Annotated in this window: 210 protein-coding genes, 1 tRNA gene, 2 pseudogenes and 2 riboswitches (1 of these 215 only partly in view); of the genes and pseudogenes, 70 read left to right on the top strand and 143 right to left on the bottom strand. The window is 45.2% G+C overall.

Annotation, left to right across the window (positions count from 1 at the left end; all coding sequences use genetic code 11):
• Together BM271_RS06120 and BM271_RS06115 are read left to right on the top strand one after the other, a co-directional pair.
• Positions 1–1,049: the 3' portion of an ABC transporter permease gene (locus BM271_RS06120; RefSeq protein WP_046791021.1), read on the top strand. Its footprint begins 4 nt before the window's first position; only the last 1,049 of its 1,053 coding nucleotides appear in the window; its start codon lies beyond the left edge, outside the window; its stop codon occupies positions 1,047–1,049.
• A complete protein-coding gene (locus BM271_RS06115) occupies positions 1,036–2,169 on the top strand; it encodes an ABC transporter permease (protein ID WP_046791022.1) in 1,134 nt (377 codons plus the stop codon). Before BM271_RS06120 ends, BM271_RS06115 begins: the two co-directional genes overlap by 14 nt.
• A 39-nt stretch (positions 2,170–2,208) precedes the next feature.
• Here BM271_RS06115 and BM271_RS06110 read toward each other — a convergent pair whose 3' ends face one another.
• The 4 genes from BM271_RS06110 to BM271_RS06095 all read right to left on the bottom strand — a co-directional run bounded on the left by BM271_RS06110 (position 2,209) and on the right by BM271_RS06095 (position 5,671).
• Positions 2,209–2,643, bottom strand: coding sequence for a MarR family winged helix-turn-helix transcriptional regulator (locus tag BM271_RS06110; RefSeq protein ID WP_046791023.1), 435 nt, complete (start codon positions 2,641–2,643; stop codon positions 2,209–2,211).
• A gap of 125 nt (positions 2,644–2,768) precedes the next feature.
• A complete protein-coding gene (locus tag BM271_RS06105; RefSeq protein WP_046791024.1) occupies positions 2,769–3,566 on the bottom strand; it encodes a DUF6612 family protein in 798 nt (265 codons plus the stop codon).
• Positions 3,567–3,638: 72 nt separating this feature from the next.
• Positions 3,639–4,556 (bottom strand): EamA family transporter RarD, encoded by a 918-nt coding sequence (rarD, locus tag BM271_RS06100; RefSeq protein WP_046791025.1) that lies wholly within the window; start codon positions 4,554–4,556, stop codon positions 3,639–3,641.
• A 119-nt stretch (positions 4,557–4,675) separates the two neighbouring features.
• The gene (locus tag BM271_RS06095) at positions 4,676–5,671 is read right to left on the bottom strand and encodes a hypothetical protein (RefSeq protein ID WP_046791026.1); all 996 of its coding nucleotides are present in this window, start codon (positions 5,669–5,671) and stop codon (positions 4,676–4,678) included.
• Between the two features lie 189 nt (positions 5,672–5,860).
• Here BM271_RS06095 and BM271_RS06090 point away from each other — a divergent pair, with 189 nt between their 5' ends.
• From BM271_RS06090 to BM271_RS06050, 9 genes are all read left to right on the top strand, one after another.
• Complete coding sequence (locus BM271_RS06090; protein WP_046791027.1) at positions 5,861–7,648, top strand: PTS mannitol transporter subunit IIBC; 1,788 nt, start codon at positions 5,861–5,863, stop codon at positions 7,646–7,648.
• Between the two features lie 31 nt (positions 7,649–7,679).
• Entirely contained in the window at positions 7,680–9,695 is a 2,016-nt protein-coding gene (locus BM271_RS06085; RefSeq protein ID WP_046791028.1) for a BglG family transcription antiterminator, read from the top strand.
• A gap of 6 nt (positions 9,696–9,701) precedes the next feature.
• Positions 9,702–10,127: a PTS mannitol transporter subunit IIA gene (locus BM271_RS06080; RefSeq protein WP_046791029.1), complete on the top strand. Its 426-nt coding sequence runs from the start codon at positions 9,702–9,704 to the stop codon at positions 10,125–10,127.
• A gap of 2 nt (positions 10,128–10,129) precedes the next feature.
• A complete protein-coding gene (locus BM271_RS06075) occupies positions 10,130–11,239 on the top strand; it encodes a mannitol-1-phosphate 5-dehydrogenase (RefSeq protein ID WP_046791030.1) in 1,110 nt (369 codons plus the stop codon).
• Between the two features lie 159 nt (positions 11,240–11,398).
• Positions 11,399–13,393 (top strand): catalase, encoded by a 1,995-nt coding sequence (locus BM271_RS06070; protein ID WP_046791031.1) that lies wholly within the window; start codon positions 11,399–11,401, stop codon positions 13,391–13,393.
• Between the two features lie 168 nt (positions 13,394–13,561).
• Positions 13,562–14,026 carry a MarR family winged helix-turn-helix transcriptional regulator gene (locus BM271_RS06065; RefSeq protein ID WP_052749905.1) on the top strand — a complete coding sequence of 155 codons (465 nt, stop codon included), beginning with the start codon at positions 13,562–13,564 and terminating at the stop codon, positions 14,024–14,026.
• Positions 14,010–16,652: an MMPL family transporter gene (locus BM271_RS06060; RefSeq protein ID WP_046791032.1), complete on the top strand. Its 2,643-nt coding sequence runs from the start codon at positions 14,010–14,012 to the stop codon at positions 16,650–16,652. The genes BM271_RS06065 and BM271_RS06060 overlap by 17 nt, the downstream gene beginning before the upstream one ends.
• 35 nt (positions 16,653–16,687) lie before the next feature.
• Positions 16,688–16,930 carry a hypothetical protein gene (locus BM271_RS06055; protein ID WP_046791033.1) on the top strand — a complete coding sequence of 81 codons (243 nt, stop codon included), beginning with the start codon at positions 16,688–16,690 and terminating at the stop codon, positions 16,928–16,930.
• Between the two features lie 95 nt (positions 16,931–17,025).
• Positions 17,026–17,589: a hypothetical protein gene (locus tag BM271_RS06050; RefSeq protein WP_046791034.1), complete on the top strand. Its 564-nt coding sequence runs from the start codon at positions 17,026–17,028 to the stop codon at positions 17,587–17,589.
• Positions 17,590–17,634: 45 nt separating this feature from the next.
• Here the strand turns inward: BM271_RS06050 and BM271_RS06045 are convergent, their stop codons facing one another.
• Together BM271_RS06045 and BM271_RS06040 are read right to left on the bottom strand one after the other, a co-directional pair.
• Positions 17,635–18,666, bottom strand: coding sequence for a PQQ-dependent sugar dehydrogenase (locus tag BM271_RS06045; protein WP_046791035.1), 1,032 nt, complete (start codon positions 18,664–18,666; stop codon positions 17,635–17,637).
• A gap of 26 nt (positions 18,667–18,692) precedes the next feature.
• Positions 18,693–19,799, bottom strand: coding sequence for an amidohydrolase (locus BM271_RS06040; RefSeq protein ID WP_046791036.1), 1,107 nt, complete (start codon positions 19,797–19,799; stop codon positions 18,693–18,695).
• Positions 19,800–19,898: 99 nt separating this feature from the next.
• Between BM271_RS06040 and BM271_RS06035 the strand changes: the two genes are divergently transcribed.
• Both BM271_RS06035 and menC read left to right on the top strand, forming a co-directional pair.
• Positions 19,899–21,332, top strand: coding sequence for a YfcC family protein (locus BM271_RS06035; RefSeq protein ID WP_082103697.1), 1,434 nt, complete (start codon positions 19,899–19,901; stop codon positions 21,330–21,332).
• A 12-nt stretch (positions 21,333–21,344) separates the two neighbouring features.
• The gene (gene menC / locus BM271_RS06030) at positions 21,345–22,484 is read left to right on the top strand and encodes an o-succinylbenzoate synthase (protein WP_046791037.1); all 1,140 of its coding nucleotides are present in this window, start codon (positions 21,345–21,347) and stop codon (positions 22,482–22,484) included.
• Between the two features lie 71 nt (positions 22,485–22,555).
• Here the strand turns inward: menC and BM271_RS06025 are convergent, their stop codons facing one another.
• Both BM271_RS06025 and BM271_RS06020 read right to left on the bottom strand, forming a co-directional pair.
• Entirely contained in the window at positions 22,556–23,404 is an 849-nt protein-coding gene (locus tag BM271_RS06025) for a metallophosphoesterase (RefSeq protein ID WP_046791038.1), read from the bottom strand.
• Positions 23,405–23,464: 60 nt separating this feature from the next.
• The gene (locus tag BM271_RS06020) at positions 23,465–24,319 is read right to left on the bottom strand and encodes an MBL fold metallo-hydrolase (RefSeq protein WP_200795326.1); all 855 of its coding nucleotides are present in this window, start codon (positions 24,317–24,319) and stop codon (positions 23,465–23,467) included.
• 100 nt (positions 24,320–24,419) lie between these two features.
• Between BM271_RS06020 and BM271_RS06015 the strand changes: the two genes are divergently transcribed.
• On the top strand, positions 24,420–25,358 hold the full coding sequence (locus BM271_RS06015; protein ID WP_046791040.1) for an aldo/keto reductase: 939 nt from the start codon (positions 24,420–24,422) through the stop codon (positions 25,356–25,358).
• Positions 25,359–25,408: 50 nt separating this feature from the next.
• On the opposite strand, the gene BM271_RS06010 is transcribed toward BM271_RS06015, so the two are convergent.
• The gene (locus tag BM271_RS06010; RefSeq protein WP_046791041.1) at positions 25,409–26,392 is read right to left on the bottom strand and encodes a Gfo/Idh/MocA family protein; all 984 of its coding nucleotides are present in this window, start codon (positions 26,390–26,392) and stop codon (positions 25,409–25,411) included.
• Positions 26,393–26,522: 130 nt separating this feature from the next.
• On the opposite strand from BM271_RS06010, the gene BM271_RS06005 reads away from it, so the two are divergent.
• The gene (locus tag BM271_RS06005) at positions 26,523–26,897 is read left to right on the top strand and encodes an ArsR/SmtB family transcription factor (protein ID WP_046791042.1); all 375 of its coding nucleotides are present in this window, start codon (positions 26,523–26,525) and stop codon (positions 26,895–26,897) included.
• Positions 26,887–28,950: a heavy metal translocating P-type ATPase gene (locus BM271_RS06000; RefSeq protein ID WP_046791043.1), complete on the top strand. Its 2,064-nt coding sequence runs from the start codon at positions 26,887–26,889 to the stop codon at positions 28,948–28,950. Before BM271_RS06005 ends, BM271_RS06000 begins: the two co-directional genes overlap by 11 nt.
• A gap of 69 nt (positions 28,951–29,019) precedes the next feature.
• Here BM271_RS06000 and BM271_RS05995 read toward each other — a convergent pair whose 3' ends face one another.
• The 14 genes from BM271_RS05995 to tcuA form a co-directional block, all read right to left on the bottom strand.
• On the bottom strand, positions 29,020–30,264 hold the full coding sequence (locus BM271_RS05995; RefSeq protein WP_046791044.1) for a hemolysin family protein: 1,245 nt from the start codon (positions 30,262–30,264) through the stop codon (positions 29,020–29,022).
• A 164-nt stretch (positions 30,265–30,428) separates the two neighbouring features.
• Complete coding sequence (copZ, locus tag BM271_RS05990) at positions 30,429–30,638, bottom strand: copper chaperone CopZ (protein ID WP_046791045.1); 210 nt, start codon at positions 30,636–30,638, stop codon at positions 30,429–30,431.
• Between the two features lie 34 nt (positions 30,639–30,672).
• On the bottom strand, positions 30,673–33,063 hold the full coding sequence (locus tag BM271_RS05985; protein WP_074924545.1) for a heavy metal translocating P-type ATPase: 2,391 nt from the start codon (positions 33,061–33,063) through the stop codon (positions 30,673–30,675).
• A 15-nt stretch (positions 33,064–33,078) separates the two neighbouring features.
• Positions 33,079–33,381 (bottom strand): metal-sensing transcriptional repressor, encoded by a 303-nt coding sequence (locus BM271_RS05980; protein ID WP_046791046.1) that lies wholly within the window; start codon positions 33,379–33,381, stop codon positions 33,079–33,081.
• A 109-nt stretch (positions 33,382–33,490) separates the two neighbouring features.
• Positions 33,491–34,741 (bottom strand): cytochrome P450, encoded by a 1,251-nt coding sequence (locus tag BM271_RS05975; protein WP_046791047.1) that lies wholly within the window; start codon positions 34,739–34,741, stop codon positions 33,491–33,493.
• 41 nt (positions 34,742–34,782) lie between these two features.
• Positions 34,783–36,186 carry a bifunctional 2-methylcitrate dehydratase/aconitate hydratase gene (locus tag BM271_RS05970; RefSeq protein WP_046791048.1) on the bottom strand — a complete coding sequence of 468 codons (1,404 nt, stop codon included), beginning with the start codon at positions 36,184–36,186 and terminating at the stop codon, positions 34,783–34,785.
• Entirely contained in the window at positions 36,183–37,103 is a 921-nt protein-coding gene (gene prpB / locus BM271_RS05965) for a methylisocitrate lyase (protein ID WP_046791049.1), read from the bottom strand. Before prpB ends, BM271_RS05970 begins: the two co-directional genes overlap by 4 nt.
• 20 nt (positions 37,104–37,123) lie before the next feature.
• Positions 37,124–38,614: a tripartite tricarboxylate transporter permease gene (locus BM271_RS05960; RefSeq protein WP_046791050.1), complete on the bottom strand. Its 1,491-nt coding sequence runs from the start codon at positions 38,612–38,614 to the stop codon at positions 37,124–37,126.
• Between the two features lie 13 nt (positions 38,615–38,627).
• Entirely contained in the window at positions 38,628–39,077 is a 450-nt protein-coding gene (locus tag BM271_RS05955; protein ID WP_052749906.1) for a tripartite tricarboxylate transporter TctB family protein, read from the bottom strand.
• A gap of 24 nt (positions 39,078–39,101) precedes the next feature.
• Positions 39,102–40,085 carry a Bug family tripartite tricarboxylate transporter substrate binding protein gene (locus BM271_RS05950; RefSeq protein WP_200795321.1) on the bottom strand — a complete coding sequence of 328 codons (984 nt, stop codon included), beginning with the start codon at positions 40,083–40,085 and terminating at the stop codon, positions 39,102–39,104.
• A gap of 136 nt (positions 40,086–40,221) precedes the next feature.
• Positions 40,222–40,893: a response regulator gene (locus BM271_RS05945; protein ID WP_234960460.1), complete on the bottom strand. Its 672-nt coding sequence runs from the start codon at positions 40,891–40,893 to the stop codon at positions 40,222–40,224.
• A complete protein-coding gene (locus BM271_RS05940) occupies positions 40,871–42,496 on the bottom strand; it encodes an ATP-binding protein (protein ID WP_046791051.1) in 1,626 nt (541 codons plus the stop codon). Before BM271_RS05940 ends, BM271_RS05945 begins: the two co-directional genes overlap by 23 nt.
• Positions 42,497–42,609: 113 nt before the next feature.
• Positions 42,610–44,034, bottom strand: a complete 1,425-nt coding sequence (locus BM271_RS05935; protein ID WP_046791052.1) for an SLC13 family permease — start codon at positions 44,032–44,034, stop codon at positions 42,610–42,612.
• Between the two features lie 40 nt (positions 44,035–44,074).
• Positions 44,075–45,574, bottom strand: coding sequence for an FAD-dependent tricarballylate dehydrogenase TcuA (gene tcuA, locus BM271_RS05930; RefSeq protein WP_046791053.1), 1,500 nt, complete (start codon positions 45,572–45,574; stop codon positions 44,075–44,077).
• A gap of 126 nt (positions 45,575–45,700) precedes the next feature.
• Between tcuA and BM271_RS05925 the strand changes: the two genes are divergently transcribed.
• Positions 45,701–46,567 (top strand): LysR family transcriptional regulator, encoded by an 867-nt coding sequence (locus BM271_RS05925; RefSeq protein ID WP_046791054.1) that lies wholly within the window; start codon positions 45,701–45,703, stop codon positions 46,565–46,567.
• A 64-nt stretch (positions 46,568–46,631) separates the two neighbouring features.
• On the opposite strand, the gene BM271_RS05920 is transcribed toward BM271_RS05925, so the two are convergent.
• The 6 genes from BM271_RS05920 to BM271_RS05895 form a co-directional block, all read right to left on the bottom strand.
• Positions 46,632–46,811, bottom strand: coding sequence for a hypothetical protein (locus tag BM271_RS05920; RefSeq protein ID WP_046791055.1), 180 nt, complete (start codon positions 46,809–46,811; stop codon positions 46,632–46,634).
• Between the two features lie 65 nt (positions 46,812–46,876).
• Positions 46,877–48,661, bottom strand: coding sequence for a S9 family peptidase (locus tag BM271_RS05915; protein ID WP_046791056.1), 1,785 nt, complete (start codon positions 48,659–48,661; stop codon positions 46,877–46,879).
• Positions 48,662–48,788: 127 nt separating this feature from the next.
• Complete coding sequence (gene ptsG / locus BM271_RS05910; protein ID WP_046791057.1) at positions 48,789–50,822, bottom strand: glucose-specific PTS transporter subunit IIBC; 2,034 nt, start codon at positions 50,820–50,822, stop codon at positions 48,789–48,791.
• Between the two features lie 113 nt (positions 50,823–50,935).
• Complete coding sequence (gene glcT, locus BM271_RS05905) at positions 50,936–51,769, bottom strand: glucose PTS transporter transcription antiterminator GlcT (RefSeq protein ID WP_052749907.1); 834 nt, start codon at positions 51,767–51,769, stop codon at positions 50,936–50,938.
• A gap of 96 nt (positions 51,770–51,865) precedes the next feature.
• Complete coding sequence (locus tag BM271_RS05900) at positions 51,866–53,035, bottom strand: M20 metallopeptidase family protein (RefSeq protein WP_052749908.1); 1,170 nt, start codon at positions 53,033–53,035, stop codon at positions 51,866–51,868.
• A gap of 145 nt (positions 53,036–53,180) precedes the next feature.
• Positions 53,181–53,855, bottom strand: a complete 675-nt coding sequence (locus tag BM271_RS05895) for a (Fe-S)-binding protein (RefSeq protein ID WP_052749909.1) — start codon at positions 53,853–53,855, stop codon at positions 53,181–53,183.
• A gap of 311 nt (positions 53,856–54,166) precedes the next feature.
• Here BM271_RS05895 and BM271_RS05890 point away from each other — a divergent pair, with 311 nt between their 5' ends.
• From BM271_RS05890 to BM271_RS05875, 4 genes are all read left to right on the top strand, one after another.
• Positions 54,167–54,496 (top strand): winged helix-turn-helix transcriptional regulator, encoded by a 330-nt coding sequence (locus BM271_RS05890; protein WP_046791059.1) that lies wholly within the window; start codon positions 54,167–54,169, stop codon positions 54,494–54,496.
• A gap of 190 nt (positions 54,497–54,686) precedes the next feature.
• A riboswitch (SAM riboswitch) is annotated at positions 54,687–54,788 on the top strand.
• Positions 54,789–54,886: 98 nt separating this feature from the next.
• Positions 54,887–55,918, top strand: coding sequence for a methionine ABC transporter ATP-binding protein (locus tag BM271_RS05885; RefSeq protein ID WP_046791060.1), 1,032 nt, complete (start codon positions 54,887–54,889; stop codon positions 55,916–55,918).
• Complete coding sequence (locus tag BM271_RS05880; RefSeq protein WP_046791061.1) at positions 55,908–56,558, top strand: methionine ABC transporter permease; 651 nt, start codon at positions 55,908–55,910, stop codon at positions 56,556–56,558. Before BM271_RS05885 ends, BM271_RS05880 begins: the two co-directional genes overlap by 11 nt.
• A gap of 17 nt (positions 56,559–56,575) precedes the next feature.
• Positions 56,576–57,394: a MetQ/NlpA family ABC transporter substrate-binding protein gene (locus tag BM271_RS05875; RefSeq protein ID WP_046791062.1), complete on the top strand. Its 819-nt coding sequence runs from the start codon at positions 56,576–56,578 to the stop codon at positions 57,392–57,394.
• A gap of 48 nt (positions 57,395–57,442) precedes the next feature.
• On the opposite strand, the gene BM271_RS05870 is transcribed toward BM271_RS05875, so the two are convergent.
• The 4 genes from BM271_RS05870 to gltB all read right to left on the bottom strand — a co-directional run bounded on the left by BM271_RS05870 (position 57,443) and on the right by gltB (position 66,231).
• On the bottom strand, positions 57,443–58,609 hold the full coding sequence (locus BM271_RS05870) for an MFS transporter (RefSeq protein WP_046791063.1): 1,167 nt from the start codon (positions 58,607–58,609) through the stop codon (positions 57,443–57,445).
• A 112-nt stretch (positions 58,610–58,721) separates the two neighbouring features.
• Positions 58,722–60,143 (bottom strand): SLC13 family permease, encoded by a 1,422-nt coding sequence (locus tag BM271_RS05865; RefSeq protein ID WP_046791064.1) that lies wholly within the window; start codon positions 60,141–60,143, stop codon positions 58,722–58,724.
• A gap of 132 nt (positions 60,144–60,275) precedes the next feature.
• Positions 60,276–61,745 (bottom strand): glutamate synthase subunit beta, encoded by a 1,470-nt coding sequence (locus tag BM271_RS05860; protein ID WP_046791065.1) that lies wholly within the window; start codon positions 61,743–61,745, stop codon positions 60,276–60,278.
• A gap of 16 nt (positions 61,746–61,761) precedes the next feature.
• A complete protein-coding gene (gltB, locus tag BM271_RS05855) occupies positions 61,762–66,231 on the bottom strand; it encodes a glutamate synthase large subunit (RefSeq protein WP_046791066.1) in 4,470 nt (1,489 codons plus the stop codon).
• Between the two features lie 118 nt (positions 66,232–66,349).
• On the opposite strand from gltB, the gene BM271_RS05850 reads away from it, so the two are divergent.
• Complete coding sequence (locus BM271_RS05850; protein ID WP_046791067.1) at positions 66,350–67,231, top strand: LysR family transcriptional regulator; 882 nt, start codon at positions 66,350–66,352, stop codon at positions 67,229–67,231.
• 78 nt (positions 67,232–67,309) lie between these two features.
• Positions 67,310–67,738: a pyridoxamine 5'-phosphate oxidase family protein gene (locus tag BM271_RS05845; RefSeq protein WP_046791068.1), complete on the top strand. Its 429-nt coding sequence runs from the start codon at positions 67,310–67,312 to the stop codon at positions 67,736–67,738.
• A gap of 64 nt (positions 67,739–67,802) precedes the next feature.
• On the opposite strand, the gene BM271_RS05840 is transcribed toward BM271_RS05845, so the two are convergent.
• The 7 genes from BM271_RS05840 to BM271_RS05810 form a co-directional block, all read right to left on the bottom strand.
• Positions 67,803–68,252, bottom strand: coding sequence for a hypothetical protein (locus BM271_RS05840; RefSeq protein WP_046791069.1), 450 nt, complete (start codon positions 68,250–68,252; stop codon positions 67,803–67,805).
• 12 nt (positions 68,253–68,264) lie between these two features.
• On the bottom strand, positions 68,265–69,056 hold the full coding sequence (locus tag BM271_RS05835; protein ID WP_046791070.1) for a DUF3100 domain-containing protein: 792 nt from the start codon (positions 69,054–69,056) through the stop codon (positions 68,265–68,267).
• Positions 69,057–69,202: 146 nt separating this feature from the next.
• Positions 69,203–70,258, bottom strand: coding sequence for a tartrate dehydrogenase (locus BM271_RS05830; protein WP_046791071.1), 1,056 nt, complete (start codon positions 70,256–70,258; stop codon positions 69,203–69,205).
• 25 nt (positions 70,259–70,283) lie between these two features.
• The gene (locus BM271_RS05825; protein WP_046791072.1) at positions 70,284–71,705 is read right to left on the bottom strand and encodes an SLC13 family permease; all 1,422 of its coding nucleotides are present in this window, start codon (positions 71,703–71,705) and stop codon (positions 70,284–70,286) included.
• A gap of 228 nt (positions 71,706–71,933) precedes the next feature.
• Positions 71,934–73,415 carry a malate dehydrogenase (quinone) gene (mqo, locus tag BM271_RS05820; protein ID WP_046791073.1) on the bottom strand — a complete coding sequence of 494 codons (1,482 nt, stop codon included), beginning with the start codon at positions 73,413–73,415 and terminating at the stop codon, positions 71,934–71,936.
• Between the two features lie 83 nt (positions 73,416–73,498).
• Positions 73,499–75,250, bottom strand: a complete 1,752-nt coding sequence (locus tag BM271_RS05815) for an L-lactate permease (protein WP_082103698.1) — start codon at positions 75,248–75,250, stop codon at positions 73,499–73,501.
• Positions 75,251–75,392: 142 nt separating this feature from the next.
• A complete protein-coding gene (locus tag BM271_RS05810) occupies positions 75,393–76,082 on the bottom strand; it encodes a FadR/GntR family transcriptional regulator (RefSeq protein ID WP_052749910.1) in 690 nt (229 codons plus the stop codon).
• Positions 76,083–76,311: 229 nt separating this feature from the next.
• On the opposite strand from BM271_RS05810, the gene BM271_RS05805 reads away from it, so the two are divergent.
• Positions 76,312–77,751: a carbon starvation CstA family protein gene (locus tag BM271_RS05805; protein WP_046791076.1), complete on the top strand. Its 1,440-nt coding sequence runs from the start codon at positions 76,312–76,314 to the stop codon at positions 77,749–77,751.
• Between the two features lie 19 nt (positions 77,752–77,770).
• A complete protein-coding gene (locus BM271_RS05800) occupies positions 77,771–78,838 on the top strand; it encodes a branched-chain amino acid aminotransferase (RefSeq protein WP_046791077.1) in 1,068 nt (355 codons plus the stop codon).
• 175 nt (positions 78,839–79,013) lie between these two features.
• On the opposite strand, the gene BM271_RS05795 is transcribed toward BM271_RS05800, so the two are convergent.
• A complete protein-coding gene (locus BM271_RS05795) occupies positions 79,014–79,760 on the bottom strand; it encodes a 2-keto-4-pentenoate hydratase (RefSeq protein ID WP_046791078.1) in 747 nt (248 codons plus the stop codon).
• A 292-nt stretch (positions 79,761–80,052) separates the two neighbouring features.
• On the opposite strand from BM271_RS05795, the gene BM271_RS05790 reads away from it, so the two are divergent.
• Positions 80,053–81,651 carry a M20/M25/M40 family metallo-hydrolase gene (locus BM271_RS05790; RefSeq protein WP_046791079.1) on the top strand — a complete coding sequence of 533 codons (1,599 nt, stop codon included), beginning with the start codon at positions 80,053–80,055 and terminating at the stop codon, positions 81,649–81,651.
• A gap of 82 nt (positions 81,652–81,733) precedes the next feature.
• Positions 81,734–83,134 carry an alanine/glycine:cation symporter family protein gene (locus BM271_RS05785; RefSeq protein ID WP_046791080.1) on the top strand — a complete coding sequence of 467 codons (1,401 nt, stop codon included), beginning with the start codon at positions 81,734–81,736 and terminating at the stop codon, positions 83,132–83,134.
• Positions 83,135–83,270: 136 nt separating this feature from the next.
• Here the strand turns inward: BM271_RS05785 and BM271_RS05780 are convergent, their stop codons facing one another.
• The 11 genes from BM271_RS05780 to BM271_RS05730 form a co-directional block, all read right to left on the bottom strand.
• Positions 83,271–84,122 carry a MurR/RpiR family transcriptional regulator gene (locus BM271_RS05780; RefSeq protein ID WP_046791081.1) on the bottom strand — a complete coding sequence of 284 codons (852 nt, stop codon included), beginning with the start codon at positions 84,120–84,122 and terminating at the stop codon, positions 83,271–83,273.
• 174 nt (positions 84,123–84,296) lie between these two features.
• Complete coding sequence (locus BM271_RS05775; protein WP_046791082.1) at positions 84,297–85,613, bottom strand: PTS transporter subunit EIIC; 1,317 nt, start codon at positions 85,611–85,613, stop codon at positions 84,297–84,299.
• A 6-nt stretch (positions 85,614–85,619) separates the two neighbouring features.
• Positions 85,620–86,498, bottom strand: a complete 879-nt coding sequence (gene murQ, locus BM271_RS05770; RefSeq protein ID WP_046791083.1) for an N-acetylmuramic acid 6-phosphate etherase — start codon at positions 86,496–86,498, stop codon at positions 85,620–85,622.
• A gap of 174 nt (positions 86,499–86,672) precedes the next feature.
• Complete coding sequence (locus tag BM271_RS05765) at positions 86,673–87,296, bottom strand: PALP domain-containing protein (RefSeq protein WP_082103699.1); 624 nt, start codon at positions 87,294–87,296, stop codon at positions 86,673–86,675.
• Between the two features lie 82 nt (positions 87,297–87,378).
• Positions 87,379–88,284, bottom strand: coding sequence for an AEC family transporter (locus tag BM271_RS05760; RefSeq protein WP_046791085.1), 906 nt, complete (start codon positions 88,282–88,284; stop codon positions 87,379–87,381).
• 131 nt (positions 88,285–88,415) lie between these two features.
• Entirely contained in the window at positions 88,416–89,846 is a 1,431-nt protein-coding gene (locus tag BM271_RS05755; protein WP_046791086.1) for an anthrax toxin lethal factor-related metalloendopeptidase, read from the bottom strand.
• Between the two features lie 233 nt (positions 89,847–90,079).
• Positions 90,080–91,015 carry a CorA family divalent cation transporter gene (locus tag BM271_RS05750; protein ID WP_046791087.1) on the bottom strand — a complete coding sequence of 312 codons (936 nt, stop codon included), beginning with the start codon at positions 91,013–91,015 and terminating at the stop codon, positions 90,080–90,082.
• 129 nt (positions 91,016–91,144) lie between these two features.
• Positions 91,145–92,137, bottom strand: coding sequence for a FecCD family ABC transporter permease (locus BM271_RS05745; RefSeq protein WP_046791088.1), 993 nt, complete (start codon positions 92,135–92,137; stop codon positions 91,145–91,147).
• A complete protein-coding gene (locus tag BM271_RS05740; RefSeq protein WP_046791089.1) occupies positions 92,130–93,101 on the bottom strand; it encodes a FecCD family ABC transporter permease in 972 nt (323 codons plus the stop codon). Before BM271_RS05740 ends, BM271_RS05745 begins: the two co-directional genes overlap by 8 nt.
• Positions 93,091–93,906, bottom strand: coding sequence for an ABC transporter ATP-binding protein (locus BM271_RS05735; protein ID WP_046791090.1), 816 nt, complete (start codon positions 93,904–93,906; stop codon positions 93,091–93,093). Before BM271_RS05735 ends, BM271_RS05740 begins: the two co-directional genes overlap by 11 nt.
• Positions 93,907–93,925: 19 nt before the next feature.
• Positions 93,926–94,870 (bottom strand): ABC transporter substrate-binding protein, encoded by a 945-nt coding sequence (locus tag BM271_RS05730; RefSeq protein WP_046791091.1) that lies wholly within the window; start codon positions 94,868–94,870, stop codon positions 93,926–93,928.
• Between the two features lie 113 nt (positions 94,871–94,983).
• Between BM271_RS05730 and BM271_RS05725 the strand changes: the two genes are divergently transcribed.
• Positions 94,984–95,997, top strand: coding sequence for an NAD(P)/FAD-dependent oxidoreductase (locus BM271_RS05725; RefSeq protein WP_046791092.1), 1,014 nt, complete (start codon positions 94,984–94,986; stop codon positions 95,995–95,997).
• Positions 95,998–96,113: 116 nt separating this feature from the next.
• Here BM271_RS05725 and BM271_RS05720 read toward each other — a convergent pair whose 3' ends face one another.
• Positions 96,114–97,445 (bottom strand): sodium-dependent transporter, encoded by a 1,332-nt coding sequence (locus BM271_RS05720; protein ID WP_046791093.1) that lies wholly within the window; start codon positions 97,443–97,445, stop codon positions 96,114–96,116.
• A gap of 303 nt (positions 97,446–97,748) precedes the next feature.
• Positions 97,749–98,264, bottom strand: a complete 516-nt coding sequence (locus tag BM271_RS05715; RefSeq protein WP_046791094.1) for a thioredoxin domain-containing protein — start codon at positions 98,262–98,264, stop codon at positions 97,749–97,751.
• 130 nt (positions 98,265–98,394) lie between these two features.
• A riboswitch (SAM riboswitch) is annotated at positions 98,395–98,494 on the top strand.
• An 87-nt stretch (positions 98,495–98,581) separates the two neighbouring features.
• Between BM271_RS05715 and BM271_RS05710 the strand changes: the two genes are divergently transcribed.
• On the top strand, positions 98,582–99,877 hold the full coding sequence (locus BM271_RS05710) for a Na+/H+ antiporter NhaC family protein (RefSeq protein ID WP_046791095.1): 1,296 nt from the start codon (positions 98,582–98,584) through the stop codon (positions 99,875–99,877).
• 38 nt (positions 99,878–99,915) lie between these two features.
• Here the strand turns inward: BM271_RS05710 and BM271_RS05705 are convergent, their stop codons facing one another.
• The 4 genes from BM271_RS05705 to BM271_RS05690 form a co-directional block, all read right to left on the bottom strand.
• Entirely contained in the window at positions 99,916–100,302 is a 387-nt protein-coding gene (locus BM271_RS05705; RefSeq protein ID WP_046791096.1) for a 5-carboxymethyl-2-hydroxymuconate Delta-isomerase, read from the bottom strand.
• A gap of 124 nt (positions 100,303–100,426) precedes the next feature.
• A complete protein-coding gene (locus tag BM271_RS05700; protein WP_046791097.1) occupies positions 100,427–101,593 on the bottom strand; it encodes a M20 metallopeptidase family protein in 1,167 nt (388 codons plus the stop codon).
• 21 nt (positions 101,594–101,614) lie between these two features.
• Entirely contained in the window at positions 101,615–103,144 is a 1,530-nt protein-coding gene (locus BM271_RS05695; RefSeq protein WP_046791098.1) for an AbgT family transporter, read from the bottom strand.
• A gap of 403 nt (positions 103,145–103,547) precedes the next feature.
• Positions 103,548–103,886: a LysR substrate-binding domain-containing protein gene (locus tag BM271_RS05690; RefSeq protein WP_082103700.1), complete on the bottom strand. Its 339-nt coding sequence runs from the start codon at positions 103,884–103,886 to the stop codon at positions 103,548–103,550.
• A gap of 179 nt (positions 103,887–104,065) precedes the next feature.
• Here BM271_RS05690 and BM271_RS05685 point away from each other — a divergent pair, with 179 nt between their 5' ends.
• The 3 genes from BM271_RS05685 to BM271_RS05675 all read left to right on the top strand — a co-directional run bounded on the left by BM271_RS05685 (position 104,066) and on the right by BM271_RS05675 (position 105,524).
• Entirely contained in the window at positions 104,066–104,788 is a 723-nt protein-coding gene (locus BM271_RS05685; RefSeq protein WP_046791099.1) for an MBL fold metallo-hydrolase, read from the top strand.
• A 129-nt stretch (positions 104,789–104,917) separates the two neighbouring features.
• Positions 104,918–105,139 carry a hypothetical protein gene (locus tag BM271_RS05680; protein ID WP_046791100.1) on the top strand — a complete coding sequence of 74 codons (222 nt, stop codon included), beginning with the start codon at positions 104,918–104,920 and terminating at the stop codon, positions 105,137–105,139.
• A gap of 28 nt (positions 105,140–105,167) precedes the next feature.
• Positions 105,168–105,524 carry a hypothetical protein gene (locus tag BM271_RS05675; RefSeq protein ID WP_046791101.1) on the top strand — a complete coding sequence of 119 codons (357 nt, stop codon included), beginning with the start codon at positions 105,168–105,170 and terminating at the stop codon, positions 105,522–105,524.
• 94 nt (positions 105,525–105,618) lie between these two features.
• On the opposite strand, the gene BM271_RS05670 is transcribed toward BM271_RS05675, so the two are convergent.
• The 6 genes from BM271_RS05670 to BM271_RS05645 all read right to left on the bottom strand — a co-directional run bounded on the left by BM271_RS05670 (position 105,619) and on the right by BM271_RS05645 (position 109,673).
• Positions 105,619–105,969, bottom strand: coding sequence for a hypothetical protein (locus BM271_RS05670; RefSeq protein WP_046791102.1), 351 nt, complete (start codon positions 105,967–105,969; stop codon positions 105,619–105,621).
• A gap of 68 nt (positions 105,970–106,037) precedes the next feature.
• Positions 106,038–106,631 (bottom strand): alpha/beta hydrolase, encoded by a 594-nt coding sequence (locus BM271_RS05665; protein ID WP_046791103.1) that lies wholly within the window; start codon positions 106,629–106,631, stop codon positions 106,038–106,040.
• 24 nt (positions 106,632–106,655) lie between these two features.
• Positions 106,656–107,276, bottom strand: a complete 621-nt coding sequence (locus BM271_RS05660; protein WP_338054660.1) for a flavin reductase family protein — start codon at positions 107,274–107,276, stop codon at positions 106,656–106,658.
• Position 107,277: 1 nt separating this feature from the next.
• Complete coding sequence (locus tag BM271_RS05655) at positions 107,278–108,171, bottom strand: VOC family protein (RefSeq protein ID WP_046791104.1); 894 nt, start codon at positions 108,169–108,171, stop codon at positions 107,278–107,280.
• Between the two features lie 18 nt (positions 108,172–108,189).
• The gene (gene mhqE / locus BM271_RS05650; protein WP_046791105.1) at positions 108,190–109,143 is read right to left on the bottom strand and encodes a ring-cleaving dioxygenase MhqE; all 954 of its coding nucleotides are present in this window, start codon (positions 109,141–109,143) and stop codon (positions 108,190–108,192) included.
• 89 nt (positions 109,144–109,232) lie between these two features.
• Positions 109,233–109,673 (bottom strand): MarR family winged helix-turn-helix transcriptional regulator, encoded by a 441-nt coding sequence (locus BM271_RS05645; protein WP_046791106.1) that lies wholly within the window; start codon positions 109,671–109,673, stop codon positions 109,233–109,235.
• 198 nt (positions 109,674–109,871) lie between these two features.
• Between BM271_RS05645 and BM271_RS05640 the strand changes: the two genes are divergently transcribed.
• Together BM271_RS05640 and glnA (BM271_RS05635) are read left to right on the top strand one after the other, a co-directional pair.
• A complete protein-coding gene (locus BM271_RS05640; protein WP_046791107.1) occupies positions 109,872–110,390 on the top strand; it encodes a VOC family protein in 519 nt (172 codons plus the stop codon).
• Between the two features lie 78 nt (positions 110,391–110,468).
• Positions 110,469–111,797, top strand: a complete 1,329-nt coding sequence (glnA, locus tag BM271_RS05635; protein WP_046791108.1) for a type I glutamate--ammonia ligase — start codon at positions 110,469–110,471, stop codon at positions 111,795–111,797.
• A gap of 64 nt (positions 111,798–111,861) precedes the next feature.
• Here the strand turns inward: glnA (BM271_RS05635) and BM271_RS05630 are convergent, their stop codons facing one another.
• Complete coding sequence (locus BM271_RS05630; protein ID WP_046791109.1) at positions 111,862–112,392, bottom strand: GNAT family N-acetyltransferase; 531 nt, start codon at positions 112,390–112,392, stop codon at positions 111,862–111,864.
• A gap of 67 nt (positions 112,393–112,459) precedes the next feature.
• Between BM271_RS05630 and BM271_RS05625 the strand changes: the two genes are divergently transcribed.
• Positions 112,460–113,188 carry a class I SAM-dependent DNA methyltransferase gene (locus BM271_RS05625; RefSeq protein ID WP_046791110.1) on the top strand — a complete coding sequence of 243 codons (729 nt, stop codon included), beginning with the start codon at positions 112,460–112,462 and terminating at the stop codon, positions 113,186–113,188.
• A gap of 51 nt (positions 113,189–113,239) precedes the next feature.
• Here BM271_RS05625 and BM271_RS05620 read toward each other — a convergent pair whose 3' ends face one another.
• The 6 genes from BM271_RS05620 to BM271_RS05595 are packed head-to-tail and all read right to left on the bottom strand — an operon-like array spanning position 113,240 to position 118,359.
• A complete protein-coding gene (locus BM271_RS05620; protein WP_046791583.1) occupies positions 113,240–113,590 on the bottom strand; it encodes a PTS glucitol/sorbitol transporter subunit IIA in 351 nt (116 codons plus the stop codon).
• 21 nt (positions 113,591–113,611) lie between these two features.
• Positions 113,612–114,628 carry a PTS glucitol/sorbitol transporter subunit IIB gene (gene srlE, locus BM271_RS05615; protein ID WP_046791111.1) on the bottom strand — a complete coding sequence of 339 codons (1,017 nt, stop codon included), beginning with the start codon at positions 114,626–114,628 and terminating at the stop codon, positions 113,612–113,614.
• A gap of 10 nt (positions 114,629–114,638) precedes the next feature.
• A complete protein-coding gene (gene srlA / locus BM271_RS05610) occupies positions 114,639–115,190 on the bottom strand; it encodes a PTS glucitol/sorbitol transporter subunit IIC (protein WP_046791112.1) in 552 nt (183 codons plus the stop codon).
• On the bottom strand, positions 115,174–115,647 hold the full coding sequence (locus BM271_RS05605; protein ID WP_046791113.1) for a transcriptional regulator GutM: 474 nt from the start codon (positions 115,645–115,647) through the stop codon (positions 115,174–115,176). Before BM271_RS05605 ends, srlA begins: the two co-directional genes overlap by 17 nt.
• A gap of 2 nt (positions 115,648–115,649) precedes the next feature.
• Positions 115,650–117,530 (bottom strand): BglG family transcription antiterminator, encoded by a 1,881-nt coding sequence (locus tag BM271_RS05600; RefSeq protein ID WP_046791114.1) that lies wholly within the window; start codon positions 117,528–117,530, stop codon positions 115,650–115,652.
• Positions 117,531–117,564: 34 nt separating this feature from the next.
• Positions 117,565–118,359: an SDR family oxidoreductase gene (locus BM271_RS05595; RefSeq protein WP_046791115.1), complete on the bottom strand. Its 795-nt coding sequence runs from the start codon at positions 118,357–118,359 to the stop codon at positions 117,565–117,567.
• A 446-nt stretch (positions 118,360–118,805) separates the two neighbouring features.
• On the opposite strand from BM271_RS05595, the gene glnA (BM271_RS05590) reads away from it, so the two are divergent.
• Positions 118,806–120,140 carry a type I glutamate--ammonia ligase gene (gene glnA / locus BM271_RS05590; RefSeq protein ID WP_046791116.1) on the top strand — a complete coding sequence of 445 codons (1,335 nt, stop codon included), beginning with the start codon at positions 118,806–118,808 and terminating at the stop codon, positions 120,138–120,140.
• Positions 120,141–120,203: 63 nt separating this feature from the next.
• Here glnA (BM271_RS05590) and BM271_RS14655 read toward each other — a convergent pair whose 3' ends face one another.
• Positions 120,204–120,404 (bottom strand): hypothetical protein, encoded by a 201-nt coding sequence (locus BM271_RS14655; RefSeq protein WP_420806929.1) that lies wholly within the window; start codon positions 120,402–120,404, stop codon positions 120,204–120,206.
• Positions 120,405–120,891: 487 nt separating this feature from the next.
• On the opposite strand from BM271_RS14655, the gene BM271_RS05585 reads away from it, so the two are divergent.
• Positions 120,892–122,073, top strand: a complete 1,182-nt coding sequence (locus BM271_RS05585; protein ID WP_046791117.1) for an ABC-2 transporter permease — start codon at positions 120,892–120,894, stop codon at positions 122,071–122,073.
• Between the two features lie 1,117 nt (positions 122,074–123,190).
• Here the strand turns inward: BM271_RS05585 and tkt are convergent.
• The 15 genes from tkt to BM271_RS05515 all read right to left on the bottom strand — a co-directional run bounded on the left by tkt (position 123,191) and on the right by BM271_RS05515 (position 137,467).
• The gene (gene tkt / locus BM271_RS05580) at positions 123,191–125,227 is read right to left on the bottom strand and encodes a transketolase (protein WP_143544909.1); all 2,037 of its coding nucleotides are present in this window, start codon (positions 125,225–125,227) and stop codon (positions 123,191–123,193) included.
• A 76-nt stretch (positions 125,228–125,303) separates the two neighbouring features.
• Positions 125,304–126,356, bottom strand: coding sequence for a galactitol-1-phosphate 5-dehydrogenase (locus tag BM271_RS05575; RefSeq protein WP_046791585.1), 1,053 nt, complete (start codon positions 126,354–126,356; stop codon positions 125,304–125,306).
• Positions 126,334–126,546, bottom strand: coding sequence for a hypothetical protein (locus tag BM271_RS05570; RefSeq protein WP_046791118.1), 213 nt, complete (start codon positions 126,544–126,546; stop codon positions 126,334–126,336). The genes BM271_RS05575 and BM271_RS05570 overlap by 23 nt, the downstream gene beginning before the upstream one ends.
• A gap of 95 nt (positions 126,547–126,641) precedes the next feature.
• Positions 126,642–127,673: a zinc-binding dehydrogenase gene (locus BM271_RS05565; RefSeq protein ID WP_046791119.1), complete on the bottom strand. Its 1,032-nt coding sequence runs from the start codon at positions 127,671–127,673 to the stop codon at positions 126,642–126,644.
• 27 nt (positions 127,674–127,700) lie between these two features.
• Entirely contained in the window at positions 127,701–128,960 is a 1,260-nt protein-coding gene (locus BM271_RS05560; RefSeq protein WP_046791120.1) for a galactitol-specific PTS transporter subunit IIC, read from the bottom strand.
• 69 nt (positions 128,961–129,029) lie between these two features.
• Complete coding sequence (locus BM271_RS05555) at positions 129,030–129,308, bottom strand: PTS sugar transporter subunit IIB (RefSeq protein ID WP_046791121.1); 279 nt, start codon at positions 129,306–129,308, stop codon at positions 129,030–129,032.
• A gap of 13 nt (positions 129,309–129,321) precedes the next feature.
• The gene (locus BM271_RS05550; RefSeq protein WP_046791122.1) at positions 129,322–129,792 is read right to left on the bottom strand and encodes a PTS sugar transporter subunit IIA; all 471 of its coding nucleotides are present in this window, start codon (positions 129,790–129,792) and stop codon (positions 129,322–129,324) included.
• Between the two features lie 21 nt (positions 129,793–129,813).
• Positions 129,814–131,865 carry a BglG family transcription antiterminator gene (locus BM271_RS05545; RefSeq protein WP_046791123.1) on the bottom strand — a complete coding sequence of 684 codons (2,052 nt, stop codon included), beginning with the start codon at positions 131,863–131,865 and terminating at the stop codon, positions 129,814–129,816.
• A 276-nt stretch (positions 131,866–132,141) separates the two neighbouring features.
• Positions 132,142–133,353, bottom strand: a complete 1,212-nt coding sequence (locus tag BM271_RS05540; protein ID WP_052749912.1) for a PDDEXK-like family protein — start codon at positions 133,351–133,353, stop codon at positions 132,142–132,144.
• 162 nt (positions 133,354–133,515) lie between these two features.
• A complete protein-coding gene (locus BM271_RS05535) occupies positions 133,516–134,169 on the bottom strand; it encodes an SDR family NAD(P)-dependent oxidoreductase (protein WP_234960456.1) in 654 nt (217 codons plus the stop codon).
• Positions 134,126–134,323, bottom strand: coding sequence for a hypothetical protein (locus BM271_RS14495; RefSeq protein ID WP_234960454.1), 198 nt, complete (start codon positions 134,321–134,323; stop codon positions 134,126–134,128). Before BM271_RS14495 ends, BM271_RS05535 begins: the two co-directional genes overlap by 44 nt.
• Positions 134,324–134,434: 111 nt before the next feature.
• Positions 134,435–135,130: an amino acid ABC transporter permease gene (locus tag BM271_RS05530; RefSeq protein ID WP_046791124.1), complete on the bottom strand. Its 696-nt coding sequence runs from the start codon at positions 135,128–135,130 to the stop codon at positions 134,435–134,437.
• Positions 135,123–135,830, bottom strand: coding sequence for an amino acid ABC transporter permease (locus BM271_RS05525; RefSeq protein ID WP_234960452.1), 708 nt, complete (start codon positions 135,828–135,830; stop codon positions 135,123–135,125). The genes BM271_RS05530 and BM271_RS05525 overlap by 8 nt, the downstream gene beginning before the upstream one ends.
• Positions 135,831–135,876: 46 nt before the next feature.
• A complete protein-coding gene (locus BM271_RS05520; RefSeq protein WP_052749913.1) occupies positions 135,877–136,704 on the bottom strand; it encodes a transporter substrate-binding domain-containing protein in 828 nt (275 codons plus the stop codon).
• A 19-nt stretch (positions 136,705–136,723) separates the two neighbouring features.
• Positions 136,724–137,467, bottom strand: coding sequence for an amino acid ABC transporter ATP-binding protein (locus BM271_RS05515; protein ID WP_046791126.1), 744 nt, complete (start codon positions 137,465–137,467; stop codon positions 136,724–136,726).
• Between the two features lie 185 nt (positions 137,468–137,652).
• On the opposite strand from BM271_RS05515, the gene BM271_RS05510 reads away from it, so the two are divergent.
• Positions 137,653–138,843 carry an acyl-CoA dehydrogenase family protein gene (locus tag BM271_RS05510; RefSeq protein WP_200795319.1) on the top strand — a complete coding sequence of 397 codons (1,191 nt, stop codon included), beginning with the start codon at positions 137,653–137,655 and terminating at the stop codon, positions 138,841–138,843.
• A gap of 201 nt (positions 138,844–139,044) precedes the next feature.
• Entirely contained in the window at positions 139,045–140,238 is a 1,194-nt protein-coding gene (locus BM271_RS05505) for an RNA polymerase factor sigma-54 (protein WP_046791127.1), read from the top strand.
• Between the two features lie 71 nt (positions 140,239–140,309).
• Here BM271_RS05505 and BM271_RS14630 read toward each other — a convergent pair whose 3' ends face one another.
• From BM271_RS14630 to BM271_RS05480, 6 genes are read right to left on the bottom strand one after another with little or no spacing between them, the layout of a single operon-like run.
• Positions 140,310–140,789 (bottom strand): dihydrodipicolinate synthase family protein, encoded by a 480-nt coding sequence (locus tag BM271_RS14630; RefSeq protein ID WP_338061311.1) that lies wholly within the window; start codon positions 140,787–140,789, stop codon positions 140,310–140,312.
• The gene (locus BM271_RS14625; protein WP_338061310.1) at positions 140,743–141,171 is read right to left on the bottom strand and encodes a dihydrodipicolinate synthase family protein; all 429 of its coding nucleotides are present in this window, start codon (positions 141,169–141,171) and stop codon (positions 140,743–140,745) included. Before BM271_RS14625 ends, BM271_RS14630 begins: the two co-directional genes overlap by 47 nt.
• Positions 141,155–142,603, bottom strand: coding sequence for a Na+/H+ antiporter NhaC (nhaC, locus tag BM271_RS05495; protein WP_046791129.1), 1,449 nt, complete (start codon positions 142,601–142,603; stop codon positions 141,155–141,157). Before nhaC ends, BM271_RS14625 begins: the two co-directional genes overlap by 17 nt.
• A 15-nt stretch (positions 142,604–142,618) precedes the next feature.
• The gene (locus BM271_RS05490; RefSeq protein ID WP_046791130.1) at positions 142,619–143,368 is read right to left on the bottom strand and encodes a hypothetical protein; all 750 of its coding nucleotides are present in this window, start codon (positions 143,366–143,368) and stop codon (positions 142,619–142,621) included.
• 10 nt (positions 143,369–143,378) lie between these two features.
• Positions 143,379–144,380: a proline racemase family protein gene (locus BM271_RS05485; RefSeq protein ID WP_046791131.1), complete on the bottom strand. Its 1,002-nt coding sequence runs from the start codon at positions 144,378–144,380 to the stop codon at positions 143,379–143,381.
• Positions 144,377–145,555 carry an NAD(P)/FAD-dependent oxidoreductase gene (locus tag BM271_RS05480; RefSeq protein ID WP_046791132.1) on the bottom strand — a complete coding sequence of 393 codons (1,179 nt, stop codon included), beginning with the start codon at positions 145,553–145,555 and terminating at the stop codon, positions 144,377–144,379. The genes BM271_RS05485 and BM271_RS05480 overlap by 4 nt, the downstream gene beginning before the upstream one ends.
• A 140-nt stretch (positions 145,556–145,695) precedes the next feature.
• Between BM271_RS05480 and BM271_RS05475 the strand changes: the two genes are divergently transcribed.
• The 4 genes from BM271_RS05475 to BM271_RS05460 are packed head-to-tail and all read left to right on the top strand — an operon-like array spanning position 145,696 to position 148,888.
• Complete coding sequence (locus BM271_RS05475; RefSeq protein WP_046791133.1) at positions 145,696–147,060, top strand: sigma-54 interaction domain-containing protein; 1,365 nt, start codon at positions 145,696–145,698, stop codon at positions 147,058–147,060.
• Between the two features lie 52 nt (positions 147,061–147,112).
• Positions 147,113–147,388, top strand: coding sequence for a (2Fe-2S)-binding protein (locus BM271_RS05470; protein ID WP_046514337.1), 276 nt, complete (start codon positions 147,113–147,115; stop codon positions 147,386–147,388).
• On the top strand, positions 147,385–147,717 hold the full coding sequence (locus BM271_RS05465) for a (2Fe-2S)-binding protein (protein ID WP_046513621.1): 333 nt from the start codon (positions 147,385–147,387) through the stop codon (positions 147,715–147,717). The genes BM271_RS05470 and BM271_RS05465 overlap by 4 nt, the downstream gene beginning before the upstream one ends.
• Entirely contained in the window at positions 147,710–148,888 is a 1,179-nt protein-coding gene (locus BM271_RS05460) for an NAD(P)/FAD-dependent oxidoreductase (protein WP_046791134.1), read from the top strand. Before BM271_RS05465 ends, BM271_RS05460 begins: the two co-directional genes overlap by 8 nt.
• Before the next feature lie 42 nt (positions 148,889–148,930).
• Here the strand turns inward: BM271_RS05460 and BM271_RS05455 are convergent, their stop codons facing one another.
• The 7 genes from BM271_RS05455 to BM271_RS05425 are packed head-to-tail and all read right to left on the bottom strand — an operon-like array spanning position 148,931 to position 157,141.
• Positions 148,931–150,013 (bottom strand): M24 family metallopeptidase, encoded by a 1,083-nt coding sequence (locus BM271_RS05455; protein WP_046791135.1) that lies wholly within the window; start codon positions 150,011–150,013, stop codon positions 148,931–148,933.
• A 35-nt stretch (positions 150,014–150,048) separates the two neighbouring features.
• Positions 150,049–150,411, bottom strand: a complete 363-nt coding sequence (locus BM271_RS05450; RefSeq protein ID WP_046791136.1) for a DUF3899 domain-containing protein — start codon at positions 150,409–150,411, stop codon at positions 150,049–150,051.
• 13 nt (positions 150,412–150,424) lie between these two features.
• Positions 150,425–152,404 carry an ABC transporter ATP-binding protein gene (locus BM271_RS14605; RefSeq protein ID WP_074924548.1) on the bottom strand — a complete coding sequence of 660 codons (1,980 nt, stop codon included), beginning with the start codon at positions 152,402–152,404 and terminating at the stop codon, positions 150,425–150,427.
• Positions 152,405–152,414: 10 nt separating this feature from the next.
• Positions 152,415–153,476 (bottom strand): oligopeptide ABC transporter permease, encoded by a 1,062-nt coding sequence (gene opp3C, locus BM271_RS05440; RefSeq protein WP_082103701.1) that lies wholly within the window; start codon positions 153,474–153,476, stop codon positions 152,415–152,417.
• Positions 153,427–154,356, bottom strand: coding sequence for an oligopeptide ABC transporter permease (gene opp3b, locus BM271_RS05435; protein WP_046791137.1), 930 nt, complete (start codon positions 154,354–154,356; stop codon positions 153,427–153,429). The genes opp3C and opp3b overlap by 50 nt, the downstream gene beginning before the upstream one ends.
• A 45-nt stretch (positions 154,357–154,401) precedes the next feature.
• On the bottom strand, positions 154,402–156,093 hold the full coding sequence (locus BM271_RS05430) for a peptide ABC transporter substrate-binding protein (protein ID WP_046791138.1): 1,692 nt from the start codon (positions 156,091–156,093) through the stop codon (positions 154,402–154,404).
• Positions 156,094–156,142: 49 nt separating this feature from the next.
• Positions 156,143–157,141, bottom strand: a complete 999-nt coding sequence (locus BM271_RS05425) for a proline racemase family protein (RefSeq protein ID WP_046791591.1) — start codon at positions 157,139–157,141, stop codon at positions 156,143–156,145.
• A 143-nt stretch (positions 157,142–157,284) separates the two neighbouring features.
• Between BM271_RS05425 and BM271_RS05420 the strand changes: the two genes are divergently transcribed.
• Positions 157,285–158,406: a M24 family metallopeptidase gene (locus BM271_RS05420; protein WP_046791139.1), complete on the top strand. Its 1,122-nt coding sequence runs from the start codon at positions 157,285–157,287 to the stop codon at positions 158,404–158,406.
• Between the two features lie 93 nt (positions 158,407–158,499).
• On the opposite strand, the gene BM271_RS05415 is transcribed toward BM271_RS05420, so the two are convergent.
• The 6 genes from BM271_RS05415 to BM271_RS05390 all read right to left on the bottom strand — a co-directional run bounded on the left by BM271_RS05415 (position 158,500) and on the right by BM271_RS05390 (position 164,535).
• On the bottom strand, positions 158,500–159,381 hold the full coding sequence (locus BM271_RS05415) for a dihydrodipicolinate synthase family protein (protein WP_046791140.1): 882 nt from the start codon (positions 159,379–159,381) through the stop codon (positions 158,500–158,502).
• A 52-nt stretch (positions 159,382–159,433) separates the two neighbouring features.
• Positions 159,434–160,756, bottom strand: coding sequence for a TRAP transporter large permease (locus tag BM271_RS05410; protein WP_234960450.1), 1,323 nt, complete (start codon positions 160,754–160,756; stop codon positions 159,434–159,436).
• Complete coding sequence (locus tag BM271_RS05405; RefSeq protein ID WP_046791141.1) at positions 160,756–161,250, bottom strand: TRAP transporter small permease subunit; 495 nt, start codon at positions 161,248–161,250, stop codon at positions 160,756–160,758. The genes BM271_RS05410 and BM271_RS05405 overlap by 1 nt, the downstream gene beginning before the upstream one ends.
• Before the next feature lie 13 nt (positions 161,251–161,263).
• Entirely contained in the window at positions 161,264–162,346 is a 1,083-nt protein-coding gene (gene dctP, locus BM271_RS05400) for a TRAP transporter substrate-binding protein DctP (RefSeq protein WP_082103702.1), read from the bottom strand.
• 152 nt (positions 162,347–162,498) lie between these two features.
• The gene (locus BM271_RS05395; protein ID WP_046791143.1) at positions 162,499–163,029 is read right to left on the bottom strand and encodes a helix-turn-helix domain-containing protein; all 531 of its coding nucleotides are present in this window, start codon (positions 163,027–163,029) and stop codon (positions 162,499–162,501) included.
• An 18-nt stretch (positions 163,030–163,047) separates the two neighbouring features.
• Positions 163,048–164,535 carry an aldehyde dehydrogenase family protein gene (locus BM271_RS05390; protein ID WP_046791144.1) on the bottom strand — a complete coding sequence of 496 codons (1,488 nt, stop codon included), beginning with the start codon at positions 164,533–164,535 and terminating at the stop codon, positions 163,048–163,050.
• Positions 164,536–164,829: 294 nt separating this feature from the next.
• Here BM271_RS05390 and BM271_RS14075 point away from each other — a divergent pair.
• Together BM271_RS14075 and BM271_RS05375 are read left to right on the top strand one after the other, a co-directional pair.
• Positions 164,830–165,784 (top strand): annotated as a pseudogene (locus BM271_RS14075) (IS30 family transposase).
• Positions 165,785–165,878: 94 nt separating this feature from the next.
• Complete coding sequence (locus BM271_RS05375; protein ID WP_046791145.1) at positions 165,879–167,753, top strand: DUF262 domain-containing protein; 1,875 nt, start codon at positions 165,879–165,881, stop codon at positions 167,751–167,753.
• A gap of 79 nt (positions 167,754–167,832) precedes the next feature.
• Here BM271_RS05375 and BM271_RS05370 read toward each other — a convergent pair whose 3' ends face one another.
• Together BM271_RS05370 and BM271_RS14480 are read right to left on the bottom strand one after the other, a co-directional pair.
• Complete coding sequence (locus BM271_RS05370) at positions 167,833–168,615, bottom strand: ornithine cyclodeaminase family protein (RefSeq protein WP_234960448.1); 783 nt, start codon at positions 168,613–168,615, stop codon at positions 167,833–167,835.
• Positions 168,590–168,766, bottom strand: coding sequence for a hypothetical protein (locus BM271_RS14480; protein ID WP_234960446.1), 177 nt, complete (start codon positions 168,764–168,766; stop codon positions 168,590–168,592). Before BM271_RS14480 ends, BM271_RS05370 begins: the two co-directional genes overlap by 26 nt.
• A gap of 158 nt (positions 168,767–168,924) precedes the next feature.
• On the opposite strand from BM271_RS14480, the gene BM271_RS05365 reads away from it, so the two are divergent.
• The 3 genes from BM271_RS05365 (at position 168,925) to BM271_RS05355 (ending at position 172,911) form a co-directional block, all read left to right on the top strand.
• Positions 168,925–170,112, top strand: a complete 1,188-nt coding sequence (locus tag BM271_RS05365) for a MalY/PatB family protein (RefSeq protein WP_143544906.1) — start codon at positions 168,925–168,927, stop codon at positions 170,110–170,112.
• Between the two features lie 81 nt (positions 170,113–170,193).
• On the top strand, positions 170,194–171,381 hold the full coding sequence (locus tag BM271_RS05360) for a cation:proton antiporter (RefSeq protein WP_046791147.1): 1,188 nt from the start codon (positions 170,194–170,196) through the stop codon (positions 171,379–171,381).
• Positions 171,382–171,528: 147 nt separating this feature from the next.
• Positions 171,529–172,911, top strand: coding sequence for an MFS transporter (locus tag BM271_RS05355; protein WP_046791148.1), 1,383 nt, complete (start codon positions 171,529–171,531; stop codon positions 172,909–172,911).
• 54 nt (positions 172,912–172,965) lie between these two features.
• On the opposite strand, the gene BM271_RS05350 is transcribed toward BM271_RS05355, so the two are convergent.
• A complete protein-coding gene (locus BM271_RS05350) occupies positions 172,966–174,105 on the bottom strand; it encodes a 5-methyltetrahydropteroyltriglutamate--homocysteine S-methyltransferase (protein WP_420806928.1) in 1,140 nt (379 codons plus the stop codon).
• 157 nt (positions 174,106–174,262) lie between these two features.
• Positions 174,263–175,276, bottom strand: a complete 1,014-nt coding sequence (gene allD, locus BM271_RS05345) for an ureidoglycolate dehydrogenase (protein WP_046791150.1) — start codon at positions 175,274–175,276, stop codon at positions 174,263–174,265.
• Positions 175,277–175,364: 88 nt separating this feature from the next.
• Between allD and BM271_RS05340 the strand changes: the two genes are divergently transcribed.
• The 7 genes from BM271_RS05340 to BM271_RS05310 are packed head-to-tail and all read left to right on the top strand — an operon-like array spanning position 175,365 to position 181,795.
• Entirely contained in the window at positions 175,365–176,039 is a 675-nt protein-coding gene (locus tag BM271_RS05340; RefSeq protein ID WP_046791151.1) for a GntR family transcriptional regulator, read from the top strand.
• Between the two features lie 20 nt (positions 176,040–176,059).
• The gene (locus BM271_RS05335) at positions 176,060–177,070 is read left to right on the top strand and encodes a TRAP transporter substrate-binding protein (protein WP_052749915.1); all 1,011 of its coding nucleotides are present in this window, start codon (positions 176,060–176,062) and stop codon (positions 177,068–177,070) included.
• Complete coding sequence (locus tag BM271_RS05330) at positions 177,067–177,552, top strand: TRAP transporter small permease (RefSeq protein WP_046791152.1); 486 nt, start codon at positions 177,067–177,069, stop codon at positions 177,550–177,552. The genes BM271_RS05335 and BM271_RS05330 overlap by 4 nt, the downstream gene beginning before the upstream one ends.
• Entirely contained in the window at positions 177,549–178,823 is a 1,275-nt protein-coding gene (locus BM271_RS05325) for a TRAP transporter large permease (protein WP_046791153.1), read from the top strand. The genes BM271_RS05330 and BM271_RS05325 overlap by 4 nt, the downstream gene beginning before the upstream one ends.
• A gap of 15 nt (positions 178,824–178,838) precedes the next feature.
• Positions 178,839–179,855: a zinc-binding alcohol dehydrogenase family protein gene (locus BM271_RS05320; protein ID WP_046791154.1), complete on the top strand. Its 1,017-nt coding sequence runs from the start codon at positions 178,839–178,841 to the stop codon at positions 179,853–179,855.
• 18 nt (positions 179,856–179,873) lie between these two features.
• Positions 179,874–180,947 carry a mannonate dehydratase gene (gene uxuA / locus BM271_RS05315; protein ID WP_046791155.1) on the top strand — a complete coding sequence of 358 codons (1,074 nt, stop codon included), beginning with the start codon at positions 179,874–179,876 and terminating at the stop codon, positions 180,945–180,947.
• A gap of 2 nt (positions 180,948–180,949) precedes the next feature.
• Positions 180,950–181,795, top strand: a complete 846-nt coding sequence (locus tag BM271_RS05310) for an SDR family oxidoreductase (protein ID WP_046791156.1) — start codon at positions 180,950–180,952, stop codon at positions 181,793–181,795.
• A 124-nt stretch (positions 181,796–181,919) separates the two neighbouring features.
• Here BM271_RS05310 and BM271_RS05305 read toward each other — a convergent pair whose 3' ends face one another.
• The 5 genes from BM271_RS05305 to BM271_RS05290 all read right to left on the bottom strand — a co-directional run bounded on the left by BM271_RS05305 (position 181,920) and on the right by BM271_RS05290 (position 186,714).
• Positions 181,920–183,086: a M24 family metallopeptidase gene (locus BM271_RS05305; RefSeq protein ID WP_046791157.1), complete on the bottom strand. Its 1,167-nt coding sequence runs from the start codon at positions 183,084–183,086 to the stop codon at positions 181,920–181,922.
• Between the two features lie 37 nt (positions 183,087–183,123).
• Positions 183,124–183,558 (bottom strand): hypothetical protein, encoded by a 435-nt coding sequence (locus BM271_RS05300; RefSeq protein WP_234960444.1) that lies wholly within the window; start codon positions 183,556–183,558, stop codon positions 183,124–183,126.
• A 28-nt stretch (positions 183,559–183,586) separates the two neighbouring features.
• Positions 183,587–185,206, bottom strand: a complete 1,620-nt coding sequence (locus tag BM271_RS05295; protein ID WP_046791159.1) for a sodium/proline symporter — start codon at positions 185,204–185,206, stop codon at positions 183,587–183,589.
• 1 nt (position 185,207) lies between these two features.
• Complete coding sequence (locus BM271_RS14365; RefSeq protein WP_200795318.1) at positions 185,208–185,357, bottom strand: hypothetical protein; 150 nt, start codon at positions 185,355–185,357, stop codon at positions 185,208–185,210.
• Positions 185,358–185,553: 196 nt separating this feature from the next.
• The gene (locus tag BM271_RS05290) at positions 185,554–186,714 is read right to left on the bottom strand and encodes an aminotransferase class I/II-fold pyridoxal phosphate-dependent enzyme (RefSeq protein ID WP_046791160.1); all 1,161 of its coding nucleotides are present in this window, start codon (positions 186,712–186,714) and stop codon (positions 185,554–185,556) included.
• A gap of 115 nt (positions 186,715–186,829) precedes the next feature.
• Here BM271_RS05290 and BM271_RS05285 point away from each other — a divergent pair, with 115 nt between their 5' ends.
• A complete protein-coding gene (locus BM271_RS05285) occupies positions 186,830–188,173 on the top strand; it encodes a YjiH family protein (RefSeq protein WP_046791161.1) in 1,344 nt (447 codons plus the stop codon).
• 43 nt (positions 188,174–188,216) lie between these two features.
• Here BM271_RS05285 and BM271_RS05280 read toward each other — a convergent pair whose 3' ends face one another.
• The 6 genes from BM271_RS05280 to BM271_RS05255 all read right to left on the bottom strand — a co-directional run bounded on the left by BM271_RS05280 (position 188,217) and on the right by BM271_RS05255 (position 194,983).
• Positions 188,217–189,488 carry an amidohydrolase gene (locus tag BM271_RS05280; protein WP_046791162.1) on the bottom strand — a complete coding sequence of 424 codons (1,272 nt, stop codon included), beginning with the start codon at positions 189,486–189,488 and terminating at the stop codon, positions 188,217–188,219.
• 24 nt (positions 189,489–189,512) lie between these two features.
• Positions 189,513–191,030 carry an AbgT family transporter gene (locus BM271_RS05275; protein WP_046791163.1) on the bottom strand — a complete coding sequence of 506 codons (1,518 nt, stop codon included), beginning with the start codon at positions 191,028–191,030 and terminating at the stop codon, positions 189,513–189,515.
• 275 nt (positions 191,031–191,305) lie between these two features.
• On the bottom strand, positions 191,306–192,085 hold the full coding sequence (locus tag BM271_RS05270; protein WP_046791164.1) for a sulfite exporter TauE/SafE family protein: 780 nt from the start codon (positions 192,083–192,085) through the stop codon (positions 191,306–191,308).
• On the bottom strand, positions 192,085–193,446 hold the full coding sequence (locus tag BM271_RS05265; protein WP_046791165.1) for an MBL fold metallo-hydrolase: 1,362 nt from the start codon (positions 193,444–193,446) through the stop codon (positions 192,085–192,087). The genes BM271_RS05270 and BM271_RS05265 overlap by 1 nt, the downstream gene beginning before the upstream one ends.
• Positions 193,447–193,481: 35 nt before the next feature.
• Positions 193,482–194,582, bottom strand: coding sequence for a DsrE/DsrF/DrsH-like family protein (locus BM271_RS05260; RefSeq protein ID WP_046791166.1), 1,101 nt, complete (start codon positions 194,580–194,582; stop codon positions 193,482–193,484).
• Positions 194,583–194,698: 116 nt separating this feature from the next.
• On the bottom strand, positions 194,699–194,983 hold the full coding sequence (locus BM271_RS05255; RefSeq protein WP_046791167.1) for a metal-sensitive transcriptional regulator: 285 nt from the start codon (positions 194,981–194,983) through the stop codon (positions 194,699–194,701).
• A gap of 146 nt (positions 194,984–195,129) precedes the next feature.
• Here BM271_RS05255 and BM271_RS05250 point away from each other — a divergent pair, with 146 nt between their 5' ends.
• From BM271_RS05250 to BM271_RS05215, 8 genes are all read left to right on the top strand, one after another.
• A complete protein-coding gene (locus tag BM271_RS05250) occupies positions 195,130–195,735 on the top strand; it encodes a class I SAM-dependent methyltransferase (RefSeq protein WP_046791168.1) in 606 nt (201 codons plus the stop codon).
• A 208-nt stretch (positions 195,736–195,943) separates the two neighbouring features.
• On the top strand, positions 195,944–196,255 hold the full coding sequence (locus BM271_RS05245; protein ID WP_046791169.1) for a PTS sugar transporter subunit IIB: 312 nt from the start codon (positions 195,944–195,946) through the stop codon (positions 196,253–196,255).
• Positions 196,256–196,270: 15 nt separating this feature from the next.
• On the top strand, positions 196,271–197,563 hold the full coding sequence (celB, locus tag BM271_RS05240) for a PTS cellobiose transporter subunit IIC (protein ID WP_046791170.1): 1,293 nt from the start codon (positions 196,271–196,273) through the stop codon (positions 197,561–197,563).
• 38 nt (positions 197,564–197,601) lie between these two features.
• Complete coding sequence (locus tag BM271_RS05235; protein WP_046791171.1) at positions 197,602–197,916, top strand: PTS sugar transporter subunit IIA; 315 nt, start codon at positions 197,602–197,604, stop codon at positions 197,914–197,916.
• A 4-nt stretch (positions 197,917–197,920) separates the two neighbouring features.
• A complete protein-coding gene (locus BM271_RS05230; RefSeq protein WP_143544905.1) occupies positions 197,921–199,315 on the top strand; it encodes a glycoside hydrolase family 1 protein in 1,395 nt (464 codons plus the stop codon).
• A 68-nt stretch (positions 199,316–199,383) separates the two neighbouring features.
• Positions 199,384–201,288, top strand: a complete 1,905-nt coding sequence (locus tag BM271_RS05225; RefSeq protein WP_046791173.1) for a BglG family transcription antiterminator — start codon at positions 199,384–199,386, stop codon at positions 201,286–201,288.
• Between the two features lie 349 nt (positions 201,289–201,637).
• Positions 201,638–201,710, top strand: a tRNA-Ala gene (locus BM271_RS05220).
• Positions 201,711–202,129: 419 nt separating this feature from the next.
• Positions 202,130–203,341: a DUF819 family protein gene (locus BM271_RS05215; protein WP_046791174.1), complete on the top strand. Its 1,212-nt coding sequence runs from the start codon at positions 202,130–202,132 to the stop codon at positions 203,339–203,341.
• A gap of 168 nt (positions 203,342–203,509) precedes the next feature.
• On the opposite strand, the gene manA is transcribed toward BM271_RS05215, so the two are convergent.
• From manA to BM271_RS05195, 4 genes are read right to left on the bottom strand one after another with little or no spacing between them, the layout of a single operon-like run.
• The gene (manA, locus tag BM271_RS05210; RefSeq protein ID WP_046791175.1) at positions 203,510–204,460 is read right to left on the bottom strand and encodes a mannose-6-phosphate isomerase, class I; all 951 of its coding nucleotides are present in this window, start codon (positions 204,458–204,460) and stop codon (positions 203,510–203,512) included.
• A gap of 11 nt (positions 204,461–204,471) precedes the next feature.
• Positions 204,472–204,993: a GNAT family N-acetyltransferase gene (locus BM271_RS05205; protein WP_046791594.1), complete on the bottom strand. Its 522-nt coding sequence runs from the start codon at positions 204,991–204,993 to the stop codon at positions 204,472–204,474.
• Between the two features lie 11 nt (positions 204,994–205,004).
• Positions 205,005–206,972, bottom strand: coding sequence for a PTS fructose transporter subunit IIABC (locus BM271_RS05200; protein WP_046791176.1), 1,968 nt, complete (start codon positions 206,970–206,972; stop codon positions 205,005–205,007).
• Between the two features lie 26 nt (positions 206,973–206,998).
• On the bottom strand, positions 206,999–207,709 hold the full coding sequence (locus tag BM271_RS05195) for an MOSC domain-containing protein (protein WP_046791177.1): 711 nt from the start codon (positions 207,707–207,709) through the stop codon (positions 206,999–207,001).
• Positions 207,710–207,928: 219 nt separating this feature from the next.
• Between BM271_RS05195 and BM271_RS05190 the strand changes: the two genes are divergently transcribed.
• Positions 207,929–208,195 carry a hypothetical protein gene (locus tag BM271_RS05190; RefSeq protein WP_046791178.1) on the top strand — a complete coding sequence of 89 codons (267 nt, stop codon included), beginning with the start codon at positions 207,929–207,931 and terminating at the stop codon, positions 208,193–208,195.
• 39 nt (positions 208,196–208,234) lie between these two features.
• Here BM271_RS05190 and BM271_RS05185 read toward each other — a convergent pair whose 3' ends face one another.
• The 15 genes and pseudogenes from BM271_RS05185 to BM271_RS05115 all read right to left on the bottom strand — a co-directional run bounded on the left by BM271_RS05185 (position 208,235) and on the right by BM271_RS05115 (position 224,391).
• Positions 208,235–209,194, bottom strand: a complete 960-nt coding sequence (locus BM271_RS05185; RefSeq protein WP_046791179.1) for a plasmid pRiA4b ORF-3 family protein — start codon at positions 209,192–209,194, stop codon at positions 208,235–208,237.
• Between the two features lie 15 nt (positions 209,195–209,209).
• A complete protein-coding gene (locus BM271_RS05180) occupies positions 209,210–210,634 on the bottom strand; it encodes an IS1096 element passenger TnpR family protein (RefSeq protein WP_046791180.1) in 1,425 nt (474 codons plus the stop codon).
• A 22-nt stretch (positions 210,635–210,656) separates the two neighbouring features.
• Entirely contained in the window at positions 210,657–212,174 is a 1,518-nt protein-coding gene (gene gntK / locus BM271_RS05175) for a gluconokinase (protein WP_046791595.1), read from the bottom strand.
• Positions 212,175–212,276: 102 nt separating this feature from the next.
• Entirely contained in the window at positions 212,277–213,638 is a 1,362-nt protein-coding gene (locus tag BM271_RS05170) for a GntT/GntP/DsdX family permease (protein WP_046791181.1), read from the bottom strand.
• 20 nt (positions 213,639–213,658) lie between these two features.
• Positions 213,659–214,807, bottom strand: a complete 1,149-nt coding sequence (gene dgoD / locus BM271_RS05165) for a galactonate dehydratase (RefSeq protein ID WP_046791182.1) — start codon at positions 214,805–214,807, stop codon at positions 213,659–213,661.
• Positions 214,807–215,433, bottom strand: a complete 627-nt coding sequence (locus tag BM271_RS05160; RefSeq protein ID WP_046791183.1) for a bifunctional 4-hydroxy-2-oxoglutarate aldolase/2-dehydro-3-deoxy-phosphogluconate aldolase — start codon at positions 215,431–215,433, stop codon at positions 214,807–214,809. The genes dgoD and BM271_RS05160 overlap by 1 nt, the downstream gene beginning before the upstream one ends.
• A 100-nt stretch (positions 215,434–215,533) precedes the next feature.
• Positions 215,534–216,498, bottom strand: a pseudogene (locus BM271_RS05155) (2-hydroxyacid dehydrogenase).
• A 24-nt stretch (positions 216,499–216,522) separates the two neighbouring features.
• Positions 216,523–218,007 (bottom strand): tripartite tricarboxylate transporter permease, encoded by a 1,485-nt coding sequence (locus tag BM271_RS05150; protein ID WP_046791184.1) that lies wholly within the window; start codon positions 218,005–218,007, stop codon positions 216,523–216,525.
• Positions 218,008–218,025: 18 nt separating this feature from the next.
• Complete coding sequence (locus BM271_RS05145) at positions 218,026–218,469, bottom strand: tripartite tricarboxylate transporter TctB family protein (RefSeq protein ID WP_046791185.1); 444 nt, start codon at positions 218,467–218,469, stop codon at positions 218,026–218,028.
• A 68-nt stretch (positions 218,470–218,537) separates the two neighbouring features.
• Positions 218,538–219,542, bottom strand: a complete 1,005-nt coding sequence (locus tag BM271_RS05140; RefSeq protein WP_046791186.1) for a Bug family tripartite tricarboxylate transporter substrate binding protein — start codon at positions 219,540–219,542, stop codon at positions 218,538–218,540.
• Positions 219,535–220,539, bottom strand: coding sequence for a 2-dehydro-3-deoxygalactonokinase (locus tag BM271_RS05135; protein ID WP_046791187.1), 1,005 nt, complete (start codon positions 220,537–220,539; stop codon positions 219,535–219,537). The genes BM271_RS05140 and BM271_RS05135 overlap by 8 nt, the downstream gene beginning before the upstream one ends.
• A 111-nt stretch (positions 220,540–220,650) precedes the next feature.
• Positions 220,651–221,400: an IclR family transcriptional regulator gene (locus BM271_RS05130; RefSeq protein ID WP_046791188.1), complete on the bottom strand. Its 750-nt coding sequence runs from the start codon at positions 221,398–221,400 to the stop codon at positions 220,651–220,653.
• A gap of 178 nt (positions 221,401–221,578) precedes the next feature.
• Positions 221,579–223,093 carry a sodium:solute symporter family protein gene (locus tag BM271_RS05125; protein WP_046791189.1) on the bottom strand — a complete coding sequence of 505 codons (1,515 nt, stop codon included), beginning with the start codon at positions 223,091–223,093 and terminating at the stop codon, positions 221,579–221,581.
• 2 nt (positions 223,094–223,095) lie between these two features.
• Positions 223,096–223,341 carry a hypothetical protein gene (locus BM271_RS05120; protein ID WP_046791190.1) on the bottom strand — a complete coding sequence of 82 codons (246 nt, stop codon included), beginning with the start codon at positions 223,339–223,341 and terminating at the stop codon, positions 223,096–223,098.
• 201 nt (positions 223,342–223,542) lie between these two features.
• Entirely contained in the window at positions 223,543–224,391 is an 849-nt protein-coding gene (locus BM271_RS05115; RefSeq protein WP_046791191.1) for a fumarylacetoacetate hydrolase family protein, read from the bottom strand.
• 174 nt (positions 224,392–224,565) lie between these two features.
• Between BM271_RS05115 and BM271_RS05110 the strand changes: the two genes are divergently transcribed.
• Positions 224,566–224,769: a helix-turn-helix transcriptional regulator gene (locus tag BM271_RS05110; RefSeq protein ID WP_046791192.1), complete on the top strand. Its 204-nt coding sequence runs from the start codon at positions 224,566–224,568 to the stop codon at positions 224,767–224,769.
• On the top strand, positions 224,770–225,465 hold the full coding sequence (locus BM271_RS05105; RefSeq protein ID WP_046791193.1) for a DUF3169 family protein: 696 nt from the start codon (positions 224,770–224,772) through the stop codon (positions 225,463–225,465).
• Positions 225,466–225,508: 43 nt separating this feature from the next.
• Here the strand turns inward: BM271_RS05105 and BM271_RS05100 are convergent, their stop codons facing one another.
• Genes BM271_RS05100 through BM271_RS05090 form a run of 3 tightly spaced genes read right to left on the bottom strand, consistent with a single transcriptional unit; the run spans position 225,509 to position 229,116 of the window.
• Complete coding sequence (locus tag BM271_RS05100) at positions 225,509–226,843, bottom strand: GntP family permease (RefSeq protein ID WP_046791194.1); 1,335 nt, start codon at positions 226,841–226,843, stop codon at positions 225,509–225,511.
• Positions 226,843–228,231: a four-carbon acid sugar kinase family protein gene (locus BM271_RS05095; RefSeq protein ID WP_046791195.1), complete on the bottom strand. Its 1,389-nt coding sequence runs from the start codon at positions 228,229–228,231 to the stop codon at positions 226,843–226,845. The genes BM271_RS05100 and BM271_RS05095 overlap by 1 nt, the downstream gene beginning before the upstream one ends.
• Before the next feature lie 9 nt (positions 228,232–228,240).
• Entirely contained in the window at positions 228,241–229,116 is an 876-nt protein-coding gene (locus tag BM271_RS05090) for an NAD(P)-binding domain-containing protein (protein WP_046791196.1), read from the bottom strand.
• 113 nt (positions 229,117–229,229) lie between these two features.
• Between BM271_RS05090 and BM271_RS05085 the strand changes: the two genes are divergently transcribed.
• Together BM271_RS05085 and BM271_RS05080 are read left to right on the top strand one after the other, a co-directional pair.
• Positions 229,230–229,823, top strand: coding sequence for a GntR family transcriptional regulator (locus BM271_RS05085; protein WP_046791197.1), 594 nt, complete (start codon positions 229,230–229,232; stop codon positions 229,821–229,823).
• 267 nt (positions 229,824–230,090) lie between these two features.
• Entirely contained in the window at positions 230,091–230,618 is a 528-nt protein-coding gene (locus BM271_RS05080; RefSeq protein ID WP_046791198.1) for a hypothetical protein, read from the top strand.
• Positions 230,619–230,686: the final 68 nt, after the last annotated feature.

The following is a 230,686-nucleotide window of genomic DNA, read 5'->3' as shown; positions in this document are numbered from 1 at the left end:
ATATGATCCGGATGACCTTTTATCTGGTCAGCATCAATTTTAAAGATTTTGGCTTCTGGTTTTGGACACTGTGCTATCCGCTCCTGCTCACTGGATTATTCATCATGACTACGGCAAACATGACAAGCGGGGAACTTGAGGATATAGACATCGGCATCCAGAAAGGTCAGGAAATCGGTGAAGTGATTGAAGAGATCGATTTCATCAATATGACAAATATGACTGAGGAAGAAGCCGTCAGAGGAATGAAAGAAGGGGAAATCGCCGGTTATATACACGGTGATAATGATCTTCTGGTTACTGAAACAGGGTTCAATCAGACCGTACTTGAAATGGTACTCAACCAGATAGAAAAAATCAACGTCGCGGGCATCCCTTATGAAAACTATGATTTTGAAGCACAGTTCATCGAGGAGAACAGCCAGGAGGCACAGCCGGAGGCTGTACTCTTCTATTCGCTGATTGCCATGATTGCTTTTTACGGGATGTTCTCAGGCATCGAATTCATGTCCTCCATGCAGCCGAATCTCGATCCGATGGGTGCGAGATTCGCAGCCAGTCCATACAGTAAGGTCAAATTCCTGTTATCCAGTGTGTTGGGCGCCCTGCTGCTCAACCTGGTTACGAACATCATCATACTGACTGTCATCATCAACCTTTACAAAATCAACCTGTTTACAGAGTTATGGCCGACACTTTTCCTTCTCCTCATCGCCAATCTTACAGGCATCGGCCTGGGGCTCCTCATCGGTCTCATCCCGAAAATCAATGCCGGTATGAAAACGACGATTTCTGTAATATTCATCATCGGTCTTTCTGCACTTTCAGGGCTCATGGGTCCTTACATCAAAGTGATCATTGTAAATAACTTTGCATGGGTAAATACCCTCAACCCTCTTGCAAGGCTGACAGATACTATGTACAAAATAAATTTTCTCGGAAACTATAGTGACTACTGGATGACCATCGGCACGCTCGCAGCATATGCAGCCATCTTTTTTGGAATTACATTACTTTCACTGAGGAGGAAACAATATGACAGTATTTAAGGGAATTCTCCTCCATTTTTGGAAGTATAAAATTTTGATACTCATTTTACTCGCTGCATTCTTCGGTTTTGCGATCATGTTTTCCCAGGGCAACAGCAGTGACAATTACAATTCAGAATCCCTGAGACTGAAAGTCATCGATCACAGTCAATCGGACATCAGCCGCGGATTGATTGAATACTTGAATGTGAATAATGAAGCCGAAATCATAAACGAAGAGAAAACGGATATTGAGGCACTTGAGGAAGAGATATTTTTAAGTGCCATTGACGGGTTCATCATCATTCCTCCGGATGCACAACCCAGATTCATGGACGGTGATCCAGTAGTGGAGACCACAAGCGACCGGAGAACTTCAAAGCATCTGCAGCTGCAGACCGCAATCCAGCAGTATTTCATGTTCCTGAAGGCTGACTTTGATACAACCGGGACACTTCATCCGAATGAAACCATAGAACTTCTCTCAGAGAGCATAGATGTAAAAATCCATGAATCCGTGGATGTTGAGGCACAGAGCAACTTTGATTATATGAAAAACTACACTAACTTCGCCGGGTACTGGATCATGCTGTTCCTCTTGATTATTGTGGGAAATGTCATGTCAGAGTTCAATTCTCCGGAACTCAAGCAGAGGATCAACGTCTCACCGATGAAAACAGGCACTTTCATGTATCAGATGATCATCTCCCAGATTGTCGTTGGACTGGTTGTCGTCGCATTCATGTTCTTCGGTGCAGTTGCACTGCGGTCAGGTGAGCTCTCCGGTGTGCCGCTCGGTAAAATGCTTGCGGCACTCATCCTGATTACCGCATTCACATTATCGATCCATTATGTGATCGGTGCACTTACAACCAACAAATTCATCATCAACGGGCTCGCAAACTTCATCGCAATCGGCATGGCATTCCTCTCGGGGGTCATGATGCCCCTTGAAGTGATGGGAGAAACTGCGCAGAATATCGCCCAGTACCTTCCTCTCTACCACTTCACTCAAATTTATGCCGAAGCTGATATCACATGGAGTGAATCAGCCTTCCCGATGCTCGTGGTGGCACTCTATACCATTGCTTTTCTGATCATAGGAATGATTGTTGAGAATAAAAGAAAAATCTCTTCATAAGAATTAAAAAGGCGATTCCGGGAGAATCGCCTTTTCCTGCTATATATGTGATTTTAAGTAATCCGTGAATTTCCGCTGTGTGTTCAGATAATTAGTCAATTCTTCTTCGGGAATCAGGTCCATATACTCTTCCCTCAGTGCTTCAGCATGCTTCTCTGCACGGCTGATTGTCTCCAGTCCCTTTTCTTCAATCACCAGGAATCTGTTTCTTCTGTCTGTTTCTTCCACTTCTCTAGTTACAAGTTCTTTGTTCTCCAGGTTTTTAATAATCTGACTGACTGCCCCTTTTGAGATCACCATCTTTTCAGCCAATTCGTTCTGTGTCATTCTGCCGAATGTCTGAAGTTCATTTAAAACGATAAGCTGTGTCAATGAAACATCTTCACCGAATGTCTTATTCCAATGCCTCATTGATAAGTTTGTTAATGATTCATTTAAATTGAACAGATTATAAAAATGATTATTTTCTGCCACTTTTTATTCAACCCCTTTCATATTATTTAAACATACTCAATTTAAATTTAAACTGTTTTTTAATAATTTTTAAATATTAATCAAAAATATAAAAACAGGACAAGAAGTACTTGCCCTGCTGCAGATTAATTCCTGGCTTCTTCAGGAATTTCTATCTCCCCTATATTGTTGAATGATTTGAATTCGACATCGCCCGTTAATTCAAATGATCCATTGTCGGTATTGCCATGCGCTTCATAATCCACTTCTTTTATCAGATTCTCTTTTGCGTCCACTTCTATTTCCAGTTTGTTGTCTATCGTAGAAATATTGATGTTGCCGAAGTTATCCGCAAGCAGCTGCTTGAATGTTTCAAACACTTTTTTGCTTTCCCCGTCATAGCTGTAGATGATCGTATCCCCATCTTCTTCTTTTTCAAGCTGGTCTTTGATGCCTGCAAACGACAGAACCGCATTATTGTAGGTCACTTGATAGAGATGCCGTGCACCCGCCGAGTCAGAAATATCCACCCAGTCTGTACCATTATGGTAGAACGTCTCACCATTTTTGGAAAAAGTCCTGTCCTTCCCCTCAGATTTCAAATGGAGCGCAGGCGGTCCGCCTCCCTCGCCTTCCTTGAAGCGGACATCCGCTTCAAGGACTTCCGGCCGGGAATCGTTGGCTTTGCCTTCAAGGTTCAGAAGTGCCTGGTAGCTGTTTATATCTTTCGAACGTTCGATCACAGCATTCAGCGATTCATCGTCCGTGGCTTCAATATTCGATACTTTCTCTTTTGCAGACTGTTCGTCATCATATTTATCTACTTCACTTGCTGTGTTTCCTGATGTTTCATTTATATTATCCCCGGCCTCATCGGCCTCCGAACATCCGGCAAATATGAACGAAGCGGTCAATGCGGCCAGTATATATTTTGAAACCTTCATTTCCTCTTACTCCTTACACCTCAAATTGTCCATAAATCATAACACGTTTCATCTTCTATAACTAATGATAAGTCAACCGGATACGCGTCGCCGTGCGTTTTTCGCCGATTGTCTGCGCGTCTGGAGGAAACGGCTGATTGTATAAAGGAGAAGCCCGCTCCAGATGAGGATATAGGCCACTTTGTGGATGTCGGTAAATGACTCATCATACATGAACACGCCAATAATCAGCATGATCGTCGGTGCAAAATACTGGAGGAAACCGATAAGTGACAGTCTTATCCTTTGTGCCCCCAGTGCAAACAGTAAGAGCGGAATTGCCGTGGCAACTCCCGTGCCCATCATGATCAGGCTGTCGATATTGAGACCGAAGTTCCCCTGTCCGCTCCCTTCAAGGAAAAATATATAAACCAGCGCAAAGGGTGCCAGTACAAAGGTCTCAACCGCGAGCGCAAAAATCGCATCCAGGTTGACCACTTTTTTAATCAGGCCGTACACGCTGAATGATGTAGCCAGATAAAGGGAAATCCACGGTGCTGCACCGAGTCCGACCGCGAGGTATGTGACTCCTGCAAACACGATGATTATTGCCCCCCACTGGATTTTGGAAAAGCGTTCACCAAGCAGTACAAGACCGAACAGTATGCTGATCAGCGGGTTGATATAATATCCCAGACTGGCATCCAAAATGTGGCCGGTGTTCACCGCGATGATATAAACGAGCCAGTTTGAAGTGATGACACAGGAAGCGAAGAACAAAGCTGCCACTTTTTTCTTATCTTTAAATATGAATTTCAGATCCTTTTTGAAAAGAAGCAGCCTGTTGGTCACAATGATGAAGACGATCATGAATATGAATGACCAGAAAACCCTGTGCGCAATGATTTCATACGGCGATATATGTTCAATCTGTTTCCAGTAGATGGGAAGAAAGCCCCATATTATGTATGCCCCGAGTGCGAAAAGTATTCCTTTGGTATTTTCACTCACTCTACCACCTCTTTTCATGTATTATAACAAGTTTACTCTTAAATCAATTGTTTTCAAAGCATTAAAAAAGGTTGGAACATAAGTTCCAACCTTTCAAAAAAACTTTGCGCGCGCTTTAGTCAGAGTGGTCTCAAACCATCATTTTCATCCTGAGCAGTCATTTCATGATGATTTTCCTCTGCAGGACGGGCGTGCTGTTCGCTGTACCTTCTGTCCAGTTCGTCACGGCATTTGAAGTAATATGCTGTGAGACTTCCCGTCATATAATACATGACATAGCAGAATGCTGCGATAGTGAGCAGAAAAGCGACGACAGTCAAAATGATCAGCAGAATACCCAATGATTCGGAAGTACCGGCCATGAAGCTGATTCCGACAGCCGCGCTGATCAGAACAATATAGAGCACCGACGGGATGAGCAGCAGCAGGAAGTTGCTGATAATCAGTCTGATCAGGCCACCGCCTGCCCTGAACATGACATCCCAGGCGATCTTAAGCTTATCCAGGGTGGGTATCACAGGCTGGTCGATATATACCATGAATATGAGGAACATGTATATGCCGATCAGTATATAGGGTATATAGGAAATGACGATTACAAGCAGGTTCAGCAGAACGAGTCCGATTATCAGGCCGATCTGTCCGCCTGATATACCGCCTCCGCCGGCCATGCTCTCTCCAAGTGCAATCAGCGGCATGTTGATCGCCATGAACAGGAATTGGATCAGAAAGCCGTAGACGAAAGAAAAAATGATATATGTGAGCAGGACGATCAGACTCAGTTTGATTATCTTGCTGTAATTCCCCTTCTTAAACGCAGTGAATACTTCCTTATAAGTGTAATCCTTCTGCCTGTAGGCACTTGCGAAGAATCGGAGTACACCTATGCCGACCGGATACACTGCGAAAATGGAAAACAGAATCATGATCAGAAACATCGGGAAGATCCATAATACTACCCACCCGGAATCAAAGAATGCCGCGGGAATCATCAGTACAATCGCCACCGCCAGAAATGCTGCATAAATTAAAATAAATGTCAGTACCGTAAACCAGAACGTTTTTCCATGCAGACCGGAAGCGTTCTGTTTATAAGCGGACTGGTATTCGAACATGTTGCCACCTCTTTTATGTAAATTATATCATTCTTATGCGATGAATTAAGTGAAATTCATATTAAAGTACATTTTGTCATGAATTCTTTGCCAAACTCGCATTTTGTTTATATTGTAATGGTACTATACCCTGACTATGATTAAAGTATATATAAAATATTTATAAATTTATTTTAAGGGGTGACAGACATGTCAGAAAAGAAAAGTGGCATTTCGCGTAAAGTACAGGCGTTCGGTTCGTTCCTGAGCAGTATGATCATGCCGAACATCGCAGCCTTCATCGCGTGGGGTCTTATTACAGCGATGTTCATTGATGTCGGCTGGTTCCCGAATGAGGACCTTGCAACCATGGTCGACCCGATGATTATCTATCTCCTGCCGCTGCTCATCGCATATACAGGCGGTAAGCTCATCAGTGATGTCCGTGGAGGGGTGGTCGGTGCGACCGCCACTATGGGTGTTATAGCAGCCTTTCCGGATTCGCCAATGCTTCTCGGCGCCATGGTAATGGGGCCGCTCGGCGGTTATCTGATGAAGAAAGTCGATGAAGTTCTCGTACCAAGGACCCGCCAGGGACTTGAGATGCTCGTCAACAACTTCTCGGCAGGATTTCTTGCATTCTTCCTTGCCTTGTTCGGCTACTATGGTATAGGTCCCGTCGTTGCATGGCTTACTGCAATGCTCGGTAAATTAGTCGATGTGATCGTTGCAGCAGGACTGCTTCCTATCGCAAGCATTTTCATCGAACCGGCGAAAGTCCTGTTCCTGAACAATGCCATCAACCACGGTGTACTTACACCGCTCGCTTCTGAAGAAGTGCGTGAAGTCGGACGTTCAATCCTCTTCACCCTGGAATCCAACCCGGGGCCAGGGTTCGGTATCCTTCTTGCATACATGATATTCGGAAAAGGGACTGCACGGGCGACTGCACCAGGTGCTGCAATCATCCAGTTTGTCGGCGGTATCCATGAAATCTACTTCCCGTACATTTTGATGAAACCGACACTGGTCATCGCAGCAATCCTCGGTGGTGCGTCAGGTATCCTGACATTCTCACTGCTCGACTTCGGTCTCTCAGGACCGCCTGCACCAGGAAGCATCCTTGCTTATATCGCAATGACTCCAAGAGGAGAGTACCTCAGTATGTTCCTTGGCATAATCGCGGCAACACTCGTTTCATTCATCGTTGCTTCACTCATCCTGAAATTCTCCAAACAGCAGGACGAAGCCGGTCTTGAAGCGGCAACTGCACAGATGGAAGAGTCCAAAGGCAAGAAATCTTCAGTTGCAGGCTCATTGACTCAAACTGAAAATGTGGAAACAAGCCAGTCCGGATTCAATTACAGCACTGTCGATAAGATCGTCTTTGCATGTGATGCCGGCATGGGCTCGAGCGCCATGGGTGCGGGCATGCTTAAGAACAAGTTCAAAAAAGCAGGACTCGACATTGAAGTGACCAACTCGGCGATCAATCAGCTCAAGGGCGATGAAGATATCATCATTACACAGAAAACCCTGACTGAACGCGCTGAGAATAAAGTCCCGACTGCCAAGCATATTTCTGTAGACAACTTCCTCAACAGTCCGAAATATGATGAACTGCTTGCAGACCTGCAGGATGAACAGCAAAGCGGCGCAACAGCTGGAGAACCGGAAGAACCGGCACAACCGGAACCATCTGATTTTGACTACTCAAAAGTCGACAAAATCGTCTTTGCATGTGACGCCGGCATGGGTTCAAGTGCCATGGGTGCGGGTATGTTAAAGAATAAGTTCAAAAAAGCAGGCCTTGATATTGATGTTACGAACTCCGCGATCAATCAGCTTAAGGGTGACGAGGACATCATCATCACTCAAAAAGTTCTGACGGAACGTGCTGAGAACAAAGTGCCGGCCGCCAAGCATATTTCTGTAGATAACTTCCTCAACAGCCCGCACTACGATGAGCTGACGGAAGAACTTAAAAAGCACCAATAATTAAATAGGCATTATATAAAGGGGTGTCATTATGATCAGTTCTCGGGAAAAAAAAATCATCAACGAGCTAATATATCATAATGGCACCTTTATGCTTATAAAGGAACTCGCCGGAAAATTAGGCGTCTCGTCCCGGACGGTCCACAGGGAACTTAAAAACGTGAGAGATACGCTTAGGAAACTGAACATCGAACTGATCAGCGAATATAAAAAAGGCGTCAAACTGGACCTGGCCCAGCTCGAGATTGAAGCATTGACAAAGTATATAACAGAGAATGCAGATAAGGATTTAAGCGGTGAAGAGAAGAAAGTGGCGCTCGTATACAATCTTCTGCTCAATTCTGAAGGGCTTAAAAAAAGCGCTCTTGCTGTCGAACTCGGTGTGAGTGAGCATACTGTGGACGAATTGATCCTGCAGATGGAAAGCCAGCTCAAGGCATTCAGCCTTGAAATCAGAAAGACCCGTTCCATCGGCGTAAAGCTTGTGGGTGACGCACTCAGCAAACAGAACTTCCTCGCCAGCATGATGATCAGTGAATTGAATTCGAACAGCATCTACTCTGTCATTGAGAACAACTTCGTATTCAGTTCACTCGTCAACAATAAAGTCATCGGGATTTTAGAAGCCGACAATATATTTAAAGTCGAACGTCTCCTGATGGATGAACTGGTCGTCCTCCCCTACACGCTTACGGAAAATGCCTATTTGAATCTGACGCTGCACATCGTACTTGCCATCGACCGTACGGAACATGAACAGAATGTCTCCATAAAAACGGAGTTGAAGGAAAAATTGAAGAATTCACGGGAGTTTGGTGTCTCCCGGGCACTTACGGACAGGCTTCAGAATGAGTTCGATATCCTTTTTCCGGAAGAGGAAGTTTATTTCATAACCATGCACCTCAGAGGCAGCAAAAGGAAATCCCAGAGTACACTCGGTGCCGATTCACTGGAAAACCTGATCATTTCATTCATCGACCAGGTAAGCAGGGAGATGGATTATCCGTTCTATGCCTATCCTGAACTGAAAGACGGTCTGATCCTCCATATCGAACCGATGCTTCACCGTATGGATTCAGGGATCATCACCGTCAATCCGCTCGTCGAAACAATCAAGGATAACTATCCCGGACTTTTTGAAGTGGTCGGTGAAAAATTCCGCCATTACTTTAATGGCAGGGAACTGGATGAATCTGAAATCGGCTTTCTGACGATCCATTTCGGCGGCATACTCCATGCCAATCCCAGGATAGAGGTCACTACTGTCTGCTCAAGCGGAATCGGGACAAGCAGAATCCTGTCCAATCAGCTGAAGACGAAGTTTAACAATTTATATATCCGGCAAGAACTATCTATATCCGAGCTTTCCGAAACTGAGATTCACGGAAGTGAACTCGTACTGAGCACTGTTCCGCTCGACATGGACAACTACATTCTGGTGAGTCCGCTGCTCGATGAACATGATGAGAAGAAAATCACTGAAGCGATTTCGAAAATCGGTTCTACAACTTATGATTACAGCCCCTCCAGACCGGATGCTGATATATCGCAGATCAATCCGGATCAGGTGATCCAGGCATCCGAACTCTACCTTAACCGGACTTATGTCCACTCTGCGGAGGCGGCAGAGGCGATTGATTCCGTAAATAAAGTGCTCAAGGAACACACTTCACTGGATGACAATACAGTCTGCGATGTAACAGAACAACTGGGTGAACGGTTTAAACTCACAGGCAGCATCATTGGTGAAGACGGATTCTCATATCCGCACATCAAATCTCCACTGATCAGGGAGCATCAGCTGATTTTCATCCATAATGAAGCAGGCATCACAGATAAGAACTACGATGATGTGAAAGTCACAGTCCACTTTCAAGTCATCCTGCTCGTTCCGGAAAATTCACTGGTGACAGATCTGATCAGTGAATTCAGTGTGCTCCTCGGTGAGCACCATGAAAATATCGGCGGGCTGCTGGATAATCCGTCTCCCCTGGATGATTTATTCAAACACTACATTAAAAATATTTATGTAACAGGAAGGAAATGATGAATTATGTTGAAGAAAGAAAATATCGTATTGAACCAAAGTGCGGAAACTAAAGAGGATGTTATCAGACAGGCCGGTCAGATTCTTGTTGACCAGGGCGCTGTTGAACCGGCTTATATCGATTCCATGCTGGCACGTGAAGAAGTGGTCTCAACATTCATGGGCAACGGTCTTGCGATTCCGCACGGTACAGATGAAGGAAAAACATCAGTAATCGAAAGTGGTCTTTCTTTAGTCCAGGTTCCTGCCGGTGTCGATTTTGATGGTAACGAAGCGAAAGTAGTGCTCGGCATCGCAGGTAAAGAAAATGAGCATCTGGAAATGCTTCAGAAAATTGCCGTCATCTTCTCAGAAGAAGAGAATGCCGATAAAGTAATCAATGCAACTTCTGCCGAAGAAATCATCTCACTCTTTGAAAACGAGGATATGTAATTATGAAAGCAGTCCATTTTGGTGCAGGAAACATTGGCAGAGGATTTATCGGTAAAGTATTGCACGATAACGGATTCGAAATCACTTTCGCGGATGTCAATAAAGAAATCATCGACGCACTCAATGCTGAAAAAGGCTATACTGTACACATTGCTGAAGAAAACGGCGCTTCCTATGATATCACCGGGGTGAGCGGCATCAACACAGTGGATAATCCGGGGCAGCTGGAACAGGCGGTCCTGGAGGCAGATATCATTACCACGGCTGTCGGCGTAAATATTTTACCGATCATCGCCAAAAGCATTACGCCCCACCTGGCCAAACGGCTTGAAGATCCGCGTCCGCTGAACATCATTGCCTGTGAAAATGCAGTAATGGCGACAGACGCCCTTAAAGAGGCTATCACAAATGAAACCGGGAAACTTACCGCTTCAAACATCGGCTTCCCGAATTCAGCAGTGGACCGCATCGTACCCATTCAAAAGAACGAACGTATTCTGGATGTCAAAGTTGAACCTTTCTATGAATGGGTGATTGAAGAGACAGAGTGGGCAGGAACAGACAAGCTTGAAGGTCCGAACTATGTACAGGATCTGATGCCGTATATCGAAAGAAAACTGTTCACTGTCAATACTGGACATGCTGCGATCGCCTATTACGGCAGAACTTTAGGTTATGATACAGTATATGAGGCTATGACCGACAGCAAGGTTCAAATCTTTTTAAATGAAGTCCTTGCAGAAACACAGGACTACATCACGGCTGTCTATGACTTTACAGCCGAAGAACAGGAGCACTACATTGATAAGATCATCAAACGTTTCACGAATCCGCACCTTTCCGATGATCTGAACCGTGTCGGGCGGGGCGTGATGAGGAAACTCGGTCCGAACGACCGCATCATCAAACCTCTCGTATATCTTCATAACGAGGGTGAAAATCATGAAGCACTGTCGAAGCTTGTAATGTATGCAACGAAATTCGATAATACAGAAGATCCCGAACAGGTTGAAATGAACAGTCTCATTTCTGAAAAAGGAATTGAAGGCTTCCTGACGGAACACAGCGGTTTGGAAAGTGATTTAACAAAAGAAGTAATAAATACCATGTAAATGCAGAAGGTCCGGCTGATATGAAATCAGCCGGACCTTCTCTTATACCCTCCTGAATGCTATGCAAAACCGTATAACACAAATACATGCAAAAGGAATATACCCATGTTACTTTGTTCTATATAAAGTACTATATAAACTTTCAAGGGGGGCATTGAAATGAGTAAGAAGAAAGACGAGCTGAATCAAAGGGACACGATTGACAATACTGAAAAGGCAGCACTCAGAACCAATCAGGGGCTGCCGGTAAGCGAAGATGAATTTTCTCTGAAAGCCGGAGAAAGAGGACCTACTTTAATGGAGGACTTCCATTTCCGTGAAAAAATGACGCATTTCGACCATGAAAGGATTCCGGAACGTGTGGTACATGCCCGCGGATTTGGTGTTCACGGTGAATTCGAAATTTACGAATCATTGGAAAAATATACGAAAGCTGACTTCCTAACTGATCCCGGCAAAAAGACACCCGTTTTTGTAAGATTCTCCACTGTCGCGGGTAACCGCGGTTCAATGGACATTCCCCGTGACGTCCGTGGGTTTGCAACAAAATTTTATACCGATGAAGGGAACTACGACCTGGTTGCCAACAATATGCCGGTATTCTTCATGCAGGATGCAATTAAATTCCCGGATTTTGTGCACGCTGTAAAGCCTGAGCCGCACAATGAAATGCCTCAGGCAGCTTCCGCCCATAATACATTCTGGGACTGGGTTTCCGTCAACACAGAAAGTGCACATATGGTGATGTGGCTGATGAGCGACCGTGCCATACCCAGAAGCTTCAGCATGATGGAAGGCTTTGGCGTTCATACGTTCAGACTTGTCAACGCAGAAGGCAAAAGCCATTTCGTCAAATTCCACTGGAAACCAAAAGACGGTATGCACCAGGTGATGTGGGACGAAGCACAGATGATAAACGGTAAAAATATTGATTTTAACCGGCAAACACTGTGGGAAAATATTGAAAAAGGTAATCCTGCAGTATTTGAACTGGGACTTCAGGTCATTGACGAAGAAGATGAATTCAATATGGACTTCGACATTTTGGACCCGACAAAACTATGGCCGGAAGAAGATGTACCTGTACAGATTGTCGGCAAGATGACTCTGAATCAGAATGTGGATAACTTCTTTGCAGAGACTGAGCAGGTCGCTTTCCACCCCGGAAGCGTAGTCCCGGGAATTGATTTTACAAACGATCCTCTGCTTCAGGGCAGACTGTTCTCCTATACCGATACCCAACTGATCCGTCTCGGTGGGCCCAACTTCCATCAGCTGCCGATCAACCGGCCGGTATGTCCATTCGCAAACAACCAGCGTGATGGCTACAATCAAATGTATATCCACAAAGGCGAAACAGCGCATCACAAGAACCATATGAATGACAATCAACCGGAGCCAGTCAGTCCTGAAGAAGGCGGTTATGAGCATTATCATGAAAAAGTCGAAGGTCGAAAGGTCCAGGCGCGAAGCGACAGCTTCAAAGATCATTTCAGCCAGGCCAAGATGTTCCTGAACTCACAGTCCAAACATGAAAAACAGCATATTTATGATGCGTTCAGCTTTGAGCTCGGAAAATGTGACATGGAAATAAGAAAACTCGCAATATCCGAACTTCTGAACAAGATCGATCGTGATCTGACGGAATATGTTGCTGATAAAGTTGGCGTTGAGGCACCGCCTGAAGTTGAAGAGTCAACGTATGAAAAAAGTTCTCCGGCACTCAGCATGGAAAACACTAAATTCTCCCTTGAGACACGCACAGTCGGAGTCATTGTCATGCCTGATGTGGCGGAACAGACGCTCAAAGAAACTAAAAGCAAACTTGAAGAAAAAGGACTGCAGGTCAGCTTCATCTCCGATAAGATATATAAAATCGGAAACACGACGCTGGATGCAACATTCGATACTGTCCACTCCGTCCTTTTTGATTCCATGATTGTAATAAGCGGACAGAAACCATTACCTGCTCCGGCAATCGAAAATCTGGAAATCACCTATAAGCATAAAAAAGCCATCGGCTACGGCATAGATTCCGCCAGTATATTTGATGTCCTTTCATTCACAAAAGATGATAAGGGTGTCACTGATATAGAACAGGATCTCGATGGTTTCCTCGAAGATGTAAAACAACACAGAGTATGGAGCAGATAAATAGAAACACCCGGAGCTTCCCCCCGCGGGAAGCTCTTTTTTGATGTTCAGGAACCTTAACATTATTGTCACACCATATGCTTTGACCCACCATTAAGTTACATGCTAAGATTATTTATGTTTCTTTTAGTTTAGCACCCTAAACTAACTGTGGAGGTTACATTGAATATGGATAAAAAAATGAAAATCATAAATAATCTCCGTGATATTTATGGCTATGGGTACACGAAGATCTTTACAGAAGTCACCGACTCTGTAACCAGCCTGCACATATCCAGAACCCAGATGAATATCATCCAGCACATTTATATGAATGGCTCGGCGACGCCATCTGAATTGGCAGAAGCGTTGAATGTACAGAAAAGTGCAGTCACCCACACTGTTAAAAAGCTGGAGAATAAAAAACTGGTGACCGTGAAAGAGAATACCCTCATCAATGATAAGCGATCGAAACTCATATATATGACAGAGGACGCCAAAACCCTCCTTGAGGAATTTCTGGATAACATTTTAAAAAGAATCCAATCAGATCTGGGCGGACTGTCGAAAGAAGAAGCAGATAAACTGTACACCGCAACACTGACGATTTTGAAATACATACCTGGAGGCAATCATAATGAAACATGTTCTTAAATTCAAATGGCCGATAACGGCCCTGATGATACTTTTTGCTGTCGTCACATTCCTTATATCCCCTAACCTGACACAGCTTGCAACGGAGAAAGGTGACGTTCAGCTGTCTGATGACCAGCCGAGTGAGCAGGCGCGTGTATTCCTGCAGGAACACGGGGAAGATAATGAAATGATGTCACTTGTTCTCGAGTTTGAAAACAGTGTTCAGGAAAATGAATCTGACGTCAATTCTTATATCGAAGAGATCGGCAATATTGAAGGTGTTGAAAACATCGTCAATCCTTTTGACTTTGAAGGAAGCATGCAGGAAAATTTCATCAACGATGAAAATGGCGTCATCATGATTCCAATGGAATATACTGGCCCGACCAACGAAATCAGCGACGTGGCCGCTGAAGTGGAAGATCTGAACTCAACTGAAGCAAAAACATCGATGACTTCAAATGAACTGATTCAGAATACTGTCGAGCAGGATGCGATGGAAGGCATCCAGTCCACTGAAATCTTTACTGTCATCATTGTCATAGCAGTGCTCCTGATCATGTTCCGTTCCGTAGTGACACCGCTCGTACCTGTTGCGGTTGTCGGCCTCGCCTACTTGATCGGACAATCGTTTGTCGGATGGTTCGTCGAGTGGTTCGGCTTCCCGGTTTCCCCGCAGACGCAGAGTTTCCTGATCGTCATATTGTTTGGGATCGGGACCGACTACTGTATACTGCTGCTGAACCGCTTCAAGGAAGAACTGCAATTCTACGATAAATATGAAGCTGTACTCCGTACATTCAAAACAGCCGGTAAAACGGTCTTCATCAGTGGCATTTCAGGGGCGATCGTATTTGGTGTCCTCTACTTCGCCAACTTTGAAATCTACCGTTCAGCGGTCGGCGTGGCAATCGGCATTGTGTTCCTGCTGCTTGCACTGTTCACAGTACTGCCTGTACTGATGCAGCTTTTAGGCCGTTATATTTTCTGGCCGAACATCAAAAAGTCAGAGTTCAAAGAGAGCAGACTATGGACGCCGCTGGGTATCTTCTCCCTGAAATATCCGACACGGATCATATTCACAGTCATTGCGATACTCATAGCCGTTGCGTTCTTCTACAATGACGAAGTGAACTACGATTCTCTTGAAGAACTGGACGATAACTATTCGGCAGTGCATGCGACAAATGTCGTAAGTGAAAACTTCGATGAAGGACAGCTCTTCCCTGTCGAAGTTATCATCTCGAACGGCGATGACCTGATGACATCGGAAAGCCTTTCAAGACTTGAAGCTGTCGCTTCTACCGTAAGTAACGTCGAAGGTGTCAAAGAAGTGCAGACGATGACCCGTCCCTCAGGCGAAGTCATTGATGACTTCCTGGTTCGCAACCAATTGGAACAGGCCAACAGCGGCATCGATGATATGGTCCAGGGCCTTGATGAAATCTCTGCCGGACTGACTGAAGCCAGTGAAGGCATCGCGAACAGCGAAATGTCAGGCGGTGACCTGTCAGAACTTAACCAGGGGATAGATGACATCAACAACAGCATCAGCCAGATCACGATGTATATGAATCAGACGGGCGATGCTGCAGGGGCCGCCCAGCAGCTCGGCCAGGTACAGCAGGGTCTTACAACAATGTCGGAACAGGTTTCTGCTGCCAACACTCAGATGAATGAACAGCAAAATGCCGCCGCTGCCCAGATGGAGGAACTCAGCTCCGGTCTGGAAGATGCATCATCCGGCATCGATGAAATCAGGAGCGGCCTGGAAGAAGTTCAGACACTGCTCGGCAATATAAACAATAACGAAGCAGTGGACCAGACGGGTATTCACGTACCGCAGGAGTTCCTGGAAACTGATGGCATCGAGGATGCTGTCGACCAGTATTCGTTCGGTGAGGATAAAGCACTTAAAATGAATGTCGTCCTCGACGTCGATCCATATTCCCATGAAGCCATGACGGTTCTGGATGACGTGGAGAATACTGTGAACAATGAACTCCAGAGACTGGAACGCGATGACACGACAGCCTACTTTGCCGGTGTTACGAGTATGAACCGTGATCTGGATGAAATTTCGACAGACGACTATACACGCGTTGTTACAATCTTCATCGCAACACTGTTCGTCATACTTGCCATCGTATTCAGATCACTGATCCTCCCGGTAACGATGATCGGTTCCATATTCGTCACATACTTTGCATCCATCACAATCACACAATGGCTGCTCGGATTGTTTGGTCTTGGGGAACTGAACTGGGCAGTACCGTTCTTCAGCCTGATCATATTCGCCGCTTTGGGCATAGACTACTCCATCTTCATCATTGACAGATTCAGGGAGGAACTTGCGAACAGGAGCATAAGAGATGCGATAGAACAGTCGATCAGAAGGATGGGTGTCACCGTCATCACAGCAGTGATTATACTGTCCGGTACGTTTGCTGCCCTGTTGCCTTCAGGCATGATCATACTGATACAGGTCGCAAGCATCATCATATTCGCACTGTTGTTCTATGCATTCATCGTACTGCCGCTTCTCGTACCGGCATTCGTCATTACATTCCGCCGGGGAAACTGGTGGCCGTTCAGAATGCCCGGCGGCAAAGAGCGTGAAGACAAGTTTAAAGACGAAGAATAACGGGTATAAAATACAGAGAAATAAGGAGTGAATCCATGCCACAGAAAAGTTCAGGATTAGCTGCTGTACTCAGCTTTTTCATCACAGGACTCGGTCAGATCTATAACGGTCAGATTTTCAAAGGCATCATTTTAATGCTGATACAGCTGATAAATGGCGCTTTGACCGTAATATTGATCGGTTATCTGTTCCTGCCGATTGTATGGCTGTACGGTGTCATAAACGCCTATCGCTCAGCAGAACGTCACAATAGAAGAAATCAGCGGAGATACGGCTGATAAAAAAGCGGATATCCATGCATTTTGGATATCCGCTTTTCGTTTTAATGAGAGTCCCCGCTATGCTATAATCCCACTAAAGGATGTGTTAAATAATGGAACTGTTCGGTCTTTTTGCAGGGCTTGCCATCATCGGCATACTGCTGCTGCTCTTCCTATTCCTGCTCGGCATCATCAAGTGGCTGCTTCAGGGCTTCTTCCTGTATCAGGTGGCCGATGCCAAAAATCTTGATCTTCCCCTCCTGGCATTCCTGCCATTCGGTACGTTCTATCTGGGGGGCCAGATGTATGACGGAAACATACTCGGCAAAGGTCAGATCAACCCGAAAACGATCGGTCTGATATTCGCCATTGCAGGTCTCATCGTCTATGTCACAGGACTGTCCATCGGTGATATCGCCATTTCATATATCATTATGGAATCCATTGCGTTTCTCGGTATTTTCAAAGCGTATTCCAAAAGCACCGGCGTGGCCGTACTGCTCGCAGTACTCAACATCATCACTGCAGGTATTGCAGCCATCATTATTCTTTTCCTTTACAAGCGTAAGCTTGGAGAGGAATTATCGGAACCGGTTGTGAGGGATTTCGAAGAACCGGCTGAAACAACTGCCGAAACTGAGACAAACGTCAATACTGATGACGAAAACAGGATGTAACTGAACATGAAAGGCTCCGGGGTCTGCTGACTCCGGAGCCTTTCATCATTCCAATTCAAGTTTTATAAGCCGGTCGTCCCCTTCCCGGGGTTCCCCTCTGCCATCGGTATTATTTGTAATGGCATAGAGCGTATCATCCTCTATATAGACATCACGGAAGCGGCTATCTTCATCATAGAATTCTTCCACTTCTCCCGACTCAATATCATATTCAATGATCTGCTCTCCGGCGAGAGAAGCAATGTACAGTTTGCCTTCATCATAAGCCATGCCTGAAGGGGCCCATGTTTCCTCGCCCGTATGGTATAAGGGTGTTTCCATGCCTTCCTTTTCTTCATCCCCCTGTATTACCGGCCAGCCGTAGTTATTGCCTGCTTCTATCCTGTTGATTTCATCATGGGCGCTGGAACCATGTTCAGTCGCATACATGTTACCTTCTCCATCCCATGCGATGCCCTGTGGATTCCTGTGACCGTAACTGAACACTTCATTGCCGAAAGGATTATCTTCGGGCACCGAACCATCCAGATCCACTCTCAGTATTTTCCCCGCAAGGCTTTCAGTATCCTGGCTCGTTTCCTCATCGCCTGCATCACCCGTTGTGATATACAGGCAGCCATCCGGTCCGATTTCCAGCCTGCCGCCGTTATGGAACGAACCGCCCGGTATACCTTCAATAAGGGCATTGGATTCACGCCACTTGTCATCATCCCTTGTTAATTCCACTACACGGTTTTTCTTCCCTGACTCTTCATAAGTGTAGTACATGAAAGCTCTGTCCGGGTCATCAGGATGGAGCAGAAAACCGAGCATCCCGCCTTCGCTGTCTGCTTCGACAGGGACAGAGAGATCCAGTGGCTGATCCGTCTGCCCTTCCCCTGTTATTAAAGTCAGTTCCCCGTCCCGGCCGGAGATGTAGAATCCAGCGTCACTGTTTTCTATCATCCAGGGTGCATCAAGATTTTCCGCTGTTATTTCCGTCCGACTCTCCGCCTCCCCGTTTGTTTCTTCTGTGCCGTTATCCGAGCACGCTGTGAGAATCAGTAAAAAGAATACCACCAAAAAATATTTGTACATGGATGCGCCCCTTCCAGCAGCATTGTCTATTCCACGTTCAATATCGCCTGATACAGAATGTCGGTACCATTGATCATTGCCGAGTGGTCGAACGTCATATGCGGATGATGCAGTCCCGGCTTCAATCCACACCCGAGACCGAGCATTGCCCCTTTCAGTCCAGGATATTTCACAGTGTAGAAATGGAAGTCATCTCCTCCGCTTGTGACGATCGGATCTATGCATTTCTCCTCCCCCAGCACATCCACGATGGATTTTCTGATAAGGTCAATTGCATCCTGATGACTTTCACTCGCAACAATGCCTGAGTGATGCACATCTTCGATTTTCACATCGTAAAACTTCTCAATGTACTTGAGTATTTCAAACACTCGCTCTTTCAAAAGCTCCATCTGCTCATTTGTCTGGGCTCTCAGGTCTATGCCGCATTCAGCGATTCCGGGAATGATATTCAGCGATTTTCCTCCGGCAATGAATTTAGTCATCTTAACAGAAGAAGGCACTACAGGGTTAATATGTATTTTGGATAGCATATTGACGATATCCGTCCCCACTTCAATCGCATTATGATTCAGATGCGGCCGCGCACCATGGGCATCATCCCCTGCAATCCTGAATTCGATGGAGGCCGCTGCGCCATGTTCTATACTCGGTGCTGCAAAGCCATTATCCGCCTCTTCTTCCGGTCTCAGGTGTACACCGATAAAATAGTCCATGTTCTCAATGACTCCCTCTTCCGCTACAGAGAGCGCCCCTGTTCCCACTTCTTCAGCCGGCTGGAAGATAAAGCGGACACCCGTCGACTGCAGCTTCTCATGCCCTTTGATTTTGAGCATCGTGCCGATCACCATGGACGTATGTGCATCATGACCGCATGAATGGTTCGCCTGCTTCACCCCGTCGACTTCCTGGTAGAGTGCATCTATATCCGCCCTTACACCGATGACAGTATTCCCTTCGTCAAAATTACCCACGTCACAATAAAGTCCGGTAATATTTTTGAATTTAACAGGATTGAACCCTTCGTCTTTCAGAAAACGATATATGTAATCCGTCGTCTCAACCTCTTCATTGCTGAGCTCGGGATTCGCATGCATATGCTCAAAAACCTGCTTCATTTTTTCTTCTATCATGGTAGAAACTCCTTTTTATACAATGTATTGAATAACAATTCACTCTTCTATATAATATATTACTAATTACTAGAAAATTCAAACAGGGAGGGACCGCTTTTGACTGATGATAAGAAACCAGAGGAAAATAAGGCAAGGAAAAAGAAGAAAGGGATGCGCCTGCCTGATGCCTATATCATTTTATTCGTATTCCTTGTCCTGGCAGCCATTTCAACATACGTCATACCTGCGGGTGAATTCGAAACTGAAGAGTCATCCGAAGGGATTGACGTCATAGTACCGGATACATACAGTGTCATAGACTCCAGCCCGGCAGGCTTTCTCGATATCTTTTCCGCCATAGTGGAGGGGTTGATCAGCACTTCTACTCTGATTTTCCTCGTTCTGATCATCGGCGGAGTGTTTGCAGTCATTGAAAAAACAGGTGCGATCGATGCTCTGGTGACTAAAATCATACGCATCACCAAAAACAGGGAGTGGCTCCTGATCATGATGGTCATGATCATCTTTTCCATTTTCGGCACGCTCGGCATCATCGTCAATGCCGTCATCGCCTTCATACCTTTAGGGGTCATTTTGGCAAGGTCAATGAAAATGGACGCCATCATCGGTATTTCCATAATATACCTCGGCGCATACACAGGGTTTGCCGTGGCAATTCTTGACCCGCTCACCATCGGTTTTGCCCAGGAAATTGCGGAAGTCCCTTTATTCTCTGGGGCACCAGTCCGTGTGGTCATGTATATTACCACGCTCGCGGTCACAATGATATACGTCATCTGGTATGCGAACCGCATCAAGAAAAATCCGTCCCGCGGAATCTTAAAAGATAATCCGTTCCCCAAAGATTCAAAGGATGGCATGGAACTCGGCAGACAGGAGATGAAGCCAAAGCATCTGTTTGTACTGCTGTCACTGCTGCTCGGAATAGGCATCTATGTGGCCGGTGTTTTCACAGCCGGATGGAACCTCGAAGAAATGGCTTCAGTATTCCTTGTCATCATGATAGCAGCAGCCCTCATCGGAAGAATACATGTGAATGATATGGTATCGACGTTCATGGAGGGTGCCAATTCAGTCCTGTACGGCGCCCTCATCATCGGCATGGCCAGATCCATCGTGGTCATACTCGAAAATGGCATGATACTTGATACCGTAGTCAACTTCATGGCTGTCGTTACTGAACCTTTCACCAGTACAATGGGAGCGATAATGCTATTCATCGGAAACGGGCTGTTCAACCTTATCGTCACATCAGGCAGCGGTCAGGCAGCAATCGTCATGCCGATCATGGCACCGCTTGCCGATATCATGGGATTCCCCCGGCAGATTGCCGTCCAGGCCTACACCATGGGGGACGGTTTCACCAACATCATTACACCATTGTCAGGCGTATTGATGGCCAACCTTGCGATAGCGGGCGTACCCTATACTAAATGGGTGAAATTCGCCCTTCCGCTCGTGGCGATATGGTATATTCTAGGAATCATCTATATAATCATACTTGTAGCGATAAATTGGGGACCAGTCTAGGAGGATGTAATAATGAATATTAAAGAAATCAAGCTCCATCAGCTTTTGATGAATATGAAGAATCCATTCACGACGAGTTTTGGCACACAGCAGGATCGCTTCATCACCATCATCGAAGCCGTTGATGAAAACGGACTTTCAGGGTTCGGTGAATGCGTATCGGGAGAAGACCCTCTTTATTCCGAAGAATTCATGGATGCTTCACTGATCGCGATGAAAAAATATTTCGGGCCGCTGCTCCTTCAAAATGAAATCAAGCATCCGGATGATGTCTGGGAGCTGTTCAAACCATTTAAACGGAACAACATGGCCAAAGCAGGCATCGAAGGTGCCGTCTGGGACCTTTATGCGAAACAGCACGACATACCGCTCTCAAAACTTCTCGGCGGCACCAAAAGTGAAGTCGAAGTCGGAGTTTCGCTCGGACTTGAAGAAACAGACGAACTTCTATTGGAAAAAATAGCAGAAAAAGTCGATGAAGGGTATAAGCGGATCAAAGTCAAAATCAAACCCGGCCGCGATGTTGAAATGATCCGCACCATCCGCAGGAAATTCAAGGATATACCTCTGATGGTCGATGCGAATTCCGCCTACACGCTTGATGACATCGATACGCTCAAGGAACTGGATCAGTTCAAGCTCATGATGATTGAACAGCCGCTTGCAGCAGGCGATCTGATTGAGCATGCGAAACTCCAGAGACAGCTGAAAACACCGGTCTGTCTCGATGAAAGCATCGACTCCTATGAAGCTGCTGCCGGAGCGATCGAGCTCGGAAGCTGCAGGATCATCAACGTCAAAGTCGGCCGTGTCGGTGGTCTTACACAGGCGAAGAAAATCCATGACCTTGCCAAAGCACATCACATTCCACTGTGGTGCGGAGGAATGCTGGAAGCGGGTGTCGGCCGTCTCCACAATATCGCTATCACTACACTCGGCAACTTCACGCTGCCGGGAGACACCGCTTCATCCAGCAGATATTGGTATGAAGATATCATTACACCTGAAGTCAATGCAGAAAACGGTGTGGTCAAAGTAAGCCATAAACCCGGGATTGGCGCGGAAGTCGATTTCGATAAAATGAAGCAGTACTTGAAGAAAACCGATGTCCTTACGAAAGAAGATACACCTGATATGATATTTTATGATTAAACATAAGACACCGGAGTGAAAAAATCACTCCGGTGTCTTTTTTCCTGATTACAGCATGGGTTCAGAAAACATTATCCATTTACTTCCCTTTTCAACTCTACTATGACGATTTCGGGATGGTTGAAAATCCGGAAGGGAAATCTGCTGTTTCCGAGTCCTCTGCTGATTACGACACTTGTGCCATTCTTTTTATGCACACCTTCTGTGTATTTCGGCAATATGCCCTGATGCGGCGCGTACAGCCCTTTGACAAACGGAAGTCTGATCTGTCCGCCGTGTGCATGTCCTGAAAATACCAGATCGATCGGAAACCTGCTGTACAGATCAATCAGGTCAGGCCTGTGGGACATGAGCAGCGTCAACCGGTCATCCTTGTCCTGAAGCTTGCTTTTAAGGTCCGCTTCAAATTTATCCGTGACCATGTGATCGTCCTCGTCCCCGTAGAACCAGAGATCATCAATGCCAAGCAGATGGATATACTCATTACCGATATACAATCGGTCACTTGTTCTGCTTATGTTTTTCATCTCCGACTGTTCAATTGCCTCTTCCAGTCTGTCGAATCTTTTATAGTGAGCTTCGTGATTACCCGTCACATAGTATGTCGGTAATATTTTAACCACCTGATTGATGAAGTTTACCGCTCTTTTCAAATAAGGTGTACGGCGGTCGATGATATCTCCAGTGATGAAAATCACATCGCCGTCTGCCTCTTTTATCTTCTTCAGAAGATTCCTGGAACGCCTGCCGAATCTTGCATTATGAAAATCAGAAACATGGATGATCCGGTAGCCGTCGAAGGCATAAGGAACCCTGTCCGATTTATGCTCGTAGCATGTTGTCACGATATCTTTATCTTCTTTATATAGAAATCGTGACAATGCAATTAAAAATCCCAGAATGATTTGTGAATATTTCATATTACTACCTCAGGTTTTTATACTTATTATAAGACAAAGCAGTACATCTTGAAACAATTATCAATCATCATCTTCAACATAACGGCCATGTGACGGCACTGCGATTTCCTCAAAGTTATTTACCAGTTTTTCAAGGTCGTGCCGTAATTCCTCACCCTTCAGCGCTTTACCATGCCCGGTAACTGCTGTCTCGGGTTCAATGGAAGCGAGCTTTTCAACAGATGCACGGGCCATTTCCCAATCTGTTGTGTAGTAGACCGGCGGCCCCTGGATTTCTTTCTTCTGGACCATCGTCTTATACAGGGAATCCTGCTGTACGGTGACAAATGCATCCCCTGCTATCAATGTTCCGTCAGCTGCACGGTACAGTGAAACATGCCCTTTTGTATGTCCGGGCGTATGAATCCATTCGAAGCCCTGCATATAGGGTACAGTGCCGTCTGCCGGCAATGCTTCGACATTGCCGCCCAGATCGACCGGTTCCCTCGGGAACATTGCAGACATCTTCGCCATCATCCCCCCTTCCACAGCAGGGTCCGGTTTCGGATAAGGCTTCTGACCGCTCAGATAGGGCATCTCCAATTGATGAGCATAGACTTTCACATCCCACCGTTCAATCAGCTCGATGATTGAACCCACATGATCAAAGTGGCCATGTGTCAGAATAATCGCTTTGGGCCTTGATCCTTCTCCGAAACGTTCCTCCACAGCTTTGATGATTTCATCAGAAGAATCCGGGAACCCTGCATCCACAAGGACAAAATCCCCTTTCCCGGGATCGCCAACCATATGGATGTTCACTATTTTATTCGTATAGGTGCATAGATCCGTCAGCACTTCCGTCGTTTTTCCGCTTTCCTTTGAATAGGCGGGTATCTTCTTATAGTCACTGCCATACTGCATTTTACTCATAATAAATATCCCTCCATCGTTTGAAGGCTTACAGCATATATTTACCCCTTTTCATACTATGTATACAATGCATTATGGTATCATCATTTTTGAGGTGATATTGATGAAACAAATAAATTTAGGCGGATCGGAACTTTCCGCTTCAAGAATCGTTTTAGGATGTATGCGTATTTCCCAGATGGACGATGCTGCACTCTCAAAGCATTTGAATACGGCTTTGGAACTGGGCATCAATAATTTCGACCATGCGGATATTTATGGCAAAGGAGAGTGCGAGACGAAATTCGGTAAAATCCTTGCCACTGAACTGAAGCGTGATGAAATCATTCTCCAGAGCAAGTGCGGCATCAGATATGGTCATACGGCCGGTGATGATATTGAATATTATGACCTTTCCAAAGAACATATCATCGATTCTGCAGATGGCATCCTGAGGCGTCTCGGCACCGATTATCTGGATCTGCTCATGCTTCACAGACCTGATTCTCTGATGGAACCTGAAGAAATTGCCGAAGCATTCGACCGGCTGGAACAATCCGGAAAAGTAAGACATTTCGGTCTCAGCAACTTCAATGCCTCGCAGTTCGATTACGTACAGCAGTACAGCAGACAAAAATTGGTTACAAACCAGATGCAGTTCGGACCGGCAGAACCAAAAATCATCAACAGCGGCATCCAGACGAACACTCCATTTGACGGAGCAGCGGACAGAGACGGCGGATTGCTGGATTATGTGCGCCGTAACGATGTCACACTCCAGGCATGGTCTCCTTTCCATTACGGCTATTTTGACGGCATTTTCCTTGATGATGCGAAATACGCTGCACTCAATGAAAAACTGGAAGCGATCGGCAAAATCCATGGCATTTCAAAAAGTGCAGCTGCAGTGGCATGGATCCTGCGTCATCCGGCGAAGATGCAGACCATCATCGGTACGACAAACACCGAACGTCTGAAAGAAATCGCCAAGGCAGATGAGATAAGCTTATCCAGACCGGAATGGTACAGCATCTACGAATCAGCGGGACATGTGATTCCATAGTAAATAAGCCTGGACTCGATCGATTTCGAGCCCGGGCATTTTTATGAAATTCACTTCTCATCTGCCGGATACAGTATTCCGGCGCTTTTACGGGCCGCTTCAAGGAACTTCATCACTGTAGCCGAATGATCGAGCAGCTTCAACGCCGCGTTGCCGTCCCCGGCTTCAAATATTTCAACAAACGCTGCGAGCTCGGCGACCATATTATTTTCATTCTGACCCAGGTCGATGGTTTCCACACCTTCTCCCGTATGGATTTCCACTTTATCTATCGTATTGGCTGCGCCTTTGACATGAATGTAACCCGCTTCCCCCTGCAGCAGCACGAAGTTTTCACCCGTTGTATCCTTCGATCCCACACAAGTCGCAAAGAATCCGTCATAGTCCAGCACACTGATACCGGACGTATCCACGCCATTTTCGTGTTTGTTCGGCACATATGAAATTTCTTCCGGACCGCCGAACAGTCCGATCATGAAATGCAGGTTATAAATATTAAGATCCGAAAGCGCCCCGCCCGAAAACTCGAGATTGAAAACATTCGGCGTCTCCCCTGCCTTCAGTTTGTCATAGCGGCTGGAGTACTGTGAATAGTTGGACTGGGCAACTTTAAGGTTGCCGATTTCCCCCAGTTTCTCCTGTATCACCTTAAAGTGCGGAAGATGAATAGTCGTTATCGCCTCAAAGAGGAATACCCCTTTCTTCTTGCTCAAAGCAATCAGTTCTTCGAGTTCCCTCAAAGTTGACGTAAAAGGTTTTTCACAGATTACATGCTTACCCTTTTCAAGCGCCTGCTTTACATAATCGTAATGCAGACTGTTCGGCGAGGCCACGTAGACCGTATCGTAGTTCTCATCTTCCAGCATCACTTCCATATCTGTAAAAGTCGCTGCCACGTTAAATTGTGCTGCAAGCGTCCGGGCCTTTTCCTCTGTTCTCGAATAAACGCCGTAACACTCCACTCCTTCCACCTGTTTCACTGCATCAAGAAAGCGCTCAACTATAAATCCTGTGCCAATCGTCGCTATTTTCATATTCCATCTTCCTTTATATGAGAATTTTCATAATCCATCCTAACACAAATAACATTCAAACGTCTGTTTGATTATCAGGCTGTTTTATTATACAATACATTCAAATGAATATTTGAATGAGGTGTAATGAATGACAGAGGCCAATCATGTTTGTGAAGTGGAAAGTGTGGATGCAGAAAAAGTGAATCATGCAAAGGAATTTATAGACACCGAAGCTGTCGTTAAAGTTGCCGCGATTTTCAAGGCGCTCGGCGATGCGAACCGTGCCCGGATCGTCCGTGCCCTGAGTATAGAAGACGAGCTCTGTGTATGTGACCTTGCAAATATAATGGAGGTGAGCACTGCTTCTGCTTCCCATCATCTAAGAAGCCTCAGCAGGCAGGGTGTCACAAAATCCAGAAAAATGGGGAAAATGGTTTACTATTCTTTGGATGATGACCATATTAAACAGATTGTGGACATGGCTTTCATCCATCAGGAGGAGCTGAACGGGAATGTCAAATGAGCAGAAAACATATCACATTGATGGGTTCTCCTGTGCGAACTGTGCCAAAACATTCGAGAAAAACGTTAAGGATATAAGGAGTGTGGAAGACGCCGAGGTCAACTTTGGGGCATCCAAAATCACGATCACCGGTGACGCCACCGTCCAGGAGATAGAGAAAGCCGGCGCTTTTGAAAAACTTAAAGTCATCGATAAAAATCAGCCTAAAATAAAAGAGCAGTCCTTCCTTAAAAAGCACGGGGAGGTACTGGCTTCCGCTCTGTTCATGCTGCTCGGTTTCATTCTGGTAATTGGAAGCGGCGGGCAAACCTCGATGACGACAGGGGTCTTTCTGATTTCCATCGTGATCGGCGGTTACCGGATGTTCTGGACAGGTATCAACAATCTCTCGAAGCTCCGTTTTGATATGAAAACGCTGATGACCATCGCCGTAATTGGCGCTGCACTGATCGGCGAATGGCCCGAAGCTGCGGTTGTCGTCGTTTTATTCGCTGTAAGTGAATCCCTTGAGAGGTATTCAATGGAAAAGGCCAGGGCATCCATCCAGTCACTGATGGAAATTGTCCCCCGTACAGCAGCCGTCAAAACATCCGGCGGAATAAAAGAAATCCCTGTTGAAGAAGTTGACATCGGCGATATCATAGTCATCAGACCCGGGGATAAACTCTCCATGGACGGTATCATCAGATACGGTTCAACAAGCATCAACCAGGCGGCAATTACAGGTGAATCCCTGCCTGTTGAAAAACTGGAAGGCGACGACGTGTTCGCAGGGACTTTGAATGAATCGGGGTATCTGGAAGTCGAGGTCACCAAACATAATGAAGATACGACACTTGCCAAAATCATCCAACTCGTGGAAGAAGCCCAGGGTGAACGTGCCCCTGCCCAGCATTTCGTTGATCAGTTTGCCAAATACTACACACCGGCCATCATGATTGCCGCCCTGCTCGTGGCAATCGTACCACCTGTATTCTTTGGTGCCGCCTGGTCTTCCTGGGTCTATCAGGGACTGGCAGTACTTGTTGTAGGCTGTCCCTGTGCACTCGTCATTTCCACACCGATCGCCATCGTTTCAGCAATCGGGAATGCTGCCAAAAAGGGCGTCCTCATCAAAGGCGGCATCTACCTTGAGAAGATCGGTCACAGCAAAACGATTGCATTTGATAAAACAGGCACACTGACTGAAGGCCGTCCCCATGTCACAGATTTTGTAACATATGATGGTAGAAGCCGTGAGTCGGTGCTGGCAATTGCTTCAGCAATGGAAGCAAAATCCGAACACCCGCTGGCTTCTTCCATAATCGAATATGCAGCTTCTGAGGGTATTGATGATACAGACGTCCATATACAAAAATTCAATGCAGAGACAGGTACAGGCATTACCGGCATCATTGAAGGGAAAATATACAGTATCGGAAAGCCTGGAAACTTTGAAGATGCATCAGGCTATCAGGCGGATGGTAAAACTGTCATGGTCGTCAAAGAGAACGACAAAGTAATCGGCTTATTCGCAGTCACAGACCAGCTCAGATCCTCCAGCAAGGCTGCCGTCGAAAAACTGCATAAGATGGGAACGCGTACTGTGATGCTGACCGGAGACAACACACAGACAGCAGGGTCAATCGCGAAAACGCTCGGCATCGATAAAGTATATGCGGAACTTATGCCGGAAGATAAACTCAATGCAGTTAAAGAAATGAAGTCTCTTCATAAAGTAGCAATGGTCGGAGATGGTATAAATGATGCACCGGCCCTTGCAGCTGCAGATATCGGCATCGCCATGGGTAAAGGCACAGACACAGCGCTGGAAACCGCTGACGTTGCACTCATGGGAAATGATATCAGCCAACTGCCTTTTACAGTGAGCTTAAGCAAACGGGCTTTAAGAATCATCAAGGCGAATATCACATTCTCACTGGTTATAAAACTGATCGCGCTCCTGCTAGTCATTCCGGGCTGGCTTACCCTTTGGATTGCGATACTCTCAGACATAGGGGCAACACTTGTCGTGGCACTGAACGGCATGAGATTACTCAGGATGAAAGAATGATGGATTATAAAAGCGCCCGGCCGGTCATCTCCTCAGGATGACCGGCCGGGCGCCTCTTTGGTTCCAAATTTACTTGTGTTCTGGATCCCCATCTGTTTTTTTGATATAAACTTTACGGATCATCTGGTCTTCCATTTCAATCACTTCGAACAGCAGACCTTCCTCCTCCAGAGTGTCACCATTTTCAGGGAAATCATTGAATTCCTTGAACAAGTATCCCGACAATGTATCCTCTTCTTCCGGAATGTCAGAACGGAAGATCGAATTCAGCCGGTGGAGCGTAATTTTCCCATCACAGACAATCTCCACTTCTGTCATGGATTCAACCAGCGGATCATTCCTCAGGTCCGTTTCATCTTCTATCTCGAATCCGAGCATCGCCTCTATGATATCCTCGTGCGTCAGAATTCCTTCCGTTCCACCGAATTCATCTATGACTATGGCCATATGGCGGCGTTCCTTCGTCATTTTTCTGAGGACGTATTCCACAGACTGGAACTCATGGATGATAATCGGATCGTCATCGCTGTATGCCATCAGGGGCTTTTCCGGATTGACAGACCACTGCAGCAGGTACTTCGAATGGAATACTCCGATTATGTCATCCATATCCCTGTCATATACCGGATAACGGGTATACATCTGATCAATGACCAGGTCACGGACTTCTTCATAACCGGTGTCTTTCGAGATAGCTTCCATTTCCGTTCGTGGTGTGGTCAGAACATCCTTCACGTTCAAATCCCGGAAATCCAATACACCGCGTATCCTGTAGGATTCATGTTTCGCGAATATGCCTTCTGAATCCGCAATCTCCACTATAGTCCGTAATTCTTCCTTGGATACCGATGCTTTTTCCACCTCTCCTTTTGACAGTATTCTTGTAAGTGTATCAGTCAGCCAGTTCAATACGATTGTAACCGGCTTGAAAATCACTACAAAAAATGAAATCGCCGGACGCACCAGGAGCGCTATACGTTCAGGAAATGCAGCAGCCACAGACTTCGGTATCACTTCAGCCACCACAATGATAGATATCGTCAGTGCAGCGGAAGCAACCGCAACACTGATTCCGTAATCAATTGCCATTGCAGTCACTAATGTCGGCAGCAGAATGTTCGCTATATTATTGCCGATTAGAATCGTCGTTATGAACTCGCCCGGTTTTGAAGCAAGGTCAAGTAATTTTTTAGCACGGATATCACCGTTCTCCGCCTTTGTGCGAAGCTTCATCGTATTGACGGCAGTCAGGGCCGTTTCACTTCCCGAAAAGAAGAAAGAAGTGAAAAATAAAATTATGATCGCTATGATCAATTTGTCTCCTCCTCATAATCCTGTCCAAATATAAAAGGGCCAATTTTTCCAATTGACCGGAAAATCGATTGATATGTTCAATTTTAACATTTTACGAGGTCGATGTTTACCCTGAAATAAATAAACCGTCACCGGATGCATACCGGTGACGGCCTGGCTGAAAATTATTTTACTACATCATATCCCTGATCTTCGATTGCTTCCGCCATAGACGAAGCGTCCACTTTTGATTCGTCGTATTCCACCGCTACATTGTTGGCTTCCAGATCAACGTTTGCTTCGTTCACACCATCGAGTGCCGAAAGTGCACCTTCAACCGAACTTTTGCAGTGTCCGCATGTCATACCCTGTACTTCAATTGTTTTTTGTGCCATAAAAAATCTCCTCCTGTAAATTTATTGGTCTATATCACTGAATTTTTGCCCGTTTTAAGCGTAAAGCATTCGTCACAACGCTGACTGAACTGAATGCCATTGCAGCACCGGCCACCCATGGTGCCAAAAATCCAAGGGCAGCAATCGGAATGCCTGCAGAATTGTAGGCGAACGCCCAGAACAGATTCTGCTTAATATTGCGTATCGTCTTATGGCTCAGATTGATCGCCTGCGGAATCAGTTTGAGCTCTCCGCCGAGAATCGTGATGTCAGCTGCCTCAATGGCCACTTCTGCCCCCGTGCCGATTGCGATACCGATATCCGCTGTTGCGAGCGCCGGTGCATCATTGACACCATCACCGACCATAGCTGTTATTTTACCCGTATCCTGGATCTCTTTCACTTTCGCTGCTTTTTCTTCAGGAAGGACTTCCGCGATGACATGATCGATGTCCACTTCCCGGGCAATCGCTTCAGCAGTAGTTCTATTGTCGCCTGTCAGCATATAGACTTCAAGTCCCTGGGCTTTCAATTCGGCAATTGCTTCTTTTGCGCTTTCTTTTACTGTGTCAAGAACTGCTACAATACCGCTCACAACACCGTCTGCTGCAATGATCATCGCCGTCTTGCCTTCATGCTCATACTGTTCCAGTTCACTTTGAACAGCATCTGTAATTTCAATGCCCTTGTCCTTCATGAGTTTTCTTGTCCCGACGAGTACTTCACGGTTCCGCACATTGGCCTCTATACCGTGTCCCGGTATAGCTTTGAAATCATCTACTTCAACAACATCCACGTCGTTTTCCGCAGCATATGCAACAATCGCTTCGGCAAGCGGATGTTCGGAACCTTTTTCCGCGCTGGCCAGCAATCTGAGTGCCTCGGCATCACCTGTAAAGTTGGTCACTTCCGGTTTCCCTTTAGTGATAGTGCCTGTTTTGTCCAAAATGATGACATCCAGTTCGTGAGTCTTCTCCAGGTGTTCCCCGCCTTTGAATAAAATTCCGTTTTCCGCCCCTTTACCTGTACCGACCATGATAGATGTCGGTGTTGCGAGACCAAGTGCACATGGACATGCGATTACAAGTACTGCAATGGATGCCACCAGAGCCGGTTCAAGATTGCCCGGCTGCACTATGAAATACCATACAGCAAATGTAAGCAGGGCGATACCAATGACAATCGGTACAAAGTATCCTGAAATCAGATCCGCCATCCTCTGAATCGGCGCTTTCTGTCCCTGGGCATCTTCAACAATCCTGACGATGGAAGCAAGTGCAGTATCCTTACCTACACGCGTCACTTCCACTTCAACCGTCCCATTCTGGTTGATTGTTGCTCCGATTACATTGCTGCCGGTCCCTTTCTCGACCGGAATCGATTCTCCGGTGATCATGGATTCATCAATGGAAGTGTTCCCTTTGATGATTTCACCGTCAACCGGCATCTTTTCTCCCGGCTTGACGATGATGCGGTCTCCGACCGCAACTTCTTCAACAGGAATCATCATTTCCTTTCCTTCTCTGATGACACGCGCCTGTTTCGCCTGCATGTCCAGCAATTTGGAAATTGCTGAAGTGGTCCTCGATTTCGCACGATGCTCAAGGTATTTACCGAACAGAATCAAAGTAATGATCAGCGCACTGGTTTCAAAATATAAGTGCGGATGTTCTGTTGCACCCCCTATCCATCTGAATGTTTCATACAGACTGTAGAAGTATGCTGCACTTGTTCCCATCGCGACTAGTACATCCATATTCGCAGTTTTATTCTTCAGATTTTTAAATGCTCCTTCATAAAACTGCCAACCGATGATGAACTGTACCGGCGTTGCCAGAGCAAGCTGGAACCATGGGTTCATCAGTATGCCCGGCAGTGATATGCCAAACAGATGATCGAGCATTGTAATCAATAATGGAATGGAGAGGACAATGGATGCGATCAGCTTCATTTTCAGTGTTTTGAGCTGCTTATCCTTGGCTGTTTCCTTCTCTGCTGCATCCTGTTTGGGCTGTGCACCGTAACCGAGCTTTTCAATACGCCCGATCAGGTCCTGTTCGGTCAATGTATTTGAGTTGTACTCTATGACGGCATTTTCCGTCGCCAGATTGACTGTCGCGCTGCTGACACCCTCCTGTTTATTCAATACCTTCTCAATACGCGTCGAGCATGCCGCACACGTCATGCCGGTGATGTCGAACTCTGTCTTATCCAGCTCCACACCGTATCCGAGCTTCTCAATTTTCCGGGTAATATCATCCAGTCCGACATTGCTGCTGTTATAGTCAACGGTCGCTTTTTCTGTCGCCAGGTTGACCTTCGCATCGACATCATCCATTTTGTTCAACACTTTCTCAATGCGCGTCGAACATGCCGCGCATGTCATGCCGGTAACATTAAGTTTCACATTTTTATCATTGCCCACTAATTATTCCCTCCTTTATTTAGAGAATTGTTTTAATACTGCCATGAGCTCTTCGATGGAATCATCACCCTCACCCTTGGCGATGGCATCACTCACACAATGCTTCATATGGCGCTCAGTGACTGAATAGCCGACATTTTTAAGTGCGGACTGTATGGCGCTGATCTGCACGAGTATATCCACACAATAGCGGTCTTCTTCGATCATCTTCTGGATACCGCGCACCTGGCCTTCAATCCTTTTGAGCCGCCTCATCACTTTTTGTTTTTCTTCATCTGTTCTCGGCGTCAATGTATAGTCATGGAGATGTTCTCCCATATTCTCACGTCCTTCTCTTTCCTTAATTTCATCATACCCCCAAGGGGTATATAAGTCAACATATTTATTCCATAAAAAATCACCGCCGGCTTAAGCCGGCGGTAAAAATTCATTGGAATCTGTAATTGTTTATTTTCACTTTATCATTTGGAACAGCAGGGATATCATTGAACTCAAAACCGAAATCCTGTTCCGGCACATCATAATCCATTTCATTGACCAGAAAGTCCACCGTGGCTTTCATCATGACGATAGTGATGAATTCTCCTGCACAGCGGTGGCCGAAATCATAACTCCCCCCGCCCTGCGGAATGAAATTGAACGGTGTCTGCTGCCAGCCCCGGAAGCGTTCCGGCATAAATTCCTCAGGCCGTATCCAGTCAGCAGGATGCCGGTTGGTCCCGTATAAATCGAGAAGAGTAAGTGTCCCCTCTTTGAATTCATATCCTTTCCATTTAAAATCAGCATCCGTTCTGGCAACAGCGAATGGAAAGAATGGATAGTATCTTCTGACTTCCTGGATGAACCACTCAATTTTATAATGCTCTGTCCGTTTCAGTTTTTCCTTTTCGCGGGGGAACTCGTGCATCGCCAGTCCGATCATCGCCACCCATACACTGACAGCCGTCATCGGCCGGATCAGATTCAGCATCTCCACTGCCGCAGTTTTCTTATCCAAAAGTTCCCCTTTTTCATCACGTGCCCGGGAAAATGCAAAGACAGCCCGGTCTTCATCAACCGATATCTTCTCTTTCCTGACATCCTCTATGACTTCTTCCATCCACTCATTGGCTTTGGAGCGGGAAATCCTCCCCTTCCAATGCTGGACACCAAGTGCCGCAGGAGATTCGAAAAGATCAGAGATCTGACGTGCACGCTCTTCTATTTCCTCTTCCCGAAGAGGGACACCGGTCCACTCACAGGCAGTCCGGAGAATCACTATCTTCGCCGCCTCATACAATTCGATAGTCTCCAGGCTGCCGGCCGCTTCAAAATACCTCCGCCAGTATTTTCTCATCAGCCGGTCGATTTCCATCATGGAATCGTCATCCATCAGAGTCATGAACATCGCTTTTCTATGATGATGCTCCGCACCATCCAAACCCTGCACGCCGCCTTCACCAAAAAGCGTCTTCTCCACTCTGCGGGGCGCTGCATCACTTCTTCTGAACCTGTCATTATCATAGAATAGCTCTGCACCTTCACTGCCTGTTAAACAGATTGTCTTCTCACCCAGGATACGTGTTTCAAAAACATCCGTGTTCAGATCTTCTTTCCTGTTGAGGATGAATTCATATCCCTCTTTCAGCACACTAAGCGTCTTATCAAGCCCTTCATCTTTAGGTATTTCTCCGCTCACAGTATTCCTCCTATAGCTGCATGTTTGGAATACTCTTCCCGTTATCCTTGGAATTCATACATAAAATCACATATATCCATATTCATCAGGGAACGCTTATCATCAAACATATTTTCAATGCTCCCAATCTTTTCCTTATCGAAACGGCTGTTCAAATTGCTCACAAATTTCCGGTCAATGACCGGTCTGACTTCATCACGCCTGAATTTATGGCCGATGGGATACTCCACTTCCATTTCTTCGGATTCCGTTCCATCTTCAAAAACCAGCCGGACTGCATTTGAAACTGATCTTTTTGCCGGATCCAGATAGTCTTTCGAATACTGTTCGTTCTCTTCGACAGTCATTTTGCTTATCAGGCGATTGATTTCCGGATGGTTCTCATGATATTCATCCGCATAATACTCCGTCTTTAAATCACCATTGAGAAGGCTGACAGCAATGATGTATTCCAGCGAATGGTCTCTGTCAGAAGGGTTCTTTAATTCTTCCTTGCCCGCTATGATCCTGATCGCCGATTCGTGTGTGGAAACTTTTATTTCTTCTACGGCAGAGAGTTTCCCATGATACTTCCTATTCAGTTCCATCGCAGCTTCAGCACCGGTCTGCGCATGAAATTCTGCAGGGAAATCCGCTTTGAATAAAATGTTGTTCACCACATAATTATCCAGCTTTTTTGAAAGAGTGATATCAGCACCATTCATGATATTCTTATTGAATCCCCAGTCAGCTTCGCTGAGTATGTTGGGATATCCCTCGCTAAGTTTATCGGTGAGCAGTGCCAGGCGCACCCCTCTCATGCTTGCATCGCCTGCTGCCCAGGATTTTCTTGTTGTGACATTGGGCGCATGTCTGTATGTACGGAGTGCCGCTCCATCTGCGAAGACATTACTTACAGTATTTTGGACTTTTTCTTCGTCTCCGCCAAGCAGCTTTGATGTCACTCCGGCAGTGGCGAGTTTTACAAAAAACACATGATCATATCCAACGCGGTTCAGACTGTTGGTCAGAGACAGAACCCCCTGTATTTCATGGGCTTTGACCATGGTGGTGAGCACGTCACTTACCGTCAGCTTCTTCCCTCTTGAGGACACGGAATACGCGGCGGCAAGGATACCTCCAAGGTTATCAGACGGATGTCCCCATTCTTCAGCAAGAAAGCAGTCGTTATAATCCAGCCACCTCACCAGCAGACCGAGATTCCAGCTTGCATCCAGAAGACCGAGTGGACGGCTAATTCCGGGAACAGGTATACCATTTTTTCTATAATCCCCCTCCTCTGCTGGACCGAGCATCTTCTGGCACTGCGGATTATCCAGTGATTTGATCATGCACCCCATACTGTCTTTTAAAATCAGGAGTGCAATATCCAAAGTATCCTCGCTGAAAGTTCTATCTTCGGTAACATACCCGGAGATCTCTTCAATCACATCATCATACTTCATCTGTTCTCCTCCTGTTCATCCGGCAGTACTGTACGATCGATTTTGGAGTCCATATCTTCGTACTCATGCAGCCTCAGAATTTCATACAATTCTTTGCGGGTCTGCAGTTTATCAAGCACAGGCTTCTGGGTTCCCGCTTCATGGATCACTTTATATACCTCTTCCACGTTATATGCAGCCGCCCTGAGTGAAGTTACAGGGAAAATCACCAGATTGATCCCTATCTCAGAAAATGTCGCCATATCAATATAATCCGTCTTGCCGAATTCAGTCATATTTGCAAGTACAGGTATATCTATTTCTTTCCTTACATGGCGGAAATCTTCCTCAGTCTTCATCGCTTCGGGAAATACAATGTCTGCGCCTGCTTCTATATAGGCCTTCAGCCGGCTGATCATGTCTTCCATTCCTTCCAAGGCATAGGCATCAGACCGTGCGACAATTTTCAAAGTCGGCGCCACCTTTCTGATCATCTGGATCTTTTTGACCATCTCCGGTTCAGGAATCAACCTCTTCCCATTTAAATGCCCGCATTTTTTGGGAATCTGCTGATCTTCAATCTGTACGGCAGCCACCTTCGCTTCGACCATTTCAAGACATGTCCTTGCGACATTCAACGGTTCCCCGAACCCATTATCGATATCGACCAGCAACGGAAGATTAGAAGCACGGATGATTTCACGTGCACGGCCTGCAACGTCTTCCAGTGTCAAAAGCCCGATATCCGGTATTCCCTTGCTTGCGGATAATGCGCCGCCGGACAGATAAATATGCTTAAAACCGCTTTTTCTTGCTAAAAGGGAGCTCATGCCATCATGAGCTCCAACTACTGGTAGTGCATTCTTCTTTTTTACGTTCTCCATAAATTCTGAAGCCAGCTGCTGCTGGCTTTTAGCATTTTCTATAATCCAAGTCATCAATTATCATTCCTTATCTTCTACTTTACTCTGGAAAGACGGTTGAATAATGCCGGCAGGAACACAGAAAGTACTGTCAATGCCGCGAAAAGTATAGCTATAGGTGATGCAGTAACCATTCCCCAGATACTGTCATAACTGATACTCGCCATCCTGAAGTTCTGCTCCATCTGATTTCCGATGATAACCGCCAGGATAAGCGGCGCAGTAGGAATGTTCAATATTTTCATGAAGAGACCGATAACACCGAAAATCATCAGTATGAAGAAGTCGATGATACTGTATCCAAGTGTATATGTCCCGATGAATGCCAGCACCAATATAATCGGATAAAGAATATGAGGCGGCGTCTTTAGGATTTTGATTAAAAACCCAATTAAAAGTATGTTCATAATAACGAGCGCGATGTTACCGATGAACAGACTGTTGATGAATGTCCACGCAACTTCAGGCTGGTTTTGGAAAAGCATCGGACCAGGCTGAAGTCCAAGCATGATGAGTGCACCGAGGATTACTGCAGTTGTACCTGAGCCCGGTATTCCCATCGTAAGCAACGGTATGAATGCACCGACCGCGGCTGCGTTATTGGATGACTCCGGTGCTGCAAGTCCTTCCGGCGCGCCTTTCCCAAACTCGTCGCTGCGCTTGGAAATCTGCTGTTCTGTTGAATAACTGATCATGGACGCGATTGAACCGCCTGCTCCCGGTAAAATTCCAATCAGAAATCCAACCGGCGCCTGGCGGATGACTGGCCAGAATGAACGGCTCCATTGTTCTTTTGTAATCCAACTCTTACCGACGGGGCCTTTTATCCGCTGATCTTCATCTTTTATCAACAGAATATTATAGAGCACTTCGCCTACGGCATAAATACCGATAATGACAACAAGAAAATCTATACCTTCACTCAGATGAGGTATATCAAATGTATAACGGTATACACCTGACTGGGAATCTATACCAATCGTTGTAATCAGGAGTCCCAATACCATTGAAACGAACCCTTTGATCATATTTCCTTTAGAGAGTGACACTACAGCCGAAAGTGTAAATATCAGCAGGAAAAAGTATTCTGCCGGTCCGAACTGCAATGCGAAACCGGCCAATGGTTTAGCCAGGAATACAAATCCGATGATTGCAACAGTACCACCGACTAATGATGCAAGTGTGGCCAGTGTCAACGCCTGACCTGCCTGACCTTTTCTCGTCATAGGATAGCCGTCGAATGTGGCTGCGATCGCCGAGCCGTCACCCGGTGTATTTATAAGTATCGAGCTTCTGGAGCCGCCGTACATCGCCCCGTAATAAATTGCACCCAAAAGAACTAGTGCATTGGTGGAATCCATACCAAAAGTAACCGGAATAAGCACTGCTACTGCCGTAGCCGGACCAAGCCCCGGAAGCATACCGACAATGGTTCCGAGCAGTCCACCGATAATGATGAACAGTAAGTTCTGGAAACTCATCGCTGTTGTAAAGCCTTCTAAAAAACTATTCCAATCTACACCCATCGATATGCCTCCTTTATGGCAAACTCACGCTTAACAGTTCTGCGAATGTATACCATGATGCAGTTGAAAATACTACTGCCACTATGATGTTCGTCAACCATTTGCGTCTTCCGTTTATTAAGAATAGTAAAGCTCCTAAAAATAATACTGTAGAGATTAAAAATCCAATGCGTTCAAATAAAAATGTGTAACCCAAACATAATACCAGCACAATGATTACCTGTATTGTCAGCTCTTTATCAGCAAAAATCTTATATGCATCAAATACTTTCTTCTTATCTTTAATCTCAGATAAGATATAAAGGATGGACAATCCTAAAAGTGAAAATCCTATCAGCAGCGGATAGTTCATCGCTGCTGTAGGATTACCAACTTTTGCTTCAGGCAAATTGAATGTCAGTATCAGATAGATTACGGAAATTACCAGTATGATTGAAGGTACTATGAATCTGATGATCTCCACCCACTTTTCCGTATATGATTTAAATTATTCAGTCAACCCTGCTTTTTTCATAAGGCCGTCATACATTTCATTTTGTTCATCGAGGAATGCTTTTGTCTCTTCGCTGTTCATGTAGTAATCTTCCCAGCCATTGTTATCAAGTACTTTTTGCCATCCTTCAGTTTCGACCATTTTACTGAATGTTTCATCCCAATAAGCAATTTCTTCCTCTGTCATATCAGGCGGCCCCATGATCCCTCTCCAATGCGGGAATGTGAAATCGATTCCCTGATCCTGCCATGACTGTATACTTTCATCTTCCGGAATTGGTTTATCTGCAGTTGTTGCTATGATGTTAAGATTTCCGCTCAAATGCTGCTCAAGTGATTCTGAAATGGAAAGTGTTGCGACATCAACATGCCCTCCAAGAAGCGCAGTCAATACATCGCCGCCGCTTTCGTAGATCATGAATTCAAGCTGTGATACGTCTACACCATATTCATCCGCAACACGGACAAATGACAGATGATCGTTGTTACCAAGTGCTGGTCCAACAGCAATTTTCAGTGATTTAGGATCTTCTTTGAGTCTGTCAAGCATGTCAATGCCATCCTCGATATCGGATTCAGCCGGAACTGCTACTGATATCCATTCTGTCGCCAGTACCGCCAATGGAGTGAACTCTTCGTATGTAAGATCACTTTGGCCCAGAAGGTTATTGGCAATCACAAGACTTGAGTTGATGGCAAGTGAGTGACTGTCCTGCCCTTTAAGATACTGCCAGCCTACTTCTCCGCCGCCTCCCGGTTTATTTACAACGTTTATGTTCTGTTCAACGAGTCCCTCGCTATCCATAACATTCTGCATGGCACGCGCAGTAGCATCCCAGCCGCCGCCAGGTGTCGCAGGTGCAACGAGCTCGACGTTCTTACTTGGATAATCCGACTCTGCCGAACCACTGCTGCATGCACTGAGCACAAGTATTGCGGACAGCATGAGCATCGAGAATAACTTCATACTATTCTTCATAAATACATCCCCCTAAAATAGTTTAAAAATTCTTTTTATTTTATTCCTGTGTTTATAATATATAGAGAAAGCATTAATGTAAACGCTGCCAAACTTAAAAATATAAAGAACTTTATGTCATTAAAAAACATAAAGTTCACAGCGTGATTTTCCTATACTTTTTTTCAGGACGCCCTTTGTCACCAAAGTCCTGTGAAACAACCAGTTTTCCGGTTTTCCTCATATATTCCAGATACCTTCTGACAGTTGTCCTCGATGTCCCCAGGTAATCACCCATCTGAGAGGAAGTCCACTCCTCCCCGATGGAAAAGGCATCTTCTATCTTCTTTAAAGTGACGGAGTCAATGCCTTTTGGAAGTTCAGTTTCTTCCACATGACTCCCCCGCCCGAAGTAACGGTCGATCTTTTCCTGGTCCATTTCAGCCACTTCGGACAATTCTTTGTTCCGCGCCACATAATCATTGACTGTCTCACTTAATTTATTCAACTTTACCGGTTTCACCAGATAATATAAAGCACCAAGCTGCATCATGCTTTTAACTTTTTCACTTTCCTGACTGGCGGTGATGACTATGAAATTCATATAGGGATGTATTTTCAAGACTTCCTCTATCAACTTGTCACCATGCATATCAGGAAGATAGACATCAACCAGCATAAGGTTGATGTCATTTTCTTTTAATACCCTGAAGCTTTCAGATGCATTAAGAGCGGTAAGTATTTCATCAGCAGGTGTATTTTCCAGCAGATATTCTCTATACATCTCGGCAATTCTGAAATCATCCTCAACTATAAGGATTCTCATCATCCATCTCTCCTCCTTGCAAAAGTGGAATTTCTACTGTGAATACGGTTTTTCCTTCTCGGGATTTGATATCTATATATCCCCCAAGAAGCTCAACGTTGACAGTAACATTATAAAGTCCATACCCTCTGTTGATTCCACCGTTCTTGGTCGAATATCCTTTTTCAAACACTTTATCCTCATCACTTATACCACTGCCGTTATCCTCGACCACAACTTCCAGCCAGCCATCGAAATAACCGATATAGAAACTGATTTCAGGTTCACTCACTTCAGCCACCGCTTCTATGGCATTGTCAATGAGATTGCTGATAATAGTGATCAGAGCATTGATTGTAGCCTTATCGGAAATACTGTCCATCTGACTTTCATCATCAATATTTAATTCCACTCTTCTTTCATTGGCTGTATTCATCTTGGCGATCAGAAGAGCTTTGATACGGTCTTCCTCTATCCCATACAGATTATTCTGGTGTGAATCCAGATTGTTTATCTCATCATTGAGAACGCCCCTGATTCCATGATATTTTTCCATTTCCAGCAATCCGGAAATGAGATGCAGTCTGTTCTTGTACTCATGACTCTGTGCCCTTAAATCATCAAAAAGTGATTCTACGATAGTGAGCTTATTGGACAGCTCAGACATTTCTGTCATATCTCTCAATATAAGTACGTGTCCGGAAAGTTCTTCTTTCTCATATAGATCATTGACGATTACAACAATCTCTTTGTCATTTAAATGTGTTTCAAAATAGCTGAGCCCTGGTTTGTCTTCACTATTTTCCAACACTTTCTCAATATCACTTCCGAAATATTCATGGATATTACACCCATCCAGATCGGCAGTTCCAGGGATACCAAGATATTTTTGCGCTGCTTCATTCACGTAAATAATTTTTCCTGATAGGTCCGTCGCCATGATCCCTTCGTCCAACGCAGAAAAAATATTTTCTCGGTTTTTTAAAATCATTGTAATTTCTTTAGGTTCGTAACCAAGTGTTTCTGATTTTATGTATTTCCCAAACCATCTGCTGATGAAAAAGCTAAGTATAATAAAAGTCAGGATCATAAAAGATAACTGATACAGTTTATCCATTATCTTTTCGATGATCTTACTTTCAAAATAGCCAACCTTAACTACACCGCTCAACTGTCTGACCTCATCGCCTGCATATATGGGTGCCATAGCCATGATTGAAGGTTCTATATATTTATCCGTCTTTTCTGTATAGTAGGCGCCAAAAATGTTTGCCCGGGCGTCCTCATCGTACGGTTCATGTTCACCAATCATTGAAGGATCAGGATGGGACAGGATAGTGCCTTCCCTGTTTTTCACAATGACGAAGTCTATATCATTTTCAAAAATGTACTGGTTGGTAAGTGTCTGGATCTTCTCATTGTCACTTAAATCTTCCCCGTCAATCAATGCCGGAAGAAAAGAAATGGTTTTGGCGGACTGCAGCGTCAGCCTCCTTGCATTGTCATAGTATTCATTGCTTGAATGATAAAGATAAAAAGCCGACAGGGAAACGATGATCAAAGTGATTACACCGATCAATATGCCGTTTATCTTTGTTTCAAGACTTACATCCAAAAGTCGTCTCATAGTAATCATTCTTCCTCAGATGAATTACAGACCATTATAACAGTAATATACGAAGCATTGAAGACGCTTTCCCAAACACTTGAAGAAATTTTCAAATAATTAACATGCACCTGTCACTGCCACAGCATCCAATACGACGAAGCTGCTATGATTGCCGTCACTATGAATACCAGGGTGGAGAATGATGCGATGACGTAATGATCTCTTTTACTGAGCACCCCTGTCTGGAATGCAAAATATGATGTAGGTGAATGGATGGGAAATATATTGGTGCCGCCCACTATCATGATTACCAGGAAGGCGATGCTTAAAGCGGGTATATCCGCGATATTGGCATAGGAAATAATTACTGGGAAAATAACGATGATTGCAGAAGACGGAACGATAAAAATCATTCTGAATGCAAAAGTGATCAGCGCAATAAGGATGATTTTGAAAACCATACTGGTGTTGTCCGGCACAAACTGCAGCATCTGCTCCGCAATCACGGAAGCTGTGCCGTTATCATGCAACAGGATGCCTATCGAAAATGAAGCCCCGAGAAGCAGGAAGTTTTCCCAGTCAAATGCTCTGACATCCGCATTGTTGAGCAAACCGATTTTTGGAATCGAATAAATGACCAGCAGCAGCATAGGAGGCAATAAAGTGGGCACCACATCATTATCTGTAACGGCCCAGATCATGATCATTATGCCGAAAGTCACAATCACAAACCAGAACCTCTTCTTTTCAAGCGCTGTTTCGAAATTCTTTTCTGTCTGGATCCTCTGAACTTCTGCGTCTTTCGAAATTTCTGAAGGGTAGGTATGACTTAAGTATTTCCATGTAAATATATTTACTATAAATAAAGCAATCCAGAGAGGCGGGGCAATGATCAAAAACCATTGCAGCCACCCGAGATCCGCAACATTGTAATCACTCAGCAGCTGCGCTGCCAAAACAGGGAAGCCTCCGCCTGTGTATACAATCATTGTGCCATTCTGATTCATCAATCCGACAACATACAGTGCATATTTTTTGAAAATACTTCTGTCGGAGAAACCGAAAGCATCATTCAGCCGGTCTACAAATGGCAACAGCATCTTCAGCCTGGCAAATGCGGAAGGCATGAGTACAGGCAGAATTGCTATCATGAGCGGCAGTGCAACCGCTATCGCTTTAGGTCCCTTCCTGTTCAATTTCAGCAATTGGGAAGCGACAACTCTATCCACGCCGGTTTTTACAAGCACTCTGCTGAGTATCGTTAAAATCAATATGAAATATAGAGCAGAGGAGAGAAAACCTGTCATCGCACCTTCAATCGAATCCACCAGGTTGAGAATAAGCATCATTGCCAGAAGCAATATGCTTGCAGCTCCGGAAGGCAGAGGCGAAACCGTCCAAAGATAAATCGCAAGCACAAGAAGCCCCACCGTCCTCTGCTGTTCAGGACTGAAGTCCTGCAGAAAGGTCGATGGAGCTATGAAAATCAGGCTTATAATGATCAGCAAAACAAATATATTGAACGTTTTTGTATAACGTCTTCTGTTGATATGCATGAATACCCCACCAGCCCCGTTAACTCTAGCTTACTTCCGGTCAATTCAGCGTTTTATCTCTGATTGATTCCACTGCAGACATCCCCGCTGTTCTGCCAAATACGGAACCCGACATCAGACCGGACCCGCCCGGATAGTTATGATAGAAAAGTTCCCCCACCATTTCCCCGGCGGCATAGAGACCTTTGACAGGCTGTTCCGAATCATCCAGGACTTCCGCTTTATCATTTACTTTTACTGCTCCGAAAGTAAATGTAATGCCACACGTCACCGGATAGGCGTAGAAAGGCGCTTTATCGAACTTCAATGCCCAGTTTGTTTTTTCAGGTGAAATTCCCTGAGTGGACTTACCATCCTTGATGCTCGGGTTGTATTCTCCATCCTGTACAGCATCATTATACTGACTTATCGTTTTTAGGAACACTTCTTTCGGCACTCCCATTTTCACTGCCAATTCCTCTAATGCGTCCGCTTTGAATACAGTCGCTTCCTCAAGGTCGTATTCCACCCTCAGCATCGGACGCACCCGGCTGTCATACAGCTGAAATGCCTTATGATCCGGCTGTTTCAACGTCTCTTTTCCATATTTCGCATACGTGTAGTTACGGAAATCCGCACCTTCATCAACGAATCGCTTCCCTTCCGTATTCACGATCAGGCCCAGCGGATAGGAAGATTTTTTATAGATGTCACCCGGCTTACTGTAGTCTCCGACTCTAGGTGCATTGTAATCTGTTGTATGTGCATGGCAACCGTCATATTGGCCGGCTCGCACTGCACCTGCCTCCAGTGCCATCGTAATACCATCACCGGTGTTATATTCACTGCCCCTTACCACCGCTTCTTCCCATTCATCACCCAGATATTCCATACGCTTCTTCTTGTCGGCTTCAAAACCGCCGCACGCCAGAACAACGGATTTAGCCGGAACAACGACACTCACTCCGTTACTCTGCTTCACCTGCACTCCTGAAATTTCCCCATTCTTTTTCTCCAGCTTCACTGCGGGAGACTCATACCAGATTTCCACTCCATTGGCTTTTGCCTTTTCAAAAAGCGCTTCAACCAGACCAATGCCTTTGTTGTCGGTTTTTACCGGCAGTCCGCCCCAGAAAGTCTTTGTGCCATCTTTTTCGAAGAACTGGTTTTCATTCATTATGAATTTTACACCCTGCTCCTTCATCCACAGAATTGTTTCGTATGATTTTGAAACGAGATGTTCTGCAAGTTCAGGTTTGCTTTTTCTCTTCGTAACTTTCATAAGGTCTTCATGGAATGCTTTAATATCATATTCCGGCATTTCAATTTTGGAAGCTTCCGCTTCCGATAAATCATCAACGATGCGTTTTATGCCCGCAAGATCATTATAGGCAAACCGTATTGCTCCATCCGTGAAGAATGAATTGCCTCCACGCTTATGTTCCGGTCCTTTTTCGAGCATCAGTACTTTTGCACCTTTTTCACTTGCTGAGACCGCAGCGCTGAGTGCGGCGTTTCCTGTGCCTACTACAACTACATCAAAATGTTTTTCGTCCTTCATCTGTTTCGCCCCTTATTTGTATTTATCAGTTAACTTCATATTAGGAGAATACTTGACATAATTAAAATATATATTTTAAATGATAATCAATAGAAATTTTTTATTTCCAAAGAGGGGGGAGCAATTATGAATGAAAAAGACTGGCAGCTGCTGACGGTCCTTTACGAAGAAAGAAATATTACAAAAACTGCGAAGAAACTCTATCTATCACAACCTTCTCTTACATATCGGATCAAACAGCTGGAAAAAGAGTTCGATATTACACTTCTGCATCGGGGGAATAAAGGAATCACGTTTACCAGCGAAGGGGAATACATCGTCAAATATGCCGAAAGAATGATAAAAGAACTCCGAGACACTCATGATGGACTGGCAAATATGAGTGATACTTTGAAAGGCACACTTCGTCTGGGAGCATCCAGTAATTTCGCATTTTATGAGCTGCCGTCGATTCTGGAAGGATTTATAGAACGTCATCCAAACATAGATGTCCAGCTTAAGACAGGCTGGAGTTCCGATATTATTGACCAGTTGAAAGAGGAATCCATTCATGCAGCTTTTATCAGAGGAGAAGTAAAATGGAGAGGCAGCAAAATTCTGATTAATGAAGAATATATGAGTGTGGTTTCAAGAGATAAAATAAAATTGGAAGATCTGCCTGATTTGAACTATATAAAGTATCATACAGACCCTCTTTTGAAAAACACTTTTGATGACTGGTGGGTGAAAAACTTCGACAGTCCAGCTCATGTATCCATGGAAGTCGACCGCATAGAAACATGCAAAGAAATGGTTAAAAAAGGACTCGGTTATTCACTGATGCCAAACATCAGCCTTCGTGGGGAAGATCATCTGCATACATTGGATATGAAGATAGATGGGGGGAAAATTACAAGAAGTTCCTGGTTATTATATAAAGAAGAAATGCTGGATTTGAAAATGATAAAGAGTCTAAATAGTTTCGTTAAGAAATATTATCATTTAGACGGCTGATGAGCTTTTTCATTGTGCGTCCACACTGTTTCCCCATAAAAATAGCCCGGCAACGCCGGGCTGTCTAAATAGCACTGAAAATACCGCGTATAAATCTGAGTATCAGACCAACTGTTCCGAGAAACGCTTCGAACATTACTGAATACCAGGCATCTTTTTTCCAGGAATCGTGCATTTCCGGCGGCTTCTCCGCTTCTTTGTCCAACTCGCGTCGCGTAATATCCCATTCGGATTCCCGTTGCATGCTATTCGCCCCCTGTAAGTATATCTTAGTGACCTATACCCCAATTATCAGGAATTACTGTCGGCTTAATGATGTTTTTCCAGGAAACCAAGCATTGTCTTATAGACTTTGATTTCGTTTTCCTTTTTAGAGAAGCCATGTCCCTCATCTTCAAGCACCAGGTATTCCACTTCCCGGCCGGCATTCTCCAGTTTTTTGACAATCTGATCGGATTCTTCTTTAACAACCCTGGGATCCTTCGCTCCCTGTATGACGAGCATGGGGTTTGTCATTGTATCCAGGTATGTCACTGGAGAATCTACAGTGAATTTTTCAATATCCCGCTCCGGGTCGCCGACCCATCGTTCCATGATCGGCTTCCAGTGTTCAGGTACTGAATTGTAAAACGTGAACAGATCGGAAACCCCGAATATATCCACTACTGCCCTGAAATACTCAGGGTGCCTGCCGTGCAGCAACAGTGCCATATAGCCGCCATAGCTGCCGCCCACCAGGAACAGTTTTTCAGGGGATGAAATATCGTTGTCAAAGAGCCATTTCACCCCTTCAACATTGTCCAATCTTGGTCCTTCACCCCAGTCCTGCTCCACCATTTTCACAAAGCTTGCTCCATATCCGGTACTGCCCCTGAAGTTCGGACAGAAGATATTATAGCCTCTGTTCAAAAACATCTGGAACATCGCCCGATAGAATTTTCTTTCTGCCGCCTGAGGACCTCCGTGCGGCCAGAATATCGTATAGCCGTTGCTGTTCTCCTCTTTTGCTCTGAACAGCAGCGCTTCAATCTCCAGGCCGTCATACGATGCATACTTTATAATCTCGGGATCGGACATATCTTTTTCAGTGACTCCGAGCACCCGGTTTTCCGTCAGTCTGTCCCAGGATCCCCCGTCGTATTTCCATATATTGAACGGCGAGACAGCACTGCCGGCCAGCACAAAAACATCACCATTTTTCGTTGTCGTGCACTGCCCTATCGATTCAAAAGGCACATCAATCCTGTCACTCCTCTGTGTATTTAAATCGTAATAATAAAAATGATCCACAACCCCATTTTCCGTGATCAGATACAGTTTGTTCCTGTCTTTATTGAAAATGATGGAAGTAATCGATTCATCACCGAAATCCATCACTTTGGAAAATTCCTTTTTTGTCAGATTATATTTCGCCAGATAGGAATATTCACTCTCGTAGTTCGTTTGAAACCACACTTCGTCATCACTGACGAAGTTGATGTCGCCCACCGTATGCACAGTATCCTTTTCCGGAGTGACGAATACTTCTCCATCCTCAGTCTGGATCATACCCAGGATGTAAGTGTTGGCATACAATTTCATATAGGCGATTTTTCTTTCATCAGGAGACACATCCTCGATAAACGTTGCTGCATCATCACCCTCAAAAAGCAAGGTATGCTCCGATGTTTCCAGATTATAGACTTTAGAGTTCAGGAAACTCTCATTGCCTTTTGAAGTAGTGTAATAGATTTTATCACCGTTTTCAGACAGTCGGCCAAAGTAGTACTTTTCTTCAGGTTCTCCGGTGATAAGCGGCTGCGGTATTCCACCGTCCGGCCCGATGGCATAGATCTGATAATTCTCGTCCCCGTCCTGATCGAAACCCGCCAAAACAAATCTCCCATCAGGGTCATATTTCACAAAATTCGTCGATTCATTTTTCTGTGAGAATAAATATGGGTACCTCTTATTCACATCCATCGCCCAAATGTTCATCTTCCCATTAAGATTCGTACTGAAAAACAACTTTTTCCCGTCCGGACTCACACTGAAGTTACTGATCGTATAAGAAGTAAAATACTGCTCGACGGTCGGTTTTGGAAATTCTATCATTACTGCATCCCCTTTTCATCAATAGAATATTTGCACCTCCAATTTTAGATGAGCCTTCAGAGAGATACAACAGATAACAAAAACACACCCGGATGCGAAAATAGCTCCGGGTGTGTCTGAATGAAAATTATTTAATATTGATCACGATATCATCATTTGAAACTGCGCCGTTTTCTCTGGCAGCAATCTCAGTGCCTGACGGCCCTGTAATAATGATTGGCGTAATGTCACTCTTGGCGTTTTCTCTGATATAGTCCAAGTCCACTTCCATCAGGACATCGCCTTTTTTAATTTTATCGCCCGCCGCAACTTTCAGGTCGAAACCTTCGCCTTTAAGGTTGACGGTGTCGAGACCGAAGTGGATGAGAAGTTCCAATCCACCTTCATTTACTAGACCAAGTGCGTGTTTGGTCGGGAAGTCTGTAACGACTTCACCGTCGAATGGTGCTCTTACCGTACCGTTTATCGGTTTGATTGCGATACCGTCACCCATCATTTTTTCACTGAATACCTGATCCGGCACTTCAGAAAGATCTACGGCTTCCCCTTCGATTGGAGAATAGATATCTTTATTTTCATCCGTCATGATCTGTGATGTCGCTTCGCTTACACTTTCATTGTCTTCTGTCACTGTTGTTTCTTCCGGTGATTTGATGCTGCCGTCCATAATCTGTTGCATATCATGCTTGATCTGGTCGGATTTCGGACCGAAGATCGCCTGCATGTTATTGCCGACTTTCATCACCCCGGAAGCGCCGAGTGCTTTCAGTTCCGCTTCGTTGACTGAACCTGTGTCTGCAACTTCGACACGGAGTCGTGTGATACATGCATCAAGATGTTTGATGTTTTCTTTACCGCCCATTGCTGTAAGAACATTGAATGGAAGTTCCTGTACTGTAGAAGATGTTGCGGCTCTCTCTTCATCTTCACGTCCAGGTGTTTTCAGATTCAATACCTGAATCAGAACGCGGAAAAGTACGTAGTAGATAACTGCGTAAACGGCACCGACTACCAGTACCCACCACCATTCGGTTCTATTCTGCAGAATACCGAACAGGAAGAAGTCGATGAATCCGCCTGAGAATGTATAACCCAGATTCAAATCAAGCAGGTACAGAATCAGGAAGCTGAGTCCATCCAGCAGTGCGTGAAGTACATAAAGAATTGGTGCAACAAACAGGAATGAGAACTCAAGCGGTTCAGTAATGCCTGTCAGGAAACTCGTCAGTGCACCGGATGCCATGATACCTGCAACATATTTTTTATGCTGCGGTTTAGCTGTATGGTACATTGCAAGTGCTGCTGCCGGCAGACCGAACATCATTACCGGGAATTCGCCCTGCATGAAGTTACCTGCCGTAAGTTCCACACCGTCACGTATTTGTGCAAAGAAGATGTTCAAATCACCACGTACAACTGATCCGGCTGCGTCTGTATACGTACCAAACTCGAACCAGAATGGTGCATGGAAGATATGGTGCAGACCAAATGGAATGAGCAGTCGTTTGATCATACCGAATGCGAATACACCGATCGCTGTATTTTCTTCCATCAGCCAAAGTGATACTTCGTTCAGGCCCGTCTGAATTGGCGGCCAGATGACAAACATGACCAGACCAATGATGAATGAGAATACTGCTGTAACAATCGGAACGAAACGTTTACCGGCAAAGAATCCTAAAAATGCCGGCAGATTGATATTATAGTATTTGTTATATGCCCAGGCAGACAGAACCCCGATGATGATACCGCCGAAGACTCCTGTCTGTATTGTCGGTACGCCGAGTACTGCTGCATATGCCGGGTTTTCTCCGGCCATTTCAGGTGTAACACCTGCAATCTGGCCCATTGTCACGTTCATGATCATATAACCGACGAATGCTGCAATCGCTGCAACACCGTCGCCTTTCGCAAGACCCACTGCTACACCAAGTGCGAACAGCAGGGCCAGGTTATCGAATACGACGCCGCCTGCAGCCTGAAGCATATCAGATAAAGCAACCAGCCATCCTGCTTCCAGGAAAGGCAGCCAGTCTATCATTGCTTCTGTCTGCATTGCGGCACCGATACCGAGCATCAGACCGGCAGCCGGCAAAATCGCGACCGGCAGCATGAGTGCCTTACCAATGCGTTGAAGCTGTCCAAAGAGCTTCTTAAACATAATACTTCCCCCTAAAATATAAATTTATAAAGAATCAACAGAAAAAGGGCATGAGTATACAGGTATAGTTAAATAAACCATTCCTATAAACTCATGCCCTTGCGGTAACACGTCTATTTAGAATAATGCTCGAAATGTTGTATATGCATTGTCAAATAAACAACTTCAGAATCGTAGACTTTCCTCTGAAGTTTATTCTGTATCATCTTTACTATTTTCACTGCTATATTATAGCATACCGGATATTGCACTTTCAACAGTGAATCGAATTGTTCCTGCGTCGGTACACTTTCACCGTTCATCACACGCTGCACACAAAAACTGATATGGCGGACAAATCTGTCGTACTGTATGGAACTCTGATCCACTTTGGTATCGAGACCATATTCAATCATTGTAATCGCCTGATGCACTACTTCCGACAAGACATTCATATCTCTCAGAGAGCGGTTGTATATGGATGAATGTACATGGAGGGCGATGAACCCCACTTCCGCTTCGGGCAGGTGGATGCCGTATTTCCGGTTGAACATATCCACGACCGCTTCAGCTATTTTATATTCCTTCGGATAAAGGGCCTTCGTTTCATTGACGAAGGGATTTGCCATCTCGATCCCCTCTTCCATCCGTTTCATCGCGAAAAGCAGATGATCGGTTAAAGAAAGCAGAATCCTGTTGTTCAACTTCTCGGAAGTCATGTCATCGATAAGTTCTATGGCCTCCAAAGTGGACTGGAACAATGTTTCATCCGCCATGGTAAGCAAGGTCTGATATCTGCTGGTATCCTGCTGCCCTTCAAGTTTATATACTTTATCCGCCTCGCCGATTTCGAGTGTGTCTCCGGTTTTCTTGTTAAAACCGACGCCTCTGCCGATAAGAACGACCTCTTCAAATTCATCTCTGCCTATGACAACATTGTTGTTTAAAGCCTTTTCTACAGTGACCACTATATATCCCACTTTCTTTTTCTGCTAGTTCAAATATATAGGAGGTCATGCCGACTTACAAGAATCTTTAACAATAAAAAAGCCGGAATACCGGCTTTATTTTTTCTTCGCTCCTGTTGCAAAGTTGACGAGCGCATTGATTGCTGTTTTCATGCTCTTTTCAGAGAATACCACTTCAGGGCTGTGAAGCGAATATCCGCTTTCTTTTACATCCTTCATTTTTGTGCCGACACGGAATGCCGCACCGACATAGTCCTGCATATAGAAGGCAAAATCTTCAGATCCCATGGAAGGCTCTTTAAGTTCATGGAACACAGAAGGATCGCCGCAGTTTATAAAATCTTCAACAAGTTCCTGGTTGTTGATGACCGGCGGGCAGTATTTACTGTACTCTATGTCATAGCCCGCATCCGACATCTCGGTCAGATCCTTCGTATATTCTTCAATCATATTCTTCGCGAGTTTGATGGATTGTTCTGAGAAACTGCGGATTGTCCCTCCGAAGGAACATTCACCCGGAATGACGTTATTCTTTTCTCCGGCATCTATCTGGCCGACTGTGATGACCACCGGTGTTGCCGGATCGTTGAATCTTGAAGCGATACCCTGGATGAACTGGATGATATTCGATGCCAGATAGATCGGATCTGCTGTAGTGTCAGGGTGTGCAGCGTGTCCGCCTTTTGCTGTCAATTTCAAATTGAATCCTGTTGATCCTGCCATCATATCCTCTTCCCTGTAGCCGATCAACCCCTCTTCCAAAGTAGGCCATGTATGGAACATGATTATCTTATCTACAGGTATTTCAAGCCGTTTAAGCTCTTCTTTAATATATTTAGCCCCACCCAGAACTTCTTCAGCGGGCTGGAAAATGAATACGATATTGTATTTCAAGTCATCATACATATCATTGATCACTTTCGCGAACCCATATACGATACTCGTATGGATATCGTGACCGCAGGCGTGCATGACCCCTTCATTTTCCGATTTGAAATCGAGGTTTGTCATTTCTGTAACCGGCAGGGCGTCCATGTCTCCCCTCACCCCGATGTAATCATATGACGGATCTTTTTCAAGCACGCCGATCAGACCAGTTTTTTCACTCAAGTCATAAAACTTTATCTGTGTATCTTCCAAGCCGTTTTCTATAAGGTTCGTCGTCTGGAATTCTTTGAAACTCAGTTCAGGCTCCCTGTGAAGCCTCCTCCTGAAATTGATGATATGTTCCAGATGAGTGTCTATCACTTCGTCTTTGACAGTCATTATTAAACCACCTTTTCGATTTATATATTAAATCTTCATATAATACTAATATCCGTTAAAGATTGTATTAAACGTGGATGGCCTTCAATGGCTTAGCTCCCAAATAAAAAAGCTGAAAGATTATATAAACCTTTCAGCCCGGAAATTATTGATTAGATGCGATTCCGCATGATTCCGCAACCACTTCAACGATATGTTTCACTTCAATCGGGTCACTTATACCGCTCAATTCATCATTGGAAGTTGCTGGGTTGTGCCGTTCCGCATGGGAAGTGATAATCAAATCGGGTTCTGGAGACTCCACTTCATCTTTTTTCATTTCAATATAGTTCAAACCGGGAATCTGTTTGATGATTTTCACCGGTTCTTCAAATACCTTCTGCTCATTTGACATCTTTTCCGGGTATTCGTACACAGCAGTCCTCTCCACTTCATGTATGAACTCGAGTTTCGCCATATCCATGATATCCGAAATATCCCTGACTTTATCTGTAAATCTTTTCGCCCGTTCATACCACGCCGTCCCCGGAACGAACAATTTGTCATATTCATTTAAAGCTGTGCCGGGTCCTCCGATTGTATTGACTATATAGTCAAAGCCATGCTTTTCACAGGCTTCAATATTTTTCATGGCAAGTTCCAATGTCATATCAAATTCCTCCGTGCTGTCATGCACAAGCTTGTGCCCTGTCCAGTCATTCACATGTGTCACTTTCACATTGCCCGCTTCCATAATTTTAATCACCAGTGCATTGATATCAGTGAACACCGGATCTACTACAGACCCTTGAAAAAACCCGACAGAGATATTTTGTTCCATCTAATCCTCCCCTTTCCAAAATCAGGAATACGCTTACATTGATTCATAAAAAAATATTAATCATTCATTATAATTTTTCATTTATAACACCGTCTTCATTTTGTATACGCTTTCATTATACCCTGAAAAATGGTTAATTACCAAACTATTTATAGTGAAATTCTGAACATTATATGACAAAATTCATCAGAATTATAAAAAATCCTTAAAATTTTGAAATTTATATATTTTTTAAAGTTTAGTCAGCCAAAGTACATTCATTTGTAAAAATACTATCGCTAGGGTTATAATGTTCTGCAAGGAGTGATTAAATGGATACTTCAATCTGTCCAAAATTTGAAAATGCCATGGGCGTTATCGGTCAGAGATGGACGGGTCTGATTATCTTTCAATTGATTGATGGGCCTAAACGTTTCTGTAACCTTGAATCTTCCATGGGTGTAAGCGGCCGTGTACTTTCCGAACGTCTGAAGTCGCTTGAATCCGAAGGTATTGTTGAACGCGAAGTTTATCCGGAAACACCGGTGAGAATAGAGTACAAACTGACTGAAAAAGGTAAAGCGATTGAACCGTTTATGAATGAACTTCAAAAATGGGCTGAAGAATGGTGCGAACCGAAGCAAAAACTTCAGGAAGTATAACCGAATAACTGGACTTTGAACCTGCACTTTTATTTCAGTGCAGGTTTTTTACGAGCAGTATGTCTTATCACCTTTATATATTCTAAGTTGTCATTCTTTTTTAAATATTTGTTGATTTATAATCGGTTCTCTGCTAAACTTCTATATACGTTATTAGATATAGCCTGATCAAACAATTACATACGATTATTTCTTATCAAGAGAAGCAGAGGGACTGGCCCGATGAAGCTTCGGCAACAACTCACCCGAGTGATGTGCCAAATCCAGCAGGCGGAAGCCTGAAAGATGAGAAGAACTATTTTTATAGATATATAAATCCAAGTCCTTCTCCACTACAAGAGAGGGACTTTTTTTATATCTCAAAACAGATGAAATTAAGGAGATATACATATGATCGAATTTAGGAATCTGGAAAAGTCTTTTGAAGGGAAACATGGTGCCGTCCATGCTTTGAAAGATATAAACCTCACAGTTGAAAAAGGTGCGATCTACGGAGTGGTCGGATTCAGCGGTGCCGGAAAAAGTACGCTGATCAGATGTGTCAATTACCTGGAGCAGCCGACCGCAGGCAGTGTGATCGTTGACGGCTCCGACCTGACGCAAATTTCTACCAGGGAAATAAGGAGTGTCAAAAAGAAGATCGGCATGGTCTTCCAGCACTTTAACCTGCTGAACTCAAAGACGGTCTACGCCAATGTCGCCATGCCCCTCATCCTCGATAATACGCCGAAAGCGAAAATCAGGGAACGTGTCACGGAACTGCTTGATTTTGTCGGCCTTGGTGATAAGGCTAAAATGTATCCGGATCAGCTGTCAGGCGGTCAGAAACAAAGGGTGGGGATTGCACGCGCCCTGGCAACACAGCCTTCGATACTCTTATGTGATGAAGCGACCTCGGCACTCGATCCGCAAACGACGGATTCTATACTCAATTTGCTCAGGAAAATCAATGAAGAATACAACATCACCATTCTGCTGATCACCCACGAGATGGCGGTAGTCAGAGAAATATGCAACAGGGTCGCTGTGATGGAAGACGGAAATGTAATTGAAGAAGGTACAGTCTTTGAAATCTTCTCAAACCCGCAGACCGCCACTGGTAAAAACTTCGTCAACACTGTGATGCATACAGAAATTCCAAAATACGTAACAGAGATGATTGAAAATGGCTCAGACAGCACTGATGTCTACCGGATCAACTTCGTCGATCATTCCGCCGGCAGACCGTTCCTGTCCCAGATTTCAAAGAAATTCGATCTGGATGTCAATGTCCTTTTCGGAAACATTACAGAACTGCAGGGAGTGCCGTTCGGCAACCTGATCGTGAGATTTCAGGGGGATGGAAGTGAAGTCACCAAAGCCCTCTCCTATCTGGAAGAGAACAAAATCGTCTATAACGAGGTGAATACTAATGCTGGTTAACCAGGAACAGATTTTAAGTGCAGTCATTGAAACGATCCAGATGGTCACAGTCTCCTTCCTGTTCTCCATACTGCTCGGACTCCCGCTCGGAATTGCACTATTTGTTACGAGAAAAGGTCAGATTCTTGAAAATAAAGCCCTTTTCGGCATTTTAAACGTCGTCATCAATACATTCAGATCCATACCGTTCATCATTCTGCTTGTGGCAATCATACCGTTCACGCGACTTGTCGTCGGTACTTCCATCGGGACGGCGGCGGCCATCGTTCCCATGATTGTATACGCCGGTCCGTATATCGCGAGGCTCGTTGAAAGCTCCCTGCTCGAAGTGGATGACGGTGTCCTTGAGGCGGCAGACGCAATGGGCGCAACACCGTCTCAGACGATTTACCGGTTTTTATTACCTGAAGCACTCAGCTCGCTCGTCGTGAACTTCACAATCGCCACCATAGGACTGATCGGGGCGTCTGCCATGGCCGGGACTGTCGGCGGCGGCGGTGTCGGCGATCTCGCCATCACTTATGGCTACCAGCGCTTCGATACGGTGACTATGGCCATTACAGTCATTATCCTCATCGTCATGGTGCAGGGGCTGCAATCACTCGGAAACTTCCTGTCGCGTGTTGTAGGAAGAAGATAAAAAAGGAGAAGATATTTATGAAGAAAACCATTTTACTCACATTCATTCTGGCACTGTCCGCAATTCTTGGAGCATGCGGAGGCGGCGGAGAAGAAACGGTCAAAGTCGGAATCAGCGGCACAGACACATCCACTTGGGATTTCGTCGCTGAAAAAGCAGCGGAAGAAGGCATCAACATTGAAATCATTTCATTCAATGACTACGTCCAGCCGAATACTGCACTTGCAGATGGTGAGCTCGACATCAACTCGTTCCAGACAGTCGCCTACTTTGACGAATTCATCGAAGCGCGTGATCTGGATCTCGCTCCGATTGCGACTACATACCTCGCACCAATGGGACTCTATTCCGATTCACTTGCAAACCCGGAAGACATTCCTGATAACGGGAAAATCGCATTGCCCAACGACGTGTCCAACCAGGGTCGTGCTCTGATGCTGCTGGAAGATGCCGGACTGCTCACACTTGTCGAAAACTATGACGGCCTCGGTTCAATTTCAGAAGCTGTTGTAGAAAACCCTAAAAACCTGGAGCTCGTTGAAACAGCACCTGCCCAGATTCCAAGGGCACTCGGTGATGTGGATGCCGGCATCATCAATAACGGCATCGCAAGAGATGCCGGATTCAATCCTGTGGAAGATTCAATCTATCATGAAGATGAAACAGCTACAGACTATGTCAACATCATTGCATCAAGAAGCGAAGATACAGATAACGAAACACTGCAGAGAGTTGCCGAACTCTTCCAGGAAGAGGATACGAAACAGTTCATCGAAGAAGAACATGAAGGCTCCCTCATCCCTGCATTCCTGCCGCTTGAAGAAATCGGCTGGTAATTTTAAAAACCTTCCGGATCACATCCGGAAGGTTTTTTCGTACTACTATTATGCACTTTTTGATTCGTATCTTCCGTAAACGAAATAATAAACAAGAAGACCGAGTGCGACCAGTATGACCATGGAGCTGTACAGACCACTGTAGCCGAGTGACGGTACGAGCACTCCGAGTATATAGGATCCCACTCCGAGTCCGAAATCCAGTGCGATGAAGTATGTCGATGTCGCAAGTCCCACATTTTTTACATCTGCAACTTTGATGCAGAGCGCCTGTGATATGGACTGGAAGTTCCCGTATCCGAAACCGATCAGCACACCGGAGAGCAGCAGCATGAATCCGGAACTCGTCTGTCCGAGCACCAGATAGCCGACAGCAAGTACGATCAGTGATGGATACATTACCACGTTCGCCCCTTTCTGGTCCATGATCCTGCCGGTTATCGGCCGAGTAATCAGAATGATGATTGCGTAGACCAGGAAGAAATAGGATGAAGCTGCCACAAGACCCTGCTCCTCTGCAAACAGGGCGATGAACGACAGCACTGTCGAATATGCCATGCAGATGAAGAGCACGACGATGCCGACGGGCATTGCCTTTTTATCGATCCATTCGAACTTCGGTTTCGGTTCTTTTGTCAGATCGACTGTCGTATTATCCGTCCTGACAAAGATGGTGAATACACTTGCAATCAGCACGAGTATGAATACGATCAGGAACAGCATCTGATAATCGATGAACCGCAGCAGGTAAAATGCCATGAATGGTCCCAATGCAGTCGCGATTACAAAGCTCAGGCTGAAATAGCTGATGCCCTCCCCTCTTCTGCTCTTCGGCAGGGCGAGGGCTGCAAGGGTTCCGACTGCGGTGGTGGCCACACCGTTTGATAGCCCGTTGAAGAATCTCACTATCAGGAGCAGTGTCAGATTGTCTGCGAAAAAGTATAATCCATATGTAATGACGAACATGACTGTCCCGATATACATGATCTTCTTGGCGCCGACCAGACTCAGCTGATGACCGGTCAGGATTCTGCCGATCAGAGAGCCCACGATGAAGATGCCTGCCACGAGCCCCGCAGTACTGGTGGATATTCCGAATTCTTCAACTGCGTATCCGCTGATTGTCACCATGAGCAGGAACATTGCGAGCATGATGAAGAAATTGAAGATGAATACTATGATGAAATCTTTTGTCCATAGACGTTCTTTTGCCATTCAACCATTCCTTAAACTAATAAAATATGCACTTTTCAATTATATCTGCATCATATCATATTGCACTTTATAACTCCCGATGTTTTTCACTCTGCAACTTCACATTTCACCGTCACCAAAATATCCAGTAGAAAGATGCGGCAAGGATTGAAATGACAAGAAAGGTAAAGCTTGAAAAAGCAGCCATAATATAATGGTCCTTCCTGCTCAAAACCCCTTCTTTGAATGCAAAATATAATGTCGGCGAATGGATCGGCAGAATATTCGTACCACCGATGATCATGATGACAATGAAAGCCAGGCTGAGGGCCGGGATTCCGGTCATGTCCGCATAAGATAGCATGACGGGGAATATTACGATGACAGCAGATGTCGGAACGATGAAAATCATGCGGAATAAGAACACGATGACAGTAACGATGACGATGTTCAGGGTCATCGCAGCATTTTCAGGGACCAGCCTGAGCAGCTGTTCTGCAATCATGCGTGCCGTGCCGTTCTGATCCAATATCACACCGATGGACAGCGAGGCGCCGATAAGCAGGAAGTTCTCCCAGTTGAATGCACGTATATCTTCATTGGTGATCAGTTCGATTTTCGGCAGGGCATATATGACTGTAAGAATCATGGGCGGCAGTAAAGTCGGTACTGTCCCGGAGTCCGTAAAGATCCATGTAGCTATCATCAGAGTAAATGTAGCAATGACAAACCAGAACATTTTCGTTGCCTTGTATTCATCGTGGTCTGTGACTTGTGTATTTTCATCCGGTGTGAAGTCCTTTGTGCTCTCTGACGGATATGAAAGTTTCAGATAAAACCATGAAAATACACTTGTAATAATCAATGCGCACCACAGCGGCGGCGCAATGATCAAAAACCAGCTGATCCAGCTGAGGTCCGCCACCCCGTAATCTTTCAGCAGCTGAGCTGCAAGCACAGGATAACCACCGCCGGTATAGACGATCATTGTGCTGTTCTGATTAACCAATCCTGTGACATACATTGCATATTTCCTGAATACACTCCCTTCTGAAAATTGAAAGGCATCATTCAGTCCGTTCACAAAAGGCAGCACCGTTTTCAGCCGTGCGAATGCCGAAGGCATCATTACGGGCAGCAGGGACATGAACAGCGGAAGTATCAGTGCAATCTTTTTAGGGGAGATGTTTTTTATTTTCAGGATTTTTGAAGTAATCACCTTGTCTGCATCTGTCTTGATGAGCACCTGGCTCAATACGGAAAGGATCAGTATGAAATAAAGGGCAGAAGAAAGAAACCCGGCCATCGCATCTTCGACCGAGTCTGTCAAATTCATAATGATGATCATTGCCAGTATCAATATACTTGCTGCACCGGTCGGCATTTTCGAAACCGTCCATAAATATATGGCCAGCAGCAGGAGCACCACGGTCCTTTGCTGTTCCGGATTGAAGTTCTGCAGTACCGTATCCGGGGCCACCACCGAAAAAAGAATGATGCCTGTGATGAACGCTGCGTGCATCGACCGGTTGGCGTATCTCCTTTTAAATGTCATACCCATCACCTGTCCCGAGTTGGATACGTGTCATTTCCCAGATGCCACTTCTTTTGTGATTACCCTTTTTCCGTCATTTGGAACCGCATAATAAAAGCAGGATGCCGATTGGTATCCCGCTTGTAAAAACTATCATCCTGTTTTATGGAACATTTTATTCTGAACGGCAAATTTATGCGCCGCTTTGGCAACCCCGCGTCCTTCTTTGATCGCCCACACAACCAGGCTCTGGCCGCGTCTTGCATCTCCTGCCGCAAACACTTTTTTTCTGTTTGTCTTATAGTTCTCTTCATCCGCGGCTATCTTGTTCTGTTCCATATGGAGGTTGAACGCTTTCGGCAGTTCGCTCTCCACACCTTCAAATCCGATGGACAGCAGTATCAGATCAGCCTTGAAATATCTTTCCTGATCTTCGAGTGTCATGCCGGAAAGGGAATGCTGGCCAAGAACTTGTGTATTGACCCCTTTTAAATCACCAATGATGTCCACATCGTATGCCATCGTCTGCACGCCGTAGGCCCTCGGCTCGAGGCCGAACTTCTCCTGGTACTCTGCATGGGCATAGTCCAGTTTGAATGTCTGCTTACTGAGCGGCCATGACGGATTCCCTTCTATTTCGTCAGGGAGACGATCATATTTATTGAATTGGAATACCGATTTGCAGTCTTCACGGAGAGCCATGGCAACACAGTCTGCACCAGTATCTCCACCCCCGATGACGATGACATGTTTACCTTCTGCCGTGATCGAAGGTTCCTCGATTTCATCAAACTGATATTTCGTCTGCTCCGTCAGATAATCCATCGCAAACTGGATATCACGGCTCTGGCGCCCTTCAAGCTTCAGATCCCTCTGTTTTCTCGCACCGACTGCGATGATGATGGCGTCATACTGTGCGTCAAGCGTGTCGTAAGTGACATCTTTGCCCACATTCACATCACAGATGAAATTAATGCCCGCTTCTTCCATGACCTCTATACGTCTTTCAACAACCGCCTTATCGAGTTTCATATTCGGGATACCGTATCTCAAAAGGCCACCCGGTTTGACGTCGCGTTCATAGACATCCACATCATGTCCCCATGAATTCATCTCATCCGCAGCAGTGAGCCCGGCAGGTCCGCTGCCGATGATCGCGATACGTGTACCCAGACGATGCTTCGGTCTCCTCGGTTTTACCCAGCCCTGCATGTACGCCTCATCAATGATTGTACGCTCTATGCCTTTGATTGCCACAGGTTCGCTGTTGATGGACAGCACACATGAAGATTCACACGGCGCCGGGCAGACACTGCCCGTAAATTCCGGAAAGTTATTCGTTTCTGAAAGACGTTGGTAGGCTTCCCTGAAGTCCCCCTCGTGGACCAGGTCATTCCATTCAGGGATATAATTTCCGATCGGACAGCCGACAGTCTCTTTGCCGACACTTGTGCCGGTCTGGCAGAACGGAGTACCGCAATCCATGCACCGCGCGCCCTGCTCACTCGCATCATCATTGCAGAAGCGGTGCTGAAAGGCATCATAGTTTCCGATCCTTTGTTTCAAGTCTTCCTCTCCCTGTTTCTTTCTTTCATACTTTAAAAACCCTTTGAATTCACCCATATGGCAGTGCTCCTTTCTAATAGATATTCATCTTTTCAAGTTCATCGTCTTCTATCGTCACTTCATTATTGAATGCATTCAGTTCCGCTTCTTTTCTCGATTGTTTCGTACCAAGGCCAAAACGGATCTTCTGCTGCATTTTCCTGTATTCCGCCGGAATCACTTTAATGATCTCCAGTTCCCCTGCCTCGATTTTATCCAAGGCCGTACGTGCTTTATCACTGTCGGTGAAATATGACTGACCGTACAGCAGATGCTTCACTTTCTCAAGTTCTTCATCATCTGTAACATGTCCGACCTCGATCATTTCACCATTCATATTCACTTTGTTTTCCGCAATGGATTTCCCATTGATGATGTAGGCGATTCCGCCGCTCATCCCTGCAGCAAAGTTTTTACCGATATCCCCTAAAATGACGACTCTCCCACCAGTCATGTACTCAAGTCCGTGGTCTCCGATTCCTTCGACCACGACTTCAGCACCACTGTTCCTTACACAGAAACGCTCCCCTGCCATGCCGTTGATGAACACCTGGCCGCAGATAGCACCGTACAGGCACACGTTACCGGCAATGATTTCATGGCTGCGGTTCACGTTCGGCGCCTGGACGATGATTCTGCCGCCGGAGATCCCTTTGCCAATATAGTCATTCAGATCACCTGTGTGATGCAGCGTCAGCCCCTGTGGTATGAAGGCACCGTAACTCTGTCCGCCATGGCCGAACGTATTCACTTTATAATGATCATGGTCCAGCGTATCCATGCCATGCGTATTGGTAATCAGACTCCCCAGTCTTGTCCCGATGTTCCTGTTCCTGTTTTTGACATGATAGGCAGATTCGTGGCTTTCTCCCAATTCCACCTGTTCTTTGAAATCAGGCAGCATTGTCAGATCATCCAGTGACCATTCGAATGGATGCTCCTGTCCCTTTGTTTTTCTTCTATCCCCTTCGATTCGTGTCAGAAGTGGTGCCAGATCGAGTTCACTCATCTGATGCTGCGCTGTTTTGGCAGTATCAACTTCAAGGTGTTCAACGGCACCCACGAGTTCATCCATGGATTTGAGTCCGAGTTCAGCAAGGATTTCCCTTATGTCCTCTGCAATGAAATGCATGAAGTTCACGACATGTTCCGCTTTACCTGTGAACAACTTTCTAAGGTCACCGTTCTGTGTGGCGATTCCGACCGGACATGTATCTTTATGACACACTCGCATCATGATGCATCCGAGTACGACGAGCGGTGCCGTTGCAAATGCGAATTCCTCTGCACCCAATGCACAGGCAATCGCAACATCACGTCCGGTCATCAGCTTACCGTCTGTTTCAAGTGTCACTCTGGATCTCAATCCGTTAAGCTGCAGCGTCTGATGCGCTTCGGTCAGACCGAGTTCCCACGGCAGTCCCGCATGCTGGATGCTCGTGATTGGTGAAGCACCTGTGCCGCCGTCGAATCCGCTGATGACGATCTTGTCGGCATACGCTTTCGCTACACCTGCCGCGATGGTACCTACGCCGTCTTTTGCAACGAGCTTTACCGAGATGTCCGCTTCTTTATTCGCGTTCTTCAGATCATGGATGAGCTGTGCCAGATCTTCGATACTGTAAATATCATGATGCGGCGGCGGTGAAATCAGCCCGACACCCGGTGTGGAATTTCTGATTTCCGCCACCCACGGATATACTTTCTGACCCGGCAGTTGTCCACCTTCACCCGGTTTCGCCCCCTGGGCCACTTTGATCTGAATTTCCTTCGCACTGTTCAAATACTGGCTGTTCACTCCAAAACGGCCGGAGGCCACCTGTTTGATCGCACTGTTGTGATTTCTGCCGTCCGCCTTCACTTCAAAGCGTTCAGGATTTTCCCCGCCTTCACCGCTGTTGCTCCTCCCGCCGATCATGTTCATCGCCTCGGCAAGTGTCTCATGCGCTTCCTGCGACAGTGAACCATAGCTCATCGCCCCTGTTTTGAAGCGTTTGACTATGGATTCTTTACTTTCCACCCGGCTCAGCGGAATCGATTTTCCCGCTTTGAATTTCAACAGATGCCTGATGCTTGAATGGTGGCTTTCATGCATGTATTCTCTGTATTCCTTGTACGCTTCCCCGTCATTCGTACGGCAGGCCTGCTGAAGCAGACGGATGGATTCCGGATTGATTACGTGATGATCCCCCTGCTGCCTCCATTGGAACTTGCTGCCCGGCTCCAGATATTCAAGCCTTACATCCTGCATTTTTCTATTGTTAAGATCGATATCTTCAATGGACTGTCCGCCGATCTTGGACGTGGCATTGCCGAAGTATTTCTCCATGACCGATTTGCCGAGCCCGACCGCTTCGAAAACCTGTGCACCATGGTAACTCTGGACTGTGGCGATGCCCATTTTCGCCATCACTTTGATGAGCCCTTCGGTCAGGGCCTTGTTGTAGTCAGTGACAACAGTCGCGTCCCCTTCAGACACCGCAACCATCGTTTCCTGCGCAATGTAGGGCAATACTGCATTCGCACCAAAGCCGATCAGTGTGGCAACATGGTGCACTTCCCTCACTTCAGCCGTCTTGGTTACGATGCTGGTCATCGTTCTGCATTCATTTTCAATCAATGCCTGATGCACTGCACTCGTTACGAGCAGCGAGGGCATGACATACACCGAGTCATCTTCCAGGACTTTTTCGTCAGTGAGTACGATAACACCGTTTTTCTCCGCTTTCTTCACCGCTTCATCGGTCACCCGGATGAGTGCATCCTTCAGTGAACCTGTATAGGTAATATCTATTTCGGAGATGCCCAGTTTCATGATATCTTCGCGTTCCAGAGTACGCTGATCTATGACCGGGCGTTCCAACTGCACTCTGTTCACAGCTGTTATATCCGGCTTGATCAGATGACCTTCGCCACCGAGATAGGTGATTTCACTCGTGACAATCTTTTCTCTGTATGAATCGAGCGGCGGGTTCGTTACCTGAGCGAAATGCTGCTTGAAATAGTCAAAGAGCAGTTTCGGACGGTCGGACAGGAACGCAAGCGGCTGATCGAAGCCCATCGCCCCGATCGGGTCTTTCACCTGTGAAGTCAATGGCTGCATGTATTTCTTGATATCTTCCTTCGTATAGCCGAAACGGACAAGCACTGCGTGCAGCGTATCCCTGTCAATCTGATTTCGTTTGAAAGCCGGGGTATCGACATATTCACTGCGCTTTTGATCCATCCATTCGCTGTATGGTCTGCTGGTGGCGATGCGATGTTTCAATTCATCATTTTCGATGATGCTCGATGTGTCGAAATCGACGAGCAGCAATTTACCCGGACTCAGCTGACCTTTGTACATGACTTCATTCTCTTCTATATCTATAACCCCGACTTCAGAAGAATAGATGATCTCATTATCATTTGTGACATAATAGCGCCCCGGTCGGAGCCCGTTCCTGTCCGTCAATGCACCCAGCTTATGGTTGTCACAGAAACTGATCATCGTCGGCCCGTCCCACGGTTCCATCAGATAGCTGTAAAATTCATAAAAATCCTTGATGGCCGTATTGTCGTATGATTGATATTTCCACGGTTCAGGAATCATGATCATCGCCGCCTGCTCCGGCGTCATTACGAGACTCATGAATTCCATTACGTTATCAACCATTGCAGAGTCGCTGCCATCCTCATCGATGATACTCGCGATCTTCCCGCCCTTTTCACCGAAAGTATCCAACAGCCACTGCTTCGTTCGCGCCTTCATCCAATTGGCGTTGCCTTTGATCGTATTGATTTCGCCGTTGTGCATCAGCAGCCTGTTCGGATGCGCCCTTGCCCAGCTCGGGAAAGTGTTTGTGCTGAACCTCGAATGGACCGAACCGAATTTCGTGACATATCGTTCGTCTTTCAAATCCACATAGAACATCTTGATCTGGCCGGCACGTAGCCATCCTTTATAGACAATCGTCTCACTGGAAAATGAAGCAGCATAATGCCCGACATTCTCCGTTTCAAGATTCTGCTCGATCATTTTCCTCATATAATAAAGATCAAGCGGCGCACTTACATCCGTAATCACCTGGATGAACTGCGGCATCGTTTCCTGTACATGGGAGGCGATCGCATCCACATTGACAGGTACGTCACGGAACGCAATCAATTTCTGATTTTCTTCATCTATTGTTTCTTCAACGATCCTTTTAAATAATTCGAGAGAGGCTTCTGCATCAATCAAGTACATACCGACGGAATACTGACCGAAATCAGGCAGATCCGGATACTCGGCTTTTAAAAGGTCATGGGGGATTTCCGTCATGATTCCGGCTCCGTCGCCCGTCACTCCATCAGAACCTATGCCACCGCGGTGGTCCAGCCTCTCCAGCATTTCCAGAGATTTTACCACAATATCATGGGAACGTTTATTATCCATATTTGCATAGAAACCAATACCGCATGCATCATGTTCATTTTTAGAGTCATAAAGACCTTTTTGCTTTATTGATTGATATAAACTCATTTCGAGTCACCTCTTTTTCAGAATATTTATGTAAGTCTATATTATCCACATATCATTCGATATAATCAATATATCAATGATATAATATTGATATCAGAATTAGATTGGTCGTGATTTGATGGAAATCAAACAGCTGAAATACTTTGTAGAAACCGCCAGCCAGGAGCATATGACAGAGGCCGCGATGGCTTTGAACGTTGCACAATCCGCTTTATCAAGACAGATTGGCCTGCTGGAGAGTGAGCTGCAAATAGAACTGTTCAGAAGAGAAGGCAGGAATATCAAACTGACTGCAGCCGGGAAATCTTTTTATGAGGATGCCGTGCAGATATTAGAGTCTGTAGATCAGTCAATACAGAAAATCACCAATGTGAAGGACTTGAAGAAACACACTTTCAATATCCATATCACCCGTTCGGATATGACCACCAAAGTGCTCCAGTCTTTCAACCACTTCATAAAACAGGATGCGTCCATTGAATTCAGCATCCATTCCGAAAAGGAACACACACTCGGTAAAAAATTGCTGGACGAATCCCTGGATCTCGTGATTTCGCCCGGGAAACTGGATGACATACAGTTGAAAAATGCTTTATTGTTCGAACAGAACTATTATTATGTATTCCGCCAGAACAACCGGGTCAATCTTCCCGTACAGGCCTCCCTCAGTGAACTCGAAGATCTGCCGCTTGCCACATTCGATCCTGTCATCGAGATGACCCGGCTGTTCAGGAACAGTAAAATATATAATTATAAAGATCTATCCATCATACAGCATCTGCTCATCCATCACGGTTACGTCGCAATCGTTACAAACGATGAGGCCAAACAGCTGACATATAATTATCCCAACTTCACCGTCCACAGCCTGAAGCATCTGAATATAAAACACCCGATGTACGTCAGTATGCTGAAAAATAATGACAAACCGTTTGTCGAAAGATGGTTCAGTCAATTGAGACAGGAATTCATGCCTATGTACCAGCCTTATTCAGACTGATCCATCAATTTACATGATGATTAGGCATTTTCTGAAAGGGTAATTAAAAAACAGGTTGAATCTACAGGAGGGATTTTGTTGGATAAAGAGAATTTCAAAGATGAACTCAGAAAAATCCTGGATGGTAATAATATCGGTACAATGGCGACCGTCCGCAATGACAAACCGATGAGCCGGTACATGTATTTTTATAATGACGGACTCACACTTTATACCTATACGCGGAAAGGGACATATAAAGTGGAAGATATCGAAAAGAATCCGCATACCCATATACTGCTCGGTTACGAAGAACGTGACGGAATGGGTGAGCGTTATGTAGAGATAGAAGGCAAAGCAAGTCTGCCTGAAAATGTCACACCCGATATCGATGAAGTATTGGCCAAAGCCGGGCAGCTCTACAAAAAACTCAAGGGTGAAGATGACATGCAGGCCATCCGCATCGACATTGACGAAGCCAGGATCATGAACGATGGCGGAAACGCACCGGCACCTGTCGAACTGTAGAAGCGGGAAAAATAAAAATGCATTTCACAATGGGGATCAGTCCCCGGTTGTGAAATGCATTTTATTATATAATGCCCTGGATTCTGAGTATCACTTCAGCGATGAGCGCTGAGCCGAGAAATGTTCCAATGAATACCAGAATCGCAACGACAATCGCTCTCCATCCCATTTTTGTGAAGTCGGTCCAGTTTCTTCCGATCGATATGCCTGCATAGGCAAGAATTGGTGTGGTAATGGCGAGAAGCTCAATCTGACTGGTCCATTCGACTATAACACCCGAACCCGGAAACCATGGTACGGATACAATGATACCGATCAGGGCGATATACCCGACTGCAGGGATATTCACAGGTATATATTCCTCCATGATCATGCCAAGCAGGGCAATTGCGATTAGAATGAGCATGCCCGGTACGGCTGCAGGAGAATATATCTGATAACCGATCATATTACCGACCAGAGTGATGCCGCCGAATATCAGCAATATGATTGTCCATTCAATAATTTTTTTCATGACTACGTCTCCTTATTTTTCATTCCCTGTCATCACAGCGTATATTTTATTTGCGAGCGGCAATCCTATAAACATGCTGACGTAGAGGCCTGTTGCCAATGACAGCAGGTTGCTTGCTCCAGCGAGTGCAACGATCTGTTCCTCCATTTCAGGATAGGCAGCAACTAAAGTACCGCTTCCCGCAGCCATCATGCTGCCGCTGCCGACACCCGAGGCCAGAGCAAATGACAGCGGATGCAACGGTGTCGCAGTCGCCAGAATTCCTGCAATCAGCCCGAGAAAAACTGCACCGAATACAGTACCGAATATATACATCGTCATTACACCCCGTCCTTCAGGCGAATCAAAACCGTAACGGTCGACAATCAGACCGACATTGGGCTCTCTGCCTATGGAATGGGTCATGCCCACACTCTCCCTCTTCATCCCGAGCCATATGGCTACAGGCAGGGCGATAAGAATCGTCCCGAGATTCCCCAACTCCTGCAGCAGAAGTGCAGGACCGACAGCCAGGAGATCCTGTATCTGCGGCCCGATGACAACACCGATCTTGGCAATCAGGACACCCACTCCTATCACAATCAACGGCTCAGAATTTATCGACCGCTTTTCCGAAACCAAAGGCGTAAAATATAAACCAAGGCCGATAAACAATGCGTAAAGCATAGGCAGCAGCAGTATCGCACCCGGCCCGATGTTGATCGATATCTGACCGATATATTCCGTTATCAGTACAGTCATGAGAACAATAGCATGAAGACGCCAATCCTTGATGATGCTCAGCAACTTTTCTTTTCCATCCATTTTCCTTCCTCCTCTTCTCAACTATTATAGCTGAATATTTTTTGAATAATTGAACGATTACAAATAAATAATTGTAATTTTATCTCTATGTTCATTTTAATTATGAAAAAAGGCATCCGGGATATATGCGGATGCCTTCACCTATTCTATTTCTGCAGTCTCGAAAGTATTTGTTGCACCACTTCATCCATCGTATGGCAGCCGCCGACGTCAGGAGTCAGGAAGCCATCTGCCGTCACGCTTTCCATCGTATCAAGCAACAGGCTGCCCATCTCCTCCTCCCCGTGGTGATCGAGCAGCATTTTTGCTGTCCAAAGCTGTCCGATGGGGTTGGCAATGCCTTTCCCCACAATATCCGGTGCCGATCCATGGACCGGTTCGAACATGGATGGATGTTTGCCATTCAAATTCAAATTCGCCGACGGCGCTATGCCGATACTTCCCATGATCGCCGCCCCCACATCTGTTAATATATCTCCGAATAAATTGCTCGCCACCACAACATCATAACGTTCCGGATGAGTGACAAAAGACGCAGCCAATGCATCTATGTGCGTGGATGTTGTTTCTATCCTTTGATGTCCAGCCGCCGTTTCCCTGAAAACCTCATCCCAAAACGGCATGGAATGGAAGATACCATTGGATTTTGTCGCACTGGTTACATGTCCGCTCCTGGATTTTGCCAATTCAAAAGCATGTTCCATCGCCTGTTTTGTGGCACGTTTTGAGAATACATTGTTTTGAATGGCGATTTCATCATCGCCCTGAAACATGCGGCCGCCGACAGAACTGTATTCCCCCTCGCTGTTTTCACGCACTACCATGATATCGAAATCTTCAGGGTTCGCAAGCGGGGACTTTATGCCGCCGAACACTTTCGCCGGTCTGACGTTTATCTCTAGCTGAAATTCCCTCCTGATTTTGAGGAGCAGTCCCCAAAGGGATATATGATCCGGCACTTTGGAAGCGTCTCCTACAGCCCCGAGGAACACACTATCCGACTGGCCGAGTCTTTCCATACCGTCTTCCGCCATCATGTCTCCATGCTTTAAATAGTAGTCGCAGCCATAATCAAAATGCTCATACTCAAATTTCAGACCGCCATGGAGGCCCGCAATCCTATCCAGTACTTTCAAAGATGCCGGTACAACTTCCCTGCCGATTCCGTCTCCGGGTATCACCGCAAGCTTTATCTTTTTCATATGTATCCTCCCATATCATTATATTCTAAGGCCAAAAACCGATCCATCTCCAATAAGTATACGCCACTAAAACCATAATAACTATGCTGGCCAATGTTGCCAATATTCCCGGCCAAAGAAAATCTTTCTGAGTCACCCGGCCAGTGCTGTGGGCGACGACGTTCGGCATCGTTTCCACCACCAGCAGAAAGCCGAGAAGGAGAGAAACCGCAGAAGTGACGGACATGACGACAGGATCCAGACCAGCCTGGACGGAAAGGCTGATGAGTACCGGCAGCATTGTAATCACTGCAGTCGAGACATTCGTCACGCCAAGGTGATAGACTTGCGACAGAATGATTACAATCGGAATCGCCAGCCACGGATTACTGAACACATCAATGACACCCTGCGGCGATACCAGTGTTTCAAGCAGATCGATCGCCCCTGATTCTATCAATGAATACCCCAGGGATAACGTCGCACCCAAAAGAAGTATCATACCGAAATTCACATCCAGAAGCTTCCTCCATTCAATGAAACCCGTTCCAGGCAGTGCCATCAATATAACTGCAAGCAATGCTGCAAACGTCGGATGATAGCCGTGCAGAGATTCCGTAAACCAGAGGATGATAGTAAAGCCAAGTATTGCCATGCACTTCTTTTCATCCAGTGTGAGCTTTCCAAGTTCATTATTTTTATTCTTCATTTCTTTATGGAGATTCTCGAATGTTTCCACCTCGGGCGGATAACACTTCCACACGATGTACATGACGACAATGACAAGCAGAATCCATATCGGCGCCGTATATATGAACCACTGCAGATAGGAGATGGACACATCCGCATAGAGTCTCAAGATCTCGACAGCCAGAATATTTCCGATCGCAGCTGTCAGTACCGCCACACCACTAATATTGCCGCCGAAAGCAGATCCGATATACATCAGTTTGCTGAAGTTCGAATTCTTACTGACTCCGGTTTCTTCTATTATATTTGAAACGATCGGCATCATCAGAGTCGCACGGACCGCTGTTGCCGGTATGAAAAACGCCTGAATCTGCATAAGGATGGTAAAGCCGATATAGATGCCCTTTGTCGACTTCCCCATGACAGCTAAGAGGGAATACGTCATCCGTTTGATAAGAAGTGTATGATTCACGCCAATCGCCATCATCATTCCTCCGATGATCAGGAAAATCGCCGGAGAAGCGAAACCGCTGAAAACAGTTTCCATACCGACTGGTTTCAAAAGAAGGAGCAGCATGAGGACAAATACAGACGTCAGACCAATAGGAATTGGAGCGAACGCCCATAATATCAAAGCATATAACATAATAGAGATCGTGCTTCTCGCTGACCAGTCAATGGATTCGGGCAATAGAAAGAGGACTGCCAGGAAGAGGACAGTAGCAGAAATCAAAGTAATCCATCTCTTTACTTGATGACGCGCTTTATATTCAGCCACTGAAACTCATCCTTTCTTGCAGTTTCCAGAATATTTAATCATTATATCCATTATGCGCTTACTCCTGCTTTAGAGACAAGTGATTTTGCCATCTTCTCGTCAAACTGCATTTGCATTATAAAAAGACACTGGATGCTTTTTAAAAGCATCAGTGTCTTTTTATAGGTTGGGGGGCTGAGCAGTAATTATGTGCGGATTCTTTCACGAAAATTATAATCGTCCGAAAATCTATTCTAAATCTAGCTCCCTGGAAGTCGCTTCACGGATTTCTTTCAACAGCACGCTGTCTTCTATTAGAGATTCTCCGTATGAAGGTATCATTTCTTTTATTTTAGGCTCCCATTTCTCTTTATAATGTGGGAAGTTCTTTTCAATGACTTCCAGCGCAACAGATACAGATGTAGAAGCACCTGGAGATTCTCCCAATAAAGCCATGACTGAATTATCTGCGGAATTGACGGCTTCTGTTCCAAACTGGATGAATCCTTTTCCGTATTCTTCTGTGTCTTTGATCACCTGCACACGTTTCCCGGCTACGTGCAGATCCCAATCTTCATCTTTGGCGTCAGGAACGAATTTTCGCAGCTCCTTCATGCGGTTCTCTTTGTCCATCATCACCTGCTGTATGGAGTATTTGACCAGCGGCATGTTCTTGATGCCGGCATAGAGCATAGTGAATACATTGCTCGGATTGATGGATTTGATAAGGTCCATATTGGAACCGTTTTTCAGGAATTTGGGACCTATTGCCGCAAACGGACCGAATAATAAACTCTTCTCTCCCTGGATATAGCGTCTGTCCAGGTGCGGCACGGTCATAGGCGGTGTGTTTGGCGGCTCTTTCCCGTAAACTTTGGCCCCATGCTGGTTAACCACTTCCGGATTGTTGCAGACTAGGAATGCGCCGCTTATCGGGAAGCCGCCAAGATGCTTGCTTTCGGGAATACCTGTCTTCTGCAGCATCGGGATTGCATTGCCGCCGGCACCGATGAAGATATAATCCGCTACATGATATTCAATCCTTTCATCTTCAGTACTCCGGACCTTGACCTCCCATTTATGATCTCTTCTTCTTTTGAAATCTAGCACTTCATGATTGTAATGGACTTCTGCGTTATCATGTTCACTGATGTTTTTTGCAAGTTTCCGGGTGAGTTCTCCGAAATTGACATCAGTGCCCTCGTCTATTTTACTCGCAGCAACAGGTTCATCCGGTGTACGTCCTGCCATCATCAAAGGTATCCACTTTTCCAGTTCATCGGGATCTTCTGTATATTCCATTCCCGCAAACATCGGCAATGGAGATAGTGCTTCAAACCGCTTCTTCAGGAAATTCACATTATCAGCACCCTGTACAAAACTTATATGGGGCAGCGGGTGAATGAATTCCTGCGGATTTTGTATTTCTTTATTTTTGACTAAATAGGACCAGAACTGCTTGGAAACCTCAAATTGTTCATTTATTTCCTTGGCTTTTTCAATATCGATAGATCCATCTTTTTGCTCCACTGTATAATTCAGCTCGCATAACGCAGCATGGCCTGTTCCGGCGTTATTCCTTTCGTTTGAGCTTTCTATCGCCGGTTTATCCAGTCTTTCAAACAGTTTAATATTCCAATCGGGCTCTATATTTTTTAATAGAGAACCGAAAGTAGTACTCAAAATGCCAGCACCGATCAGAATGACATCTTTTGATTTAGTGTTGTCCATTTTAGGGCCGCCTTTCTTATTAAAATCAAGATTTTATTTATTCAAAATAGATATATTATATAGTTAAGATTCATGTGCGCCTGTTATCTTTCCACATTTTTTTCTGTACGTCTATAAGAACGTAAAATCATTATCAGAATCAATGCCAGAATAGCGACGACAAGGATGAAACCGATATTGAATCCGATGCCGTTCACCCATGCAAAGCCGATGGCTCCTGCAAATACGATGTAAAATGCTGTTGGTATAAGAAGTCTCGTAATGATTGTACCCTCTTTGCCGACCATTCCTACAGCGGCACTTGCAGCGACAACATTATGCACGCATATCATATTGCCTGCGGCGCCGCCGACTGCCTGGAGCGCCACGATCACGAGCGGATTCATATTGATCTGTTCGGCGACACCGAACTGGAACAGTCCAAACATCATGTTACTTACTGTATTACTTCCTGCCGCAAAGGCGCCCATCGCACCGATCGTCGGTGATATCAGTGGCCAGCTGTCCCCGAACAGCACTGCCGCACCATTCGCCAGTACGAGCGGCATCGACTCATAGCCTGCACCGTTTATGCCTGAATTGATGAACACCTGTACGAGCGGCACGGAGACGATCAGCGCCGCCATCGCAGAGAGTATCGTCTTCCAGGATGCACTGAATGCATCTCCCATGCCTTTCATATCGAGTTTGTGTATCCACCCTGTGGTCACCGCCACAACTATGAATACAACTCCCGGAATCATGAGTGGTGTCAGGCTGTGTTCTATTCCTGTACCAAGAATATCATCAAATGAAATCGTCCAGGACGACATAAGTGCGTTCAGACCCAGAGCTTCGATACGGGTAATCACCAGAAGCACCGCAACAAGTACGTACGGAAGCCATGCTTTGAACATAGTGATCTCTTTCGGCGCCCTGGCTTCTGAAAACATTTCGCTGATCCATGAAGGGTGCCATTTGGAACGCGGTTCAAATTCGAAAGTCTCTTTCGGGGTAAGGAATCCTTTTCTAGCCAGTGGGATGACGATTGCCAGTCCGACCAGTCCGCCGATGATGGACGGGAATTCCGGCCCCAGGAAGTTCGCAGTAAGAGTATATGGAATAACAAAGGCAAGACCTGCGAATATCGCGAACGGCCACACTTTGAGCCCTTCCAGGAAACTGCGGTTTTTGCCAAAGAACTTTGTCAGCATGGCCGACATGAATAATGGTATGAACAGACCGACCATCGCGTGGAATATGGACACCTGCCCGCCGATGTTGAATACGAACGTCGACAGCTCCATGCCTTCAGCATCGAGAAATGAATTGACGACCGGTTTATTCTCGAGACTCGTATTCACCCCGACCAGAATAGGTGTGCCGACCGCACCGTAGGAAACAGGCGTCGACTGCAGCATCAGGGCAATCATGACTGCGGCAAGTGCCGGGAATCCAAGAGCGATCAGCAATGGTCCCACGACCGTTGCCGGTGCCCCCCAGCCCGCAGCACCTTCAAGAAATGTGCCGAACAGCCATGCAACAATGATTGCCTGTACGCGCCTGTCGGGAGAAATGCTGGTGAACGAAGCACGGATAGTATCCACTGCTCCGCTTTCCTTCAATACATTGAGCAGCAGGACCGCCCCGAATACGATGACACCGACCTCCAGCGCTGTCAGCACACCTTTGAAGGAAGCGGCCGTAATATCAACCACTCCCATCTGCCAGCCGAAAAATGCGATCAGAATGGTGATGATGAAACTGTAGAACATCCCCTTTTTAGCCGACCATCTGAGAATGACCAGGAAGAAGAAAATAGCAAGAATCGGTAAAAGACTTAAAAATATCAGCATAATGCTGCCCCCTTGATCCAAAAATACCTTGATTGTCATATAGTCATCTGATGACTCAATGTCATGCACCCATTCTATGTAATCGCTTTCTGAATGTCAAATGTTTTTTCAAAATAAAAAGAAACCTCTATGATGAGATTTCTCAATAATGCGTCAGCAGCACGTCTTCTACGCCTTTTAGATGGTTGAACATATTTTTTTCTGCAGCCGCTTCGTCCTTGTTTTTTATAGCTTCGAAAATGAGCTTGTGCTCATCATATATTTTCTGTATTGATTTCTCCGCCTCATATAACCAGATTCTTCTCGTTTCCTTCATGGTCCGAATCATAGTTTCTGAAACATCATCCAGCAGATTGGCGAGCAATGGATTTCCCGTCGCTTCGGCAATCGCCATATGGAAATCATAGTCCGCCTGCTCTCCGAGCTCATTATTCTCGACTGCAGTCCACATTTTCTCAAGAGCATTTTTCATTTTTTCGAGATGAAGCTTCTCCGCTTTTCCGCATGCAGATCTGGCACAGCCCACCTCTATTATTTTTCTGAGATCCAGAAGGTTTGCGATATCCGCCTTTGTAATGATCTCGAAGTTTTGTTCAAAGCCCAGGGGCATCTGTTCATTAATGTAAGATCCCTGCCCGTGCTTCACCTGGATGACATCCAGCACTTTGAGACTATTCAATGCCTCGCGTATGGATGCCTGGGACACCTGATACGATTCTGCCATCTTCGCAATCGCCGGCAGCTTGTCACCGGGCTTCAGTTTTCCGGATTTGATGTCCGAAAGAATGATATCTGCAATTTCTTCATATAATTTTTTTCTTACAATACTCACTTCAACCACATCCGATAGTGTTATTCTCGTTTCAATGATAGCACATATATTTCTGTCTTAAACTATGTTGAATACAAAAATCATATATTAAAAACAGGGTTTTGTCTTCTCTGAAATGCCATATATACATTTGTAACACAAATGAAATCAAAATTATCTGAAAATACATTGATTTTTCTCCGGAAAATTGTTAAGATATAAACAATTTTTAATTAAAGGAGGCATTCGGATGTTAACACTGATTTTCGCAATCATACTGCTTATTGCAGGCTATATGGTTTACGGGAAAATTATTGAAAAGATTTTTGTTATCGATGATAACAACGAAACACCAGCTTATAAAAGCGGAGATGGTGTTGATTACATTCCAATGCATCCGATAAAGGGCTGGTTGATCCAGCTGCTTAACATCGCAGGGCTCGGCCCGGTTTTTGGCGCGGTGGCGGGTGCATTGTATGGACCTGTCGCACTGATTTGGATTGTTTTTGGCTGCATCTTTGCCGGTGCAGTACATGATTACTTCTCAGGGATGCTGAGTATGCGCAATAACGGTGCACAATTCCCTGCACTCGTAGAGAAGTACCTTGGAAAAAGTGTCAAAGTCTTCGTCTATGTCGTTTCTTTGGTACTCATGATTCTGGTCGCTGCAGCATTCACTGCGGGGCCGGCGGAACTGATTTCACTCAAAACAGGCGGGGCGATACCTTTCGCTGTTGCTCTTGTCGTCATATTTGGATACTTTGTTCTCTCGGCAATACTGCCGATCAATAAAATCATCGGAAAAATATATCCTGTATTTGGCGCTGTCTTAATTGTCATGGCAGTTGCAGTATTCGGGGGTCTGCTCTTCTCGGGCGCCAAGGTGCCCAATCTGACTTTATCCACCGCACACCCTGAAGGACTTCCAGTCTGGCCGCTGCTCATGATAACCATTTCATGCGGTGCCATTTCCGGCTTCCATTCAACTCAAAGTCCGATCATCGCAAGAACTGTCAGAAAGGAATCTGAAGGCCGCAAGGTTTTCTTCGGAGCCATGATTGCCGAAGGTGTCCTCGCACTGGTATGGGCGACAGCCGGCATGACTTTCTTCGGCGGTACTGAAGGATTGGCTGCTGCCTTGGCCAACGGTGGCCCGGCAGGAGTCGTCGATGCCATCTCTATTGGCTATCTCGGTGCAGCAGGCGCACTGCTCGCCTTCCTGGGCGCAGTCATCCTGCCAATCACTACAGGCGATACCGCACTCCGTTCATCCAGAATGATTTTAACTGAAGCCGTCGGAAATTATGTTAAGGTAGGAGCAAGACCCAAACTGTTCATCATGACAGCATGTGTAGCAGTTCCTGCATTCCTGCTTGCAACAATTGATTATATGTTCCTGTGGAGATATTTAGGTTTCTCCAACCAGACAGTTGCCGCAACAATGCTGTGGGTAGCGACAGCTTATCTGATAAAAGAGAGAAAACCGCACTTCATTGCAGGTATTCCTGCACTCTTCATGACAAGTGCTGTCGGAACATATTTTTTCTATGCTCCCGAAACAATGAATTTGAATTATGAAATCTCTCTTACCCTTGGTATGATACCTGTTGTTATCACTGCAGCACTTTATATAAGAGCCGTCGTCAAACAGAAATCAAGGAGTCTGGAAGAAAACACACAATTAGGTTAATAACCAAGGAGGAATCGTTATGTCACAAACACTACAAATCGAAAAAGCCAATGAATTGAAAAATAAACCCGATGTTTCCACTGTCCAGTTTGGAACTGTATTTACCGATTATATGTTTACAAATAAATATACACCGGAATATGGCTGGTCTGAGCCTTCCATCATTCCCTACCAAAACCTTCAGTTGTCACCGAGCTGCCAGGCCATCCATTACGGGCAGTCCGTTTTTGAAGGATTGAAAGCCTACAGGCAGGGAGATGATATCCTTTTATTCCGCCCCGATGAAAACTTCAAGCGGATGAACCAGTCACTTTCCCGTCTATCCATGCCGGAAATCAACGAAGAAAACGCATTGAATGCATTGTATGAACTGCTTAAAGTGGAGCGTGACTGGGTGCCGGACGGTGAAGGCCAATCCCTTTATATCCGCCCATTCGTTTTCGCAGATGAACCTTTCCTTGGCGTCAGGCCATCAGAAACGTATCAGTTCAGCATCATTCTTTCCCCTGTCGGCGGCTACTACGGCGCTACGCAGCTCAATCCGACAAGCATCTATGTTGAAGATGATTTTGTGCGTTCCGTTCGCGGCGGTGTAGGTTTTGCCAAAGTAAGCGGCAACTATGCAGCCAGTCTGCTTGCACAAAAGAAAGCGAATGAGCTCGGCTATGAGCAGGTACTCTGGCTGGATGGCGTAGAGCAGAAATACGTCGAGGAAGTCGGCAGCATGAACATCTTCTTCGTCAGAGACGGAGAGTTGGTAACACCGGAGCTTAACGGTTCAATCCTTCCGGGTATCACACGGAAATCCATCATCGAGCTTGCAAAGCATAAAGGATATACGGTAAAGGAAGAAAAGATCCACATCGATGACCTTTCAGAAGATCTTCACAACGGAAAAGTTACCGAAGTGTTCGGTGCAGGAACAGCAGCAGTCATCGCCCCTGTCGGCCGGCTGAACATCCATGGTGTCGACTATATCGTCAATGACAACCAGGTCGGTGAAATATCACTTGATCTGTTCAATGATCTGACTGATATCCAGTATGGCAGAAAAGAAGATCCATTCGGCTGGGTTGTAAGACTTTAATGGAAACAAAAATACGCAGACAAAATGTCTGCGTATTTTTTATGCTTCTGCAATTTTTTCTACTACCACTGTCTTTTCTTCCGCTTTTCAAGTTTCTGCTGCGTGTAAAGAAATAAAGCATCAATCCGATAACTGAAATACCCGTGATGAGAGAACCCCTAGTCAGATACGAATTCTATTCAGTCACTTCAAATTCCACTTTTCCTATATTCTCGTATTCCACAGTGTAGTTCCCTGCTTTCAGCTCGACTGGGATATTGAAAGTGCCTGCAGAGACAAACAATCCTGCATTGAGTGTCCTGCTGCGCTCTGATAAAGCTTTGGCGAGCCATTTTACAGCTTTTGCCGGATGTCCGAGCACTTCTGTGGACCTGCCTTCTTTAATCACTTCTCCGTTAAATGATAATGTTCCTTTAATATCATCGAGGTCTTTATACTCGAATTTCCGGGGTTCCCCGAAAATCACTGCGCCATTCACAGCTCCATCCGAGACGACCTCGTACAGATCTATATTCGGGAACCAGTCTTCATAACGTCCATCCGGCACTTCAGCCCCAGGCGCCACCCGGCATTTTCTTAAGATGTCTTCTTCGTTATCCTCCGGAAAAACAATCTCATCCACAATGAATATAAGCTCCATCTCCAGAAGTGGTATATTGAAATCGCTCAGAGAAATGGATTCGAGGATTGTCCGATTTGTCATCGCGCCATACAGAGGCTGGTCACTTTTGAAAATGTCCTGTGTTTCTTTACTCGTCAGGCTGATTTTATAACCGCTTAACTCTTCTCCATTTTCTATCTTAAGGTTAAGTACTTCATCCTGGACTTCATATGCTTTTTCCAAATCAGTAATACCGATAACACCGCGTTTTAAAGGTTTATTATTTATATACGCATCATAAAGCTTTTCCGTTGCCGACATGTAAATACCTCCTGGAATATTTATATTAAATATAACACAAGAGTTTCTGCGAACAGAAAAAACTATCTTCATCTTATTTTCAGAGAGAATCAATACTGACGCTACACATAAAATTTTTGTATAAATCATACATTGAACTGGAATAACATTGAACAAATCATTGACTAAACTAATAATTATAATGTATTATTCATTATTATACATAATAATATAGAAATTGCTTCCCCTTGCGTTTATTTCTATAATTAATAGCGTATATTCTTTATATGATGAGCAAAGGGAGATTTTTATTATGAATTGGAATACAAAAGAGCAATTGGAGGATTTGATCTGTCAGCTGGTTTCCTGGGACAGCAGGACCGGCACTGAGGGGGAGGTGTTATTTCCGTACAAGCTTAAAGATGAATTATTCAAGATGGAATACTTTCTAAACAATCCGGAATTCCTGGAACTGTATGACGCAGGAAGGGACAGAAACGCCCTGTCCGCTTTATACAAAACAGAAAAGTCAGATAAAACGATTGTCCTGATCAGTCATTTCGATACGGTACATACGAAAGAATTCGGATCAAAGAGCAGACTCGCATTCTCACCGCGTGAGCTGACACAGCGCTTTGCAGAGAGTCCAGAGGATTTCTCCAGGGAAATCCAGGATGATATTTTATCCGGTGAATATCTTTTTGGCCGGGGCACCATGGACATGAAGATGGGTATTGCCCTGCATATGCATCTGATAGAGAAAGCTATCCGAGAAAAGTGGCCGGTCAATCTGCTGCTCCTTACAGTACCTGATGAAGAAGTGGATTCTGCAGGCATGCGGGCGGCTGTGGAAAACCTTGAGACCCTGAAGAAAAAGCATGGTCTACGTGTTTCTTTATTCCTGAACAGCGAACCGAGTTTTACCCAGCGGCCGGAAGATCCGAATTACTATATATATTCAGGCTCAATCGGGAAAATCATGCCTTCTGCCCTTTTTTACGGAATCGAAACACATGCGGGAGAACCGCTGCGCGGATTGAATGCACATTACATGGCATCGTTTTTAAATCAGAAAATGGAATTCACCGATGCTTTCTCTGAAGAGGAGTATGGAGAGAAGACGCCGCTCCCGGTCACTTTGAAAAACTATGATCTGAAGGACGACTACTCCACCCAGACTTCGAATCATGTGGCTTCGCTGTATAACGTTTTTACCATGAAACAGAATGCGGACGACATTTTCGTCAAATACAATGATCTGGTCAATGAGGCCATGGATGAATGCCAGAATCAGTACGACATCATCTGCCGGCGGGAAAATATAAAGCCCGTCGGAAAAATCAAAACAGTCACCTACCGGGAATTATACGATTATACTCTCAAAAAAATCGGCAGCAAAAAAATGGATGAGATTATCACCGCCTACATTGAAAGAGGAGATTTGGACGACAGGGGAAAATCCATGCGGATTGCGAACCGCATGGTCACTTACTGTAAAGAACTTGTACCGCTTACGGTAACTTTATTCGCACCGCCCTACTATCCTTCAGTGAACGCGTCTGAAGATGCACTGATAAAAAACATCGTCCAGTACACAAAGAGGCACCTGTCGGAAAATCATTCAATCAATCCGATTGAAGTCCACTATTTCAACGGAATCTCCGATCTCAGCTATGTGACGTATGACAGTCATGATGACAGCTGGGAAACTTACAAGGACAACACGCCTGTGTGGGACCGTACATATTCTGTTCCATTCGAGAAAATGCAGCAGCTTCAGGCACCTTTCATCAATATCGGACCGTTTGGCAAGGATCCGCACAAGCTGACGGAACGGCTCCATAAGAAAAGTGCATTTGAAATTACACCTGATCTTCTCGAAAATATGATCAAAGCATTTTTCATTAAATAAAAGTGACGCAGTTCTAATTATCAGGGTATATAAAAGATAGTGATATGGGATAGGATTCATACATTCGAAAAGGGGTCATGTTATGGAAATAATCACTGCAATATCGAATTTCCTTTGGGGGTATCCAGTTGTAATCATTCTATTTTTGACAAGTGCCTACCTCACTTTCAGATTGAAGTTTTTCCAGTTCAGATATCCGCTTCACATATTCAAACAGACCATCGGAAAAATTGGAAAGAAAACCAAAGGTGACGGCACTGTCACGCCTTTCCAGACTTTGACCACTGCACTCAGTTCCACAATCGGTGCCGCCAACATCGTTGGTGTGCCTGTTGCGATCATGCTCGGAGGGCCCGGTGCTGTATTCTGGATGTGGGTCATCGCGGTCCTCGGGATGTCACTCAAATTTGGAGAGATTACTCTCGGTGTCCACTACAGGGAGAAAAACGCAGCCGGGGAATATGTAGGCGGACCGACCTACTACATGAAAAATGGGATTAAATGGCCGTTGATCGGAAAAATTCTCGCTGGCTGGTACGCCATATTCCTGATTATCGAGCTGATACCAAGCATCATGGTTCAGAGTAACTCTGTTGCCAGCACTATTGAAGATACATTTTCACTGAGCCCGCTGATTACCGGAATCGTCGTCGCATTCTTTGTAGGACTTGTCGTATTCGGAGGCATCAAGCGTATCGGAGCGGTCAGCTCGATATTTGTTCCTGTTATGGCTCTTCTCTATGTTGTCGCCGGCCTTATCGTAATATTTATGAATGCAACGGAAATACCGGCTGCATTCGCTCTGATATTTACAGAAGCCTTCAATCCGACGGCAGCACTCGGCGGCGGTGCAGGTGCGGTACTTGCAGAAACAATCCGCTGGGGATTCGCCCGTGGCATCTACAGCAACGAAGCCGGACTCGGTACATCACCGATCGCACATTCAGCAGCCAAGACAGACCATCCGGTCAGGCAGGCTTTATGGGGTGTCATTGAAGTTATGGTGGATACGATCATCATCTGTACAGTGACCGGGCTCGTTGTAATCCTTTCAGGGGTATGGAAACATGATGATGCGGCTGAAGGCAGTGTAAGAGAAGCACTGACAGCCCGTGCATTCGGAGAAGCTTTCGGGCCACTCGGCAGCACAATGGTATCTGTTGCACTGGTACTGTTCGTATTCTCCACTATTACTGTCGTTGTGTTCTACGGAGCAAGACAGGCAGAATACTTATTCGGATTATGGGCAGGAACAGTAATGAAGAGCGTTTATGTCATTTCAATCATCATTGGTGCAATCGGCGGTGCCACTGCACTTTGGACATTCCTTGATATTACACTCTTCATGATCCTTGTGCCGAACATACTGGCAATCATCCTGATGTCACCGAAAATCCTTGAACTTAAAGACGAATACTTCAAATCAGAACACTACTACAAAAAAGATGTCAGGGAAGAAAAAGAACTCAAAGAAGGAAAATAAGCAGACAGACTGGGACATCAGAATCCCGGTCTTATTTTTGCCTCTCTTTATCAGAGCTCACAGCTGCCGGCATAACCGAAATTCATAATAGCTCCTTAAACGCAAAAAGTCCGGGACATGAGTCCCGGACCATATGTCACTGATCCATTTTATAATCCTGCACCGCTTCATGAGTGTCATTGATCTTCTCGAAGATGTCATCGCCTGATTTAATCGCTGTTCTCATAAACAGGACATCGACCAGATACAGCTGTGAAAGCCTTGCGGTCATCGTCCCGATCCTGATATTGTTTTCTTCAAGCGATGTACTCATGACGATACTCGCAATGTTCCTTGCCGGCGAGCTGATTGATTGTGTAATAAGAATCGTCTTCACGCCGTGGCTGCGGCACTGCTTTAAAATATCGATGATTTCTTTTGTTCTTCCCGATGTTGAGAAAAGGACAACCACTGCCCCTTCTTTAAGAACCGGGATTTTTGTAAGCAGAACGTGGTTATCAAACGGCACGACTGACTTTATTCCGATCCTCAGAAGCTTCAAGAACAGGTCTTCACTCGGAATCCTTGATGCGCCGATGCCGAATAATACGACTTCATCAGCAGCTGCCAGTGTTTCCGCCGCTTCTTCTACTGCTTCATAACTTACCGTCTTATGCGTTCCATATAATGCGCTTACAGTATTGTTCAGTGCTTTATCCATTGTGACGTTAACTGTATCCTCCGGTGACAGTGACTTGCTGTAAACCTCTTTGTCCGATTTCGTATGCTCTTTTGCAAGTTCAACTTTTAGCGACCTTAACCCCTTAAGTCCGATTTTCTTTGAAAACTTGGTGATGCTCGCCTGACTGACCCCTATGCTGTCTGCATTTTCCGCAATGCTTGCAGTCAGAAACTCCTCACGGTTTTCAAGAACATAATTAGCAATCAGCCGTTCCTTTCGGCTGAAGGAGTCCATTTGACTTCTAATATGCTTGGTTACTGAATACATAATCTACTCCCATTCAAACCGAACAATGCACTCTGGACCGACCTTCCATGCGAACGCACGATTGTTCAATTTTACAATTTTTATATACTTATCTCTTACTTTAGCATACTGGTGTACAAATTGTAATTCATCTGCAAAATGTCTTTTGAAAATATAAACAATCATACTCAAGGCCTATCTATCCAGGTTTTCCACCATCTTTTCTTTGAAACCGAACATGTAGGTGAATACAAAGCCACCGGCGTAACCGAGCACGAGTCCGATGATGTAATGGATGTATTTACCGTCAGCAATCAATGGCAGAAGTGAAATTCCCGACACACCGATATTGATGGCACCGGTTGTCATCAGCGCCTGGTATGCGCCGCCGAACGCAGCACCAAGACATGCAGTGAGGAACGGCCGGCCGAGCGGCAGTGTCACACCATACAGCAGCGGTTCCCCGATACCGAGGAAGCCGACAGGCAGCGTCCCTTTGATGATGTTTTTAAGCCTTTTTGACTTCGTTTTAACGTAGATCGCCACTGCGGCGCCGACCTGTCCCGCACCGGCCATTCCAAGGATGGTGAAAATCGGCGTATAGCCGATATTCTGTATATATTCGAGATGGATCGGTGTCAGACCATGATGAAGCCCGACCAGCACAAGCGGCAGGAATACCGCTGCAAGCACTGCCCCTGCGAATATGCCGCCGACTTCCAGCACCCAGTTGATTGAAACGATGATACCTTCGGATAATACGGCTCCGACAGGCTGCAGTCCGATCACTGTGATCAATCCGACAACAAATACCGTAATCGTCGAAGTCACGATCAAGTCGAGGGAGTTCGGCACCACTTTCCTGATCTGCTGTTCCAGCATTGCCATGAGGAACGCCGACATCATCACTGCGAATAAACCGCCGCGCCCTGAAACAAGCATTTCACCGAACAGCTCCATTTCATCCAATGCAGGGTTGAAGATCAGCGCTCCACTGATTGCACCCAAAGCAGGTGTGCCCCCGAATTCCTTCGCTGTATTGAAACCTACCAATACACCGATAATCGTAAAGAAAGCGCCACCAATAAGCTGCATGACCTGCACCCATGAAAGGCCGGTATCTACACCTGAGTTCACAGCGAAATTCACGATACCGTTGATCAGTCCAGAAGCCACCAGCGCCGGAATCAGCGGGATGAAGATATTGCCGATTTTTTTAAGCAGATATTTTACGCCCTTCTTCTTAGAGGCAGAGCCATCAGGGCCTGTTTCTCCGATCTGTTTTTCCATCTCCCGCCGCGTCTTTTCTGCAGCTCCCGGACCAAGTATGATCTGGAATTCATCGTCATCCACGATTCCATTGACGCCCTCCAGCTCCTTGACCCGCTCCATATCGATTCTGCTGCGGTCTTTAGTCGTCACACGCACACGTGTCATACAGTTATATATATCATCTATGTTCTCCGTACCACCCAATAGATCGAGCAGCTGCGATGCTAAAATCTTCGACATCCCCCCTCACCCCTTGCTCTTGCTTAATACTTTTCTGATGCTTGACTGATCTGCGAGCAGTTTTTTCGCTTCTTCTGCTTCTATGTTCAGTGAAAGCATGAGGACAGCTGTTTTCACGTGTCTGTGTGATTTCATATAGGCATCTTTTGCTTCCTCTTCAACTGTTCCAGTGATTTCCATGACCATATTGATTGCACGCCTTTCCAGCTTCTCATTGCTCGGACTGACATCGACCATGTAATTGCCATAAACTTTTCCGCGTTTAATATTGATAATCGTAGAAATCATATTGAGCACCAGTTTCTGGGTGGTTCCTGCCTTCAGCCTCGTCGATCCCGTAATGATTTCAGGTCCTGACTCCACTTCGATCGGATAGTCCGCAAACGCCGATATTTCGCTGTCTTTATTATTCGAAATGCTGCCCGTCACTGCACCCGCTTTTGCCGCAGCGCGAAGCGCCCCTTTGACGTACGGTGTCCGTCCGCTTGCAGCAATACCTATCACGCAGTCACGCGGACCCACACTCAAGTCATTCACATCAGATTCACCGAGTGACACAGAATCCTCTGCCCCTTCAATGGCAAACCGGAGCGCCTCGTCCCCGCCGGCAATAATGCCGATGAATTCATCCGGATCCGTATTGAAAGTCGGCGGACATTCAGAAGCATCCAGAACACCCAGACGGCCGCTCGTTCCCGCTCCGGCATAGATCACCCTGGCTATATCATTCTCAAGGACCGCCGTAATCAGTTTTTCTATCCGGGATTTTCCAGCTTCTACAGCTTTCAATGCATCCGCTGTCTCATCGTTCATAAGATCGATGATCTCATGCACTTCCAGCAAATCCAATTCCTTTGATTTTTCATTTCTGTTTTCAGTACCCATACGTTGTCACTCCCTTTAAAGTCAGTATATGGGAAAACACCCCTTAAGTAAATAATGTTTATAATATATTATTAAAAATAAGATATATAATTAAAAAAATAAATGATAAGATATTTCTAATAAAAACATCCCTGAAGACGGTTATTACACCTTCAGGAATGTCTTCTTTTTAATTTAATTCTTTACGACCTTCTCACCCTTCTGCAAAACAGGAGCATCGGCCTCCACTCTATTTGGATACTTGATGCCTGCTCCGGTATTCAACACCACCACTTTATCGGATTCTCTAATCCAGCCCTGCCTGCGCAGTTTTCTTGCGGCAGTGAAGGCGGCCGCACCTTCAGGGCAGACGAAAGCCCCTTCATGTTCCGCCAGTGTCCCGAGTTCTTCCAAAAGATCCGCATCTGCTGCAACGCATTCTTTCCGTGTGATTTCAGGTGCCTCCATCGTCATGCCGATGGAGGCCGTGATACCCGCCTGGGCAGAGTATAATGACCAGGCTGCTCCAGCATTCCCGTTGGTCGGCATGGCAAGCGCTTTGACACCGAGTTCTTTCGCTTTGGAGACACCGACCGCAGCCTCCCCGCGACTTGAATGAACCGGAAGCAATTCATGATAGCGCCATAGATCCGGCGTACGTTTCAAAAGTGCCTTCTTTTTGAATTCACTTTTCAGTTCATCCATCCTGTAGGCCACAAGCAGCGGCGAACCGCACCCGCAAAGCTGGTTGATTTCATCGGTACTATAAGTCTTTTCACATTTCGGACAGTATAAATGAGATACATAACTGTAGTTTATATAAAGCCTCCCGGATTTTGAAATATAATACGCATGCTAATATCCATTAAAACAAATGCCGGAACTTTTGTTCCGGCAGAGCCTACACTCCAATCAGATATAAAAATAGCGGTATGGTCAAAAGGCTCAGCAATGTTGTGACCAGTGTCGAGAATGACACGAGATTCGGTTTCACATTAAATTGCACGGCAAGCATTGTGGAGTTTGCCGCAACCGGCATGGCATTCAGAATGATGAATACCATCTTCATCGTCTCGTCCACCGGCATGAACAACACAAGAACCATCGCCACGACCGGAGAAATTACCATCCGGATGATGACGACCGCATTGATATTCCTCAGTTCGAAATTTTCTTTCTTAATCTGGGCCAGCTGCATACCAAGTATCAGCATGACGACCGGTATCGACGCATTTCCCGTCATCTGGATGATATCCATCAGCTTGTCATCGATTGAAATATCCGCAAGCTGGAACAAGAGACCGGCAGCTGCACCGTATATGACAGGAATCCTGAATATACTGATAACTGCATCTTTCACGGAAATCGTTGCACCGCTCCCGAATGAAGCGATGAATATGCCGACGGTGCTGATGATGAAGCCGTGCAGCACCATCAATACGATCGCATAGTCGAAGGCAACAGCGCCGAGCGCAAACAGCATGACCGGCGCACCGTAGTTGCCGCTGTTGGGAAATAAAGATCCGAGCAGGATGGCCGAAATATCCTCTTTCGTCGATTTCATGAACCAGCCTGCAAGGATGGTGATCCCTATCAATATCACTGTAATGATTATCGAGAATATAAAGAGATACAGATAATCCACCGTCAGCTCATTACGATAGAACGTATCGAAAGTGAGAAGCGGCAACAGTATGTATAATGCCATGGCAGATATCGACTTGATATCCATCTTCAAAAGTTTCTGTGAAATATACCCGATGCCGAAAACCAGAAAGACCGGCAGTACAATCATAATCAGTTCCATGCTGTTCAACTTCCTTCAAAAAATTTAGATGTTCGCTGTATCTCCATGATAGGCGAAATATCCCTATAAAGGTACCCTTTGAACTAAAAAGAAGAAGCTCGACTCCAGTCAAAGCTCCTTCCCTTCAAAATCTATTTTCTTTTTCTCCATAATACGATTGCTGAGACCACGGCCAGAATAACCAGCAGGGCTGAGAGCACGATCATCAGCAGATTATCGTTTGATGCCTCTGCCTGTGCACTGGCTGTTTCAGATTCCGCCTCTGATTCCTCTGCAGATTCTTCAGTCATCTCCTCTTCCGGTGACTCTTCCTCCGTTGATTCCCCGGTCTCCTCTGCCGCCGGTTCCTCAGTCGTCTCTTCCTCCGTTGATGCTTCGTTTGTTTTTTCCTCTGTGGATTCCTCAGAAGATCCTTCCTCGGATGATTCTTCTTCAGCAGCTTTTAATTCATCTTCATTTTCTTCCAGTGCAGAAGCTAATGCGGCTTCCACTTCATCTGCCTGCTGCTGGGTCGTCTCATCGTCTTCAACTACTGCTTTTGCATTTTTCAATGCGGACTGCAGGCTGGGTATACGGTCTGCTTCACTCACCGCTTCCGCTTCTGCAATCACACTTTCCAGCTCGCCTGTATCCACTTCCGGCGCATCGTTTTCAGCTTTCGTCGTCGTTGTGCGGAAGTATGAGGTTAGAAGCGGCTCGCCGGATGAATCCACGGGCCTGATATAATAGTTGTAGCTTGTGGAAGTTTTCAGACCCTCATCTTTGAAACTTGTTTTAGTGGTTTCATCAATTTTTTTATCATTCCTGTAGATTTCATACTTGGCAGCACCTTCCATCTCATCCCATGACATCCTCGCCGTGTTTCCCGTCACTTCTCCGACGGTAACCAGCCTGTTATGGAAATGACTGATGAAATCATATGTCTGCGGGGCGCGGTCTGCCAGCTTGCTGCGGGCCTCACCGCCCAGGTAATACATTGCAAATACTTCAGCAAAATATTCTCCCGGCTCATCAAAGTATTCCGGCACCTGATGGTCGCCGAATAAAGCACTTTTCTCACTGTTCATGATCTGACGGAATTCACCGGATTGGCTCACTGTAAAGCCTGCCGCATAGGAGTTGACCGCGTGTCCATATTCATGCAGCTCCAGATTGATTGTGGAGTGTCCGCTGCCCGGATCACTGTGTCCGATTCTGGCAGCTACGGTATGTCCGCCTGCCCCGGGTACTTCGTCCCACGTCTGCTTGGTATTCTCCCAGCCTCTTGGCACCTGGCCGGAGAGATACTCGAATTCCGGAAGATCGGTAAGAGGCATATCCATAAGTATGATGTTTACCCCGGCACGGTTCGTATGCTGTAATATCCTGTCATCCACCCTGCTTAGCCGGTCGATCATCGCCTGTGCTTCAGCTGAATCATAATTCCCGTCGCTGCTCCGGATTTCCACCATACTGTCCAATGCACTGTTTGCTGATGCCTGTTCTGTGTCCGTTGCAACCAATGAAAGGAAAAGCATCGCCATAATCACAAAGCTGATTTTCCCGAGGGATCTGCCTTCCATAAATATTCCCTTCTTTCTTTTTCGCTTACCCATTTTATATTATTCCCGAACTCAGAAAAAATAGTCTTGCCGAAATAATCTTTAAGCAAACGTATCGTGATTGTAAAGTAAAGTCAATAAATTCAATGTACAATATAAAAGAGGGACAGACCTGAGGCCCCTACCATAATGCATTTATAGATTATATATAAGAACCCATTTTGAGAAAATATTATCTACATAAGATCTCTCCATTACATCCAGCTCTTGTACTTGAAAAATCCAATCATGCTGATACTGATAAGCAGCATAAGACCCAATGACATATAATAGCCTAGTTCCCATTTGAGTTCGGGCATAGTCTCAAAGTTCATACCGTATATCCCCGTGATCAATGTCAGCGGCAGGAATATGGCTGAAATGATAGTCAGTACATTGATGATCCTGTTCATCCGGAACGTATTATAGGAAATATAATTATCCTTTAACTCATCTATCATTTCTTCAGAGAATTGGATGATTAATTTCTGTCTGTCAATTTTAGTGTTGATTTTGTTTAAAATCCCTTCGCTTCTTGGACTGTTAAATATATCATCCTGTTCTTTAAATTTCTCTGCCAGCTCTTCCATCGGAATGATCACACGCTTAACACGGAATACTTTCTTTTTTATATCAAACATCCTGGCAGGAATATCCTTATCTTTCTTTTCATCTGCATGTTTTTCCTCAAAAGATATTACTTCATCCTCTATATCATGCACGATGGCAAAATACTGTTCTACCGTAGTCAGTAGGATATGGAGTGCGATATCAATTTCCAGATCATCCTGCTTATCTTTTATAATTTCTGCAATATCGATAAAGTCATCGAGCACACCGTTATGGAACGTGATGATTATATCTTTCATCACGCATATATTGATCGCATGGGCTTCAAGCGTCTCCTTATCGATGGCATGGCATATCAACAGCTTATACCCATTGTAATTATGGTATGCAGGACGATAATTTTTAACCACTTCATCTTCGAATGTGATGTCACCGAAGTCGAAGTCGGACAACAGCTGGTCTTCATCATCAAAACTGTCGTAGTCATACCATGTAAATGTTGTATCCTCCGGTACCTTGTCACCTTCAGTCACTTTTTCAATGTCATTATTTTTAGATATGTACTGAATCGAAAGGCTCATATTATCACCTCATTGTTTCTAATACCCCGATTTGCAGTTATAAAGCTGAAAAACGGCAGTGAAACGATAAAGTTTCCTGCCGCTTTTTGAATCCCATTTATTTTTCACTCGACTTTACAGATTCACTGTCTATACCCTGCCTGCCTTAAGGAGCAGCCACACGAAGTATGGTCCGCCGATCAGCGACACGACGATGCCTGCCGGAATGATCATCGGCTCCAGTACAAGCTTGCCCAGAAGATCTGCCGTAGTAAGCAGCAGAGCTCCCATGACGGTGGAGGCGAAGAAAAGCATTTTCATATTCTGGCCGAACATCATCCGCGAAATATGCGGTGCAATCAGGCCGATGAAGCTGATCGCGCCGCATACACTGACCGCCAGACTGGAGAGCATTGCCGCGAACACGATGAGGATGATCTTTTCCCGGTTTACGTTCATGCCGAATCCGATAAGCATCTCGTCATCCAGGTTGAGCATGCCCATCTCGCGGATTCTGGAGTAGACGAATACCATTATGATCAGAATGTAGGGAACCGAAATCCAGACGAATGCCCAGGTATCCCCCCATATATTTCCGGCGAAATAGCGATTGAGCATTTCCATCTGTTCTGTATCGAACATGGAAGTGAATACATATACGAAACCAGTGACGCCCATCGCCGTCGCAATACCGATCAGGATGAATATATTACTTTTGAATTCCCCGCTCATGAAGGACAGGGAGAAAATGATGAGTACAGTGAGCAGTCCGCCGATAAAGCTCATAATCGGCAGTGCATACAGATGCTGGCTCATCGAACCGCTTATAAATGTGATGAACAGGACGACACCGAAGCCGCTTCCCGCATTCACACCGATGATTCCGGGATCGGCCAGGGCATTCCTCGAAATGGCCTGGAGGATCAGCCCGCTGATTGCGAGCGCGGCGCCGCAGACCAGAGTGATGATGATTCTCGGCATTCTGAAATCGAAGAAGACCGTCATTACATTTTCACCCGCCCGGCCTGTCACGAGGCTCACTAGATCCTCGAAAGTGAGGTTGAATGTGCCTGTCACAAGACTTGCGATGACCACAGTGATGAGCAGGATGACTGCAATGGTAAGTTTATAGGCATTACGCATACTGGCCACCTCTCTTCTTGATGATATAGATGAAGAAAGGCAGACCGATCATCGCAATGACTGCGTTTACCGGCGCTTCGTTGAACACTCTGGCGAACATGTCCGACAGTGCAAAGATGATTGCACCGAAGAGCCCTGTGTAAATGATTGTATATTTGTGCATGTTGCCATATATCATTTTGACGATATGCGGTACAAGAAGGCCCAGGAATACGACGTTTCCAACCATCGCAACCGCTATGCTTGCCAGCATTACAGCAATGACGAGCGTCAGCCATTTGTACAACCCGCGGTTCTGCCCGAGGGATACCGCCATTTCGTCACCGAACAAAAGCACATCCAGTTCTTTTGCCATGAAATAAAGACCGATGACGAGCACAATCGCCAATGGCGCGACAATCGCCAGATTCCCCATCGATTGGCCGCTGGCACCACCGGCTGTAAAGAACGTCATGTATTGGCCCAGGTCATTTGTAATCACCAGAAAATCGGTAATGGCATACAGGAATAAAGATATGCCCGCCCCTGCAAGTATCAGATGCAGCGGTGACCTGGAACGCGTAACCGACAGTATGACCAGCCCGACAAGCATTCCGCCTGCGAATCCGCTCAGCATTATGGACACGAAAGATAAGGTCGGTATCAGCAACGCAGCCAGTATGATCGCGAGATTTGCGCCGGCGTTTATTCCAAGGATACTTGGTTCACTCAAGTCATTATGTGTAACGGACTGGAGCACCAGCCCGGCGATGCTGATCATAAAACCGGCAACCAGTGCGGCAAGTACGCGCGGCATGCGGATTTCATAGAGTATCTGATGGGTCTTGTCCGTCATATCCAGATTGGTAATGACGCTCCACACCTCGCCGAAGGCATAATGGCTTGCACCAAACATCATTGCGAGGATGAATGAAATAAGAACGCCCATCACAATGATGGGCAGTGTATACCACCTACGATCCATATTTTACACCTTTCACCGTTTCACAGAACAGATCATAATCTGCAAGAATCGGCTTTTTAGTGATTGGATCGATAGATATTTTTCCATTTATGTTGAAGACGTCATTCAGGATCTCGTTGGTCAGGACTTCTGCCGGATGCCCGCTCGTAATGATGTCACCATCCTTCATCACTACCAGATTGTCCGAGTACTTGATTGCATGGTTGATATCATGCAGCACCATGACCACCGTCTGATGCGACTGCTCATTAAGCTCCTTGACGATATTCAGTGTTTCAAGCTGATGATGGATGTCGAGATATGTCGTCGGTTCGTCGAGAAGCAGCACATCGGCTCCCTGGGCAAGCAGGAGACTGATCCATACCCGCTGCGCCTGGCCGCCTGAGAGTTCGCTCATCATTCGCCTGCGGAATTCATCTGCCCCTGTTTCAGCCATTGCCCAGTTGATGATTTCTATATCCTGTTCTTTCAGGCTCTGGAATCTTTTCAAGTGCGGATATCTGCTGAAGCTGACCAGATCTTCGACTCTGACATCATACTGCAGTTTATTCCGCTGGGACAGTATGCTGATTTTCTTCGCCACTTCCTTCGACTTCATCTGGCGGATGTTCATATCATTGATATAGACCCCGCCCTCTTTTGCAGAAATGATACGGGATATCGTCTTGAGCATCGTGGACTTGCCGCAGCCGTTCGGGCCGATGATCGTAGTCACCTTGCCCTCCATCAGTTCCATGTTTATATTATGCAGAATTTCTCTGTCATTCAGTTCCACTGTTATATCTTTAAGTGCTACACTCGTCATTTTTAGACACCTGCCTGAATTATTTCGTTAACAACGCATCGACCAGGAAATCCTTCTGGTGTTCGAGGGAGTATGGATCGTTGTAGTAGAAGCTCGGTGAATCAAATTCGATCACCCTGCCGTTCTTCACTGCATCGAGATTCTGCCATACCGCCGTATCTTTATAAGCATTATCCGCTCCGCCGTCACCGGTTCCGACGAACATGAAGTCGCCTGCATACTTTTCTATCTCTTCAGCAGAAATGCTCTTCCAGCCGGTCTCCACCACTTCATTCTGTATTTCCTCAGGAACTTCAAGCCCGAGTCCCTGGTAAAGGATCTCTGTGCCGCGTCCCCAGTTTGTACCATATACATATATATCTTTTGCGTATTGTTCCATTACTGTCGCGGAAGCATCTTCACCAACCGCTTCCTCTACTTTTTTCTTATCTTCGGCGAGCTCGGCTTCAAAACCTTCAACCCACTCTTTGGCTTCCTCTTCCTTGCCTACGATTCTGCCCATTTCCTCATGGATGTCCAGATAATTCCATTTTTCATACTCTACCGGTATTGTCGGCGCAATCGCTTTCAGCTTATCCAGATTTTCATCTGTCGAGAAAGTGATGATCAGATCGGGATCCAGGTTCATCACCTGCTCCACGTTGCCGACTTCAAGCAATTCCACATTACCATCTTCAGCCAGCGGCTTCAATACTTCGCTGCCTTCAACATCGTTTGAAACGCCCGCAACATTCGCATCAAGGTGCATCAGATTGCCGAAATAGCTTGATGCCAGAACGACGATGCGCTGAGGATCCTCCGGTATTTCAATCTCTTCCCCTGCATCCGTAGTATAAGGGACCATTTCCGCATCTTCGCCTGAAGTACCGCCGGAGCCTTCATCAGTTTCCGTTTCCTCTGTATTTCCACACGCTGCAAGAACCAGCGCCATCATTGCTGCAATCAGCCATATGTACTTTTTCATTTTCCCATTTCCTCTTCCCTTGTGTAATAATTTTATTTCTCATTGATAATCATTATCATTGATTATATAATAAAGGAGAAATCACTCAATTTCAACAGAAAAGAGGATGGAGCATGAAAATTTCTGATACGCTGATTATCGGCGGCGGCCCTGCGGGTCTTTACGCGAGCTTCTATGCCGGACTCCGGGGTATGAGTGTCCAGATCATTGAACATCATCCCGAACTCGGCGGCAAACTCAATATCTATCCGGAAAAGATAATCTGGGACATCGGTGGCATTCCGCCTGCCCCGGCTTCAGATATAAAGAATAACATGGTTGAGCAGGCAAAGACGTTCAATCCTGAAATATACGTGTCAACCACATGTGAGACGATCACCAGACATGACGACCATTTCGAGACGATCACGGATAATGGAACATTTTACAGCAGGACCATCATCATCGCATCCGGCCGCGGCATTTTCACCCCGACCAGGCTGGAGATCGAAGGCGCAGATAAATTCGAAATGTCCAACCTCCACTATACAGTCAAACGTTTCGCCCGCTTCAAGGACCGGCATGTGCTCATCTCCGGCGGCGGCAATACCGCCATCGACTGGGCGGCCGAGATTGCAGAGATTGCCGCGAGCGTCACGATGGTATGCCGGAGCGACGCAATGCGGGGCCACGAGGCAATGGTCGGGGAACTGCATAAGAAGGACATCGATATCCAGTTCAACAAATGCATCGATCATCTGACACCGAACGAAGAAGGCAATGCGATAGAATACGTCGTACTGGATGACGGCAGCCAGGTTGCAGTCGACGATGTGCTCGTCAGCCACGGCTATGAATCCAACTGTGCATTTTTGGAAGCCATGGAAGACGAATTCGATTTCAACGAATACCAGATGCTGAAAACAGAGCACATGGTCAACACGCCTGTGCCCGGCATCTATGCATGCGGAGACCAGGTCGAATACGACAACAAAGTCAGGCTCATCGCCGGCTGCTTCACAGAAGCCGCACAGGCAGCCAACCATGCAAAGCTGTTCCTCGATGAAGATGCACTTGCAGAGGGCATGGTGTCTTCACATAACGAAGTGTTTGCAGAGAAGAATAAAGAACTCATGAAGAAGATGTAGTTTGATCAGAAGGCGCCGGGGGGCGCCTTTTTTTAATTTGTATATGGATACTTTGAACTATAACCCGATTAATGAACAGTTAATAAAAACCAGGACTTTCGTCCTGGCATCTTTTCCTATATCAGAGCTGTTATGAATACGAACAGTATGATCACGGGCAGCATATACCTGATGATGAACACCCATGTTCTGAATATCAGTCCCTGTTTTACATTGAGGGCTTCCGACACTCTGTCCAGATCGACTTTCCAGCCGAGGAACAGTGTTGCAAGCAGTGCGCCGAGCGGCATGAATATGTTCGACACGAGCATATCCATAGTATCGAAAATGGATCTTGAGAAGATTTCCACATCCGCCAGCACACTCATCGACAATGTACTCGGTACACCCAGAAGGAATATCAGTGCAGCGAATATCCATGTCGCTTTGTTACGTTTCTCCTGACGTCCCTTGATCACGTTGCTGACGTTGATCTCGATCATCGAGATGGATGAAGTGAGTGTCGCGAACAGGAACAACAATATGAATAATAGGTAGAACCATGCACCGCCTGTAATCTCAGCGAACACTTTCGGCAATATGATGAACAGGAGGCCGGGACCCTGCGCCTCGTCCTGCATCCCGAATGAGGCGACTGCCGGAAATACGGCGAGTCCTGCAAAAATCGTGATGATGATTGTCGTAATGACGATATAGACTGCGCTGTGCGGCAGATTGACGTCGTCTTTGACGTATGACGCATAAGTGAGCATTCCCATTGCACCGATGGACAATGCGAAGAATGACTGTCCGAGCGCGAACAGGATCGCTTCACTTGTAATGGCGCTGAAGTCCGGCATGAGGAGGAACTCCACACCTTCCATCGCGCCCGGCAGCGTCAGGCTTCTCGCAATCAGCAGGATGAAAGTCAGGAACAGGAGCGGCATCATGATTTTAGATGCACGTTCTATCCCTTTTTCAATGCCGCCTGTAACGATCCATGCCGTAATGATCATGAATGCAGCCTGACCTGAAACGACCATCCATGGTGTGCCCGTCACCGCTTCAAATAATCCCGTCTGTGTGACATCAGCCATATTAAAGAGATTGCCGACCGCCAGAACGAAATAGACCATTATCCAGCCGCCGATGACGCTGTAAAAACTGAGCAGTATGAACGCAGCGATATTACCGAGCAGGCCGATCAGACCATATGCCCGTTTGCCGCCCAAAAATTTGAATGTTTCAATGGATGGCCTTTTCCCCAGCCGTCCAAGCGTAAATTCCACCATCAGCATCGGAAGACCGACCAGCAGTGTAAACACTAAAAAGATGAGAAGAAATGCGCCCCCGCCGAACTGGGCGACCATATAAGGGAACTTCCATACCGCGCCGAGACCGACCGCCGATCCTGCTGCAGCCAGTATGAACCCTAACCTGGAACCCCACTGTACCTGTTGCTCTTTCATTATGTGAACCACCTTACCTGTCATTTTCATTCCAATAAAAAAAGCCATCCGGACTGACCGGACAGCTTTGGTAAAGTGTGCCATCCGTCAGAGCAGATGGCCGATTCCAATTCCTCAGCCACCGCAAGTACAAACCTTGAAGACCTGTACTTACGATGTGTAAATACAAGTCTACCTACGATAGCTATACCAGATGTTGCTGTTAATGGTGCGGAACATGGGAATCATCCTTCGGAAATATTAGAATGTCCTCATTTTACTTACATGTGAATTACTTGTCAAACATCAGATTGTTCAGATATTTCATCCTCTCACTGCCTCGATGAGTTCTTTTTCAATTGATGTCGGCCCGCCTTTCAGATTGAACTTGAAGGGCTCACCATTTATGAATACTGTCGGGATGCCCCCGATTCCCCGCTCCTGTGCTTCCTGTGTAATGGCGAGACTGAGGTTCATTGTGCGGGACTGTTCTTCGAGTCCGTACTCTTCCTCCATTTTTTTCATGATGAATCTGCTGTCAGTGGATGCCCACTCTTTTTGGTTCTCAAACATTTCCTTCATGATATTGTATGCTTTTTCCGGGTTCGAGTAATCCAGATACAGATTGGCGATTGTCCCGTGAAGCAGTCCGACTTTCGGCTTATCAAAGTGTTTGATGGTGTAGCTCACCATGCCCTGATCCGTGAGTGGAACCAGCACTCTGTCTGCCGCCTTGAAAAAATTAACACTGTAGGGGCATGCCATATTGACGAATGCCTCTACTTTCACCGGTGCATCCAATGTGCCCAGATGCATTGCTCCCAATTTTTCTTCAGTCATGAATCGTCCCTCCACTATCTTTATATTTAATCAAAGTATAGGGATTTCAGAGCGGATAAGTAAAGATTCATGCTTCACTATTGACATCGATGATTTCACGCGTTAAAGTGAATGAACTAATAAAACATTACTCTTATCCAGAGAGGTGGAGGGACTGGCCCTTTGAAGCCTCGGCAACAGCTCAATATGAGCCAGTGCCAATTCCAGTAGCTGCGGCTAGAAGATGAGAAGAGATACAGTCTGTCTATGGCCTCTTCTATAATCTGAAGAGGTCTTTTTATATTTCCGGCCCGAAAAATTTTAAAAGGAGCGTTATCATGAGAACAGAACAATCCAAAGGGAATCCTGTTGCCCTGCTTCCATTATTAGTCTTCGTCCTGTTATTTATCGGTACAGGCATCATTACGGGGGATTTCACAGCAATGCCGATTCCCGTGGCACTCATCATAGCCATCATAGTCGCCTTGTGCATCAACCCAAAAGAACGGCTGAATGAAAAAGTCGGCATCATCACGCGCGGCGCCGGGAAAGAGAATATCATGCTCATGGTGCTCATCTTCCTGCTGGCCGGGGCATTTTCAAGCGTCGCCGAAGGCATGGGCGCCGTCGATTCCACAGTGAACCTCGGACTGGCACTGCTGCCAAGCAGTCTGCTGCTTGTCGGACTGTTCATCGTCTGCTGCTTCATCTCCATCTCCATGGGGACATCGACGGGAACGGTCGTTGCCCTTGCACCCATCGCTGTGGGCATTGCCGATCAGACAGAAATCGGCCTGGCGCTGGCGCTCGCCACTGTCATCGGCGGTGCTATGTTCGGCGACAACCTGTCGGTGATTTCCGACACGACGATCGTTGCAACACAATCACAGGAAGTCAGGATGGTGGATAAATTCAAAACGAACTTCTTCATCATACTGCCCGGCGCGATTGCGACAGCGGTCATCCTCTATTTCATTTCCACCGGTTTTTCTACTAATGTTTCCGAAGGGTTGGAATACGACCTGATCAAAGTCATCCCGTATCTTGCGGTACTCGTCATTGCGCTTCTCGGTGTCAATGTCCTGACAGTGCTGACCGGCGGGACGGTACTTGCCGGAATCATCGGCTTTATAGACGGCTCATATAACTTTGTATCGTTTACCGGTGCAGCTGGCGAAGGAATAGCAGGCATGATGGAAATTTCAATCATCGCAATCCTGATCGGCGGCATGATCGGCCTGATTGAACACTATGGCGGCATAGATTATCTGATCCATTTCATTACAAGCCGCATCCGTTCCAGGAAAGGTGCTGAATTCGGCATTGCCTCACTGGTCAGTGCGACGGATGTCAGCACAGCCAATAACACGATTTCAATCATCATCACCGGACCGCTGGCGAGGGATATTGCGGACGAGTATGGTGTGGACCGGAGAAAGTCTGCGAGTATACTGGATATTTTCGCAGCTGCTTTCCAGGGTCTCATCCCGTACGGCGGCCAGATGCTGGCGGCGGCTGGACTCGCGGCCATTTCACCAGTTGCGATCCTGCCATATTCCATTTATCCGTTCATGCTGCTCATCTGCGGTATCATCGCGATACTCATCGGATTCCCAAGAAAACTGAATGCATAAACGAAACACTCCGCGGCCGGGCCGCGGAGTGTTTTCATCTACTCGGAATCATATCTCCCATGAATATTACTGTGTTTGTATGTCTCATTTTGGAATTCACACAATTCCATTGATAACGCAATATACCTTTTTTCGAAAATATGCACAAAGTGTCCTTTGATCGTCTGGAACAGATCGTCGCACACCGCTTTTTTCTGTTCTTCAGTCCGTCCGGGTGCCATCTTCAGCGTGACATGGACGAATGCATCATCTTCCGTACGGTCCGCAACAAGATAATCTTCAAGTACGAACGGCCGCGAGCTGAGCCCGCCGGCCGGTATGATATCAGAATGGCTGAGCAGTGTTTTATTCGCTTTTTCCAAAAGCTCATGAATATCGGCTTCATTTTTGATATTATCCGTGTATTCTATATATAGATGCGGCATGGAACCCCTCCTGAGTGGTGCTTATCAGTATGATTTTCCCGATACAGACCACCATAAACGCATCCTGCGGATCCAAAAAGAATCCCTCCCCGATCACTTATCGGATCGGGGAAGGATTCTTTTATTATTCCGTCATACCCAGCGCGACATATACCATCATCTTCACTCCATCGATGAAGCCGTCCTCATCCATGCCGAATTTCGGATGATGATGCGGATATTCCATGTCTTTGTCTTTATTCCTCACGCCGATCCAGGCATAAGTCGCGGGCACGAGTCTTGAAAATGCGGAGAAATCCTCACCGCCCATTGCGAGCGGGTATTCGAATACTTTATCGCCGAATTTATCAACGGCGATCTCTCTCACTTTATCCGTCTTTTCCTCGTCATTAACAACGGCGGCATAGCCGAACTGGAAATTGAAATCATATGTCGCGCCGTACATCTCGCACACGCTTTTTACTGCCTGCTCCATCTTTTCTTTCACCAGCAGTCTCGTATCATCATTGATGGTACGGACGCTGCCTGATAATTCGGCAGTATCCGGAATGATGTTCTTCGCGCTTCCAGCATGGAAGTTCGTCGTAGAAATGACGACAGAGTCAAGCGGTGATGTAATCCGGGAAACGATCGCCTGGAACTGGTTGATGATCTGCGTTCCGATGATTACCGGATCCACCGTCAGTTCCGGCTGGGAAGCATGGCCGCCGCTGCCCTGGATGATCAGTTCGAATCCATCTGAGTTTGAAGTGATCGGACCGTTTTTGATACCGATCTTACCTGTCGGAATCGGGGTGAACAGATGCTGGCCGTATACAAAATCCAGATCATCGAATAATCCGGTGGCGACCATCTCCTGCGCCCCGCCCGGAATCAATTCCTCCGCATGCTGGAAGATCAGATACACTTCACCGTGAAGTGTATCTGTATTTTGGGTAAGCACTTTTGCTGCACCGAGCAGTATGGAAGTGTGACCGTCATGTCCGCATGCATGCATTTTCCCCGGGATCTCTGAAACGAAATCAATGTCACTGCGTTCTTCACTGACCGGAAGTGCATCGATATCTGCACGCAGGCCGATCTTTTTACCCGGGTGTGCGCCTTTGATTATACCAAGTACACTCGTTGGCGTCGGACGGCTTATTTCCACGCCGTCAAGCTTCTTCAATTCATCTTCTATAAATTGGCTTGTCCAATGTTCTTCGAATGAAAGTTCAGGATGTCTGTGCAGCGTCCTTCTCCATTCGAAAACCTCGGACATCACATTTTCAATTTGTTTTTCAATACTCATTTTTAATATGCCTCCATTAATTTATTCCGGCAGATAGATGGGTCCATCGATGCCGAGAGGGATTCCAAGCAGGTACCATACGATCAACAGTACCGTCCATGCAAAGAATAGTACAATCGAATATGGCAGCAGTGTGGACAGCAGCGTTCCCAGCCCGGCATTCTTATCATAGCGCTGTGCAAATGCAAGCAGCAGCGGGAGATAGGGCAGCATCGGTGTGATCGGGTTCGTGAATGAATCACCGATACGGTAGAGCATCTGCGTAAATGCCGGATCATAGCCGAGCAGCATGAACATCGGTACGAATACCGGTGCCAATATCGCCCATTTTGCTGATGCACTGCCGATCAGCAGGTTGATAAGTCCCGCGAGCAGGATGAAGCCGATGATAAGCGGAATCCCGGATGCATTAACAGCTTCAAGGGCATTCGCACCCTTGATGGCTATTATAGGACCGAGGTTGCTCCAGCTGAAATATGCGAGCATCTGTGCAGCAAAGAATACGAGGACGACATAACTGCCCATCGTACCCATCGCATCACCCAGCATGCTTCCAAAATCTTTCGTCGATTTTATCGTTCCCACCTTCAGTCCATAGACAAGACCTGGAACGAAGAAAAGGATTGTCAGGATGAAGATGATCGAGTTCATGAACGGTGAATCCTGTATAATCGAGCCGGTCTCTGCATTCCGGAAAATCGCATTCTCCGGGATCAGGAACACCATGAAAACGATGAAAGTCAGAACAGCGGATATGTTCGCCCATCTGAGTGCTTTGATTTCTTCCTTCTTCAGCGGTTCATGGTCAGCCGTTTCCGCTCCTTCATATGTACCGAGACGGGGCACTGTAATCTTCTTCGTCACAAAGTAGACGATGAAAAGCAGAAAGAACGTCGCAACTACCGTGAAGTAATAGTTCATCAGAATGCTGCCCGTATATTCCGGGTCGATCAGCTGGGCGGCAGGCTCTGTAAATGCGATTGCCAGCGCTTCCGTCATCCCCGGGATGACATTCGCCGCAAATGCGCCCAGAGAAGCGGCATACGCCATGACCAGTCCGACGAACGGATGATAGCCGAGCTTCATGACGACCATTGCCGCAAGCGGCGGCAGGATGATCGGTGCAGCGTCACCCGCCACGTTGCCAATGATTCCAACCAGTATGATTGCCGGCAGGATGAGTTTCTGAGGTGCCACTTCAATGGCACGTTTCATTGCTGTTTCAAAGTACCCGGATTTTTCAGCAATCCCGATACCGATCATAACCACCAGCACCATGCCGAGTGGAGGGAACTCACTGAAGTTCGTGATTGCTTCGGTGAAGATACGCACGATCCCTTCCCCGTTGAGCAGGTTCACAGCCTGGATCGTTTCACCGTCCGCCGGGTTGACCGCTTCCCATTTCAGCATCCCGCCGATGAAGGAAGCACCGAGAATCGTGAACATTAAGATGATGAATAAAACTATAGGATCCGGGAGTTTATTCCCCACTCTCTCGATGACATCCAGGAAACGATTGAATATCCCTTTCTTTTCTTTATGATTCGCCATAGGCACCTTCCCCTTGTTTCAATTTTCTAATTATTAGCCTATTATTTCAAACAACAAGTGAAAGCACAAGGTATATTTCTAAACTATTATTAAAAAAATAAAGAGATTATTTCGGAGTTGTCACGGGAGAAATAATCTTTATTTTAAGTTGTTCACAAAAAAGTCTCCTAATTACACAGTTCCGCTGTAAAAGGAGACTTGCCGTCATTTTTATGCACTCTTGAATTTTTTAATGGTTTCAACGAGCTTTTCCAATATGTCTGTTCTGCTGGAATTTTTATGCCAGATGAAACCCGTTGAGATATTACTGTAGTGTCCAGGGAGGTCATAACTGTAGAGGGCCCTGTTTCAAGCAGTCCGGAAACACTCGATTTAGGTACGAGGCTTACGTCAAGTCCTGCTTTTACGCTGCCGAGTATCGTTTCCATGATCCCGAATTCCTTGATTCTTTTTTCTCTATTCCCGCGTCAAGCAACCATTCTTCCAGTTTGGCTCTGTAGCTGCACCCTTCTTTGAAAACGGGCATCGGTTTCTCCTTCAGATCTGCGGCTGTAATTTTCGGTGCATTCGAGACCAGCACCAGTGTTTCCATTAAAATTTCCAGCTTATCGATTTTCGGATGGTGACCGAAATCCGCTACAAAGGCACAGTCAATATCCTTGTTTACAATCTGTCCTACGATGTTCTTTGTCATGCCCATGGAACCTGCTCCAACAACAATTACATCATAATGGCTATTCATGTTACCTTCCCTTCCGTTTTAAATGTTAATCAAATCATATTCCATGAGTGCATCTAATGTAAAATTACTATGCCAGATGGAAGGCATCTCAATTTGAGATGGCAAGGGGATGTACAAATTTTACAGCCTGCTAATATCAGCTGTGATAAAATGTATAAAAACAGCGAAGGAGGCTTCCAATGCTCACTCAAATCTCTCCCCATGTCTACATCCTCCCTTTCGACGAAGAACGGGACCGGCCGAATCTCGGCTATATCCATGGAAAAAATTACAGCATGCTTATCGATGCCGGCAACTCCCCTGCCCATCTGCAGAAGATGCTTCAGGAAATAGAGGAAGCGGGGCTCCCTGCACCCAAAATCGCACTCATCACCCACTGGCACTGGGACCATACTTTTGCGATGCATGTTTTTGACGGTCTGACCATTGCCCATAAAAATACGAATGATATTCTGGACACTCTTACACGATGGGAATGGACAGAGGAAGCCATGGCAGAACGTCTCCGTACCGGGGAGGAATGCGAATTCTGTGATACGCATATTAAAGTGGAATATGATGACATAACACAGATCAAAGTCGTCCAGGCAGATATCGAGTTCGAAGACACAATCTCATTCAATTTGGGAAACGTCACCGTGGAAGTGGCACCGATAACCAATCCCCATTCAGATGACGGTGTTGTCGCCTATGTCAAAGAAGACAGGATTTTATTTGCCGGAGATGCCGATACAGGAGATTTTTATAAACTAAGCGGTGGATATGACCCGAAGCGATTCCATCATTACATCAGCGAGGTCGACAAGATCGGTTATGAAACATACATCCACGGGCATCTCGATCCGATGACGCGTGCAGAGACTGCTGCACTGCGCCGGAAAATCACTGAGGAGGAGCTGTAAAAATATATTCAGCCGAATACCTCTGAATTATCTCCCCTGTGAAACATCGATATCTTTTTGAAATCAGCCCTCCTTATGCTACACTCGGCACCATACATATTTCACTGCAAAACGGGAGCGATCATTTCAATGAACTCAATCAGTCAACTATTAACTGAGAACATTAAACTTGCACTGCTTCTCATAGGGATTGTCCATTTGATATCCATCATCGTAATGGTATTGATGCAGCATCATTTCCACACTGAGGAGATAAATCTTCTGATAAGAGGCGCAGTCGCAAGGGATGAAAATTACGAGCTTGTGATTCACAATGAACTGACAAAAGCGTACAGTTTTAGAATCAAATAATAAAATATAGGTACAAGAGGTGCTTAAAGTGTACAGCTATCTGATGTTACTTTCTTTTTTTGCCTTTATAATTTACGTCAATACGATTCAAACTTCTAACAGCATATCAGCATTCATAATTTTTATGATTGTTGTAATTGTATTGGGTCTTTTGGAAAAACAGCAGCAGAAGAAAAAACGAATGAATCTTCAGGAAAGATTTTTAAAAGGGAGTATTCAGTTGCTTTTTATCGCATTGATATGTATTATTCCGACTTTTATATACGAAAATCCATTCCCTGACCTTACCGATCCTCAGTTTTTAATCATTTTCGCAGTCGCTGTGCTGGGTAGCATTGCAGCCAGTGCGGTGCAATATATGTTCACCAAAGAAGATTCCGGATAAAGAAAAAGCGGAGGCCGAAATTTTCGGCCTCCGCTTTCATATATATTATCATCTTCATTACCGTTGTCCGTTCCTGACCATTTCCGCGCCTTGTTTATTTCCTGCGGAATGTTTCTACAAAGCTCAATGTGTTCAGACCAAAGAATTTAAGTGCATTTTTGCTGCCTTCATAGCCGTGTCCTGCTTTATAGTGTTTGAAGATCGCCACACCCAGTACAGCATTGATCATCAATGTTCCGATTCTGGTGAATGTTTTACCCAGGAATGAAGCAAACAGGAATACTGAACCGATCGTCTCAAGATATCCTGCAATCTTCATCTGCTTGCTGTCCACCTTGAATTCTTTTTCAAACTCTTCCCCCATCTGTCCCTCATTCTTCACTTTGGCAAGACCGCCATCGATCATACCTTTTCCGATATAAGCATTTAGTAAATATTGAATCATATTAAAAATCTCCTTTTTTTATGAATAAATTCCCTGTTTCCATTTGGCTCATCTTTTCCCTGTCGATTTTATTTGTTCAGCCAGTTTTTCGCTTCCAGAGCGACTTCCTGTGTCAGGCTGTGTCCGTTCACCCAGGCAGTCGTGACATCTGCGCCTCTTTCTCTGAACAGATTGATGACTCTTTCGCTTTCAGACTCCGGTACGATCGGATCGCCCTTGCCGAGCGACAGGAATACTTCCACATCGCTGAAGTCATGATTTTCTTCAATGTCTGCTGGATACAGCGGCGCGAATAGTGCCGCCTTTTTGAATGTCTCCGGTTGTTGGAGCATCATCTGTATCGCAATATTCGAGCCGTTTGAGAATCCGACAAATACGACATCTTCCAGTTTGAAATCATGCTCTTTTGATTTTTCCACGATGAACTCATACAGTTCTTTTCCGCGGAAATCAAGGTCTTCCCAGTCATACTGACCTTCACCGTGACGTTTGAAGTAACGGTTCATGCCGTTTTCCTGCACGTTGCCTCTGATGCCCAAAACATTATATTCAGGATTGAGCAGTTCCGCAAGGGGAACCAGATCCGTTTCTGTACCGCCTGTACCGTGAAGCAGTACAAATACCGGCGCACCTTTTTTCTTTTCATTATAAATATGTTCCATCAATCATCCGCTCCATTCATTGAATTATTCCGGCCGTTCCACTGTAAACATTGTGCCCAATTCAGCATAGTCGTTTCCTGCAAGTCTGCTGACTGCGCCGAGTTTCAGCGGATCGATATAACCGTCTTTATAAATTGTTTCATTTATATGATAGTGTTTCACTTTTAACAATAAGACATCCGTTGTGGGCATCCCTTCATCATTATGGATGACGATTGAGTCATAGAGTTCCGTTTCAAATCTCACTTTGGCCTCTTTCACTCCCGGAACTTTGACCGCTTTCGAATCTGTTGCCGTGAAGCCTGATATATCAAGCTCACTTTCATCCGGACCGAGGGGTGCCGAAGTGAGGTTCGCCGCTGCCACATTATCCCTGTCCACTACGTGGATGACCGCTTCTTTATTCTCAAATACATTTCTTGCGGTATCCTTGCTCCGCCCATCCAAGCGCTGCACTGCGACCGAGAGCATCGGCGGATCATAGGTGACAATGTTGAAATAGCTGAATGGGGCCACATTGACAACACCTGTGCCCGACACTGTTGAAACAAGCGCAATCGGCCTTGGTATTACGGTCCCGATCAGGAATTTCTTCTTCTCCTTGGCAGTCAGTTCCTGCGGGGAGAAGTTCAGCATCCTGTCCATGCTATATATCCAGTTCCGGCAGGGATTTTTCGTATTCCGGTCTTCTATGTTCATACTGCTCCGGCAATTTCAATGAGGAACCAAGTGATTCCATGTCTTCATCCAGATCGAATCCCGGACCGTCCGTTGCGAACTCGAATACGACATTACCCTTTTCTCCAAGATAGATGGATTCGAAGTAGCTTCTGTCTTTGACTACAGTGACCCCGTAGCCTTCTTCTCGCAGAACGGCCTGCCATTCTTTCAGTGTATCCTTGTCCGGTACCGACCAGGCGATGTGGTGGACCGTTCCGATGCCGAACCTGCCTGCCGGCTGCGGTGGAATGGCTGTGATGATATGATGCTTTTCCGCGCCTGTGGTTTCAAAGTGATGGTTCCTGTCCTCTATATCGATTGGCTTCAATCCCATCTGGCCGGTAAGCAGCTCTTTCGTACCTTCCGGATTGCCGGACAGCAGTACTGCACCGTGGAATCCGAGGATCTGATCGACATCCGACGCTTCCTCACCTTCGACGATCGCCAGCTCAAGTCCGTGTATATCATCGAACTCAATCGTCTCTTTGCCGAAGAGCCGGGTCGTTTCCATTTCGATGTCCTGTGTCCTGAGACGCTCTTTCCAGAAACTCAGATTGCCCTTCGGCACTCTGAAAGCGATTCTGCCGACCTGGCCGCTGCCCTTTCTTCCGTGATTATCATTCGACCATGGGAAGAAAGTGATGACCGTCCCCGGCGTCGCGTCATTATCTGCGAAATACAGGTGATACACACCCGGGTCGTCAAAGTTGACCGTCTGTTTGACCAGTCTGAGTCCCAGGACATCTCTGTAAAATCTCAGATTTTCATTCGGGTCCCCGACGATTGCTGTTATATGGTGGATCCTTTTGATTGCTTCCATATTATTGCCCCCTGATTATTATGAGCGCTTCGTATCAAACGGACGGATCTGCGCTTCAATATATTCACGTTTCGGCTCGAGGAATGGCGGAAGCGCCAGGCTTTCACCCAGTGTTTCGTAAGGTTCATCATCCATGAATCCAGGACCGTCAGTCGATACCTCAATCAGAATATGGCCGACACGTGTATAGAGCGCCTCAAAGTAGAAACGGTCCACATTTCCTGAATGCCCCATGCCGACTTCATCATATTTTGCTTCCCATTCTTTGATTGCGTCATGGTCTTTCACCCTGAATGATACATGGTGGACCTGGCCGTAACCCTGGCGCCCTGCCGTTGTTGCATCATTTCTCAGGATGACCTGGCCACCGTTTCCGCCTTCGCCCACTTCAAAGAGTGTGACCTCCTGCTCTTCGATTACCGGTTTCATGCCGAAAATATCAGTGAGCACTTTTTTGAAATCTTCATAGTAGCTGACTGTGATTTCAACCGGCCCCAGGCCGTATATCGCCTTATCTTCAGGAACCGGTCCGTTTTTCCACGGTTTACCTGGTGCCACACCTGTGTTGTTTTCATCTGAGAACAGCTGGTATCTCTGGCCGTCAGACTCTTCGAAAGGCAGGACTTTCTTGCCAAACAGTTCCTGGATGCCCTCGTGCTTCACACCGAATTCTTCAAAACGTTCCTTATAGTATTCAAGGGCTGCATCGTCGGGTACTCTGAGTCCGGTTCTGGAAATCGAGTTCGTCCCCGGAGCACCTTTAGGATTGTTGGGGAAGTCGAAAAATGTCATATCTGTTCCCGGTGAACCGACATCATCTGCGAAGAACGTATGGTAGGTATGGATATCGTCCTGGTTGACCGTCTTCTTGACCAGTCTCATGCCAAGCACTTCCGTAAAGAATTCATAGTTCCTCATTGCGTTATCCGTCATTGCCGTAACGTGGTGGATTCCAAGCAGTTCAGTTGCCATCCTTAAAAACTCCTTCGTATTTTTCGTCATTTATCTTGAATTCAAGATAATTAATATTTTAAAACTCGTGCCCTGTTACGACACAAGCATCATTTCAATAAACTTTCCGCGTGTATGCCGATGCGTTTGAGGAGGTTGATTGCATCTTCGACTTCATCATCGTCCCACTCATCAAAGATGTTGTTGATCAATGATTCCTGTTCCCCGACACGGGTATCCATGTATTTCCTACCCTCGTCCGTGATGCAGGCAAACATTTTCCGGCGGTCTTCTGCGCATGGTTCTCTGTATAAAAAACCTTTGTCCTCGAGCTTGTCTATCACATAAGTGATGCTGCCTCCGCCCATGAGCACCCTTTTTCCGATCGACTGGATCGGCTGGTCGCCTTTATGGTACAGCAGTTCCATTACCGCGTATTCATTCAGGTTGATTTCTTTCTTCAAAAAGTCCTGTTTGATCAGTTTCTGAACCGACTGAGATGATTTTATAAATACGGTGAACGCCTTGATGCGCGGATCCTTCTCTTCCATGTCTGCACCTCCTCGATATTGCTTAAAATTAATTATATTAAATTTGATATAATTAAATCTGAAGTAATTATATAACACGAGCTTACAAAATGCAAGTGCGTAATTTGAATTTTTCCCAGTGCGTACCCGGAAGCATTATCGGCAGGGAAAACGGGAACAGTAAATATATAAGCTTTTAGATATTGGGAGCTGAATAGGATGAGTATTGTAAGAGGCATGAATCATATCGGACTGACTGTCCCCGATATAGAATCTGCAACGGATTTCTTCAAAAAAGGACTGGATGCGAAAGTGGCCTACGACAGTCAGACTCTGGATGACCCGCCGAGAGGCGGCCCTGAAGTCGAGCGGTTCCTTGGAATCCCCGAAGGTTCTGAAATCGTGAAGAAACGGATGATTGTCATCGGCAGAGGGCCGAACATCGAAATGTTCCAGTTTGAAAACACTGAATCTGCACATCCGCCTAACCTCGAAGATTACGGGTACACTCATCTGTCTTTCTATACTGATGATATAGAATCGGCATTTGAAAAGTTGAAATCCGCGGGCGGCCGGCCCCTCTCGGAAATTCATGAGAATACGAGATATGAGGACACAGAAGGCAACGGGACCGTTTATTTTAAAACACCGTGGGACAGCATGATTGAGCTGCAGACCATTCCGAATGGATACTACTATCCTGAAGACAGTGAATCGGAAGTGTTTGTCCCGGAATAAGCCATCCATATGCGTTTTGCATTTAACTGACGGGGAATACACAACTATATATTAGAATTTTAGGAGTGTGCTTAATTGATGGATGAATATTCGAGAGAGGATATTTTGAGAATCGCAGAAGATGAGAACGTCAGATATATAAGACTTCAGTTTACAGATATTCTGGGAACCATTAAAAATGTGGAAATACCGATCAAACAACTTGGGAAGGCCCTGGATGGCGAGATAATGTTCGATGGTTCCTCGATTGAAGGATTCGCCCGTGTGGAGGAATCGGACATGTTCCTCAAGCCTGATATGGATACCTGGCTCATTTTCCCATGGTCATCGGACGATGCTAGAATCGGCCGGCTGATTTGTGATATATACGATATCGACGGCAAGCCATTCTCCGGTGACCCCCGTTCCAATCTGAAAAGGGTGGTCCGTGAGATGCAGGATATGGGCTATGATGAACTGCAGCTTGGTCCGGAACCTGAGTTCTTCCTCTTTAAATTGGACAAAGACGGCGGTGCGACTACGGAACTCAGTGACAGCGGCGGTTATTTCGATCTGCAGCCGATTGATTTCGGGGAAGACTGCCGCAGGGATATTACACTTACACTTGAAGATATGGGCTTCGAAGTCGAAATGTCCCACCACGAAGGTGCACCCAGCCAGCACGAAATCAGCTTCAAATACAGTGACGCGGTCACTGCTTCCGATAACATTCAGACATTCAAATTGGTAGCCAAAACCATCGCGAGGAAGCATAATCTCCATGCGACATTCATGCCAAAACCACTTTACGGCATTCCCGGCAATGGGATGCACTATAATGTTTCATTGTTCAAAGACGGAAATAATGTATTCTATGACGAAAATGATGAATTCGGGCTCAGCCCGTGCATGAGATATTTCATGGCAGGTGTACTGAGTCATGCCAGAGGATTCACGGCGATATGCAACCCACTTGTCAATTCCTATAAAAGGCTGCAGTCCGGCTTCGAGGCGCCGAAATATATCGCGTGGAGCGGCAGCAACCGTTCACCGCTTCTCAGGATTCCGCCTTCCCGCGGTAAAGCGACGCGTGCAGAAGTGAGATCCCTCGACCCCGCAGCAAACCCTTACCTTGCCGCCGCAGCAATTTTGAAATCCGGTCTGACCGGCATTAAAAATAAACTGGAACTCGACAATCCGGTCAATGAAAACATCTATGAAATGAGCGAGAGACAAAAGGAAAGTGTAGAAGACCTCCCTTCGACACTTTATACTGCCCTAAAAGCAATGAAGGCAGACGACGTCGTCAGGGAAGCTCTCGGGGAGCACATTTTCAAACAGTTCCATGAGAATAAAAGCATCGAATGGAACATGTACAGCTCCCAGGTTACTGATTGGGAACTTAACGAGTACCTGGGTCAATACTAAACTGGATACAGAGGTGAAACAGGGGGAATGCAAATTCCGATATGCTCCCCCTGTTTTTATATTTCTATCCTGAAAATGCTTCTGAATATCTTACAGTCCCCTCGACGCCGTCCAATCCGCCGTCAGTCAGTTCAACCGCCATGAATGCTTCATCAGGAACATCGAACGGAGGCTTGATATTCCAGCGGCTCGCCGGCCTGAAACCGAATCTTGGATAATATTTATCGTGTCCCAGTACAATCACCGATTCATATCCCATCTCCTCCGCCCTCTTCAACGCAGTTACAATCATCTGGCTGCCAATTCCTTTATTCTGATAGGACGGAGCAACGGAGATCGGGGCGAGCGCAAGTGAACTGGCGGATACCCCGTTTTCTTCAACCATGATTTTCGAAAGCAGTATGTGTCCTACTACTGAATCTTTCTCCAGTGCAACCAGAGACAATCCCGGTATAAAAGCCTCCGTTTTCCTGATTTTGTTCACCGGATGATGCTCATCGGAATCATTTCTGTCCCTGCTCGTAAACGCAGTTCTTACCACATCTTCAATTTCTTTAATGTCTTCCCGGCTTTCTGGTCTTATTTCAATCTGCATATGTTCTCCCCGTTTCCAATACATTGTAAATACTATATTATATTAATCATACAGGGGGGATCAGTATATGAAAAACAATTATGACGACAAGGAAGTTTTTGATAAATACATAGTTTTGAGGGACAATCCGCTCAGTTACAACGAAGTTGTTGAAATGCCGGAGATGAAGCGCAATCTGCCGGAGCTGAAAAATAAATCCATTCTGGATATCGGCTGCGGCATGGGACATCTCATAGAACATATGATGGAATATGCACCGAGAAAAATCACGGGTGTGGATCTTTCCACCCGGATGATCGATTACTGTTTGACTAAGGAATCATTCAATGATGCAGAATTTAAGCATGGAGACTTCATGGATATTGAATTCGATCAGAAATTTGATGTTGTCGTCTCTTCATTGGTTTTCCATTATATAGAAGATTTTAATTCACTGAGCCAGAAACTCGGAGACATTATGAATAAAGACGGCACCCTCCTGTTCTCGATGGAGCATCCTATAGTCACAGCAGGAAAAACACCTGAAACCACGCCTCGGAATATAAAGCTGAAGATGGACCACTATTTTGATGAATCCGAACGCACTATGTACTGGAGAGGCCTGGACAACACAATCGATAAGTATCATCACACAGTAAGCACCATCTTCAACAACCTGATACAGAATGGCTTCGTTGTAGAAAAGGTGACAGAACTCGGACAGACAAAAGAAGTGTTCGAATTATACAGTGAAGAGAAAATTGAAAAGCTGAGCCACTATCCGCCGTTTATAATGATCAGAGCCAGGAAGGAATAATTAAAAAGCACTTCTTTCATCTAAATGAATGAAAGAAGTGCTTTTATAAATTTATTGTATCGTTAGTACACTATTTTCTTTGATTTTCGGCATTCCTTTATCTTCAAGATAAAGTGTACCCGATTGGTCTGCGGTTACACTACCATCAAATTTTAAAGTGATGTGTCCCAAATCGTTTAAATTCTTACGAACAGCTGATCCCACTTTGGTAATTTCATACTCAGTTTCATCGACTTTTAGCATACTTTCTTCTGTTATATCACCTTTCACTTCATTAATATCAATGATATAGCAAAAATCTACAAGTTCATCCGGTGCGTTATTGCCAAAAAGTATCACCATTTTTTCCTCTTCAAAAGCCGAAGCTTCTGTACCAATTCCTTTGACTTCAGTTTGATAAATCATTAAATTACACTCCTTGTATTATTCGTATAAACCGAAACTGGCCAGCCAGGCGACGAACACCCTTGGCGCCCCGTTCAGGAACCTTGAGTAAAGTACGGATGGCACACCAACTTCTATCGTTTTTGTCTCTGCTTCTGCCAGGCCTAAACCGACCGGTATGAAGTCAGCAGCGTTTTGTGTATTGATTGCAAACAGTGCCGGTAATGCCAAATTAGGCGGGATATTTCCTTTACCTATTTCAACACCGATTAACGTTCCCAAAACCTGACCAATTACTCCGCCAGGACCAAGCAACGGACTGAGAAAAGGCAGGGAACAAACGAAACCAATTATCATCAATCCCCAAATATTGCCGGCTAAAGGAGACATTACATTGGCAAATGCATCACCTATTCCAGAGCCTTGTATGATACCAATCAATAAAGCCACAAATCCCATGAATGGAATTACTGTGTGCAGCATCGTCTGTACTGCGTCTCTTGCTGCCTGATAGAATGTATTAATAACTTTACCTGCACCCAAACCTATCTTGGTCAGAATGCTTTTATTTTCCTGCTCAGCACGTGTTTCCATAATTTTTTTATCTTTAGAATAAACCGAACCAGCTTCCGTTTGTTCAATCTCTACGCTTTCTTTTTCAGTTACTTCACTTTGCTCCTGAGAATCTTCTCCATTTTGACTTACTTGATTGACATCGACATTTGAAACATAAATATCTTCTGTAATATATTGTCTCAATGGACCACTTTGTCCCGTTGCCATTATGTTGATTGTAGGAATCCCTTTTTTAGGATAGATGCCGCAACGAAGTGTCCCGCCGCAATCAATAACTGCTGCCATTATTTCATCTTCCGGAACAGAAGTTTCAAATCCATTTACTGGAGTAGCACCAGTAATTTCACATATTTTATCTACAATTTCCGGTTTATGGCCACCAGTAACGTACATTAATTTATCTTTCTTGCCCTCAACACCTATAAAAAGAGGTCCACCAAAACCACCGGAACCTTTTACTATTTTTGCTTTTTCACTCATGTTACTCACCTCAGCTTTCCAGTTTTACTTCTTTGCTTAATTTCACGCCTTGCTGTTTTTCAACGTAGCTAGTGGTCAAGTCTGTGACCCACCCCCCGATGAAGTTCATAACTAATCCGACAAGAAGATACCTGACAGCCAGATCGGTCATCGGCAGACCTAACTGTTGGATACCGCTTGCAATCCCCAAGAATATAAATAGTTCCGCCGGGTTGATATGCGGGAATATACCGTTACTCGTATGTGCAAACTGTGCTGCCGAGGCGAAATAACTTGGCTTATACTTTTCCGGCATGAATCTGCCTAAAGAGTGCACCATCGGATTGGCCAGCATAAATGAACCTAAGAATGGCAGAACCATATATCTTAAAAGGGGGTTGCTGGCTGATTTCTGAGCAATTTTGTTAATTCGATCCTCACCAATCAATTGAATAATCGTGTTCATCGCAATAAGCAGCATCAGAACCAAAGGAACTATGGTTGCCATCCATTCCATGAAAACATCTGCCCCAGTTTGAAATAGATTTATAAACCCTTCCGCTAAACTAACTATTATATCCATTCTTTTTTCCTCCTTTGTTCGTAAACATGCTATTCACTCTGTTGACTGCCTGCATCATAGGCGATGGTATTTTCTCTACTTCTCCGCCGCTCTGAATAATATTGAATGTTCTTTTGGCGTCCAGAATTGCGTTTCTCAATAATTTGTTATGCTTAGTTAAATCAGCATTCTCTAGCTTTGCGACTCTTTTCCCTTCAAGTCCACTCAGTGCTTTAATTTTGCTAAAAACTGTAACGCCCTGCATATATTTTGCTTCTTCGATTCTATCTTTTTCATCAATCTGCAGGAGAACTAAAGTACCTGATTGAAAAATCGTCGGCTTCCTGCCAATAACCACTCTGCCTTTACTCCTCAAATCAATATAGTTTTTTGTAAAATGTTTAATTTGGATCATACCTAGGAAATATTGAACTCCAAATCCAACAGCTAATATAATAATCAGCATGATTATAAACATGATTATTTCCTCATTTCTTGATTCAGAATATGCGCAAGCTCGCTGAATCTGGTATTATTTCTGATTCTATCCATTAAATAGTCATTGGTCGCCAATGACAATATTTCTTCATACAGACGGATTAATACAGCTTCATTTACATTATTTTCTGGTATTGCCATCAGTATGATCAGCTTTAAATCTTCGTAGTCTTTCAAAGACTCATCAAGAATCGCTATTTTAATTTTGATTTTCTCAAGTGTATGAACCGCATGGGGAAAGCCTAAATTGTTATTGATAGTCGGTTTGTTCTTCTCTTTCATAATGATGCGCTCAATAAATGCCGAATCCACTTCGTTTTCTCCAGTCAACTCATTCGAAAGACTTTTAATAACATCGAAATATCCATGCGTGTGATCAAAATGATGGATATCTTCCTCAGATAAATAGTCAAAGAGCATACTTTCATTGAATAATTTAATATTGTTTACGTCTTTATAAATTAGGAATTGTTCTATTTTAAGTTTAAGCAGCTGTCTGTCTAATATGTCTTCAATATAAATCACTTTATTGAATAATCTATTTGTTTGAGTAGTCGATAATATCAAATCATGAACATCCATTATTTTTTCATCAACTTCTTCAAGGTTAAAGGTTGATATTTCAACCCCATCTTTGAGAATTTGCTGCAAATTCATTTTTAGTATTTTCGAAGTACTTAATCCCTGATTTGTTATTATGGCTACTGAGTTGATGTCTCTCATTTTTTGTTCAAGTTCATCTAGGAAAATACTGAAATATATTGAGAGAAAGTCCAATTCATTGATTGGCACCTTTACTTCTATTTCCTTCTCGATATTCTCTGCCAGCACTTTTGACAGCTCATACGCAAAAGGAAAACGTTGCTGAACATCACCGATAGATTCGTTACTGATTTTGACATCGAAAAGCAGACGGTCGATTAAATATTTTAGATGCAGACGTATGTCTTTACTAAAAAGGTTTTTATTTATCTTTATAGTGAAAGTTTCGTTAATATCATCAATCGTATTATCAATCAATCTTTGGATGAGTGAATCATCATCTTTATCTATAACCTCATCTATAACTGATGCTCTTCTGCCGAGTAACTGAAGAACAATCAGGAAAATTTCATATTTGGGATTCTCTATGTTGAATTCCTTTTGAAGATAGAAGGCGAAGCCATCAAAATTCTGATAGTCTTTTGACTGGAATATTTGGTTATCGATATTCAAATTTTCATCAACATGATACGCTTTCCGCAACCTGTCCATAGTCACTTTTGCAGAAGTTTCTAACCTCATATAAGTGTCAGAATCCAATTTATACTGTTTTTTTATATCACTGAGATATTCAAAAACGTATTCCGGCAGCATGATATCTTTATAATTATTAGGAAACTGTTCCACAAGAATTTTGCGAATTTTAAATTCACTTCCACTTAAAGATAGACCAACATTTGGTTTCCCCCTGATTTCAACATTGTATTTCCTGACAATAGTTTTAATTTCAGTAATTATATTTTGAAGAAGACTCTTACTCAGATATAATTTTTCTGAGATATCATCGATCGTACTTACGTCATTGTTTATCAGAATTTGAAAAACATCTTCTATTCTTTTCTCTGTTTGCTCATCATTTTGTTTGATTCTAGTGCGCAGTTGCTCCAAATCTTTTATAAAATTTTTTTCATTGAACACTGTCATAGTGTAACGACCATGTTTCTTTGTAATGTGGAGTACGCCTCCAAAAACTTCATTGATCTGTCCTGCATAATTCGACAAAGTACGTTCAGAAATATTTATATTATGAGATAACTCTTGGATGGATATATTTTTGAGAAGGAGTACATCTATTATTTTCAAATGATTTTTATTCAACACAGAAGCACCCTCCTTTACTCGAAATTCAACTATATTATCCCCTTGATTTACCACCGGATATATTTATAGTTGTGCCTGTGATATAACTGGATTTTTCAGAAGCAAGATAACACACAAGATCCGCGACTTCTGTCAATTCCCCGACTCTGCCAATCGGAATTGATTTGGAGTAATCGCTGTTTAATCCTTCAACAGTAGTATTTCTGGAGTATGCCAGTGCTTCTTCATAAGCGGCTGTCCTCAAGCCCGTTTCTTCCAGTATTCCAGGTGCAATTGCCACAACTCTTATGTTGTGTTCACCCAGTTCCTTTGCCCAGCTCCTTGTAAATCCAATCAAAGCAGCTTTGGTAGCTGAATAAATACTTTGTCCTTGCGATCCTTCCTGACCAGCTTCACTTGAGACATTTATAATAACACCATGCTGTTGTTCAACAAACTGTCTGGAAACTTCCCTACTGAATAATACAGGACCTTTCAGATTTACAGCGAACATAAAATCAAGATCCTTCATGTTAATTTCATACTCTGGTTTCTCACCTCTGACATCAACCAGAACTCTTGGAAGGTTGATTCCTGCATTATTTATCAGAACATCTATTTGCTTTTGCTCATTTACAATTTGTTCTACAGTATTTTTTACATTCTCTTCCTGTGTTACATCTGTCTTTAGATAATGATAATTATTATGATCAATCGGGTTATCTTTCATATCAGCATTATAGACAATCGCACCATTTTCTAATAAAGATTCTAGGATTCTCCTGCCGATACCAGAACTCCCACCTGTAATTACTACTACTTTTTTATCAATATTCAGCCAATTCGTCATCTATGTTTACCTCCTGTTTTGCTTCATTATTTTCTCTTATTCCATTATAGTTAAAAGCGTTTACACAATTAATTTATGATTTTGTGCACATTGATGAAAAACGATGATTAATTAAAAATTCATTTTCTAAAGCCTGGAAGATGATTTGAAGGTCATAATATAGTTATTTAAAACATTTGTTTCCCGGTTGAAACGATTAGGAGCATGGGACTTCTGGGTTCATCTTTCATTTCTCGAAAGTAGTAGTGTCATTTCAAACCATTGTTATCATAAAATATAGTAACAGTACAAGTTCTTCTAAATCCTTTATTTCCCATTCATTTTTCAATAAATTTAACATAAAATGTTTATAAGACCCGAAACAGGCTAATGGGTATATAAGTATTTGTGCGTCTTGAAGTTTTCGACGTACAATACCTTCAATAATATAGGGGCGTGTTTATGATATGGATGAATATACAAGGGATGATATTTTAAGGATTGCTGAAGCAGAGAATGTGAGGTATGTCAGATTACAGTTCACCGATATTCTGGGAACTATTAAAAACGTGGAGATTCCGACGACTCAGCTCGGCAAGGCTCTGGATGGGGAAATGATGTTCGACGGTTCCTCCATCGAAGGGTTTGTCCGGGTGGAAGAATCTGATATGTATCTCAAACCTGATTTCAACACTTGGAGGATTTTCCCTTGGTCGGATGATAATGCAAAATCCGCACGATTAATCTGTGATGTTTATGATATTAACGGAGAACCTTTTGACGGGGATCCGAGATCGAATTTGAAAAGAGTCATAAAAGAGATGGAAGACATGGGTTACACTTCCTTCAATTTGGGACCGGAACCGGAATTCTTCCTCTTTAAGTTGGATAATGAAGGCAATCCGACAACGGAAATGAATGATGAGGGCGGCTATTTCGACCTTGCACCGATTGATACAAGTGAAGATTGCCGGAGAGAAATCGCAAGAACGCTTGAAGAGATCGGTTTTGACGTGGAGATGTCGCACCATGAGGCCGGACCGAGCCAGCATGAAATCAGCTTCAAGTTCGCAGATGCCGTTACTGCCTGTGATAATATCCAGACATTCAAACTAGTGGCTAAAACAATTGCGAGAAAGCATAATATGCATGCGACATTCATGCCGAAGCCACTATACGGCATCGCGGGTAACGGCATGCACTTCAACGTTTCATTATTCAAAGAAAATACCAACGTTTTCTTTGATGAAAATGACGAGTTCGGACTGAGCGGAGATATGAGACACTTCATGGCAGGCATTCTTGAACATGCCAGAGGATTCACTGCCGTCTGCAACCCGCTCGTCAACTCATATAAGAGGCTCCAGTCAGGGTTCGAAGCGCCGAAGTACATCGCATGGAGCGGCAGAAACCGTACACCGCTTCTCAGAATCCCTTCAGCCAGAGGACCGGCAACGCGTGCGGAAGTAAGATCACTTGATCCATCCGCCAATCCCTACCTTGCGACGGCAGCGGTATTGAAAGCGGGCCTAGACGGCATCAAGCAGGAGATGGAACTCGATACGCCGGTAAACCAGAACATCTATAAAATGAGTAAAAAAGAAAGAGAAATCGAGAATGTGGAAGATCTTCCGACTACATTGTATACGGCCTTGAAAGCACTGAAGGAAGACGGCGTCATCCAGGAAGCCCTCGGCGAACACATTTACAAGCAGTTCCACAAGAACAAAACGGTTGAATGGAACATGTACAGCTCTCAGATTTCACAATGGGAAATCGACGAGTATCTGAAAAACTATTAACATCAAAAACAGGTTGCAGAAGCTCAAGCTTCTGCAACCTGTTTTTATTTGTCTTTTCATATGTCACGAAAATAAAACTTCAACTTCACCTAAATTTTCAAAAATAGCCTTAAAATGGTTGCCGCTTTCAACACCCACCGCTTTTGTCACTATATGTGCATCCATATAGAATGGACCCACATTCACTTTTCTGACCGGCTCTTCTCCATCTTCTCTATATCCTTCTTTGTCCTTCGTCCCCGTAAAGAAACTGCCACCCGGGATTTAAATCTTTTCATTGGCTGGTGCTGTCTTTACAGATGACAGGTTGTTTTCTGTAAAATCTGCTTCTTGCAGAGAATCAACTTCCATTTCCACGATGTCATTACGATTCATACTGCAGCAATTTGATGTCTTGACATGTCCCATTTAAATCTTCTCTCCTTGCCCTTTTCATATTTTTAAATTTGCGCGCAATACCCCTTTTTATAAGCGCTATCAAAAGAATCTATAATTTTTATTAGCTATTAAAAAATATACCGATGTAAAATGAAATTTTACACCTATTATCAGTATTAAAATTCATATTACTTTAACACTTTATATATATTAAATAGAAATCGCCACCGGTTAAGCCGTCAATTTGAATAATTTATGCATACTCATTGCAGATATGGGGCATATAAATAAAAATACGGATTGATATGATTTTTATAAAAAGCGGGTGGAGCCCGATCATTCTGGAACCAGCAACAGGAGGGAGCTTATAACTATGGCTGTGAAAAACGTGGCACTCATTACAGCACCCGGTCTCGCAAAAAGGCTTGGCGATGACCTCAAGGAGGAACTGCCGGCGATGCTCAGTTATTACATCAGTGAAGAATACGAATGGCATGTGGAACTCCATGAAGATCCTCTAACCGGCGGGACGAATAATTCCACGGAAGTGCTGGAATCTGCACTCAAAAGGAAAGACAACGCGGGATGGGATTATGCAGTTGCCCTGACAGATCTGCCGCTCTTCGAGGAAGAAAAGCCAATTGTCGCCGAAGTGTTCAAAGACAGGGATGTCGCTCTCATCAGTTTTCCGGGCTTCGGTGCCGTGCCGATGCACAAAAGGGTACGGGAAGCCATTCTTCAGCTGATGAATGAAATTCATTTTGGCAGTTCGGATGCAGACCGGGAGGAAGCGCAACAGCGTATCCGCTCTAAGGACAACCGATATGATGATCTGAAGAATAAAAAATCCACGAGACTCGTCGGTAAAAGAATGATGGAGATTGTCTCTCCGATGAAGCGGGAGACACCTGGAGAGAGCGATCCTGATATCGTTGTGCGCTTCACCTTGAAGTCACGCATTACCGGGCTCATGCGCGTCGTCTCCGGCATGGTCTATGCCAACCGGCCATGGGAGATGTTTGCCGCTTTCGGGAAGATCCTCGTCATCGCATTCACAACAGGCGCCTATGCCTTTGTATTCGGAACATTATGGCAGCTTAATACAACATACAGTATCGGACGGGCGGTTCTGATGATGATTTTTTCAATACTTGCCCTTACCATTTGGATCATTATGGGGCATGGACTGTGGGAGAAGAAAAGTGAACAGAGCACCAATTTCATCAGGAATCTGTATAATGCGACGACATTCTTCACACTGCTTATAAGTGTCGTCATGTATTACGTCATCCTGTTCACTATGTTCGTGATCTGGACACTCTTTCTCCAGCCACCGGCCCAGCTCGAGATCTACACTTCCGAACCCGTCGGTCTCGCCACCTACTTATATACGTCATGGATCGGCGCGAGCATCTCCACAATCATTGGTGCGCTTGGTTCTTTCTTCGAAAACAAAGAAGTCGTGCTCAACAGTACCTACGGCTACCGCCAGCAGCAGCGCCATGAAAAGATAGAAGAATTGAGGGAGAAGGAGGAAGAGGAGGACAAGGAATGAGATCCTGAATTATAACATGAGAGAGACTTAGGTGTTGCAAAACTACTGGCATTTTTCAGACCACACGATTTCAATACCTGAAAAAATTTAAGCATGACAGGAACAGCACTCTTTTCAAGTCTGTTACGGTAGTCTATTACAGACGCAGAATTTATGATTGAGGTCGGGTTCTCAGCACAAGAGGATATATAGCAAAATTAAACAACACTCATCGGGAATTAAGCTGATGAATGCTGTTTAAATGTATTGTTTATCATTTATAATTCTTTACTGTGCTCGCAGTCTCCATCAATCACAAATTCTGACACAGTGGAGTAACTTGATTCATACGCTGCAAGGTATAGTACTAAATTGCTCACTTACCCATCCGATTTGCTTTTTCGTGATAAATATTTTTTCCAGTTCATCGTTGTAATCATGAATAATAAAACATAACTTCTCCGCTACATTTTTACCACAGGATGACAGAAACTGTTCCAGTCAGTGCCATTCTCCATACGTCCCACTATAATCAATGGAACGCAGAAAGTTATAACCCTTTATATTACAGAGGTTTTCGTATATTACGATATCTAGGGATATTGAAATCAAACAATGATGAAGCATGCCTCAGAGAAATCCCTTTAGAGAGTTCCCTATAAAAATCAGTGAGGGAGAAAAGAGAATATGAGGATTTTAAGATCCAGCAATAAGCAAGTATTAATACAAGTAATCATGATTATAACTCCATTTCTCGATTCGTTCCTCTCTTTCTTAGTTTATGGTGTTAAGCTCAGTTGCCAAAAATAATGATCAGACCCTACAACAATATTTACTAAAGTATATAAGCAGTTATTTTCATGAGTGAGTGGAAGTAGCCGCTTATTTATATTTAACTTTTCAATTCCACAGAAACCTCCGACTGATTTTTGCGATTGGCTTGAAGTTAAATCTTTATCCACAGTAGCGACCGAAAGTATCGAAAGAGAAAGAACAGAAAAATACGATCACTGACAGTAGCATCATCGACCGTATTTATTTTAAAGCTCTTTTAATTGGAAGAATATTAATCAGATTTTTCTTCGTGTCAACTATTGGATTTTTATCTTAATGATGCATGTTTCAGAAATATAAAGCTCTATACCCCCAACGCGTACTGGGCAACTGATTTAATTGAATTCTCTGTCTGCTTAACAATATTATCTACGGTAAAACCGTATTCTTCAATAACTTTATCGCCTTTTGCGGAAGCTCCGAATTTATCAATTCCAACAGTCACACCATAATCACCAACGTATCTTTCCCACCCCAGTGTGGATGCCATTTCTATCCCTACACGGGCTTTTACTTGTGGTGGAATAACAGTGTATCTATATTCTACATCCTGTGCATTGAACCTGTCCCAGGATGGAAGACTGATTACATTTGTTTCTATACCTTTTTCCTTCAATACCCTATGGGCTTCAATTGCAAGTGGTACCTCTGATCCTGTAGCAATCAATAAAGCATCAGGAGTTTCTTTATCACCTTTTTGGATTATATATCCACCTTTACGTACGTTATCATATCCTGATTCATCAGTGTGTTTCAAAACAGGCAGATTTTGTCTTGTTAACACCAATGCTGTTGGAGTATCTGTGGATTCAAGGGCGAGCCTCCATGCTGCCTGAGTTTCATTTGCATCCGCCGGTCTGATGACAGACAGCCCGGGCATAGCTCTTAATGAGGGAAGCTGCTCTATCGGTTCATGGGTTGGACCGTCTTCTCCTACAGCAATAGAATCGTGGGTAAATACGTATGTTACAGGCATTTTCATGATTGAGGAGAGCCGCACTGCCGGCCGTAAATAGTCACTGAATACAAAGAACGTTCCGCCATAAACCTTCAACCCGCCATGGAGCGCCATGCCATTCAATGCTGCAGCCATTGCGAATTCACGGACCCCAAACCAGATATTCTTTCCCTCATAGCTGCTTTTTGTGAAATCCGCTTCATTTTTAATGTTCGTTTTATTTGAACCTGCCAAATCAGCACTGCCTCCGATAAAATGAGGCACTTTCTCAGAAATGGCATTCATTATTTCTCCTGAAGCTGAACGTGTAGCTACTTCAGCCCCTTCCTTATACACAGGTAAGTTTTTATCCCAATCAGCAGGCAGTTCATTCTGGATTGCCATTTCTAATTCACTTGCTAATTCAGGGTGTTTCTCCTTGTATGATTCAAACAACACATCCCATTTTTCTTCTGATTCGACACCTGGAACTACGATTTTTTCATTGAAATCTTTATAGACTTCTTCAGGAACATGGAACGGTTCGTGTTCCCATTCATAATTTTCTTTAGTGAGCTTCGTTTCATCTTCACCCAGCGGTGCACCATGTGAACTTGAAGACGCAGATTTATTCGGAGAGCCAAAACCAATCACCGTTTTAACTTCAATCAATGTCGGCCGTTCTGTTTCTGTTTTCGCTTCACTCAAAGCTTTCCTTACCGCATCAATATCATTCCCATCTTCAACATGAAGTACCTGCCAACCGTAAGCTTTAAATCGCTGGTCAGTGTTATCGGAAAATGAACGGTTCAAATCACCATCGAGTGAAATATCATTAGAATCATAAAGAACTATTAATTTCCCCAATCCTAGATGTCCTGCCAGTGATGCAGCTTCATGTGAGATACCTTCCATTATATCCCCATCACCAACAAGTGAATATGTATAATGATCTACAACTGACATTCCAGGCTGGTTGAATTTAGCCGCAAGATGTGACTCGGCGATCGCCATACCCACCGACATTGCAAACCCCTGCCCCAGCGGTCCTGTAGTGGCTTCGACACCATCTGTATGATGTACTTCGGGATGCCCCGGTGTTCTCGAACCCCACTGTCTGAATGATTTTAAATCATCCATATTCACATCATATCCGGATAAATGAAGCAAACTGTATAAAAGCATGGATCCATGTCCTGCCGAAAGCACGAAGCGGTCTCTGTTAAACCATTTTGAGTTCTCAGGATTATGATTCATAATATCTGTCCATAAAGCATACGCCATTGGGGCCGCACCCATGGGGAGGCCCGGATGTCCTGAATTTGCTCTTTCAATCGCGTCTATGGACAATGTTCGGATAGCATTAATTGATTTTTGTTCTATAGCAGTGCTGGTAATCACTATAATCCACTCCTTGTATTTTAAAAAAAGGTTTTTCACTTGATTGGGGAACTTCAGTGAAAAACCTAACTTAATTAATCTAGCCGATTTCAGGATAAAACATTACTTTCCCAAATACTTCTTCTCGGTTGATTATTTTTTTGAACGTTTCAGGCCCCTCATGCAAGGATAATCGATGAGAGATGATTGGCTCGACATTAATCTGTCCCGTACTCATGTAATGAAGTGATGCATCCCACTCTTTACCGGGAAACGGCGCAGAAACAGCATTCCATGAACCTAAAACAGTTAATTCATTCCGTACAATTTTCTCAAAATAAAAGCGTTCTATATTAACATCGGCATAAGGAATCCCCATATAGACAACCTTCCCGCCCTTTTTAGGCAAAGCAAGTACTTGCGCAGAAGTAATTGGAGAACCCGCAGATTCTACAGCCAGATCGACACCTGAGCTATTCGTGTGTTTGCCGATTTCTTCATGGGCAGGGGTTTCCATTGAGTTGATTGTGACATCAGCGCCGACCTGCCTGGCGATTTCAAGTTTGGCATCATCAATATCAATCGCATATACTTTTTTTGCTCCAAAAATTTTCGCCCATTGTATCGCAAGCAATCCTATATTGCCGCAGCCCATGACTGCCACTTCAGAACCAGGGTGAATATTCGTGCGATAGAACCCGTGAGCTACAACTGCTGACGGTTCAACCATGGCAGCAGTATCATATTCAACATTATCCGGAACCGGTATGACATTTTCAGCAGGCAATTTTGCATATTCTGCGTATGCTCCGGGATGATATGCTCCCATTACATGAAGGTTTTCACAGCGTGCCAGTTCTCCTTTTTTACAACTCTCACACTTCCCACAATAAAAGGCAGGGCAACCGGCGACTCTGTCGCCCACTTTAATATTCTTGACATCGGAGCCTACTTTAGTAACTTCTCCCGAAAATTCATGACCAAACGTCGTACCTTCAACATATGGTCCCAATTTGTTATACCTGGAAATATCAGAGCCACATATGCCGACAGCTTTAACTTTTATGATCACGTCGTTTGCATTATCCAGTGTCGGCATTGATGTTTCTTCAAATCGTATATCCTGTTTATCATACAGATTTAATGCTTTCACCATGTTTCCCCTTTCCGGCTGGTCGCTTTTCTTCTTTTAAAGAACTACTCTGCTTCTTATTTTTACCGAAAAGAATTTTAAATAGTGCCAAACCAACTATAATCGGGTTGAAAATCATCTGATATTCGAAATAAAAACCTCCGATAGCACGCATCGGTCCTAGCATGAATTCGAGCATTGCATCTACCATTTCTCATCCTCTTTTCTATAAAATATTAGTGATCCAACTTCGTGTTTCATCGGTCAATATGGCTCTTTAAAACTATAGGTTACTTTCAAATCTTTTTAGTCAACAGGTGTCAGAAGTACCTTTATGGCTTCGCCACTCTTGATTTTCTGGTAAGCTTCTTCCCATTGAGTAATATCGTATTCATGCGTAATCATTGCTTTTGCATTTACTTCTCCGGTGTTCATCAATTCTAATGATGGATCCCAGTCGGCCGGTTTCTGGCTTCTGCTTCCCACTACACGTATTTCTTTTTGAATGACTTTCTCCATATCAAAAGAGATTTTAGGTTCTGCAAAAATCCCGACTTGGCAATATTGGCCTTTCTTTCTTAGTAGATCAAGGCCTTGGTGGGTCGCAGGTGCAGCTCCGGAACATTCAAACACAACATCTGCTCCATAGCCATCAGTCAATTCGTTTACCAGTTCTTTAAGATCCTGTTCCTGTATATTCACAACATGATCAATTCCAAGTTCTTCAGCCTTATCAAGACGGACTTTGTCATTTGTCAATCCTGTGATTACCACTTTAGCGCCTCTGCTTTTAGCCACTTGAGCCGTAAAAAGACCAATCGGGCCCGGTCCCATTACAATTACCAGATCATTATCTTTAATATCAGTTTTATATACAGCATGATGTGTACAAGCTAATGGTTCAGTCATCGCCGCTGATTGAAAATCAACATTTTGCGGCAAGTGATGGAGACTGTCCTTTCTTGCTACCAGATACTTGGCAAACCCTCCATCTTGCTGAGTTCCCAGGCCTTTTCGATGGTTACATAAGTTGTAGTCGCCATTTTGGCAGTACTCACACTCGCCGCATATATAGAAAGTAGTCTCTGAAGTTACACGATCTCCAACTTTGAAATCTGTAACATTCTCTCCTACTTCTACAATTTCACCTGCAAACTCATGCCCCAAAGTAACAGGAAAAGCGACTTTATAGTGCCCTTCATACGTATGAATGTCAGATCCGCAAATACCAGCATACTTCACTTCTATTTTGACCTGATCTTTTCCTGGTACCGGTATTTCTTTATCCTGTATTTCAAGATTCCCAAATCCTGGTTCTGTTTTTACTAAGGCTTTCATTATATCTTCCTCCTAATTAGTGAACCATTAATTAAACAAGCTGAACACTTTGAAGATAATCCAGTTAACAATGTTACCGCCTTGGTCGATACTTGAAACTTGAGTTGATCCTTCAGGCAATTCCAAGTCTGCAGATATTGCCATTTCTGTGAAGATAGGTGCCACATCTGTTGCAATATACAATGAAATCGCAATCATGATTGCGCCTGCTATGACAGAGTGAACAATATTACCTCTCGCAGCTCCGACAATGAACGCTACGATAAATGGAATAGTCGCCAAATCACCGAAAGGAAGTAGTGCGTTACCAGGTAAGATAACAGCCATTAACACTGTGATTGGCACAAGTATCAGTGCAGTTGATATAACCGCTGGATGTCCCAGGGCAACTGCTGCATCAAGACCGATGTATATATCTTTGTCTCCGAATTTTTTATTCAGCCATTCACGTGCTGATTCTGAAACAGGCATTAAACCTTCCATCAGAATTTTTACCATACGCGGCATAAGTACCATGACTGCTGCCATCGCCATACCGATTTCAATGATTTCACCGGCTCCATAGCCTGCAAGTGCCCCGATTGCTGCACCAAGGAATAGTCCAATAAAAATCGATTCTCCAAAAATACCGAATCTTTTTTGAATGGAGTCAGGATCTGCATTCCAATTTCTGATGCCAGGTATCTTTTGGATTCCTTTGACAAGGAAAATACCCGGTGCATATGAAATCGTACTGCCGGTTGCAATGGATACACCTGGCAAATCGTAAAATTTACTCATCATTGGCGCTGTCCAGTCAGCCACTTTAAGTGCAACAATCTGGAAAAGAATCGCACCAATTAACCCTTGTATAATGCTGCCTGAAATCGCATAGATCATAGCAGCCATGAATGTATAATGCCAGAAGTTCCAAATATCAACGTTCATCGTTTTGGTGGTTTTAGTTAAGAGCATAACCACGTTGACCACTAATCCAAGTGGAATAATAAACGGTGCAACTGCAGATGCCCAAGCAATAGACGAAGTAGCTGGCCAACCAACATCAATAACATTCAAACTAACACCGAGCCGTTCAACCATTCCTTGTGCAGCTGGACCTAAGTTGTTGACAAGTAGGTCTATAACCAAGAAAATACCAACAAAAGCGACACCGATTGTTAAACCTGATCTAAATGCCTTGCCCGGTTTCTGACCGAAAAACAGTCCTAAAAGAAATATTGCAACTGGAAGAATTACTGTTGCGCCCAAATCAAGAAAACCTTGTATAAAATCAAGAAAACCTTGCATGATGTATCCCCCTAACCCTCATATAATAATTCTCGATTCCCCTGTTCCGAGGAATCGAGTGTATCAAGTCTATTTTTTTAGTTCCTCTAGAATTTGTGCCTTCGTATCCTCAATTCCGATTCCTGTAAGGAAGTTTCTAGCGTTAATTACCGGGAAGTCAAATTCTTTCTGAGTCATTGCTGTAGTTACCAATAGATCTGCTGAATCTGCATAAGCTCCAACTTCAGAAATTTTGACCTGTTTCAAATCAACTTTAATATTGTTTTCTTTCGCTAATTCTTCAACTGCATTGTTTACTACTGTTGAAGTAGCAATTCCAGCTCCACATGCTATCAATACTGTTTTCATTACACTCACCTCCTTAAAATGAAAAGTCTAATTTATTTTCCAATAAATTAACTATTTTTGTTTTGTCTTTCTCATTAGCTAAAAACTTAAGTGTTTCTTCGTTTTGGAAAATTTGCATCAAATTCTGCAATAGATTAAGTTGAGAATCAGCTTTGTCCATTGCCAGCATGAATACAAGTTCAACATCTACCATTTCGTTCGGATCCCCCATAACTCCAAATTCAACCGGTTTTTTCAAAACTGCTACACTGATGGTTTTTGTATTAACATGTTCGACATCTGTATGTGGTATTGCTACTGATACGCCGTTTGTTGGCAAGCCTGTAGCAAATTCTTCTTCCCTCGCGATAACCGCTTCCAAATATGAGCTCTTTATCAAGCCTTTTTCTTCCAAATTACTCGCCATGGCAGTCAAGACTTCTTCTTTAGAGCCTGCCTCTAAATCTAATAGAATGATCGATTCATCAAAATATATGTCCCTCATCTTCCATTACTCCTTCATCTCTTAATCAATTGAATATTTCTGTAATAATGCGTGAATTTTTTCTTTAGATTCCGCATTAAATACTGAATCACGTGCTGATTTAGATTGAGCCAAATCTTTCAATTGTAATAAGGCTTTTAAATGCTGTTGTTTATCAACTGCAGCAATCACTACAACTAAACGGATAATTTCACCAGCAAAATGAATGCCTTCATCAATCTTCAGCAGACTCATAGTAACATCGTTCACCCCGTCTTCAGGGGCCGCATGAGGTATCACAACCCCTTCTCCCATAACGATGTATGATTCATCTTTAGTGTTTTCAGCAACCATCGCCTCCACGTACCTGGGCTCAATATGAGCACTTTCCACAATGGGTACTGCACTTTGACGTATTGCCTCTTCAAAAGAATCTACTGATTTCATGATAGTAATATTATCTATTGTTATTAATTCACTCAGGTTCATTGAAGGTCTTTCCTGATGCTGTATATTACTGGAGCTATAATCGGGATTTATATAATGATATAACTCTTTTGACAACTGGCTTTCATTATCGACAACAGCATGTTTTTTAATAATTTCCAGCATATCTTCTATGCTGATTTCATGAGGGACATAACCATGTACTTCCATCATCACTTGTCTTCTCAAACGTGTCTTTTCTTCTTTTTTAAGATAGGAACTCGCAAGAAAGAGCTGTTTCTCGGTCTTGAGAAACACAGGAGAAAATATGATGTCAAAATCTAGCGTATACTCATAGAATTCCCGAACGGATAAGGAATCAAGAAAAACAAACTCTGGAAATAGTTCTTTCAATTCACTGAACATCAAACGTGATACTGAAACACCTTTAGGACAAACCACAATAGCCTTCACTTTTTCTTCAAGACTTTCGCCTTGTTTCCGCATCCAACCCCCGATAAGCATGGTAAGGTACGCCACTTCATTCTCTGGAATATTCGTTCCAACGAGTCTCTCGAGCGGTTTGGTAGATTGCTTCACCAAATGATAGAGTTCTTTATAATCTTCCATAATCAGATACTCAACATCTGCCGCTTCTGTGAGATGATACTTGATTCGGTAATAAGCAGGAGTTACATGAAGGATTAACTTGTGCAATAGTTCATCTCTTTCATGTAAAGAAATGCATGCAGTCATTTCAAATAAATGCAACATTTCATCCAGCACCTCATCAAGATTAGGAATGCTATCCTCAGTGAGTATTTCTGCCCAGTAGACGTTTGTTGAAAGCAAATGAAGTGTTATAAACAATCTTTCATTCTCAGGAATATCCGAATCATATAAAAGTTCTTCAGCCGCCTGGTATTCTTTTGTATGCGAAATCTCCTTATATTCGATATGAAAAGAGTTTATTGTATTGCCGCTATCAATCCTCCTGAGTACCATCAGCAAATCATATGGCATCATTGCCACTTTTTCATCAGTAAACTTAAGGTTCAGCTGTTTTTCCACTTTTTCAATACGGGATTTCACTTCTTCGAACTCGGCCTCTTCAATATTAACAAGATATTTAATACGGTCATCACCGCCGGTAATTTGAAGCATATTGTCTATCACATTGAATAGAAGTTTCCTTATATAGAATTCTTCACCTTCAATCACATAGCCTTTTATACGCGAATATTTGATGCTTAGATAAAACTCAGAAGCGATCTTCCTGACATGCTTTAAATCATTAAGGATTGTGTTTCTGCTGACATCCAATTCAATCGCAAAATGGTTCAAGGACAATTCTTCTTTACTGCCGATGAGCATCAGTAGAATCATAAAGAAACGCTGTTTTTCAGAGTAAACATTGGACTCTTTAATCTGAAATTCATCTTCATCACTCAAGTTGCTGATGACCGTTTGCTCAATTATGAAATTACCTTGTCTTCCTCTTTCAATTTTTGGGAGGTTTTTGGAAACGAGGAAATCATTTATTTTGTTAAAACTGTATCCAAACTGTCTGCGAGTCAATTTATATTTTTCTTCCAACTCTTTACTCGTGACACTTGGATTTTTCAATAATTCATCAAATAGATTCCCGCTCCGTTCATCAAGTTGCATTCGGTTCCGCCTCCTCTTAATTAAATCTTAACACTATAAAACCAAGTTGTGTACATCATTACAGCACAATAATAAGTGTCTGAATTGTACATCTTTGTGCTTTATTAAAAATTAAGGCGCTGAATGGATATTTTCCATATTAAAAACGGTAAGGTCAAGGGCTACTAAGTTTCATCCGACGGCATACATCTGATGGAACAGCTGGGGATGGACTGATACGGGTCAGCAAGCGAAGAACCCCCTCCTGGAATATTCCGGAAAGGGGGGTCTGTTGTTCTATAGATTTGTGTCATGGTGATTTTCAATAAAAACTGCTTCTATCTCTTCAATCTTATTTTTCAGGAAACTTTTCGTTTTAGTCTCTATTTCCTGCATCACCTGCAGATGATCATTTTCTCTGCCTTCATCATGCTTATAAATATCTGTCAGAAACATTGAACAATACTGAGGGGAAAGCCGTTTACTCAGCCTTTTGAATGTCGATGGGTGATCCAGGGCTGTTTTATGCAGTCTTTCCCGATGTTCGCTGTCTCCCGGTCCGATGACCAATTTCAAGAACAGCTTATCTTTGAAATTTATAAACTCAAATAACAGGATGCGTCCGGATTCCGTCCATCCTTCAGATGTCTTTGCGACATGTTCATCCAGCCTCTTTGTTGTGAACCTGATACATTGTTTATTACTATGGTCCGCAATCAAATCCGGATGACTGTCAATGATTTCAAGAAGTTTATCATGAATACCTTTGTAGATATCAGGTTTATATTCGAATATCAGATCCAGCGCCCGCTTGTGCTTAGAATAGATATCCACGCAGATTTTTTCCAGTTCATTATCTCCCACAATGTTTCTCCTTAGTATACTTAAATATTGTTCAATGAATATCAAACTTTCTTTACTCATGGCATGTCTTCTTACCTTCAGAACCGACTCCAAAAACTCCATTATTTTTTCATAACTCAAACTCAGCCAGTTATCAGTATCACTTGCATCGTCACCTTCCGGTGTCAGATATATGTAGAGCTTCGTATAATCAGGAAATTCACTCTCAATGATTCTTCGGTATTTATTCAGCTGGTGGCTCGATTCTTTGCTCCATATTTTGTTTTCTATGACTAGTACAAATTTATTGGACTTGGAAATTCCCAAAATATCGATATTCGCCCATTCTCTCCTGATAATCATGTCATTGAAATCCTGGAGCAGGATCTCCAGCGGCTTGTAACTGATTGCCGGTTCTTCCCGGCTGTCATGTTTCACACAATGATGGATGACTTTCTTGATGAACCTGTCGTCGAAATTGTGATATTCCGCCGGATTAAGCAGCCAGCCTAATACATTGCTGTGACGAATCTCCTTATGTATGATTCCCAGGACTTCGAATGCATTGAATCCGGACTCACGTTCTTCCAGTTTATCGAGAATCTCAATATCCATGAGAAATTCCTGCAGGGCCTGCCTGTCTTTCTGATATTTTAAATGCTCCATCCGTTTCACCCTCCCTCGCTGTTCAGCATTTAAATTATATACCCGAGCAGCGAGGATAGGTAGATGATTATTTACACCTGGAATTTGTTCTTTGTGCCATTCCTCCGGTTTCCTGAAAATCTCTGCATCTCTTTATAATCCAGCTTCTTGCAAGCGACATATCTAAGGCAGACTCAGCTGCGTCGTCCTGCCGCCGTCCACTGTATAGAGCTGACCAGTAATGAACCCTGATTCTTCGGCTGCGAGGAATGCAACAAGTGCCGCCACCTCTTCAGGCGTCCCTGTACGCCCCACCGGATGGATACGTCCAATATCGCGTCGGAACAAATCCGGATCAGATGAATTGTCTATGAAATCCTGATTCAGCTCTGTATCAATCCAGCCGGGTGCCACCGCATTACACCGGATGCCTTCGCGTCCATGATCTACAGCCACCGACCGGGTCAAGCCATGAATCCATGCTTTAGTAGCGCAGTATGCTGCATGATGGGGATTGGCTGCTATTCCTTCAACCGGGCCTGTATTGATAATGTTCCCCGTTGTTTTTCGCAAATAAGGCAGTGCTGCTCGGATCATCAGAAAAGGTGCTGTGAGATTCACATTTAGATTACTCTGCCAATCTTCTATGCTCATTTCTTCAACCGGAGCTTCCATCATCATGCCTGCATTATTCACCAGTACATCGAGTCGTCCCTTGCTCTCAATGACTTCTGCAATAATGCTTTCCGGTTCCTCAGTGTTCGAAAAATCTGCAGTTATGCATTCAAAATCCTCATTCTTCCTCCGCTGTACGGTGATTACATCCGCCCCCCTCATCTTGAAACCGTTGGGCGATTGCTTTGCCGATGCCTGAACGTCCACCAGTTACGATTGCTACTTTACCTTCAAAGCGTTTCATTTGTCCTGTCATTTCATTTTCCCCTATTCTAATTATCTCCAGGTTTTCAAAGCCCTGATCGAACTTTAACATAGTACTATGCTGGATCATCCAGTTCAAAAAAGAATGCCTCCTGACTGCCGCCGAAAAGCACCGTATAAATAAAAAACCTGAAGCCAGGCTCCAGGTTTCTTGAGGATATCTCTACACATAACCTCTTCTCATTCTGTTCTCCAATTTATTGACCACATAAGTCAGCGCCCCACAGATCACCCAGTATACCAGTGCAGCCGCTACAAATGCTTCCAGATAACTGAATGTCTGTGCACCGACCAATCTTGCCTGAGCAAAGATATCGACTACCGTAACCAGGAATGCGAGCGACAAGGCTTTGATGATGATCAGGAAGGCATTCATCGTATCAGGCAGCGCCTCTGTCATGACCTGCGGTATGATCACTTTCCTCAGCGTCTGGCTTGTACTGTACCCCAATGATTGGGCAGCCTCTATCTGGTCCTTATCCAATGAATGCAGGGCTCCTCTTATGATCTCCGATTGGAACACTGAATAACAGATGCTGAAAGTCACGATGACTACAGCTGCGGAATTCAGCGATGCCGGATCAAATCCCACGCCGAATAAAGACAGGAATGACGTAACAACCAGCGGCAATGAGTAATACACCAGGTACAGAAGGACTACGTTCGGCGTCCCTCTCAAAAATGACTGCAGTACCGCAATGATCTGTTTAACCACCGGTATATTCAGACTTTGGATGTATGTGAGCATCGCACCCAATATAAAAGAGAGGATCAGGATGACTAAAGCCAGGAACAATGTTTTTGGAACGACTTTGACGATTTCAATCAGGCTTTCAAATACAGTGACAATATCAAACATTGTATTCAGCCTCCTCTTTCATCTCATATCCCGTCCTGTTAAGCACCCGCTTCTTCCTTCTTTCGAGATATCTTATGATCTGCTCGGAAGCGAATGAAATACCCCAGTAAATAAATGCCACTGTGAGGAATACTTCAACCTGCTGCATGCCGAAGGAACCGGAACTGATTATTGTCGCCAGCCCCATTATATCCACCACACCGATCGCGAAGACCAGCGAACTGTCGTGGATCAGGTGGATGATTGCATTTCCGAGACCCGGCAGCGCAATCGGGGTCATTTGCGGAATGATGATCTTAGTCAGCTTTTGGAATCGTGTGTAACCGAGACTCTCAGCCGCTTCATGCTGCCCTTTTTCAATTGCCAGATATGCCGGTCTGATCACTTCGGACATGTACGCCCCATTGTATATGATCAGGCAGACGATCGCAGCCGTCATCGCACTTATATTTGTCACATCAAATCCCAGCAGCTGGAGCAGCACCGGAATCCCGAAAAAGAACAGGAACAGCTGCAGCAGAATGGGGATGCTTCTCGTAAATGATATATATAAGTCGGTTATAAGGTTGAGTACCGGCACTTTTCTGATTCTTATACCCGCAACCGGGACACTCAGCAGAAAGCCGAAGACCGCAGACACCACTACGACGAGCATGGTAATCGGGATGACCCTTAAAAACTCCGGTAGAATACTTATCATATATTGAAGATCCACAATTCATTCTCCTCTTCATGCAGCGTTTCGGTTACTCCTCGTACTGGAAGATATCCTCTCCATAAAACTCGTTCGAAATATCGGACAGTACACCTTCATCCTTCAGTTCAGCCAGTGCCTCGCCGACCTGCTCATTCAATTCCACGTTCTCTTCCGAATCATGGATCATGAAGTAGGTTGGATTCACTTCAACGGGTTCTGTAATATGTATGTCCAGTCCGCCCTGTTCAATGATTTCACCCTGTCCCAGGTTGGAAGGGTTCACGAATGCATCATATGTACCGGCGTCCACTTCCTTCAGACGATCGGAGGTCGGAATGCCGCCGTCTGATGTCTTGAAGTCAATCTGGTTATCCGGATGCTCTTCATTGTATGCCGTCAACAAGTTGAACACACCGCCCGTCGGTGTCACCGGTACAACTTTCTTGCCTGCAAGGTCATCGAGGCTCTCGATTTCTCCCTCCATGCTTGCTGTCGCGAATATCTTCATCAGGCTGAATCCGTTATGTTCAGAGGGAACCAGGTAGCTTTCCTCTCGTTCTTCGGACAAGATCAACCCTTGTGCAATCATGTCATACTGGCCGGTATCCAGACCGATTTCCGCCGCGCTGTCACTCGTACCCTGGATGTTGAATTCATAGTCCTCCAATTTTTCATCGACTTCTTTCAGGATCTCGACCTCGTAACCCGTCAGTTCACCGTCATCTCCCGTATAACTGAGTGGTTTCGATGAGGATGGGACTGCCACTTCAACTGTTCTCGTTCCGTCCTCACTTGCTGTCGCATTCTCTTCTCCGCCACTGCCGCAGCCGGCAAGGAAAGCCCCCAGAACCGCTGTGAATATTATTAGTTTTTTCATCATTCATCTCTCCTGTCTCTTATTGTGCTGCTGCATAGAATTTATTCAGGAACTGCTGTGTCCGTGCATTATCCGATTCTTTGAATATCTGTTCCGGCCTGCCGGATTCGGCAACCTGTCCCTTGTCCATGAACACGACCTTGTCCGAAATATCCTGGGCAAATGACATTTCATGTGTTACCAGAATGATCGTCATCCCCGACTTCGCCACTTCTTCGATGGATTTCAGGACTTCACCGACCAGTTCAGGGTCGAGTGCGGAAGTCGGCTCGTCAAAAAGTATGACTTCCGGCTCCACTGCAAGGGCCCGGGCGATGCTGACACGCTGCTGCTGTCCGCCTGAAAGCTGGTTCGGATATGCATCCACTTTCGCTTCGAGCCCCACTCTTTTCAGCTCTTCCATACTTTTTTCATATGCTTCTTTTTTCGATTTCTTCTGGACTACCATCTGGGCGTCCATCACATTCTCTATGGCTGTCTTGTTCTTGAATAGATTGTATTGCTGGAACACCATTGCCGTTTTCCTTCTGAGGTTCAATGTCTCTTTTTTATCAATGGAGCTGAAATCGTAATCAAGTCCACCCAGGGAAATAAAGCCGCTGTCCGGTTTTTCCAGCAGGTTGATGCACCTGAGCAGGCTCGTCTTGCCGGTACCGCTGGGCCCGATCAATGTGACGACTTCGCCTTTTTTCACTTCCAGATCGATATCCTCAAGCACTTTATTGCCGTGAAAGGATAGATTCAAATTTCTTAAGTTAAGCACAACGTCACCCACTCTATGTATAGTCAGAATAATAAAAATGATATGTTTATTATAAAGGTTATTACCTACTTGTCAAATAGGGATTAAGTGATTATTTCTTACTCCCTATTGAAAAAACGACTGAGTTGATGCGATAATAGAGTAATTCATAGTCTAATTGTTGGTTTTAGGAGAGGAGTATCATCTTGAATACATTACAGGAACTTGATATGAATGGCCGGCTGGCGTTGACGGAGGAAACGGCCAAAAAATTCAAGGAGTCTTCACGGGAGCACGACGAGAATGTCACTTTCCCATTTGAAAACTTCGAAGCCCTAAAGGCGATCGGTTATCCGCAGCTGTCCATTCCGAAGGAATACGGCGGTGGCGGTGTTTCCCTTCATGAATTGATGAAGCATCAGGAGATCATCGCAAAAAATGACGGCGCCACGGCCCTGTCCGTCGGCTGGCATATGGGTATCATCATGGATATCGGGGAGAAGCACTCGTGGGATGATGAGAAGTACAGGAAAGTGGTCGCTGACGTCATTGAAAACGGCTCCCTCATCAACAACCTGGCGACGGAGCCGGCGACCGGCAGCCCGACCCGGGGCGGCCGACCGGAAACGACCGCGAGAAAAGACGGTGACAGGTGGATTCTGAACGGCAGGAAGACGTTCGCCACATTGTCGCCGATATTGAAGTATGCGGTCATCAGTGCATCCATTGAAGGCACAGATGAAGTCGGCAACTTTGTTGTCGACACTGCACTTAAAGGCGTCCATATCGATGAAACGTGGAACTCGGTCGCAATGCGCGCATCCGGCAGCCATGACTTCATAATGAAAAATGTGAGGGTGGAAGCAGAAGACCTCGTCTCCTACAGGACACCCGGCAGGAAGTCACCGGCAGGATGGCTCCTCCACATTCCGGCATGCTACCTGGGGATTGCACGTGCAGCACAGGAAGCTTCAGTGAATTTCGCAGCAGAATATTCACCGAACAGCATCAAAGGGACAATCTCCGAACTGCCGAACGTCCAGGAGAAGCTCGGCCGCGTTGAGCTGATGCTGATGGAATCCGAACATTTCCTTTATTCCGTGGCGCGGAAGTGGGATGAAAGCAGTGCCGAGGAAAGACAGCAGATGGGAAATGAACTCGGTGCCGTAAAGACTTCAATCGTCAATAAGGCAGTGGAAGCCGTCGATCTCGCAATGAGGGTCGTCGGCGCCAAAAGCCTGTCCGCCGACAGCGAACTGCAGCGTCACTATAGGAACGTCCGTGCCGGACTTCACAACCCGCCGATGGATGACATGGTCATTATCGGATTGGCCAAAGGATCGATCAGCAGAATCAAAGAGGCAAGAAATGAAAAAATGACAAGCAACGCTGAATAAACTAACAGAGTCCGGAGAATATTTATATATTCTTCGGATTTTTCATTTGCTCCTCGGATTGCATATGAATGACACTCATTTATTATATATTTTTTAATAGTTTGTAACGTTTCATATAATATGTTCAGTTATATAGAATCTTTCTATGGTCTGTGCTAGTATGTATTAAATGCTTCATGCAGGAATAAAGGAGAGTTGAAAATGATAAACCTTGATACATTTGTTGCGAATGAACTTGGTATTTCGTTGAATAATTTCATCTACAATTCCATCAGTATTTTTAAGTATGACACGCATGAACTCACCGACTATATTAAAAATAAATGTGATGAGAACCCTCTGATCTACATAAGCGAAGATAGGATTCCTCTCTCGGCTTTATCCGATCACTATCAGACTCAATCGACCGGCATTTTCACTGAGTTGTTCACCCATTTCAACTGTACCCTCGATGAACAGAAGAAGACAGCGATGCAGTATATTCTTTATTCCCTTAATTCATCTGGCTTTTTGGAAGCGGATACAAAAACTGTTTCTGACATGACCGGTTCTTCGCCCGAAGAGGTACAAGGACTACTGAATATGCTGAAAGCCTATGATGACCGTAAAGGAATCGGCTGCACGGATGTTTACGATTTTCTTAGATTCCAGCTGAGAAATCAGGACATGTACAATGAAAAACTGTTCACGCTGTTCATCTCAAACCTCGATGCGATCAACAGCGGCGCCCTCGATTTCCTGGAGGATGATGAAAGAGCAGATCTGCTCGAGTATGTCCGGCTTATTACTGAATCCTGCTCCCTCTCCCCCATCTCGGAGGATGAACCTGAATATCTGGAACCAGATGCAACGATCTCAGTTGAAAATAGATCATTCAATATTGTCATCAATGATTATCTTTCAGACTGCATCGTATTCGAACCTTTGGATATTCAGTCACAAGATAAGGATTTCAAAAAGGAAATGGAGAAATACAGGCGGGATTATGAAGAACTGGCTTCAATTCTGAACGCCCGGAAAATGTATCTGAGCAGTGTGCTGACCATCATTGTGAATAAGCAGAGGGACTTCCTGTTGGGAACTTCAGAATTTTTAAACCCCCTGGATCAGAATGACCTGGCCGATGCGACTTCCCTCAGCCCAGCGACAATCAGCCGCCTGCTTGCGGGTAAATTCGTGTCGTCTCCAAAAGGGACTGTCCCGATCAAGTCACTCCTGTCGAAAAAATGCTGCAACGGTGCTTCTGTCAGCTATGCAATGCACCTGATTAAAAGCTTATCTGACTTCGAAACGATGCCGGACAGTAAAATTTCAAAGAAACTGTGTGAATTCGGCGTCACCCTTTCCAGAAGAACAGTGAATAAATATAAAAATGAGATATTAAGTCAAAATTAAAGGAGTAGTCCAAGGGGAACGGACTACTCCTTTCTCTATGCGTCATACGGGGATAGTGCTCTGTGGGTTGCCTAATCCAGTTTTTCCATCAGTGATTTCAGTTGACTGACCTCTTCTTCGTCGAGACCCAGTCTCGGCTTTCTGGAAGGCCCGCCGTTCAGACCTTTCAGGTCCATCGCCTTTTTGACGATCTGGACGTACTTGCCGGAGTCCTCCAGGAACTCACACAGCGGCAGCAGATCTTTATTGAGCGCCTTCGCTTCATCGTACTTGCCGGCCTTCACCAGCTCATACAGTTTGGCCGCGCTGTTCGGTGCGATGTTGGCTGCCACGGATACCCAGCCCGTCGCCCCCTGCACGAATGATTCGAATGCCAGGTCATCCGAGCCGCAGAACAATACAAGATCCGTATTATCTGCGATGGCCCGGACTTTGCGGATGTCACCACTCGATTCCTTGATGTACTGCACTTTATCGAGTTCTTTATCAATCTTATAAATCGTTTCATTTTCCAGATCGATATTTGCAGTGAATGGATTTTGTTTTGACATCATTCACATCCTTGAACTGATGGAACGCCTCTTCTTCCGTCGGCGTCTGATAGAAGGAGTTGATGAGCAGCAGGCCGTCTGCATGATTGTCTTCCGCATGATTCGCATACTCGATGACCTTGCTTGTCCGCTCGTCGGCGATACCCACCAAAAGCTTCGTATCGGTATCTTTCACCATCGGGCCCACCAGCTCCACGATCTGTTTCTTCTCCGCCTCGTCCAGTGAAGCAAACTCGCCGGTGCTGCCGACAATGACAATGCCGGCCGCCTTCTGGTCCAGATAATACTGCACGTTCTCTTTCATGCCATCGTAATTCACGCTGTAATCCTTATGCATCGGTGTGATCAGTACGGGGAATGCCCCTTCAAACTGTTTTTTCATAGATTTCATATCCTCCATTTTCTTCATGATCTTCATCTTTCGCTTTTTCATGAGCATCTTTCTCCATTATGAATAATCCGAAATAACCGTATATCAGTGAAATTATTATCACTAAAAATCCATACCAGAAGAATGGCAGGTATGCTAATGTCGCTACGCCGAGTGTGGTTGCCATGAAAACACCGCCATCAGACCACGGCACCATAGGAGTGGTTACTGTACCTCCGGCTTCAACGTTTCTTGACAGCAGTGTGCGGCTCACATTTTTACGGTCGTAGTTCTCTTCAGTAATTTTGGTGCCGGTAAGCAAAGAAACATAAGCTGCGCCGCCAAAGAATACACCGAAGAATGATGCCAGCATCGTTGTAAGCGTAAGGTTTCCGGTATTGTTCGCCCATTTGGCGAACAGGTTGCCAATCACTGTAAATGCACCGATTGACTGAAGTAAACCTCCAACGCCCAAAGCCAGAATGATCAGTAGGATGACTTCAAGCATGAATGTGATTCCGCCCCGGTTGAGCAGATTATCTATAAATGCGATTCCTGTACTCTGTTCGCTGCCTGAATACAGTGTCTGGATCGCTTCTATGAATCCGTATCCCTGAAACAGTGTCGCCCATAAACTCCCCAGTAATGCTCCAAATAGGATGACTGGAACTGACGGCAACTTAAACGCCAGCATGATAATGACTATTACTGCCGGAATCAGCATCATCCAGGACACATTGAAATTCTGCTCCAGACCTGTCAGGGTATTTTCAGCAATCGACAGATCCCCCTGCCCATCGTACATGACTGCACCCACAATCCAGTAAAGAACCGCTGAAATGATAAATGCAGGTATCGATACGAATGACATAGACTTAATATGCCTGAAAAGATCCACTCTTGAGAGCGAAGCTGTCATTACAGTTGTATCTGATAAGGGCGACATCTTATCTCCTACATAGCATCCGGAAATAACTGCTCCAGCAACTAAATAAGTCGGCAGCCCAAAGCTTTCCCCGATACCCATCATCGCAATCCCCGCTGTACCTGCAGAACCAAATGAAGTCCCTGTGGAAAGTGCAGTAATCGCACAAATAATCATGGCAGCCATCAGAAAGATACTTGGACTGATAATATTCAAACCATAATAAATCATCGTCGGCACTACCCCGCCGGCAATCCAGGAACCGATCAGGGCGCCGACCGCAATAAGTATCAGAATTGCCCCCATGCCTTCATAGATACCTTTTAAAAGTCCTTTTTCCATTTCCAGATAATTGTGGCCAAGGTACACCCCAAAGCCCAGTATCACAAACCAGACTACAAGTAGAGCCAGTTGTATCGGCAATTTCAAAATAACTATAAAACCAAACATTATGACAACAAACATCCCAAGTATCGTGAGCAAGACACCGAGACTCGGCAGTTTCTTTTCCTTTGTCATATGAATCCCCCTTAATTATTTAATGACAAACCCTTCTGTATATATATCAGTGTGATCGATATAGAACTGCGAGTTCGATATCAGCTGATATGCATGTTCGAACCTGCCATTTTGGATTTTGATATCATCCCCATTCAATGTTGTTGTTCTCTCAGTCCCCAATTCTCTGTCGAAAAGAGAAATCACCTCTATGATTGGATAAGGCAGGATATCATTGTTCTTATTCGCTGCTGCATGTTTCCCATCATTGCTTAAAACCAGGTAATCATAAGTACTGTCATTCAGCTTTTCAATTTCCTTTTTGATCGAAGTAATATATTGAATATCCATATGCAGCCCGGTTTCCACCAGCTTTATCTTTTTGTGATTCACTTCATATAAACCATCAGTCAAACCGACCTCATATAATGGCGTTTCAATGAGCTCATTCTGGCCATATTTCTTCGTTCGGCCGTTGAAATCCAGAGAGTAGCTTTCCTTTTTTTCAATCCGCCCCCGGTCGACCAGTGATGAAACAAATGATTTCAACAGAACGTCTTCGTTTTCAATACCGGTGATTGAATCAAGAGTGACTGTCAAACCGCCCGTAATCTCATCTTCATGAAAAATCAGCAGATTCATATATTTACTTCCTCTCGGCTCGTTCAGAAGCAATTTTTTTACATCGAACCCTTCAGGTCCTGCCCTCAGCTCGTTTTTTTCAATCACCCGCAGAAGCTGGCCATGTATATGGATGTCATAGCTGTTCACTGTTTTCACAATCATATTTTCACCCCTATATATCCGGTATCAGCAAATAGCCATTTTGTAATGGATCTGATTCATTCATATAAAAATCATGCCTGGCCATGATCCAGGCGGAACCGGTAATCGACACTTTGTTGAATGTGATGCCATTTTCTTCTTTAGAGCTGATGAGCCGTGCCTTGAACTGTGATCCTGTAATACTTTCATGAATAAAGACATCATTCTCACTGATCCTGCCCTCTTTATACAAAGTCGCGACTTTCGCACAAGTGCCTGTCCCGCACGGTGAACGGTCGATACCGCCAGGCGGAACGACCACAGTATTCCTGATCACCTCTCCCTCTTCATACAATTCCATATGTGTCAGCTTATTGATGAAGGGATATTCAGGATGCCTGACGTCATGTTCACTGTTGATGACATCCCGCAATTCCATTGCGGCCGCCACAATACCCTCGGAGTTTGCGATATCGAGTGACAAGCCTAAATCTTCCGCCCTGATGATCCCGTAGAAATTACCGCCGTACGCTATGTCACACCTTACATTCCGGCCTTCAAACAGGACATCGACCGTTTTTAAATGAAAGGATTCCGTGCTGACAAAAGTTACTTCTTCAACTTTACCGTTTTCCACTTTGCATTTTGCTTCAACGACACCCGCAGGCGTATCAAGCACGACGGATGTAAACGGTTCTTGCCGCTCCACATATCCCATTTCGACTAAAGCAGTGCACGTCCCGATCGTGTCATGTCCGCACATCGGAAGATAGCCGCCCGTCTCTATGAATATCACACTGTAGTCCGCTTCCGGCCGCAAAGCCGGCAGCAGAATCGTACCACTCATGACATCATGGCCCCGCGGCGGATTCACAAGGAATTTCCTGATATAATCATGGTTCTCTTTCATGTCGAGCATCTTTTCCTGGATGGTATCCCCCGCGAGCTCCGGCATTCCGGCCAGGACAGTACGTGTCGGATTTCCGCCGGTATGGGTATCCAGTGTGATAAACTGCTTGCTGTTTTGATTCATGCGTGCACCTCCCTGAACCTGTTGATGTCAAGCGGACTGATGTCGTCCTCGAGTGAGTCTGTCACCATCTGGGATACCCAGAGTCCGGTTATTGCCGACAGCCCAATGCCGTCTCCCTCATGCCCGGCTGCAATGTAGAAGCCCGGAATCTTCGTTTCGGACAGGACGGGCAGATGGTCCGGCGTCCACGGACGGAGGCCGGCATAGCTGCGGATGATATTCATATCCTTCATCTGCGGGAAATATTCGATGGCCCGACGGGCGATGAGCTGGATGATCCTATGATCCACTTTTGTGTCAAAACCCGTGAACTCCCGGCTGCTTCCGAGCAGGAAATTCTGGCTCTCGGTCGCCTCATGGACGAGCGCGATGCCGTAGTCGTTCATCTCCTTAGATGCCTTGCGTTCCTTGCCGAACTTCGTCATCAGGTAGCCGAATTCCTGAATTTTACGCGTTCCCATAAGTTCCGAGCGGGATGCCACAAGAATGTGACCTTTCCTCGGTTTGATCGGAACATTCATGCCGAGCATATTCGCAACTTTCGGGGCATGGACACCGGCGGCGTTGATGACCTTCCTCGTTTTGAATACATCCCCGTGGGAAAACACTTTGAAGTTCCCATCATGCGTCTGCTCAACATCCGTCACCCGGGTGTTCTCAAATAATGAAAAATCATATTTCTTCGCCTGGTGGACCAGTGCAAAAGTAAGCATGTAAGGGTTAACCGTCGCATCGTTCGTACATTCGATGCCGCCGACAAGATGATCGGAAAAATATTTGGAGTCATTTTTCAGGTCCTCCTTCGTCAGTTTCCTGAAAAATTCATCCTCACCATTTTCAGCATTATGCAGGTCCACCCACTCATGTGCCTGTTCGAGCTCATCGTCATCCGCACACAGGAAGATGCTGCCTGGATGCCTGAATTCAAACTTCATTTCCAATTCTTCGGACAGCTCCCTGATCAGAGCCTGGCTCTTTATCGCCATCCGGCTGTCGAACCCGGGTTCCTTATCGATCAGCAGCACATTCCCATCGCATTTGGAACTCGTACCTGAAGCGAGCGTACTCCCTTCCAGCAAAGCCACCTTCAATCCGGTTTTCGTCGTATAGTAGGCAATGCTTGCGCCAATGATTCCTCCGCCTATGATCAATACATCGTAAATGTCTCTGTTCAATGAATCACCCCACCTCCTTCAATTACTACTAAGAAAAAAGGATGCCAGCCTTAAAAACTTAAATCACTAGAAAGTTTGATTAACTCTGTAAATATTTATATAATTATTATTAGTAATTTAACAATAAGGGGATGTTAGAAATGCTGGAGAAGGCGCTTATAAAAGAACTGATCAATTTCCATAATCATTCGTTCACGATCATCGATAAACAGGAGAACGTCATCTACTGGAGCGACAGGGCTGCAGAGATTTTCGGCATGAGCAATGAATATGTCATCGGCAAAAAAATCACGGAAGTCTTCAGGGAAGAACACCTGGTCATGCTGGAATCACTCAGGGAGAATAAGACAATCGTAAAAAAACAGCATAAGGCGACAAACAATATATATGTAGATATAAAATCCATGCCCATTCTGATCGACGGGGAAGTTGAGGGCGCCATCGTCTCCGAAGTCAACGTCACCGAACAGAAGCTCCAGAAGGAGCAGATTGAGACACTGAAGAATAAAGTCAGCGTCCTCTCCGATAACATGAAACAGCTCAAAGACTCGAACTTCAGGAATATCATATACAAAAGCTCCGTCATGGAACATGTTAAGAACCAGATTGAAAAAGCGGCGAAGACGAATGCGAACATACTGATCACCGGAGAGACCGGTGTCGGCAAAGAACTCTTTGCCAAATCAATCCATGACACAAGTGCCGTCAAAGGAGAATTCATCCCGATCAACTGCGGTGCCATTCCGAGCCATCTGTTCGAATCTGAACTCTTCGGGTACGAAAAAGGGGCGTTCACGGGAGCGAACCGGGAAGGCAACAAAGGGAAGATTGAACTCGCAGAAGGCGGGACTTTATTTCTCGATGAGATGGGGGACATGCCGCTTGATATGCAGGTGAAATTCCTCCGGGTGCTCCAGGAAAAGCAGTACTTCAAACTTGGCGGCAACAAAGAGAAGTCGGCGGACTTCAGGCTGGTTTCGGCCACCAACCGGAAGATTGCAGACCTCCTCGCCTCGGATGACTTCAGATCCGACCTTCTGTACCGGATTAATGTCGTCAACATCCACATACCGCCGCTCCGGGAACGGCCGGATGATATAGAATCGCTGTTCTTCTACTATCTGTACAGTCTGTCCGAAAAGTACGGAACAAGCGTCAAATACGCCAACCAACAGCTGATCAACCACCTGAAGGCATACCACTGGCCGGGCAACGTCAGGGAACTCATCAATGTCATCGAAAGACTGGTCATCTTCTCGAATGAGGAAGCACTGAATAACGAGATTTTCGACCAGTATCTGACCGAAGTCGGCGAAGATGCAAAACAAGCCACACTGCCCTCGGTCACTGAAGAACTGGAACTGAAAGACTACGTGGAAAAGATCGAAGCGGATTATATCAGGCATGTGCTGGAGGAGAATGGCCAGAATGTAGAGAGAGCCAGCAAAGCACTCGGCATCAGCCGCCCTACCCTTTATGCCAAAGTGAAGAGATTCGGGCTGTAGCTGGCATCTTTTTTTCTTACTGATTGATAAAAGGGAAAAAGAGGTGTTCCATATGAGGCAGGAAGACGATTTTGTCGTATGCAGATGTGAAAATGTCTATTATTCAGATCTTATAAATATAATGGAGAACGGAACGAATAATTCAAGGGAACTCAAATTGAAATCACGGGCAGGCATGGGATTCTGCGGTTCGCGTACATGCGGGCCGTTCCTCGAAAAGCTGACAGGGGATCAGAATGACGCGTCTCCCGGCTATGTGCATCTGAAATCACAGCCGCCAATCCGGACCATTTCATTGAAAGAACTCTCAGGGGAGGGCGAATCATGACAGAACGGATACTGAATCATAAAATACTAGGGGCCATCCGGCACGAATTTGTCCCTTTCAAATGGAACGGAGAAACCATTTACGGTGTGGAGGGGGAAAGCCTGACAGCCGCCCTGCTCGCCAACGGCATAAGAACACTCAGAACCCATGAAAAGGACGGCAAACCGAGAGGCCTCTACTGCAACATCGGCCACTGTTCCGAGTGTCGCGTCACCATCGGCGGAGAAAAGAACCAGAGAGCATGCCTGACACCAGTGAAAGAAGGCATGAGTGTCAAACAGCAGACAGAACTGCCACATCTGGTGAAAGGAGATGACAGCCATGTTTGATACGATCATCATCGGTGCAGGACCGGCCGGGCTGAGTGCCGCAAAAATACTGCAGGAAAGTCAGAAAGTGCTGGTTCTGGATGAATACTTCCATGCAGGCGGCCGGCTCCTCGGCCAGCTCTACGAAGAAGAAAAAGGCAGATGGTGGAACGGGCTTGAAATCGCCCGCCGGCTGATCATGGAGACAGAGGGAAAGAGTGAAATCCGGCTGAGCACCTCCGTGTACAATGTGGAACTTGATGACATTTATACCGTCTATACGACAGCAGGCGTCTTCAAGTCCAGATCACTGATCATCGCCACCGGCGCACGGGAGAAATCCACACCCCTCCCCGGCTGGGATCTGCCCGGTGTCATGACCGTCGGCGCCGCCCAGGTGCTCACCAATTTCAGCCGGGTCAAACCGGGTAATAAAGGCGTCATCATCGGCATCAATCCATTATCCATGGTCATCGCCATGGAGCTCGGCTATACGGATATCGAAGTTGCGAAAATCTGCCTGCCGCCGAAAAATAAGATCAACGACCAGACACCTAAAGACGCATTCGAAACACTTGTCTCACTCGGCAATTCCGCCCCTTCAAAGTTCATTTCATTCGGAACGAGAGTGGCCGGCAGAGTAAAGCCGCTTCATCCCGCAGCATTGAAACTGTTCCCTAAAGGCGGCGTCAAAGCCATGGGGCTTCCAATCTCAATCAAGGAGAAGATCATCCGTATAAACGGTACAGAGAAAGTGGAGTCAGTTACAATGCAGAAGACCGATTCTAAAGGCAGGCCCGTTGGCAGGAAACGAGAAATCCAGTGCGACTTCGTCTGCATATCAGACGGACTCGCCCCGCTCAGTGAAATCGGATCTTTGCTCGACCTCAGGCACGTATATTCAGAACCCCTCGGCGGGTATGTCCCGCTTCACAGTGAGATGATGGAAACAGAACTCCCGGATCTATATGTCGCAGGCAACGTAACCGGCATAGAAAACGCCAAAGTCGCCATGTACCAGGGACAGCTCGCAGCCCACCGGATACTCGGGGACGAAGAAGCAGCCATATGCACACTTGCAAGCATCAACAATGAAAGAAAGAACGCAAAAGTGAAATTCCACAAAGACCTGATCCACGGAAGAGAGACAGTGGAGGCGATGTGGAAGGATCTTGGAAAAGAAAATGTATAAAGAAAGTCCCACTTAATACAAATGATTAAGTGGGATCTTCTCTTATTCTTCAATTATAATTAGTTCTTTAGTAGAAGGTGTAAGCACTTCACAACCCCTATCAGTGATCAGTAAAACATCCTCCACCCGTGCTCCGCCTATACCTGGAAGGTATATCCCCGGTTCCACACTGATGGTCATATCTTTTTCCAATACTTTATCTTTTTGAACAGAGAAGAGAGGTTTTTCGTGAACTTCCAGTCCGATTCCATGTCCTGTGCCGGTACCAGATTGCTCATTATAACCTGTTTCAATCAAATGTTCCCTCATAAGATGGTCGACTTCAGTATCCTGCATGCCAGGCCTTATATTTTCTACACAATTATTAAATGATTTCAGAACAATCTCCTGTATCTCTTTCATTTTTTCCGAAGGCTCCCCTATGGATACGGTTCTGGAAATATCCGCCCAGTACCCTTCAAAACATGCACCGAAATCTATAGTGACCATTTCACCTTTTTCAATCACCTTATCAGTAGCTCGGCCATGCGGCAGAGATGATCTTACTCCGGAAGCGACAATAGGCGGAAAACCTGTTGAATATCCTCCCTGGGATTTAATGAAACGCCCCAATTCTTCAGCAACTTCAAGTTCAGTCAGACCGGATTTAATGAATTTTGTAATGTGTTTATAAGCTTTATCAGTAATCCTGCATGCTTCACGTATGTTTTCAATTTCATCAGACGATTTAATCATTCTGATACTTTCTACAACGTCATAGGTAGGTACCAATTTCCCCTCAACCATATCATCCAGCCATCTTTGCAGACCAAAACTGAGATGTCTTTCTTCAAACCCCGTTTTTTTAATAGTCCTTTTGTTTACCTGATTTGCAACTTCTTCATAGATCTTTCCTTTGTGACCGGTGTGTCCAGAATGAAGTACAATTTCAAAATCAGTTTGCTGGCCAGCCTGCTCAAAATACCGGTAGTCAGTAATCAACAGCTTTTCATCACGGGTAATCAGAATGACACCGTTGCTACCGGTAAACCCTGATAGGTAACGGATATTCCAAAGACCTGAAATTATAATCGCTTCAACATCATGTCTCTCTAATTGATCCACCAATTTTTCTACTTTATCCAAAATAATTTCCCCTTTAAGTTAGTTTTCATCAGAATTCAAAAAGCAGATAGGATGGTTGAAAATATAACAAGAAGCATACCTATGACCAAAATATACAGTGCCAATGACCTGTTCTTTTTATCACTTGCGACATTTGGAGCTCTGACTTCATTTTCTTCGACAAAAATCTCCAGCTTGGAATTATGTTTTAAAATGTCTCTGAAACTCTTGAAAATCCTGTCATAAACCCCTCTGCCTATCATCCATATGAAACCTCCTGCTATGAATAAAACCAGACCAGCCATGAAAATGATATCAAGAAACATGACAGGAATTTGCAGATCAAATGATAAAAATATAAAAACCATCATGGCCATACTGAAAGAAACGAAGAATATACTTCTATTTGCCACAGTCATTCAATCCCACTCCCTAACTATCAACTAATTCAAAAGCACCTTTCTTTCTGTACATTTCAAGTTCTTCCTCCGTACATGATACAAAATGGTCGGGAAATACTTCTCTCATCTCTCCCTCGACACCTGTCTTTTCCCATGTAACATCTTTAAACTTCTTTCTCGTTTTCTCACTGTTCGGGTCTGGCACGGGTATAGCACCAAGCAACGATTGAGTATAAGGATGCAATGGGTTTTCATATAACTCATCACTTGGCGCAATCTCGACCATTCTCCCTTGATACATAACCCCCACTCTGTCGCTAATGTGTTTAACCATCGACAGATCATGTGCTATAAAGAGATATGTCAGACCTTGTTCTTTTTGCAGTTTATTTAACAGGTTGATGACCTGGGCCTGTATGGAAACATCCAATGCAGAAATCGGTTCGTCAGCGACTATAAATTCCGGCTCTACAGCAAGTGCTCGGGCAATGCCAATCCTCTGTCTCTGACCTCCGCTGAATTCATGCGGATATCTTGTAGCATGTTCAGGATTTAGCCCAACCGTTTCCAGTAGATCCTCCACCTTCTTCCGCCTTTCTTTTTCGCTCTTATATAAGCCGTGTATATCCATACCCTCAGCAATGATGTCAGCAACTGTCCAACGTGGATTCAATGATGAGTACGGATCCTGGAAAATCATCTGTATCTGCTTATGCAGCTCCACTTTATTTTTCTTTGCCAGCCTTTCACCTTTGAAATATATTTCTCCTCCTGTTGCTTCATATAAATTGACCAAATTTCTTCCAGTCGTGGATTTACCGCAACCGGATTCTCCTACAAGTCCAAAGGTCTCACCTTCATATATTTCAAAACTGACACCATCCACTGCCCTCACTTCATTATTTTGTCCTGCATTGAAATGCTGTTTCAGGTCCGTGACTTCTAAAAGTTTGTTTCCCAGTACTTTTTGATCAACGGACTCCTTCTCTTCCTCTTCAGTCAGCAGAATATCCTCGATCTCATTCTCCACTTCCTGCCCTACTTTTTCATGAAGCAGCCACGTGGCCGCCTCATGTGTATCCGTAACTTTGAACATCGGAGGGTGATATAGAAAATCAATTTTCAACGGAGCTTTGTTCCGCAGGGCAAAAGCGTCCCCTGCCGGCGGGTGCATAAGATTTGGGGGAGAACCCGGAATGGACATCAGTCTGCTGTTGGAATCCCTTAGATTCGGCATAGCTTTCAACAGCCCCTTAGTGTAAGGGTGGCTCGGATTGTAAAATATCTCTTCAACCTTACCAATCTCTACAATTTTACCCGCATACATGACAGCAACCCTGTCCGCGATATTGGCCACAACGCCCAGATCATGAGTGATGAAAACAATTGATGTTCCCCGCTCTTTCTGAATCTTTTTAAACAGGTCGATAACCTGCGCCTGTACTGTAACGTCTAAAGCGGTGGTCGGCTCATCAGCTATCAATATCTCAGGGTCACATGCCAATGCCATTGCAATCACAACCCTTTGCTGCATACCTCCTGAAAATTGATGGGGGTACTGGTTTATCCTTTTTTCCGGTTCATGTATCCCTACGAGTCCCAGAAGTTCAATTGCTCTAGCCACAGCTTTTTTCTTCGAAATCCTGTTATGCGTGAGTATACCTTCAATAATCTGATTTTTGACAGTCATCGTTGGATTCAGAGAAGTCATAGGATCCTGAAAGACTATTGATATTTCTGACCCCCTCAGTTTCCTGAGTTTTCCTTTGCTGAAACTCAATATATTCTCATTTTTGTACTGTATATATTCTCCGTCAATTTTGCCAGGAGGCTGTGGGATGAGCCCCATGAGACTTTTGGACATGACTGATTTCCCCGATCCGGATTCACCAACAATGGCGAGTGTTTCCCCCTTATCGAGATCAAATGAGACATTTCTAACTGCCTGTACAACGCCGGCGTAAGTATCAAATGACACACTCAAATTTTTCACGGAAAGAATTTTATCCAAACCTATCACTCTACTTTCTCATTTTTGGATCAAAAGCATCTCTTAAACCATCACCCAGCAGGTTAAAGCTAATCATAATCAGACTGATGATGATTGATGAGAACATCAGCATATGGGGATAGATCTGAATCAATTCAAATCCATCATTGACGATGGTTCCGAGAGACGCTATTGGTGGCTGCAGTCCCAATCCAATGAAACTGAGAAATGCCTCGGTAAATATCGCTGTTGGAATTGTAAACATCGTGGTAATGATAATCGGTCCAATGGAATTCGGTATCAGATGACGCCATATCAACCTCGTATCTCCAGCTCCCAAAGTCCTGGAAGCTAATACGAATTCCTGTCCCTTCAATTTAAGGACCTGTCCCCTTATAATTCTTGCCATGTTTACCCATCCAGTTATTACCATAGCCAAGGTAATGGATACTATCCCCGGTTGCAGTACGAGAATGAGCAATATGATCACAATAAGGTTCGGGACTCCGATCAGCACTTCTATGATCCGCTGCATCACATTATCAATTTTCCCGCCGTAATACGCTGATATACTTCCGTATGTCACACCGATAAGCAAATCTAAAAGTGCGGCGAGAAATGCAATATAAAGGGAGATGCGTGTTCCTTCCCAGACCCTTGTCCAAACATCCCTGCCAAGGTTATCTGTTCCGAACCAATAGTATCCATCTACATTTTTCACTGCATAAGTGTCTTGCCCCTCAATATCTTTTCCATCCAGTCCGAGAAAAGGAACATGTTCCAGCGCGGGCACTTTTGGAGGCAGATTGCTGATTTTCAGATTCTGTTCATCGAATTCATGGGAGTTCATGTACGGACCGGCAAGTGCCAGAAATATTATTATGATAATCAGCACCAGTCCGATAATCGCTCCCCTGTTTTTCTTCAGCCGTTTCCAGGAATCTCCCAAATAACTCACAGGCTTTTGCGAAATGACTTCAACATCCTTATCCAATTGTCTTTCCACTTCAAATAGATCGTCAGTCAGTTTCTGTTCAGGGATACTAATTTCGTCCACCTCCAGAAAGCCGAATTCTTGGATCAACGATTCCATACAGTATATCGACAACAAATATCACAGCAATGAATAACAGACTGAAGAATAACGTCACACCCATAATAACCGGGTAGTCATTAGTTAATATTGAGTTGACAAACTGTTCTCCAAGTCCAGGTACACTAAATATCTGTTCCACTACAAGCGTTCCGGTCATAAGTGAGACCGTAAGTGGCCCGACAATGGTAATAATGGGAATCATGGCATTCCGAATGCCGTGTTTTCTGATTACTTTCCATCTATCTACACCCTTTGCATGAGCAGTTGTAATGTAGTCCTGACCAAGTACATCAAGCATTTCCGAACGCATATACCTTGCAATGGTCGCCATTACAAAAGCAGCAAGAGAGATGGTAGGCAGAATCGAGTATTCAAAACCCTGCCAAAATGCGACAGGCAGCCATTGCAGTCTCACACCTACCCAGTATTGAAGCAAGCCAGCAAAAACAAAATTGGGTATTGAAAGCCCCAGTACTGCAATGATCATGGCTGTATAATCCATGAAAGTGTTATGCCTTACAGCCGCAATTATCCCGAGCAAACCGCCGAGCACCAGCCCAAGCCCCATGGCCTGTGCTCCGAGTATTGCCGAAACACCTATTCTCTCCCCAATGATAGTGGTCACGGAACGGCCGTCGAATTGAAAGGAGACTCCCAATTCTCCGACCAGAACATTTCCAAGATACTTAAAATATTGCATTGCTACAGGTTCATCCAATCCATACCTTTGATTTAATATTTTTTCCTGCGCTTCACTCAATCTTTCATCATTGAATGGTGAACCTGGTAATGTTTGCATTAAAAAGAATGTCAATGAAGCGATCAACAGGAAAGTAAAAATCATATAACCTAATCTGCTCAATATATACCGTGTCACTGTTACACCTCCTGGATATCTTTGAAAAGACTACTGCTTCCACAGCTACTCTTCCATAGTCACCCACTTGAATGAGAATGTGTTATCTGGATGTGCAACAAAATTATTTACCGACGGGTTAATCAGTCTGGCATTTGCTGATTGATATATTGGTGAAATAGCTGTTTCCTGTTCAATTAAAATACGCTCTGCTTCCTGCATATCAGCAAACCTCTGATCCAGGTCTGAAAAATCTGTCTGCGCTTTTTTTACCAGCTCATCATACTCTTCATTTGCGAAATCTTGCCAGTTATATGGTCCATCGGACAGATGCACATTCAAAAATTCAACTGGATCGCTGATATCGTTTCTCCACCCCGAGAATGACATATCATAATCCTGTTTGCCTTCCAGATCGAGCTTCTGTTTATTTGGCTGCTGGTTGATGGCAACTGTCAGACCCGGCAAGTTGTTCTCCCATTGATTTTTCATATACTCTGCCATCGCCTTTCTTTGATCATCGTCATAGCTGAGAAGTTCCAGAGTGATCGAATCTGTGCCGAGCTCTTCCAAACCCTGCTCCCAGAGCTTTTGGGCTTCTTCAATATCCGTCATATTAAAGTTACCGTGCTTCTCTCTGAAACCTTCACCTTGTTCATTACTTACAAAATCCTCGGGAACCAGGAAATAAGCAGGAATTGAACCATTTTTCAAAATCGATTCTGCAGCTTCCGCTTTGTCATAGGACATATCCAATGCTTTTCTGATATTGTCATTGGCCAGGAATTCGTTCTGCAAATTGAATCTGACAAAATACACTTCTGTATTTATATTCGTCGTATATGCTTCATCCTCGGCATACATATCAACAAATTCTGAAGTCAGGTTAGCAACATCAATGTCACCCGTTTCGTATAGATTCACCTCGGTCGATGCATCTTTTGCGACTCTGTAGTCCACTGCATCAAGACTGACATTTTCGCTATCCCAATAGTCTTCATTCTTACTCAGAACCCATCCTTGGTCATGTGTCCAGGTATCAAGGAAGAAAGGTCCATTCGAAATGACATTTTCAGGTTCCAGACCATAATCGTCTCCCTGTGATGCGATAAATTCTTCATTTTGCGGGAACATTACCGGATTCGCCAATAGTTCCAGGAAATATGGAACATTATTGTTCAACTCAACGACCAGAGTCTTATCATCCGTCGCTTCAACGCCCAATTCATCGACTTGTCCATATAATTCATGCTCTGGATCCTGTATCTCATTTGCATTGGTAATTGGTGCCATCAGATAAGCATGAGGTGAAAATGTTTCCGGGTCCAGGGCACGTTTCCAGCCGTATACAAAATCATGTGCTGTCACTGGTGTACCGTTTGACCATTCAGCATCTTCTCTAATATTAAATGTATATGTTACACTTCCATCTTCGTTTTCTGTCATCTCATAATCCTCGGCCATACCTGCGCTCAATTCATTATTCTCATCCAATCTGAACAAACCTTCGTAAATGTTCAGCATTACCGTCTGTGAAAGACCATCCAGATTCCCATTCGTCTGGACTGTAGGTAGTTCTCCCGGTGTTGCCATATGAAGCGTACCACCTTCTGATTCACCGGTCTCAGACCCTTCGCTGCTTTCATCACTTTCAGCAGACCCTCCAGAAGAATCACTGCCCCCGCCGCCATAGCAAGCAGCGAGAAGACTAACAAGAGAAATAAGCATCAATAGCATCAACCAACGTTTTCTATTCATTTTAACTCCCCTTTTGTTTGAAAATTCAGATTTATTAATCCAAAAAAATTTATCGCTTTATATACTGCTCCAGTAGAAATCCCTCAGGAAGCTCATCATCAGTTTCCAGTACAAAACGATTGAAACCGATTATATGTGCAGTACCGGATACAGTTGTGACTGCCGCATCATACTCGTCCACTCTATCCGGCTTTACCAATCCTCCTGCAAAGGCACCCCCCGTAATACTCCTGTGTGTAAAAGACTCCCCCATCTCAAGCTCCAATTTTGAGTAAAGCTGAACGGCTTTTGCACTGGTCCCGGTCCCGCATGGTGAACGGTCCAACTGCCGGTGCGCAAAAATCGTAATGTTTTTCCACTCCCTGTCATTCAGGGCTTCTGAAAAAATAACTCCATAAATACCCTTAAGATCCTCCTGCAAAGGGTGTTGTATATCAAATTTTTTCTCCGCCTCTTCTTTGATGCGTGCAGCCCAATCTTTAAAATCTGGCAAATTCTTTTTTTCCTGTGTTAAATTCAAGAGACTATTGTTAAGAATCACATAAAAAGCTCCGCCGAAAGACACATCTGCTTTCAACTCAGTACCATTGATATTCAAAGCAATGTCAGACAGGAAAACAAATGACGGCACATTCTCAAAAGTGACCGAAACCACGCTGTTCCCATCATGTTCTGCATGGGCAATCACTTGTCCGGCGGGGCTGTCGATGACAAATCTTCTGTTGCCTTCGCTGATATCAAACATGCCAGTCTCAATTCCCATCGTGACAACAGCAATAACACCATGACCACACATTGTGCTCCATCCTTCGTTATGCATGAAAAGAACACCGAAATCCGATTCTTCACGCGCCGGCGGGGTGATGATGCATCCATACATTCCATCATGACCTCTGGGTTCATGCATTAAAAACTTACGTATGTAGTCCAAGTGTTCAATGCAGTATGCCCGGCGTTCAGGCTGTGATTCCCCTTTTATTACCGGTAATCCGCCAGTAATAATTCTCAATGGCTCCCCTGCAACATGCATATCAACCGTAGTTATCATCCTGTTAAAATTCAATAATCCCTCTCCTCCTCTCTTTAATATATTAAGAAAATTCTGTGCCAGTTTTATCCAATCACCCAAAAAACTTATGGCATGGAATTTTTATGTACTCCTGATAGAATGAAGGTAACAGGAGGCATACAATGACAATCAATTACGGATTTAGAAAAGAAACAGTAATTCCCCAATTCAAAAACTTAGAAATTGACCTGGCTGTAATCACCGACCCGACGAACATCTACTATCTGACCGGATTTTATGCAGACCCACATGAGCGTTATATGTCGCTTTTCATCGATACCGGATCTGAAGAAACCTATCTTTTCCTGCCTGCACTCGACAAGGAGATTGCAGCGGGTATCGCCAAGGTGGATTTCATCATCCCGATATCCGATGAACAGGACCCTTTTACAATCATTGAAAGCAACATAAAAGAAAAAGCAGCGAAAATCGGCATCGAAATGAACGTAGCGACTGTAGCGCATCATAATGGATTGAAAGGAACATTTCCAAATGCTGAATTCATCGATATCCAACCTGTCATTAATCATCAGCGGGCATTCAAAAGCCGTGAGGAAATAGAGGGCTTGAAAGAAGCGGTGAACATCATTGAAAAAGTGCTCGAAGACGGACTCAAAACAATCAAAGAGGGGATGACGGAAGCAGATCTAGTGGCGGAATTCGAATACCTTATGAAGAAATACGGGGCAGGAGGACCTTCATTCTCCACTATGGTCCTTGCAGGGGAAAAGGCGGCCCTGCCACACGGTACACCCGGGGACAGAAAACTGCAGAATGGTGACTTCCTGCTTATCGATTTCGGGGTCATCACCCGTGACCGATATTGTTCAGACATCACCCGGACATTCATCATCGGTGAAGCGTCCGACACGCAAAAAGAGATCTACAATATCGTCAAAACATCCACCCAGGCGGGCGTCGATGCAGTCAAAGCAGGCGTACCATTAAAAGAATTCGATATCGCCGCACGCAGCGTCATCGAAGAAAACGGATACGGTGAATACTTCAACAACCGCGTCGGTCACGGACTCGGCATCGAAGTCCATGAAGCCCCGTCAATCCATCACCTCAATGAAGATATTGCTGAGAAAGGCATGTTGTTCACGATTGAGCCCGGCATCTATATCCCGGGATATGGCGGCGTTCGCATCGAAGAGGAAGTCTATATTAATGAAAACGGAGAAGCGGAATTGCTGACAACCTTCCCGAGGGACTTGCAGATCATAGAGCTTAGTGTCAAGTGATTTTTAATTAAACCAAAATTAAAGGAGTAGTCCAAGGGGAACGGACTACTCCTTTCTCTATGCGTCATACGGGGATAGTGCTCTGTGGGTTGCCTAATCCAGTTTTTCCATCAGTGATTTCAGTTGACTGACCTCTTCTTCGTCGAGACCCAGTCTCGGCTTTCTGGAAGGCCCGCCGTTCAGACCTTTCAGGTCCATCGCCTTTTTGACGATCTGGACGTACTTGCCGGAGTCCTCCAGGAATTCACACAGCGGCAGCAGATCTTTATTGAGCGCCTTCGCTTCATCGTACTTGCCGGCCTTCACCAGCTCATACAGTTTGGCCGCACTGTTCGGTGCGATGTTGGCTGCCACGGACACCCAGCCCGTCGCCCCCTGCACGAATGATTCGAATGCCAGGTCATCCGAGCCGCAGAACAGGACAAGATCCGTATTATCTGCGATGGCCCGGACTTTGCGGATGTCCCCGCTCGATTCCTTGATGTACTCCACTTTATCGAGTTCTTTATCAATCTTATAAATCGTTTCATTTTCCAGATCGATATTTGCAGTGAATGGATTGTTGTACATCATGATCGGTTTCGTCACCTGGTCATTCACATCCTTGAACTGATGGAATGCCTCTTCTTCCGTCGGCGTCTGATAGAAGGAGTTGATGAGCAGCAGGCCGTCCGCATGATTGTCTTCGGCGTGCTTTGCATACTCGATGACCTTGCTTGTCCGCTCGTCGGCGATGCCCACCAAAAGCTTCGTATCGGTATCCTTCACCATCGGGCCCACCAGCTCCACGATCTGTTTCTTCTCCGCCTCGTCCAGTGAAGCAAACTCGCCGGTGCTGCCGACAATGACAATGCCGGCCGCCTTCTGGTCCAGATAATACTGGACGTTCTCTTTCATTCCGTCGTAATTCACGCTGTAATCCTCATGCATCGGTGTGATCAGTACTGGGAATGCCCCTTCAAACTGTTTGTTCATATTCTATCATCCTTTTCATAGAGTTTTTATAGTTTTAAAAGTTTATTCATTATTATGGACTTATTAAATTTGGTAACCATGTTACTGTAAACGGTAATAATATAATGATGATGATTGCTATTAGTTGTATTAAGATAAATGGAATTGTGGCATTATATAACCTTCCAATCTTCACTTTTTCCCCTACGGCACTTTTCAAGTAGAATATTGCAAAACCGAAAGGTGGTGTCAAGAATGCCATTTGAAGTACTAGCATGAATAATACACCCCACCATAATGGGTCAAATCCAGCTTCTACAATTACCGGGGTGATAATTGGAGCGGCGAGCATAATCAGAGCCATTGTTTCTAAAAACATTCCTAGAAGTATGATAAATGCTATAGCAAATATTAGCACTCCCCATTTCCCTCCAGGTGCCTGGGAGGCAAGCTGTGAAACCAGCTGATTTCCACCTACTCCTGAGAAAACGGCACTGAATGTTGCTGCACCTATGAGAATCCAGGCCACCATTCCAGTCATTTTTCCAGATTCAAACATTGAATTCTTTATTTTTTCCCAATTTAATCTTTGAGTGAAAATGCCAATTAAAATCGTCCCAATGACACCGACACCTGCGCCCTCGGTGGGCGTGGATATACCAGTGAATATAGACCCTAAAACTAAAATGATGAGTATTAACGGCAATATAACACTTTTGGTTGATTTCATTTTTTCATTCATCGATGCTCTATCTTCTTTGGCTAAAGCAGGTGCACTATTTGGCTTCTTATATGCAACAAACAATATATATATTATAAAGAATGATATAAGTATAATCCCTGCACTCAGACCGCCGGCAAAAAGACTGGATACTGATACTCCCGTCATTGCACCATAGACCACCATGTTCAAGCTTGGAGGTATGAGCTGTCCTAAAGTCCCCCCTGCCATAATAGATCCGAGACTGAGCTTTTCATCATATTTATATCTCATCATTTGAGGGAGAGCAATCAAGCCAAGACCAATAACTCCTGCAGCCACTACACCTGATATCGCGCCGACTATAGCACCAACAATAATTACTGTTATGGCAAGTCCACCACGCAACGGTCCGGACCATTTATAAACAGAATCAAATAAGTCCGCAATTATATTTGATTTTTCCAATAAAATCGACATAAAAATAAATAATGGAATTGCAATCAAAGTGTAGTTATTCATAATATTCCACGCACCGCTTGTGAAAAGCGCGGTACTGTCATATCCCCACATGATCAAGGCGAAAATAACTCCGGTAAATGCTAAAGAAAAAGCAATCGGCACACCTAGAAATAAAAGTATCAACAACAGTACAAACATTCCCAAGGGAGAATACTCAAATATCAATTCCATCATTATTCTCTCCCTTCAAACCAAAGTTTATATAGTTCAACCAATGACTGCAGCCACAATAACAAAGCTCCGATTGGTATAAACCACTTGAACCACCAAATAGGTGGGTTGAACGAAGTCTGATGAGCCGAATGTTCCATAATTCGTGTTGATTCTATAGCAAGTTCAAAGCCTTTAATCAGCAAGAAAAAAGAAGTAATGACTATAAGCAGGTTCACAAATGTCGATAATATCAAACTTGCTTTTCCTTTGATTAATGGTTGTATGACATCTACTGTAATATGACCTTTCGTTCTCAAAGTATCTGCACCCATAAGTAAAATCATAATTCCAAATATGAAAATAGTAACTTCAAATCCCCAATCAGGTGAATTGCCGAAAAACCTGCGCATAATAACTGTATAAATGACCACCAAGGTGAGAGGAATAACCATGAAACTGGCAATTTTCCCAGAAACTTTTGATAAGTTTTCAAAAGCAGCAATAATTTTTCGCATGATTACTCACCACCTATTCCTGGTATCCTAGGGTTTCTGCTTCTTCAACATATCCTAGTTCATTTAAAACTCTCGCATACTCTTCAACATATTCCTTACTCAATCCACTCTCCTCTTTGTATTCAAGTACTAATTCAAAACCAATTTTTCTCATTTCCTTAATATCTTCTTCAGGCAACTCTATGAATTCTATATCAGGATTATCCCTCCACGCTGCTTCTGCTTTCTTACTTTCCACACCATACGCGATGGCTGATTCATATCTGACTTTATCCCTCGCTACATAGACAGCAGCTTTCAGGTCTTCCGGCAGCTCTTCCCACGCCTTCGGATTAACGATTAATTCTTTATCCGTACTCGGTCCAACATGTATAGCAGGATCAATAACATATTTTGTAACTTCATCCAATCCCATTTCGCCATTCACTAGAAAATCATTGTATTCAGCAGCGTCTACTGTCCCCAGCTGCAATCCTGTATATATTTCAGGAGCCGATAATGATATAGCCGATGCCCCTAATTCTCCATAAAATTGCGAAGCAACTCCTGCTGCCCGAATATTTTTTCCTTTGAAGTCCTCAATACTTTCGATTGGCGTTCTTGAAATGAGAATTTCCGGCGGTGCGTAATCGAAAGCTCCCAGATTTTTGATTCCAAATTTTTCATAAGCTTTATTCATAATGGGTTCCAATTGATCTGAGCGATAAAAATGTTCATCGAATCCTGTAATGGGATCCCCAGGGATAGTTCCACCACCTAAAGCAAACACAGGATCTTTACCTGTCCAGAACCCAGTATAGATTGCGCCCATCTCCACCACACCATTTTTGACCATATCGAAAGAGTCATTTGTAGGAAAAAGAATATCGGCACCGTATGGTTCAATTATCAGTCTTCCATTCGTTATTTCTTTTACTGCTTCTACAAACGGTAATATTGTTCCATCATACCGTGCGGTACCTGGAATTTGATGAGTCACCATCCTCCACTTATAAACTTTTGTTTCGCCTTCAGGTATTGTCTTTGTTGGTGCGCAAGAACTCATTATTATTAATAAGCATGTCAATACGAAAATGAACAGAAATTTTCTTTTCAATATAATCACCCCCCCTTAATGTTATCGCTTACATTTTTACATATAATTCAAACATAATAAAATATTTGCTGTGTGTGAAAATAATAAATGAAAAAATGTACTCCTAAATTTTAAATCAATTTAATTTTAGGAGTACATTATTTATCTTATACTCAGTTATTATTAGATGACACCAAAAGCAATACCGTTACCTCATTGGTATCGTTATACCAGTGATGGGCCAATGAGGAATCGATATGGATGGATTCATACTCGTACAGTGTTTCTTTCGTCCCTTCCAGTTCAACCTCCAGCTGCCCGGATAATACATATACAAATTCCTGACCGCTGTGCGTATACGGCACTTTCTGTGATTCTCCCGCACTCAGCTCAATGATTGCTGGAGTGAAATCCGGATTTTTCATCTGCCCTACCAGACTTGTATAGGAAAAATTGCCGGAATCGGCTTTTTGCTTATTGATCTTCTTTTTGATGCTTGTACCACCATTATCGAAAAAGAAATTAATATTCACTTCCAGAGCTTCAGAGATTTTTCTGAGCGACGTAAAAGTCAGTGTCCTGAGCCCTCTTTCTACCTGTGACAGGAAACTGATGGATAAACCACTCTTATCACTCAATTCCTGCAGGGTCATCCTTTTACCCTTTCGTACTTTCTTCAGTTCACTGCCCAACGTATCATCCATATTGCACCTTCTTACACTTTAGTCCTGTTTGATATTAACAAATACACTCTTCACTTCAACATAGTTGGAAATGCCATAATCTCCGCCCATTTCCCTGCCGATACCGGATTTCTTATATCCGCCGAAAGGCATTGTTTCCAGTTCAAGTCCAAAATCGTTCACCCAAACAGTACCCGACTCAAGTTTGCTTGCGATGTAATGGCCTTTTTTAATGTTCTCCGTCCATACGCTTGCAGCGAGACCGTATTCACTGTCATTTGCACGCCTGATCACTTCATCGACTTCATCAAATACGAACACTGACATTACAGGCCCGAAGATTTCTTCCCTGGCAATCGTCATATCATCTTCAACATCCGCGAAGATTGTCGGTTCAACGAAGTAGCCTTTATCACCCTTACGGGCGCCACCGGTAAGCAGCCTTGCCCCTTCCTCTTTCCCTTTTTCAATGTAGCCGAGGACAGTATCCAGCTGTTTCTCAGAAACCAATGGTCCCATCTCCGTATCATCATCGAGACCCGGTCCTACAACTGTCTTCTCCGCTCTCTCCTTAAGAGCTTCAAGCACTTCATCATATAGATTCCTGTGGACGTAAATACGCGTTGTTGCGCTGCAGTTCTGACCCGAGTTATACATTGTTCCATCAAAGATGCCATCCAACGTTGTCTCAAGATCTGCATCCTCAAGCACGATGGCAGGAGATTTCCCGCCAAGTTCCAGTGTTACACTCTTGATATCATCCGCTGCCTTCTTCATGATCGAACCACCTGTTTTAGTGGATCCCGTAAATGCCACTTTATCCACTTGAGGATGTGTAACCAGAGCATTACCTGCGATACTGCCCGCACCTGGAACAATATTCACAACACCATCAGGGAATCCTGCTTCCTTGAATAACTTCGCAGCATACAGCATCGACAATGGCGTTTCAGATGCCGGTTTAAGCACAATGGTACAACCCGCAGCCAGTGCAGCACCAAGTTTCCATCCAGCCATCGCCAGAGGATAGTTCCATGGAATGATCTGCCCGACCACCCCGACGGGCTCATGAACGGTATACGTCACATAATCCGGAGAAACATTAGGTGTTTTGCCCGAAATCTTCGTCGCCCATCCGGCATAATAGCGGAAATGCTGCACCGTACCGTCCACATCATCTTCCAAAGCCTGCTGATATGCCTTGCCGTTATCCAGTGCCTCAAGCTGAGCCAGCTCCTCCCTGTGTTCCTCAAGAAGATCTGCAAATTTATAGATCAGACGCGACCGCTCAGCAGGCTCCATCTTCGTCCATTCCCCTTCGTAAAAGGCCTTCCTCGCAGACGCGACCGCCTTATCGATATCAGACTCATCCGCCTCGCTTACCTGCGCAATCCTCTCTTCAGTCGCAGGATTCAAGACATCAAACGTCTTACCATTTTGAGGGTGCACATACTCACCATTTATATACAATCCCATTTCACCATCAAGGAACTCATTAACACGCTGCTTCAGATCTGCAATTGTCATAACTACCCATCTCCTTTTGTTTAATTGATAATCATTTAAGAAAGCGCTAACAAATAAAGTTTAAAATATTCTGTTAAATATATTCTAAATGATGAATTGAGAGAAAGCAATGGTTTTTTCACACAGTGTGAAAAAACCATCCAAAAAAACTGAGAACCTTTTGGTTCTCAGGAAATGATTTTATTATATTTTTTGCCTCGCCGATTGTAAAATTAAGCTAGACACATAAGAAAAGCCACTCGTGATACACTCAAAATGAATTTCCAACCAAAGAAATCATAGGAGTGATCACGAATGCCCGACACCCATCTTAGCACGGATGAACTTGTGATTATAGAATCTTATTTCCATCAGAATGCTTCTGTATCAAAGATTTCAAAACAGATTCACCGGGCCCGTCAGACCGTCCACAATGTAGTCGCTTTTCTGAAAGACGGCCACACCGCATTGGATTTCTATAAGCGCTACAAGGCAAACAAGCAGCGCTGTGGCCGAAAACGGACGAGACTGCCAGAGGACCAGCACACATATGTGGCAGAAAAAGTCGCACAGGGGTGGACGCCGGATGTGATTGCCGGCCGGCGTGAACGTTCGATTCAGTGTTCCGGCCGCACATTGTACCGCATGTTCAAGCGTAAGGACTTTGATGTTTCCACATTACCAATGAAAGGCAAAAGAAAACCAAACGGTCATAAGGAACGCCGGGGGAGACAGGCCTTCAGACGGAAAACCTCTCAAAGAGAGACTATCCCGACTTCACAGAGGAATTTGGACATCTGGAAGGGGACACCATTGTCGGTGTCCACCATAAAAGTGCCGTTGTGACACTCGTAGAACGGCTGTCAAAATGATCATTACCCTCAAGCCCGAAGGCCGGACCGCACGGGATATCGAAACAGTCATCAATGCATGGTTCCATCAAATCCCCAGGAATTTGTTCAGGTCCATTACGTTCGACTGTGGGAAGGAATTCTCAAATTGGCAGTCAATGAGTAACCGAAACGATATTGATATTTACTTTGCCGACCCGGGTACGCCCTCCCAGCGGGGATTGAACGAGCATTCCAATGGACTGCTTCGGAAAGACGGGCTGCCCAAGCATATGGATCTTAACGCAGTGGATCAGGGGATGGTTGCTTCAGCAGCCTCTAGGAGAAACCACATACCCAGAAAGTTTCTGAACTACCAGACACCGTTGGAAGTATTTATGAGTTACATGATTGTAGATCAGTTGTCTAGATTATTTTGACAAACGAAGATTATAGATACTTTCCTTTAGAGATCTTTAGTTTAAATGAGAAATAGTGTATATTGATCATTAAAACTATGCTCGGAGGTTCATTATGGCTGAAAATACAATATCATCTTCCCACAAAAGTATTTCTGAACTTATTACAAGTACAAATAACACTTATATAGTTCCTGATTTTCAAAGAGAATTTGTGTGGGGGAAAGAAGAAATAGAATCATTGTTTGAAGATTTTAAAGAAGATTCCTCTGATTTTACTAAAGAAACAAAAGATCTTACTGGATATTTACTTGGCAATATTGTACTAATTGGGAATGGCAAAGAGAAAGTAGTTATAGATGGACAACAAAGATTGACTACTCTCACTCTTTTATTCAAAGCTTTAGAAGTCTATGCTAAAGATAAAGTGAGTGGAGATACACAGTATAGAGATCAATGGTACAACTATAGTGCTAACCTAAAAAAAGGTTATTCTGTAACGAGCGATCTAGGTGAATTTCTTACGTTAAGAATTCAACACGATGATTCTTTGGCTTTCGGTGATTTTTACAGACGACTGATGAGAGATAATTACGAAAAAAACGAAGAACCTGAAAGAGTATCAGATCGTAATATTTACACTGTATACCAAAGAATCAATGAATTACTAGAAGAAATGTCTGAATTGGAAGTGATTCGTCTAATAAATTATTTAAGTGACAATGTCTTTTTAATACGCACGCTGGCTCCTAATGAAAGTAAAGCCTTTCAATTATTTGAAGTTTTAAATGACCGTGGCCGATCATTAGAACCCTTAGACCTCATAAAAAATATGTTTCTTAAAATACTGACAAAAGACGAAGAAAATGAATCATTAAAACAAGAATTCCTAGAAAACTGGAGTCAGTTCAATAAAAACTTGGAGTTGCCGGCTAAAAGAGACAAAAGAAAAAACAAGCTCTCTTCTTCAAAGTTTCTTTCCAACTTTATCCTTGCCTACGATGGAGAAAATAAAAAGAAAAGCGCTCTATTTGAATATTTTAAATCAAAACAACATAGTATTACTAAAGAAGAACTTTTAAATCTCTCCAAAAAATTGAAAGATGTTTCTGAAGTATATGCCCATATAGAGTTGAAGGAATACAATTATTTTATGAAAGATCAAACTGGCAATCATTATCAACTTAGAATCCTTTTCGACATACTAGGAGTTGAACAGGCGAAAGCAATGCTAATGCCATTTTATTTTATCAAAAGTAATGATGATAAAATGAAACTAGTAGACGCTATCAATAGGTTTATAGCTTCTATATTATTCAGTTTTACACAGACTAACAGGGTGGAGGCTTTCATACCACGTATGGTTAAAAAGTACTCAGAAGTCCAAAGGCTAAAAGAACCAATTGATGAGCTAATAAGTTTCATAGATGAGGAGATAAGCATTTATTCACACACTGTAAGGGAAATTCTTCCTACCAAAAGACTTGAAAACAGAAATGGTAAAACACATTCTAAAGCGACATCCCTCTATAGATTTTTAGAGGCATATTTTTGTAATAGTGTGGAGGCTATATATCCTACTCAAGGCAAGAAATATAGTATTGAGCATATTATGTCACAGAAGTTAGCAATTGAAGATTATAATTCTCTTGGATTCCAAGACCAAGAAGAATTTTCTCAAAACCTTAATAGAGTTGGTAACCTTACATTGATTTACACTACAGATAATTCCTCTTTAGGGAATAAATCATTTAAAGAGAAAAGCCCTCATTATAAAAACGATGTGAATTTCTATATCACGAAAAAATTGGCAACTGACTTAACTACTGAAGTGAAAAACGGCGTAGATACTAAGCTGATAAACAAAATCAATGAAAATTTACCCACTTATTATATAGATGGAATGGTTAATTTCACTAAAAAACAAATTGACGATCGCTCAAATGTTATCTCGAATATATTAGCTAATGTTATAGAAAACAAAGTTTGATGAATTCTCTTATTTTATCTAATAAAGTTTAGTAAAAAGAAACGAAATTAATTTCGCTTCTTTTTACTCTTTACTCCGATTACTCTCCAAACATCTTCATGACGCCGCCGGCAACGGCCAGGTCGAAGTACCCTGCGTCGACACATTTGTAGAGGATGATCTCCTCATCATTCTGGTAGTCCTGTTCGAATATGTCGACGAGTTCGCCTTTTATGTCGTCCCAGCTGATGATGCCGGCATCCACCGCGTGGATCAGCTCACCGGCCTCCTCCCTGACGGATTCGAGGTCGTCGGCATAGATCTGGTTGACGCGCTTGATCGTCGTTTCGTCCATTTCCTTCATTACGGGCTTGAACGAACCGACGCCGTTGATGTGAGTGCCGGGCTTCAGGTCATTGCCGTTGAATACCGCTTCCGTGGACTGGGTGGCACAGTTGAGGATGGCACTCTTTGTGACGACGTTTGATGCATTGCCCACAACCTCGATGTCTGCCCTGATCCCGAATGCCTCGAGTCTTTTCTTGAACCCTTCGGCTTTCTTCTTCATACGGTTGTAGAGTAAGATCCTTTCGATATCCCGCACTTCAACGACACCGAGCACCTGCTCGAAGGCCATGTTGCCCGTGCCGATGGCACAAAGTGTCTTCGCATCCTTCCGGGCAAAACTTTCCGTCGCGATGGCGGTCATGGCACCGGTGCGGAGGCGTGTAAGATATGATGTATCCATCGTCGCCTTGTGCTCACCCTTCGTCAGGTCGGTGACGAGCAGGTTCCCCTGCGTCGTCGGGAGGTCTTTATTCACCGGGAAGATGGAGACGGTCTTGATGATGGATATCTTAGATGCCGTGCTGATGCATGGCATCTACAGCATCGAGCTGTTGGCGTCCACCGGAAGTATGGAGGGCCAAGATGATCGCGTCATCCTTCAAGTCCTGCAGGACGTTTTTGATGTCCGTTATTGTGTGGTGCATGCGGTATTCTTTTTCAATCTGGTCGTCGCTCAGTGTAATCATGGAATTCTCTTCCGCTTCTCATTCGTCTTTTTGACATATCACTCATTCCAATGAAATAACCTCCAGAATATTGCATCAAATGCGCTTACTCTGCTTTTTATTTCACACATGACTGATATAATACCTTTATGATTACATATGGAAGGAAGCGATGGATTTTGGACATACAATCTTTTGTCGATAAATATTATGTGGAACGCAGGAACACAAATTCAACCAAGTGGGATCTTCTGGAGGAACGTTTCGGTGATCCGGACCTGCTGCCAATCTGGGTGGCGGATATGGAATTCAAGGCACCGGAGGGTGTCATCGATGCATTGACGGAACGGGTGCAGCACGGGGCATACGGCTATTCATTCATTCCGGATTCCTACTATGAAACCTACTCCAGCTGGATGGAGAAGCATTTCGGCTACAAGGTGGAGAAGGAATGGTGCCGTCCGGCAACGGGTGTGGTATCGGCACTCTACTGGTTCATGAACTGCTACACGGAAGAAGGCGATGCAGTCATCATCACGCCACCGGTCTACTATCCATTCTTCAACGTCATCAAAGAACTCGACCGCAAACTCGTGACTGCGGATATGACGGACAATGATGGCCGCTTCGAACTCGACTTCGACCTGTTCGAGCAGCAGATCGAAGAGAACGATGTGAAACTATTCATCCTATGCTCTCCGCATAACCCGGCAGGACGCGTATGGACAGAAGATGAACTGGAGCAGATGCTCTCCATTTGTGAAAAACACGATGTACTCGTCATTGCCGACGAGATCCATCAGGACTTTGCCTACGGTGAACACAAACATGTACCTGCACCGGTAGTCGCAGGCGGCAAGTACACCGACCGCATCGTGCTCGTCAATGCCGCTTCCAAGTCATTCAACCTGCCCGGCCTGCTCCACGCCAACATCGTCATAGAGAATGATGATTTGCGCCAGCAGTTCGACAATTATGCCGGCCAGCACATCCAGAGCGAAAAGAACATCCTCGGCCATATCGCAACAGAAGCCGCCTATGAGACAGGCGAAGCGTGGCTCGATGGACTGAGATCGGTCATCCTGTCGAACTACGATTACATCAAAAAGCAGTTTGCCGAACACATTCCGGAAGCGAAAGTATCCAAGCTCGAAGGGACATACCTGCCGTTGATCAATCTGCGTGGTTTCCTCGACCCAGAAGATACGAAAGCGTTCGTCCAGGAGAAATGCAAACTCGCCGTCGACTATGGAGAATGGTTCGGAGAGGACTATGAAGGCTACATCCGACTGAACCTCGCAACCCATCCGAAGTTCGTCAAAGAGGCAGTGAATCGCATGGTTGAAGAGTATAAAAAACTGAAATAACTGTTGCCACCCTGGATTAAGCCACCTTAATCCAGGGTATTTTATTTTAATAAATCAACACAGAAAAAGGGGGTGAGCCCATTGACTGCTTCACAGATCATTTTGCTTTTACTTATCGGTTATATTATATTTACGATTGACCAGAAACAGGAGAATTTCCCGGTACCGACCATCCTTGTGCTCATCGGTGTCGGTCTGTTTTCCATCCCTTATTTCTCATCCATTGAAGTGACGGAGAATATGATCTATCATATTTTTCTGCCGGCCTTGCTATTCACTTCCGCCTACCAGTTTCCACCGGATGGATTAAAGAAGAATGCAGGGATCATAACCTTTTTAGGGACTTTCGGTATTATATTCACTATTGCACTGCTGGGTTCCGCCATCTATGCATTGAGCGGGCCTTTTATTTCCCTGACATTTCTGGAAGCTTTAATCATTGCCGCCATTCTGACACCGACAGATCCGGTTTCTGTCGTTTCAATCATTAAAAAATCTACGGGAAATGACAAGATTGCCCATGTGGTGGAAGGAGAATCGTTGATCAATGATGGAACAAGCATCGTTGTTTTTGCTACCCTTGCCGGCATGTTTGTTGAAAAACAAACTTTCAGCATCGGCTTTTTTCTCGGCGAGTTCCTGCTCGTCTCCCTCGGCGGAGCTGTTCTCGGTGTATTGGCCGGATGGTTGATGAGTAAAATCGTCCATTTCACCCACGACCGCAGATATCAGGTGATGCTGAGCATCATATTGGCCTATGGCACATTCAATATTGCCGAATATCTCGGGGTATCCGGAGTCCTGGCGACGGTATTTGCGGGAATAATGCTCTCTTTCGAATATGCAAGCACAGAGAGGGAAGAAAAATTCAGAGAATATCTGGACGGCTTTTGGGGCATCGCAGAACTGAGTATCCTATCGTTACTTTTCTTATTGATTGGCATCCAGTCGGCCGATTCATTGCTGTTTGGTGGATGGGGATTTGCCATAATAATCTTCATCCTCTCCATGGTCATCCGGTATATCCTCATCATGGGAGCAACCCGGCTATTTCCAAAGTGGCGCAATGAAATCAGCTGGCGGGAAGCGACGCTCATCTCCTGGTCCGGATTGAAAGGGACGATGTCCATCTTTTTGATACTGACCCTCAGTTCAAAAAATACCGGAGACGTGGAGATGATAGTATCCCTATCCTTCGCTGCCGTATTAATTTCACTCGTCGTCCAAAGTCTTGGTGTCGCGCCATTATCAAAGAAACTGATTAAATAGAGATATTATTAAACACCCCGTATTAGTCTGATACTTAATACGGGGCGTGCTTCGACTGTTGTTCTATAGAGAAACTCCCCCACTTTGACCAATGCAGTGCATTATGTAACAATATAAAGGATTACATCTGAGAGACGGAGGGGTCACATGGCTGAAGAGAAAATAGAGAGCAAAGGCGTTGTTGTGGTAATCATTGCCGCAGCTTTTTTATTGACCTTCAACCAATTCCTCCTGATTACGGCGTTCCCCACGATCATGGAAGAATTCAACGTCAATGCGACCCAGGTCCAGTGGCTGACCAATGCCTTCATACTGACAACCATCATATTCATTCCGATGTCCGGATATTTATCCCTGACGTTCTCCGCCAAAACTCTCGTCATATTCTCACTCACGTGTCTGCTGATCGGCACAATCATCGGCGGCTGGTCACCGAACTTCGGCGTGCTTATCCTTTCAAGAGTCGTCCAGGCGATCGGCGCAGGCATCATCCTGCCGCTGATCCAGACAATTCTGCTGATCGTATTCCCCTATCACAAAAGGGGATTTGCGATGGGGCTGCTCGGTGCTGTCACGAACGTGGCACCCGCTTCCGCCCCGTCCATTTCCGGAATCATCATCGACTATCTGGACTGGCGGTCCCTGCACTGGGTCCTCCTCCCCTTCATTGCCATCACTTTCATACTCGCCCTGTTCCTGATGAAAAACGTGCTGGAACAGTACAGGACGAAACTGGATATCCGGTCCGTCCTACTGTCTGCGGCCGGGTTCTCTTTATTCATCTTCGGTCTCAGCAACATCAGTGTGTACGGTGCCCTAAGCCCGATGTCCTATGCGCCGCTCATAGCAGGGGTTTTCGGCGTACTGTTCTTCATGCGCCGCCAGTTCAATATCGCAACACCGGTGCTGAATCTGACTCTGTTCCGCAACAGGACATTCTCTCTCGCCATCATACTGATATTCATCAATATGATGCTTCTGCTTTCAGCGGAGACGATCCTGCCCATGTTTGCGCAGAATGCACTCGGGACAAGCGCATTCCTGTCCGGCTTCCTGCTCGTTCCGGGAACAATCATACTGTCCATCATCACTCTCGTCTCGGGCAGCCTGTATGACCGCTACGGTGGCAAGCGGATCGCAACCATCGGTTTCATCTTCACGACCGTCTCACTTATCATGCTAAATACCGTCGGCATCAATGACTCACCTTACTGGATCATGGTGCACTTCTGCCTGTTCATGACCGGATTCGGACTGACACTCATGCCGCTCGTCACTGTGAGCATGTCCGGGCTTGAGAATAAAGATATCCCCCATGGCTCGGCGATCGTCAATACCGTGCGGCAGTTCGCCATGGCATTTGGCATCATCATACTGACCTCGATCATCAGCATCACGGTATCAGTGATGGATGCGCCCTATAATGAAAGCACCTACGCAGGCACCAGTTATGCCCTCGCTGTCATGGCAGTGCTTGCTTTCATTGGTTTTGGACTGACATTGCTGCTGAAAGAGAAAAGGTACAGATAGATTTAAGAAAAGGTGACGACCCGCGGGGACCGTCACCTTTTCTCATGTATTATACTATTTGCCCCAGACTTCTTCTGCCACTTCCCTTACAAGTCTGAGCTTGTCCCACTGCTGTTCCTCTGTGAGAATATTGCCCTCTTCAGTCGAGGCGAATCCGCACTGCGGACTGACACACAGTCGTTCGAGCGGAACATATTTTGACGCTTCCTCAATACGCGTTCTGATCTCTTCTTTGTCTTCAAGTTCCGGGAATTTGGATGAGAACAGACCGAGTACGACCAGTTTGTCATCGCTCACTTTGGCCAGTGATTCGAATCCGCCGGCACGCTCCGTATCGAATTCAAGATAGTATGCTTTTACATTCTCTTCACCGAATAAAACTTCCGCCACTTTATCATATGCACCGGATGATGCCCAAGTAGAGTGGTAGTTTCCGCGGCACACATGTGTCGTAATCGTCAGGTCTGCCGGATGGTTTTCAATCGCCTTGTTGTTGAGTGTCACATGCTTCCTGCTCAGATCTTCAACGGATACATTGTCGCTGAGGCTTTTCCAGAAGTTTTCATCAACGAGCAGCCCCCATGTGCAGTCATCAATCTGCAGGTTGCGGCATCCCGCTTCATACAGTTCCCTGATGAATGTCTGATAAGCTGCTGCGATGTCTTCCAGCAGTTCGTTCCTATCGGGGTAAATTGCTTCAGTTGCTGCTTTATTCTCCGGACGCTCCAGTTCCGTCAGGAACTGTGCCGGTGCCGGAATCGTCTGCCTTGCGACCACACCCTCCTCCTCGAACTGCTTCACGAATTTGAAATGTTCGATGAAAGGATGATTTTCACCGCTGATCCTGCCGGACAGCCGTGCCGTTTCAGCGCGGGTTTCCTCGTCTTTGAACTGATAGCCTTTATCGACGTCCTCTTTTTCGACACCCTGCAGTCCCCACATAAAATCAAGATGCCACCAGGAGCGGCGGAATTCCCCATCCGTGATCGCCTTCAAGCCCACTTCCTTCTGTTTTGAAATCAAGTCTTTAATCGCCTCATCTTCCACCGACTGGAGATTTTCCCGGGAAATAGTTCCTGCCGCAAAACTCTTCCGTGCATCCTTCAATGTATCAGGTCGCAGGAAGCTCCCCACATTATCAAATCTAAATGGCGTTTCAGTCCGTCTGCCTGTCTCATAAGCTACTGTCATCATCAACCACTCCTTGTAATTTTGATATAGCTACAGATTAGCACAGAACAAATGATATAAGATAACTGTTAATATTCATGATTCGTTATAGCTTTTAATTATAAGTAAATAATAATGGCTTGGGATATAACAAATGACTGCCACCCGCTGTTTTTCCCTATTATTTTTCATTCAGTTCGGTTTTCAAGTACTCAATGATGGAATCTGAAATTGGAATACCATTGTTTTCACGTTCCTTGACGTTCATCATCTCAATCTCACCTGGCACATATATCCTCTCTACATTTTCTGCAGGAGGGGCTTCTCTCAGCTCCCTGATCATCTGGTCCAGACGTGAGGTGAATGTATCAATTGCAACAAACTTATCCGGATCGATTGCAATAAAGAAATGACCAAGTTCCCTGTTTTTGTCATAGTCTCCATACATTTTGGAAATATGCGGTCCGAAAGCGGCACCGGTAAGTAATGCTGTGAAAATCTCAACCACCATCGCGAGCCCGTAGCCCTTAGGTCCGCCGAAAGGAGTGAGAGCAGCCACTTCTTCAGGGATGTTTGTATCACTTCCATTTTCATCTACTCCCCAGCCATTTGGAATGCTGTTTCCCTGTTCTTTTGCATTGAGCACTTTACCCAGAGCTACAGTGCTTGTCGCAAAATCCAGGATGACAGGTTCCTCTTCATCTGCCGGAAAGCCAAAAGCGATTGGATTAGTGCCGAAGAACGGCTCTGAGCCTCCAAAGGGCACGACAATCTTATCCGCGTGAGTCATAGCGATTCCAATTAAATTCTGCTCTGTGGCCTGAGAAACAAAATAGGAAAGAGCACCGCAATGACTGCTGTTTTTGACTGCCACTGCTCCTATCCCTTCTTCTTTCGCTTTAGATACTGCACTCTCCATCGCTTTCTTTGATATAAAATGTCCAAAACCGTTATCTCCATCAAATGTTCCAGTGGAAGAAGTACTCTCTATTTCCCGAAATTGGGGATTCAGATTTATTCCTCCTTCCTTCATCCTTTTAATATAGTGTTCTACCCTCAACACACCATGGGAATCGACACCTCTTAAATTTGCATGAACCAAAACATCTGCAACTGTTTCCGATATTTCCTCTGGCAGACCATGCCTTTCAAACACTTTCTGTGTCATATCCTTCAATTCGTCTTTTCTCATCATGAACTATTCCTCCTGTAAGCGTTTTAATTAATACTAGCATACTTGTATGGTAGTGTGGTAGAATGAATTTTCAGAAAGGAGTGGGCGAATGTTAAATCGGACCAAGTATAAAAATTCTACACGTGATTTCGTATATGAAGCATTAAGGGATGCGATTGTGTCTTTGGAACTGCCTCCCGGGGCTACGATTTCTGAAAAAGAAATCTCAGAAGAACTGGAAGTGAGCAGAACTCCGGTCAGAGAAGCATTTTTGAGGTTGACTGAAGACGAGCTACTGACTGTTCTTCCTCAGAGAGGCTCTTATATATCTCTTATCGATTTGGATCATGTCGAAGATGCACGTTTTCTCAGGGAACAGGCTGAAGCAGGCATCATCCGTCTTGCTTGTGAATCTTTTTCTGACTCCTACATAGAAAAACTTGAAAAAAATTTGAAATACCAGAGATTTGCAAGAGACAACGATGATGAGAATGAATTATTCATACTGGACAAAGCGTTTCACCGTCTGATCGCTGAAGGTTCAAGTAAGTCAAGAGTCTGGGAAGTTATTCAAAAAGTGGACACCCACTCCAATCGCTTGAGAAAGCTCAGTCTGGCTATGAAACTCAACTGGAAAAAACTTGTGGACCAGCATGAGGAAATGCTCTCGGCCATAAAGGCAAAAGATTCAGACCTGGCCGAAAAGCTCATGAGGAACCACCTGGCCCTCCTGATTTATGACCAGAAAGCTCTGAAGGAATCATATCCTGACTATTTCAAATAAATGAAAATGGAGGTTACATAATGATTAAAAAATGGTCTTTGTTCATACTGCTCTGCATCTTTTTTGTAAGCGGTTGCTCACAGAATAATGCATCAGCAAATGAAGAGGATGTCACTACTTGGAAAATGACGCATATTTCCGATTCCAATCATCTTTGGCACAGAACAGCCGTCAAGTTTGCTGATCTCGTTGAAGAAAAAACAGACGGGAAAGTACAGATTGATATTTTCCCGAACAGTCAGCTGGGAAGCGAAGTCGATAATATCAACTCGATACGCTACGGAGCAACAGATCTTACCATCACTGGCGAATCCATGGAGGTATGGTCTCCAAATGCCATTATGCTCGCTGTTCCCTATGCTTTTGATAATCAGCAACATATGAGAAATGTAATCGAAGGGCCAATTGGCCAGCAGATTGAACAGGAGATTGATGAAGATATCGGACTGACACCTTTATTCTATATGGAAAGAGAACCGAGAAACCTCACTTCCAATACTCCGATTTCATCACCTGAAGACTTGAAAGGCTTCGGCATGCGCATACCAAATGTTCCGCTGTTCCTGAATTCATGGTCAGAAGCCGGGGCCCAACCTCAGGTCATGAGTTTAAGTGAAGTATTTACAGGATTGCAGCAAGGAGTTATTGACGGGCAGGAAAATCCGAATGACCTGATAATGAGTAATGGATTTTACGAAGTTCAGAAATATATAAATGAAACTGAACATGTGCGTTCCTGGATTTATGTAGTTGTCGGTTCGGAACAATTGGAAGCGCTCCCTGAAGATCAGCAGGTTGAAGTCAAAGAGGCGGCTGCCGAAGCCGAGGCATTTTCTCAGGATCTGATGAAAGAAGAGGCTGAAGATGTCCGTAACCAGCTTGAAGAAACAGGTGTTGAATTTAACAGTGATGTTAATCAGGAAGCCTTCCGCAAAGCCATGCAACCGGCTCTTGAAGAATATTTCAGTGAAGAACAGATGCAGCTTTATCAGCAGATTGTAGAAAGTGGGAATGGAGGGGGCGACGAATGAAAATGATGAACCGCGTTGATAAAATCCTTGGAATCATTTCTATTGTATTTTTTACAGCTCTCCTCATAGTGGTAGTCACTCAGATTCTAAGCAGATACTTCCCGTACCAATTCACCTGGACAGAAGAGCTTTCAAGATACTTGTTCGTCTATTCAATGGTCACAGCAGCACCCGTGGCGTTGCGGAAAAGTGAATTCATTACTGTAGACATGATACCTACCTCTTTATCTAAAAATGCTCAACGGATTTATGAGAGTGTCATATCAGTTTTCATAATGATATTTTCAATTTTTCTATTCATATATGGTATACAGTTTGCAAGTCTTGGAGTGGATTTCTACGCACCGACCCTTGGCGTAGATATGGTCTATATATATGCTTCGATTCCAATACTTGCAATATTACTTTTCGTTTATTCAATCGTTTATATAATTGACCGTTACCTGAAAAATGAACCAAGAAATGAGGTGGATGATTTATGATGTCTTTACTTGTTGTAGGAATTTTCCTATTCTGTATCGCGGCCGGAGTACCGATTGCTTTCAGTTTAGGTTTCTCTGCTTTGGCGTATCTTTTGATTGCCGGTGTACCAGTCACAGTCATCCCCCAAACGATGTTCGCCGGATTGGACTCTTTCGTCATGCTGGCAATCCCAGCCTTCATCCTGGCAGGTAATCTGATGAATGCCGGTGGTATTACAAACCGCATCATCGATTTTGCAAATGCTCTCGTTGGACATATCCGCGGAGGACTTGCCCTGACTAACGTCGCATCATCTCTGGGGTTCGGAGGCATATCCGGAACGGCGTTATCTGATACCGCCAGTATCGGTTCCGTCATGATACCTGCTATGAAAAAACAAGGGTACGGTTCAGGTTTCTCAGCAGCTGTAACCTCTATTTCATCAACAGTGGGACCAATGCTGCCCCCTTCCCTGCCGATGATCATCATTGGTACTCTCGCGAGTATTTCCATCGGTGACTTGTTTGTAGCCGGTGCTATCCCGGGTGTTGTCCTGGGAATCGGTTTCTTGTTCGTTACATACTTGATTGCAGTAAAACGCCAATACCCTAAGGGCCGCAGACATTCCGTTTCCGAGGTGGGAAAAAGCTTTTTCGGCGCATTCTGGGCACTGCTCATGGTTGTCATCATCCTGTGGGGTATCCTCGGAGGGTACTTCACACCTACTGAAGCCGCCGTCGTAGTCGTTTTCTATGCTTTCATTGTAGGTAAATTCGTATATAAGGAACTCGATATGAAAGAGATTCCCGGAATCATGATGGATACGCTGAGAACAACGGCCTCCATCTTGATCCTTGTGGCACTGGCTAATACATTCGGCTGGATTCTGGTTGCAGAAGGTGTACCTATCCTCGTTGCTGACGGCATTCTTTCTCTAACAGAAAGTCCTGTACTGATTACGTTGCTGATGATTCTTCTTCTGTTGATTGTCGGTATGTTCATGGAAACAATCGCAGCAATTGTCATTCTATTCCCGGTACTGCTTCCTGTTGCCGAAAATATCGGAATGGATCCGATTCACTTCAGCATCATCATGGTGCTGGCATTGATGATCGGACTGTCGACTCCACCTGTCGGCGTGTGTCTGTTCGTTGCATCTCAATTTGCCAATGTTAAAATCATGACTACTGTAAAGGAACTCGTTCCTTATTTCGTCATTGCCATCATCGTACTTATCATTGTTGCATTCGTACCATCACTGTCATTGTTCCTTCCAGGATTATTCGAATAAAAAGGAGAGTCATGAATGAAAGCAATACAAGTAGAAAAACCAGGAGAACTGAATATTGTAGAACTGGACAAACCTGTAATCGAAAATAATAATGAAATTGTTGTAAAAGTTAAACATGCCGGTATATGCGGTTCTGATGTCCACATATACCACGGTAGCAATCCTTTTACTGTATACCCGAGAGTGATAGGTCATGAGGTTTCCGGCGTTGTTGAAGCAGTCGGACAGGATGTCACTTCACTGCAAGAAGGGGACCTCGTGGCACTGGAACCAATCATATACTGCGGAGAATGCTATGCATGCAGAAACGGTCAGCCTAACGTCTGTGATTCCCTTGAAGTGTTCGGAGTACACCGGGATGGAGGAATGGCTGAATATTTGAAGGCGGAAGAGAAGAACTGGCACAAAGTACCTGAAAATGTCGCTGGAGAAGCTGCCGCGCTGATGGAACCGATGACTATCGGTGCGCAGGCGACTTTCAGGGGAGAAGTGAGAGAAGGAGATACTGTATTTGTAATAGGTGCAGGGCCGACCGGCATCGCCTGTCTCCTTCAGGCCAAACAGCTTGGTGCTAAAGTTTTCATTTCTGATTTCAATCAGAACCGGCTGGACTATGCTAAATCCATCGGTGCCGATGCAATCATCCAACCTAACGAAGTTAATGTTGAAAAAGAAATCATCAAACTGACAGAGGGGGAATTGGCCAATGTTGTCATCGATGCCGTCGGATTACCGCAGACATTCCAACAGGCTGTCGAGCTTGCATCAATCGCAGGCAGAGTTGTTACTTTAGGCTTCAATGAACAGCCTTCATCGATTCCTTCTTTACTCCTTACCAAAAAGGAATTGAAAGTGGTCGGTTCACGGCTGCAGACACATCAGTTCACAAAAGTCATCGAACAGGTCGGTAACGGTGAATTGAATCCAACACAGATAATTTCACACAGATATGATATGGAAGAAATCAAGGAAGCCATGGAGCTGCTTGAAAACAATCCTGAAGAAGTGAGAAAAATAGTACTGACATTTTAGAAAAGGAATTGATACGAAATGCAAATGACATTTAGGTGGTACGGAGAAGGAAACGACTCTGTAACATTAGAACAAATCAAGCAGATTCCAGGTGTTGAAGGTGTAGTATGGGCTCTGCACAACCGCCCGGCCGGCGAAGTCTGGACGGAAGAAGAGGTGATGGAAGTAAAAAAACAGGCGGATGCCAATGGATTCCATCTGGATGTTGTTGAAAGCATCAACGTCCACGAAGATATAAAATTGGGCAGGTCTTCAAGAGATGAATATATTGAAAACTATAAAATAAGTCTCCGTAATGTGGCAAAAGCTGGAGCCAAAGTCGTGTGTTTCAACTTCATGCCCGTTTTCGACTGGACGAGGACAGATCTTTATAAAGAACTTGAAGATGGTTCCACTGCCTTATTCTATGAAAAATCCAAGGTAGACAATATGGACCCGAATGAACTGATCAGTCAGACAACCAGTTCCGGCTACACTATGCCTGGATGGGAACCTGAAAGGCTCAAAATGATTACTGAATCATTCAAGGCCTATGAAAGTGTAGATGAAGAGCAGTTATGGAATAACCTGGAGTACTTCCTGCATGAAATTCTGCCAATAGCAGAAGAGGAAGATATCAAAATGGCCATCCATCCGGACGATCCACCATGGTCCGTATTCAACCTCCCAAGAATCATCAACAGTGAAAGCGCGATTGAAAGATATCTTGCGATTTCAGACAGTCCTTCCCATTGTCTGACACTATGCAGCGGCTCACTGGGAGCAAATCCTGATAATGATATTCCTCAAATGATCAGGCGTTTTGCAGACCGCATCGCTTTTGCACATATCAGGAATGTGAGAATTTACGATAATGGTAACTTCATAGAGACTTCCCACAGGACTCAGGACGGTTCAGTACCGATAGATGATATCGTGAAGGCTTATCATGAAGCAGGTTTTAAAGGTTATGTTCGTCCGGATCACGGAAGACATTTGTGGAAAGAGGACTGTCGTCCCGGCTACGGTCTGTATGACCGGGCACTCGGAATCATGTACCTTTGGGGACTGTGGGATGCATATGAATTGGAAAACAGAAAAGGAGCTGAATAATTTTGTTACCTAATTTTGAAGGATTAAGCGGCAAGACTGCTGTAATTACAGGCGGAAGCGGTGTCCTGTGCCAAGAAATGGCAAAAGAGCTTGCAAGACAGGGAATGAAAGTCGCAATCCTGAACCGGAATAAGGAAAATGGACAGAAAATCGCAGATGAAATTGCAAATAATGAGGGTACAGCCATTGCTGTCACATGTGATGTCCTGGATGAAGAAAGTGTCCAAAAAGCATACGTAACAGTAAAAGAACAACTTGGTGAATGCGACTTACTGATCAATGGTGCCGGAGGCAACCATCCTGATGCCATAACGGATAAAGAAACATTTGAAAAAGGCGATATTGAGAACGACTCTTTAAAATCCTTCTTCGATCTTGAATTGAAAGGCTTCGACCATGTATTCCGTTTGAACCTGGTAGGTTCATTGATACCAACACAGGTGTTCGGAAAAGAAATGACAAATCGTGGAGGAACCGTCATCAATATCTCTTCCATGTCTGCACCATCACCTATGACGAAAGTCCCAGCTTACAGCGCGGCCAAAGCAGGAATAGATAACCTGACACAGTGGCTCGCTGTTCATTTTGCAGATGCTGGAATCCGTGTAAACGCAATTGCGCCAGGATTCTTCCTCACTAAACAGAACCGTAATCTATTGTTGAAGGAAGATGGTTCATTCTCTGAAAGAGCTGAAAAAATAATTTCACATACACCACAACGACGCTTCGGTGACCCTGAAGATCTGCTCGGCACGCTTCTATGGCTGGCCGATGATAACACTTCGAAGTTTGTCACAGGGATTACAGTGCCCGTTGATGGTGGATTCATGGCATATTCAGGTGTGTAAAAGAGTTATGAAAAATTAAACACTTCATAAAAGACAGGCCGCAGAAATAACTCTGCGGCCTGTCTTTATATTTTATTCAACTTTAGCCATCCCGTTTTCAGAATAAATCAGCTCAGCAAGTATTCTATTTACCCACTATCAGCTCTGAATGTTCTTTTGTGAAAGGAGTCAGGAATTCATATCCATTTTCTGTGACGAGGATGCTGTCACCGACCTGTGCCCGGTAGTTTCTGCCATCGGCACCTCCGTCCACTGCGAATGTCATCCCCTTCTCCAGTACAGTCTTATCCCCGTAGGCAAGCTGCGGGGGTGCATTGACCGAAAAGCCGATGGATCGCCCGGCCCTGAAAGGAATAGGGTATCCTGCGCTTTGGATCGCTTCTGCATATGCATGATAGACGTCTTCCGCCACGGCACCCGGCTTCACTTCTCTAAGTGCGGCTGCCTGAGCGCGTTCTGCGGTCTCTAGCAGCTTCTTAGTCTCCTCATTTATCCCACCGACAAACAGTATCCTGTCGAATCCCGGATAGAATCCCTTGAACTGAGCCGTCCCGCAGTGGCAGATGAACAGCGGTTCGCCTTCTTCGAGCCGGGTCATCCCGTTCCGATGATGGCACATTGTGGTCAGACTCCCGGTTGCCATGATCTGCTGGTTGCTGATAGTTGGAAAATTGAACGGCTCTTCGTCCGGATAGAACTGAGCCATCAATGATGCTGCTTTCTCCGTCCCGGCCTTCATTGCCGCCAATGCCACTTCATATTCGAAAACTTCCGGTGCAGCACGCGCCATTGCTCCTTCCAGCATCGCAACCGCCACCTCTCCTGCATGCCGGGCGATCTTCACTTCATCTTCATCCTTGATCATGCGCATACGATCTATGTGCGGACTGATGTCGGTGATTTTTTCGCGGCCGGTTTCGGCGGCTATGAAATCCCATATGACACGCGGCATGCCGGGATAGTCGACCCCGATATTTCCGCCCGCATGCTTTTTGAGAAAGTCACCGAGCGGTTTTCTCCACTCACCCTCCAATCCATCGGTCCACGGTATGACATTGCCGACCGATGTCTGTTTCAGTGCCATCCCCTCCTCCATCAGAGGCGTGATGAGAATCGACTCACCGTCCCCTGTCATGAGGAACAGTTCAGGACGCCCCCATTCGATTCCGAGTGCCCCGTGATACCCCGTCAAATAATAGATGTATCCCGGGTCGGTGAGGATGATGAGCGAATCTTTCTCTTCTTCCATTGTTCTGAACAGCTTTCTTCTGCGCTTTCTGAAATCCATCATACAGATCCCTCTCTCATAACATAAGGATTAGGGCTGGTTATCTGATATCATCCTGTTCCAGCCCTTTTACCGAATCGACCAGTACTGTCCTGCCTTTGATATCTGCATGAAAAAACGCTTTGTAGGCTTTCTGCCTCTGTATCACTTCAATCCGGGGTGCCCTGAAGGAATGGAACTTGTACATGATCCACCGCAGAGCTGTTTTTCTCGCATTTTTCAGTGCCTCTTCCTCTTCTATGAGTTCCGGGATGATTGAAGTTCCCTGAATGCCTATTTCCACCGTTTCCGGAAACATATTGGATCTCGCAGCAGCACCTTTGACCATGTCTGTTGTCACGACAGTATAGGCAATCCTCGGTGTCATAAACAGCCTCGGCAGATGTATTTTGAAAGTGACGATCAAATATGGATAACACACCACTTCCCTGTCCTTCAGATCGAACCCGGTTTTGATCAGAGATACTGTTTCCATATCATTCTCCAAAGCGCTTCTTCCTTTCCTATTTGTTCACATAAGGACTTGCCGTTCTCATTCTGCTGTTCAGCAGCTGTGTCACAATTTCCTTCTCTGTTTTTGTACTTACATCACTCTTTTGCAGTGTCTTGACAGATTCAAGATCCGACGGCAGCGGGGCAAGTCTGCCAAGCTCTGATTTCTCTGTATATTCATCCCACATCCGGTCGAACTCCTCCCCTTTCGGCGGCTGTGTGAACAGACTCACCACTACAATGACGACCAGTGCGGCGATGAATGCCGGGCCGCCTTCATATATGTCCACCGGCGGGAAGAAATACCACAGTACAGTCACGACGGGGCCGACGATCATGCCGGAGATTGCGCCCCATTTCGTGACACCTTTCCAGAACAGGGAAAGGATGATGGGCGGACCGAAACAGGTCGCAAGTCCCGCCCATGCAAACACAGCAAGCCAGAATACGGAATCCAGCGGATTCAGCGCGATGATGATACCGAATCCTCCGATGACAGCTGTGGCAATCCTTGATATGAGAATCGTCCTGCCCTCGTCAAGCTCACCTTTATGGAGCACTTTATTCCATAAGTCTTCTGCGATTGTCGAAGATGCAATCAGCAGCATGGAGTCAATGGAAGACATCATCGCAGAAAGTGCCCCGGCAAGTATGATTCCCGCCAGCCACCACGGCAGCAGTTCCACCGTCATCGTCGGGAAGATGTGCTCGGGATTTTCAAGATTCGGGAACAGCACCGCTCCGGACATGCCGATGAATGAAGCACCGTAGTAGGCAATCATCATCCAGATGATGCCGATCAGTGCGATGCGTTTCACATCCCGCGTATTACGGAGCGCCATGTAGCGGACGAGAATATGCGGGGAACCGTTGAATCCAAAGCCGATGAACAGGTAACTGATGATTGCAATGAGTCCCGCGAGCGTCAGCAGCGACTCACCAAAGAACGGCTGCAGGAATTCAGTTCCCATGGACTCGCCCAGCAGTGTACCCATTCGGTTGAATCCGCCTATTTCTATAATTGCCAGAATCGGCAGGATAAACAGCGCGAATGCCATCAGGAGCCCCTGTATGAAATCCGTCAGGGCAACTGCGAAGAAACCCCCGAGCATCGTATAGATGATTGTGATGATGCCGCCGACGATGACCCCTATGGAGAAACTCACTCCGAGGACCACTTCGAACAGGACGCCGAATGCCACGAACTGGGCACAGACGTAGACGGTTTGGAATATAGTCATGATAACGATGGAGACCATGCGCATCACATGTGTATGATCCTGGAATCTGGCGGATAAAAGATCTGGAATTGTTATCGATTTAAGTATTTCAGATAGCCGTCTGATCCGTTTGGCAAAGAAGAACCAGTTGAATATCGAGAACACCGATGAAACAGCGTTCCATACGGAGCTCATCCCCGTGGAATACCCTTCCCCGGGCAGGCCGACAGTCATGAAACCACTGCTCTCGGATGCCTTCTCACTCATAGAGAGGACCCACGGACCCATTTTGCGCCCGCCAAGAAAATATTCAGAAGAACCTGCACTGCTTGCCTTTGAATACCAGAACCCGACAACCAGCAGGAACACCAAATATAATATGACAATGACCAGTATGCCTATGTGGCTCATGCTACTCACCTCTTATATTATTTTTTCTTACCAGTTCATTTTCCAGTTTTTCCATCTTCACTTCTCTGATATACCATAATACAACAGAAAGAATCATCAGAACCGGCGGTAAAATGATGATCAGCCAACCTGATAGCGGAAAGCCACCCATATACATACCCTCCTTCCGGTAAATATGATTGGAAACAAATATAGGAACCTCACGGTTCCCTCTCGCTTATTTTTCAGATAATTCTGTTATTATAAGTCAGTATAACATCACTTCAAAAGTTAATAAACACTTCGTTTGTCAAAATAAAAGCGGACTGTGGAATAAAACCACAGTCTGCCTGATAGCATATTCATCATCATTTTGTTTCCAGTATATTTATATACTTCTCCAGCCTGTCCGCCGCTTCCTCCAGCTCTTTCATGCTGCAGGCGAACGATAATCTGATATGTCCTTCCCCGAATTCAGAAAACGACCGTCCCGGCACGACTGCGAGCTGCACGGTCTCGAGCAGATTGGTACAGAATTTAAATGAATCTTTCCCATACTTTTCAACAGAAGGGAAAATGTAGAACGCACCTGTCGGCTTCTTGACTTCGAGTCCCATACCAACCAGGCGGTCATATATATAATCTCTTCTTCTAATGTATTCTGCATTCATCTCCTTGGGTATATGCAGCTGGTTTCTCAGTGCCTCGATTGCCGCATACTGGCTCGGGATGCTTGCACAGATTGTATTGTAGAGATGCACAGCTGTTACTTCCTCCATGATCTTTCTGTGGCCGGTCACGTAACCGATGCGCCAGCCGGTCATACCGTGGGATTTGCTCAGTCCGTTGATGACCAGCACTTTTTCCTTAATATCTTTATACATGGCGAGGCTGATATGGTCACCCTCCAACGTGTTCTCTCCGTATATTTCATCCGTGATGATGAATACGTCATGCCTTCTGAACACTTCCACAAGTGCATCCATCTGTTCTTTCGTATAGGTGACACCCGTCGGGTTGGTTGGATAGTTGAGGAGGACCGCTTTAGTCTTCTCCGTAATATTATCTTCGATGAGTTCCGGTGTGGCAATAAGGCCTGTGTCCGTCATATCGACGAACTTCGTCACGCCGCCTGAGAGTTCAATTATAGGTTCATACCCGAGGTACGTCGGTGCCGGGATGATCACTTCATCCCCCGGATCGAGTATCGCCCGGAGAACACCGTCGATTCCCTCGCTGCCGCCGACCGTCACAAGCACTTCCCCGTTCGGATCGTAGTCTGCACCGTACTTCTTCTTGTAGTAATCACTGATTGCCTCCCTCAGCTCAAACAGCCCCGTATTATGGGAGTACTTCATCGACTTCGTGCGAATCGCATCGATTGACGCTTCCTTGATCGGCCCGGGTGTTTCAAAGTCCGGCTGACCGAGCGTGAGGTCCACGCAGTCCGGAAATTCATCCACCCTGTTTGCAAACTGCCTCGTGCCGGGAACTTCTATATCTTTCATCTTCCTATTCGCTTTTGGCATGCTATCACTCTTTCTGAAAATATTCCTTTTCAATTATATCAGAATATTATGGACTTTTGTCGTCCACTCATTTATCATTACAATATTCATATTAATACATAAAAGGAGTTTATTTATGCATTTCTCTCTTCAGACAAAAATAAAGATGTGGACGATTTCAATCATCGCCCTCCTATTATTCATCGTCCCCGTCTACTTTAACGGTAAATGGACCATCATCCTTGGCATACTTGCCGATTACATACTGGTTGGTCTGGAGGGATTCATTCCAACAATCATAACCATTGTAATGACGGTCTTCCTGTTGCTGACCATATACGGTACGATGATCAACCGCAACATTTTCAAGCATTCCCGTCCACTCAAAGATATTTTTGTTCTGAGCTGGCTGTGGTTCATACTGAGATTCATCGGTACGGTGTTCGCCATCATGGTTGTCACAGAGACCGGACCCGAACTGATCACCAGCGATCTGACGGGCGGTACGATGATGAACAGCCTCGTTCCGATACTCGCGACATGGCTCCTTCTTGCCGCTTTCCTGATGCCCCTTCTGATGAACTTCGGCCTGATGGAATTGGTCGGTACATTCTTAGAACCGATCATCCGCCCTTTATTCAAAGTACCCGGGCGCTCCTCCATCGATGCAATGGCTTCATGGATGGGCAGCAGTCCGGTCGGTGTCATGATCACGACGCAGCAGTACGAAAAAGGATATTATACGAAGCGTGAAGCATTCATCATCGCAACGAACTTTTCCGTGCTGTCCATACCTTTCAGTCTGGTCATCGCGACATTCATCGGCATCGAACAGTATTTCCTGCAATTCTATCTGTCCATGGCGATTGCCTGTATCATCACCGCTTTGGTGATGGTCCGAATTCCCCCGCTTTCCAATAAGGAAGAAACATATTATGAAGTCACAGGTAAGCAGATAGATGAACGTGATGTGGAAAACACTATGGTCAAAACCGCAAAGACCCGCGCCTACAAAAAAGCGGAGGAAAGTGACGGCGCGAAAAGCGTCATCAAGGACGGTACGATCAACGTCATCGATATATACGGCGGATTGATTCCGGTCGTCATCGCGATCGGTACACTCGCTTTGATCGTTGCGGAGTATACACCGGTATTTACCTATTTAAGCTATCCGGTCCAGTTCATACTGACACTTCTCAACGTGCCGGAAGCGGCCGCTGCCGCCCCTGCATTCATCATAGGGGTTACGGACATGTTTCTGCCATCAGTCATCGGTGCAGGTATCGAAAGTGATTTCACCAAATTCCTGATCGCCGTCATGTCACTGACACAGATCATCTACTTCTCCGAAGTCGGTGCCCTGCTGCTCAAATCGAAGATTCCCGTCTCCGTATGGGAGCTGATTGCGATATTCATACTCAGGACGATCATCTCATTCCCGATCATCTTTGTACTCGCGTTATTGTTTGTGGGGATGTAAAAGAAGCGCCCATTGATGAAAAATCATCAATGGGCGCTTTCCGTTATTCATTGGTTAGCTTCACCGCTGATTTGAACAGTGTCTCCACTCCCTGCAAAAGGCTCTTTTCATTCACGTCGAACTTTTCGTTGTGATGGCCTGCAGCAAGGTCGGTGCCGAGTACGCAGTATGTCGCATATCCGCCCTGCTTCTGCACGGCGTCCATGAAGAATGTGGCGTCTTCGGAACCGGCTGCTTCATCGCTTTGGACCTGGCTCGTGAGGCCTGTCTTCTCTGCACATTCATGGAGCGGCTCTGCCACTTCAGGCGAGCCTTTTGCACTGATGCCTTCTCCGACAAGCTCGATGCCACACCCCACCTGGTGCATCTGTGCGGCACCTCTGATGACGGATTCTGCATATTCTTTCATATAAGTGTTGAGCTCTGAAGTTTCTCCGCGCGTCTCCACTTTCAGAACCGCTTCATCCGCTATGACGTTGCGTCCGCTTCCGGCATGCAGTTCCCCGACATTGATCCGTGTCATTCCGCCTGAATGCCTCGGCACCGCGCTCAGATTGATCACAGCATTGGCAGCCGCGAGCATGGCGTTCTTACCCTCTTCAGGCTTGCCGCCTGCGTGGGAGGAGATGCCTTTGAATGTGACATCGATTTTTGAAGTCGCTAAAAACCCATTGTTCGATGCCACAAAATGATTCTGGGGCACTCCGATGCCGATATGCGTGGCGATGAAATAGTCCACGTCATCCACCACTCCGGCCCGCACCATGGAAATCGCACCTCTGGCTCCTTCCTCGGCCGGCTGGAAGATGAGCTTGATTTTACCGTTAAGCTGCTCTGCATTCTCTGCAATCATGGTGGCAAGACCGAGACCGATGGACGTATGGGCATCATGGCCGCAGGCGTGCATTTCCGTATTGACCGACCGGAAGTCCTTTCGGAGCGGAACATGGCTCTCCTCTGTGGATTCATAGATCGGCAGGGCGTCCATATCCACCCGGTAGGCGAGCGTGGGCCCGGGTCTTCCCGTATCCCACGTTGCGACGATGCCAGTGTATCCTTCTGATACTTCATCCAGATATTTCTCTGCTGCCCCGTTCTCTCTCGCCCATTCCATGTGGGCTTTTGTCTCCGTTTCGGATGGTTTCCCGAGACAGTGTTCTGCCGACATCACCTCTCTGCCAATCTGAATCACAAACCCGAGCCTCTCCAGCTCAGACGCCACAAGCGTCGATGTACGCATTTCAAGGAAGCCGAGTTCCGGATAGCGGTGGAAATCCCTTCTCCATTCAACTAATTTGTTTTCAAGGGTATTCATAATCATGCTCCTTCATCCAAGTCTTTATTTCTCAAGATACACACTTACACCCGGTCCGAGTGGCATTCCCGTAAAGAAGAAGATCAGTAATAGTATGATCCATGCCGCAAGGAATGTCAGGGAGTACGGTATCATCAGTGCCATGTAGCTGCCGATGCTTGCATTCTTATCATAACGCTGCATGAATGCAAGTATGATGACCATGTACGGGAACAGCGGCGTAATGATGTTGATCGATGAGTCGGCGATGCGGTATGCGACCTGTGTAAATGCCGGATGATAACCGAGCTGCATGAACAGCGGCACGAAAATCGGTGCCTCGATCGCCCATTTCGCAGATCCCGAAGTGATCAGAAAGTTGAGCAGTCCGGTGAATATTACATAGCCCACAATCAGGCCGACACCTGTGAATTCGATGCTCTCCAGGAATTCCGCTCCGTTCACCGCAAGCCATGTGCCCAGGTTGGACCATGTGAAGTATGCGATGAACTGTGCGATGGCGAACACGAGCACGATGTAGCCTGCCATATCCTTGATTGCTTCTGTCATGTAGTGCGTGACGTCTTTGCTTGTACGGATCCTGCCGACTGTAATACCGAAAGCCATGCCGATGATGACGAAGAATATCAGGATGATCGGCACGATGCCATCAAGGAACGGCGACGGCGAGATGCCTCCATCCTCGTTTGTCAGTGGACTGTTCGGCATCAGTATCACTGCGGCGACGATTGCCCAGTACAGGACTCCGGCAATGACAGCTGCAAAGAAGCCTTTCTTCGCATTCGGCAGTTCTTCCGTATTCTCATCCTCCACTGCTTCTCCTGTATACTTTCCGAGTCTCGGTTCGACGATTTTCGTCGTGACCAGTCCGCCGATGATCGTCAGCATGAACGTGGACACGATATTGAAGTACCAGTTGTCGACGGCGGTTACAGTTACGTTCTCATTTATGATCGCAGCCGCTTCAGTCGAAATTCCGGCAAGGAGCGCATCCGTCCCGGCAACGAACAGGTTGGCGGTGAATCCGGCGCCCGCTCCGGCGAAACCGGCGGCGAGGCCCGCGAGCGGATGGCGCCCGAGTTTGTAGAACACGAGTGCGCCGAGTGGCGGAATGAGGACAACCGCGGCATCCGATGCCAGGTTACCCAGAATACCGACGAACACGACCGTATAGGTCACCAGGAACGGCGGTGATTTCAGAATCGTCTTGCGGATCGCATAATCAAGCAGCCCGACTTTCTCCGCCAGCCCGATACCGAGCATCATCGCAAGCACAAGGCCGAGCGGCGCAAAGCCTGTGAAGTTCTCGAGCATCGAAGTGATGATGAACTGCAGCCCTTCACCCGACAGGAGGTTTCTGATCGGCAGTTCCTCGCCCGTCCCCGGATGATTGACCGATGCGTCAAACAGACTGAATATGTAGGACACAAAAATCATCAGTACAGCCAGTCCGATAAAGAGTGCAAACGGATCCGGAAGTTTATTCCCCACCCGTTCGATTACATCCAGGATCTTCTGGAAGAAGGTTCTTTTCTCTGACATGATCTCCCTCATTTCAAATTGGATTAAAGCATATTGGATTCATATAATATGATTAACAAGATTAGTCTACAGCACGCACAATCCGTTGTCCATATATTTAAAAAATTCTAATATCTTAAATACCGACCGTATCCCCAATCTCCTTTCCACAACTTATGTAAGCGCTTTAAAACGATTCTAACATATGCCTCGGGATTATCAACAAATGACCTGGACGGGTAAAAGAAAAACCGGAGACATTCAATATGAATGTCCCCGATAATGAAATCGTCGGATCAGATGAGGATCTCTCCCCATATTTTAACGGCTGTCGCCAGTATGAGCAGCGCCAGAATCCATTGGAGAATCCCGGTATTCATCTTCTGTCCAGCTTTTGCACCGAGTGGTGCCGCAATGAGGCTTGCTATGATCATGATGACGGCTGGCCCGTATAACACCTGATCGGTGACCACTTTGCCTATTGTCGTGCCGATGGAGGAAATCAGTGTCACAGCCAGACTGGTCGCTATGGTCACGCGTGTCGGGATTTTAAGGATCACCAGCATGATAGGCACCAGTATGAAGGCGCCGGCAGCGCCGACAATACCGGCGGCAGTACCGGTCACGAATGCCAGCGACGCCGCGAGTTTCCTGTTGAAATAAAGGTCCTTCCCTGCTGAAAAGGGCACTTCCTTTTTGGGTACGAACATCATGACTGCAGCGATTGTTGCAAGTATGGCATATACGATGTCAATTTGTATTTCACTAAGGAACCCGGAACCATAACCACCGATGAGGCTGCCGATCAGTATGGCGCTCCCCATGTAGCCGATCAGCCGCATGTTCAGGTAACCGCTGTTCTTATATGCCCATACACCCCCGATGGTCGCGAAAAAGACCTGCACCGCACTGATTCCTGCCACTTCATGAGATGTGAATGTTGCAACACCGAGAAGCGCCGGGATATAAAGCAGCATGGGGTACTTGATGATCGATCCCCCTATGCCCACCATTCCTGAGATGAAAGATCCCACAAAACCGATCAGGAATATGACGATGATTGCTGCAGGATCCATCACTTCAGCGCCTGGGCGATGCCGGCGTAGCCGTCCTCTATATTTACGACATTATCGTATCCACGGGCTTTGAGTACACTCATGGCGATGGCTGAGCGGACACCGGACTGACAGTGCACATAGATTGCATCATTTTCATCGAACGGCACTTCTTTCTCATCAAGCTGCCCGAAATGCAGATGATGCGCATTTTCCAGATTGCCGTTGTTATATTCGGAAGCAGAACGAACATCAAGGATATTCTTGTCCTCAAAATTAGTGATGAACTCCTCCGAAGATACGTTTTCATATGCATCGTCGAAATACCGGCCTGCCTCCTCAACCGGTACAATCAGCTGCAGACTGTCATATCCGATGGATGCAAGATCCTCCTGGAGCGTTTTGCCGTCTTCAGGGTTGGCAATGGCCGTCATCGGCTGATCATAATCGATATACCATCCGGCAAACTGGAGGAATTTGTCATTGTAGGGGATATTTATCGCACCTTTTTTGAACCCTTTCCTGAACTCCTCTCTGCTTCTCAAATCGAACAGCTGTCCCGGAAGTTCATCAGGGGTACCGACTGCAACCTCTTTCACTTTGAATTCAGGCAGCCCTTCCTTATTGACTTTCTTCATCTGTGCAAAATAGCTCGGCGGCTCCGGCTGGTCGCTTGTCAGTTCTTTGATGAATTCTTCCTTATCATCGTAGTCGAACACCCAGTTGTTCCTCAGTTCATACCCCAGTGTGGAGAGCGGGACTGCGCCCAGTGACTTGCCGCATGCACTGCCAGCACCGTGTCCAGGCCAGACCTGCATGAATTCCGGATAATCATTTATTTTTTTCAATGATTCAAACATTGCATTGGCGCCTTCTTCTGTAGTGCCTTCCATATTCGCCGTCTCTTCAAGAAGATCCGGCCGGCCGATGTCACCGACAAAAAGGAAGTCACCGGTAAAGATGCCCATCGGTTCGCTGCTTCCGCCGCCACGGTCGGTAAGCACAAAAGAGATACTTTCAGGCGTATGCCCCGGTGTATGGACGACTTTCAGTTCGACATGACCCACATTGATGATGTCGCCATCTTTCAGGAATATGGTACCCTCAGGCATATCCTCATATTTCCAGGTTTCATCACCCTCGTCAGATACATATGCTGTTGCATTGAAGCGCTTGGCGGCATCACGCAGGCCGGAGGCAAAATCTGCGTGAATATGCGTTTCAGTAACCTGCGTGATGTTGAAACCTTCTGCCTCTGCCACATCCTCGTATTCGTCAACGACACGTTTCGGGTCGATGATGATTGCCTCTTTCGTCTGCTGGCATGCCACCATATAGGAGGTCTGTGCAAGTTTCTTATCGAAAAATTGTTTAAAGAACATTTATATACACTCCTTCTTATTGAATATCACCCTTATCATATGAAAAGGTTCAGGTTGCCGTTCTCAGCGTCGCCGAGATAAGTGCCGACTCCGCCGAAGTTGACATTCGGAAGCAGCTCATCGGCCTCGATTGCCATGATATCCATGCTCATCGTGCAGGCCACCATTTTTACGCCGAGTGAATCGGCCTTGTCGATCATCTCCGTCAGTGCATCCACTTTCTTCTTCTGCATGACGTACTGGATCATCTTCGAGCCGAGCCCGAACATATTCATTTTCGAAATCGGCAGTTTGGCGGCGGATTTCGGCATCATCATGCTGAACGCCTTATCCAGTCCCTTCTTGTTCTTCTTCGGTGCATTCGGATCCTTGATGACGTTGAGTCCCCAGAATGTGAAGAACATCGTTACATCTTTACCCATACTTTTGGCGCCTGTTGCAATGATGAACGAGGCGAGCGCCTTGTCCAGATCACCGCTGAAGACGACCATCGTTGCCCCGTTCTTCGTTTCCATCATCTGGTGATCTTCTCGAGATGTCTCTGGCTGCTTATCATTCTTCTCGAGTACAACAACAACTTTGTCTTCCTTCTTTTCATTTTTAAGTACTGTGTTTCCCGTCTTTTTCGCCCAGGCTTCGACATCTGTACAAAAACCGAAGTCCGTTACTGTAATTTCCATCTGCTGACCCGGGTCAAGCTGTCCCATTGTTTCATTTACCCTGAGCAGCGGTCCCGGGCACTGAAGGCCGCTTGCTTCAATCCTTACCCTTTCCGGATCAAGTTCAATGTTTTTATGTGCAGGCGGCACCTGCGTATCCGGAACAGATTTCGAACTGTCATACTCTCCGGTGTATGCGGAGAAGCCTTCTTCAAGATTCACTGCTTCAAAACCATTCCGCCTCAGGATATCCACCGCATCTGCACCCCGTTTACCTTTCTGGCAATACGCATGGATCTTTTTATCTTCAGGCAGTTCACCGAGACGCTCTTCCAGCTCATTTACAGAGATATTCCCAGCTCCGGCAATATGCCCCGCCTCATATTCAAATTGTTCTCTGACATCCAGCAAATACTCTCCTGATTTGAGCAGTCGGTCTGCATCATTAATGTGATATATCATTTTTTCATTACTCATAATAAAAATCATCCTCTCCCTTTTATATACCCTACAGGGTATGTTACCAGTTGTTCATGCGCTTGTCAAATACCCCACAGGGTATAATTCGCAGTAAAATAAAAACAGATGGGAAATCATCTGCTCTTGTTCAATAGTTCGACCGCTTCCTTGACCAGAGCATCCGTATCCTGATCCGGGTCATCCATCGCTTCTTTGACACATTCCACCAGGTTTTCACTTACGATGACATTCATGGTACGGTTCAGTGCATTCTTTGCGGCACTCAATTGAGTGACTACATCCTTGCAGTTCTCACCCTCTTCAATCATCTTCAAAGCACCATTGATCTGGCCCTGAAGCCGGTTGATACGGTTAACAACTGCTTTATCATATACGTATTTATCATTATCAACAGCCATTATAATCCTCTTTTCTTATTGTCATTGCTATTATTATAGTGGATAATCCAGGCCGGGTCAAATACCCCGTCAGGTATTTTCGTGATGTTTCATATATTATCCTTTACACTGGTAATATAATGTTGAAAATAGAATGGAGTGTAAATATGAATCGTTGGGATGAAAAATTCAGGACTGATGAGTATGTCTATGGTGTGGAACCGAACGAATGGGTCCGTACGGTCCTGAGGCGGGAAAAAGGCAGAAACATTGCACTGCTCGCAGAAGGCGAAGGACGCAATGCCGTCTATCTTGCCAGACTCGGCAACCGGGTTACCACATATGACTTTTCAAAGGAAGGCATTGAGAAAACGAAGCGGCTGGCGGCTTCAGAAGACGTGACGGTCGATACCAATCTGCAGGACATAACGGTTGAAGGTGCTCTGCCCCGGGTGACCTATGATATCAGCGTCAACATTTTCGGACATGTTCCGCCAGAAGGAAAATCACAGATGTTTTCGAATCTGATCGGATGTGTAAAACCCGGAGGACTGGTCGTTTTCGAACTGTACTCAAAAGAACAGCTGGAATACGGCACAGGCGGTCCTCCGGACATGGACATGCTCTATAGCATTGATGAAATCGAAGGATATCTGGAATCCTCCTTTGTTGAAATCATCCACCTGGAGAAAGTGACTGCCGACAGGCACGAAGGCAGAATGCATAACGGCCGGTCTTCAGTGATCCAGGGGAAACTGAGAAGGCTCGCATAACCTCATATAAAATAACTGCTCATTCCTTACACACCCTGAAGCCTGATTAGAAAAGCTTCAGGGTTTTCCTGTGTCTTTCTCCATTCTCCGACCACCTTTCCAACACTTTCCGCCACATGGAGGAAATTATTCCGATTCAAATGTAAGCGCTTTTAATTTAATGTTATAGACAGTTACATAACAAACAAAATTTCAGGGGGATTTTATTATGAAGAACATTTTACTCGCCTGCTCGTCAGGCATGTCGACAAGTCTTTTGGTTTCAAAAATGGAGGCTTCTGCAGAGGCACTCGGGGAGGATGTAAAGATATGGGCGGTCGGTCAGGACAAGGCGATTGCGGATCTGCCGGAAACGGATGTCCTCCTCATCGGACCTCAGATGAGATTCATGCAGAAGAAATTCGAAAAGGCTGCCGAGGAGTATAACGTGCCTGTCGAAGTGATCGATTCTATGGCCTACGGCCGCGTTGATGGAGAAGCTGTTTTGAAACGCGCACTCGAACTTGCCGAAAGTAAATAATACGGGGTGGAAATTATGAATAAATTTATGAGTTTTCTCGAAGGTGTCCTGTTGCCTGTTGCTGATAAACTGAACAACAACAGATATCTGACGGCACTGCGCGACGGTTTCATGGTCGCCCTGCCGCTGATCATCTTCGGTTCGATTTTTGTCGTCATTGCGAACTTCCCTTTCCTGGACATGGTGATCAGCGAGGAGGCATTCACCGCCTACCAAAACGCACTGGGGCCCGCCTCCGCTGCAACACTCAGCATCATGGGACTGTTCGTCATCATCGGCATCGGGTATAAGCTGACCGAATCCTATGAGTTGGAATCCATTTACGGCGGCGTTGTCGCGCTCGCCGCATTCCTGATCCTCACGCCGCAGATACTCGAAGAGACGACGGGTGTCATTCCCACGTCGGTACTCGGCGCGGAAGGGATGTTCCTCGGTATCATCACAGCATTCGTTGCTGCCGAACTCTACCGCTTCTTCGTCACCCGCGGCTGGACGATCAAAATGCCCGCCGGTGTACCCGGCGCGGTATCCAAATCATTCAGCGCACTGATTCCGATCACGATGACACTGTCCGTCTTCCTGCTGATCAGATTCCTGTTCAGCATCACGGACTTTGAAACGGCACAGACATTCATCTACTCGATCATCCAGGAACCGTTGACTGCGCTCGGCAGCGGACTGCCGGCAACCATCATTGCGGTACTCTTCATCCAGCTCTTCTGGTTCTTCGGGCTTCACGGACAGATCATCATCAATTCGGTGCTCGATCCGATATGGTATACATTGAATGACCAGAACCTGCAGGCATTCCAGGCCGGACAGGAACTGCCGAACGTCGTTACGAAACAGTTCATCGACACATTCCTTGTCGGCATGGGCGGCACGGGTATGACGCTCGCCGTCATCATCCTGATATTCGCAGTCGGCAAAAGCAGACAGCTCAAGGAGCTCGGCAAACTGGGCGCGCCGGCGGGCATATTCAACGTCAACGAACCGATCATCTTCGGCCTGCCGATCGTCATGAACCCGCTGATCCTTGTGCCCTGGCTCATCGCACCGGTAATCGTCACGATTGTCACCTTCTATTCGATGTCGCTCGGGCTGGTGCCAAAACCCGCCGGCATCATCGTACCGTGGACCACGCCGCCGCTTCTGAGCGGTTTCCTCGCAACAGGGAATGCGTGGCAGGGCGCCGCCTTACAGGCCGTCAACCTGGTAATCGTCATGGTCATCTGGTGGCCGTTCCTTAAAGTCATGGACAAACAGTACTATGAAGGTGAAAAATCTGCTGAGAATAAAGATAATTAAGCGAAAACAGTCTTTCTGAAGCTGAAGAGGTGAAAAATATGGAAAAGATTAACGAAATAGCGTTCCAGATCATCCTGTACGGCGGCAACGGCAGATCCAATGCCATGGAGGCGATACAATATGCCAAACAGGGTGAATTCGAGAAGGCCGATCAATTGATTGAAGAAGCGAACGCCGAGCTCGGAAAGGCGCATAACCATCAGACGGAACTGCTCCAGCTGGAAGCACGCGGTGAAGGCACTGCAGTGAATGTCATACTGGTGCATTCGCAGGATCATCTGATGAATGCAATGACAGTGAGAGATATGGCAATTGAATTTATAGATCTGTACAGAAATGGAATCGGGAGGTAATATAATGGTTTTGAAATATCAGTTTCCGGAAGATTTCTGGTGGGGAAGCGCAACTTCCGCCACTCAGATAGAAGGCACGAAGGACAATGACGGCAAAGGGAAATCCATATGGGACCACTGGTATGAAGCTGAACCCAACCGCTTCTACCAGGGTGTCGGACCCGGAGTGACATCCAACTTCCAGGACACATACCGGGAAGACATCAAAATGATCAGGGAGATCGGCCACAACACTTTCAGGCTGTCTCTCTCATGGTCACGCCTCATCCCTGAAGGCACGGGAGAAGTGAACCGGAAAGCAGTCGATTTCTACAACGATGTCATCGATGAACTCCTCGCGAATGACATCGAACCTTTCATCAATCTCTTCCACTTCGATATGCCGATGGCCCTGCAGGAAATCGGCGGATGGGAAAACAGGGAGACCGTCGATGCATATGCTGAATATGCCAAAACTGCATTCGAACTGTTCGGGGATAAAGTATCCAAATGGTTTACATTCAACGAACCGATTGTACCGGTGGAAGGCGGTTACCTGTATGACTTCCACTATCCGAACAAGGTGGACGCGAAAGCGGCGGTACAGGTCGCTTATCATACTACAGTCGCCAGTGCCAGAGCGATAGAGATATTCCATCAGATGGACGTGAATCATGGTAAAATAGGTATCATTCTCAATTTGACGCCTTCTTATCCGAGGAGCCAGAATCCGGCTGATCTGAAAGCTTCGGAAGCAGCCGACCTTTTCTTCAACAGAAGCTTCCTCGACCCTTCCGTCCTCGGCGTCTATCCGGATGGCCTGAAGGAAATCGTGGAACTCCACGGCATTGCACCAGTGACAGAAGCCGGGGATGAAGCACTGATCCGGGATAATACCGTGGATATACTCGGTGTGAACTACTATCAGCCGAGGCGTGTTAAAGCGAAAGAGCACGTTCCGAATCCAGACGGTCCGTTTCTGCCCGACTGGTATTTTGACAACTATGTCATGCCGGGCAGAAAGATGAACGAATACCGGGGATGGGAGATCTATGAAAAGGGGATCTATGATATCCTGATCAACCTGAAAGAGAATTACGGCAACATCGAATCCTTCATTTCAGAAAACGGCATGGGGGTCCAGAATGAGAGCCGCTTCCTTAAGAACGGAGAAATCCAGGATGACTACAGGATTGAGTTCGTCAAAGAGCACCTGAAATGGGTGCATAAGGCACATGCAGAAGGCGCCAATGTGCTGGGGTATCACATGTGGACGACTATGGACAACTGGTCGTGGTCGAACGCCTATAAAAACAGATATGGTTTCATTTCCGTAGACATTGAAACCCAGGAAAGAACAATCAAAAAATCAGGCCGCTGGATCAGAGATGTCTCCAGGGAGAACGGCTTTGATGAATAGTAATTTTGAGGTCCGGGAAAAAACCGGGCCTTTTCCTGAATCAAGGATGGGTATAAAGGGTGGTAAAAATGTTGGAAACAAGGCAGCAGGCAATTGTACAGGAACTCATCAGGCATGACGCTCCCATGTCCGGCACACATCTCGCCAAACTGAACGGTGTATCAGCGCGCACAATACGGGAGGACATCAAACTGATCAATGTCCGGATTTCGGGGAACGGGGCGAAAGTCCAGTCCCTCATGGGCAGAGGCTATCTTCTCGAAATAGAGGACAATGAATCATTCAAGTCATTTTTGCAGAGTTTGACCAGTCAGGGTCCGCACACTCCGGACACGCATGCAGACCGCGCCGCCTACATCATATGCGAGCTGCTTCTGACACGCGGACATGTCAAATCCGAGGATCTGGCGGACGCTTTATTCATCAGCAGATCGACACTTCAGAGTGACCTGAAAGCCGTCAAAGGGATTTTGGCCCAATACGATCTCGAGATTGAATCCAAACCGAATTACGGTATGCGGGCAACGGGCACCGAAATGAATCTCAGGTTCTGCCTGAGCCAGTATGTATTTGACCGCAGAGTATACAAATCCGAACCGCAGTCCGTGTATTTTGACAGTGATGAACTCGGTGCAGTCCACAATACCGTGGCGGAGGCACTTGATGACAACCAGCTGGTCATGACGGATATTGCCATCAACAACCTCGTCATCCACATTGCCATTGCGCTGCGGAGGATCCGCGACGGCTATTCGGTCGATGAACATAACCCGTCATTGAATACGCTCATGAACCACCGGGAGCACAGCATCGCGAAGCAGATCGTCACGCAGTGCGAAACTTTATTCAAAGTATCTTTCCCGGCGTATGAAACCGTGTATATCGCTCTGCATCTGTCGGGAACAAAAATCATCCGGCAGATGAGCGGCGACATCGAAGAAGAGTATGACAAGGAACTGCAGCGGGTCATAGACCGGACTCTCAGGGAAGTGGACCGCGAGTACACGATGCAGATCCGGAAGGACAAGGAACTCCGGCTCTCCCTCCTGCTCCATCTGAAACCTGCAATCAACCGCTATCGTTATAATATGAATGTCAGAAACCCAATGCTTGCAGACATCCGGCAGCATTATCCACTGGCATTCGAAATCGCAGTGTTCGCCGGAAGGATCATAGAGTCGGAGACGGATACCGAGATGGATGAAAATGAAATCGGCTATATCGCACTGCACATCGGCGGCGCGATTGAGCGGAGCAAACTCCGGGATGCACCGAAAAAATGCATTGTCGTATGTGCCTCCGGCGTCGGGACATCGCAGCTCATCTACTATAAACTGAAAAACCATTTCGGACATTCACTTGAAATCATCGATACGATACAGTACTACAAACTGGAGGAATACCCGCTCTCGTCACTCGATTTCATCATCAGTTCCATCCCGATCGAATTGGGGATGCCTGTACCTGTCATCGAAGTGAACGCCATATTGAACGATAAAGATCTGAAGAAAGTCGAGTCATTCATCGTCCAAAATGAAAGCAGCAGGTTCACGGATTACTGCAGGGAAGAACTTGTATTCATCAATAAAGACCTGGACTCCAGAGATTCCGTACTCTCCCATTTTGATCGACAGCTGAGGCAGATGGGTCTGGCGGAAGATACATTCCTAGATTCCGTCATGGAACGGGAAGCTGTCATGCCGACCTCCTTCGGCAACCTGATAGCGGTGCCGCACCCGATCACGCCGCATTCAGATGAAACATTCCTCTCCTTCATGACTTTGAAGAAGCCGATTGTGTGGGGAGACTATAAAGTACAGCTGGTCTGCATGCTCATGGTCCAAAAAGGGAGCCGGGAGGATCTCCAGGTCATCTATGACAGTCTCGGATCGATCATCGAAGATCCGGATAGAGTATCGGAGCTTCTCAGCTGCAGCCATTCCCGTGAATTCATCAGAAAAATCAATACGTGAATATTTTACAGAGGGATCCATTTTGAAAAACAAGTCAAAATGGATTCTTTTTCAATGATTGGAGATTAGGTTTTTATCGCTGCACCCTATTAGTCCCCGGTTAAGTTGAAACTCGTCTCAATCATTTCAAAAACATCTTCCCTATCCATCATCATGCTCCCTGCGCCTGTATTTATGAGCGGTCAAACAAGCGGTATTTTTTGTTCATCCGTGTTTAATTATTACTCCATTGTTTTACCTTACGCGGTTGATATTCAAACTTCCTGCCAAAATAAACATTAAAAAGCTTGATATAATCTCTCCAAAATTATATGATTAATTTACTGATGTTTTTCATCAATAGTACATAGGGGCCATAGCTCAGCTGGGAGAGCGTTGCGCTGGCAGTGCAAAGGTCAGGGGTTCGAGCCCCCTTGGCTCCATCACATAATGAGAGACCGCTGGATTTTAAATCCAGCGGTCTCTTTTAAATTGTTCCGGCATGATACATTATTCCTTGTTTGAGGCATCCTGTTTTTTCTTAGAATTTTTTAAATGATTAATTACAGCCATGCTCGCAGCGAAAATAAGTGATATTGATAAAATATCAAGAAACTCAAATTCCTTTGTAATTATAAACTTCATAGCTGAATAAAGAACTAAAAAACAATAAAATTGAAAAGAAAGTCTTTGACTAATTTCATATTTAACACTCCCAAGATTCATACAACATCAAACAAACAAATCTTTCTTTGATAATGCCTCTCTTCTGATACTCAGGATATCCCGATTCAATTGAAAAATAATTAGATATCTTAACCCCTTTGAATTATAATCGATGTCATAAGGGGGACAATATAACATGAATTCTTTAATTTCTCCGGATGAAAGCTGGCTTCTGTGGGGGTTCCTCGTGGGATGGGCTGCAATCTCCATATACCTTGAACAGAGATTTGAATGGGCATCAAAATTGTCCGGGGCGATCATTGCGCTTGTCGGCGCGATGCTGCTCGCAAACTTCGGAGTGATTCCGATTGAATCACCGACGTACGACATCGTATGGGCCTACGTTGTACCACTTGCCATACCGCTTCTTCTATTCCAATCCAATATCATAAAAATCTGGAAGGAGAGCGGGCGCCTGCTCATGATTTTCCTGATCAGTTCCATCGGTACTGCTGCAGGCACGATTATTGCTTTCTTTTTACTTAGAAATCACATTCCTGTACTCAACGAAATCGGTGCGATGGTCTCCGCCTCCTATACAGGAGGCAGCGTGAACTTTGCTGCGATGGCCACCCGCTTTGATGTTGACGGCGAGACTGTATCTTCCACTGTGGTTGCGGATAATCTGCTGATGGCACTCTACTTCCTCGTGCTCATCGCGATTCCGGCGGTCGGTTTTTTCAGGAAGAACTATCATACACCGCATATTGATGATCTGGAAAAAAACGGTTCCGGAAATGACAATCAGGCGGCGTCCTACTGGAAGCGCAAGGAAATATCACTTAATGACATCGCGCTCGCTGTCGGAAGTTCATTCGCCATCGTTGCAGTGTCTTTCAAACTCGCGGAATTCTTCAGCAATGTGATACCCGCTGATGCGAATATTTTCCTGACTGTTCTAAGAGGCATCATCGGAGACGATTACCTGATGCTCACGACCATCACGCTGCTGCTCGTTTCATCCATCCCCAAATTTTTCAGCAGCATAAACGGTGCACAGGAGATCGGCACTTTCCTGATATACATCTTCTTTGTCGTCATTGGCGTCCCTGCGTCCATACCACTGATCATTCAGAATGCGCCGCTGATCCTTCTGTTCGCAGCTATCATCGTTTTCATCAATATGGCCATTTCCTTCTCGTTCGGGAAACTGTTCAAATTCAGTCTGGAAGAAATCATCCTGTCGAGCAATGCCAATATCGGCGGCCCGACGACCACTGCAGCAATGGCGATATCCAGGGGATGGACGAAGCTTGTCGGTCCGATCCTGATCATCGGGACGCTCGGGTATATCATCGGCAACTACATCGGCACGGGACTCGGCCTGTGGTTCGCCGGGATGATGTAGGTCAGGAGAATCTTGATCTAATGGTCGTTCATTTCTGATTCCATTGACTGTTAAAACTTTTAACGTACGTCGAAACACATTTTAAACGTACATTACTTTCAATCACTCATAAAAAGCGCAAAAAATCAGGCGTCTCATCCAATATCCGGAATGAGACGCCTGATTTTTTTAAGGATGGGAGACGATCAGTTCCATCTCTCCATCGAGTTTGATATCCCGCACTCCATTCGGCAAAATGAAGTGGATGCCTTTTGCCAGATCATACTTTTCACCTTCCGCTTCAATGCTGCCTTTCCCTTCTAAGACATTGACCTGCAGGAAATCCGCTGTAACTCTATGCCCGGCTTTCCCTGATACTTCCCATTTCTCTACTGTGAAGTAGTGTTCCTTGACGAGCTGCCGGATTTTCAAATCACCGTTTTCCATTGTTTCAAAGGACAGCGGCACATCCTCATGGGGGATCTGCGTCACGGCTTTTGCCTTGTCCAGATGCAACTCCCGCGTGTTTCCCGCTTTGTCTTTCCTGTCGTAGTCATATACCCGGTATGTGATGTCCGAACTCTGCTGCACTTCCAGGATTGTGATGCCACGTCCGATGGCGTGGATGGTGCCGCTTGGCACATATACGAAATCGCCCTTTTGGACTTTGACGTAACGGAACAGCTGCTCCCACTCGCCTTGATTCACCATTTTTTCAAATCCGGCTTTATCCGCTGCGGTATGACCGAGAATCAGATTTGCACCTTGTTCTGCATCGAGCACATACCAGCATTCCGTCTTCCCGTAGGGCACGCCTTCCACTTCCTGGGCATATCGGTCATCGGGATGGACCTGGACCGACAGATCATCTGCCGCATCCAATATTTTCACGAGGAGCGGATACTCGCCGTCACTCTTTTTATTGAACAGTTCACCACGGTTCTTCCATAACTGATCGAGAGTTTTACCTTCAAGTTTACCCCGGCTAACTCTGGAAGCACCATTCGGATGGGCGGAAACTACCCATGCCTCGCCTGTAGTCTCTGACGGGATTTCATATCCATATTCTTCACGGAGCTTCGTTCCGCCCCAAATCCTTTCCTGCAGTACCGGCTCTAAAAATATAGGTTCTTTAAACATATTACCCTCCATTAATTATGATAGCCTGATTGGACCCAGACCCTTACTTCCCAAGGGTGGATGATCAGCGGTTTCCACCCCATGCTGATGAACAGCCGGACCATCATCTTGTTGTTCACATCCACTTTCAAAAAAGCCTCTTCATGATTTTCCTGCAGCATTGCCATTCCTTTTGATAATAAAGGCACGCCGAGGCCTCTCCCCTGGAAATCAGGGACTACATTGAACCAATGCAGTCTGCCGTGCAGTCTATCTTTCACTGTACCGTGCCAGGCTGTGACGGTTCCGACAAGTTCTGAATCCTCATTCTCGATAAAAATCATATACTGTCCCAAATCAGATATTTTACCGAATTCCTTATAAAATCTCTTCAAAGCGTCTTTGTGACTGTCAAACTCACCTGATTCCAATAAAATGTTCGCCCAATCGTCTTCCAACCCTCTTTTGTAACGGACAAATGCATATCCTTCCGGCAAATTGAAAATCTGAACGTCGACAAGGTTATGCTGAAGATAAATCAGTGTTTTTCTCATGACAATCATCCTTATTTTACTTCATTCAGCAGTTCATACACTCCTTCTTTTGAGTCTGCATCCAGCAATTCATCCCTGAAATCATTATCCATCAGTTTACGTGAGAGCATCTGCAGTATTTTCAGATGTTCATCCCCTGCCGCTTCCATCGGCACAGCAATCATGAATATCAGTTTCGCGTCTGTACCATCCATGCTGTTCCAGTCGACACCTTCAGTGCTTCTGCCGTAGACCACCGCCGGACGTTTCACTGCATCCGACTTGCCATGCGGGATGGCAATGTTCATGCCCATCCCTGTCGTGCCTTCCGCTTCTCTCGCTAAAATCGCTTTCTTATATGTTTCTTTGGACGACAGAATCCCTTTGCCATCCAGTTTTTCTATCAGTTCATCGATGACTGCATCCCGTTCTGACGCTGCAAGATCCACTTCGATCAGGTCTTTATCCAGAATATCAGTCAGCTTGTTCACTTCAACTTTTTCTGATGTGGCTTCCTGCTCTTTTCCAACTGCAGTTACCGGTTCCGCCGCAGGTGCATCATTGCCTTCGCCTTCCAGTGACACAGCACCGGCGCCTGCCGCTTCCACTTCGACCGTTTTCTTTAGTGCGTTGACCATGAAGGCTGTAACAAGGACCCCGATAAGGGCTGCAACGAAGAACATCAGTACATTATCCACTGCACCGAGCACTGCGACAATCGGTCCGCCGTGGGCAACATGGTCACCGACACCGCTGATCATCGCAATGACTGCCCCGGCCATCGAGCCGGTGACGATGCTCGGGATGACCCGGAGCGGGTCCTGTGCGGCGAAAGGGATCGCCCCTTCCGTAATACCGAAGAGTCCCATTGTGAATGAGGCCTTGCCCGCTTCCACTTCCGCGGGATTGTATTTGCGCTTGTTGATGAAAGTTGCAAGCCCCATGCCGAGCGGCGGGATACAGATAGCCACAGCGATGGCGCCCATGATCGTATAGTTCCCCTCGGCAATCATGCCGACACCGAAAAGAAAGGCCACTTTATTGAACGGCCCGCCCATATCAACAGCAATCATGCCGCCGAGGATGATGGCAAGGAGTATGGAACTTGCACCCTGCATGCCTTCAAGCCATGTCGTCAGTCCTTCGAACAGTGCCGCCACCGGCGCTCCGATTACGTAGATGAATAAAAGCCCGACGATGATCGTGCCGATGATTGGCAGGAAAATGATCGGCATGACAGGCTCCATCGCTTTCGGCACCTTTATCTTCTTGAGTGCAAGGACGATATACCCTGCAAGGAAACCTGCAATGATTCCGCCGATGAATCCGGCATTTGCCTCCGTACCGTAAAAACTGCCGTTCGCTGCGATATAGCCGCCGACAATGCCCGGCGCAAGTCCCGGCCTGTCCGCAATACTATAGGCGATATATCCTGCCAGTATCGGGACCATGAAGGCGAAAGACGCACCGCCGATCGCTTCAACCTGTTTCCAGAACGAATCTTCAGGAATCACGATGCCGCCTTCGGTCTGCTCACCGCCGAGCGTCAGCGCAATCGCAATCAGCAGTCCCCCGACCACGATGAATGGAATCATGTAGGAAACCCCGTTCATCAGGTGACGGTAGACCGGGTTCTCTTTCTTTTTCTTCTCGGCCTTTACCTCGTCTGCTGTCTTCATCCCTGCTTTATACACAGGAACTTCATCCTGCTCAAACTTCGATATCAGTTCTTTCGGCTTCCTGATGCCTTCCTGGACTCCGACAACAAGAAGCTTCTTGCCTGCAAATCTTTCTTTTGATACGTCTTTGTCACTTGCGATGATGATGCCGTCCGCCGCTTCGATGTCCGCTTCCGTCAATTCGTTTTCGACCCCGATCGACCCCTGGGTCTCCACTTTCATATCAATACCGAGTTCATCCGCTGCCTTCTGTATATTCTCCGCTGCCATGTAAGTATGGGCAATTCCGACCGGACACGCTGTAATCGCCAATAATTTCATTCCCATATCCCCCTTGGATTTGTGTTCTATCTGTTCGGCCCATAGACTCTCTTATCTATACCCCCTTCTTTACCTGTAAGACGTTTATCGAGTGTGTTTTTCCAGTTTTTTGCAAGCAGGCTGCACGCAGCCAGACTTTCCGCCAGACCGAGATTATCCTTTTGTTCATGCATCACTTCATTGCACGCCCTGATGGTCCATTCCGGATAGGGACGGCTGACGCGTTCAAATGCATCCCCCGACCTGATCTTCCCTTCCTCGAGCACACGGAAATACCATCCCGTCCTGCCCGTCTTCTGGATTCTGAGCGCAAGGTCCAGTATTTTATGCCGTCTTGCCGGCTTCCAGCACGGACGCCTCGGCTGGGAGACCTGGATAAGCGCTTCGCCCAGCCTGTATGTATCTCCGATGCATACAGTTGTTTCGTCCATGCCGGTGACTGACAGATTTTCACCATTGCCGCCGGGACCGATATCCGCATCCAGTTCCCTCCGCCAGTCTTCATAATGTTTTACAGAATAGGCAAACACCGCTTTTTCCGGTCCCCCGTGATTTCTCTTGTCCGCCACATCGTCGCCTGTAAAACCCGTTTCGGATAAGAAGACCGCATCCTCGGTCTCCTCTTTGAATATTCCACTCTCCCACGGCCGTTCCAGTTTATCTTCAGCCTGCGGGTCTCCAAGCTGTTTCACGCCGCCGGTGAATAATTTATAAACCAAAGATTTTTCCAAGATCATCCCTCCAGATACTCATGAAAATCATGCAGTGTACAGTTGTTTCATCTATACTCCATTTTACCACTTAGTCCATGCTCACGCAGTAAATCGGCAGCGTTTCCACCCATGGCAGAACACAAGCCATTCATTTTCATTTTACACCCGGATATGAGATAATCATGATGATGAAACCGCTTAAAAAGTATTGAAATTTTCTTATTCTGAAAGGAAGGATACATGATGGGAAAAGTTACAAAACTGATTGGTACAGCGGGTGTGTTGGCGGGTACAGCATATTTATCGAAAGAAGATAATCGTAAAAAAGTGAAGCGCGGATTGGATAAGGCGGTATATAAGGCGACAAGCTGGACGAACGACCCTTATCTGCTCCACCTCGGAAAGCCGGATGAGTCACGCGATGCGAATATGGTCGATGAAGGCGCCATGACAAGTGTGCTGTATTATAATGAACTGCGGGACAGAGCGTCTGAAAAGGATGATGTATAGAAAAACTGGAAGGCCCGCGGGACCTTCCAGTTTTCAGTTTCATTCGTCCATTGATGGATCATTCAATTCCGTTACCGGCTCGCCGCCGCTGAATATCTTCTCAAGGTTACGGTTGATGGCTTTTTTAGGATATCTCGCTTTATAATTCTGCGATTTTGCCCATAACAGCATCTCTTCATGTTCGGAGTGCGTTTCATCTTTTATGATGCTGTAAACCTCTTCGAACCCGCCGACACCGCCGGAATCCTCGATCGGTCCAGGCCCTTTATGGCTGACGACCTCCGGTATCACCCGTTTATCTGTGTCCCTCTTCTCCAACACTTCAATTCCGTGCATCCAGTCGTCGCCATAGTCATAAATGTAGGTGAGAGTGCCGGATTCTGACAGAACCGGTTCGATGGATGTATTGCTCGCGAGCAGGAGTTCCGGTCCGCCCTCCGGGGAATAGGCGTCCTCCATTTCAAATTCATGCACAAAGATTCTGCAGTTCTTCCCGAAGAACGATGACAGGTGGCTACCCTGCCAGCCCATCGCTTTCTGGATGACAATATACAACTCATAAAAATTAAAATCTGCCGGCACCATGACTTCCCGCCATATCGGTGTATGGGCATCGTCCAGTGTGATCCGCAGCTTCAGGGCCTGATGCCCCGGCGCCGATTCTTCCTCTTCCCCGGAATACCTGTTTTCCGCATCATATATTCTGATCAGGCGGGTGAGTTTCCGGACAACATCCACATGTACGAAGCCGCTGTCGCTTCCTGACGGCAGAATGATGCGGTTCTTTATAAGGTAAAAATATTTATTCGGGTTGATATCAATTTCATAGTATCCTGACAATGGCCGGATTTTCGCAAGCCTCTGCATCAGATTGCGTTCGTCGGATTTGAGTTTTTCGGCAATTTTTGACATGAAATAATCGTCGTTGATATATGAAACGGACATATCTGCGAGTGCATCATCTTTTAAAATCTCATGGTAAAATCTTCTTAGATCCATTTTATCCTCCAATTATCAGGTGTTGAATTCAGTCACCGGATGGGCTTTGGAAAATCTCTTCTCCAGCCTGTTGTTGATCGCCGTCATCGGATAGCGTTCCCGGTAGTTCATCATCCGCGCCTTTTCGAATGTCCTTGCGTAATCCGGATGCTGCCTGTCGTTCAGAATCGCCAGCGTCCGCTCCAGACCTTCCGGTCCGCCGACGTTCTCGATCGGTATCGGTCCCGTATAGCTGCGGATGGCCGGCACCCGGTGGTCGATGTTGATGCGGTCCGCGATTGAAACCTTCACGACATATCCATCCACCGATTCATAACGGTAATAAAGTGCCCCTGCCCGCTCAAGCAGCGCGTCAATCTGTGTAAAGCTCGCGAGCAGACTGGTCCTGCCTTCATCCGGGCCCTGTTCCTCATCCATCAGGAACATCGATTCATAGATGGTGAACCCATCTGCAGTGAATCTTGAAGGGCTGCCGCTCCTCCAGTCCATGACTTCGCGGATAGTAAGATGGAGCTCGAAGAAGTTCATCCCCGCAGGAATCTGGACGATCCGCCGAATCGGTTCATGGGTTTCCATCACTTCAAACAGCAGGGCGTATGCATTGTAGTCGCCCCTGACGGACCCAGTCGATCCTCCGGGGCTTCTCCTCCTGACTACGGCATCGAAGTTCACCATCTTCAGGGCATCGAGCACCTTCTGGTGCATCACCAGAAAATTTGCATGCACTTTGACGATCAGACCCAGGTTCTTCGCTTCTGCCCATCTTGATTTCGCTTCATATACATTATAATCCTTTTCCACGTTATCCCGTATGATTCTGAATTCCTCATCTCCGATATGGAGCAGTATCTCCTCCAGAAACCGGGAGGATGTCAGCAAGGCCGTGATGTGACGCAGATAATCGTCTTTCTGATTGCCTTCGGTCTCGCTGCCGAGACGCCTGAGCATCGCTTTCAGCTCACGCCATGTCAGATTGTTGTACAGCCAGTAGATCGGCCCCCGGTAGATCTGCTCGAGCCTTCCGATATCCCTTGGATTGAAATCCTCATCCCTGTGGATGAACATATCGGCTGCAGGGAGCACGCCGGTATCTTTCAGGGCCGCATCGATGGCCTGGACGATGTCATGATGGATCACCCCTTCGCCGTCGCCTGCCTCGAGTATGTACTGGTAGTCGATCAGGGCATCGTATTTCGAAACATCATAATTTACATGATGCAGATTATCCGCCGTCTCCTCATCCACCAGGCTTCTGACGAGCGCGGCCTCACCCATGGAGATATGCTGTGACACTTCAGACAGCACCTCCCCGTCGGATATGCTGTCCACTTTATACCCGGCCAGCGCCTCGATCGATTCGAATGTCTCTTCGTTCATCAGATTGGCACGCACCAGTTCATTCTCTTCAAGAAAATGATTGAAAAAACTTTTCAAATCCATTTTCCCACCTCCTTTTCCATAGTCAATTCCTGAGTTCATGCATTCTTCCGTAAAACTGTTCAAGTGATCTGCCGATTTCTATATAGACGCTCATGACATCCTGGTATTTCATGTAATTCTGTTCGTCCGGCGTGTAGGCGTCATCCTCCCCGATGAACCGGTCGACATCACGGAGGTCGTCAATTTCACCGATTGCGTACAGCCCCAGTATACATCCGCCGAATGCACTTGATTCATACGATTTCGGCACGCTCAGCTTCTCCCCGAAAACATCAGCCATCAGCTGCTTCCACATCTCGCTGCGTGCAAATCCGCCGCTCGCCTTGATGGCGTGCACTTCCGTCATCTGTTCCCTGAGGGCAAGGTATACACTGTAAAGATTGTACACCACACCTTCCATCGCAGCGCGGATCATATGCCTGCGCTCATGGGATAAAGTCAGGCCATAAAATGATCCCACTGCCTTCGAATCCCATAACGGCGCCCGCTCTCCGGCGAGATACGGATGGAATATCAGCCCGTTGCTGCCTGCCGGCACGTCTACAGCCGCCTTCGTCATTACCTCGTACGGGTCCAGGCCGTTTGAATCCGCCTCGCCGATTTCCTGCTGGCAGAGCTCATCACGGATCCATCGTAAAATCACGCCGCCGTTATTCACCGGCCCGCCGATGACGTAATGCGCCGGGGTGAGGTGATAGCAGAATGTACGCATCTTCTCATCCGTCTGCGGAGCGTCGATCACCGTGCGGATTGCACCGCTCGTACCGATCGTGATGGCTATATCCCCTTCGCGGATCGCGTTCACACCGAGATTTGCAAGCACGCCGTCACTCGCACCGATGACGAGCTTCGTTTCCTGGTGGAGACCCAGCTCGGACGCCGGGTTTTTATTCACCGCAAAGATTTCCGTCGTATCTGCAAGTTCCGGCAGCTGGTCCGCTGTAAGATCCAGCATTTCCAGCACTTCCCGGTCCCATCCGGACGTTTCCAGATTCATCATGCCCATGCTGCTCGCGATGGAGCGGTCGACGGCATATTTACCCGTCAGACGTGCGAATATATACTCCTTTATACCCACTATCTTACCGATTTTGGAATAAAGTTCCGGTACCTCATTTTTGAAATAAAGCAGTTTTACGAGCGGACTCATCGGATGGACCGGCGTCCCCGTCCTGCGGTAAATCTCCAGGCCGTCCCCCTCATTCAGACGGTCCGCGTAGTCCTGGGCACGGCTGTCCGCCCACGTGATGCATTCCGTCAGACGGCGGCCTTCCCCGTCAAGCAGGATCATGCTGTGCATCGCAGAAGAAAATGCGATGAACTCCACATCATCCCCGCATCCGTTCCGGGCGACCAGCAGGCGGACCGCCTCGAAAGTACGCCCCAGTATTTCATCCGGATCCTGTTCCGCAGTCTCCGCATCGGGTGTATGCAGAGGATAATTCCCCGTTTCCTTGTCTATGTATGTGCCTTTCGCATCAAAGAGTACAGCTTTAACGGCCGTAGTGCCAATGTCCAGACCGATCATATATTTTTTCATAATAAAACTGCCTTTCATCATCTGTATTATTTTCATTATATGGGTTTTTGTCTCTGTATACAAAAACCCCGCCGAAGCGGGGTTGGAATTGGATGTTTCCGTCTACATGAACAGACTGATTACAAATACGACAGCGAAACCGGTCAGACCGATTATGGTTTCCATCACGGTCCAGGATTTCAATGTCTCCCCGGTGGTCATGCCGAAGAACCGGTTGACCAGCCAGAAGCCGGAGTCGTTGACGTGGGAAAGCACCGTTGCGCCACTCGCAATTGAAATTGCGATCAGCCCGAGTTCCGGCTGAGTGACAGGACTGATATCGATGATCGGCGCCATCAGACCCGCACCGGTCACCATGGCAACTGTTGCGGAACCCTGTGCGACACGTACGAACGTCGTGATGACGAATGCCGCCACCACAAGTGGCAGTCCGGCACCGACGACCATGTTGCCCATGACGTCACCGACACCGCTCTGTATCAGCACTTCTTTGAATACGCCGCCGGCACCTGTGATCAGGATGATGATACCTGCAGGTTCAAGTGCCTTGGTCGCCACTTCCTGCACTTCATCGCGGGAGTAGCCGCGCCTTGTCCCGAGCGTGATGAAAGTCAGGACCACGGTAATGATCAATGCAACGAACGGATGGCCGACGAATTGGATCGTTTCTGCAACCAGGCTTGTGGAATCTTCTCCCACAATCGCCCCTGTCACTGTATTCACGAGGATGAGTACAAGCGGAATCAGGATCAGCGTGAACACCAGTGTGAAACTCGGCAGATCTTTTTCTTCCTTGATGGCGGATACATCTTCATCCAGCTTCTGATAATCCGGAATTTCCAGCTGGATCTTATTTCCGATATATTTACCGAATACCGGTCCGGCGAGGATCATTGCCGGTATACCTGCTGCGATACCGAACAGGATCACCCAGCCGAGATCGACGCCGAGCATTGCTGCGACCGTCATCGGCCCCGGCGTCGGCGGGACGAAACTGTGTGCTACGGCAAGACCTGCGAGAAGCGGGATACCATAATAGAGCAGGGATTTTCGCGTCTTCCCTGCCAGTGAATAGATGATCGGAATCAAAATGACCAGGGCGACGTCCAGAAATACAGGGATGGATACCAGGAACCCTGTAAAGCCAAGTGCCCATTGTGAACGTTTTTCCCCGAATTTATCAATCAGCGTCAATGCCAGCCGTTCGGCACCGCCCGATACTTTGAGGACTTCGCCGAACATGGCACCGAGTCCTACGACGACTGCAATGAACCCGAGCGTGCCGCCCATCCCGGTCTCGATGACATCGATGATGTCCATCGGGCTCATGCCGCTCGCAACACCGATGAACAGTGATGCAATCAGCAGTGAAACAAACGCGTGGAGCTTGATTTTCATAATGAGGAAAAGCAGAAGCGCTATTCCTATGATTGTGGCTATGACCAGCCAAGTTTCATGAGACATTTATTATACCCCTTTCATTATTACCATTCTGCGATACTGCCGTCGGCATGTTTCCATACCGGGTTCTTCCAATTGTGGCCGACGCCGCTCCGCTCACGGACATACTCTTCATTGATCTCTATGCCGAGGCCCGGTTTGTCCGTTATCTTCACATGGCCGTCCGTATACTCGAACACTGACGGGTCTTTGATGTAATCCAATATGTCATTGCCCTTGTTGTAATGGATGCCGAGGCTCTGTTCCTGGATGACTGCGTTATGGCACGTTGCGTCCACCTGGATGCATGACGCAAGCGCAATCGGTCCCAGCGGACAATGCGGCGCGGCTGCGACGTCGAAGGCCTCAGCCATGGAAATGATTTTTTTGCATTCCGTGATGCCGCCGGCGTGCGACAGATCCGGCTGGATAATATCCGCATATCCGTCACGAAGCAGTGTCTTGAACTGCCATTTGGAGAACATCCGCTCCCCCGTCGCAATCGGAATCGATGTATGCATTGCGATGTCCCTCAGATTTTCATTGTTCTCAGGGAGTGCCGGCTCTTCTATGAACATCGGACGGAATTGCTCCAATTCCTTCGCCAGTACTTTGGCCATCGGCTTATGTACCCGCCCATGGAAATCAATGCCGATGCCGAAATCCTTTCCGCATGCCTCCCGGATTGACGCCACCCTTTCCAGCACCATATCGACTTTGCTGTAGCTGTCGATGTACTGCAGTTCTTCGGTCGCATTCATCTTGACTGCTGTAATCCCCTGATTCTTCAGTTCCAATGAGGCATGACCGACATCCTGCGGGCGGTCACCGCCGACCCAGGAGTAGATCTTTATCCGGTCGCGTGCCTTCCCGCCGATCAGTTCATGGACGGGTGCGTCATAGTATTTCCCTTTGATGTCCCAAAGTGCCTGATCGATGCCGGAAATGGCGCTCATCAGTATCGGTCCCCCGCGATAGAATCCAGCCCTGTATAGTTCATTCCAGATGCCTTCGATTTCCATCGGGTCCCTGCCGATGATCGTATCCATCAATTCGACGACAGCCGCCCTGACGGTTGCCGCCTTGCCTTCGATGACAGGTTCCCCCCAGCCGATCAGACCATCATCCGTTTCTACTTTCAGGAACAGCCATCTTGGCGGTACGGTAAACAGTTCATAGCTTTTAATTTTCATTATCTATCCAATGCCTCCTTGAACTTTCGTGCTCTGTCACTCACTTCTTCCAGCAGCTTTGCGTTCACTTCACCTTTCGGGACCAGGGCGGAACTGATGCCCGCCGCTTTGGCGCCAGCATCCAGAAATTCATTTATGTTTCCGGGAGTGACCCCGCCCGTCGGCAGCAGGATGAGATCATTCATCGGCGCCAGGACATCTTTGATATAACCTGCCTTCAGCTGGCCTGCCGGGAACACTTTGACCATTCCGGCACCTGCCTCCTGTGCGTTGTAGATCTCCGTCGGAGTATAGCACCCCGGGATGTATAATACATCCTTTTTGGCAGAGAATTCGAGCACCGCTTCATTGTAGACCGGTGACAATAAAAATTCGGCACCGTTATTGATGCAGTCCTCCGCATCTTCGACATTTAAAACGGTGCCGGCACCGAGCACGATATCGCTGCCGAATGTTTCTTTCAAAGTTTTCAGCGTTCCCTTTGCATCCGGTGAATTCAGGGCCACCTCTATCACATTGAAGCCGCTGTCTATCAGCGTCCTTACAATCTTCACCGCTTCCTCCGTGCCATAGCCGCGCAGGATGCCGATCATCTTATGGTCTGTAATTTTATTTAATATCGTCATTTAAAATCCACCTTTATTTTAACTTTCATAAAATAATAATGCTCATACTTAAGGAATTTATAAAATAATTTAGTATGAGCACTTTGAACAATACTTTCAATCATTTCATTTCTTTTATTAAATCTTCTGGTTCTTCATTGTAAATTCCTGAAACTAGATTTTTAGCTGCCTTCATAGCCATATCATCTCTCGTTTTTTTTGACGCAGAACCTACATGCGGCAATGTTACGACGTTATTCATATTTAGGAGAGGACTATCAATAGATATCGGCTCTTCTTCATACACATCTAACCCAGCTCCTGCGATTTTCTTTTTCTTAAGTGCATCGATTAATGCTAGCTCATCAACAACTTTACCTCGTGAAATGTTAATAAAAAAACCTTCTTCTCTCATTAATTCAAACTCTTCATGTGATATATAATTAGTTGTTTGTTTAAAGGTAGTAATGTCATAATAAAATCTGCTTCTTTAAGTAATTTTTCCTTGCTAGTGTATTGAGCGTTATATTTATTTTCAATTTCTTTATTTCTTGATCTGTTATGGTATAAAACCTCCATATTGAACCCCAATGTAGCTCTACGAATGATTTTTTCACCAATTCTACCCGAGCCAATTACTCCTAAAGTAGAATTATGAATATCTTTACCTAAAAATGATTCGTGCTCTTTTGTTTTCCATTGACCTTCTTTCACATAACGATCCAGATAAGATAGTTTTCGTGAGGTCATAACAAGTAGACCAAAAGCTGTGTCCGCTACTGTTTCATCTAAAACATGTGGTGTATGTGTTCCTTTCACATTGTTGTTTCTCATTAACTCAACATCAAAATTATCATAACCAACAGCAATATTAGAGACTATCTTTATATTTTTTGCATAGTTTAAAAATTCTTCATCAATTGATTCTTTAGTTGTCATTATTCCATCTATATTTTCGATTTTTCCTAGTAATTCCTTTCTAGTGATAGGCTGATTTTTATCCCAGATTTCATAATTACAATGTCTTGATATATATTCCTCAACTTCTCTAGGTATTTTTTTAGTAATAAAAACAGTTGGTTTCATAAATTATCTTTGTCCTTTTTATATTTATATTTTTCGATATTTCTTCTTTATAAGTTTAATGATTAAAGGAGAAAACAGGGTGATAAACGCGAAAATTAGTAAAACCGCTGTTATAGGTCTAGTAATGAATATTGAGAAGTCTCCTTGAGACATAACTAAAGCTCTTCTAAAGTTACTTTCCATTATTGGACCTAGAATTAAACCGAGAATCAAAGGAGAAGCAGGAAAATCATTCTTAATCATAAAATAGCCTATAATACCGAACACCAGCATTACAATAACATCAAAGTAATTGTTGCCAAGTGAATAAGATCCTACTGCACATAACATTATAATTACCGGTACTAAAATTGCTTTAGGAATGAGTAAAACCTTTGTAAAAAATCTAGTACCATAAATACCCAAAATTAGAATTAATAAATTGGCGATTAGCATACCAATAAACAAACCATATACTAGGACGCCATCTTGCTCAAATAGCATAGGCCCTGGTTGTAAACCTTGTACAATTAAAGCACCAAGTAAAACTGCGGTTACAGCATCTCCCGGAATACCTAAAGTTAACATCGGTATCATAGCTCCGCCTGTTAAGCTACTATTAGCAGCTTCAGGTGCGGCAATACCTTTCATTTCTCCCTTTCCAAACTTCGATTTGTCTTTAGAAAAACGTTTTGCTTCATTATAAGCAATGAATGCTGTTATATCAGCCCCTGATCCAGGTATCATACCAACAAAAGTTCCTATTCCTGCTGATCTTAATATAGTAGTAATTAATGATTTAAACTCTGACCATTTAAGCTTGGTTTTCTTTATTGCCACTTCTATCTTATCTTTACTAAATAATTTTTCAACTGAGCGAAATGCTTCTGCAGCAGCGAATAGACCTATCATTACTGGGATTAAATTAACTCCATTATTTAAGTTCATACTCCCAAATGTAAATCTTTGCGTTCCACCTATTGGATCTAAACCAATTGTTGCAATCAATAGGCCTACGAGGCCGGCGACAATGCCTTTTGCAAAGGATTTTCCAGTTAAACTTGATATAATAGTTATCCCAAATAATGCTAATGCAAATGTTTCGGGGGCGCTAAATTGTAAAGCGAAATTAGCTAGCTGAGGTGCTAAAAGAATCAAAACAATTACACTAATAATTCCTCCTATTGATGTTGATAAAGTGGCAATCGTCAGAGCTTTCCGTGCCTCCCCTTTTTGGGTCATAGGATATCCATCTAGAGCAGTGGCAGCTGAGGCAGGTGTACCAGGCGTATTTATTAGTATTGCAGTTATAGTCCCTCCGTACACTGCTCCAAAATAAACTCCAATTAATAATAAAATACCTGGCAATGGCTCCATTCCAAATGTAATTGGAAGTAAAAGTGCAACTCCCATTGTTGCTGTTAACCCAGGTAAAACTCCAATAGCTATTCCACTTATCACACCTAGAAAGATAAATAAAATAGTATTAAAAGTTAATGTGTTTGAAAAGCCTTCCATCAAAACGTCCATATTCCCAACCTCCTTTCATCAAAATAATGAACCTTTGGGTATAGGAACTTGAAGTAATATCTCAAAAACTGCATAAATTAAGGCGCTTGCAATAAAGGGCGTTAAAACTAACAAAACTCTATTTTCAAATTTAACAATAAAAAGAAAAGCAAATATCATTATTATTGTTGAAAGATAATACCCTAAAATCGGTATTACTATCACATAGATGGTTACTAAAAGCATAGTCAAAATTGGACCTTTGTATTCTTTTAAAGTTTGGTGATTTATTTTATCTTTAAAAGAATTAATTATAATTGAAATTCCAAATAATATGATTAAAGTAGTATATACCTTAGGCATAAATGATGCATTAAAAATATCATTAGAATTTGTCTTAATTCCAAAACTTAAAATCAAAAAAAAGAGCCCTAATACTGTAACAATTATCCCTGATATAAAATTGGGTATATTAAATTTCATTGATTCGTCCCCTTATATAACTAAAAGAACTTTATATCTAAAGTTCTTTTAGTTTAATTTATTTTATATTATTCTAGTCCCATCTCAGGTATTATTTCTCCGAACATCGCTCTATTTTCTTCCATAAATTCACCAAATTCTTCTGATCCTTTTACCTGAACACCTAAACCATTTTTATTCATAAAGTCAATAAATTCTTCTTCTTTAGCAGCAGATACAAATGTTTCTTCCAAAATTTCAACTATCTCATCTGGAGTTTCTGAAGGTACAGTTATCCCTCTCCATGTTCCAATAGACTCGGCATCTATTCCTTCTTCCGATAGTGTAGGAACATCCGGTATTAAATCATGTCTTTCATCGGACATTACAGCTAACACTTTCACACTCCCTGCATCTAGCTGTGTTCTAACCTCAGCTGGACTAACTGTAACAGCGTCAATATGATTTCCAGCCAATGCAGTTACTGCAGGGGCGGCCCCCTCGTGTGGCACGTGATTTAACTCAATATCCGCTGCATTCTCTAGATTTGCCGCTGCTACATGCCATATTGAGCCTGGGCCGGCATTCCCTACACTAACTTCCCCAGGATGTTCCTTGGCATACTCAATAAATTCTCCAACTGTATCATATGGAGCATCTGCAGGAACCGTTAAAGCAGCCGGATCATAATTTATCAAAGCAACTGGCTTAAAATCCTCAGGTGTGAGAGGTGAAGTTCCTAAATGTTCATACATAGCTAATTCTGCAATTACCATTGTGGCAGTATACCCATCTGGGTTTGCATTGGCAGCTTGAGTCATACCAACAGACCCACTTCCACCTTCAACATTCATCACGCCGATGGATTCATCAAGATCATCTTGGGCGATATCGACTAATTGTCTTGCAACCATATCGGTTCCCCCACCTGCTGCTGTAGGAACTATTAGTTCTATTTCTTTATTCGGAAAATCGGTTCCTTGATTTTCACCATTAGCAGTTCCTTCTTCATTTCCTTCACCATTACAAGCACTTAAAACAATCATTAACATCATCATCAATAATACTGATCCTTTTTTCTTTAAATTAAACATTCACATCACCCCTGTTATTAATATAATCTTGTATTAAAATAGAACCAATAATATATGAATTTTCAACTTGCTCTTCTGTTGCTGTTATTATTTTTCGATTGCTAAATTCTTTAGAAAGTAAGAATGTCATCCCTTCTCTTAAAAATTGGGATCCGCCGACTACTATCCAATCTATTTTTCTATTTTTTAAATAGTACTTCAAACCTCGTATATCTTCAGAAATTATCGAACCAAGTAAAAAATTTGCTCTTTGATTTTCAGTGAATGAGGAATACAAGTCTAAAAGTCTTATTCGAAATAATGCCCTTGTCATACCTTCAAAAATAGTTGCTTTGTAACCTTCTTCAAGTGAAACTAAATCCATTTCCTTAATTAAGCCATTCTTCAGTGAGTTGGAGATTATGGTACTGCTTTGAACTGCATGAATTAATTCCCCGCCTAAAGTTGAAAAACATGATAAAAGTTTTTTATCCTCATCAACTAATATGTACTTTGTGTGGGAACCCGGTAAGATTATTAATCCATTTCCAGTCTCATTAATTTGATCAAGTAGTCCGAAAGCTTCAACCTCTTCTCCTCGCATAATATCCATATTTTTAATATCTTCTAATGTCGGATTTTCACTGATATCTGCATTTTTCATTCCTGGTATGAAGTAGCAAGTTATTCCTGCTAGTCGATCTTTCTCTATAGAGTTAGCAAAATCGTCCAAGCTAGCAGGTGCTACTATATGGGGGACTTCTTTTAAACCTAAATTAGAAGTTATCATCCCTGAAGCAACAATGTGTTCAATTTCATCACGTTTTAGAGAGTTTTTTACTAATATTTTATCGATGCCTTCTTCAATAGAAGTTTTCAAATTATAATTACTGTTCTCAATCGCAGAGTTTTTTACACCCACATTTATTTTCAAAGTACTCATGGATTCTCTTGAATTTTTATTAACAATTCGTATTCTTGTATTGGTTGTTCCACAATCTATTAAAATTAATTTCATTATTTATATCACCTTCTTTAAAAATTATATAAATTCATTAGAATTCTTTATTATTTCTTTTTTATATTCATTGATAATATTAATTAAAAAACACCTCATTTTTAAATATATTCAAAAGTTAAACCCTTGAGTTCTTGAAATTTCATTAGCTGATTTTACTATTTCCTCTGCTATTACTTCTTTTCTTTCTAACATTCTCTCTCTGTTCCCAGCACAACTAATTGCAGCAATTATTTTTCCTGTATCATCTAATATAGGTGCCGCTATACAAAAAACTCCTTCTTCTCCTTCCTCATCATCAATAACGTACCCTTGTTTTTCATATTTCTCTAATGCGCAATTCAAACGTTGTTTATTAGTTATAGTTTTAGGAGTAAACTGAGTATAATTTATACTTTCAAGCAATTTTTCTCTTACTTCCTCATCTTCATAAGTTAAAAAAGTTTTTCCTAAACCTGTAGAATGCAAAGGTTTTCTCACTCCCGGTTGTGCTGTAGTCCTATGGGAATTATCGCTATCAACTTTGGCAAGATAAATAATCTCTGTTGATGATCTAATTGCTAAAAATAAAGTTTCTCCAGTAACTACAACTTTATTTTTTAGAATAGATATACTCGCACTATAAATATCATTACTAGTCCTCGCTTTATTGCCAGCAATAATTAACTTATATCCAAGCTTATAAATATTCCCCTCCGTTTTGACCAGATAATTCTTTCGTGTCATCGTCCCCAGCAGCTGCGACATGCTGCTTTTAGGAATATCCAGTCTTTTGGACAGTTCCATCAAAGTCGCACCCTCATCCGCCGAAGTTAAATAATCGATGACATCAAGCACTCTTTCTGCAGATTTTACCGACATTTCCTCACTCCTGTTCACATATACAAACTACGTTTCTGTATATGAACTTAAATATAAATATATTACTTTGGAAATCACATGTCAACAGAAAAATGAAAAGGGTTTCATTCACTGTAATAAAAATAAGGCATAACAATAACGTTATGCCCTATTCCATATCTGAATTTTTATCATGATGCTATTTCACCGGCTGGGCGGAAGGCACTTTATTCTCCTCCAGCATATCCTGCGCACTTTCTGTTGAAGACACTGTACCAAATATGAAACTCCCCACTGTATAGACGACAAGGTTCAACATCAGTCCCCATATACCACTGAAAATACCCAACGGTTTGAGTCCTGTAAAAGTGAAGAAGGCTGCGAGCAGGGTTCCCGCAAGCATTCCCGTGAACACGGATTTGGCATGGCTTCTTTTCCAGTACAGCCCGAGTATGATTGCAGGTGCGACCTGGACCAGTATTTCCAGTTTAAGCACGAAGACCTGGTACAGCGTAGCCGGGGGATTCCAGGCGATGACCAGAAGAAAAGCGACCGCTACAACACCCAGGACCTTGCCCACCATGATTTTCTTATTGTCGGAAGCTTCCGGATTGATATACCTTCCGTATAGATCCTTTGAAATGATGGATGAAAAAGTCAGCAGCACTGAATCCGCTGTGGAAACGATGGCCGCAATGATACCGCCGAATAAAAGGATCATGGCAACATAGAATATGATGTTCTCATTCGCAATGACACTCGCCATCATCCCTACAACCTGTTCAGATTCCGCCACAGACAAATCAGGGAATGCTGTATAGGCGAGAATGCCGATAACGAATACCACGCCTGCAGTCAGGAAAGGCATCCATGCCATCTGTGTCAGGGATTTCTTCAACGCCCTTTCGTTCTTTGCGGAAAAGATCCGCTGAATGGCATTGGGATAGACCGCTGCACCAAAGCCGACCAGAATCAGGAAGTTGCTCCATGTGACCAGTCCGATACCTTCGGGCACCCCAAGATTTTCAGGAGAATATGCCCTGATGTAGTCCCCCGCTTCCGGTAGGCCTCCAAAGTAGAGGATAGTCCCGATCAGGAGCATGAAAACCCCGACGAGCAGTGCGATGCCCTGCATCGTGTCCGTGTAGGCTACTGACCGCATGCCGCCCAGCCAGCCGTATATTATCATAATGGTGATGAAGAAAATGACACCGACCTGATAGGGCACGGTTCCGCCGGTCAGTCCCGCTACGCCCTGACCGATCGCAATCAATTGTTCAAGCAGGAAGTTGCCCAGTGCATACAGCATGATGATTGCCCCGAGCATGGACACCGCCTTTGATCTGAACCGCAGCTGCAGCCAGTCCACCGGCGTCACAATATTATGCTTCCTGCTGAGTTTATACAGCCTCGGTGCATAGAGCAGATACACCAGTACGATCATGATGAAAAAAGGCACTGTGACAAGATTCGCATAGCCAACGCGGTATGCTTCGGCAGAATAGCCGATCACTGTATTTCCGCTGTATTGGGTGGCAAAGAAAGTAAAGAACAGAACTAAAGTCCCCAAACTTCGGCCGCCCAGGTAATACTCATCCAGACTGCTATGTACTTTTTTGTTCCTTAAGAATGTGATGATACCAATCAACAGCATGATTATGCCGTAGAAAAGCATGATCAGAATGCCGGATATACCGGAAAATGCCAAATCCATAACTATTTGTCCCCCTCTCCTTCTGATCCTTCATCTCCAACGTCCCAATGGAACTTGATGACGTAAGTGATATAAAGCGACAACAACACCGTTACTCCCATGATCACCAGTGCCCAGAGTGGCACCCCGTATATCATCACCGGCTCCGAACCGGAAGGGAAATACCAGGGATTCAACAATATGAAGATAATTCCGAAACCGATCCAGATTTTATAATTTCTGATCGGTTCTCTCTTTTCCCGCTGCATGAATCCATCACTTCCTTCTGCTTTTTAAGACCTGCTTCCAGTAGCAAGCCTTATTATATATTATCGATACAATACCATTTACAAACACAATATTCTACATATTCTGAATTATTTGTAAATGAAACCGTTTTCCATATTTCTGTATCAAAAAGCCTGGACATAATTTTTCCTGTCCAGGCCGATTCATACATTCTTATCTTTTTATTCTTCTGTCATCTTTGTGGTCAATCGCCCCAGCTGCTCGATTTCCACAACGACTTCGTCCCCTGCTTTAAGCCACGGTTTTTCTCCTTCATATCCCAATGCCACGCCTTCCGGTGTGCCTGTCAAAATCACGTCTCCGGGTTTCAGTGTCATGTACCTGGAAATATAGCTGATGATCTGCTGACAGTTGAATATCATGTCATTGGTGTTCGAATCCTGTCTTCTTTCATCATTTACACTGCAGCTGATACGGAGTTTGTTGGGATCTGCCACTTCATCCTTCGTCACGATGTATGGTCCGAGCGGACAGAAACCGTCGAGTGATTTCCCGAGAAGCCACTGTCCGCTTCTGAACTGGAAAGTCCGCTCCGACAGATCATTCGAACAGGAATAGCCGAATACATAGTCCAGAGCATCCTCCTCGGATACACCCTTTGCTTCTTTTCCGATTATGATTGCCAGTTCCGCTTCATAATCCACCTGCGACGCCTCTTGTGGGATGGCCACTTTTTCCCCGTCTCCAGAGAGTGAATTCCTGTATTTACTGAACAGGATCGGGTGTTCCGGTGCCGGCATATTCGATTCATCCGCGTGTTTTTGATAATTCAATCCAATGCAGATGATTTTATCTATGCAGTCGATCGCAGGACCATACTTCAGACTGTGCCGCTCCAGATAATAATTTGAATTCTCCTCAAGGGCGAAATCAAGAAATTCATTCAATCCTTCATATCTTTCGATCGCTTCGATCATCGTGGGATACGAGCCCGATATATCCAGCACTCCCTTATCTGTCAAAACACCCGGTTTAAGGCCGCCATCTTTATAAAAGGTTAAAAGTTTCATTCATCTTCCTCCTCAGCATGCATATACAATTCTTATGAATTATATCATAATATTCAGAAATTATGATAAATTGACTATTAAATTAAACTTTTTGACAATAATACCATTTATTTTGACTATTATATTTGTCATTATGACAATTTTAACTTATACTGCAGTTACAGAGGTGATGAAATGAAAACAAGAATAAGGGAACTGCGTGCAAGAGACGGACTCAATCAGACTGAACTTGCCAAACTGGCAAAGATTTCGAGACAGACCGTCAGTCTTATAGAACGGGAGGAGTACATCCCCTCTCTCCTGATTGCAAAACGTATGGCGATGATTTTCGATGAACCGATAGAAAGTATTTTCATATTCGACAAGGAGGAGATTTAAATGGGTAAGAATAAAAATTCATTCCTGTCATTCATCCCCTATTTCCTGGGCGGACTTATAATAGGGATGTTCATATTGAACTTTAACGCACTGAGCAGTCTCGGCTCCGTTGCCCCTGCACTGTGCATCACCGGGCTCGTTGCCTCAGTGATCATTACAGTACTTGGAATATCAGGTTTTTTCCAGCTGAAAGGACGCGCTTCAATACGTGACGCCAATACGGATGAAGACGAACTCGACCGGTATATGTACAGAAAATACGCAGATACTTCCCTCAGCATACAAACCGGTCTCGTGCTCAGCATCCTTGTGATGGGAGTCGCCATCATACAGCAGACAGACGCATGGATCTATATCGCGTCCGGCATCACGATGATTGCTGCACTGCTGTTTTTATTCCTGTTGCCGACGCTCCTGCCTGTAATGTATCCCGAACGCAATCTGCCTTCATCAAATGAACCGGACTTTGCAGACAAACTGCTCAGGGCTTCAGATGAAGGCGAGCGTCATGTGATGCTTGAAGGACTGTACAAGACATTCAATACGATGAACGCAACATTGTTCATCGGGCTGATTGTGTTGATGATGTACTCCATTTCTACAGGAGACGGACAAATATTCGGCATGGTAGTCATCGCAGCGACGCTGATCATTTCGAATGTTAAATATGTTCTTTCAATCAGGAATAAAGGATAATAGAAAGAGGCGGGAAATCTTAAGATTTCCCGCCTCTTTGTGCTTACACCATCAATGTTACAAAGTGCATGATATATACAAGGGTAAGTCCGGTCAGTCCTGCTATGAAGCCGCCGAGTGACCATGCTTTGAGTGTCTGCGGCACTGTCAGGTTACCGAATCTGTTGACTACCCAGAAGCCTGAATCGTTTGGCAGCGAAAGGCCGATTGCACCCGAACAGATTGCAAGCGCAAGCAGTACCGGCGATACCGCAAGATCTGCAATCTGCGGCCCCAATATACTTGAAGTCGTAACCAATGCCACTGTCGCCGAGCCGAGTGAGGCTCTGAGTATCTGTGTAAATATGAATGCGAGCAGCAGTATATGGATATTGAAGCCTGTCATCATATCGATAAGGTAGTCCCCCATGCCGCTTGCGTTGATGACTGCACCAAACGCACCGCCTGCACCGGTTATAAGTAATATGCTTCCTGCATCCGCCATGGATTGGTTGAATTGTGCCGCATAATCGCCAGCGATATATGGTCTCAGAACAATCAGCGCCACGAGCACACTGATAAGGAGCGCGACGTTTTTGTCACCGACGAATGCAAAGAATCCTGAAAGTGGATTGTCCGGAATGAGCAGCTGGGCAACCGTGTTGCTCAGAATCAGAACGATAGGCAAGAGCAGCAGTCCGAAAGAAAGCTTTTTATTAATTTTCTTTTTGGCGCCTGTGTCTTCAGCAACCTCTTCTTCCAGTTCCTCCAGTTCTTCTTCCACATCTTTCACTTTCATACGTTTGCCGATAAACATGCCATAGCCATATCCACCGACAAGTGTTGCAATGACGGCTGTAAAAATACCGAAAATGAGGAAGATCCCCAGATCCACACCAATATTATCAGCAACAACGAGCGGTCCCGGTGTCGGGATGACCATGCTGTGAGAAACGATCAGCCCGACTGCGAGAGCGGTTACAAATGTGATTTTGGCAATTCCGGTCTTAGTCGCCAGGCTCTTGATTACTTTGTTCAGAATGACGAACGCCGCATCGAAGAATACAGGAATCGATACGAGTGTCCCTGTCATGGCAAGACCTGCAGGTGATTTTTTAATGCCCGTCACGCTCAGGATACCTTCCGCTATCTTTTCGACTGCGCCGGACTTGGCAAGGAACTGTCCGAAGACAATTCCGAGTCCGATCAGAATACCGACGCCGGCCAGTGTACCCCCGAAGCCTTCGGCTATTATTGTAGAGGCTTCCGCAATCGGTGTACCTACTGCGAGCGCCAGTGCAAATGATGTAATCAGCAGTGCGATGAATGGTTCAACTTTGAATTTCAGGATGAGTAAAAACAGTACGATGAGTGAAATCAAAAATAATATCAGTAACATTATGGCCGCTCTCCTCTGTTTAACTTGCTGTAGACTGCGTGCAGTGTTTCCTGATCCCCCACATTTCCGGGGAAAACAATATACGGCATATTTGGATATTTCGCTTCATCTGAAGTTTTCCATACCGGAATCCCTTTTTCCGCCTGGCCGAGGATGCGCGCTTTTTTAATGCCCAGTCCGATGGTCGCCACATCACTCGAAGTGATGCCGCCTTTTGCGATGATGAACTTCGGTTTGATTTCCAGTGTGGAAACTATTTCTACAAGACTTTCCGAAATACGCTTTGAAATCTTCAGACTTTCCTCTTTGTTTTCAGTTTTGATGAGTTTGCGGGAAGTATAGACAACAACGTTCCTGCCATTCCCGATATAGCCTTCTATCTGATGCTTCAGTTTTGATACATAAATCTCAAGCCCTTCTGCATCCTTCACTTCCTCCACATCGAACTCGAATTCTTCGATATCGGAATTCTCCATGAGATAGTTCAGCTGCTGTGTCGTCTTATCCACGTGTGAACCGACGACGACGATTCCGCCCTGCTTTTCGTCCTTCTGCACCATCTCATCCGTCCCGAGGATTTCACCCGGTGTCGCACAGATCGATTTGACGAATGATGCCGCTGTACGGAAGATGAATTTCCTGTCTTCCCGATTCAGATAATCCATCAGGACGGAGGTGAAGAAAGCAAGATCGTTGTCATGCACTGAATCGACGACCACCTGGTCGAAGCCCGACAACGAATCAAAAAACTCAAGGAGCTGTGCATCATCGCAGCCTCTCAGCATATCCAGATCGATGTGTTTCACATCGCCTTTATCCACTTCACCGTTGCTCTTCTCAACGATGTAATCGGCCATTGTTTTTGACTTGAAGCCGAAAGTCGAATCGTTTGCGAATTCACTTTCGCTTACCGGAATAAACTTATCGCCTTCTTTTAAATAATGGATGCCTTCATGCGTATAACGCCCGCCTTCGAAGAATGAAGGGATGTAGAACACCGCATCAAAGCCGCCTTCGCTTTCTTCGTTGAGCACTTTCGGTTCAAGGTAGGAATGCCCTCTCAGAGTCGAATCTCCCCGGCTGATGATCAGATAGGGCTGGTCCAGTTCTTTCGACACTTTATCGATGACTTCCGTGATTTTCTTATGCACTTCCACCGTTTTGGCTTCGGAGAATGCTCTCGAATTCGTCATGATATAGAACATGTTGTTGTCGGATTGGAATCCGTCCCTGACATATTCCTCCTTCCAGGAAGTATAGACGTTCAGATCTTTCACGGTCTGCGTTCCTGTCGGATCGTCATCCAGTACGATGACTTTATAATCAAAAGTTTCAAAATCGCGTATATTTCCACAATCCATTACATTTTCGAGCAGTTCTTTATTCATATTCATCACCTACATATTATTGATTCGTTCAATATATTTAATAATTCCAGAGTGGTCGTTCATACCATTACCGTTGATCACTTCTGACTTGTACATCTCTTTGACCATATTGGAAAGCGGCAGAGTCAGCTGTTCCGCGTCACTCGTCGACGTGACATTGTACAGATCCTTATAGTTGATGTTGATCGTGCCGCCGGGGTTATAATCTTCTGCAATCATTTTAGGAAACTTCGCTTCCATCACATTCGAACCTGCCAGGCCGTTCCTGATCGCTTCGAACATCGCCTCGAGATCGATGTCGAATTTCTTCGCCATGACCACCGCTTCTGAAAGTGCCGCGATGTTAACGTTTACAATAATCTGATTCGAAAGTTTGACTGTACTGCCTGCACCAATGTCCCCTACTCTGATGACCGACTTGGACATTGAAGCGACGATTTCTTCAACGCGCGCAAAATGCTCTTCCCCGCAGCCGACCATGACTGAAAGTTCTCCCGTGATTGCCAGCGGTTCTCCCCCACTTACCGGTGCATCCGCAAAAATGACTTTCTTTGCCTCAAGCTTTGCACCAATCTCGATGGAATCCGTCGGCGTCAGCGAACTCATGTCCACTACTGCCTGTCCTTCTTTCAAGTGAGGGTAAAGGCCATTTTCAGCATCGAAAAGAACCGACTTGACGATGGCGCCGTTCGGCAGCATCGTAATGAAAGCTTCGGCTTTTTCCGCCATCTCCTGAAGACTCGCTACAGCAGTCGCACCGTGCGATACCGCTGATTCAACCGCTTCTTTGTTCAAATCATTCACATACACTGTATGGTTGTCTTTCAAAAGGTTCTTGACCATCGGAGCACCCATGATGCCCAATCCGATAAATCCAATTTTCATACTATTCTCTCCTTTGGAAACGTTTACTCAAAAATTATTGTATACTATTTAAATAGAAATGTATACATTTATTAACTGAAATTATTCTTGTATAATGAATTTGAGGTGAGGTCATGGAGAGAAATCTATCATTATATGAAAAAGTAAGGGAAGATATACTGAGCGGAGAATTTGATGAGAAAGAGAAGATGACGGAAATCAAGCTTGCCAAAAAATATGAAGTGAGCAGGACGCCCATCAGGGAAGTGTTGAAACAGCTGGAATTCGAATATCTAGTCAAAAATGGATACATCTACAAGCCCTCTCCCGAAGATTACAGGAACCTCTTCGAGATGCGGACACTCATTGAAACACACGCAATCGAAAAGGCAATACTGCTTTTCGGACCGTCGGATATCAATGACCTCAAAAATTCCATTGAAAAAGCATACGCAGGACCCGAAGACGAAACACTTTCCGCCAACAAATATTTCCACGATAAATTGATCAGTTCCATCAGGAATCCCTTCCTGAGCGAAACGTATGAACGGATGAATTCAATCATCTATCTGTTCAGCAGGACAGTCGTCGAGCGGCAGCGGCCGAACCTGATCGAGGAGCATGCGCAGATCGTCGAGGCAATAGAAGAGCGGGATGTGGCAAAAGGGAAGCGACTGATTAAGGAGCATCTGGATAAGGATCTGGAATTCTCGCTTTACTATATGTAAAGGAAATATAATGCACAGATTCATTGATATTCAAAAAATGACCTTCAGTTAATACCGTGAGTAACTAATTTCATGTTAAATGTTATAATTCGTCTCCAGATAAAGAATTTGAAGAGAAGTTTAAAACCGAGAAGTAATAAGCATAATAATCTAAATACACCTGAATCTGTTGATATAACTGTCAAATTTATCAATGAATAATATCGAACTAATTCTTAATAATAATTAGATGTTATCAATACGTGGAAACTATTTAAGAAAGGGAGATTGCAAATAGATATTATTCTACCAGCCATTATTAGTGCCCTAGTATCAGTTGCAGTAACGAGATGGCAAATCACTGAACAGAAAAATTCTCAAAAAGAAGAGGTTAATAAGAAAAGATATGCAATATTAAGTACACATAAACTAAAACTGCATGAATTACCCATATTTCTAAACAACATTTTATATTTAGATAATTTACATGGGAGACGTTCTCCTATAGATATTTATGAAGACAACAGAGATAGAATACTAAAGATGCATAATGAAACAGACACATACATAAACGAAATACTTAGCAGCGAAAATATTATCTACTTTGATAAAGAAGATATAGATACATTTGTTAAGTTGAAGAAAGAAATTTTTTGGAGTTGGAAATTCATATCTGAAGATTTTTTTGAAGAAGAAGCTGATTATAACCAAACATTAGAAAAAATAGCTAGACGTTTAAGTAATATTATAAATCAATTAGAAGGTATCGAAGAAAATGAAATGTACATCGAACAGTTAAAAATTGAATTCGATTGATTATAAATTTAATTTAATTTACTAAAAAATGAAAATATCTGTATAAACACATGGGAACAGCGTAAGTT

It is taken from the genome of Salinicoccus halodurans, assembly GCF_900114445.1.
Lineage (GTDB): Bacteria > Bacillota > Bacilli > Staphylococcales > Salinicoccaceae > Salinicoccus > Salinicoccus halodurans.
Note: the sequence above shows the minus strand (reverse complement) of the source record. Positions and strands in the feature narration are given on the sequence as shown.

Bases quoted from the DNA above. Each gene is read 5' to 3' on its own strand.
- BM271_RS06115 (WP_046791022.1), top strand. From the start codon at position 1,036: ATGACAGTATTTAAGGGAATTCTCCTCCATTTTTGGAAGTATAAAATT.
- BM271_RS06105 (WP_046791024.1), bottom strand. From the start codon at position 3,566: ATGAAGGTTTCAAAATATATACTGGCCGCATTGACCGCTTCGTTCATA.
- BM271_RS06095 (WP_046791026.1), bottom strand. From the start codon at position 5,671: ATGTTCGAATACCAGTCCGCTTATAAACAGAACGCTTCCGGTCTGCAT.
- BM271_RS06090 (WP_046791027.1), top strand. From the start codon at position 5,861: ATGTCAGAAAAGAAAAGTGGCATTTCGCGTAAAGTACAGGCGTTCGGT.
- BM271_RS06085 (WP_046791028.1), top strand. From the start codon at position 7,680: ATGATCAGTTCTCGGGAAAAAAAAATCATCAACGAGCTAATATATCAT.
- BM271_RS06080 (WP_046791029.1), top strand. From the start codon at position 9,702: ATGTTGAAGAAAGAAAATATCGTATTGAACCAAAGTGCGGAAACTAAA.
- BM271_RS06075 (WP_046791030.1), top strand. From the start codon at position 10,130: ATGAAAGCAGTCCATTTTGGTGCAGGAAACATTGGCAGAGGATTTATC.
- BM271_RS06070 (WP_046791031.1), top strand. From the start codon at position 11,399: ATGAGTAAGAAGAAAGACGAGCTGAATCAAAGGGACACGATTGACAAT.
- BM271_RS06065 (WP_052749905.1), top strand. From the start codon at position 13,562: ATGGATAAAAAAATGAAAATCATAAATAATCTCCGTGATATTTATGGC.
- BM271_RS06060 (WP_046791032.1), top strand. From the start codon at position 14,010: ATGAAACATGTTCTTAAATTCAAATGGCCGATAACGGCCCTGATGATA.
- BM271_RS06055 (WP_046791033.1), top strand. From the start codon at position 16,688: ATGCCACAGAAAAGTTCAGGATTAGCTGCTGTACTCAGCTTTTTCATC.
- BM271_RS06050 (WP_046791034.1), top strand. From the start codon at position 17,026: ATGGAACTGTTCGGTCTTTTTGCAGGGCTTGCCATCATCGGCATACTG.
- BM271_RS06045 (WP_046791035.1), bottom strand. From the start codon at position 18,666: ATGTACAAATATTTTTTGGTGGTATTCTTTTTACTGATTCTCACAGCG.
- BM271_RS06040 (WP_046791036.1), bottom strand. From the start codon at position 19,799: ATGATAGAAGAAAAAATGAAGCAGGTTTTTGAGCATATGCATGCGAAT.
- menC (WP_046791037.1), top strand. From the start codon at position 21,345: ATGAATATTAAAGAAATCAAGCTCCATCAGCTTTTGATGAATATGAAG.
- BM271_RS06025 (WP_046791038.1), bottom strand. From the start codon at position 23,404: ATGAAATATTCACAAATCATTCTGGGATTTTTAATTGCATTGTCACGA.
- BM271_RS06015 (WP_046791040.1), top strand. From the start codon at position 24,420: ATGAAACAAATAAATTTAGGCGGATCGGAACTTTCCGCTTCAAGAATC.
- BM271_RS06010 (WP_046791041.1), bottom strand. From the start codon at position 26,392: ATGAAAATAGCGACGATTGGCACAGGATTTATAGTTGAGCGCTTTCTT.
- BM271_RS06005 (WP_046791042.1), top strand. From the start codon at position 26,523: ATGACAGAGGCCAATCATGTTTGTGAAGTGGAAAGTGTGGATGCAGAA.
- BM271_RS06000 (WP_046791043.1), top strand. From the start codon at position 26,887: ATGTCAAATGAGCAGAAAACATATCACATTGATGGGTTCTCCTGTGCG.
- copZ (WP_046791045.1), bottom strand. From the start codon at position 30,638: ATGGCACAAAAAACAATTGAAGTACAGGGTATGACATGCGGACACTGC.
- BM271_RS05980 (WP_046791046.1), bottom strand. From the start codon at position 33,381: ATGGGAGAACATCTCCATGACTATACATTGACGCCGAGAACAGATGAA.
- BM271_RS05970 (WP_046791048.1), bottom strand. From the start codon at position 36,186: ATGAAGTATGATGATGTGATTGAAGAGATCTCCGGGTATGTTACCGAA.
- prpB (WP_046791049.1), bottom strand. From the start codon at position 37,103: ATGACTTGGATTATAGAAAATGCTAAAAGCCAGCAGCAGCTGGCTTCA.
- BM271_RS05960 (WP_046791050.1), bottom strand. From the start codon at position 38,614: ATGGGTGTAGATTGGAATAGTTTTTTAGAAGGCTTTACAACAGCGATG.
- BM271_RS05950 (WP_200795321.1), bottom strand. From the start codon at position 40,085: ATGAAGAATAGTATGAAGTTATTCTCGATGCTCATGCTGTCCGCAATA.
- BM271_RS05945 (WP_234960460.1), bottom strand. From the start codon at position 40,893: ATGATGAGAATCCTTATAGTTGAGGATGATTTCAGAATTGCCGAGATG.
- BM271_RS05940 (WP_046791051.1), bottom strand. From the start codon at position 42,496: ATGAGACGACTTTTGGATGTAAGTCTTGAAACAAAGATAAACGGCATA.
- BM271_RS05935 (WP_046791052.1), bottom strand. From the start codon at position 44,034: ATGCATATCAACAGAAGACGTTATACAAAAACGTTCAATATATTTGTT.
- tcuA (WP_046791053.1), bottom strand. From the start codon at position 45,574: ATGAAGGACGAAAAACATTTTGATGTAGTTGTAGTAGGCACAGGAAAC.
- BM271_RS05925 (WP_046791054.1), top strand. From the start codon at position 45,701: ATGAATGAAAAAGACTGGCAGCTGCTGACGGTCCTTTACGAAGAAAGA.
- BM271_RS05920 (WP_046791055.1), bottom strand. From the start codon at position 46,811: ATGCAACGGGAATCCGAATGGGATATTACGCGACGCGAGTTGGACAAA.
- BM271_RS05915 (WP_046791056.1), bottom strand. From the start codon at position 48,661: ATGATAGAATTTCCAAAACCGACCGTCGAGCAGTATTTTACTTCTTAT.
- ptsG (WP_046791057.1), bottom strand. From the start codon at position 50,822: ATGTTTAAGAAGCTCTTTGGACAGCTTCAACGCATTGGTAAGGCACTC.
- BM271_RS05900 (WP_052749908.1), bottom strand. From the start codon at position 53,035: ATGACTGTCAAAGACGAAGTGATAGACACTCATCTGGAACATATCATC.
- BM271_RS05895 (WP_052749909.1), bottom strand. From the start codon at position 53,855: ATGGAACAAAATATCTCTGTCGGGTTTTTTCAAGGGTCTGTAGTAGAT.
- BM271_RS05890 (WP_046791059.1), top strand. From the start codon at position 54,167: ATGGATACTTCAATCTGTCCAAAATTTGAAAATGCCATGGGCGTTATC.
- BM271_RS05885 (WP_046791060.1), top strand. From the start codon at position 54,887: ATGATCGAATTTAGGAATCTGGAAAAGTCTTTTGAAGGGAAACATGGT.
- BM271_RS05880 (WP_046791061.1), top strand. From the start codon at position 55,908: ATGCTGGTTAACCAGGAACAGATTTTAAGTGCAGTCATTGAAACGATC.
- BM271_RS05875 (WP_046791062.1), top strand. From the start codon at position 56,576: ATGAAGAAAACCATTTTACTCACATTCATTCTGGCACTGTCCGCAATT.
- BM271_RS05870 (WP_046791063.1), bottom strand. From the start codon at position 58,609: ATGGCAAAAGAACGTCTATGGACAAAAGATTTCATCATAGTATTCATC.
- BM271_RS05865 (WP_046791064.1), bottom strand. From the start codon at position 60,143: ATGACATTTAAAAGGAGATACGCCAACCGGTCGATGCACGCAGCGTTC.
- BM271_RS05860 (WP_046791065.1), bottom strand. From the start codon at position 61,745: ATGGGTGAATTCAAAGGGTTTTTAAAGTATGAAAGAAAGAAACAGGGA.
- gltB (WP_046791066.1), bottom strand. From the start codon at position 66,231: ATGAGTTTATATCAATCAATAAAGCAAAAAGGTCTTTATGACTCTAAA.
- BM271_RS05850 (WP_046791067.1), top strand. From the start codon at position 66,350: ATGGAAATCAAACAGCTGAAATACTTTGTAGAAACCGCCAGCCAGGAG.
- BM271_RS05840 (WP_046791069.1), bottom strand. From the start codon at position 68,252: ATGAAAAAAATTATTGAATGGACAATCATATTGCTGATATTCGGCGGC.
- BM271_RS05835 (WP_046791070.1), bottom strand. From the start codon at position 69,056: ATGGATGGAAAAGAAAAGTTGCTGAGCATCATCAAGGATTGGCGTCTT.
- BM271_RS05830 (WP_046791071.1), bottom strand. From the start codon at position 70,258: ATGAAAAAGATAAAGCTTGCGGTGATACCCGGAGACGGAATCGGCAGG.
- mqo (WP_046791073.1), bottom strand. From the start codon at position 73,415: ATGGACAACACTAAATCAAAAGATGTCATTCTGATCGGTGCTGGCATT.
- BM271_RS05815 (WP_082103698.1), bottom strand. From the start codon at position 75,250: ATGCTGATATTTTTAAGTCTTTTACCGATTCTTGCTATTTTCTTCTTC.
- BM271_RS05805 (WP_046791076.1), top strand. From the start codon at position 76,312: ATGTTAACACTGATTTTCGCAATCATACTGCTTATTGCAGGCTATATG.
- BM271_RS05800 (WP_046791077.1), top strand. From the start codon at position 77,771: ATGTCACAAACACTACAAATCGAAAAAGCCAATGAATTGAAAAATAAA.
- BM271_RS05795 (WP_046791078.1), bottom strand. From the start codon at position 79,760: ATGTCGGCAACGGAAAAGCTTTATGATGCGTATATAAATAATAAACCT.
- BM271_RS05790 (WP_046791079.1), top strand. From the start codon at position 80,053: ATGAATTGGAATACAAAAGAGCAATTGGAGGATTTGATCTGTCAGCTG.
- BM271_RS05785 (WP_046791080.1), top strand. From the start codon at position 81,734: ATGGAAATAATCACTGCAATATCGAATTTCCTTTGGGGGTATCCAGTT.
- BM271_RS05780 (WP_046791081.1), bottom strand. From the start codon at position 84,122: ATGTATTCAGTAACCAAGCATATTAGAAGTCAAATGGACTCCTTCAGC.
- BM271_RS05775 (WP_046791082.1), bottom strand. From the start codon at position 85,613: ATGTCGAAGATTTTAGCATCGCAGCTGCTCGATCTATTGGGTGGTACG.
- murQ (WP_046791083.1), bottom strand. From the start codon at position 86,498: ATGGGTACTGAAAACAGAAATGAAAAATCAAAGGAATTGGATTTGCTG.
- BM271_RS05760 (WP_046791085.1), bottom strand. From the start codon at position 88,284: ATGGAACTGATTATGATTGTACTGCCGGTCTTTCTGGTTTTCGGCATC.
- BM271_RS05755 (WP_046791086.1), bottom strand. From the start codon at position 89,846: ATGGAAGGCAGATCCCTCGGGAAAATCAGCTTTGTGATTATGGCGATG.
- BM271_RS05750 (WP_046791087.1), bottom strand. From the start codon at position 91,015: ATGAGCCTTTCGATTCAGTACATATCTAAAAATAATGACATTGAAAAA.
- BM271_RS05745 (WP_046791088.1), bottom strand. From the start codon at position 92,137: ATGCGTAATGCCTATAAACTTACCATTGCAGTCATCCTGCTCATCACT.
- BM271_RS05740 (WP_046791089.1), bottom strand. From the start codon at position 93,101: ATGGATCGTAGGTGGTATACACTGCCCATCATTGTGATGGGCGTTCTT.
- BM271_RS05735 (WP_046791090.1), bottom strand. From the start codon at position 93,906: ATGACGAGTGTAGCACTTAAAGATATAACAGTGGAACTGAATGACAGA.
- BM271_RS05730 (WP_046791091.1), bottom strand. From the start codon at position 94,870: ATGAAAAAGTACATATGGCTGATTGCAGCAATGATGGCGCTGGTTCTT.
- BM271_RS05725 (WP_046791092.1), top strand. From the start codon at position 94,984: ATGAAAATTTCTGATACGCTGATTATCGGCGGCGGCCCTGCGGGTCTT.
- BM271_RS05720 (WP_046791093.1), bottom strand. From the start codon at position 97,445: ATGAAAGAGCAACAGGTACAGTGGGGTTCCAGGTTAGGGTTCATACTG.
- BM271_RS05715 (WP_046791094.1), bottom strand. From the start codon at position 98,264: ATGACTGAAGAAAAATTGGGAGCAATGCATCTGGGCACATTGGATGCA.
- BM271_RS05710 (WP_046791095.1), top strand. From the start codon at position 98,582: ATGAGAACAGAACAATCCAAAGGGAATCCTGTTGCCCTGCTTCCATTA.
- BM271_RS05705 (WP_046791096.1), bottom strand. From the start codon at position 100,302: ATGCCGCATCTATATATAGAATACACGGATAATATCAAAAATGAAGCC.
- BM271_RS05700 (WP_046791097.1), bottom strand. From the start codon at position 101,593: ATGAGTATTGAAAAACAAATTGAAAATGTGATGTCCGAGGTTTTCGAA.
- BM271_RS05695 (WP_046791098.1), bottom strand. From the start codon at position 103,144: ATGGCGAATCATAAAGAAAAGAAAGGGATATTCAATCGTTTCCTGGAT.
- BM271_RS05690 (WP_082103700.1), bottom strand. From the start codon at position 103,886: ATGAATAGCCATTATGATGTAATTGTTGTTGGAGCAGGTTCCATGGGC.
- BM271_RS05685 (WP_046791099.1), top strand. From the start codon at position 104,066: ATGCTCACTCAAATCTCTCCCCATGTCTACATCCTCCCTTTCGACGAA.
- BM271_RS05680 (WP_046791100.1), top strand. From the start codon at position 104,918: ATGAACTCAATCAGTCAACTATTAACTGAGAACATTAAACTTGCACTG.
- BM271_RS05670 (WP_046791102.1), bottom strand. From the start codon at position 105,969: ATGATTCAATATTTACTAAATGCTTATATCGGAAAAGGTATGATCGAT.
- BM271_RS05665 (WP_046791103.1), bottom strand. From the start codon at position 106,631: ATGGAACATATTTATAATGAAAAGAAAAAAGGTGCGCCGGTATTTGTA.
- BM271_RS05660 (WP_338054660.1), bottom strand. From the start codon at position 107,276: ATGGACAGGATGCTGAACTTCTCCCCGCAGGAACTGACTGCCAAGGAG.
- BM271_RS05655 (WP_046791104.1), bottom strand. From the start codon at position 108,171: ATGGAAGCAATCAAAAGGATCCACCATATAACAGCAATCGTCGGGGAC.
- mhqE (WP_046791105.1), bottom strand. From the start codon at position 109,143: ATGGCAACTGAACTGCTTGGAATCCACCACGTTACGGCAATGACGGAT.
- BM271_RS05645 (WP_046791106.1), bottom strand. From the start codon at position 109,673: ATGGAAGAGAAGGATCCGCGCATCAAGGCGTTCACCGTATTTATAAAA.
- BM271_RS05640 (WP_046791107.1), top strand. From the start codon at position 109,872: ATGAGTATTGTAAGAGGCATGAATCATATCGGACTGACTGTCCCCGAT.
- glnA (WP_046791108.1), top strand. From the start codon at position 110,469: ATGGATGAATATTCGAGAGAGGATATTTTGAGAATCGCAGAAGATGAG.
- BM271_RS05630 (WP_046791109.1), bottom strand. From the start codon at position 112,392: ATGCAGATTGAAATAAGACCAGAAAGCCGGGAAGACATTAAAGAAATT.
- BM271_RS05625 (WP_046791110.1), top strand. From the start codon at position 112,460: ATGAAAAACAATTATGACGACAAGGAAGTTTTTGATAAATACATAGTT.
- srlE (WP_046791111.1), bottom strand. From the start codon at position 114,628: ATGAGTGAAAAAGCAAAAATAGTAAAAGGTTCCGGTGGTTTTGGTGGA.
- srlA (WP_046791112.1), bottom strand. From the start codon at position 115,190: ATGGATATAATAGTTAGTTTAGCGGAAGGGTTTATAAATCTATTTCAA.
- BM271_RS05605 (WP_046791113.1), bottom strand. From the start codon at position 115,647: ATGTTTATAATCATGCTGATTATTATATTAGCTGTTGGATTTGGAGTT.
- BM271_RS05595 (WP_046791115.1), bottom strand. From the start codon at position 118,359: ATGACGAATTGGCTGAATATTGATAAAAAAGTAGTAGTAATTACAGGT.
- glnA (WP_046791116.1), top strand. From the start codon at position 118,806: ATGGATGAATATACAAGGGATGATATTTTAAGGATTGCTGAAGCAGAG.
- BM271_RS05585 (WP_046791117.1), top strand. From the start codon at position 120,892: ATGGCTGTGAAAAACGTGGCACTCATTACAGCACCCGGTCTCGCAAAA.
- BM271_RS05570 (WP_046791118.1), bottom strand. From the start codon at position 126,546: ATGGTAGATGCAATGCTCGAATTCATGCTAGGACCGATGCGTGCTATC.
- BM271_RS05565 (WP_046791119.1), bottom strand. From the start codon at position 127,673: ATGAAAGCCTTAGTAAAAACAGAACCAGGATTTGGGAATCTTGAAATA.
- BM271_RS05560 (WP_046791120.1), bottom strand. From the start codon at position 128,960: ATGCAAGGTTTTCTTGATTTTATACAAGGTTTTCTTGATTTGGGCGCA.
- BM271_RS05555 (WP_046791121.1), bottom strand. From the start codon at position 129,308: ATGAAAACAGTATTGATAGCATGTGGAGCTGGAATTGCTACTTCAACA.
- BM271_RS05550 (WP_046791122.1), bottom strand. From the start codon at position 129,792: ATGAGGGACATATATTTTGATGAATCGATCATTCTATTAGATTTAGAG.
- BM271_RS05545 (WP_046791123.1), bottom strand. From the start codon at position 131,865: ATGCAACTTGATGAACGGAGCGGGAATCTATTTGATGAATTATTGAAA.
- BM271_RS05540 (WP_052749912.1), bottom strand. From the start codon at position 133,353: ATGGAGCATTTAAAATATCAGAAAGACAGGCAGGCCCTGCAGGAATTT.
- BM271_RS05535 (WP_234960456.1), bottom strand. From the start codon at position 134,169: ATGAGGGGGGCGGATGTAATCACCGTACAGCGGAGGAAGAATGAGGAT.
- BM271_RS14495 (WP_234960454.1), bottom strand. From the start codon at position 134,323: ATGTTAAAGTTCGATCAGGGCTTTGAAAACCTGGAGATAATTAGAATA.
- BM271_RS05530 (WP_046791124.1), bottom strand. From the start codon at position 135,130: ATGTTTGATATTGTCACTGTATTTGAAAGCCTGATTGAAATCGTCAAA.
- BM271_RS05525 (WP_234960452.1), bottom strand. From the start codon at position 135,830: ATGATAAGTATTCTACCGGAGTTTTTAAGGGTCATCCCGATTACCATG.
- BM271_RS05520 (WP_052749913.1), bottom strand. From the start codon at position 136,704: ATGAAAAAACTAATAATATTCACAGCGGTTCTGGGGGCTTTCCTTGCC.
- BM271_RS05505 (WP_046791127.1), top strand. From the start codon at position 139,045: ATGATAAACCTTGATACATTTGTTGCGAATGAACTTGGTATTTCGTTG.
- BM271_RS14630 (WP_338061311.1), bottom strand. From the start codon at position 140,789: ATGTCAAAACAAAATCCATTCACTGCAAATATCGATCTGGAAAATGAA.
- BM271_RS14625 (WP_338061310.1), bottom strand. From the start codon at position 141,171: ATGAAAAAACAGTTTGAAGGGGCATTCCCCGTACTGATCACACCGATG.
- nhaC (WP_046791129.1), bottom strand. From the start codon at position 142,603: ATGACAAAGGAAAAGAAACTGCCGAGTCTCGGTGTCTTGCTCACGATA.
- BM271_RS05490 (WP_046791130.1), bottom strand. From the start codon at position 143,368: ATGATTGTGAAAACAGTGAACAGCTATGACATCCATATACATGGCCAG.
- BM271_RS05485 (WP_046791131.1), bottom strand. From the start codon at position 144,380: ATGAATCAAAACAGCAAGCAGTTTATCACACTGGATACCCATACCGGC.
- BM271_RS05475 (WP_046791133.1), top strand. From the start codon at position 145,696: ATGCTGGAGAAGGCGCTTATAAAAGAACTGATCAATTTCCATAATCAT.
- BM271_RS05470 (WP_046514337.1), top strand. From the start codon at position 147,113: ATGAGGCAGGAAGACGATTTTGTCGTATGCAGATGTGAAAATGTCTAT.
- BM271_RS05465 (WP_046513621.1), top strand. From the start codon at position 147,385: ATGACAGAACGGATACTGAATCATAAAATACTAGGGGCCATCCGGCAC.
- BM271_RS05460 (WP_046791134.1), top strand. From the start codon at position 147,710: ATGTTTGATACGATCATCATCGGTGCAGGACCGGCCGGGCTGAGTGCC.
- BM271_RS05450 (WP_046791136.1), bottom strand. From the start codon at position 150,411: ATGACTGTGGCAAATAGAAGTATATTCTTCGTTTCTTTCAGTATGGCC.
- opp3C (WP_082103701.1), bottom strand. From the start codon at position 153,476: ATGGAATCGTTGATCCAAGAATTCGGCTTTCTGGAGGTGGACGAAATT.
- BM271_RS05430 (WP_046791138.1), bottom strand. From the start codon at position 156,093: ATGAATAGAAAACGTTGGTTGATGCTATTGATGCTTATTTCTCTTGTT.
- BM271_RS05425 (WP_046791591.1), bottom strand. From the start codon at position 157,141: ATGATAACTACGGTTGATATGCATGTTGCAGGGGAGCCATTGAGAATT.
- BM271_RS05420 (WP_046791139.1), top strand. From the start codon at position 157,285: ATGACAATCAATTACGGATTTAGAAAAGAAACAGTAATTCCCCAATTC.
- BM271_RS05415 (WP_046791140.1), bottom strand. From the start codon at position 159,381: ATGAACAAACAGTTTGAAGGGGCATTCCCAGTACTGATCACACCGATG.
- BM271_RS05410 (WP_234960450.1), bottom strand. From the start codon at position 160,756: ATGATGGAATTGATATTTGAGTATTCTCCCTTGGGAATGTTTGTACTG.
- BM271_RS05405 (WP_046791141.1), bottom strand. From the start codon at position 161,250: ATGCGAAAAATTATTGCTGCTTTTGAAAACTTATCAAAAGTTTCTGGG.
- BM271_RS05395 (WP_046791143.1), bottom strand. From the start codon at position 163,029: ATGGATGATACGTTGGGCAGTGAACTGAAGAAAGTACGAAAGGGTAAA.
- BM271_RS05390 (WP_046791144.1), bottom strand. From the start codon at position 164,535: ATGACAATTGCAGATCTGAAGCAGCGTGTTAATGAGTTCCTTGATGGT.
- BM271_RS05375 (WP_046791145.1), top strand. From the start codon at position 165,879: ATGGCTGAAAATACAATATCATCTTCCCACAAAAGTATTTCTGAACTT.
- BM271_RS05370 (WP_234960448.1), bottom strand. From the start codon at position 168,615: ATGCCATGCATCAGCACGGCATCTAAGATATCCATCATCAAGACCGTC.
- BM271_RS14480 (WP_234960446.1), bottom strand. From the start codon at position 168,766: ATGATTACACTGAGCGACGACCAGATTGAAAAAGAATACCGCATGCAC.
- BM271_RS05355 (WP_046791148.1), top strand. From the start codon at position 171,529: ATGGCTGAAGAGAAAATAGAGAGCAAAGGCGTTGTTGTGGTAATCATT.
- BM271_RS05350 (WP_420806928.1), bottom strand. From the start codon at position 174,105: ATGATGACAGTAGCTTATGAGACAGGCAGACGGACTGAAACGCCATTT.
- allD (WP_046791150.1), bottom strand. From the start codon at position 175,276: ATGATGAGAAAAGACGAATTGAAGGATATGACACAGAAAGTGTTTGAA.
- BM271_RS05340 (WP_046791151.1), top strand. From the start codon at position 175,365: ATGTTAAATCGGACCAAGTATAAAAATTCTACACGTGATTTCGTATAT.
- BM271_RS05335 (WP_052749915.1), top strand. From the start codon at position 176,060: ATGATTAAAAAATGGTCTTTGTTCATACTGCTCTGCATCTTTTTTGTA.
- BM271_RS05330 (WP_046791152.1), top strand. From the start codon at position 177,067: ATGAAAATGATGAACCGCGTTGATAAAATCCTTGGAATCATTTCTATT.
- BM271_RS05325 (WP_046791153.1), top strand. From the start codon at position 177,549: ATGATGTCTTTACTTGTTGTAGGAATTTTCCTATTCTGTATCGCGGCC.
- BM271_RS05320 (WP_046791154.1), top strand. From the start codon at position 178,839: ATGAAAGCAATACAAGTAGAAAAACCAGGAGAACTGAATATTGTAGAA.
- uxuA (WP_046791155.1), top strand. From the start codon at position 179,874: ATGCAAATGACATTTAGGTGGTACGGAGAAGGAAACGACTCTGTAACA.
- BM271_RS05305 (WP_046791157.1), bottom strand. From the start codon at position 183,086: ATGATGGATTTCAGAAAGCGCAGAAGAAAGCTGTTCAGAACAATGGAA.
- BM271_RS05300 (WP_234960444.1), bottom strand. From the start codon at position 183,558: ATGGAAACAGTATCTCTGATCAAAACCGGGTTCGATCTGAAGGACAGG.
- BM271_RS05295 (WP_046791159.1), bottom strand. From the start codon at position 185,206: ATGAGCCACATAGGCATACTGGTCATTGTCATATTATATTTGGTGTTC.
- BM271_RS14365 (WP_200795318.1), bottom strand. From the start codon at position 185,357: ATGGGTGGCTTTCCGCTATCAGGTTGGCTGATCATCATTTTACCGCCG.
- BM271_RS05290 (WP_046791160.1), bottom strand. From the start codon at position 186,714: ATGCCAAAAGCGAATAGGAAGATGAAAGATATAGAAGTTCCCGGCACG.
- BM271_RS05285 (WP_046791161.1), top strand. From the start codon at position 186,830: ATGCATTTCTCTCTTCAGACAAAAATAAAGATGTGGACGATTTCAATC.
- BM271_RS05280 (WP_046791162.1), bottom strand. From the start codon at position 189,488: ATGAATACCCTTGAAAACAAATTAGTTGAATGGAGAAGGGATTTCCAC.
- BM271_RS05275 (WP_046791163.1), bottom strand. From the start codon at position 191,030: ATGTCAGAGAAAAGAACCTTCTTCCAGAAGATCCTGGATGTAATCGAA.
- BM271_RS05270 (WP_046791164.1), bottom strand. From the start codon at position 192,085: ATGGATCCTGCAGCAATCATCGTCATATTCCTGATCGGTTTTGTGGGA.
- BM271_RS05265 (WP_046791165.1), bottom strand. From the start codon at position 193,446: ATGTTCTTTAAACAATTTTTCGATAAGAAACTTGCACAGACCTCCTAT.
- BM271_RS05260 (WP_046791166.1), bottom strand. From the start codon at position 194,582: ATGAGTAATGAAAAAATGATATATCACATTAATGATGCAGACCGACTG.
- BM271_RS05255 (WP_046791167.1), bottom strand. From the start codon at position 194,983: ATGGCTGTTGATAATGATAAATACGTATATGATAAAGCAGTTGTTAAC.
- BM271_RS05250 (WP_046791168.1), top strand. From the start codon at position 195,130: ATGAATCGTTGGGATGAAAAATTCAGGACTGATGAGTATGTCTATGGT.
- BM271_RS05245 (WP_046791169.1), top strand. From the start codon at position 195,944: ATGAAGAACATTTTACTCGCCTGCTCGTCAGGCATGTCGACAAGTCTT.
- celB (WP_046791170.1), top strand. From the start codon at position 196,271: ATGAATAAATTTATGAGTTTTCTCGAAGGTGTCCTGTTGCCTGTTGCT.
- BM271_RS05235 (WP_046791171.1), top strand. From the start codon at position 197,602: ATGGAAAAGATTAACGAAATAGCGTTCCAGATCATCCTGTACGGCGGC.
- BM271_RS05230 (WP_143544905.1), top strand. From the start codon at position 197,921: ATGGTTTTGAAATATCAGTTTCCGGAAGATTTCTGGTGGGGAAGCGCA.
- BM271_RS05225 (WP_046791173.1), top strand. From the start codon at position 199,384: ATGTTGGAAACAAGGCAGCAGGCAATTGTACAGGAACTCATCAGGCAT.
- BM271_RS05215 (WP_046791174.1), top strand. From the start codon at position 202,130: ATGAATTCTTTAATTTCTCCGGATGAAAGCTGGCTTCTGTGGGGGTTC.
- manA (WP_046791175.1), bottom strand. From the start codon at position 204,460: ATGTTTAAAGAACCTATATTTTTAGAGCCGGTACTGCAGGAAAGGATT.
- BM271_RS05205 (WP_046791594.1), bottom strand. From the start codon at position 204,993: ATGAGAAAAACACTGATTTATCTTCAGCATAACCTTGTCGACGTTCAG.
- BM271_RS05200 (WP_046791176.1), bottom strand. From the start codon at position 206,972: ATGAAATTATTGGCGATTACAGCGTGTCCGGTCGGAATTGCCCATACT.
- BM271_RS05195 (WP_046791177.1), bottom strand. From the start codon at position 207,709: ATGATCTTGGAAAAATCTTTGGTTTATAAATTATTCACCGGCGGCGTG.
- BM271_RS05190 (WP_046791178.1), top strand. From the start codon at position 207,929: ATGGGAAAAGTTACAAAACTGATTGGTACAGCGGGTGTGTTGGCGGGT.
- BM271_RS05185 (WP_046791179.1), bottom strand. From the start codon at position 209,194: ATGGATCTAAGAAGATTTTACCATGAGATTTTAAAAGATGATGCACTC.
- BM271_RS05180 (WP_046791180.1), bottom strand. From the start codon at position 210,634: ATGGATTTGAAAAGTTTTTTCAATCATTTTCTTGAAGAGAATGAACTG.
- gntK (WP_046791595.1), bottom strand. From the start codon at position 212,174: ATGAAAAAATATATGATCGGTCTGGACATTGGCACTACGGCCGTTAAA.
- BM271_RS05170 (WP_046791181.1), bottom strand. From the start codon at position 213,638: ATGTCTCATGAAACTTGGCTGGTCATAGCCACAATCATAGGAATAGCG.
- dgoD (WP_046791182.1), bottom strand. From the start codon at position 214,807: ATGAAAATTAAAAGCTATGAACTGTTTACCGTACCGCCAAGATGGCTG.
- BM271_RS05160 (WP_046791183.1), bottom strand. From the start codon at position 215,433: ATGACGATATTAAATAAAATTACAGACCATAAGATGATCGGCATCCTG.
- BM271_RS05150 (WP_046791184.1), bottom strand. From the start codon at position 218,007: ATGGACGTTTTGATGGAAGGCTTTTCAAACACATTAACTTTTAATACT.
- BM271_RS05145 (WP_046791185.1), bottom strand. From the start codon at position 218,469: ATGAAATTTAATATACCCAATTTTATATCAGGGATAATTGTTACAGTA.
- BM271_RS05140 (WP_046791186.1), bottom strand. From the start codon at position 219,542: ATGTTTAATTTAAAGAAAAAAGGATCAGTATTATTGATGATGATGTTA.
- BM271_RS05135 (WP_046791187.1), bottom strand. From the start codon at position 220,539: ATGAAATTAATTTTAATAGATTGTGGAACAACCAATACAAGAATACGA.
- BM271_RS05130 (WP_046791188.1), bottom strand. From the start codon at position 221,400: ATGTCGGTAAAATCTGCAGAAAGAGTGCTTGATGTCATCGATTATTTA.
- BM271_RS05125 (WP_046791189.1), bottom strand. From the start codon at position 223,093: ATGGATTTGGCATTTTCCGGTATATCCGGCATTCTGATCATGCTTTTC.
- BM271_RS05120 (WP_046791190.1), bottom strand. From the start codon at position 223,341: ATGCAGCGGGAAAAGAGAGAACCGATCAGAAATTATAAAATCTGGATC.
- BM271_RS05115 (WP_046791191.1), bottom strand. From the start codon at position 224,391: ATGAAACTTTTAACCTTTTATAAAGATGGCGGCCTTAAACCGGGTGTT.
- BM271_RS05110 (WP_046791192.1), top strand. From the start codon at position 224,566: ATGAAAACAAGAATAAGGGAACTGCGTGCAAGAGACGGACTCAATCAG.
- BM271_RS05105 (WP_046791193.1), top strand. From the start codon at position 224,770: ATGGGTAAGAATAAAAATTCATTCCTGTCATTCATCCCCTATTTCCTG.
- BM271_RS05100 (WP_046791194.1), bottom strand. From the start codon at position 226,843: ATGTTACTGATATTATTTTTGATTTCACTCATCGTACTGTTTTTACTC.
- BM271_RS05095 (WP_046791195.1), bottom strand. From the start codon at position 228,231: ATGAATAAAGAACTGCTCGAAAATGTAATGGATTGTGGAAATATACGC.
- BM271_RS05090 (WP_046791196.1), bottom strand. From the start codon at position 229,116: ATGAAAATTGGATTTATCGGATTGGGCATCATGGGTGCTCCGATGGTC.
- BM271_RS05085 (WP_046791197.1), top strand. From the start codon at position 229,230: ATGGAGAGAAATCTATCATTATATGAAAAAGTAAGGGAAGATATACTG.